Source organism: Streptomyces sp. Da 82-17 (assembly GCF_046098215.1).
Lineage (GTDB): Bacteria > Actinomycetota > Actinomycetes > Streptomycetales > Streptomycetaceae > Streptomyces.
In genome coordinates, this window is record NZ_JBJURH010000021.1 from 1 (window position 1) to 165,505 (window position 165,505).

At 72.5% G+C, this 165,505-nt stretch carries 147 protein-coding genes and 1 pseudogene; 87 read left to right on the forward strand and 61 right to left on the reverse strand.

Annotation, left to right across the window (positions count from 1 at the left end; translation table 11 throughout):
- Positions 1 to 253 precede the first annotated feature (253 nt).
- From ACIDOF_RS29005 to ACIDOF_RS29025, 5 genes are read left to right on the forward strand one after another with little or no spacing between them, the layout of a single operon-like run.
- Positions 254 to 586 carry a hypothetical protein gene (locus tag ACIDOF_RS29005; RefSeq protein ID WP_409009099.1) on the forward strand — a complete coding sequence of 111 codons (333 nt, stop codon included), beginning with the start codon at positions 254 to 256 and terminating at the stop codon, positions 584 to 586.
- Positions 586 to 1,659 (forward strand): WXG100 family type VII secretion target, encoded by a 1,074-nt coding sequence (locus tag ACIDOF_RS29010; RefSeq protein ID WP_409009100.1) that lies wholly within the window; start codon positions 586 to 588, stop codon positions 1,657 to 1,659. The genes ACIDOF_RS29005 and ACIDOF_RS29010 overlap by 1 nt, the downstream gene beginning before the upstream one ends.
- Positions 1,656 to 3,029: a hypothetical protein gene (locus ACIDOF_RS29015; RefSeq protein ID WP_409009101.1), complete on the forward strand. Its 1,374-nt coding sequence runs from the start codon at positions 1,656 to 1,658 to the stop codon at positions 3,027 to 3,029. The genes ACIDOF_RS29010 and ACIDOF_RS29015 overlap by 4 nt, the downstream gene beginning before the upstream one ends.
- Positions 3,026 to 5,014, forward strand: a complete 1,989-nt coding sequence (locus ACIDOF_RS29020) for an ATP-binding protein (RefSeq protein WP_409009102.1) — start codon at positions 3,026 to 3,028, stop codon at positions 5,012 to 5,014. Before ACIDOF_RS29015 ends, ACIDOF_RS29020 begins: the two co-directional genes overlap by 4 nt.
- 12 nt (positions 5,015 to 5,026) lie before the next feature.
- A complete protein-coding gene (locus ACIDOF_RS29025; protein WP_409009103.1) occupies positions 5,027 to 5,374 on the forward strand; it encodes an alpha/beta fold hydrolase in 348 nt (115 codons plus the stop codon).
- An 18-nt stretch (positions 5,375 to 5,392) separates the two neighbouring features.
- Here ACIDOF_RS29025 and ACIDOF_RS29030 read toward each other — a convergent pair whose 3' ends face one another.
- Complete coding sequence (locus ACIDOF_RS29030) at positions 5,393 to 5,893, reverse strand: DUF6653 family protein (RefSeq protein ID WP_409009104.1); 501 nt, start codon at positions 5,891 to 5,893, stop codon at positions 5,393 to 5,395.
- A 134-nt stretch (positions 5,894 to 6,027) separates the two neighbouring features.
- On the opposite strand from ACIDOF_RS29030, the gene ACIDOF_RS29035 reads away from it, so the two are divergent.
- The 3 genes from ACIDOF_RS29035 (at position 6,028) to ACIDOF_RS29045 (ending at position 8,999) form a co-directional block, all read left to right on the forward strand.
- On the forward strand, positions 6,028 to 6,540 hold the full coding sequence (locus ACIDOF_RS29035; protein ID WP_409009105.1) for a GbsR/MarR family transcriptional regulator: 513 nt from the start codon (positions 6,028 to 6,030) through the stop codon (positions 6,538 to 6,540).
- Positions 6,541 to 6,964: 424 nt separating this feature from the next.
- Positions 6,965 to 7,345 carry an ion channel gene (locus ACIDOF_RS29040; protein ID WP_409009106.1) on the forward strand — a complete coding sequence of 127 codons (381 nt, stop codon included), beginning with the start codon at positions 6,965 to 6,967 and terminating at the stop codon, positions 7,343 to 7,345.
- 205 nt (positions 7,346 to 7,550) lie between these two features.
- Entirely contained in the window at positions 7,551 to 8,999 is a 1,449-nt protein-coding gene (locus ACIDOF_RS29045) for an alanine/glycine:cation symporter family protein (RefSeq protein ID WP_409009107.1), read from the forward strand.
- A 168-nt stretch (positions 9,000 to 9,167) separates the two neighbouring features.
- Here the strand turns inward: ACIDOF_RS29045 and ACIDOF_RS29050 are convergent, their stop codons facing one another.
- Positions 9,168 to 9,488, reverse strand: coding sequence for a DUF427 domain-containing protein (locus tag ACIDOF_RS29050; RefSeq protein WP_409009108.1), 321 nt, complete (start codon positions 9,486 to 9,488; stop codon positions 9,168 to 9,170).
- Between the two features lie 26 nt (positions 9,489 to 9,514).
- On the reverse strand, positions 9,515 to 9,895 hold the full coding sequence (locus ACIDOF_RS29055) for a DsbA family protein (RefSeq protein WP_409009109.1): 381 nt from the start codon (positions 9,893 to 9,895) through the stop codon (positions 9,515 to 9,517).
- 175 nt (positions 9,896 to 10,070) lie between these two features.
- On the opposite strand from ACIDOF_RS29055, the gene ACIDOF_RS29060 reads away from it, so the two are divergent.
- Together ACIDOF_RS29060 and ACIDOF_RS29065 are read left to right on the forward strand one after the other, a co-directional pair.
- On the forward strand, positions 10,071 to 10,490 hold the full coding sequence (locus ACIDOF_RS29060) for a MerR family transcriptional regulator (protein WP_409009110.1): 420 nt from the start codon (positions 10,071 to 10,073) through the stop codon (positions 10,488 to 10,490).
- Between the two features lie 36 nt (positions 10,491 to 10,526).
- Positions 10,527 to 11,768 carry an MFS transporter gene (locus tag ACIDOF_RS29065; protein WP_409009111.1) on the forward strand — a complete coding sequence of 414 codons (1,242 nt, stop codon included), beginning with the start codon at positions 10,527 to 10,529 and terminating at the stop codon, positions 11,766 to 11,768.
- Between the two features lie 94 nt (positions 11,769 to 11,862).
- Here ACIDOF_RS29065 and ACIDOF_RS29070 read toward each other — a convergent pair whose 3' ends face one another.
- Positions 11,863 to 12,747 carry an alpha/beta fold hydrolase gene (locus ACIDOF_RS29070; protein ID WP_409009112.1) on the reverse strand — a complete coding sequence of 295 codons (885 nt, stop codon included), beginning with the start codon at positions 12,745 to 12,747 and terminating at the stop codon, positions 11,863 to 11,865.
- Positions 12,748 to 12,766: 19 nt separating this feature from the next.
- Here ACIDOF_RS29070 and ACIDOF_RS29075 point away from each other — a divergent pair, with 19 nt between their 5' ends.
- Positions 12,767 to 13,720 (forward strand): GlxA family transcriptional regulator, encoded by a 954-nt coding sequence (locus ACIDOF_RS29075; RefSeq protein ID WP_409009113.1) that lies wholly within the window; start codon positions 12,767 to 12,769, stop codon positions 13,718 to 13,720.
- Positions 13,721 to 13,897: 177 nt separating this feature from the next.
- Here ACIDOF_RS29075 and ACIDOF_RS29080 read toward each other — a convergent pair whose 3' ends face one another.
- Complete coding sequence (locus ACIDOF_RS29080; RefSeq protein WP_409009114.1) at positions 13,898 to 14,176, reverse strand: hypothetical protein; 279 nt, start codon at positions 14,174 to 14,176, stop codon at positions 13,898 to 13,900.
- A gap of 880 nt (positions 14,177 to 15,056) precedes the next feature.
- Between ACIDOF_RS29080 and ACIDOF_RS29085 the strand changes: the two genes are divergently transcribed.
- From ACIDOF_RS29085 to ACIDOF_RS29095, 3 genes are all read left to right on the forward strand, one after another.
- A complete protein-coding gene (locus ACIDOF_RS29085; RefSeq protein ID WP_409009115.1) occupies positions 15,057 to 16,337 on the forward strand; it encodes an alpha/beta fold hydrolase in 1,281 nt (426 codons plus the stop codon).
- Positions 16,338 to 16,435: 98 nt separating this feature from the next.
- Complete coding sequence (locus ACIDOF_RS29090; RefSeq protein ID WP_409009239.1) at positions 16,436 to 17,077, forward strand: MBL fold metallo-hydrolase; 642 nt, start codon at positions 16,436 to 16,438, stop codon at positions 17,075 to 17,077.
- A gap of 95 nt (positions 17,078 to 17,172) precedes the next feature.
- Positions 17,173 to 17,952, forward strand: a complete 780-nt coding sequence (locus ACIDOF_RS29095) for an exodeoxyribonuclease III (protein WP_409009116.1) — start codon at positions 17,173 to 17,175, stop codon at positions 17,950 to 17,952.
- A gap of 94 nt (positions 17,953 to 18,046) precedes the next feature.
- Here ACIDOF_RS29095 and ACIDOF_RS29100 read toward each other — a convergent pair whose 3' ends face one another.
- Both ACIDOF_RS29100 and ACIDOF_RS29105 read right to left on the reverse strand, forming a co-directional pair.
- Positions 18,047 to 19,816: an SGNH/GDSL hydrolase family protein gene (locus ACIDOF_RS29100; RefSeq protein WP_409009117.1), complete on the reverse strand. Its 1,770-nt coding sequence runs from the start codon at positions 19,814 to 19,816 to the stop codon at positions 18,047 to 18,049.
- A gap of 174 nt (positions 19,817 to 19,990) precedes the next feature.
- Entirely contained in the window at positions 19,991 to 20,170 is a 180-nt protein-coding gene (locus tag ACIDOF_RS29105; protein ID WP_409009118.1) for a hypothetical protein, read from the reverse strand.
- Positions 20,171 to 20,386: 216 nt separating this feature from the next.
- On the opposite strand from ACIDOF_RS29105, the gene ACIDOF_RS29110 reads away from it, so the two are divergent.
- The 5 genes from ACIDOF_RS29110 (at position 20,387) to ACIDOF_RS29130 (ending at position 24,205) form a co-directional block, all read left to right on the forward strand.
- Positions 20,387 to 20,827: a DUF6278 family protein gene (locus tag ACIDOF_RS29110; RefSeq protein ID WP_409009119.1), complete on the forward strand. Its 441-nt coding sequence runs from the start codon at positions 20,387 to 20,389 to the stop codon at positions 20,825 to 20,827.
- A gap of 136 nt (positions 20,828 to 20,963) precedes the next feature.
- Positions 20,964 to 21,707 (forward strand): amino acid ABC transporter ATP-binding protein, encoded by a 744-nt coding sequence (locus ACIDOF_RS29115; protein ID WP_409009120.1) that lies wholly within the window; start codon positions 20,964 to 20,966, stop codon positions 21,705 to 21,707.
- A gap of 42 nt (positions 21,708 to 21,749) precedes the next feature.
- Positions 21,750 to 22,682 (forward strand): glutamate ABC transporter substrate-binding protein, encoded by a 933-nt coding sequence (locus tag ACIDOF_RS29120; protein WP_409009240.1) that lies wholly within the window; start codon positions 21,750 to 21,752, stop codon positions 22,680 to 22,682.
- Between the two features lie 9 nt (positions 22,683 to 22,691).
- Positions 22,692 to 23,336, forward strand: a complete 645-nt coding sequence (locus tag ACIDOF_RS29125; protein ID WP_409009121.1) for an amino acid ABC transporter permease — start codon at positions 22,692 to 22,694, stop codon at positions 23,334 to 23,336.
- Complete coding sequence (locus ACIDOF_RS29130) at positions 23,333 to 24,205, forward strand: amino acid ABC transporter permease (RefSeq protein ID WP_409009122.1); 873 nt, start codon at positions 23,333 to 23,335, stop codon at positions 24,203 to 24,205. The genes ACIDOF_RS29125 and ACIDOF_RS29130 overlap by 4 nt, the downstream gene beginning before the upstream one ends.
- 35 nt (positions 24,206 to 24,240) lie before the next feature.
- On the opposite strand, the gene ACIDOF_RS29135 is transcribed toward ACIDOF_RS29130, so the two are convergent.
- Complete coding sequence (locus ACIDOF_RS29135; RefSeq protein WP_409009241.1) at positions 24,241 to 25,800, reverse strand: CocE/NonD family hydrolase; 1,560 nt, start codon at positions 25,798 to 25,800, stop codon at positions 24,241 to 24,243.
- Between the two features lie 183 nt (positions 25,801 to 25,983).
- Positions 25,984 to 27,177, reverse strand: a complete 1,194-nt coding sequence (locus ACIDOF_RS29140; RefSeq protein ID WP_409009123.1) for an Ig-like domain-containing protein — start codon at positions 27,175 to 27,177, stop codon at positions 25,984 to 25,986.
- A gap of 339 nt (positions 27,178 to 27,516) precedes the next feature.
- Here ACIDOF_RS29140 and ACIDOF_RS29145 point away from each other — a divergent pair, with 339 nt between their 5' ends.
- Both ACIDOF_RS29145 and ACIDOF_RS29150 read left to right on the forward strand, forming a co-directional pair.
- The gene (locus ACIDOF_RS29145; protein WP_409009124.1) at positions 27,517 to 28,290 is read left to right on the forward strand and encodes an alpha/beta fold hydrolase; all 774 of its coding nucleotides are present in this window, start codon (positions 27,517 to 27,519) and stop codon (positions 28,288 to 28,290) included.
- Positions 28,287 to 29,546 carry a cytochrome P450 gene (locus ACIDOF_RS29150; RefSeq protein WP_409009125.1) on the forward strand — a complete coding sequence of 420 codons (1,260 nt, stop codon included), beginning with the start codon at positions 28,287 to 28,289 and terminating at the stop codon, positions 29,544 to 29,546. The genes ACIDOF_RS29145 and ACIDOF_RS29150 overlap by 4 nt, the downstream gene beginning before the upstream one ends.
- Before the next feature lie 110 nt (positions 29,547 to 29,656).
- Here ACIDOF_RS29150 and ACIDOF_RS29155 read toward each other — a convergent pair whose 3' ends face one another.
- Entirely contained in the window at positions 29,657 to 29,866 is a 210-nt protein-coding gene (locus ACIDOF_RS29155; protein WP_409009126.1) for a hypothetical protein, read from the reverse strand.
- Between the two features lie 273 nt (positions 29,867 to 30,139).
- Positions 30,140 to 30,895, reverse strand: a complete 756-nt coding sequence (locus tag ACIDOF_RS29160) for a hypothetical protein (RefSeq protein WP_409009127.1) — start codon at positions 30,893 to 30,895, stop codon at positions 30,140 to 30,142.
- Positions 30,896 to 30,998: 103 nt separating this feature from the next.
- Here ACIDOF_RS29160 and ggt point away from each other — a divergent pair, with 103 nt between their 5' ends.
- Together ggt and ACIDOF_RS29170 are read left to right on the forward strand one after the other, a co-directional pair.
- Positions 30,999 to 32,831, forward strand: a complete 1,833-nt coding sequence (gene ggt / locus ACIDOF_RS29165; protein WP_409009128.1) for a gamma-glutamyltransferase — start codon at positions 30,999 to 31,001, stop codon at positions 32,829 to 32,831.
- A 38-nt stretch (positions 32,832 to 32,869) separates the two neighbouring features.
- Positions 32,870 to 33,547: a glycoside hydrolase family 75 protein gene (locus ACIDOF_RS29170; protein WP_409009129.1), complete on the forward strand. Its 678-nt coding sequence runs from the start codon at positions 32,870 to 32,872 to the stop codon at positions 33,545 to 33,547.
- 57 nt (positions 33,548 to 33,604) lie between these two features.
- Here the strand turns inward: ACIDOF_RS29170 and map are convergent, their stop codons facing one another.
- A complete protein-coding gene (gene map / locus ACIDOF_RS29175; RefSeq protein WP_409009130.1) occupies positions 33,605 to 34,372 on the reverse strand; it encodes a type I methionyl aminopeptidase in 768 nt (255 codons plus the stop codon).
- A 63-nt stretch (positions 34,373 to 34,435) separates the two neighbouring features.
- Here map and ACIDOF_RS29180 point away from each other — a divergent pair, with 63 nt between their 5' ends.
- The 8 genes from ACIDOF_RS29180 to cycA all read left to right on the forward strand — a co-directional run bounded on the left by ACIDOF_RS29180 (position 34,436) and on the right by cycA (position 43,046).
- Positions 34,436 to 34,687 carry a helix-turn-helix domain-containing protein gene (locus tag ACIDOF_RS29180; RefSeq protein ID WP_409009131.1) on the forward strand — a complete coding sequence of 84 codons (252 nt, stop codon included), beginning with the start codon at positions 34,436 to 34,438 and terminating at the stop codon, positions 34,685 to 34,687.
- A 93-nt stretch (positions 34,688 to 34,780) separates the two neighbouring features.
- Positions 34,781 to 36,043, forward strand: coding sequence for an alginate lyase family protein (locus ACIDOF_RS29185; RefSeq protein WP_409009132.1), 1,263 nt, complete (start codon positions 34,781 to 34,783; stop codon positions 36,041 to 36,043).
- A 118-nt stretch (positions 36,044 to 36,161) separates the two neighbouring features.
- Complete coding sequence (locus ACIDOF_RS29190; RefSeq protein WP_409009133.1) at positions 36,162 to 36,560, forward strand: PPOX class F420-dependent oxidoreductase; 399 nt, start codon at positions 36,162 to 36,164, stop codon at positions 36,558 to 36,560.
- Between the two features lie 197 nt (positions 36,561 to 36,757).
- The gene (locus ACIDOF_RS29195) at positions 36,758 to 37,600 is read left to right on the forward strand and encodes a nitrilase-related carbon-nitrogen hydrolase (RefSeq protein ID WP_409009134.1); all 843 of its coding nucleotides are present in this window, start codon (positions 36,758 to 36,760) and stop codon (positions 37,598 to 37,600) included.
- A complete protein-coding gene (locus ACIDOF_RS29200) occupies positions 37,597 to 38,904 on the forward strand; it encodes an aspartate aminotransferase family protein (protein WP_409009135.1) in 1,308 nt (435 codons plus the stop codon). The genes ACIDOF_RS29195 and ACIDOF_RS29200 overlap by 4 nt, the downstream gene beginning before the upstream one ends.
- A gap of 16 nt (positions 38,905 to 38,920) precedes the next feature.
- The gene (hydA, locus tag ACIDOF_RS29205) at positions 38,921 to 40,327 is read left to right on the forward strand and encodes a dihydropyrimidinase (protein ID WP_409009136.1); all 1,407 of its coding nucleotides are present in this window, start codon (positions 38,921 to 38,923) and stop codon (positions 40,325 to 40,327) included.
- A 12-nt stretch (positions 40,328 to 40,339) separates the two neighbouring features.
- Positions 40,340 to 41,359, forward strand: a complete 1,020-nt coding sequence (locus ACIDOF_RS29210; protein ID WP_409009137.1) for a TIGR03842 family LLM class F420-dependent oxidoreductase — start codon at positions 40,340 to 40,342, stop codon at positions 41,357 to 41,359.
- 181 nt (positions 41,360 to 41,540) lie between these two features.
- Positions 41,541 to 43,046, forward strand: coding sequence for a D-serine/D-alanine/glycine transporter (gene cycA, locus ACIDOF_RS29215; protein ID WP_409009138.1), 1,506 nt, complete (start codon positions 41,541 to 41,543; stop codon positions 43,044 to 43,046).
- Here cycA and ACIDOF_RS29220 read toward each other — a convergent pair.
- The 5 genes from ACIDOF_RS29220 to ACIDOF_RS29240 form a co-directional block, all read right to left on the reverse strand.
- Entirely contained in the window at positions 43,036 to 44,568 is a 1,533-nt protein-coding gene (locus ACIDOF_RS29220) for an NCS1 family nucleobase:cation symporter-1 (protein ID WP_409009139.1), read from the reverse strand. The genes cycA and ACIDOF_RS29220 overlap by 11 nt on opposite strands.
- A 207-nt stretch (positions 44,569 to 44,775) precedes the next feature.
- A complete protein-coding gene (locus tag ACIDOF_RS29225; RefSeq protein WP_409009140.1) occupies positions 44,776 to 45,402 on the reverse strand; it encodes a hypothetical protein in 627 nt (208 codons plus the stop codon).
- 553 nt (positions 45,403 to 45,955) lie between these two features.
- Positions 45,956 to 47,011 carry a biotin/lipoate A/B protein ligase family protein gene (locus ACIDOF_RS29230; protein WP_409009141.1) on the reverse strand — a complete coding sequence of 352 codons (1,056 nt, stop codon included), beginning with the start codon at positions 47,009 to 47,011 and terminating at the stop codon, positions 45,956 to 45,958.
- Between the two features lie 119 nt (positions 47,012 to 47,130).
- Entirely contained in the window at positions 47,131 to 48,288 is a 1,158-nt protein-coding gene (locus ACIDOF_RS29235) for a TIGR02569 family protein (RefSeq protein WP_409009142.1), read from the reverse strand.
- A gap of 66 nt (positions 48,289 to 48,354) precedes the next feature.
- Positions 48,355 to 49,596: a S8 family peptidase gene (locus ACIDOF_RS29240; protein WP_409009143.1), complete on the reverse strand. Its 1,242-nt coding sequence runs from the start codon at positions 49,594 to 49,596 to the stop codon at positions 48,355 to 48,357.
- 151 nt (positions 49,597 to 49,747) lie between these two features.
- Between ACIDOF_RS29240 and ACIDOF_RS29245 the strand changes: the two genes are divergently transcribed.
- The 3 genes from ACIDOF_RS29245 (at position 49,748) to ACIDOF_RS29255 (ending at position 52,709) form a co-directional block, all read left to right on the forward strand.
- Positions 49,748 to 49,945: a hypothetical protein gene (locus ACIDOF_RS29245; protein ID WP_409009144.1), complete on the forward strand. Its 198-nt coding sequence runs from the start codon at positions 49,748 to 49,750 to the stop codon at positions 49,943 to 49,945.
- 11 nt (positions 49,946 to 49,956) lie between these two features.
- Positions 49,957 to 51,759 carry a gamma-glutamyltransferase family protein gene (locus ACIDOF_RS29250; RefSeq protein ID WP_409009145.1) on the forward strand — a complete coding sequence of 601 codons (1,803 nt, stop codon included), beginning with the start codon at positions 49,957 to 49,959 and terminating at the stop codon, positions 51,757 to 51,759.
- Between the two features lie 107 nt (positions 51,760 to 51,866).
- Complete coding sequence (locus ACIDOF_RS29255) at positions 51,867 to 52,709, forward strand: inositol monophosphatase family protein (RefSeq protein ID WP_409009146.1); 843 nt, start codon at positions 51,867 to 51,869, stop codon at positions 52,707 to 52,709.
- 147 nt (positions 52,710 to 52,856) lie between these two features.
- Here the strand turns inward: ACIDOF_RS29255 and ACIDOF_RS29260 are convergent, their stop codons facing one another.
- On the reverse strand, positions 52,857 to 53,426 hold the full coding sequence (locus ACIDOF_RS29260) for a hypothetical protein (RefSeq protein WP_409009147.1): 570 nt from the start codon (positions 53,424 to 53,426) through the stop codon (positions 52,857 to 52,859).
- A gap of 132 nt (positions 53,427 to 53,558) precedes the next feature.
- On the opposite strand from ACIDOF_RS29260, the gene ACIDOF_RS29265 reads away from it, so the two are divergent.
- Together ACIDOF_RS29265 and ACIDOF_RS29270 are read left to right on the forward strand one after the other, a co-directional pair.
- Positions 53,559 to 54,980, forward strand: coding sequence for a phytoene desaturase family protein (locus ACIDOF_RS29265; RefSeq protein WP_409009148.1), 1,422 nt, complete (start codon positions 53,559 to 53,561; stop codon positions 54,978 to 54,980).
- A 454-nt stretch (positions 54,981 to 55,434) separates the two neighbouring features.
- Positions 55,435 to 55,947, forward strand: coding sequence for an O-acetyl-ADP-ribose deacetylase (locus tag ACIDOF_RS29270; RefSeq protein WP_409009149.1), 513 nt, complete (start codon positions 55,435 to 55,437; stop codon positions 55,945 to 55,947).
- 34 nt (positions 55,948 to 55,981) lie between these two features.
- Here ACIDOF_RS29270 and ACIDOF_RS29275 read toward each other — a convergent pair whose 3' ends face one another.
- Positions 55,982 to 56,656: a helix-turn-helix domain-containing protein gene (locus ACIDOF_RS29275; protein WP_409009150.1), complete on the reverse strand. Its 675-nt coding sequence runs from the start codon at positions 56,654 to 56,656 to the stop codon at positions 55,982 to 55,984.
- Positions 56,657 to 56,969: 313 nt separating this feature from the next.
- Here ACIDOF_RS29275 and ACIDOF_RS29280 point away from each other — a divergent pair, with 313 nt between their 5' ends.
- The 4 genes from ACIDOF_RS29280 (at position 56,970) to ACIDOF_RS29295 (ending at position 61,270) form a co-directional block, all read left to right on the forward strand.
- Complete coding sequence (locus ACIDOF_RS29280) at positions 56,970 to 58,409, forward strand: NCS2 family permease (RefSeq protein WP_409009151.1); 1,440 nt, start codon at positions 56,970 to 56,972, stop codon at positions 58,407 to 58,409.
- A gap of 98 nt (positions 58,410 to 58,507) precedes the next feature.
- Complete coding sequence (locus tag ACIDOF_RS29285) at positions 58,508 to 59,986, forward strand: AlkA N-terminal domain-containing protein (protein ID WP_409009152.1); 1,479 nt, start codon at positions 58,508 to 58,510, stop codon at positions 59,984 to 59,986.
- Positions 59,987 to 59,999: 13 nt separating this feature from the next.
- Positions 60,000 to 60,518: a methylated-DNA--[protein]-cysteine S-methyltransferase gene (locus tag ACIDOF_RS29290; RefSeq protein ID WP_409009153.1), complete on the forward strand. Its 519-nt coding sequence runs from the start codon at positions 60,000 to 60,002 to the stop codon at positions 60,516 to 60,518.
- Positions 60,519 to 60,571: 53 nt separating this feature from the next.
- Positions 60,572 to 61,270, forward strand: a complete 699-nt coding sequence (locus ACIDOF_RS29295; RefSeq protein ID WP_409009154.1) for a hypothetical protein — start codon at positions 60,572 to 60,574, stop codon at positions 61,268 to 61,270.
- Here the strand turns inward: ACIDOF_RS29295 and ACIDOF_RS29300 are convergent.
- Genes ACIDOF_RS29300 through ACIDOF_RS29310 form a run of 3 tightly spaced genes read right to left on the reverse strand, consistent with a single transcriptional unit; the run spans position 61,267 to position 63,715 of the window.
- Positions 61,267 to 62,004, reverse strand: a complete 738-nt coding sequence (locus ACIDOF_RS29300) for a Sir2 family NAD-dependent protein deacetylase (protein ID WP_409009155.1) — start codon at positions 62,002 to 62,004, stop codon at positions 61,267 to 61,269. The genes ACIDOF_RS29295 and ACIDOF_RS29300 overlap by 4 nt on opposite strands.
- 42 nt (positions 62,005 to 62,046) lie before the next feature.
- A complete protein-coding gene (locus tag ACIDOF_RS29305; RefSeq protein ID WP_409009156.1) occupies positions 62,047 to 62,535 on the reverse strand; it encodes an NUDIX domain-containing protein in 489 nt (162 codons plus the stop codon).
- A gap of 10 nt (positions 62,536 to 62,545) precedes the next feature.
- Complete coding sequence (locus ACIDOF_RS29310; protein WP_409009157.1) at positions 62,546 to 63,715, reverse strand: ADP-ribosylglycohydrolase family protein; 1,170 nt, start codon at positions 63,713 to 63,715, stop codon at positions 62,546 to 62,548.
- Positions 63,716 to 63,853: 138 nt separating this feature from the next.
- Between ACIDOF_RS29310 and ACIDOF_RS29315 the strand changes: the two genes are divergently transcribed.
- The gene (locus tag ACIDOF_RS29315) at positions 63,854 to 64,066 is read left to right on the forward strand and encodes a hypothetical protein (RefSeq protein WP_409009158.1); all 213 of its coding nucleotides are present in this window, start codon (positions 63,854 to 63,856) and stop codon (positions 64,064 to 64,066) included.
- A 21-nt stretch (positions 64,067 to 64,087) separates the two neighbouring features.
- On the opposite strand, the gene ACIDOF_RS29320 is transcribed toward ACIDOF_RS29315, so the two are convergent.
- From ACIDOF_RS29320 to ACIDOF_RS29335, 4 genes and pseudogenes are all read right to left on the reverse strand, one after another.
- Positions 64,088 to 64,732, reverse strand: coding sequence for a hypothetical protein (locus ACIDOF_RS29320; protein WP_409009159.1), 645 nt, complete (start codon positions 64,730 to 64,732; stop codon positions 64,088 to 64,090).
- Between the two features lie 85 nt (positions 64,733 to 64,817).
- Positions 64,818 to 65,536: pseudogene (locus ACIDOF_RS29325) on the reverse strand (rod shape-determining protein).
- A gap of 104 nt (positions 65,537 to 65,640) precedes the next feature.
- On the reverse strand, positions 65,641 to 66,048 hold the full coding sequence (locus ACIDOF_RS29330) for a TraR/DksA family transcriptional regulator (protein WP_409009160.1): 408 nt from the start codon (positions 66,046 to 66,048) through the stop codon (positions 65,641 to 65,643).
- Positions 66,049 to 66,109: 61 nt separating this feature from the next.
- Positions 66,110 to 66,409, reverse strand: a complete 300-nt coding sequence (locus ACIDOF_RS29335; RefSeq protein WP_409009161.1) for a TraR/DksA family transcriptional regulator — start codon at positions 66,407 to 66,409, stop codon at positions 66,110 to 66,112.
- 344 nt (positions 66,410 to 66,753) lie between these two features.
- Here ACIDOF_RS29335 and ACIDOF_RS29340 point away from each other — a divergent pair, with 344 nt between their 5' ends.
- From ACIDOF_RS29340 to ACIDOF_RS29350, 3 genes are all read left to right on the forward strand, one after another.
- Complete coding sequence (locus ACIDOF_RS29340) at positions 66,754 to 67,839, forward strand: HAMP domain-containing sensor histidine kinase (RefSeq protein ID WP_409009162.1); 1,086 nt, start codon at positions 66,754 to 66,756, stop codon at positions 67,837 to 67,839.
- Positions 67,836 to 68,531 (forward strand): response regulator, encoded by a 696-nt coding sequence (locus ACIDOF_RS29345; protein WP_409009163.1) that lies wholly within the window; start codon positions 67,836 to 67,838, stop codon positions 68,529 to 68,531. The genes ACIDOF_RS29340 and ACIDOF_RS29345 overlap by 4 nt, the downstream gene beginning before the upstream one ends.
- Positions 68,532 to 68,730: 199 nt before the next feature.
- On the forward strand, positions 68,731 to 69,909 hold the full coding sequence (locus ACIDOF_RS29350; protein WP_409009164.1) for a glycerate kinase: 1,179 nt from the start codon (positions 68,731 to 68,733) through the stop codon (positions 69,907 to 69,909).
- Between the two features lie 215 nt (positions 69,910 to 70,124).
- On the opposite strand, the gene pssA is transcribed toward ACIDOF_RS29350, so the two are convergent.
- The 9 genes from pssA to ACIDOF_RS29395 form a co-directional block, all read right to left on the reverse strand.
- Positions 70,125 to 70,907 (reverse strand): CDP-diacylglycerol--serine O-phosphatidyltransferase, encoded by a 783-nt coding sequence (gene pssA, locus ACIDOF_RS29355; RefSeq protein WP_409009242.1) that lies wholly within the window; start codon positions 70,905 to 70,907, stop codon positions 70,125 to 70,127.
- Between the two features lie 58 nt (positions 70,908 to 70,965).
- Positions 70,966 to 71,622 carry a phosphatidylserine decarboxylase gene (locus tag ACIDOF_RS29360; protein WP_409009165.1) on the reverse strand — a complete coding sequence of 219 codons (657 nt, stop codon included), beginning with the start codon at positions 71,620 to 71,622 and terminating at the stop codon, positions 70,966 to 70,968.
- Positions 71,623 to 71,793: 171 nt separating this feature from the next.
- Positions 71,794 to 72,999 (reverse strand): acyl-CoA dehydrogenase family protein, encoded by a 1,206-nt coding sequence (locus ACIDOF_RS29365; protein WP_409009166.1) that lies wholly within the window; start codon positions 72,997 to 72,999, stop codon positions 71,794 to 71,796.
- Positions 73,000 to 73,002: 3 nt separating this feature from the next.
- Positions 73,003 to 73,515, reverse strand: a complete 513-nt coding sequence (locus tag ACIDOF_RS29370) for a MaoC family dehydratase (RefSeq protein ID WP_409009167.1) — start codon at positions 73,513 to 73,515, stop codon at positions 73,003 to 73,005.
- 5 nt (positions 73,516 to 73,520) lie between these two features.
- On the reverse strand, positions 73,521 to 74,486 hold the full coding sequence (locus tag ACIDOF_RS29375) for an HpcH/HpaI aldolase/citrate lyase family protein (RefSeq protein WP_409009168.1): 966 nt from the start codon (positions 74,484 to 74,486) through the stop codon (positions 73,521 to 73,523).
- Positions 74,483 to 76,531 carry a protein meaA gene (locus ACIDOF_RS29380; RefSeq protein WP_409009169.1) on the reverse strand — a complete coding sequence of 683 codons (2,049 nt, stop codon included), beginning with the start codon at positions 76,529 to 76,531 and terminating at the stop codon, positions 74,483 to 74,485. The genes ACIDOF_RS29375 and ACIDOF_RS29380 overlap by 4 nt, the downstream gene beginning before the upstream one ends.
- A 22-nt stretch (positions 76,532 to 76,553) precedes the next feature.
- Positions 76,554 to 77,891, reverse strand: a complete 1,338-nt coding sequence (gene ccrA, locus ACIDOF_RS29385) for a crotonyl-CoA carboxylase/reductase (RefSeq protein ID WP_409009170.1) — start codon at positions 77,889 to 77,891, stop codon at positions 76,554 to 76,556.
- A gap of 442 nt (positions 77,892 to 78,333) precedes the next feature.
- Positions 78,334 to 79,170: a TetR family transcriptional regulator gene (locus ACIDOF_RS29390; RefSeq protein ID WP_409009171.1), complete on the reverse strand. Its 837-nt coding sequence runs from the start codon at positions 79,168 to 79,170 to the stop codon at positions 78,334 to 78,336.
- 73 nt (positions 79,171 to 79,243) lie between these two features.
- A complete protein-coding gene (locus tag ACIDOF_RS29395; protein ID WP_409009172.1) occupies positions 79,244 to 81,028 on the reverse strand; it encodes a 3-hydroxyacyl-CoA dehydrogenase family protein in 1,785 nt (594 codons plus the stop codon).
- Between the two features lie 396 nt (positions 81,029 to 81,424).
- Between ACIDOF_RS29395 and ACIDOF_RS29400 the strand changes: the two genes are divergently transcribed.
- Positions 81,425 to 82,018 carry an adenylosuccinate lyase gene (locus ACIDOF_RS29400; RefSeq protein WP_409009173.1) on the forward strand — a complete coding sequence of 198 codons (594 nt, stop codon included), beginning with the start codon at positions 81,425 to 81,427 and terminating at the stop codon, positions 82,016 to 82,018.
- A 94-nt stretch (positions 82,019 to 82,112) separates the two neighbouring features.
- On the opposite strand, the gene ACIDOF_RS29405 is transcribed toward ACIDOF_RS29400, so the two are convergent.
- The 3 genes from ACIDOF_RS29405 to ACIDOF_RS29415 all read right to left on the reverse strand — a co-directional run bounded on the left by ACIDOF_RS29405 (position 82,113) and on the right by ACIDOF_RS29415 (position 85,455).
- Positions 82,113 to 82,634, reverse strand: coding sequence for a GNAT family N-acetyltransferase (locus tag ACIDOF_RS29405; RefSeq protein WP_409009174.1), 522 nt, complete (start codon positions 82,632 to 82,634; stop codon positions 82,113 to 82,115).
- A gap of 22 nt (positions 82,635 to 82,656) precedes the next feature.
- Positions 82,657 to 84,264 carry an alpha/beta hydrolase gene (locus tag ACIDOF_RS29410; protein ID WP_409009175.1) on the reverse strand — a complete coding sequence of 536 codons (1,608 nt, stop codon included), beginning with the start codon at positions 84,262 to 84,264 and terminating at the stop codon, positions 82,657 to 82,659.
- A 162-nt stretch (positions 84,265 to 84,426) separates the two neighbouring features.
- Positions 84,427 to 85,455, reverse strand: coding sequence for an Rv2578c family radical SAM protein (locus ACIDOF_RS29415; protein ID WP_409009176.1), 1,029 nt, complete (start codon positions 85,453 to 85,455; stop codon positions 84,427 to 84,429).
- Between the two features lie 153 nt (positions 85,456 to 85,608).
- On the opposite strand from ACIDOF_RS29415, the gene ACIDOF_RS29420 reads away from it, so the two are divergent.
- The 12 genes from ACIDOF_RS29420 (at position 85,609) to ACIDOF_RS29475 (ending at position 103,273) form a co-directional block, all read left to right on the forward strand.
- Positions 85,609 to 86,208 carry a TetR/AcrR family transcriptional regulator gene (locus ACIDOF_RS29420; protein WP_409009177.1) on the forward strand — a complete coding sequence of 200 codons (600 nt, stop codon included), beginning with the start codon at positions 85,609 to 85,611 and terminating at the stop codon, positions 86,206 to 86,208.
- On the forward strand, positions 86,205 to 87,422 hold the full coding sequence (locus tag ACIDOF_RS29425) for a GDSL-type esterase/lipase family protein (RefSeq protein ID WP_409009178.1): 1,218 nt from the start codon (positions 86,205 to 86,207) through the stop codon (positions 87,420 to 87,422). Before ACIDOF_RS29420 ends, ACIDOF_RS29425 begins: the two co-directional genes overlap by 4 nt.
- Before the next feature lie 37 nt (positions 87,423 to 87,459).
- Entirely contained in the window at positions 87,460 to 88,281 is an 822-nt protein-coding gene (locus tag ACIDOF_RS29430; RefSeq protein ID WP_409009179.1) for an alpha/beta fold hydrolase, read from the forward strand.
- 156 nt (positions 88,282 to 88,437) lie between these two features.
- The gene (locus tag ACIDOF_RS29435) at positions 88,438 to 88,881 is read left to right on the forward strand and encodes an SRPBCC family protein (RefSeq protein WP_409009180.1); all 444 of its coding nucleotides are present in this window, start codon (positions 88,438 to 88,440) and stop codon (positions 88,879 to 88,881) included.
- A gap of 395 nt (positions 88,882 to 89,276) precedes the next feature.
- Complete coding sequence (locus tag ACIDOF_RS29440; RefSeq protein WP_409009181.1) at positions 89,277 to 91,709, forward strand: MFS transporter; 2,433 nt, start codon at positions 89,277 to 89,279, stop codon at positions 91,707 to 91,709.
- A 189-nt stretch (positions 91,710 to 91,898) separates the two neighbouring features.
- Positions 91,899 to 94,349 carry a SpoIIE family protein phosphatase gene (locus tag ACIDOF_RS29445; RefSeq protein ID WP_409009182.1) on the forward strand — a complete coding sequence of 817 codons (2,451 nt, stop codon included), beginning with the start codon at positions 91,899 to 91,901 and terminating at the stop codon, positions 94,347 to 94,349.
- A gap of 231 nt (positions 94,350 to 94,580) precedes the next feature.
- Positions 94,581 to 95,315, forward strand: a complete 735-nt coding sequence (locus ACIDOF_RS29450; RefSeq protein WP_409009183.1) for a class I SAM-dependent methyltransferase — start codon at positions 94,581 to 94,583, stop codon at positions 95,313 to 95,315.
- A gap of 114 nt (positions 95,316 to 95,429) precedes the next feature.
- Positions 95,430 to 95,948, forward strand: a complete 519-nt coding sequence (locus ACIDOF_RS29455) for a hypothetical protein (protein WP_409009243.1) — start codon at positions 95,430 to 95,432, stop codon at positions 95,946 to 95,948.
- Positions 95,918 to 97,345: a hypothetical protein gene (locus ACIDOF_RS29460; RefSeq protein ID WP_409009184.1), complete on the forward strand. Its 1,428-nt coding sequence runs from the start codon at positions 95,918 to 95,920 to the stop codon at positions 97,343 to 97,345. The genes ACIDOF_RS29455 and ACIDOF_RS29460 overlap by 31 nt, the downstream gene beginning before the upstream one ends.
- 416 nt (positions 97,346 to 97,761) lie before the next feature.
- The gene (locus tag ACIDOF_RS29465) at positions 97,762 to 99,216 is read left to right on the forward strand and encodes a VWA domain-containing protein (RefSeq protein ID WP_409009244.1); all 1,455 of its coding nucleotides are present in this window, start codon (positions 97,762 to 97,764) and stop codon (positions 99,214 to 99,216) included.
- 65 nt (positions 99,217 to 99,281) lie between these two features.
- Positions 99,282 to 100,406, forward strand: a complete 1,125-nt coding sequence (locus ACIDOF_RS29470) for an ATP-binding protein (protein ID WP_409009185.1) — start codon at positions 99,282 to 99,284, stop codon at positions 100,404 to 100,406.
- Entirely contained in the window at positions 100,403 to 103,273 is a 2,871-nt protein-coding gene (locus ACIDOF_RS29475; protein WP_409009186.1) for a hypothetical protein, read from the forward strand. Before ACIDOF_RS29470 ends, ACIDOF_RS29475 begins: the two co-directional genes overlap by 4 nt.
- A gap of 136 nt (positions 103,274 to 103,409) precedes the next feature.
- On the opposite strand, the gene ACIDOF_RS29480 is transcribed toward ACIDOF_RS29475, so the two are convergent.
- Positions 103,410 to 104,465, reverse strand: a complete 1,056-nt coding sequence (locus tag ACIDOF_RS29480) for a cation diffusion facilitator family transporter (protein ID WP_409009187.1) — start codon at positions 104,463 to 104,465, stop codon at positions 103,410 to 103,412.
- 149 nt (positions 104,466 to 104,614) lie between these two features.
- Between ACIDOF_RS29480 and ACIDOF_RS29485 the strand changes: the two genes are divergently transcribed.
- Complete coding sequence (locus tag ACIDOF_RS29485) at positions 104,615 to 105,550, forward strand: LysR family transcriptional regulator (RefSeq protein WP_409009188.1); 936 nt, start codon at positions 104,615 to 104,617, stop codon at positions 105,548 to 105,550.
- Between the two features lie 263 nt (positions 105,551 to 105,813).
- Here ACIDOF_RS29485 and fdhD read toward each other — a convergent pair whose 3' ends face one another.
- Positions 105,814 to 106,638: a formate dehydrogenase accessory sulfurtransferase FdhD gene (fdhD, locus tag ACIDOF_RS29490; protein ID WP_409009189.1), complete on the reverse strand. Its 825-nt coding sequence runs from the start codon at positions 106,636 to 106,638 to the stop codon at positions 105,814 to 105,816.
- Complete coding sequence (locus tag ACIDOF_RS29495) at positions 106,638 to 108,959, reverse strand: FdhF/YdeP family oxidoreductase (protein ID WP_409009190.1); 2,322 nt, start codon at positions 108,957 to 108,959, stop codon at positions 106,638 to 106,640. Before ACIDOF_RS29495 ends, fdhD begins: the two co-directional genes overlap by 1 nt.
- Positions 108,960 to 109,223: 264 nt before the next feature.
- On the opposite strand from ACIDOF_RS29495, the gene ACIDOF_RS29500 reads away from it, so the two are divergent.
- The 10 genes from ACIDOF_RS29500 (at position 109,224) to ACIDOF_RS29545 (ending at position 121,503) form a co-directional block, all read left to right on the forward strand.
- Positions 109,224 to 110,066, forward strand: coding sequence for a M55 family metallopeptidase (locus ACIDOF_RS29500; RefSeq protein WP_409009191.1), 843 nt, complete (start codon positions 109,224 to 109,226; stop codon positions 110,064 to 110,066).
- Positions 110,059 to 111,396: a M20/M25/M40 family metallo-hydrolase gene (locus ACIDOF_RS29505; RefSeq protein ID WP_409009192.1), complete on the forward strand. Its 1,338-nt coding sequence runs from the start codon at positions 110,059 to 110,061 to the stop codon at positions 111,394 to 111,396. The genes ACIDOF_RS29500 and ACIDOF_RS29505 overlap by 8 nt, the downstream gene beginning before the upstream one ends.
- 149 nt (positions 111,397 to 111,545) lie before the next feature.
- Positions 111,546 to 113,549: a prolyl oligopeptidase family serine peptidase gene (locus tag ACIDOF_RS29510; protein WP_409009193.1), complete on the forward strand. Its 2,004-nt coding sequence runs from the start codon at positions 111,546 to 111,548 to the stop codon at positions 113,547 to 113,549.
- On the forward strand, positions 113,546 to 114,499 hold the full coding sequence (locus ACIDOF_RS29515) for an LD-carboxypeptidase (protein WP_409009194.1): 954 nt from the start codon (positions 113,546 to 113,548) through the stop codon (positions 114,497 to 114,499). Before ACIDOF_RS29510 ends, ACIDOF_RS29515 begins: the two co-directional genes overlap by 4 nt.
- A 127-nt stretch (positions 114,500 to 114,626) precedes the next feature.
- On the forward strand, positions 114,627 to 116,429 hold the full coding sequence (locus ACIDOF_RS29520; protein WP_409009195.1) for a CocE/NonD family hydrolase: 1,803 nt from the start codon (positions 114,627 to 114,629) through the stop codon (positions 116,427 to 116,429).
- Between the two features lie 105 nt (positions 116,430 to 116,534).
- Positions 116,535 to 116,792 (forward strand): DUF1049 domain-containing protein, encoded by a 258-nt coding sequence (locus ACIDOF_RS29525; RefSeq protein WP_409009196.1) that lies wholly within the window; start codon positions 116,535 to 116,537, stop codon positions 116,790 to 116,792.
- A gap of 45 nt (positions 116,793 to 116,837) precedes the next feature.
- Entirely contained in the window at positions 116,838 to 117,395 is a 558-nt protein-coding gene (locus ACIDOF_RS29530; protein ID WP_409009197.1) for a GNAT family N-acetyltransferase, read from the forward strand.
- A 68-nt stretch (positions 117,396 to 117,463) separates the two neighbouring features.
- Positions 117,464 to 118,504, forward strand: coding sequence for a tetratricopeptide repeat protein (locus ACIDOF_RS29535; protein WP_409009198.1), 1,041 nt, complete (start codon positions 117,464 to 117,466; stop codon positions 118,502 to 118,504).
- A 106-nt stretch (positions 118,505 to 118,610) separates the two neighbouring features.
- Entirely contained in the window at positions 118,611 to 119,504 is an 894-nt protein-coding gene (locus ACIDOF_RS29540) for an arginase family protein (protein ID WP_409009199.1), read from the forward strand.
- Positions 119,505 to 119,559: 55 nt separating this feature from the next.
- Positions 119,560 to 121,503: a DUF5107 domain-containing protein gene (locus tag ACIDOF_RS29545; protein WP_409009200.1), complete on the forward strand. Its 1,944-nt coding sequence runs from the start codon at positions 119,560 to 119,562 to the stop codon at positions 121,501 to 121,503.
- Positions 121,504 to 121,842: 339 nt separating this feature from the next.
- Here ACIDOF_RS29545 and ACIDOF_RS29550 read toward each other — a convergent pair whose 3' ends face one another.
- A complete protein-coding gene (locus ACIDOF_RS29550) occupies positions 121,843 to 123,738 on the reverse strand; it encodes a transketolase (RefSeq protein ID WP_409009201.1) in 1,896 nt (631 codons plus the stop codon).
- A gap of 7 nt (positions 123,739 to 123,745) precedes the next feature.
- A complete protein-coding gene (locus ACIDOF_RS29555; protein WP_409009202.1) occupies positions 123,746 to 125,146 on the reverse strand; it encodes an NAD(P)/FAD-dependent oxidoreductase in 1,401 nt (466 codons plus the stop codon).
- Positions 125,147 to 125,353: 207 nt separating this feature from the next.
- Between ACIDOF_RS29555 and ACIDOF_RS29560 the strand changes: the two genes are divergently transcribed.
- Positions 125,354 to 125,707 (forward strand): VOC family protein, encoded by a 354-nt coding sequence (locus tag ACIDOF_RS29560; protein ID WP_409009203.1) that lies wholly within the window; start codon positions 125,354 to 125,356, stop codon positions 125,705 to 125,707.
- A gap of 170 nt (positions 125,708 to 125,877) precedes the next feature.
- Here ACIDOF_RS29560 and mdlC read toward each other — a convergent pair whose 3' ends face one another.
- From mdlC to ACIDOF_RS29580, 4 genes are all read right to left on the reverse strand, one after another.
- Positions 125,878 to 127,482, reverse strand: coding sequence for a benzoylformate decarboxylase (gene mdlC, locus ACIDOF_RS29565; protein WP_409009204.1), 1,605 nt, complete (start codon positions 127,480 to 127,482; stop codon positions 125,878 to 125,880).
- A 48-nt stretch (positions 127,483 to 127,530) separates the two neighbouring features.
- Entirely contained in the window at positions 127,531 to 128,310 is a 780-nt protein-coding gene (locus tag ACIDOF_RS29570) for an ABC transporter permease (protein WP_409009205.1), read from the reverse strand.
- Positions 128,311 to 128,326: 16 nt separating this feature from the next.
- A complete protein-coding gene (locus tag ACIDOF_RS29575; RefSeq protein WP_409009206.1) occupies positions 128,327 to 129,277 on the reverse strand; it encodes an ABC transporter substrate-binding protein in 951 nt (316 codons plus the stop codon).
- Between the two features lie 125 nt (positions 129,278 to 129,402).
- Entirely contained in the window at positions 129,403 to 130,212 is an 810-nt protein-coding gene (locus ACIDOF_RS29580; protein WP_409009207.1) for a class I SAM-dependent methyltransferase, read from the reverse strand.
- A gap of 178 nt (positions 130,213 to 130,390) precedes the next feature.
- On the opposite strand from ACIDOF_RS29580, the gene ACIDOF_RS29585 reads away from it, so the two are divergent.
- Complete coding sequence (locus ACIDOF_RS29585; protein WP_409009208.1) at positions 130,391 to 132,010, forward strand: ABC-F family ATP-binding cassette domain-containing protein; 1,620 nt, start codon at positions 130,391 to 130,393, stop codon at positions 132,008 to 132,010.
- A 136-nt stretch (positions 132,011 to 132,146) separates the two neighbouring features.
- On the opposite strand, the gene ACIDOF_RS29590 is transcribed toward ACIDOF_RS29585, so the two are convergent.
- Both ACIDOF_RS29590 and ACIDOF_RS29595 read right to left on the reverse strand, forming a co-directional pair.
- Positions 132,147 to 133,700 (reverse strand): PTS ascorbate transporter subunit IIC, encoded by a 1,554-nt coding sequence (locus ACIDOF_RS29590; RefSeq protein ID WP_409009209.1) that lies wholly within the window; start codon positions 133,698 to 133,700, stop codon positions 132,147 to 132,149.
- A gap of 3 nt (positions 133,701 to 133,703) precedes the next feature.
- Positions 133,704 to 134,516: a PTS sugar transporter subunit IIA gene (locus ACIDOF_RS29595; RefSeq protein ID WP_409009210.1), complete on the reverse strand. Its 813-nt coding sequence runs from the start codon at positions 134,514 to 134,516 to the stop codon at positions 133,704 to 133,706.
- Positions 134,517 to 134,680: 164 nt separating this feature from the next.
- Between ACIDOF_RS29595 and ACIDOF_RS29600 the strand changes: the two genes are divergently transcribed.
- Together ACIDOF_RS29600 and ACIDOF_RS29605 are read left to right on the forward strand one after the other, a co-directional pair.
- A complete protein-coding gene (locus tag ACIDOF_RS29600) occupies positions 134,681 to 134,905 on the forward strand; it encodes a DUF6158 family protein (RefSeq protein ID WP_409009211.1) in 225 nt (74 codons plus the stop codon).
- A 6-nt stretch (positions 134,906 to 134,911) separates the two neighbouring features.
- Positions 134,912 to 135,487, forward strand: a complete 576-nt coding sequence (locus tag ACIDOF_RS29605) for a TIGR03086 family metal-binding protein (protein WP_409009212.1) — start codon at positions 134,912 to 134,914, stop codon at positions 135,485 to 135,487.
- 220 nt (positions 135,488 to 135,707) lie between these two features.
- Here the strand turns inward: ACIDOF_RS29605 and ACIDOF_RS29610 are convergent, their stop codons facing one another.
- Positions 135,708 to 136,523 (reverse strand): MerR family transcriptional regulator, encoded by an 816-nt coding sequence (locus ACIDOF_RS29610; RefSeq protein WP_409009213.1) that lies wholly within the window; start codon positions 136,521 to 136,523, stop codon positions 135,708 to 135,710.
- A complete protein-coding gene (locus ACIDOF_RS29615) occupies positions 136,516 to 137,055 on the reverse strand; it encodes a VOC family protein (protein WP_409009214.1) in 540 nt (179 codons plus the stop codon). The genes ACIDOF_RS29610 and ACIDOF_RS29615 overlap by 8 nt, the downstream gene beginning before the upstream one ends.
- Positions 137,056 to 137,310: 255 nt before the next feature.
- Here ACIDOF_RS29615 and ACIDOF_RS29620 point away from each other — a divergent pair, with 255 nt between their 5' ends.
- From ACIDOF_RS29620 to ACIDOF_RS29635, 4 genes are all read left to right on the forward strand, one after another.
- Positions 137,311 to 138,174 carry an RNA polymerase sigma factor SigF gene (locus ACIDOF_RS29620; RefSeq protein WP_409009215.1) on the forward strand — a complete coding sequence of 288 codons (864 nt, stop codon included), beginning with the start codon at positions 137,311 to 137,313 and terminating at the stop codon, positions 138,172 to 138,174.
- A gap of 990 nt (positions 138,175 to 139,164) precedes the next feature.
- On the forward strand, positions 139,165 to 140,412 hold the full coding sequence (locus ACIDOF_RS29625; protein WP_409009216.1) for an aminotransferase class I/II-fold pyridoxal phosphate-dependent enzyme: 1,248 nt from the start codon (positions 139,165 to 139,167) through the stop codon (positions 140,410 to 140,412).
- Complete coding sequence (locus ACIDOF_RS29630) at positions 140,409 to 141,644, forward strand: MBL fold metallo-hydrolase (protein WP_409009217.1); 1,236 nt, start codon at positions 140,409 to 140,411, stop codon at positions 141,642 to 141,644. Before ACIDOF_RS29625 ends, ACIDOF_RS29630 begins: the two co-directional genes overlap by 4 nt.
- Before the next feature lie 80 nt (positions 141,645 to 141,724).
- Positions 141,725 to 142,393, forward strand: coding sequence for a hypothetical protein (locus ACIDOF_RS29635; protein ID WP_409009218.1), 669 nt, complete (start codon positions 141,725 to 141,727; stop codon positions 142,391 to 142,393).
- Between the two features lie 32 nt (positions 142,394 to 142,425).
- Here ACIDOF_RS29635 and ACIDOF_RS29640 read toward each other — a convergent pair whose 3' ends face one another.
- Together ACIDOF_RS29640 and ACIDOF_RS29645 are read right to left on the reverse strand one after the other, a co-directional pair.
- Positions 142,426 to 143,082 carry a DedA family protein gene (locus tag ACIDOF_RS29640; RefSeq protein WP_409009219.1) on the reverse strand — a complete coding sequence of 219 codons (657 nt, stop codon included), beginning with the start codon at positions 143,080 to 143,082 and terminating at the stop codon, positions 142,426 to 142,428.
- Positions 143,079 to 143,852 (reverse strand): MBL fold metallo-hydrolase, encoded by a 774-nt coding sequence (locus ACIDOF_RS29645; protein WP_409009220.1) that lies wholly within the window; start codon positions 143,850 to 143,852, stop codon positions 143,079 to 143,081. The genes ACIDOF_RS29640 and ACIDOF_RS29645 overlap by 4 nt, the downstream gene beginning before the upstream one ends.
- Positions 143,853 to 144,009: 157 nt before the next feature.
- Here ACIDOF_RS29645 and ACIDOF_RS29650 point away from each other — a divergent pair, with 157 nt between their 5' ends.
- The 5 genes from ACIDOF_RS29650 to ACIDOF_RS29670 all read left to right on the forward strand — a co-directional run bounded on the left by ACIDOF_RS29650 (position 144,010) and on the right by ACIDOF_RS29670 (position 149,627).
- Positions 144,010 to 144,414 (forward strand): hypothetical protein, encoded by a 405-nt coding sequence (locus ACIDOF_RS29650; RefSeq protein ID WP_409009221.1) that lies wholly within the window; start codon positions 144,010 to 144,012, stop codon positions 144,412 to 144,414.
- Between the two features lie 389 nt (positions 144,415 to 144,803).
- Positions 144,804 to 147,008 carry a phage holin family protein gene (locus tag ACIDOF_RS29655; RefSeq protein ID WP_409009222.1) on the forward strand — a complete coding sequence of 735 codons (2,205 nt, stop codon included), beginning with the start codon at positions 144,804 to 144,806 and terminating at the stop codon, positions 147,006 to 147,008.
- A gap of 86 nt (positions 147,009 to 147,094) precedes the next feature.
- Positions 147,095 to 148,540: an amino acid permease gene (locus ACIDOF_RS29660; protein ID WP_409009223.1), complete on the forward strand. Its 1,446-nt coding sequence runs from the start codon at positions 147,095 to 147,097 to the stop codon at positions 148,538 to 148,540.
- A gap of 88 nt (positions 148,541 to 148,628) precedes the next feature.
- Positions 148,629 to 148,940, forward strand: coding sequence for a hypothetical protein (locus ACIDOF_RS29665; RefSeq protein WP_409009224.1), 312 nt, complete (start codon positions 148,629 to 148,631; stop codon positions 148,938 to 148,940).
- 144 nt (positions 148,941 to 149,084) lie between these two features.
- Positions 149,085 to 149,627 carry an FABP family protein gene (locus ACIDOF_RS29670; RefSeq protein ID WP_409009225.1) on the forward strand — a complete coding sequence of 181 codons (543 nt, stop codon included), beginning with the start codon at positions 149,085 to 149,087 and terminating at the stop codon, positions 149,625 to 149,627.
- On the opposite strand, the gene ACIDOF_RS29675 is transcribed toward ACIDOF_RS29670, so the two are convergent.
- Entirely contained in the window at positions 149,554 to 150,279 is a 726-nt protein-coding gene (locus ACIDOF_RS29675) for an isochorismatase family cysteine hydrolase (protein ID WP_409009226.1), read from the reverse strand. The two genes, ACIDOF_RS29670 and ACIDOF_RS29675, sit on opposite strands and share 74 nt — an antisense overlap.
- Before the next feature lie 73 nt (positions 150,280 to 150,352).
- On the opposite strand from ACIDOF_RS29675, the gene ACIDOF_RS29680 reads away from it, so the two are divergent.
- From ACIDOF_RS29680 to dnaK, 3 genes are all read left to right on the forward strand, one after another.
- Positions 150,353 to 150,913, forward strand: coding sequence for a PadR family transcriptional regulator (locus tag ACIDOF_RS29680; RefSeq protein ID WP_409009227.1), 561 nt, complete (start codon positions 150,353 to 150,355; stop codon positions 150,911 to 150,913).
- A gap of 79 nt (positions 150,914 to 150,992) precedes the next feature.
- Positions 150,993 to 151,421: an OsmC family protein gene (locus tag ACIDOF_RS29685; protein WP_409009228.1), complete on the forward strand. Its 429-nt coding sequence runs from the start codon at positions 150,993 to 150,995 to the stop codon at positions 151,419 to 151,421.
- 192 nt (positions 151,422 to 151,613) lie between these two features.
- Positions 151,614 to 153,446 (forward strand): molecular chaperone DnaK, encoded by a 1,833-nt coding sequence (dnaK, locus tag ACIDOF_RS29690; RefSeq protein ID WP_409009229.1) that lies wholly within the window; start codon positions 151,614 to 151,616, stop codon positions 153,444 to 153,446.
- A gap of 247 nt (positions 153,447 to 153,693) precedes the next feature.
- On the opposite strand, the gene narI is transcribed toward dnaK, so the two are convergent.
- The 4 genes from narI to ACIDOF_RS29710 are packed head-to-tail and all read right to left on the reverse strand — an operon-like array spanning position 153,694 to position 160,296.
- A complete protein-coding gene (gene narI, locus ACIDOF_RS29695; protein ID WP_409009230.1) occupies positions 153,694 to 154,419 on the reverse strand; it encodes a respiratory nitrate reductase subunit gamma in 726 nt (241 codons plus the stop codon).
- Positions 154,416 to 155,003 carry a nitrate reductase molybdenum cofactor assembly chaperone gene (narJ, locus tag ACIDOF_RS29700; protein WP_409009231.1) on the reverse strand — a complete coding sequence of 196 codons (588 nt, stop codon included), beginning with the start codon at positions 155,001 to 155,003 and terminating at the stop codon, positions 154,416 to 154,418. Before narJ ends, narI begins: the two co-directional genes overlap by 4 nt.
- A complete protein-coding gene (narH, locus tag ACIDOF_RS29705; protein ID WP_409009232.1) occupies positions 155,000 to 156,616 on the reverse strand; it encodes a nitrate reductase subunit beta in 1,617 nt (538 codons plus the stop codon). Before narH ends, narJ begins: the two co-directional genes overlap by 4 nt.
- Positions 156,617 to 156,618: 2 nt before the next feature.
- On the reverse strand, positions 156,619 to 160,296 hold the full coding sequence (locus tag ACIDOF_RS29710) for a nitrate reductase subunit alpha (protein WP_409009233.1): 3,678 nt from the start codon (positions 160,294 to 160,296) through the stop codon (positions 156,619 to 156,621).
- A 369-nt stretch (positions 160,297 to 160,665) separates the two neighbouring features.
- Between ACIDOF_RS29710 and ACIDOF_RS29715 the strand changes: the two genes are divergently transcribed.
- Positions 160,666 to 160,989 carry a hypothetical protein gene (locus tag ACIDOF_RS29715; RefSeq protein ID WP_409009234.1) on the forward strand — a complete coding sequence of 108 codons (324 nt, stop codon included), beginning with the start codon at positions 160,666 to 160,668 and terminating at the stop codon, positions 160,987 to 160,989.
- On the opposite strand, the gene ACIDOF_RS29720 is transcribed toward ACIDOF_RS29715, so the two are convergent.
- Entirely contained in the window at positions 160,979 to 161,800 is an 822-nt protein-coding gene (locus ACIDOF_RS29720) for a helix-turn-helix domain-containing protein (RefSeq protein WP_409009235.1), read from the reverse strand. The two genes, ACIDOF_RS29715 and ACIDOF_RS29720, sit on opposite strands and share 11 nt — an antisense overlap.
- Before the next feature lie 123 nt (positions 161,801 to 161,923).
- Between ACIDOF_RS29720 and ACIDOF_RS29725 the strand changes: the two genes are divergently transcribed.
- Entirely contained in the window at positions 161,924 to 162,232 is a 309-nt protein-coding gene (locus ACIDOF_RS29725) for a 4a-hydroxytetrahydrobiopterin dehydratase (RefSeq protein WP_409009236.1), read from the forward strand.
- A 14-nt stretch (positions 162,233 to 162,246) separates the two neighbouring features.
- Here the strand turns inward: ACIDOF_RS29725 and ACIDOF_RS29730 are convergent, their stop codons facing one another.
- Positions 162,247 to 163,392, reverse strand: a complete 1,146-nt coding sequence (locus ACIDOF_RS29730) for an RNA polymerase sigma factor (protein WP_409009245.1) — start codon at positions 163,390 to 163,392, stop codon at positions 162,247 to 162,249.
- Positions 163,393 to 163,430: 38 nt separating this feature from the next.
- Complete coding sequence (locus tag ACIDOF_RS29735) at positions 163,431 to 163,838, reverse strand: YciI family protein (protein ID WP_409009237.1); 408 nt, start codon at positions 163,836 to 163,838, stop codon at positions 163,431 to 163,433.
- A 376-nt stretch (positions 163,839 to 164,214) separates the two neighbouring features.
- Here ACIDOF_RS29735 and ACIDOF_RS29740 point away from each other — a divergent pair, with 376 nt between their 5' ends.
- Entirely contained in the window at positions 164,215 to 165,060 is an 846-nt protein-coding gene (locus ACIDOF_RS29740) for a class I SAM-dependent methyltransferase (protein ID WP_409009238.1), read from the forward strand.
- Positions 165,061 to 165,505 lie beyond the last annotated feature (445 nt).

The window sequence follows — 165,505 nt, forward strand, 5'->3', positions numbered from 1 at the left end:
GGCGCACTTTACACGTCCCATACGCGGCAATGACAGGTCGTTGACGGGCAGCCGGCACCCCGCAGTGTTTGCCGGAACCCGGCAGAGGGGAGCGCCGGCGGCCTTCGTGGCAGGTTGTCGGAGGCTCCTTGGTGGCTGTGACTGCCCGGTGTTCAGGTGGTGACTTGTGCAGCCTAGGGTGGCTGCCCGTATTCGACCGGGCCCGAATCGGGCTGGTCGACACGTGTCAGCTCGCAGAGAGGGGTAGCAGTACATGGCTGATGACTCGCCGTACTACGCAGATGGTGCCGGGCGGAATCTGGCCAAGAAGTTCGAGATGCAGGCGTACGATCTGCGCGCTTTCCTCAAGGAGTTCGAGAGCAAGACCGGTGAAGAAGCCATCACCGACGGTTTCGGCATGCTGACCGAGTCCGAGGAAACCAACGCCGCCTATATCGGATATTCCGAGGGTGCCGTGGACGCGATCAAGTTCATCCACGAATACTTGGATCAGATCGCCGATTCACTGCGGAAAGTCAACGAGAATACCGAGGTGAACGACGAGGCCACGGCTGTTCTCTTCGGCAAGGCCGACGGAGGCAACTGATGGCCGGCGACGAGTCGGCGGCCGAGGAACTCGTCGAGCTCGGCATCGAGTTGGTCAACCCCGGCGGTCGTCCCGACGTACTGCGCGATGCGGCCAAGGCATGGCGGAAGCTGAAGAAGGATCTCGACGGTGAGGAGAGCATCCTCACCGCCCTCGAGAGGGACATCAACGACACCGTCGGGCACACCTGGCGGGGCCCTGCGGCCGAGGCGTTCAAGAAGCACTTTCACGATTTCAAGGTCGCGGTGGAGAACTCCGTCGAGGAGTTCGACGAGGTCGCCAGCGGGCTCGACGAGGCCGCCGACGCGATCGAGCAGTGCAACGACGAAATTCACCAGATCTATCTGGAGATCGGCGTCACGGCTGCCGTCGGTGTCGCAACGTCCTTCTTCTCCTTCGGCCTCACCGGGGCGGCCGCTGCCGCGAACATCACCCGGCTCGCAGCACAGGCGGTCCGCATCGCCGGGCGGCTCGGGACGCTGCTGCAGCGGATCGCTGCGATCTTCCGCAGGCTGTCGAGTCTCAACAAGGTCCAGAAGGCACTCAAGGGCCTCAAGGGCATCAAGGACTTCGCCAAGAGCAGCAAGCACCTGACGAACTTCGGCGTGAACGCCGTGGCCAATACCGCTGGAAATGTCGTGACGACCGCCGTGGCGAACGGCGGGAAGATGTCCGGCGAGGACTTCGCGAATGCCGCCTGGCAGGGAGTCGCTGCTTCCGCTTTCGGCACGGGCATCGGCATGAAGGCGGGCAGCATGGTTCAGCGACCTGCGCTGAGCGCCATCACCGAAGGAGTCACAGGCAACGTCGTGGGCGGTGTGGGCGTCGACGGAATTCGCCAATTCGCCCTCGGAGAAGATCTCTCGGTGAAGGACTACGCCTACGACGCCCTCGGTAACGCCATCGGAGGTGTGGCCGGAGGCGGCATGGTGCACGGCGCCAACCACCTTGCCGGGCCACGTCCGAGCGGTAATCCGCATGTGGCGGTCGAAGGCATCCTCGGCGGTGCCGCCCTGAGTACCGGCGGTGTGACCAAAGACAAAGTCAGGGCCTTGGAGGAAGATTTCGGATGAGATCCGGCTCGCGCGCTGTCGCGGCGTGGCTGACCCTCGCAGGTATCGGATTCGCGGCCGCGTTCGCCTTCCTGTCACAGCACTATGCGGCCCCGACGCCCCGATGGGACCTCATCGGGTGCTTCGCGGTCGCGGCGCTCGGCATCGTCGGCTGCCTCGCGACGGTACGCAGGCGGACCTTCGACGAATTCGGCGGAACGGGCCCGCGGCCCTGGTGGCCCGACCTTCGCGCCCTGTGGAAGGGAATCTTCCCGCTGGCCTGGTTCATGATCCTGGTCTATTTCGTGGGCGCTCTGATCCACGTCTCACCCGCCGCCGAGCGCATGGTCGAGGCAGGGCATGTCATCGAACAGGTCCGGGTCGACGAGGTTATCTCCACGGAACGCAAGGGGCGTGACCGCGGTTCGCGCCATTTCCGCCTCGACGTGCGCGCCTCGATCCCTTATGCCGACGGGAACACGTCGAAGGTCGCGGAATTCGACTCCCGGCAGCCCGTGAAGCCGGGCGACAAGGTCTGGGCCCTCTATGCCCCCGCGGCACCGGAGCTGGGCGTCTTCCTCGAAGAGGACCGCGCGGAGCTGGAGGAGAAGACCGGGGGGCCCGAGTCGGGCATGTCCTCTCTCGTCCTCGTACTCCTTTTCGTCCTGCTCCTCGCGGCACTCCTGTACACGTCTCCCGGATTGCCCAGGGCTTTCAGGAAGGCTCTTCGCGACGGGCGGGTCAGACGATTGCCGGTGCGGGTCGCCGCCGGCACAGTCACGCTGGCCGAGAGTCCCTCGGCGAAGGACTACAACAAGACGGGCCCCAACGACCAGCCCGAACTGAAGCCCGCTCCATGCCTCTTGCTGGCGGGCGCCACGGGTGCAGACGGTGAGCGCTTCGAGGCCGTGGTCGATCGAGGCATCGATCCGGCCGCCGCCGCCCGGGCCCTGCAGGACCGGCAGACCCGTCTCCCGGCGGCGCTCTACTGGATCGCGTCCGGCGACGGCGCCGGCGCGGGTGTGCTGGCCTCGGGAGACCACTACCTGAGATGTCGGCGAGTTACCGCTGACAACAGGGAGGTCGGCCCTCGGGCCGGTGAGCCGACCACCGCTGTTTCCGAGGGCGAGGGGCGCCGAAAGCCGCGCGAGATCCGCCGATACCCGGAGTGGAGCGCCGAACAGCACACCAGCGGCTTCGGCTGGCTGCTCTTCACCCTGGTGCTGATGGGCGTCATGGCTCTGGGTATTGGAACGATCGCGACCCTGGTCCTGGCCGTTCTCGCCTTCCTGTCGCTGCTCTTCGCCTGTTACGGGGCGTCAGCGGAACGCGGCGAGGCACTGGAGCAACTGTTGCCGGATTCCCTGAAAGAGAAACCCGAACCACAATGACCGAGCCGCAGCCGCAGACCCCCGCGAAGAACAGCTACACACCCCACCCCTATGTCGCAGGCCGCGACGCCGTCCTGCGCCTTCTGGCCGACTGGCGGGCAGAACGCTCCGGGATCCCGAGAACCGTCGCCCTCACCGGCACACCCGGAGCGGGGCGCACCCGCCTGGTGACCGGGTTCATCATGCTGTGCGACGACGAGTTCCGGCAGCGCCTCCCGCTGACCGACATGGACCCGGCCATCATCCCGCCGGACCTGCCCACTGCTCCACTGGTGCCCCGCCCGGGCCGGCTCACGGTCGAGGACTTCCCAGGGGCCCTCGCCCACCACCTCGGCCTCGCGACCCCGCCGGAAGGCCCCGCGCGCATGAGGGAACTCGGCGCCGGCCTGGCGGCCCTGAGCGAACCGGTGACGATCGTGGTGCCGGACATCGACCACGCGGACCGGCGCGCCGCCGACGGCTCGGCCCGCCTCGTGCGGGATGTACTGAGGCCGCTCGCCGCCACCGACAACGTACGGCTCCTGCTCGATCTGCCCCGGGAGCTGGTCGGCGAGCTGACGCGCGACCTGCCCGCCGACGACATTTTGGTCATCGATGTGGACGACCCGCAGTGGTGGAACGCGGACGGCCTGGCCGGGCAGGTGGAGACCGCACTCGATCCCCAACTCGGCGCGCCAGAGCTGCCGTTCACCACCGATCCCGCGGAACGCACCGCTCTCGCCGCCGCGATCACCCGCCGAGCGGGCAACAACGTCCTCGTGATGGACCTGGTCGTACGCGGCCTCTTCGCCGCCCCTGACGACTTCGCCTGTGCCACGCCCGACGACGAACAGCGGCTGCCCGTAACCGTCGGTGCAGCCCTGATGTGGCACGCCGAGCGGACCGGCACCACCCCGGAGACGCTCCACACTGCGCTGGCGCCCCTTGCTCTCACCGCCGCCGACAGTCTGCCCGAGTCGATGTGGCGACGCCTCGTCGACGCCGTGAACGACACAGGTACCGACCCAGCGGCGCTGCTCGGCACCAGCGCCCTGGAGCCGTTCGTGTCCCGTGAGGAACCGCGCGGCGCGGAGGCCCGCCTGAAGCTGGTGCACCCGGTTCTCGGCACGGAAGTGCTCTCGGTCCTGAAGAACGTCCCCGATCAACAGTCCCGTATCGCTGTGTCCCTGCTGCAGACGGTGCCGGAACAGGACTGGGCCAGGGCCGACTCCTACGTGAAGGACCATATCGCCGAGCACACTCTGCAGGCCGGCCTCCTTCCCCGACTCCTCACCGACCCGGGCCTGTTCGTCCACGCCGACCCGGTGCGTCTGCTCGCGGCGGTGTCCGCAGTGCCGGTGGAATCCCTCGGAGCGCCCGCGCACACGTACCTGCGCACGGCACCGCTGTTCATCCGCACCGGGGCACATCCTCCGCAGCGGGCGGCTCTGTTGGAGACCGCGTTCCTGCAGGACGGCCTGGACGAATTCGCCGAAGCGATTCGGCGCCTGCCCGTCGACCTGCCCTGGCAGACCCTGTGGACACTGCCGGTTCCCGGTGTCCGGGGAATCTCCTCCGGAACCCTGCTCCCGCCCGAGAACGCGGACGAATCCGGCCCCGTACAGCTCGCCAAGGCAGCCGCGGTCCTCGTCGTACCGGCAACCACCCCCGGCGCGCTCCCACTCCAGGAAGGCAGCGAGGCGGGCCTGCTGGTCCGCGACCTCAACCGCCCGGTCCCGCTCGACACGACGGACCTGACCGCGAACTCAGACCGCCTCGGGCTCACGGCCGAGGACGTACGCAGAGCTGCGCCACTGGCCTTCGACGTAGGCCCGCATGCGGTGCAGGTCTGGGACCGCAAGGACGACCGCGAGCTGACGACCTTCCACTCGGCCGAACCGATCGTCGACGCGGACATCTCCCCGGACGACGTCCTCCTGGTGGCCACGGAGAGCTGCGCAACGGCGCTGCGCGTCCGCCGTGCCCTGAGCTCGATCCTCACCTAGGCAGGACTGGAGATGAAGCCCCCAAAGGCCGGCTACGAAGCGCTGCACCAGGTTGCGGAAACGTACTTCACGGGCCGACAGCAAGTCACGGTCGACCTGCTCACCGTGCCCCTCGACCGGGTGCAACTCGCCCGTCGCTACGGTGCGCCCCTCGGCAGAGCCGCGACCGTCGACGCCGCGCAGAAGCCTTGCCGTTGTGTGTGGGGGGATCGCGACATCTTGCTGCCGCCGCGCGCCCTGGCTCCGGCCATCCGTTCGGCCCTCGGCGTCGAACTCCAGGTGATGTCCGACGCCGGCCACCTCGAGGTCGAGGAACAGCCCCAGTACCTGGCCGGGTTGGTGGATGCCGTGCACCCGTGACCAAGGGAGAAGCATTCCTCAGGCTGCGGCGCCGCGGGGCCGGCTGCCGTCTGTCTGCTCTCCGACGTACTGGAAGAGCAGTCCGTACCGGTCGATCCGCCACAGTTGGGCGAGCACGACGAGGGCGGTGCCCACGGTGAGCGGCCAGATGTCGAGGGCGGTCAGGCCCCAGGCGATCAACGCGAAGCCGAACAGGCCAGCTGCGATGAGGCAGTTGAGGATCGTCCTGTGCTCGGCGGGGACCTTCCCCTCGACGTGGAGCTGCTCGCCGTAGATGCCTCGCGCGGCCCAGCTCGTAGGGCCGACGGGGCCGAAGAGCCGCACGTTGAGCCAGAGCCAGGCGACGACGGCGGCGACGCCGGCCAGGCACCACCAGCCGAGCCACTGTCGGCTCCACACCGCGAGCTCGAAGGCCGGGATCGCGGCGAAACGGGTCCAGACGCTCCAGGGGTTGGCGTGCCGCCTCCAGGACTCGTCGGACATCCCGTGCAGGTCGGCTGCTGCCTTGATGCGGGTCATGGACATCTCCTCCTCGGGAGCAGGGCGCACTGCGGCCACGCCGGCCGATCGCGCCCAGGACTCCTCCACCGTACAGAAGTTTCAGAGATCTGTGAACACTCTGAATGATGTGGAGAGTTCGCTAGGATGGCGGCATGGGTGACTGCATGGGTGACGACGACAAGCGGCTGCGGGAGGCGGCGGAGAAGCTGGCGCTGATCCTCGCGCAGGGCGGTATGCAGAAGACCACGGCGCGGGTGATGACCTGCCTGCTGTTCAGTAGGCAGGAGACGATGACTGCCGCAGACCTGTGCGCGGTGCTGCAGATCAGCTCCGGAGCGGTGTCCGGCGCGGTGAAGCAGCTCGCGCCCAGCGGCCTCCTCGAACGCGTCCCCGCACCCGGCAGTCGCAGGGACCACTACCGCTTCCCGGACGGTGCCTGGGCCACCCTCATGTCCCAGCAGAACCAACTCCTCGCCACCATGGGGGAGGTCGCCGACCAGGGCCTCGCGGCGGCAGGGGACCCGTCCACCCCGGCGGCCCGACGGCTGACCGAGATGCGGGACTTCTACACGTTCATGCTTCGCGAACTGCCCCCGCTGATCGACCGATGGCGTACGGAGTTCACCGCGAAGCAGTCCGAGCAGGAGGCGCGGGAGGCTGGGTGAGCCAGTAAGCGCAGGTGTCCGACTCTCCGGCGTCGGAAGCGTCGCTGAGCGCACCAGTGCCGTAGGCAGTGGCGGTCGCTGCCGCCCTGGGGGGGGGGAATTCAAGGGCCTGGAACGCGAAGCCGGAAGAAGGCCGGGAAATGAACGGGCTGGAGTACGGCGAGGGCCGCTCCAACGTCACGGCCCAGAAAGCGCGAGTGCCAGTCGTCGGGGCCCGGCGGGTGGCGCCGTATGACGGCCATCGTGCTGAGATCGGCGGCCCCGCCGGGGAGGGTGCGTCCCGGACCGGGAAGGGTGCGGGGATGACGTGGCTTTCGACGACTGCGGGGTTCGCCCTCGTCCTGCTCATCCTGCGGGACGTGTTCCACACGCTCTGGCACCCCACCCGGCACGGCGGGCTCAGCAGGCTGGTGATGATGAGCCTGTGGCGGTTGTCCTCCCGCTCCGGCATCCGGCGCAGGCCCGCCGGGTGGGGCCGCTGGGCATGGTCACGGTGGTGGCGCTGTGGGCGCTGACCGTCGCGGTGGGCTGGGCGCTCGTGTACTGGCCGCACATGCCGCAGCGGTTCTCGTACGCGGCTGGCCTCGAACCGACCGAGCACGCGAGCCCGGTGGACGCGCTGTACGTCTCGCTGGTCACGCTCGGCCTGGGCGACATCGCGCCCGCCGCCGGGTGGCTGCGCGTCCTCGCGCCCATGGAGGCGCTGGTGGGCTTCGTCCTGCTGTCGGCGACCGTGGCCTGGGTGCTGGGCATCTACCCGGCGCTGGCCCGCCGCCGGGATGGCGCGAACCACCGTGTCCCGTAGCCATGGCCCGGTCCAGCAGCTGATGTGAGACAGGACACTTACGGGAACCGTATGCAGGCGCAGGTGCCCCGGCCTACAGTCCTGGCGTTTGCGGAGTTTTTACCTCCGCGCCGTTCGGCCCGGGCGTCCGCTCCGTGCACCACCTGTACGCGCATGCAGAGACAGGGCCGATTCCCCGACTCACGAGGAACCGGGAAGCACTCGCATGAGCACGTTGGAAACCTGGGTCGTCGAACTCAACGACGTCTTCTGGACGTACCTGCTGATTCCGCTCGTCGCCGTCGCCGGCGTCTGGTTCACACTGCGCTCCAAGGGCGTGCAGATCCGCCTCATCCCGGAGATGTTCCGGGTCTTCAAGGACAAGCCGCAGTCCGGTGTCAGCCCCTTCGGTGCCTTCACCATCTCCGCCGCCGCCCGGATCGGCACCGGCAACATCGCCGGCGTCGCCACCGCCATCACCATGGGCGGGCCCGGCGCCGTCTTCTGGATGTGGATGATGGCCCTGGTCGGCGGCGCCTCGGCGTTCGTCGAGTCGGTTCTGGCCCAGCTGTACAAGGTGCCCGACACCGAGCCCGGCACCTACCGCGGCGGCCCTGCCTACTACATGCAGAAGGCCCTCGGCATGCGCTGGCTGGGCGTGGTCTTCGCCGTTCTGATCACGCTGACGTTCGGGTTCGTGCTGACCGCGGTGCAGTCCAACACCATCACGGTGGCGACGAAGGGCTCCTTCGGCACGGACGCCTCCTGGTTCAACCCTCTGCTCGGCGTCGTGCTCGCCGTGCTGCTCGCGCTCGCCGTGTTCTTCGGCGTGAAGCGCCTGACGGCCGTCACCAAGGTCCTCATCCCGGTGATGGCCGGGCTCTACCTCCTGGTCGGCCTGGTCATCGTGCTCCTCAACCTCGGCAACGTGCCGGGCATGCTCGCCGACATCATCGGCGGCGCCTTCGGCTTCCGCGAGGTCGCGGGCGGCGCCGTGGGCACGGCGATCCTGCAGGGCGTGCGGCGCGGCATGTTCTCCAACGAGGCCGGCATGGGCTCCGCCCCGAACGCCGCCGCTGCCGCGGAGACCACCCACCCCGTCAAGCAGGGCCTGGTCCAGACCCTCGGCGTCTACTTCGACACCCTGGTCATCTGCACCATGACCGCCTTCGTGATCCTCTCCGCCAACCCGACCCTCGGCGAGCGCGGCGGCGCGGACGTCACCCAGTCCGCGTTCACCGGCGCGCTGGGCTCCTGGGCAGGCCACCTGCTGACCCTCGTGGTCTTCATGGTCGCCTTCAGCTCCATGATCGGTAACTACTACTACGGCGAGTCCAACATCCAGTTCATCACCCGCAGCAAGGGCGTGATGAGCTCGTACCGCGTGGTCGTCGTCGCCTGCGCCGTCCTCGGCGCCATCGGCTCGGTCCCGCTGGTCTGGAGCCTCGCGGACGTCACCATGGGTGCGATGGTCCTGGTCAACCTGATCGCGATCATCCCGCTCGGCGCGGTCGCCTTCCGCCTCCTCGACGACTACATGGCCCAGCGCCGCCAGGGCCTCGACCCGGTCTTCCGCAAGGACCAGGTGCCGGGCCTGCGCGGCGAGGTGGACTGCTGGGGCGCGGCCGACGAGGACGACCCGTCGAAGGAGCGGGCGCAGGTCGGCACACGCTGACCCGGACACGTTCCCGCGAGACCACAGCACGTGCCATCGAAGGGCGGCATCCCGACAAGGGGTGCCGCCCTTCGGCAAGCAGCCGGAAGCCCAGGTGCACGCCAGGACACGCGGCCCCGGCGCACCACCGGCCCCCGGCCCACGGCCCGCCCCGTACGCGAGTGGGGCTCACTGTTTCCCCTCGGGGTCGGCGGGGTCCGCGGGGCGGTTCTCGACCAGGACACCGTTCCCGAAGGCGACGTGATTCTTGATCCTGCGGGCCAGCGGGCTCGGGTGCGGGTAGTACCAGGCGGCGTTCTTATTGGTCTGCCCGCCTGCGGTCACGGTGTAGTAGCGGGCCAGCCCCTTCCAGAAGCACAGCGACCTGGCCCGGCTCTCGGTGAAGTGCTCACGGTGCAGCGACTCGGGTGGGAAGTAGTGGTTCCCCTCCACCACCACGGTCTTCTCGGCCGCCGCGAGCACGGTGTCGTTCCACACGGCGCGCATCATGACCGGCCACCTCCCACGCGAATCCACTAGCCCATACGACGACGCCAGAGCGCCGACGAACGATCTGACGGTGAGCGCGCTTGCACTCCGCCGCCCGAACCGGCCGCAGCCCTCAGAGCCTCCCGCAGACGCCCCGTGTCGGGAACCCCTGCCAGGCCGTCGGCGGTGCGGTACATCCGGCAGGCCAGTGACGCCGGAACTCCCGGCTCGGCGAACGGGTCGCGTCCGTTGATCAGGAACGTCGGGGAGCCGGTGAAACCGGACCGCTCGGCCTCCGCCAGGTCGCCGACGACCCGCGTGTGGAAGCCGGTTGCGGCCAGGCCGACGGCCTCCAGCGCCGCCCGCAGGCGCTCCTCGGCCGGCCGCTGGTGAGGGCAGTCCGGTACGACCAGGATCTCAATCTCCATGTCTCCAGGATCGCGCGCTTCGGCACCGGATGGCCTGCCCGGAAGACGGACTTGACCGGACGACGACGTCCTCTCTCCGCGGCCGGCGGCCGGGAGTGGGCGCCTGGCCGGGCATGTACGGGCCCGCCGCCCCGTTGTCCGTACGTATCCGCGCGACGTGAGAGGACGAGAGGCCGTGCAGATCGGGGAACTGGCGCAGCGCACCGGGGCGAGTCGGCGCTCGATTCGCTACTACGAGCAGCAGGGGCTGCTGGAGGCGCACCGTGCAGGCAACGGTTGGCGGGTGTACGAGGCGTCGGCGGTGCACCGGGTGCTGAATGTGCGGGAGTTGATCGGGGCGGGGCTGACGGTCGACGACATCCGTCAGGTGACGCCGTGCCTGGACATGAAGACCGAGGAGTTCCTGGCCTGCCAGGACGGCTCGGACGAGATCCTTGCGACGTACGAGGGGAGGCTTGCGGCCGTGGAGGCCAAGGCGGCCGAACTGGCCAGGTACCGGGCGGAGTTGGTCGAGCGGATCGCCACCCTCCGGGCCGGCCGCCCCGAGGAGCCGCTGGGTGATGTGTTGCGGGCCGAGGCGGCCACGTCGGCTTGAAGGTGACACCGGTGTCAGTGCTTAGCGTGCCGAGCCATGCGTACCGACACAGGCAGCAGCAGTGCTGCCACAGACAAGAAGTCCGGCCTGCCCGGCTGGGTGTTCGTGCTGTTCCTCGCTCTGCTGGCGACGGCCACGGACGAGTTCATCATCGCGGGAGTGCTCCCGGCGGTCGCCGCAGACCTCCAGGTGAGCGTGGCCGCGGCCGGCCAATTGGTGAGCGTGTTCGCCGTGGTGTACGCGATCGGGGCGCCGACCCTCGCGGTGGTCTGCGAACGGTGGCCGAGGCGGGCGGTGATGAGCGGCGCGCTCGCCGTGTTCGTCGCAGCCAACGTGGCCGCCGCGCTGGCGCCCGGCTACTGGTGGCTGATGGCGGCACGGGTCGCGGCGGCCCTGGGAGCCGCGGTCGTCGCCTCCGCGGCCTTCGCCACCGCTGCGGCGGGCGCCCCGGCCGGTGAACAGGGCCGGTACTTGGGCGTGGTGACCGCCGGGATGACGGCCGCGCTGTTCACCGCCGTGCCGCTCGGCTCCTGGCTGGCCGGCGCGCTGGGCTGGCGGGCCGGCTTCTGGCTGATCGCCGCCGTGGGGGCGGTGGCGATCGCCGGGCTGCGGGCCACCGCCCCCGCGGTGCCGGGAGGCGAGCCCGCCCCTCTGCGTGAACGGCTCGCGCCCTTGCGGAACGTGGCCGTGCTCCGGCTGATCGCCGTGACGTTCCTCGCGGCGAGCGGCGGGTTGATGTTCTACACCTACCTCGGCGCGTACACCGCACACCTCGCCTCCGGCTCGTACGGGCTCCTGTCGTTCCTGCTGCTCCTCGTCGGCCTCGCCGGACTGGCGGGTGCGCTGCTCGCCGGCCGGGTCACCGACAGGTGGGGTCCGCGCAGGAGCCTGCGGCTGGTGATCGGCGGGCATGCGGTGGCGCTGCTGCTCGCCGCGGTGTTGATCTACGCGCAGCTGGAGAGCGCGGTGGTGCTGTCGCTCGTCGTCGGCTGCTGGGCCCTGTTCGCCTGGGGCCTAACCCCGCCCGTACAGGGCAGCATCCTCGCCGCGGCCGAGGCGCCGGGCGCGTCCGCGGCGGACGGCGGCCCCTCCCTCGGCATGACCGCGCTCGCCCTGAACATCTCCGGCCTCTACCTCGGCACCGGCGTCGCGGCGGCGCTCGGCGGCACCGTGATCAGCGCGCTCGGCGTCCCGTACGTACCGGTGGCAGCCGCCGTCCTCATAGGCCTCTCCTTCACACTGACCCCGGGCGGACCGTCACGGCGGAACCTTCGCTGAGAACGCTCGAAGTCCGCTGCGAGCAGCACCACCGCACAGTCCACGGTGGCAAGGCCCACCGGTATGCGCATGACGCGCGACGCCGGCGTGCCCCTCAGGCGCGTGCCGCGGTGAAGAACTCGGAGAGTACGCGGGCGATCAGAGCGGGTTCGTTCTCCGTGGGGATGTGATCCGCGTCCGGGATGCGGACGAGTGTGGTGCAGGGAATCTCCGAGGCGAACCGCTGGGCGTACTCGACCCTTTCGTGGAGGTCGTCTTCGCCCCAGACCAGCAGCTTGGGCGCGGTGGAACGCTGCAGCGCGGGAACGAGGTCGAGGGTGTAGCGGTTGTCGGCCGCACTGGCCAGGGCCGTCCAGGAACGGCGGACGCGTTCATCCGTCCACGGATCCACGTAGTCCGCGATCAGCGCCTCGGTGGCGGCGCCGGACAGCACCCTCGTGACGGCCTGGCGGCGGTTGGCGAGCACGTCCTCGGTGGCACCCGGTTCCTGGAACCGGGCCACGTGGGGCGCGGGCCAGGAGTCGTAGAGGACCGAGTTGACCAAGGCCAGCCGGGACACCTCCAACTTCCTGTGGGCGAGCAGATGTTGGGCGATGGCGCCGCCGATGTCATGGGCCCCCAGGGCGATCGGCCCGGTCAGTTTCAGAGCTGATGCGAAGCGTGTCACCCAGTCCGCAAGGGCGGGGACCGTGGCGGTTTGCGGGGTGAGTTCGCCGCCCGAGCGCCCCAGTCCGGGAAGGTCGACAGCGATGGGCCGCAGCCCCGCGTCGGCGAGCAGGTCGAGGACAGGCAGCCAGACCCGGCTCCAGTACGTTCCGTGCAGCAGCAATACGGGTGGACCGTCCTGATCCACGGTCAGGTAGCTGGCCGATTCGCCGTCGACCTCGACTGCGGTCCTCAGTACGTTCATTCCGGCGGTTTCACTCATAGGACCACTGTCACCCGCCGCAACCTTCGAACCGAGAGTCTGCAAAGACATCCATGGGTATATTCCTGCCATGGACCTCCATCGGGTGGTGGCCCTGCTCACCCCGCCGCAGTCGCCTTTCGAACTCGCCTGTGCCAGCGAGGTGTTCGGCACCGTCCCGCAGGACGAGCAGGCCCGCTACAGCTTCCAGGTCTGCGCGGAGCACCCCGGCCCCCTGCAGACCACCGCCGGCTACGCGATGCTCGTCGACGCCGGGATCGAGGCCCTACAGGAAGCGGACACCGTGGTCGTCCCCGCCCGTCAGCCGCCCGACGCGCCGGTCCCGTCGCGCGTCACCGATGCGCTGCGTGCTGCTCACCGGCGTGGAACGCGGATCGTCGCCATCTGCACGGGCGCCTTCGTCCTTGCGCAGGCCGGACTGCTCGACGGCCGCCGGGCCACCACCCACTGGCGCCGCGCCGCCCAACTCGCCGCTGCCTTCCCCGAGGTGACGGTGGATGAGGACGTGCTGTACGTGGATCACGGCGACGTGGCGACCAGTGCCGGAACCGGCGCCGGTATCGACCTGTGCCTGCATCTCGTACGCTCCGACCACGGCGCGGCGTACGCCGCCCAGATCGCCCGGTACATGGTGCTGCCGCCACACCGCGAGGGAAGTCAACTCCAGTACGCCGCACAGCCCGCACCGGCCAAGGCGGACGAATCCCTGGCACCGCTCCTGGAGTGGGCCGCCTCCCGCCTCGACGCCCGGCTGACCCTCGACGAGCTCGCCGAACGAGCCGGGCTGTCCAGCCGCACCCTCGCCCGACGGTTCACCGAACAGCTCGGCACCAGCCCAGGCCAGTGGCTGCTCCGCCAACGCCTCGACGCCGCACGGGCGCTGCTGGAGCAGACCGACCTGCCGGTCGAAGCCATCGCCGGCCGCGTCGGACTCATCTCGGCAGTCAACCTGCGCCGCCGCTTCCGCGCACACCTCGGCACAACCCCCGGCGCCTACCGGCGGACCTTCGGCGACCCCCGGTAAGCCGGACGCGCACGTCGTGCAAGTCGGCAACGCGCTGCAAGCCGGCACGTCGACCAACACGGTGTACGTGGCGAAGGCGGGCTGCGGGCCCCGCTGCGAGGGCGGAGGCGGCCTCGTGCGCCTCGGTGTTCTTGCCGTACCGGGTGGCGGGGGCCCTGTGTTCGTTCGTCGGCGGTGTCAGCGGGCGTCGGCGGGCGGGTCCTCGCCATTCGACGGTCCGGTCCGGTCGGCGCTCTTCGACACGGACCGCGCGATCTCGAAGGTGAGGGCCGCCACGAGGGCATAGGCGAGGGACGCGCCCCAGGCGCTCATCGTGCTGTCCGAGTCCTTGGTGGGGAACCAGAACTCGGCCGTCGGGCCGTCGGCGACGAACGTCACGAGGGCCGCGACGGCGAGCCCCGAGAACCCGAGCGCGGGAATGCTGCAGACCAGCATCAATTTCCATCGTCGCTTCACGACACCTCCCGTAGGTAGGGCCGTATGGTACGGCCGGGGACGGGTCGGCCGAGGAGTCGGGGGCGTGGAGGCAGGCCGTGGGCGGGGTGAGTCCGCAGGCGTCGAGGCAGAACGGCCGCAGGTCGTCCTCGAAGTCGACGTGGAGTCACGCGCAGCCCCCTCGCGGGCCGCCGGGCGGCCTCGGTGACGAGAGCGGCGCCGACGCCGGAGCGGGCCTGCCAGAAGCACGCTAGATGCATCCAACTCCGACGGGGGTCTCCCGTCGCGGTCACGCAAGGGATGTCACTGGCCCCCTCCTTCCTCGAACCGGCGGGTCAACGTGACATCGTGCTTCACGGTTCGACGCGCCCTGAACGTGACGCCGCACGTTGCGTTCGATTGCGATCGGATGCGGGCTGTTGTGTGAGGGGATTGGCCGTGTTCTGAGGGACTGTGCGGAATTGAGTGGACGGGCGGGAGGATGGGTGTGTGCTGTCCCGGGCCCGGGGTCCGACTCATGACAGAACTGGCAGGAAGTGTCTGAGTGTCACTTTGTCGACTGCCGGCCGGGGACGGTGCGTTGTCGGCGCCGGGTCGGCGGGGCGTGTCCCGAGGGTCCCCCCGTGGCGCCATCCCCAAGCCCGCCGGCAATTCCGTTGCCCAGCCGCGACGACGGCCGACAGGCCGATGTCATGCTGCCCTGCGGCGACTTGCCCGTGCCCGCCGGATGGTCTCCTCGCCCCGACTACTATGGGCGCCGGATCAAGGGGGACAAGGCCCGGCGTGAAAGCGCCCGTTGCATGAAAAATGGGGCGGCCCGCAACGTCTTCCACCTGGTCGGACAGCTACAGCAAGGACCCCGGGCATAGGGGCGGTCGTGACAGATGAGAGGGTCGGGCGGGTGAGTGAGACACCGAAGAACAGCCTGCAGTACCGCTTTGACGGGCCAGAAGACGCCCCAGTCCTGGTCCTGGGTCCCTCACTGGGCACCACATGGCACATGTGGGACCGGCAAGTCCCCGAGCTGGCGAAGACCTGGCGCGTGTTCCGCTTCGACCTCCCGGGGCACGGCGGTGCGCCCGCCCACGCGGCCGACAGCGTCAGCGGGCTCGGCGACCGGGTGCTTGCCACCCTCGACGAGCTCGGAGTGCAGCGCTTCGGTTACGCGGGCTGCGCCCTCGGTGGTGCCATCGGCGCCGACCTCGCGCTGCGCCACCCGCAGCGGGTCGCCTCGCTCGCGCTGATCGCCGCCTCGCCCCGCTTCGGCACCGCCGACGAGTTCCGGCAGCGCGGCGTGATAGTGCGGACGAACGGCCTCGACCCGGTCGCCCGTACCTCCCCGGAGCGGTGGTTCACGCCCGGCTTCGCCGCGAACCAGCCGGCGATCACCGACTGGGCCGTGCAGATGGTCCGCACCACCGACCCCGGCTGCTACATCGCGGCCTGCGAAGCGCTCGCCGCCTTCGACATCCGCGCCGAGCTCGGCCGCATCGGCGTGCCCACGCTCGTCCTCGTCGGCTCCGAGGACCAGGTCACCGGCCCCGCCGAGGCCCGCACGCTGGTCGCCGGCATACCGGACGCCCGGCTCGCCGTCGTGCCCGGCGCCTCGCACCTGGCCCCCGTCGAGCAGCCCGCCGCGGTCACCGACCTGCTCGTACGCCACTTCTCCACGGCCTGGACCGAGCAGCACTCGGCGATCTCCGCCACCCCGCCCAAGCCGGTCCTCGCCCCGCCGATGCCGACCTCGCCCGTCGCCGAGATCGCGCCCGCCGAGGTGGACGAGACGGCTCCGGCCGGCCGCCCCGACCCGTACGACAGCGGGCTCAAGGTGCGGCGCGAGGTGCTCGGGGACGCGCACGTCGACGGCGCGCTCGCCGCGGCCGACGAGTTCTCCGGCGACTTCCAGGACCTGCTCACCCGGTACGTCTGGGGCGAGGTCTGGGCGCGGCCCGGGCTCGACCGGCGGATGCGCAGCTGCGTCACGCTCACCGCGATGATCGCCGGCGGCCACCGGGAGGAGCTGGTCTTCCATGTCCGGGCGGCGCTGCGGAACGGCCTCACGCCCAGCGAGATCAAGGAGATCTTCCTGCAGGCGGCCGTGTACTGCGGAGTGCCCGCGGTGAACACCGCGTTCCGGGTGGCGCAGGCCGTCATCCGCGAGGAGACCACGCCGGAGGACTGACCGGCCGCCCCGGCCGCACAGGGGATGGCGGCCGGTGCACTGCTCCCGCCGGGCTGAAACCACACAGCCTGCGGGAGCAGGATGGTGCCATGGCACACATGAAGCTCACGAAGAAGTCGCACGCCTGCGTCCGCCTGGAGAAGGACGGCCGGACCCTCGTCCTCGACCCGGGCGCCTTCAGCGAAGAGGACGCCGCGCTCGGCGCCGACGCGATCCTCGTCACCCACGAGCACCCGGACCACTTCCACGAAGGGCATCTGCGGGCCGCCCTCGACGCCGACCCCGCCGCCGAGATCTGGACGCTGCGCGCCGTCGCCGAGAAGATCGCGGCCGCCTTCCCGGGGCGCGTCCACACGGTCGGCCACGGCGACACCTTCTCGGCCGCCGGCTTCGACGTGCAGGTGCACGGCGAGCTGCACGCGGTGATCCACCCGGACCTGCCGCGGATCACCAACGTCGGCTTCCTCGTCGACCCCGGCAGCACCGCCGTCTTCCACCCCGGCGACGCCCTGACCGTGCCCGAGCAGCAGGTCGACACCCTGCTCCTGCCGGTGATGGCGCCGTGGTCCAAGGTGTCCGAGGTCATCGAGTACGTCCGTGAGGTCCGGCCGCGGCGGGCCGTCGACATCCACGACGCCCTCCTGACCGACCTGGCCCGGCCCATCTACGACACCCACATCGGGAACCTCGGCGGCGCCGAGCACACCCGCTTCGCCTCCGGCGACGGCACCGAGCTCTGAGCCGGGCCCGGGTCCCGGGCCCGGAAGCCGGAGCCCGGGGCCCTGATCCCGGAGCCCCGAGCCCGTTGTCGTACCCGCCCGGTAGGTTGTGAGACATGCGCATCGCGACTTGGAACGTCAACTCGATCACCGCCCGCCTGCCCCGCCTCCTGGCCTGGCTGGAGAACAGCGGCACGGACGTGCTGTGCATCCAGGAGACCAAGTGCGCCGCCGAGCAGTTCCCCGCCGACGAGCTGCGCGAGCTGGGCTACGAATCGGCGGTCAACGCCACCGGCAGATGGAACGGCGTGGCCGTGGTCTCCCGCGTCGGCCTGGAGGACGTGGTCAAGGGCCTGCCCGGCGACCCCGGGTACGAGGGGGTGGAGGAGCCCCGCGCCCTCTCCGCGACCTGCGACGGCGTCCGCGTCTGGTCGGTGTACGTGCCGAACGGCCGCGAGCCCGACCACGCCCACTATGCGTACAAGCTGAAGTGGTTCGAGGCCCTGAAGGCCGCCGTCGCCGGGGACGCCGCGGGCTCCCGCCCGTTCGCGGTGATGGGGGACTACAACGTGGCGCCCACCGACGACGACGTCTGGGACATCAGCCTCTTCGAGGGCGCCACGCACGTCACGCCCGCCGAGCGCGCCGCCCTGGCCGCCCTCCGCGAGGCCGGCCTGAACGACGTGGTGCCGCGCCCCCTGAAGTACGACGTCCCGTTCACGTACTGGGACTACCGCCAGCTCGGCTTCCCGAAGAACCGCGGCATGCGCATCGACCTCGTGTACGGCAACGCCCCGTTCGCGAAGGCCGTCAAGGACGCGTACGTGGACCGCGAGGAGCGCAAGGGCAAGGGCGCCTCGGACCACGCGCCGGTCGTGGTGGACCTGGACGTGTAGCGGGCCGGGGGACGGCCGCGGGGCCGGGCGGGACCGAGCGGTCCCGCCCGGCCCCGCGGTGTCCGGGGCGCTCCCCGCGCCCGGCGGAACTGCCTCAGCCCGCGAGCTTCTTGAGGTCGATCGAGTCCGCGATCGCGGTGAGCCCCGCGTCGCCCGGGTGCAGATGGTCGCCGCTGTCGTACGCGGGCAGCATCCGGGACGGTCGGTCCGGGTCGCGCAGCACGGCGTCGAAGTCGAGGACCGCGTCGTACGTGCCGCTGGTGCGGATCCAGGTGTTGACGGCGACGCGCTGGGCGTCGACGCCCGGGGCCGAGCAGAGCGACTCGCCCTCGCACGGCGCGATCGTCGCGGCGACCACGCGCAGCCCGCGGGCCCGGGCGCGCTCGGCGATCTCCTCCAGGCCCGCGATGACATCACCCGCGCTCGCGCCCCAGCGGACGTCGTTGACGCCCTCGAAGACGACCATCGTGCGGGCCGAGGTCTGCGCGAGGACGTCCCGGTCCAGGCGGTGGAGGGCGCTGACGCCGCCGGTGTCGGTGGAGATCCCGTCGCCCGGGTACCGGTCGCTGACCACCCGGTTCGCCGAGATCCCGTGGTTGATCACGCCGTAGTGCGGGACGTCGTCCTGGTCGAGGATCCGGCGGGCGAGCACGTTGGGCCAGCGCAGATTGGCGTCCTGGGTGGACTTCACGCCGTCGGTGATGGAGTCGCCGAGCATCACGACGGAGCCGGGCCCGCCGCCGACGTCGACGCCGGTGAGGAACGGCCAGGTGGAGATCGTGGAGGTGTACGCGCCGGGCGCGCTGTCGCCGCTGTGGTCGCCGGCGGTGCTCAGGTACGAGCGCTGGATGGCCTGGCTGTGCACGGGCGCCGCGGAGACGGTGCCGGGCAGATGGAAGCTCACCAGAAGGTTGCTGTCGGCGGGCACGTCGAAGTCGACCGGGTCGCTGAACGCCTGGGCCCCGGCGGGAATTTCGGTGCCGGACGAGCCGCGGAACGTCAGCGGCACCGGCTTCTCCCGCGGCTCGGCCCCGGACCGCTGCACGGCGACGGTGGCGCCGCCGATGCGTACCGGCGTGCGCGCGAACGTGTTGTCGAGCCGGATGCGGACCCGCGGGCCGCCCACGGAGGAGTGCACGACGAGGCGGAGCGTGCGGTCGACCCAGGGGCCGACGGCGGTGTAGCCCGCGGTCGACGCCGACCAGGTGCCGGACCAGCCGGTCGTCGCGGGCCGTACGGACAGGGCGAAGACGTGCAGGTCGGGGCCGGGGTCCCGGGGGAGGCGCACCTCGGCGACCTCGCGGCCGCGGTCGAGGGGGACGGTCACCACGTACAGGCGGGCGGTCTCGGTGCGTTGGCCCTGCGGGGAGTTGACGTGCGGGAGGGCCACGGACTTGGTGGCGAGGGGGCCGGAGCGCCAGTCGGGCGCGGTGAGGCGGTACTCGGCTCTCGAGCCGTCGCGGTAGCGGACGGTGCCGGTGCCGCTCGCGTCGCCGCCGGTGCCGGCGACCAGGAAGGCGAGGGCGTCGCCGCGTCCGCTGACGGCGATGGACTGGCCGTCCGCGCGGACGTTGTCGGGTTGGCCGGGCTGGGTGCGGGGCAGTTGCAGGCGGGCCGAGTCGACGCCGACGCTGCGGCCCGGCGTCCAGCCGGCGGCGTTCAGGTCCTGGGCGGAGAGGGAGGCTCCGGAGCCGTCGAAGTCCGCCGCTGCGGGCCGGTCGTCACTGCTGACCGCCCGGTTGTCGAAGAGCCGCTCCAGGGGGAGCGGCTTCTGTCTTGGCTCGGCCGCCGTGGCGTCGGCGACTGGCGCGACTCCGGCAAGGAGTCCGAGTACCACGGTCGTTCCCCAGAATCGTCGACGCACGGGCTGTCTCCTCCTCCTCACCTGCGGGGTGAGGGACTTGTGACGACAGATGCGCCATGAAGCTAAGGAGAGGGGCAAGACCCGTCAATGACCGGCGTCTGAACTCGCCCTGAATTCAAGGGAGATGACTCGGACCGCGTAAACCTCGCGGCTGTGCGGGCGGGGCGGCCCGGCTCAGGCGGCCTCCACCACCTCGTCCCGCACGGCCGTCGCCCAGAGGGTGACCAGGCGGGCGTACTCCCCGCGTTGCTCGTCGGAGAGCTTGCCGTCGGCGCGGCTCCACAGCTCGCGTATCTGCGCGTTGATCTCCGCGGCGGAGGGAGTCGTTCCCTGGCGCTCGTCAGTGAGGGACATGGAGTGAAGCCTAGGGGCACGGTCTGACAATCCGCTACCGCCCGGTCACGGAAGGCTCGCTTCCGCGCAGGTGCCGGAGTGACGTATCGGCCCACAATGGGAGGAAGGAGCTGTCGTGTCGAGGTTCGGGGCCGCGCCTGGAAGGTGATCTAGTGCAACTACGACAAAGTGACAGCCATTTTGGGCGAAGTGGGCCGAATCGGCGGAGCGTGGATCATGAAGGTGCCTTTCCTGGACAAGTGGCTCGGACGGCGGGCCGAGGAGCCGGGAGCCGGCCTCGCGGCGGCGTTCGCCGAGAACCCGGACGGCGTGGCCGAGTTGCTCTCGGAGTGCGAACTACTGCGCTCGCAGGCAGGCAGTGCGGGACTCGAACTGGACGACAGCGTCGCCTCGTTGGAGGCCCTCGACCAGCTGACGCCGCACTGGCGCGACGACCCGGAGCTCCTTCCGTGGCTCGGCAACGACGCGGGCCTGTACCTCGGGACCGTGCTGGTGCGCACCGTTCCCGGCGCCGTGTGGCATGTGTGGCCCGGCGGGCACCCGGTCGTCCGGCTGGCCTCCGGCCGGGAGATCCATGTCGTCGAGGCCGGTCTCGACTGGGCCGTGAGCGGAGCGCCCGAGCTCTCCCAGGTGTACGCGGAGGCGGCCGAGGCCTGAAATGCCTCGCCTCCCCAACCCCCAGCAGCGCAAATACGGTTAATGCCCGCTAGGTGCGTGTCGCCTGTTAAGTACCGTATTGCTACGGATAGTTTGCGCGGACTGTCATACAGCGAAGAGTGAGTAGGGCTGGGGAATGGCCGTCGATCCGTTGATCGAACTGCGGGACGTCAACAAGTACTACGGGGAGTTGCATGTCCTGCAGGACATCAATCTCACCGTCGGGCGCGGGGAGGTGGTGGTGGTCATCGGCCCGTCCGGATCGGGGAAGTCGACCCTGTGCCGGACGATCAACCGGCTGGAGACCATCCAGTCCGGACGCATCACCCTGGACGGCAGGGAACTGCCCGCCGAGGGCAAGGAGCTCGCGAAGCTCCGCGCCGAAGTCGGCATGGTGTTCCAGTCGTTCAACCTCTTCGCGCACAAGACGGTCCGCCAGAACGTTTCTCTCGCCCAGATCAAGGTGCGCGGCCGCAAGAAGGACGAGGCCGACCGGCGCTCCGGCGAACTCCTGGAGCGGGTCGGCCTCGCCGCGCACGCCGAGAAGTTCCCGGCGCAGCTCTCCGGCGGTCAGCAGCAGCGCGTGGCCATCGCCCGCGCCCTCGCGATGGACCCGAAGGTGATGCTCTTCGACGAGCCGACCTCGGCGCTCGACCCGGAGATGATCAACGAAGTCCTGGAAGTCATGCAGCAGTTGGCGCGCGACGGCATGACGATGGTGGTCGTCACACACGAGATGGGCTTCGCCCGCTCCGCCGCCAACCGCGTGGTGTTCATGGCCGACGGCAGGATCGTCGAGGACCGCACCCCCGAGGAGTTCTTCACGGACCCGGAGAGCGCGCGGGCCAAGGACTTCCTCTCCAAGATCCTCAAGCACTGACGGGGAAGCGCACCGATGACACCCAGCACACGCAGCACACGCATGCCCGAAGGCAGGCGGGCAGGGCTCGGCAGGATCGCCAAGGCCCTCGCCGGGCTCGCGCTCACCGCGCTCGCCGCCACCGCCTGCGGCAAGGACGGCAGCCCGCCCGTGAAGGGCCCGAGCGCCGAGGACCTGCCCACGTACGAGATCGCGCGGGGCTTCGAGCTGCCGGACTCGGCGACCTGGAAGAAGGCGCAGCGGCGCGGGCGGCTCGTGGTCGGCGCCAAGGAGGACCAGCCCTACCTCGGCGAGAAGGACCCGGCGAGCGGCGTCTACTCGGGCTTCGACATCGAGATCGCCAAGATGATCTCGGCCTCGCTCGGCTTCGACCCGAAGACGATCCAGTTCAGGACGATCGCCTCCGCCAACCGCGAGACCGCCCTGCAGAACGGCCAGATCGACTACTACGTCGGCACCTACACCATCAACGACAACCGCAAGAAACTCGTCGGCTTCGGCGGCCCCTACTACATGGCCGGCCAGAGCCTCCTGGTGCGCAAGGACGACGACGAGATCAAGGGCCCGCAGGACCTGGCCGGCAAGAAGGTCTGCTCGGCGGCCGGCTCCACCCCGTACCAGCGGATCGAGGCGGACTACCCGAAGGCCGACCTCGTCGCGTACGACACGTACTCGATCTGCGTCGACAACCTGCTGACGTACCAGGTCGACGCGGTCACCACCGACGACGCGATCCTGCAGGGGTACGCCGCCAAGGTGCCCGAGGAGATGAAGCTGGTCGGCAAGCCCTTCTCCGAGGAGCCGTACGGGATCGGGGTGCCCAGGAGCGACAACGCGCTGCGGTTCGCCATCGACGACGCGCTCGCGCGGCACGAGAAGAACGGCGACTGGAAGAAGGCCTACGACGCGACGCTCGGCCTGTCCGGCGTCCCGGCGCCGAAGCCGCCCGCCATCGACCGCTATCCGGCGAGCTGAGGGGCCGTCATGAACGTACTGACCGACAACTTCTCCACCTACGGCAAAGGGTTCCTCGGCACCGTCGAACTCACCGTCTACGCCTCACTGCTGGCGCTCGTCCTCGGCTTCCTGATGGCCTCGTTCCGGGTGGCGCCGGTGGCGTCGTTCCGGCTGTTCGGCACCGTGTGGGTGACCGTGCTGCGCAACACCCCGCTGACGCTGCTGTTCTTCGCGGTGCTGCTCGGCCTGCCGCGGTTCGGACTCGTCCTCCCCTTCAAGGTGTTCGCGATCCTCGCCCTCGGCTGCTACACCTCCGCGTTCATCTGCGAGGCGCTGCGCTCCGGCATCAACACCGTGCCGAAGGGGCAGGGCGAGGCCGCGCGCAGCCTCGGGATGAGCTTCGGGCAGACGCTCGGCAACGTCGTCCTGCCGCAGGCCTTCCGCTCGGTGATCCCGCCGGTCGGCTCCAACCTGATCGCGCTCGCCAAGAACTCGGCGATCGCCGGGGCGTTCAGCGTCACCGAGCTCCTCGGCACGTACAAGACCCTCAACGAGCTGGGCTACAGCATCATCTGGACGTTCGTCTGGATCGCGCTCGGCTACCTGATCATCACCCTCACCATCAGTGCCCTCTTCAACCTGATGGAGAAGCGCTGGGGAGTCGCCCGATGACCGCGACCACGCACGAAGAGTCCACCGCCCTCTACGACATCCCGGGACCGGCCGCCCGCAAGCGGCACTTCGCGTACGGCGTGGTCTCGGTGGTCCTGATCCTGGGGCTCGCGGCCTGGATCCTGTATCTGCTCTTCGACACCGGGCAGTTCACCGCGACCAAGTGGACTCCCTTCCAGTACAAGGGAATTCAGGAACTCCTGCTCACCGGGCTCGGCAACACCCTGAAGGCGTTCGCGATGGCCGCCGTCCTTTCGCTGGTGCTCGGCACGGTGCTCGCGGTGGGGCGGCTCTCGGACCACAAGCCGGTGCGCTGGCTGGCCACGCTGATCGTCGAGTTCTTCCGCGCGATGCCGGTCCTCGTGATGATCTTCTTCATCTTCGTGGCCCTGCGCGTCCATCCGCTGCCGGCGCTCGTCGCCGGACTCACGCTCTACAACGGCTCGGTGCTCGCCGAGGTGTTCCGCTCCGGCATCAACGCGGTCGAACGCGGCCAGCGGGAGGCCGCGTTCGCGCTCGGCATGCGCAAGACGCAGGTGATGACGCATGTGCTCGTGCCGCAGGCGGTACGGGCCATGTTGCCCGCCATCATCAGCCAGTTGGTGGTCGCTCTGAAGGACACTTCGCTCGGTTATCTGATCACTTATGAGGAGTTCCTGCACGCTGGGAAACTGATCGCGTCGAATCTCGACTACGATTTGCCGTTCATCCCCGTGGTGCTGGTGATCTCACCGATCTACATCGGGATGTGCATGCTTCTGTCGTGGTTCGCCACGTGGGTGTCCAAGCGGCAGAGGCGCAGTCCCAAGACGGAGGCCGTGGACGTCGCCCCGGCCGAACCAGGGACGCTGCTGCCCGGTACGCAGTAGCCAAGGGCCAGGCCCGAACCGGCAGCAGCCGGAGATCACTGCTCGCGCAGCGGGACCGACACATGACTGGGGTCGGCCGCGGGGGAGGAGAAGGTCAGCTGCGCGCCGGTCGGGTTGTGCTCGATGTAGAGCGGGTCGACCGTGTCGACCACCACGGCGAGGCGATGCCCGGCCGGTACGTCGTAGGCGGTGGAGAACAGCTCCAGGTCCACGGGGAACGGCCGGCCGGGCTGCTTGCCGTGGAAGGTGTACGGCGCGTGACTGACCAGCTTGCCGAGGCCGAGCGGCCCCACGTCGTAGAGGTACGCGACGAGGGTGCCGCTCGACTCGTTGCTCGCGACCGTGGTGTGCACCTTGGCGGTGCCGCGCACCTGCTGCGCGCTCGCGTACCGCTCCGACTGCCAGACGGCCGCACGGGAGCGCGGCAGCAGCGGGATCGACGCCGTCGGCGGGACCTTCGCGAACTGGTCGAGGAGCCCGGTCAGCATGACGACGCCGCCGTTGGCGCCCGAGTCGGCGTTCGCGCGCACCGTGCGCGTGCCGTCGAGCGCGATCCGGGTGCTCTTCGCGCCGACCGACTTCCAGTCAGGATAGCCCTCGTAGCCGCCCGTCGTACGGGACTTGAGCTGGACCGGGAGTTCCTGGTCGATGCCGTTGCGCTCGCCCTTGAGGTGGCGGTCGAACCAGCGCTCGGCGTTGCTCCACACGTCGTTGGGCAGCCCGAGCAGGCCCGTCGCCTCGGCCGTCGCGTGGTCGCCGGGGCGGAACTCCAGGCGCTTGGGGCCGGTGAGCCGCTCGTAGAAGTCGGCGTACTGGTTGGGCGGGAAGATGGAGTCGCCCCAGGCGTTGCCGAGCATGACGGCGGTGTCGTTCCGGTTGATCGCGTCGACGTACGTCGCGGGGGAGCGCTTCTTGCCCCACGCGATCATCTCGTCCTCCTGGTCCAGGTTGGAGGCGAGGAAGTCCTTGAGGGTCTGCTGGAGTTCGGCGCTCGGGCGGCCGGTGAGCATGCCCGCGCCGCCGAGCAGTCCGGCGGCCTGGAGGTGCTGGGTGCGGCCGGAGTAGATCGAGTCGATCAGGTCGGCCCAGCCGCTGAGCGCCGCGACCGCCTTGACGCGCGGGTCGTGGGCGGCGGCGAGGAGGCTGATGCCCGCGCCGTAGGAGACGCCGGCCATGCCGACACGGTCCGGGTCGGCCGGGGTGTGGGCGAGGGTCCAGTCGACCACCTTGCGGGCGTCGGCGACGTCCTCGGGCCCGGCCGTCTCGATCTCGCCGCCGGACTGCCAGAAGCCGCGCGAGTTGTAACCGACCACGACGTACCCGGAGTCGGCGAGCTTCCTGGCCTGCGCGACGTACTCGATCTGCGGCATGCCCCAGCTGGTCGGCAGCACGATCGCGGGGTAGCGGACGCCGGGCTCGGCGTCGGACGGCGTGAAGACGTTGGCCTTCAGGACCGTGCCGCCGTCACCCTCGATGTCGACGAAGCGCGGGCCGTCGGCGGCGGTGGCCGCGGCGGGCGCCGCGTGGGCGGCGGGAGCGAGGCCGAAGGCGGCTCCCGCGACGAAGGCGGCGGTGCCTGCGGCGGCGCCGAGCAGGGCCTTGCGGCGCGGTCGTCCAGCGGATGCCACAGGTGCCTCAGGTGCCACGGGTCACTCCTCACGGTCCGGTGCGAAAGTGACCCGACGGTAACCTCGGGCGTTTACCCGAGGTAACCCGTCGGTAAGTTACGCGCGCGTAACGATTGTTGGGCGGTTGCCGGTCTGCTCGGCAGGCCGCCCCTAGTCGTTCAGCGCGCTCTTCGCCTGCCAGTCGGACCAGCTGAGGTTCCAGAGGCCGTAGCCGTTGCCCACGTCGGCGTCGCCCTTGTGGCCGGAGCCCTTCGTGACGAACGGGTCGCCGACCTGCGCCGCCTCGTACAGCCAGCCCGCGTCGCCGTCGCTCATGCCGACGCAGCCCGAACTGTGGTTGGTGTTGCCGAAGTACGCGGCGTTCCACGGGGCGGCGTGGGCGTACATCCCGGACCAGGTGAGCCGCATCGAGTGGTCGACCATCTTGTCGTAGGCGTCGCCGAGGCCGACCGTCTCCGAGTTCATCCGGATCGTGCCCTCCTTCGACATCAGGACGTTCACGCCGCCCCAGGACGCCTTGTCGCCGCCGGGTGTGCCGGCCGACATCGGGACGCGCCGGACCGCGCTGCCGTCCCGCAGCAGCGTCAACTGCTTGCTGTCCAGGTCGACTTCGACCTTCTGGTCCCGGCCGACGGTGAACGACGTGGCGTAGTCGCGCACGAACCAGCCGCCGCCGTCGCCGGAGTCCACGCCGTTCAGGTCGGCGTCCAGCGTCACCTTCGTGCCGGGCTTCCAGAACTCCTTGGGGCGCCAGTCGACGCGGTCCTTGCCGGAGTAGTCGGTGATCCAGCCCCAGGAGCCCTCAGTCGAGTCGGAGGTGGTGACCTTGAGGTGCCGCTCCACGGCCTTCTTGTTCTTCACCGGGTTGTCGAACACGATCGACAGCGGGTGAGCCACGCCGACGGTGGTCCCCTTGCCCGGGGCGAGCGTCAGCTTGTTCACCCGGCCGGCCGCCTCGGTGGTGAACGTGTGCGTCGCGCTGCGGCCGCGGTCGTCCTCCGCCTTCACCTCGTACGTCGTGCCCGGTGCGGCCACGCGGTCCGAGGTCCAGCGGCGGCCGTCCTTCGCGACCCGGCCGGAGAGCTCGCCGCCCTCGCGGTCCCGGACGGTCACCTCCGCGAGCCGCCCTTCGGGCACGGTCACCTCGACCCGCTCGCCGGCCTTCGCCTGCTTCCCGCGCAGGTTGACGGAGACCCGGGCGTCCTTCCCGGCGGCCGGGTCCGTCGACCCGCTCGCGGAGCCGCAGCCGGTCACCGCGAGCGCGAGCGCCGCGACGCCTGCGGCGAGGGCGGTACGGCGGGGGCGCGGGGTGTGACGTATCCGGCTCGGGCGTGTACGGCTCAACGGGGTCCTCCAGTGGTCTCGCGGTTCACGGGGGAGGAGGGAGCGGCGGGCGCCGAGGTTGCCGCGGGCGGGCGGAAAAATCGCCGGAAACGGTGTGAGATGGATTGCACCGGGCAAGCAGGTGCGAGGCCCTCGACGGTTCCGGGGAGTGACGGGGGCGCAGGGCGGGCGCAGTCCCGGCCCGGCGTGCCGCGCGCGTGCCCACCTTGCGCCCTTGCCGAGGGCGGGAGTTGGGGCCACCTTGGAGCCGCACGCCCGCACGCCCGCACGCCCGCACGCCCGCACGCCGCCCCATGTACCTGCGCGTACCTGCACGTACCCCCTGTGAACGGAGTCGCCGTGTCCGTCGTCCCGCTGCCCCACACCCTGCTCGGCTCAGGACCGCACAAGGTCTTCGCCGTGCACGGCTGGTTCGCCGACCGCGACGCCTACGCGGCCGTCCGCGCCGACCTCGACCTGGAGTCCTTCACGTACGCCCTCGTGGACCTGCGCGGATACGGGGAGGCGCGCGGGGAGGCCGGGGCGTACACCACGGCGGAGGGCGCCGCCGACGTGCTGGCGCTCGCCGACCGGCTCGGCTGGGACCGGTTCTCGCTGGTCGGGCACTCGATGGGCGGGGCGGTCGCGCAGCGCGTCGTGGCGGCCGCGCCCGAGCGGGTGCGGCGGCTCGTCGGCGTCTCGCCCGTGCCGGCCTCGGGGGTGCCGCTGCCGCCCGAGCAGTGGGAGCTGTTCGCGTCCGCCGCCGAGCTCGCCGACAGCCGCCGCGCCATCCTCGACTTCACCACCGGCGGCAGCCGGCCCGCCGCCTGGCTCGACCGCATGGTGCGCCGCTCCTTCGACCGCAGTGACCCCAAGGCGTTCCGCGCCTGGCTCGACTCGTGGGCGCGCGACGACTTCCACACCGAGGTCGACGGCAGCACCGTGCCGGCCCTCGCCGTCGTCGGCGCGCTCGACCCGGCGCTCGGGGCCGAGCTGATGCGGCAGACCTGGGCGCGCTCGTTCGTCCGCGCCGAGGTCGTCGAGCTCGCCTCCGCCGGGCACTACGCGATGGACGAGACGCCGCTCCAACTCGTCCGCGTCGTCGAGGACTTCCTGCGCGCGGAGCAGCTGTGACGGCGGCGGCGGGACGCGTACCGGACGTCTTCGACCCGCGGCTGCTGCGCGACGGCATCCCGCACGAGGCGTACCGGGAGCTGCGCGACCATCACCCGGTGGCCTGGCAGGAGGAGTACGAGGTCCTGGGCTGGCCCGCCGGGCCGGGGTTCTGGGCGGTGTCGCGGCACGCCGACGTCGTCCGCGTCCTCAAGGACCACGGCACGTTCTCCTCGTACCTCGGCGCCACCCAGATCCGCGACCCGGACCCGGACGACCTGCCGTTCATCCGCCGCATGATGCTCAACCAGGACCCGCCGCACCACGTCCGGCTCCGGCGGCTCGTCAGCCGGGCGTTCACCCGCGGCCGGATCGACCGGTTCGAGCAGCGGGTACGCGAGCGGGCCCACCAACTCTGCGTTGCCGCCCGGGAGTTCGGCAACGAGGCCGACCTCGTCGCGACCGTCACCGACGACTACGCGCTGCTCAACCTCGCCGACCTGCTCGGCGTGCCGCGCGGCGACCGGGGCCTGCTCCTGGAGTGGACCGAGCGGGTCATCGGCTACCAGGACCCGGACGAGGCGGGCGCGGTGGTGCGCGGCGCGGACGGCAAGCCCGTCAACCCGCGCTCGCCCGCGATGCTGCGGGAGATGTTCGACTACGCGCAGCGGCTCGCCGCGTACAAGCGACGGCACCCCAGCGACGACGTGATGACCGCGCTCGCGCACGCCACGGACGGCGAAGTGCGGCTCAGCGAGGCCGAGTTGGAGATGTTCTTCTTCCTGCTCGTGGTCGCCGGCAACGACACGGTGCGCAGCGCCGCCCCCGGAGGGCTGCTCGCGCTCGCCGAACACCCCGAGGAACAGGCGCGGTTGCGGGACGGGAAGATTCAACTCGGCTCTGCCGTCGAGGAGTTGCTGCGCCACCATCCGCCGGTGCTGACGTTCCGCCGTACCGCCGTACGGGACACGGAGATCGCCGGGCGGCAGGTCCTGGCGGGCGACAAGGTGGTCGTCCTGCACGCCTCCGCCAACCACGACGAGCGGGTGTTCCCCGACCCGCACCGCCTCGACCTCGGCCGGACCCCCAACCCGCACGTGTCCTTCGGGGAGGGGCCGCACGTCTGCCTCGGCGCGCACTTCGCGCGGCTCCAACTCGGCGTGCTGTACGAGGAGTTGCTGCGGGAGTTCCCGGTGCTCGAACCGGCGGGGCGGCCGCGGCGGCTGGTGTCCAACTTCATCAACGGCATCAAGGAACTGCCGCTGCGGATCGCCTGAGCCCGTAGCCCCGGAGCAGCGGAAGCCCCCTCGGCCGGGGGGTGGCCGAGGGGGCGGATGCCGCGCGACGGCTCAGCCGCCGCGGACGATCAGCGCGCGCTGACGGGGGATCAGAACGCGTTGATGCGGAGGCTCGCCGTGCCGGACTGGAGGTTGGCGGCACCCTCGGCGAACACGCCGTGGCCGAGCAGCTCGGCGCCACCGGCGCCGTGCAGGCCCTGGGGGCTGCCGTGCAGCTGCAGGCCGGCGGAGCCGCCCGCCACGCCGTCCAGGGCGTCGTCGGCGATCTCGCGGGTCTCGATCGGGGCGTTGTAGCTCATGAGGAGGCTTCCTTCGTTGGCGAACTGTGCACGGGCCGGCCGGACCTGGCTTGGTGAGCCGGCTCACTTGTGGCTGCGTCGCCGGAGCGCTGAGTGTCACACCTGGTCAGAGCGGGTGTGAGCGGCCGTGGCAAGTGCTCCGATATGGGCGGAACGCGGTGGCGGAAAGAGCGCCAACTGTCCGTGGGAACACGGGGATGTGAGGCCAAGTCAGGACAATTTCGGGCGGCTGGAGCGCGGCCGGGGAGCTGGTCTCTCGCCGCTGCTGTGCGGTCAGTCCTTCGGTGCCCGGTGCGAGGTGCGGACGACCGGCGCCGGGGACTGCGCGGCGCGCGTCACGTCGGCGACGAGCTCGATCACGTCCGGCCCGTACGCCTGGGAGTTGACCACCTTCAGGAGCAGCACGAAGGAGTTCGCGCCGTGCTTGCGGGCGAGGCGGGCGTGGTTGCGGGCGAGATAGCGGGTGGCGGCCTGATGCGTGACGGGACGCTGCCCGCAGAAGAGGAACACGGGCCGTGCCTCCTGCCCCTGCCCCGCGGTGAGCCGGGCGAGGACCACGTACTCCGCGCGCCCCGGCTCCATCCGGTACCGCTCGCTGCCTATCTGGAACGCGCCCCGGTCCGGGCCGGGCTCGGGGTCGGCGTTGACCCGCACGCCGGGGAGCAGCGAGTGCAGATGCGCGGCCATGCGGCGGTTGGACGCCGGGCCGCCCAGGCAGAACTCGGTGCGCTCGCCGAAGCCCTGCTGGGCGAAGTCGTGCGGGATGACCTGGGCGTGCGCCCCGCACTCCTTCACGATCGCGGAGAGTTCGAGGAGGGAGAACATGTCGGTGCGGGACACGGTGAGCTCGGGTCCTGCCGTGTCGCGGTTCACGACAAGGAGCGTCTCCGCGTTGGCGGGCAGTCCGAAGAAGGCCTGCTTGCGCCGGAGCCCCCGCTTCCAGAGGTACGTACGGGCGAACCAGCCGAGGGTCGCGACGGCCCCCGCGGCGAGCACGCCCAGGACGACGTTCACAAGGTCTTCACTCATGGGCGGGCACTCTAGCTTCCTCGCGCACCGGTGTTCGAGGGGGTCCTGACGTGTCCGCGCCGTGAAGTTACGCTGCGCAGACAGCCGTTGACCGGAGGTACGGATGCGTCGTCCAGTTGCGCGGAACCTGTCGCTTCTCGCCGTTTCGGGCGCCTTGGTGGCGGTCGGCGCGGCGGCGCCCCCTTCCTCCGCGTCCGGAGCGCACACGGCGTCCGGCTCCGCGTCCGCCGCGCCCGCCCCGGCGAAGTCGCCGGTCGCGGTCGGGTACGGCGGCGCCGTGTCGAGCGTCGACCCGGACGCGTCGGCGGCGGGCATCGAGGTGCTGCGCAGGGGCGGCAACGCGGTCGACGCGGCCGTCGCCACCGCCGCCGCCCTCGGCGTCACCGAGCCGTACTCGGCGGGCATCGGCGGGGGCGGCTACTTCGTGCACTACGACGCGAAGACCCGCAAGGTGCAGACGATCGACGGCCGCGAGACCGCGCCGGGCAGCGCGGACAGCGGGCTCTTCCTGGAGGACGGCAAGCCCCTGCCGTTCGACGCCGCCGTGACCAGCGGCCTCAGCGTCGGCACCCCCGGAACGCCCGCCACCTGGGACGCTGCCCTCGACGCCTGGGGCAGCCGCTCCCTCGGCGAACTGCTGCGCCCGGCACAGGAGTTGGCGGCCAAGGGCTTCGTGGTCGACGAGACGTTCCGCGCGCAGACCGCCGCCAACCAGGAGCGCTTCGCCGACTTCCCCGCCTCCGCCGAGCTGTTCCTGCCCGGCGGCGAGCTTCCCGTGGTCGGCTCGGTCTTCAAGAACCCCGATCTGGCCCGTACGTACGCCGAGTTGGCCCGCAAGGGCAGCCGCGCGATGTACCGCGGCCCGCTCGCCGACGAGGTCGTACGGACCGTCAACCGGCCGCCCGTCGACCCGGACTCGGGGCGCACCGCCCGGCCCGGCGACCTCACGGCGGAGGACCTCGCCGGGTACGCGGTGAAGCGGCAGGCGCCGAGCCGGTCCGCGTACCGGGGGCTCGACCTCTACTCGATGGCCCCGTCGTCGTCCGGCGGCACGACCGTCGGCGAGGCGCTGAACATCCTGGAGGGCACGGACCTCGCGCGGGCCTCACAGGAGAAGTACCTGCACCGGTACATCGAGGCCAGCCGGATCGCGTTCGCCGACCGCGGCCGCTGGGTCGGCGACCCGGCCTTCGAGGACGTACCGACGAAGGAGCTGCTCAGCCAGGAGTTCGCGGACGCGCGGGCCTGCCTGATCCGCGACGACAAGGCGCTGACCAGCCCGCTCGCCCCCGGCGACCCGCGCGACCCGCAGCCCTGCAGCACCGGCGGCGAGGCGGCCCCGACCACGTACGAGGGCGAGAACACCACGCATCTGACGGCCTCCGACAAGTGGGGCAACGTCGTCGCGTACACCCTGACCATCGAGTCGACCGGCGGCAGCGGCATCACCGTGCCGGGGCGCGGCTTCCTGCTCAACAACGAGCTGACGGACTTCTCCTTCGCCCCGGCCAACCCCGACGTGCACGACCCGAACCTGCCGGGTCCGGGCAAGCGGCCGCGCTCCTCGATGTCGCCGACGATCGTCCTGAAGGACGGCCGCCCGGTGCTCGCGCTCGGCTCGCCCGGCGGCTCGACCATCATCACCACCGTGCTGCAGACCGTCACCGGAGTGGTCGACCGGGGCCTGCCGCTCGTCGACGCGATCGCCGCACCCCGCGCCAGCCAGCGCAACACGGCCGCCACGGATCTCGAACCCGGGCTGTACGACAGCGAGTTGAGGCAGCGTCTGGAGGCGCTCGGGCACGTCTTCAAGAAGAACCCGGAGATCGGCGCGGCCACCGGAGTGCAGCGACTGCCCGACGGACGCTGGCTCGCGGCGGCGGAAAAGGTGCGAAGGGGCGGGGGCTCGGCGATGGTGGTGCACCCGAGCTCATGATCGATCTCTAGGGGTCTCCCTTGCGTGCGCTGAACTCCGTGCTGCATCCCGCTCTGGTCCCGGCCGTCCTCGCGCCCGTCCTCCTCGCCACCCTGGCCGCACCGCCCGCGCGGGCCGGGGACGACAGGGGTGGGGGAGAGGCGACGGCGGCCGCGCTCCTCGCGAAGGTGACCGACTGCGAGCAGATCTCGAAGGGCAAGTTCCGCGCGGACGACGGGAAACCCGCGGACATTCCGGTGTGCGGCGGCAAGGGGATCGTGCACTGGAAGGCCGACCTGGACATCGACTGCGACGGCCGCCCCAGCCGCGCCTGCAACGAGCGGACGGACCCCTACTTCCAGCCCCAGACCGCCTTCCAGGACTCCCGCGGCCGGCACCTCGACTCGGCGGAACTGCCGTACGTCGTGGTGCCGGGCGCGAGCGAGCTGTGGAACCACCGGGACGACAAGGTGTGGGGCGGCGGGCTCGCCGCGGTCATCCACCGCGGCAAGGTGCAGTACGCGGTCGTGGGCGACACCGGTCCGACGGACCTCATCGGCGAGGCCTCCCACGCCACGGCCCGCGCCCTCGGCATCGACCCGCATCCGGTGCGGGGCGGTGCGGCGAAGGACGTCACGTACATCTTCTTCAAGGGCTCGGAGGTCACGCCGATCGAGAGCCGGGAGGAGGCGGAGCGGATGGGGGCGGAGCTGAGCCGGGGGTTGCTGGGCGGCTGAGCTCTTCCCCTGTCTCCGGGCCGGCCCCGTGGCGGGGCCCGGGTCGACGGCGCTCGGTCACAGTGCGGTCAGGATCCTCGGGCCCGCGTCCGTGATCGCCACCGTGTGCTCCGCGTGGGCGGCCCTGCTGCCGTCGCAGGTGCGGAGCGTCCAGCCGTCGCGGTCCGCGTAGTAGTCGTCCCGGCCGCCGGCCGTCAGCATCGGCTCGATCGCCAGGACCATGCCGTGCCGCAGCCGCATGCCGCGCCCGGGGCGGCCCTCGTTCGGCACGCCCGGGTCCTCGTGCATCTCGCGGCCGATGCCGTGGCCGCCGAAGCCGTCCGGCACCCCGTACCCCGCCGAGCGGCAGACCGTGCCGATCGCGTGCGCGATGTCCCCGATGCGGTTGCCGACGACGGCCGCCGCGATGCCCGCGTCGAGCGCCGCGAACGCGGTCGCCACGAGCCGGGTGTCGGCGGGCCGCGCCCGGCCCACGACGAAGCTGATCGCCGAGTCGCCGACCCAGCCGCTGAGCCGCGCGCCGAAGTCCGCGGAGACGAGGTCGCCGTCGCGCAGCCGGTACCCGTCCGGGATGCCGTGCACGATCGCGTCGTTCACCGACACGCACAGCACGCCCGGGAAGGGTGTGGGCGCGAAGCTCGGCCGGTACCCGAGGAACGGGGAGTCCGCGCCCGCCTCCTTCAGGACGCCGCGCGCCACCTCGTCCAGGTCGACCAGCCGGACGCCGACCTCCGCCGCGTCCCGCACGGCCGCCAGCGCCCGGGCCACGACTCGGCCCGCTTCCCGCATCGCGTCCAGGGACGCGTCTGTCTTGATCTCCACCATGCCAATTACTATACCGGTATAACAATGCCGGTATAAAAATCGGGGTCGCGCTAGACTGGCCGCATGGTGCGCACCCCCCTCACCCCCGAAGAGCGTGAACGCGGCGAGCGGCTCGGCCAGTTGCTCCGCGAGGCCCGCGGCGAGCGGAGCATGGTCGAGGTCGCCGCGAGCGCCGGGCTCTCCGCCGAGACGCTGCGGAAGATCGAGACGGGCCGCGCGCCCACCCCCGCCTTCTTCACGGTCGCCGCCCTCGCCGGCGCCCTCGGCCTGTCCCTCGACGAGGTCCTCGCCCGCTGCGCGCCGCTGCCCGCCTGAGGCCGCCGGGCACTTCCGGGCGGCGGAGGTCCCGCCCGCGCCGTCGGAGCAACACACCGCGCGGGGTGCGGGGCGCCGATGCACGCTGCTCGTATGGCCACCCGACCGACCCGACCCGTCCGCCCCGCGCGCCGCGCACGCCACCGTGCACGCCTCGTACGCCGTGGACTCACCGCCTGCGTCGCCGCCCTGGCCGCGGCCCTCACCGCCGTACCGCACGCGGGAGCCTCCGTGCCGTACGGCGACGCCGCCGAGCCCGACCGTCCCCGCGCCTTCGCCCACCCCGGCGTGCTGCTCGACCGCGCCCAGCTCGACGCGCTGCGCAGCCACGTCCGCTCCGGCAAGGAACCGTGGGCCTCGGCCTACCGCGCGATGAACGCCAGCCGGTACGCGCAGCCCGACTACCGCCCGCGTCCCGTCGCCGTCGTCGCCTGCAAGCCGTACCAGAACCCGCCGGCCTGCACCGCCGAGCGGGAGGACGCCGTCGCCGCGTACACGCAGGCACTGCTCTGGTCGGCGACTGGGAAGCGGGCGCACGCCGAGAAGGCCGTGCAGATCATGGACGCCTGGTCGCGGGTGCTGCGCGACCACACCGAGGGCAACGCCGGACTGCAGGCCGCCTGGGCCGGGTCGACCTGGGCGCGGGCCGCCGAGATCGTGCGGCACACGTACGACGGGTGGCCGAAGGAGCGGGTGGCGCGCTTCTCCGGCATGCTGCGCCACGCCTACCTGGGCGAGTTCGACGCCAAGGTCGCCGACTACAACGGCAACTGGGACCTCACCATGACCGACGCGGCCCTCGCCGTCGGGGTGTTCCTCGACGACCGCGAGGTGTTCGACCGGGCCCTCGCGCGGTTCCGGGCCCGCGTCCCCGCGTACTTCTACCTCCGCTCCGACGGGCCGCTGCCGGTCGCGCCGCCCGGCGGCAGCGCGGACACACCGGAGAAGATCCGGGCGTACTGGTTCGGGCAGCGGCACTTCGTCGACGGGCTCGGGCAGGAGTCCTGCCGCAACTTCGAGCACGTCGGGTACGCGCTCGCCGCCACCGCCCACACCGCCGAGACCGCGCACCACCAAGGGGTGGACCTGTACGGGGAGGTGCGGGAACGGCTGCGGGCGGCGGTCGAGTTGCACGCGGAGTACCAGTTGGGTGGGGCGGTGCCGTCGTGGTTGTGCGGGGGCAAGCCGGAGCTGACGCTCGGGCCTGATCTCGAGGTGACCCTCAACCACCTCAAGAACCGGCTGGGGGTTCCCGTTCCGTACACGGAGCGTCTGGCGGAGCGGACTCGGCCGGCCGGCACGGACGATCTGTTCGTGGCCTGGGAGACCCTGACCCACGCGGACAGCCCGGGCTGAATTTCCCCGCCCCGCCCCTTCCCCCGAAAGCTGCTGCGCTGTCGTTCGTCTGCGGCTCTCGTCGTGGCTGGTCGCGCAGTTCCCCGCGCCCTTCCGGGGCGAGGCATAGGCTCGGAGTATGGCCCCCAACGACGCCGAACACCTCGGCAGCGCCCGCTACATCAGCCTCACCACCTACCGCCGCAACGGCGTCGGCGTCGCGACCCCCGTGTGGGTCGTGCGGGACGGGCGCGAGCTGTGGGTGTGGACGCGGAGCGACTCCTGGAAGGTGAAGCGGCTGCGCCGGGACAAGTCCGTGCGCGTCTCGGCCTGCGACGTGCGCGGCCGAATCCCCGAGGGCGCCCCCGCCGTCGACGGCACCGCACGCTTCCTCGACGCCGACGAGATGCCCCGGCTGCGCAAGCACCTCGCCCGCAAGTACGGCCTGCAGTACTGGATCGTGGACCTGCCCGCCACCCTCGTACGCCTCGGCAAGCGGCCGCACACCGGGATCGCCGTGACCCTGCACAGCGGCTGAATTCGATCACTTCACGCCACTTCACAGCGCTTCACCGCACTTCACCCGCACGAGTGCCGAAATCCGATCGACTCCGCCGGTTCACGACGATGGTCTTGCCCCGGGCTGTGACGCGGCTTACGTTCATCTCTCCACGGCCCGGATCTACGGGCGTAGAGGCTCGTTGAGTTGTCGGCGTCGCGTCGAAGGAGCAGCTCATGGTGAACGTCGTACGCGCGGCCCTGGTCCAGGCGACCTGGACAGGGGACACCGAATCCATGATCGCCAAACACGAGGAGCACGCCCGGGAGGCCGCCCGCCAGGGGGCGAAGGTCATCGGGTTCCAGGAGGTCTTCAACGCCCCCTACTTCTGCCAGGTCCAGGAGCCCGAGCACTACCGCTGGGCCGAACCCGTGCCGGACGGGCCGACCGTCCGCCGGATGCAGGAACTGGCCCGCGAGACCGGAATGGTGATCGTGGTCCCGGTCTTCGAGGTCGAGCAGTCCGGCTTCTACTTCAACACCGCGGCCGTGATCGACGCCGACGGCAGCTACCTCGGCAAGTACCGCAAGCACCACATCCCGCAGGTCAAGGGCTTCTGGGAGAAGTACTACTTCAAACCCGGCAACCTCGGCTGGCCGGTCTTCGACACCGCCGTCGGCAAGGTCGGCGTGTACATCTGCTACGACCGGCACTTCCCCGAGGGCTGGCGCCAACTCGGCCTGAACGGCGCCCAGTTGGTCTACAACCCGTCGGCCACCTCGCGCGGCCTCTCCGCGTACCTGTGGCAGCTGGAGCAGCCCGCGGCCGCCGTCGCCAACGAGTACTTCGTCGCCGCGATCAACCGCGTCGGCCAGGAGGAGTACGGCGACAACGACTTCTACGGCACCAGCTACTTCGTCGACCCGCGCGGCCAGTTCGTCGGCGAGACCGCGAGCGACAAGGGCGAGGAACTCGTCGTACGCGACCTGGACTTCGACCTCATCGACGAGGTCCGCACCCAGTGGGCGTTCTACCGCGACCGCAGGCCCGACGCGTACGAGGGGCTGGTGCAGCCGTGACCGACCTGCACCGGCGGCACCGGGCCGTCATGCCCGAGTGGCTCGCGCTCTACTACCGCGAGCCGCTCGAACTCACCCACGGCGAGGGCCGGTACGTGTGGGACGCCGAGGGCCGCAGGTACCTCGACTTCTTCGGCGGCATCCTCACCACGATGACCGCGCACGCCCTGCCCGAGGTCACCAAGGCCGTCAGCGACCAGGCCGCCCGGATCATCCACTCCTCGACGCTCTACCTCGACCGCCCGATGGTCGAACTCGCCGAGCGCATCGCCCACTTGTCCGGCATCCCCGACGCCCGCGTCTTCTTCACCACCTCCGGCACCGAGGCCAACGACGCGGCCCTGCTGCTCGCCACCACGTACAACCGCTCCAACCAGATCCTGGCGATGCGCAACAGCTACCACGGCCGCTCCTTCTCGGCCGTGTCCATCACCGGCAACCGCTCCTGGTCGCCCACCAGCCTCTCGCCGCTGCAGACCCTGTACGTGCACGGCGGCGTCCGCAGCCGCGGCTCGTACGCCCACCTGACCGACGCCGAGTTCACCGCCGCCTGCGTCGCCGACCTGGAGGACATGCTCGGGCAGAGCCGCGGCGCCGCCGCCCTGATCGCCGAACCCATCCAGGGCGTCGGCGGCTTCACCTCCCCGCCCGACGGGCTGTACGCCGCGTTCCGCGAAGTCCTGCGACGCCACGGCATCCTGTGGATCTCCGACGAGGTGCAGACCGGCTGGGGCCGCACCGGCGAGCACTTCTGGGGCTGGCAGGCGCACGGCCAGAACGGGCCGCCCGACCTGCTCACCTTCGCCAAGGGCATCGGCAACGGCATGTCCATCGGCGGCGTCGTCGCCCGCGCCGAGGTCATGAACTGCCTCGACGCCAACTCCATCTCCACCTTCGGCGGCTCCCCGGTCACCATGGCCGCGGGCCTCGCCAACCTCTCGTACCTGTTGGAGCACGACCTGCAGGGCAACGCGCGCCGCGTCGGCGGCATGCTCCTGGAGCGGCTGCGGGCCATCGGCGCGGGCGTCGAGGCCGTACGCGAAGTGCGCGGGCGCGGCCTGATGATCGGCGTCGAACTGGCCAGGCCCGGCACCGACGAGGCCGACCCGGACGCCGCGACCGCCGTCCTGGAGGCCGCCCGCGAAGGCGGACTCCTCATCGGCAAGGGCGGCGGCCACGACACCAGCGTGCTGCGGATCGCCCCGCCGCTGTCGCTCACCGTCGCCGAGGCCGAGGAAGGCGCAGCCGTACTCGAACACGCCCTGCGCGCCCTGTGGTCGAGCGCCACCACCTCCCGTCCGTGACCCGTGAGGGGAAGCCATGAGCACCCGCACCCTGATCCGCGGCGGACTCGTCGTCACCGCCGCGGACGAGACCCACGCCGACGTCCTGATCGAGGACGGCCGGATCGCCGCCCTCGCCGCCCACGGCAGCGACCAGGCGAACTCCTGGACCGCCGACCGCGTCATCGACGCCACCGACAAGTACGTCATCCCGGGCGGCGTCGACGCCCACACGCACATGGAGCTGCCGTTCGGCGGCACCTTCGCCTCCGACACCTTCGAGACCGGCACCCGCGCCGCCGCCTGGGGCGGCACCACCACCATCGTCGACTTCGCCGTGCAGAGCCGCGGCCGCTCCCTGCGCGAGGGCCTGGACGCCTGGTACGCGAAGGCCGACGGCAAGTGCGCGATCGACTACGCGTTCCACATGATCCTCTCCGACGTCAACGACGGAACGCTCAAGGAGATGGACCGGCTCGTCGAGGAGGGCATCACCAGCTTCAAGCTGTTCATGGCCTACCCCGGCGTCTTCTACAGCGACGACGGCCAGATCCTGCGCGCCATGCAGCGCTCCGCCGGCAACGGCGGGCTGATCATGATGCACGCGGAGAACGGCATCGCCATCGACGTCCTCGTCGAACAGGCCCTGCAGCGCGGCGAGACCGACCCCCGCTTCCACGGCGAGGTCCGCAAGGTCCTCCTCGAAGCCGAGGCCACCCACCGCGCCATCCAGCTCGCCCGCGTCGCCGGCGCCCCGCTGTACGTCGTGCACGTCTCCGCCGAAGAGGCCGTCGCCGAACTGGCCGCCGCCCGCGACAAGGGCCTCCCGGTCTTCGGCGAGACCTGCCCGCAGTACCTGTTCCTGTCCACCGACAACCTCGCCGAGCCGGACTTCGAGGGCGCCAAGTACGTCTGCTCCACCCCGCTGCGCCCGCGCGAGCACCAGGCGGCCCTGTGGCGCGGGCTGCGCACCGACGACCTGCAGGTGGTGTCCACGGACCACTGCCCGTTCTGCTTCGCCGGGCAGAAGGAGCTGGGCCGCGGCGACTTCTCCAAGATCCCCAACGGCCTGCCCGGCGTGGAGAACCGCATGGACCTCCTCCACCAGGCCGTCGTCGACGGGCACATCTCCCGCCGCCGCTGGATCGACATCGCCTGCGCGGCCCCGGCCCGGATGTTCGGCCTGTACGGCAAGAAGGGCACCCTCGCGCCCGGCGCCGACGCGGACGTCGTCGTCTACGACCCGCACGCCGAACAGATCCTGTCCGCCGAGACGCACCACATGAACGTCGACTACTCCGCGTACGAGGGCAAGCGGATCCGCGGCCGGGTCGAGACGGTGCTCTCGCGCGGCGAAGTGGTCGTCGACGACCGCGAGTTCACCGGCCGCGCGGGCCACGGCACGTACACGCCGCGCGGCACCTGCCAGTATCTGAACGACTAGGAGGCCCAGCGCATGGACTTCGGACTCGTCCTGCAGACCGATCCGCCCGCGGCGCAGGTCATCAGCCTGATGAAGCGCGCCGAGCGCAACGGTTTCCGCTACGGCTGGACGTTCGACTCCGCCGTCCTCTGGCAGGAGCCCTTCGTCATCCACAGCCAGATCCTCGCCAACACCCGGCGCCTGACCGTCGGCACGATGGTCACCAACCCCGGCACCCGGACCTGGGAGGTGACCGCGTCCACCTTCGCCACGCTCAACGACATGTTCGGCAACCGCACGGTGTGCGGCATCGGGCGCGGCGACAGCGCCATGCGGGTCGCCGGCCGGCCGCCCAACACCCTGGCCCGGCTCAGCGCCGCGATGAAGGTGATCCGCGCGCTCGCCTCGGGACAGGAGGCGGACCTCGGCGGCACCACGGTCCGCTTCCCCTGGGTCGGGCAGGACGCGCGGCTCCCCGTCTGGATGGCCGCGTACGGGCCGAAGGCGCTGAAGATGGCAGGCGAGGAGGCCGACGGGTTCATCCTGCAGCTGGCCGACCCGTATCTGACCCGCACGATGGTGCAGGCCGTGCGGGACGCGGCCGCCGCGGCCGGGCGGGACCCGGACGAGCTGAGCATCTGCGTCGCGGCGCCGGCCTACCTCACCGAGGACGACTCGGCGGACGCCCTCGCGCACGCCCGCGAGCAGTGCCGCTGGTTCGGCGGCATGGTCGGCAACCACGTGGCGGACCTGGTCGCCAAGTACGGGGCGCACTCCGACCTCGTCCCGGAGGCCCTCACCGACTACATCAAGGCCCGCGAGGGGTACGACTACTCGCACCACGGCCGGGCCGACAACCCCGACACCGCGTTCGTGCCCGACGACATCGTGGACCGCTTCTGCGTCATCGGGACGGCCGAGCAACACATCGCCAGAATGCGGGAGTTGCAGGACATCGGCGTCGACCAGTTCGCCCTCTACGCCATGCACGACGCGCGCGAACGGGTCGTCGACGGGTACGGCACCTCGGTCATTCCGGCGCTGCGCGGCTGATGCGCGACTGATGCACGACTGATGCGCGGCTGACGGGCTGCTCGCGCGCGGCCGGTACGTGCCCAATACACCCTTGATTTGTCGAGCGGCGTCGGCCTAGCCTCCGGCAGGCCAGACTCCCCTGGAAACGAGTGTGTAATGGTGCGTGCCCGCACGCGCGCGAGATCAGTGAGGTTCGTCCATGCACGACAGCAGTGACCCCGGTTCGACCGCCACGGCGGTGACCGGGGGCGGTGGTTCCGGCACGTCGAACGGCCGCACGTCGAACGGCCCGGCCGCGACCGGCGAAGGGCCGCAGCTCTCCCGCCAGTTGTCCAACCGGCACATCCAGCTCATCGCGATCGGCGGTGCGATCGGAACCGGCCTGTTCATGGGCTCCGGCAAGACGATCTCCCTCGCCGGCCCCTCGGTGATCTTCGTCTACATGATCATCGGCGCGATGCTGTTCTTCGTCATGCGCGCCATGGGCGAACTCCTCCTGTCCGACCTGCGCTACAAGTCCTTCGCCGACTTCGCGTCCGATCTGCTGGGCCCGTGCGCGGGCTTCTTCACCGGCTGGACGTACTGGTTCTGCTGGATCGTCACCGGCATCGCCGACGTCGTGGCCATCTCCGGGTACGTCGCGTACTGGTGGGACGGGGCGCCGCTGTGGATTCCCGCGCTCGCCGCGGTCGTGGTGCTCATCGGGCTCAACCTGCCGACGGTGAAGGCCTTCGGTGAGACCGAGTTCTGGTTCGCGCTCATCAAGATCGTCGCGATCGTCGCGCTGATCGTCGTCGGCCTCGTCATGGTCCTCAAGGGCTTCGAGTCGACCAGCGGCGCCACCGCGAGCTTCGCCAACCTGTGGAACGACGGCGGCTTCTTCCCGACCGGCCCGATGGGCTTCGTGGCCGGCTTCCAGATCGCCACGTTCGCGTTCGTCGGCATCGAGCTCGTCGGCACCACCGCCGCCGAGACCAAGGACCCGGAGAAGAACCTCCCCAAGGCCATCAACTCGATCCCCGTGCGCGTGATGCTGTTCTACGTCGTCGCGCTCGTCGTGATCATCTCGGTCACGCCCTGGCGGCAGATCAGCGCCGAGAAGAGCCCGTTCGTCGTGATGTTCACGCTCGCCGGGCTCGCCGTCGCCGCCTCGGTGATCAACTTCGTGGTGCTCACCTCGGCCACCTCGTCCGCCAACTCCGGCATCTACTCCACCTCCCGGATGGTGTACGGCCTGGCCCACGAGGGCGACGCCCCGGCCTCCTTCGGCAGGCTCAGCTCCCGCCGGGTGCCGGTCAACGCACTGCTGCTCTCCGGGGTGTTCCTGCTCGGGGGCGTCGTCATGGTGGCCATCGGCGGCTCGATCATCGAGGCGTTCACGCTGGTCACGACGATCTCGTCGGTGTGCTTCATGTTCATCTGGACGATGATCCTGATCAGCTACATCGTCTACCGCAAGCGCCGCCCGCAGCTGCACGAGGCGTCGACGTTCAAGATGCCCGGCGGCGTCTTCATGTGCTACGTCGTGTTCGCCTTCTTCGCCTTCCTGATCTGGGCGTTCACCCAGAAGTCGGACACCCTGCAGGCGCTTCTCGTCACCCCGGTCTGGTTCCTGGTCCTCGCTGTCGCGTGGCTGGCGATGGGCCGCAGCCGGGCCCGCCGCGCCGAGGCGGAGGGCACGGCGGACGCCGAGGTCACCTCGTAGCGGACGGCCTGCGGCTGGTGGCGGCGTACAGCACGAGCGCCGTCACCAGCCCCACCGCCCAGCCGTAGTCGGCGAGCGGGCGCAGCGCCGGGATCAGCCCGTCCGCGGGGAAGGGGCCCTTGCCGGGCGCCGAGTGCGAGCCGCCCACGGCGAGCAGCCCGCCGACGCCGAAGGCGAGCAGTGCCCGCCAGTTCCAGCCGCCGGTGTACCAGTACGGGCCGTTCCGGTCGTAGAGCCCGGCCAGGTCGAGGGCGGTGCGGCGGACGATCCAGTAGTCGGCGATCATCACCCCGGCCACGGTGCCGAGCAGACCGCCGACCACGCCGAGCCAGGTGAAGATGTACAGCTCGGGCGTCTCGGTCAGCTTCCACGGCATCACCAGGACCCCGACGACGCCCGTGATCACCGCCCCCGTACGGAAGTTGATCACCTTCGGCAGCAGATTCGCCAGGTCGTACGCGGGCGACACCACGTTGGCCGCGATGTTCACCGAGACCGTCGCGATCAGGACCGTCACCAGGGCGAAGAGCAGCCCGAAGATGTTGTCGGTCTTCGCCGCGAGCTGGACGGGATCCCAGAGCGGCACCCCGTACACCGCCTGCGAGCCGGACGTGACGAGGACGGAGAGCAGGGCGAAGGCCGTCATCGTCGTGGGCAGGCCGAGCGACTGGCCCCACACCTGCGCCCGCTGGCCCTTGCCGAAGCGGGTGAAGTCCGGGATGTTCAGGGACAGCGTCGACCAGAAGCCGATCATCCCCATCAGGGCCGGGAAGAACACCGCCCAGAAGTCCGCGCCCCAGCCCAGCTTCGACGGCTGGTCGAGGAGCGGTCCGAAGCCGCCGGCCTTCGACGTGATCCACACGAGCAGCACCACGGCACCGACGAGGACGAACGGCGCCGCCCAGTTCTCGAACCGGCGCAGGGTCTCCATCCCCCGGTAGATGATGGCCAGTTCGAGCGCCCAGAAGATCACGAAGCAGAGCCACAGGGTCCACGGGTGGCCGCCGATCTCCGCGGCCGTCGTCCAGCCGCCGAACACCTTGCCCAGGAGCAGGAAGATGCCCTGCCCGCCGATCCACGTCTGGATGCCGAACCAGCAGCAGGCCACGGCGGCGCGGAGCAGCGCGGGCAGATTGGCGCCGCGCAGCCCGAACGAGGCGCGTACGACGACGGGGAACGGGATCCCGTACTTGGGCCCGGCGTGCCCGGTGAGCAGCATCGGGAGCAGCACGATCACATTGGCGAGGGCGATGACGAGGACCGCCTGCTTCCAGTCCATGCCGAGCGCGACGAGGCCGGAGGCGAGGGTCCACGACGGGATGTTGTGGGCCATGCCGATCCACAGCGCCGTGTAGTTGTAGACACCCCAGGTGCGGCGCCGCATCGGCACCGGCAGCAGGTCGCCGTTGGCGAACCGCGGGTCGTCCGGGACCACCCCGTCGGCGAGCGCCACCCGCCCGTCGGGGTACGTGAGTTGGGTGCCCGGCGCCGCGTCCGCCGGGGGAGGAACCGTCGAAGCCATCGTGCCCTCGCTCTGCAGAGTCCGTCGGGGGATGAGCGGGCGAAGCGGGTGCCGTCGGTGCGGGTGCCGTCCGTGCGGGTGCCTTCGGTGCGGGATGGGGGAGGACTCTACCGATGCCGGGCGGTTTGCGGGAGTGGTGCGGCGCGATGCGGGGCGTCGGCCGGCGTCGGCTGGCGTCGGCGTGCGGGGCGTCTGCGTGCGGTGTCGTCAGCGGAGCGCTTCGAGCGCCGCCTTGCCGGCCCGTACGGCGCCGTCCTTCATGGTCGCCGGGCCGGGCGCGGACTGGGACTCGAAGTCGCTGCCGTTGTACGTCACGGTCACGAGCATGTTCCGGGAGCGGACGTACAGTTTCGCGCTGCGGGTCTTCTGGCCGTCCTTCTCGGTCAACTCGACGACCACGGCGGCCTGTTCGCCCAGACCGTCGACGGTCCTGGCCGCGTCCCCGGCGCGGGACGCGAACGCCTGGCGGGCCGTGGCCGCCGAGTCCCGCAGGTCGTAGCCGACGTCCAGCCAGCGGTAGTCGTACCCGTCGAGCGCGCTCCACGAGCAGGTGCGGCGGCGCTCCGGGTCGGTCAGGCGCAGCTCCTTGCCGCCCCGGTCGGCCTCGGGCACGAGGTCCTCGACCGTGCCGGACGGCACGGCGTCACAGGGCGCGGGCGGCTTCTCGTACGTCTCCTCCGCCGCCGCGCTCTCCGCGGCCTTCGGCTCGGCGGCCGCGGGCGCGGCCCGGTCCTCACCCGGCGCGTACGGCCCCGAGGTCCAGGCCCACCCGGTCACGGCCAGGGCGGCGACGGGCAGCACCCGCACGGCGAGCAGCAGCGACAGGGAACGCACGGTCGGTCCTCCTCGGCCGGAGCCGTAATCGCGGGACATGGGAGGTGGAGGCACGAGAGTGTCACACGCGACGCGGTACGGCATAGGGGAGCCGGGAGGGAACCTTCGGGGCGGAGACGGTCGGGCGAGGCACGCGTGCCTACCTGTCCGAGCGCTCACGGCGGCCTGGGGCTTGCGGAGCCGGAGGCGCGAGGCTTGCCCGCACGGCCCGGCTTGTGGAGTTCCCAGGGCCCCCGGAAGCTTCGGTCCGGTGCCCGGTGCCCGGTGCCCGGGCTGTGGGTTGCGGGCCCGGCGCTGAGTTCGGTCCGCTCGAACCGGGGTCTGTGCTGCCCGGCCGGCCCCACGGTCGGGCCGTGGGCCACGTCCGCGAGTCCGGCGCCCGCGGCAGCCGCCGCGGAACCGGTGTCCGCGGAACCCGCCCCACGGAACCCGCCTACGGTCCGGTGCCTGCGGTCTCCGTACGCCCGGCCCCGGGACCACGACTCCCGGACCTGCGGCCCCCGTTGCCCTCCGGTTCCCGCACCCTCCCCGCCCCAACGAACCCGGCCCCGCCCTAAGGAACCCGGCCCGTCCACTCCGGGGTGGAGAACTTTGTGCGGGCCAGGTGGTGGGCCGTGGACAGTTCGTCTTCCGTCACCTGGCCCGCAGTGAGGCCGTGGCGGACGCGGAACGAGTCGATCATCCGCTCGATGACGGTCTCGCGCGGCAGGCCGGTCTGCCGGCGCAGCGGGTCGACCCGCTTCTTCGCGCTCGTCGTGCCCTTGTCGGACAGCTTCTCGCGGCCGATCCGCAGCACGTCGACCATCTTCTCGGCGTCGATGTCGTACGCCATCGTCACGTGGTGCAGGACCGCGCCGTCCCCGCCGGTCATCCGCTTCTGGGCGGCGCCCGCGATCTTCCCGGCGTCCGTGGCGATGTCGTTCAGCGGCTGGTACCAGGCCTTGATGCCCATGTCGCCGAGCGCGCCGAGCACCCAGTCGTCGAGGTACGCGTAGCTGTCCGCGAAGGACAGGCCCTGCACGAGCGCGGCCGGCACGGACAGCGAGTACGTGATGGTGTTGCCCGGCTCGCAGAACATCGCGCCGCCGCCGCTGATCCGCCGCACGACCTCGATGCCGTGCTCGCGGGCGGCGTCCGCGTCGACCTCGTTGCGCAGCGACTGGAAGCTGCCGATCACCACCGCGGGCGCGGCCCACTCCCAGACCCGCAGCGTCGGCGGCCGCAGCCCGGCGGCGACCTCGGCGGTGATCACCTCGTCGAGCGCCATGTGCAGGGCGGGCGACTGCGGGCCCTCGTGGATCAACTGCCAGTCGTAGTCCGTCCAGTCGGTGGCGTGCGCGAGGGCCCGGCGCACCGCGACGCCGACGCCCTCCGCCGTCAGCCCGTACATCACCGTGCCCTCCGGCAGGGCGGCCTCGATACGGGCGGCGAGGCCCGCCGCGTCCGTGTCCGACGGGGCGCCCTCCAGAGAGGTGCCGAGCGCCAGGAAGGCGTCGTCGGGTTCCAGGAAGAAGTCACCGGCGACCCGCACGTGCCGCAGCACGCCGTCCTCCACTTCGAGGTCCACGACGACCAGCTTGCCGCCCGGGATCTTGTACTCACCGTGCACTGCGCCATCCTCCAGCCGCCTTGGCGTACGCCGCACCTATGTCACACCTGGGGTGAACGGGTGCAAATCGTACTCCTCGTGGGCGGTGGCGGGCCGGGCCCGGGGTGGGCCCGGGCCGTTCAGGACGGGGAGGAGTCGGTCGAGGCGTCCGTCGGCGCGCCCGGCGAGGCGTCCGTCGACGGGTCGGCCTCGGGCCGGGGCTCGGGGAGTTGCTCGGGGAGCGGGTCGGTCACGTCGAGCATCTCCTGCTGCGGCGCACTGCGCGTGGGCGTCGGCGGGGGAGCGGGCGCGGGCGTCGGCTCCGGTGCGCGGACGGCGCGGAGCGTCGGCGAAGGCTCCGCTCGGCGCTCCGCGGTCTGCTCCGTCCAGCGGCCGTCGAGGACGAGGTCGACCACCGGGCGGTACGCCGACTCGAGGTCGCGGTCCAGGCGCTCGTGCGTGGCGATGCGGAACAGCAGGGCGCGGACGAGGAGTTGGCGCCAGTGCGGCACGTGCTCCCAGCGGTCGAGCACGCCCGGCTCGGCGTCGTGGTGGCAGAGCGCGTCGACGACGGCCACGGCCGAGGCCCAGCCCGGCGGGCGCCAGTACGCGGGCCAGTCGATGATCGCGGGCGGCAGCCCCTCCGCGTCGGCGAACAGGACGTTGCCGAGCAGGTCGCCGTGGACCACCTGCGAGGCGTCCTCCGGCAGCGGCGTACGGGCGGCGAGCAGCGGGGCCACCAGGTCGAACTCCCGGGCCGGAACGCCCTCTTCGGCCGCCACCGCTTCGGCGGAGCCGGCCGCGTACCCCCAGGAGAAGCGGTCGGCGCGCGACCACGGGTCGTCCCGCTCGTCGAGGAAGGCGGGGCGGGGCAGTTCGGCGAGCGCCGCGTGGAAGGCGCGGCCCGCGCGTACGACGTCGTCCACGCGCCGCTCGTCGGGGGTGCCGGGGACCAGGCGCCAGGCCTCCCAGCCGCCCGCCGTCCAGGTGCCGTCCATCGAGCGCACCGGCGGCGCCACCCGGAACTCGTCCGACGGGGCAAGGGCGTTGAGGGTGTTGGCCCGCCATGCCGTCTCGGTGCGCAGGCCGGTCCGCTTCAGGACGATGCCGTCCGCGCACCAGGTTCCGCCCTGACCGCCCGGCAGCGGGCGGGCCGGGCCCTCGGCGCCGAACGCGGCGAGCACGGGCAGACCGGGCGGCTCCTGCCGGGGCAGGGTCGAGACCGGACTGACGTTATCGGCGGAATTGGGGTTGTTTGGTCGGATCGCGAACATGGCGCGGAGCGTAGCCGCGATCATGGCCCCTCGCTCCTCGTTTCGCCTCGGCGTGGCGTCGAGGCGAAACGAGGCCGGGGGCGGGTGCGGTCAGAAGAGCGAGTGGAGAAGTTTGTTCGGGGAGCCCGTGCCCGCCCGTTGGACGACACCGCTGGTCGCGTTGGCGGTCACCGCGCTGCTCACCTGCGCCGGGCTCGCGGCCGGGTGCGCGGCGAGGTAGAGGGCCGCGACGCCCGCCGTGTGCGGGCTGGCCATGGACGTGCCGCTGATGGTGTCGGTCGCCGAGTCGCCGCTGCTCCAGGCCGACGTGACGTCCACGCCGGGCGCGAACAGGTCCACGCAGGAGCCGTAGTTGGACCAGGACGCCTTGGTGTCGGTCCGGTCGGTGGCGCCCACCGTGAGCGCCGCGGGCACCCGCGCGGGCGAGGAGCCGCAGGCGTTCTCGGGCAGCCCGATGATGTTGCCGTTGCCCGCGGCGACCGCGTACGAGACACCCGAGTCGATCGAGCGCTGCACGGCAGCGTCGAGGCTGGTGCTCGCGCCGCCGCCGAGGCTCATGTTGGCCACCGCCGGCTTGACCGCGTTGGCCGTCACCCAGTCCACGCCCGCGATGACGCCCGAAGTGGTCCCCGAGCCCAGGCAGTTGAGCACCCGCACGCCGACGACGGAGGCGGACTTGGCCACGCCGTACGTCGAGCCCGCGGCCGTGCCGGCGACATGGGTGCCGTGGCCGTGGCAGTCGTTGCCGTTCTGCCCGTCGCCCACGGTGTCGGTGCCGACCTTCGCCCGCCCGCCGAACTCGCTGTGGCTGACGCGGACTCCGGTGTCGATGACGTACACGTGCACGTTCGAGGCCGTCGTGGTGTACGTGTACGTGCCGTTCAGCGGCAGGTTCCGCTGGTCGATCCGGTCCAGGCCCCAGGTGGCGCCGTTCTGGGTGGCGTTCTTCCGCTTGGCGCCCCGCGGTTCGGGGGCGAGGCGCACCTCGGCGTCCTGCTCGACGTACGCGACCCGCGGATCGGCGGCGAGCCGCAGCGCCTCGGCCTTGCCCATCTTCACGGAGAAGCCGCGCACCGCGTTCCGGTACACCTGGCCGAGGGCGCCGTCGTAGCGCTCGGCGAGGTCCTGCGCGGCGGCGCCGACCGCGGACTTCGGGGTGTCGTCGAGTACGACGATCCAGCTGCCGGAGACGGCCGTCGCGGCCGGGGCGAGCCGCAGGTCGGGGGCGGCGCCCGAGCGGTCCGCGCTCTGCGCGGGGGCGGCCGCGAGCAGTCCGGCGGCGAGGGCGGTGACGGGTATGAGCGCGCGAAGTCTTCGCGTGGGGGATCTCATGACGGTGAACCAGACCCTTTCGTTGGCAGGCCGTCCACGGAGAGCGCGGGGGCGCCACCGATGCTGCGGCGCCGCCAACTCCCCGACCGGGCCCTGACGTTGACGAAAGCGCGGGAAGCGGAATCCCTCCCACCGGCGCACTGTCCCACCGGTGATCAGGGGCGACAAGAGTCTTGACCGGACACCGTCAAATCTGTGCGAGTGCTGCACAACTCGGCGGAACGGCAAGCAGGACGGCAAGCAGGACGGCAAGCGGTACGGCAAGCAGGACGGCAAGCAGGACGGCAAGGGGCTGCGGGCCGGCGCCGTCACGGTGATCGATAACCTGCCCGGATCGCCCGGACCGTGAGGAGAGGCCGCATGTTCACCACCCGCCCCACCCTGCAGGGCACCTTCGGCATGGTGTCGTCCACGCACTGGCTCGCCTCGCAGAGCGCCATGGCCGTACTGGAGGACGGCGGCAACGCCTACGACGCGGCGGTGGCCGCCGGGTTCGTGCTGCACATAGTTGAGCCGCACCTCAACGGGCCCGCCGGAGAAGTGCCGATCATCCTCGCCCCGGCGGGCGGCGAGGTGCGCGTGCTCTGCGGCCAGGGCCCCGCCCCGGCCGGGGCGAGCGTGGACCACTACCGCTCGCTCGGCCTCGAACTCGTCCCCGGCACCGGCCCGTTGGCCGCCGCCGTGCCCGGCGCGTTCGACGCCTGGATGCTGCTCCTGCGCGACCACGGCACCAAGACGCTGCCCGAGGTCCTGCGGTACGCGATCGGGTACGCCGAGGACGGACACGCGCCCGTCGAACGGGTCGGCGCCACCGTGGAGACCGTGCGCGCCCTCTTCCAGAGCGAACCCGAGTGGGCCTCGTCGGCCGAGGTGTACCTGCCCGACGGCCGCTCCCCGCGCCCCGGCGAGCTCTTCCGCAACCCCGCGCTCGCCGCGACCTGGCGCCGCCTCCTCGCCGAGTCCGCGCACGCCGACCGCGAGACCGAGATCGAGAACGCCCGCGAGATCTGGCGCGGCGGCTTCATCGCCGAGGCCCTCCTGCGCCAGTCCGCCCGCCCCACCCTCGACACCAGCGGCCACCGCCACACCGGCACCCTCACCGCCGCCGACCTCGCCGCGTACCGCGCGACGTACGAGACCCCGGCCACGTACGACTGGAACGGCTGGACCCTGTGCAAGGCGGGCGGCTGGAGCCAGGGGCCCGCCTTCCTGCAGCAGCTCGCCCTGCTCCCCGCCGACCCGGACGAGCTGCCCGAACCCGGCACCGCCGCGTACGTCCACCGGCTCGTCGAGGGCTGCAAGCTGGCGATGGCGGACCGTGAGGCCTGGTACGGGGACGCCGACGAGGTGCCGCTCGACACGCTGCTGTCCGCCGCGTACAACGCCGAGCGGCGCGCGCTCATCGGCGACCGGGCCTCCCTCGAACTGCGGCCCGGCAGCCCCGACGGCCGCCCGCCGCGCCTCGCCGCCGCCGCGAAGACCGTGCTCGACGGGGAGTACGCGATGGGCACCCCCGTCGCGGGCGCGGGCGAGCCGACCGTCGCCCGGGACGGCGGCACCCGCGGGGACACCTGCCACCTCGACGTCGTGGACCGCTGGGGCAACATGGTCGCGGCGACGCCCAGCGGCGGCTGGCTGCAGTCCAACCCGGTCGTGCCCGAACTCGGCTTCCCGCTCGGCACCCGGCTGCAGATGGCCTGGCTGGAGCCCGGCCTCCCCAACTCCCTGACGCCCGGCCGCCGTCCGCGCACCACCCTCACCCCGTCCCTCGCCCTGCGCGACGGCGAACCCGTCCTCGCCTTCGGCACGCCCGGCGGCGACCAGCAGGACCAGTGGCAGCTGCACTTCTTCCTCGCGGTCGCGCTGCGCGAGAGGGTGCGCGGCGGGCTCGACCTGCAGGGCGCGATCGACGCCCCGAACTGGCACACCGAGGCCTTCCCCGGCTCGTTCTTCCCGCGCGGCATGCGGCCCGGCAGCCTGACCGTCGAGTCCCGGCTCGGGCCCGACGTCATCGCCGGGCTGCGGGAGCGCGGCCACGACGTCACCGTGGGCGAGCCCTGGTCGGAGGGCCGCCTCTGCGCGGTCGCCCGCGACCCCCGCACGGGCGTCCTCTCGGCGGCCGCCAACCCGCGCGGAATGCAGGGGTACGCGGTCGGGCGGTGACCGCGCGTGACATCGGGCCGCCGCGGCAACGGCGAGTTCACCTCAGGTCCAGGTGCGGGCCACTGCTCGGGTAGGGGTTGTCAGTGTCGCGTGGTCTGATGGGACACATGACCGAAGACCTCGAAGGCTTTCTCGACTCCTCCCTCACCGACGTCGAGGAGGCCGTCCGCAAGGCCGCCGCAGCAGAGGTGATGCCCCGCTTCCGCCAGCTCGCCGACCACGAGATCGTCGAGAAGAACGGCCCGCACGACCTGGTGACCGTCGCCGACCGCCGAGCCGAGGAGCACCTCACGGCGTCCCTGACGGCCCTGCTGCCCGGCTCCGTGGTCGTCGGCGAGGAGGGCGTGCACGCCGACCCGGCGAAGCTGGACGCGCTGCACGGCGACGCCCCGGTGTGGATCGTCGACCCGGTCGACGGCACCCGCCAGTTCGTCCACGGCGACCCCGGGTTCTGCACGCTCGTCGCGCTCGCCCGGCGCGGCCGCGTCCTCGCCTCGTGGACGTACGCGCCCGCGCTCGACGAGCTGGCCGTCGCCGTCCGCGGCCGCGGCGCACGCGTCGGCGACCGGGAGCTGCGGCCGGGCGCCCCCGCCGCGGACCGCGTCCTGGAAATAGCCACGTCCCACCCGGACTTCACGACGGACGAGCAGAAGCGCGCCCTCCTCGGCCTCGCCGTGGACGGCGTGCACCCGAGGCCCTGCGGCTCGGCGGGCCTCGAATACCTGGCGATAGCCAAGGGCGAGGTGGACGCGGTCGCCTTCTCCTGGGAGAACGCCTGGGACCACGCGGCCGGACTGCTCCTCGTGGAGGAGGCGGGCGGCGCGCACCGCACGATCGCCGGCGAGCCCTTCCGTATCGAGGGCGGCAACGCCCTGCCGTTCACGGCGGCGCGGGACACGGCCACGGTCGAGCGGGTGCTCGGGCTGCTGCGGGCGGGGGCCGAGGGCTGAGCAGGCATTGGGCCGGGGGCTCACGTCTGCCCGTGGTCGGCGTCGGCCGGTCGGCTGCCCCTCGGTCGGCGTCGGCCGGTCGGTGGCTCGCGGTGCAGACGGTCCGCGTCCGTCTGCGTCTGCGTCTGCGCCCGCGTCCGCGGCGGCTCAGCTCACCGGCTTCAGCCTGACCTGCGGCCGACTCCGGCTCTCCGCCTCGCAGTTGAGCCGGACCTGCAGCACTTCGTACGTGCCCGCCGTGCCCACGGCCGGCCACGGCTCCGGCTCACGAGGCAGATGCACCATGTCGACGAACCCGGGCACGGGCAGGCCGAGGTCGACGAACAGCCCGGTGAGGTACGCGCCCCACGGGATCACGCTCACCGTGCCGGGCAGCCGCAGGCCGACCGGCAGCGGGCCGGTGGTGACCTGCGTGAAGTGCCGGTCCCTGCGGGCCAGTTGCCAGGCCCGCTCGAAGTCGGCGGCGGTGACGGGGGCGCCGGCGGGCGCGACGGGCTCCTCCGGCAGGCCGTACGTCGCCTCGTACAACTCGACGCAGTAAGCGCCGAACTCGGCGCGCAGCCAGGCGAGTTCGGAGCGGTCGGCGGCGCGGACGGCCTCCGGCGCCGGGCCGTCGTGCCCGAACGACGCGTGCCGCAGGAGCGTTCCCGAGGCGTCGTACTCGTACCAGTGGCGGACGCCCGTGGCCGGGTCCAGGTGGTGGGTGTGATGCGGCATCCGGCGAAGGCTACCCGCGGGGGCGTCGTCGGCGCCCCGGCATATCCTGGGCAGCACCGGCCACACTGGTTCCCGGAGTCGACCAGCCGGGGGACCAGCCGTCCGGCCACCGGCTGACAAAGGAGTCCGAAGGTGCCGTCGATGCTCGATGCCGTCGTCGTGGGAGCGGGGCCCAACGGCCTGACCGCCGCCGTCGAGCTGGCCCGGCGCGGCTTCTCGGTGGCCGTGTTCGAGGCCGAGTCGGCGATCGGCGGCGGCGCCCGCACCGAAGAACTCACCCTGCCCGGCTTCCGGCACGACCCGTGCTCCGCCGTGCACCCCCTCGGCATCGGCTCACCCGCCTTCTCCCGCCTGCCCCTCGCGCAGTTCGGCCTGGAGTGGCTGCAGCCGCCGCTGCCGATGGCCCACCCGTTCCCCGACGGCACGGCCGCCGTCCTGTCCCGCTCCGTCGCCGAGACGGCCCTGTCGTTCGGCCCGCGCGACGCGGGGGCGTACCGCCGGCTCATCGCCCCCTTCATCGGCAAATGGGACACGCTCGTACGGGACTTCATGTCGCTGCCGTCCACCGCGCTGCCCCGCGACCCCGTCACCCTCGCCCGCTTCGGCCTCGCCGGACTCCAGCCGTCGACCTGGCTGATGGCGCAGCGGTTCCGGGACGAGCGGGCCAAGGCCCTGTTCGCCGGGCTCGTCGCGCACGTCATCGCCCCGCTCGGCGGGCCCGCCACGTCCGCCGTCGGCCTGGTCTTCGCGCTCGCCGCCCACGAACGCGGCTGGCCCGTGGCGAAGGGCGGCTCGCAGGCCGTCTCCGACGCGCTCGCCGGGTACCTCCGCCACCTGGGCGGCGCGGTGCACACGGACTTCGAGGTCAAACGCCTCGACGACCTGCCGCCCGCCCGTGCGTACGTCTTCGACACCGCGCCCACCGCCCTCGCCCGCATCGCGGGCCTGGGCCGCGCGTACGACGGGTATCGGTACGGGGCGAGCGCGTTCAAGATCGACTACGCCCTGGACGGGCCGGTGCCCTGGACCGCCGAGGAGGCGCGGCGCGCGGGCACCGTGCAGGTCGGAGCCAGCAAGGACGAGATCGGCACGGCGCTCGACGAAGCGTCCCGGCAACGCCGCGCCCCAAAACGGCCGTTCCTCATCACCGCGCAGCCCAGCCTCGTCGACCCGAGCCGCGCACCCGAGGGCAAACACGCGTTCTGGGCGTACGGGCACGTGCCGAACGGCTGGGAGGGGGACCTCACGGACGCGGTCGAGCGGCAGTTGGAACGGTTCGCGCCCGGGTTCCGCGACCGGGTCCTCGCGCGGGCCACGGCAGGGCCGCCGCAGCTTGCGGCGCGCAACGCGAACTATGTCGGCGGGGACATCGCCTGCGGCGCGGCTTCCGGGCTTCAGCTGCTGCTGCGGCCGAAGCTGTCGCTCTTTCCGTACGCCACGCCGCATCCGGCGGTCTTCCTGTGCTCGTCCGCTACGCCGCCGGGGCCGGGGGTGCATGGGATGTCGGGGCACAATGCGGCTCGGGCGGTCTGGCGGCACCTGCGGTCCAAGTAAGAGGGCCGGCCCCCTTCCCTCCCCCGGTTACTTGTCTCGCCCTTCGGGCTCGATCTTTTCCCCTCCCCGCCCCTTCCCGAAAGCCTCCGGCGGTGATCTTTCGGCTGCCCCGCCGTCGTGGCCGCTCGCGCAGTTCCCCGCGCCCCTGAAGGGGCGCACCAGCACCCGACAGCCCACAGCGCGGCGGGGGAGCCGTGCCCCGACAGGGGCGCGGGGAACTGCGCGAGGTACCAGGATGGCGCGGCAGCCGGGTGGCGGCCGGAGGGGGCAGGGCGTGCCCCGTGAGGGGCGCGGGGAACTGCGCGAGCGGCCATCGCGGCGCCGCGGACGAACGACGGCCGGGATGGAGCCCGTCCGGCGATTGAGGACGAGTGCGGAGCGCGAGGGAGCCCTCCGGCGATTGAGGAGCGGGGGACCGGGGGCGGAGCCCCCTGGGGGTGCGGAGAATGGGGGGATGGAGACTCTGCTCACGCTCGTCCGAGGCGACATCACCCAGCAGACCGTCGACGCCGTCGTCAACGCCGCCAACTCCTCCCTGCTCGGCGGCGGAGGCGTGGACGGGGCGATTCATCGGCGCGGCGGGCCGGAGATCCTCGACGCGTGCCGGGCGCTGCGGGCCTCGCACTACGGCAAGGGCCTGCCGACCGGGCAGGCCGTGGCCACCACCGCCGGACGGCTCGACGCGCGCTGGGTGATCCACACCGTCGGCCCCCGCTGGTCCGCCGAGACCGACCGTTCCGACCTGCTCGCCTCCTGCTACCGCGAGTCGTTGCGCGTCGCCGACGAGTTGGGGGCCCGTACCGTCGCGTTCCCCGCCGTGTCCGCCGGCATCTACGGCTGGCCGATCGACGACGCGGCCCGGATCGCGGTCGGAACCGTACGGGAGACCGAGACCGCCGTCGAGGAGGTCCGGTTCGTGCTGTTCGACGACACCGCGTACGAGGCGTTCGCCGCGCAGCTCCGCTGAGTAGGGCCAGGGAGCGGATCACGGAGGGCCGTCCTCAGGCGCCCAGCCGCTCCCAGAAATGGTCGACGATGTTCTCGACGTAGCTCTGGCCCGCCTCGCCCGCCGCCGTGTTCGCGCTCGCGCGCATCAGCGTCGCGGCCATCAGGGTCTGGTACTCGTCGTGCATGGCGCGCAGCGGTTCCTTCAAGTCCCGCTTGTCCATGGAGAGCAGCTTCGCGATCTCCTTGAAGTGCGCCTGCCAGCGCGTCGACACCGCCTCCGTGAGCAGCCGCGCCAGCTCGCCCTCCCGGCCCGTGACGGCGACCAGGTCGCGCGGCTCCAGGCCGAGGATGTCGCCGAGGCGCGCGGACTGCCCGGTGTCGCCGCGCCAGACGCCGCTCGCCTCCATCTGCTGGTAGGCCTCGCGGGACATCCCGGTGGCGTCGGCGACGTCGTCTGCGGCGATCCCGCGGGCCAGCCGGTGCTCGTGCAGGGTCCGCGGGCGGTCCATCAGCTCGCTCGGCGCGCACCACAACGCACCGGCGAGCGCGTTGAGTTCATGCGCCGTCGGAGCGGCGACGCCCCGTTCCCACGCGGTGATGTGGTCAGGGGTGATGTGGGTCATGCCGTACGAAGCGCTCATGCCGTACGCGACGTGTCCGGGGGCCATCCCGAGTTTCTCGCGCAGGGTCCGGGCGGCACGCGCGTTGAAGGGGATCGGTGGATGCACGGACAGAGAGTAGGCACTCACGGACGGCGACCGCAGATGAGGTGTCACGTGCGTCCGGATTTGGTGGAGTAGATCCACAGGGATTTTGTAGGAAAGAACATAGTGATCACGAGTTGGGCGGTCTCCGCAATCCCTCCTTAACTCCGGGGATTTCCCCGCGCAATTGAGAACTGCGTCACCCCGCGTATGATCCAGGGCCGAGGTGCCGCATGTGCGTTCGTACTACGGCCGGACATGCGCCGGTCGTGGCACCCCACAAGCACCGAATTCCCCCCGAATCCCCTCACATGTGCAGGGCCAGGAGACAGCAGTCATGCAGACCAGTACGGGGCCGGCAGCGCCGCCCGCCAGATCCGGTGGTCCTCTCGACCGGTTCTTCCAGATAAGCGAGCGCGGCTCGACGTACGCCCGGGAGATACGCGGCGGTGTCGCCACGTTCTTCACGATGGCCTACATCCTGGTCCTCAACCCGATCATCCTCGGCAGCGCCAAGGACAAGTTCGGCGACCAGCTCGACCCGGCCCAACTCGCCACCGCCACCACGCTGGTGGCCGCGATGATGACGATCATCATGGGCGTCGGCGGCAACCTGCCGCTCGCCCTCGCCGCCGGTCTCGGCCTCAACGCGGTCGTCGCCTTCCAGATCGCCCCGCTGATGAGCTGGGACGACGCGATGGGCCTCGTGGTCCTCGAAGGTGTGCTGATCTGCGTCCTGGTGATGACCGGTCTGCGGCAGGCCGTCATGCACGCCATCCCGCAGGCCCTCAAGCAGGCCATCAGCGTCGGCATCGGCCTGTTCATCGCGTTCATCGGCTTCGTCGACGCCGGTTTCGTCACCCGCGTCCCGGACGCCGCCAACAGCACCGTCCCCGTCCAGCTCGGCTCCGGCACCCTCGTCGGCTGGCCGATGCTGGTGTTCTGCCTCGGCGTGCTCCTGACCGTCGTGCTGCTCGCCCGCAAGGTCACCGGCGCGATCCTCATCAGCATCGCCGTGATGACGGTCCTCTCGGTCGTCATCAACGCCGTCGCGGACGTGAAGAGCTGGGGCCTCATCTCCCCGTCGCTGCCCGGCAACCCGGTCGCCGCACCGGACTTCGGGCTGCTCGGCGAGTTCGACGTCATCGGCGCCTTCGGCCAGGTCAGCGTCCTCACCGTGATCCTGCTGATCTTCACGCTGATCCTGTCCGACTTCTTCGACACGATGGGCACGATCGTCGGCGTCACCGCCGAGGCCGGTCTCCTCGACGAGCGCGGCCAGGTGCCCGAGCTCGGCCGTGTCCTGCTGATCGACGGCGCCGCCGCCGTCGCCGGTGGCGCCGCCTCCGCCTCGTCCGCGACGACGTACGTCGAGTCCGCCGCGGGCGTCGGCGAAGGCGCCCGCACCGGCTTCGCCAGCGTCGTCACCGGCGGCCTGTTCGCCGCCGCGCTGTTCCTCACCCCGGTCCTGACGATCGTGCCGCTGCAGGCCGCGTCCCCGGCCCTGGTCGCCGTCGGCTTCCTGATGATGACCCAGGTCAAGCACATCGACTGGGAGAAGTACGAGCTCGCCATCCCGGCGTTCCTCACCATCGCCGTGATGCCGATGACGTACTCCATCACCAACGGCATCGGCGCCGGCTTCGTCGCCTACGTCGTCATCAAGGCCTGCCTCGGCAAGGCCCGCGAGGTGCACTGGCTGCTGTGGGGCACCGCCGCCCTGTTCACCGTCTACTTCGCGATCGACCCGCTGGAGCAGCTGCTCGGCCTGAAGTAACCGCACAGTCGTCATGGAGGCCGTCGGGGCCCTGGCAGTCCGAGGTTGATGTCGGATTCTCGCCAGCCCCGGCGGCCTCGCTCGGTGAAGCTGTACGCATGCACACCGACACCGAGAGCTGTGTACGGGCGGTCCGGGCGAAGGACGCCCGCTTCGACGGAGTGTTCTTCACGGCCGTCCTGACGACCGGGATCTACTGCCGCCCGAGCTGCCCCGTCGTACCCCCCAAGCCGCGGAACATGCGGTTCTACCCGAGCGCGGCCGCCTGCCAGCAGGCCGGGTTCCGGGCCTGCAAGCGATGCCGGCCCGACACCACGCCCGGCTCCCCGCAGTGGAACCACCGCGCCGACCTGGTCGCCCGCGCGATGCGGCTCGTCGCCGACGGCGTCGTCGACCGCGAGGGCGTCACCGGCCTCGCCGCCCGCCTCGGCTACAGCACCCGGCAGGTCGAACGGCAACTGCAGGCCGAGCTCGGCGCGGGCCCGCTCGCCCTGGCCCGCGCGCAGCGCGCCCAGACCGCCCGCATCCTGATCGAGACCACCGAACTCCCCATGGCGGACATCGCGTTCGCCGCCGGTTTCGCCTCGATCCGCACCTTCAACGACACGGTCCGCGAGGTGTACGCCCTCGCCCCCGGCGAACTCCGCACCCGCGCCGCACGCGCCGCCGGCCGTACGGAACCCGGCACCCCCGGAGTCCTCTCGCTGCGCCTGCCGTTCCGCGCCCCGCTCAACCCCGACAACCTCTTCGGCCACCTCGCCGCGACCGCCGTACCCGGCGTGGAGGAGTGGCGGGACGGCGCGTACCGCCGCACGCTGCGCCTGCCGCACGGCCCCGGCGTCGTCGCCCTCACTCCCGGGCCCGAGCACATCGGCTGCCGGCTGAGCCTCAGCGACCAGCGCGACCTCACCGTGGCCATCAGCCGCTGCCGCCGCCTGCTCGACCTGGACGCCGACCCGGTCGCCGTCGACGAGCAGCTGCGCACCGACGAACTCCTCGCCCCGCTGGTCGACAAGGCCCCCGGCCGCCGCGTCCCGCGCACCGTCGACGAGCCGGAGTTCGCGGTACGCGCGGTGCTCGGCCAGCAGGTGTCCACGGCCGCCGCCCGCACCCACGCGGCCCGCCTCGTCCTGGCCCACGGCGAGCCGGTCGACGACCCCGAGGGCGGCCTCACCCACCTCTTCCCGTCGCCCGAGGCGCTCGCCGCCCTCGACCCCGAGACCCTCGCCCTGCCCCGCAGCCGCCGCACCACCCTCACCCGTCTGGTACGCGAACTCGCCGACGGAACCCTCAAGTTGGGCGTCGACAGCGACTGGGACGCGGCCCGCGCCCGGCTCGCCGAACTGCCGGGCTTCGGCCCGTGGACGGTCGAGGTCATCGCGATGCGCGCGCTCGGCGACCCGGACGCGTTCCTCCCCACCGACCTCGGCATCCGCCGCGCCGCACAGGGCCTGGGCCTCCCGCACACCCCCGCAGCGTTCACGGCCCGCGCCGCCGCCTGGCGCCCGTGGCGGGCCTACGCGGTCCAGTACCTGTGGGCGACGGACGACCACCCGATCAACTCCCTTCCCGCATAAGGAGGTTGCCGCGATGACGGCCACAACTACCGTACGTACGCACACGGTTGTCGACAGCCCGTACGGCCCGCTCACCCTCGTCGCCACCGACGGCGCGCTGTCCGGGCTCTACATGACGGACCAGCGCCACCGCCCGCCCGAGGAGAACTTCGGCGCCCGCGTCGCACCCGACGAGGACCCCTTCGCCGAAGCGGCCCGCCAGCTCGGGGAGTACTTCGCGGGCGAGCGTCACACCTTCGACCTGCCGCTCAGCCTCCAGGGCACGCCCTTCCAACGCGAGGTCTGGGCGGGCCTGTTGGCCATCCCGTACGGCGAGACCCGCACGTACGGCGAGCTGGCCGCCGAGCTCGGCCGCCCGCAGGCCTCCCGCGCGGTGGGCCTCGCCAACGGCAAGAACCCCGTCGGCATCGTCGTCCCCTGCCACCGCGTGGTCGGAGCGAACGGCAGCCTCACGGGGTACGGCGGCGGCCTCGACCGCAAGCGGAGGCTGCTCGATCTGGAGCGGGGCGGGGTGGCGGGGGCGCTGTTCTGAGCGCGGGGTAGGGTCCGGCCCGAGAGTCCCAACTGAGCGTGGAAGAGCAGGCGATGACGACGACGGTGTGGCTGCGGGAGCCGGCCGCGAAGAACGAAAAGGCCGGACCCTACGACCAGCGGGACGGAGGCGTGCGCCGCCGGATCCACATCGCCGCCGCCGGCACGGAGGCCCGCGCCCAGTCCGAGCCGTACGCCTTCCCGGAACGGACGCTGCCGCCCGGCGGGGTCGAGCAGTACCGTGCCGCTCGCGCCGAGGGCACGCGGTCGTTCACCCTGTGGGCCGACCGGTACCGACAACAGGCCCTCGCCCACGTGGTCACCAAGTCGGCCTCCAAGGGCGGGACTTCGACGTACGAGATCCTCGGCGCGGCGGGCGAGCCGCTGGCGGTCGTCATGCGCGAGAAGGCCTTCGACAACGGGACCAGGACCCGCTGGACCGTGCAGCAGACGGGCGGGCCGGCCGTCGTCGGACACAAGGGACAGGTCTTCGGGTGGGTCGTGTGGTGGCTCATCCTGCCGCTGCAGGTCCTGATCGCCGTGGGCGGGCTCCTCGGCGGCGGCGGTCCCGGCGCGCAGATGCCGTACCGCACGAAGTGGGACCTGGACGGGCAGACCGTCCTCGACTGGAACGGCGGCCACCTGCACGTCAAGGCCGACTGGTGGGACCCGCGCGTCACCGCCGCACTCGTCGCCCTGCTGAAGAGCCACGACGGGGCACTCGGCGACTCCTGGGACGACAAGAAGGACTAGCCGGCCGTCCCGGAGACCCCCGCCAACAAGCCCGGCAACGCCGTCCCGATCGGCTCGCGGACGACCTCCGCCGCCAGCTCGTCGTACGGCGTCGCCTCCGCGTTGACGATGACGAGTCGCGCCCCGTGCTCCACGGCCAGCCCCACCAGGGACGCCGCCGGCTGCACCTGCAGGCTCGTGCCGACCGCGAAGAACAGGTCGCACCCCTTCGCGACGGCCATCGCGGCGCCGAGCACCTCCGGGTCCAGACGCTCGCCGAACATCACCGTCGCCGACTTCAGGATGCCGCCGCACACCAGGCAAGCGGGATCCGCCTCACCGGCCTCGACCCGCGCGAGCGCGTCCGCCATCGACGACCGCACCCCGCACGCCACGCACACCACCGACCGTGCGCTGCCGTGCAGTTCGAGCACCTTGCGCTCGGGCAGACCGGCCCGCTGGTGCAGCCCGTCCACGTTCTGCGTGATCACCCGCACCGGCACCCCCGACCGTTCGAGCTCGGTGATCGCGAGGTGCGCGGCGTTCGGCTCGGCCTGCAGGGTGCGGTTCGCGCGCCGCATCTGCCAGGACCGCCGGCGGATCTCCGGATCGGAGACGTACGACTCGTACTCGACGAGCTTCTGCGCCTCCGGGTCGCGGCGCCAGAGCCCCTGCGGGCCGCGATAGTCCGGAATTCCGGAGTCGGTGGAGATCCCGGCCCCGCTCAACACGGCGACAAGCGGCTTGCTGCTCATGCGCCGAGCGTACGCAGCGACCCCCGCGCGCCGCGAGCGGATTCACGCCGCGGGCAGCCCCTCCACCAGCTCCGCCGGCCCCGTCCCGGACGCGAGCGCGGCCAGCGCGGCCCGTACGCGGAGGACCAGCCACGGCGGCCCGTACGCGTCCAGGTCCGCGGGCGCGACCAGACGCCAGGAGTCCAGCTCCTCCTCCTGCAGCACCAGCGCGTCCAGCTGCGCGCCGGACAGGACGCCGCCGTCGTACAGGTACGAGGCGATCGGCGGGCGGCCCGGGCCCGGGACCCAGTCGATCGCGAGGAGGGCGCCCGGCACGATGTCGAGCCCGATCTCCTCGACCGTCTCGCGGCGGGCCGCCTCCCGCGGGGTCTCGCCGTCGTCCGACTCGATCGTGCCGCCGGGCAGCGCCCAGCCCTCCCGGTAGTTGGGCTCCAGGAGCAGCACCCGGCCCTCGTCGTCGCGGAACAGGACGGCGGCGCCGGCGAGGATCTTCGGCAGCCCGGCGATGTACGTGGCGAAATCGGCAGTCACACCGCCGAGCCTAACCGCCGTCCGGCTCGTCCTGCTCCCGGTCCGCCGCCCGCGCCAACTGCACTGTCTCCGCGGCAAGTTCGCTGATCCGCGCGCCGTCCCGGCCGAACACGGCGCTGCGCACCCGGTCCCCGAGCGGCGCCGTCCACTGCGGCGGCAGCGCGCCCGCCCCGCACCGCACGCCCGCGACCGCGCCCGCCGTGGCGCCGTTGGAGTCCGTGTCGAGCCCGCCGCGCACGGTCAGCGCGATGGTCCGGCTGAAGTCCCCGTCCCCGTACAGGAGTCCGGCCGCGATCACCGCCGCGTTCGGGATCGTGTGGATCCAGCCGAACCGCGCCGTGTCCTGCCCGACCGCGTCGAGCGTCCCCGACCAGTCCAGGCCCGCCGTGTGCAGCGACAGCACCTGCCGCACCGTGCGCGCGAGCCGGCTGCTCGCCGGGATCACACCCTGCGCCGCCTCCAGGGCCGCCCGCGGATCGCGCGCCGTGAACGCGGCCGCCACGAGCGCCGCCGCCCACATCGCCCCGTACACCCCGTTCCCGGTGTGCGAGAGCACCGCGTCCTTGCGGGCCAGCGCGGCCGCCCGGCGCGGCTGCCCGGGGCTGGTCAGGCCGAAGATGTCGGCGCGGATCAGCGCCCCGATCCACTCCTGGTAGGGGTTGTCGCGGGTCGCGGTCAGCGGCGGCCGCAGCCCGTCCGCGAGATTCCGGTACGCGACCCGCTCCGCGGTGAACGTCTGCAGATACGGCAGCCGCAGCAGCCACAGCTCGCCGACCTGCTCGGTCGTGAAGCCGAAGCCGTGCGCGGTGAGCAGGTCGAGGCCGAGGATCGTGTAGTCCACGTCGTCGTCCCGGCAGCTGCCGTCGATCCGGCCGCGCACGCAGGAGCGCCACTCGGGCCGCAGATCGGCCTCGTCGGCGGGGTCGGCCGGCTCGGGCAGATAGTCGGTGAGCGGCAGGGCGCCGGCCCGCCGCAGATAGCGGTCGATGCGCTGCCGCGTCCAGATCTCGCCCTGCTCGACCGGCTTGCCGAGCATGTTGCCCGCGATCCGGCCGAGCCAGCCGCCGTGGATCCGGTCGGCGAGCGCGGCGTCCGTGAGGACTGCCGGACCCGCGGGACCTGTCGGAGGGGTGCCGAGGCCTGTCGGGCGCGTCGATGGGATGCCGGCTCCTTGGGTCATGCGTCCGGTCTACCGAAATTCCGGTCCGCCCGCCCGGTCAACGCGGCCGTGCCGACGCGGACCGTGAGAGGTTCTGGAGGCCGTCGACCGGTTCTGCCCCCTTCGATCCCGCCCGACCCCGCGATCCCGGAGTGCCAGATGAAGCGTCGTACGACCCTCTTCGCCGCCGCCGTCCTCGGAGCCTGCTCCCTCACGGCGCACGCCCAAGCCGCCGACGAGGGAGCCGCGCTCGTCCGCGTCGGCGACATCGACCTCCTCGAGGACGTCTACGAGCACGTCAGCATCCCCGACGGCCCGGGCAGCCGCACGGTCCACCAGATGTACGACTCCAGCGCGGCAGCCGCCGACTGAGACGCCACAACCGGACGGATTTCAGGGGGAGTTGGTCCAGCGGGCGGCCGTCCTCGCCCAGGCCGCTTCCCAGGCGGCGAGGTTGCGGCGCTGCACCAGGCGGTGGGTCACGCCGTAGACGAGGCCGCCGGTGAGGTGCACGGCCAGCACCGCGATCACGGCGCACCCCTTGCTGCGGTTGGCGATCTCGGCGGCGGTCGGCGGCGGGTCCGCGAGCGTGCCGTCGGCGGCCGCCCAGACCTGGACCCTGCTGCCCGTCGACAGGTGCGGCAGGACGTCGGCCTGCGCGGTGCGGACCCGGCCGTGCGGGTCGGTGAAGCGGACCTCGACCGGGTAGCGGGCCTCGTCGGCCTCGGCGGAACCCGGCTCGGGGTGGCCGGGGGAGTCGTGCAGGAGGACGGCCGTCGTCTCGTGCCCGGTGGCGGCCTGCTCGTGTGCGACGCGGGTGTAGTGGCGGCGGGCGAGGTCCGCGGACAGGACCGCCGCGGCGGGGGCGGCGACCGCGACGGCGAGCAGCACGGCCAGGCCGACCCAGGCCCGCAGCACGTCGCTGCGCCGCCGCAGCGGATTGCGGCGCAGCGCCCACAACAGCCGCACCCGCGCCCGGCGTTGAGACGGAGGCCCCTGCTCCGGCGGAGGCTGCGCGAACGGGATGCCTCGGGCCATGGGAGTCCTCCTTGGGTCGGGATGCTCCCGCGCGCGTGCCCTCGTACGAAGGCGGCGTGCGGGGCCGGGGGCGTACGAGGTGGGGCTAGCCGAGGTGGCCGGTCGCGGGGGGCGTGCGGCGGCCGTGGGTGGCCTGCAGGAGTGCGGCGGCGCCGCGGACGGCGGCGGTGTGCGGGGTCGGCACCCGGCGCAGCGGGGCGTCGAGGCGCCCGGCGAGCGCGTCCGTGACCTCGGGACGCAGGAGTCCGCCGCCCGCCACGAGGGGACCGCGGCGCAGGGCGCGTGCGGTGAGGCCGGTGCGGTCCTGGCGCAGCATCGCCGCCACCATGTCCGCGACGGCCTCGCCGATCCGCGCGGGGGAGGAGGAGTCGAGGTCGACGGTGCCCAGGGCGGTGCGGCGCGCGTCGACCCCGCCGGTGTCGGCGAGCAGCACGACCTCGGTCAGATGCGCCCCGACGTCCAGGACGAGCGCCGGCCGGGTCAGGTCGGCGCCCGCCGCGAGGGCGACGGCCCGCGCGGCGGGCACGGTGAGCACCCGGTACGGCCGCAGCACGTGCACGGCCGCGCGGGCGGCGCTGCGGTAGGCCGGCCCGTCAAGGACGGGGGTCGTGACGACGACCAGCGGCCGGGCGAACCGGGGCAGCCGGTCGGCGATCAGACGCTGCAGCATCCGCGCGCACCCGGCGGTGTCGATGATGGTGCCGCGCTGGATCGGGTACAGGGTGTCGCTCCCGAAGGCCATCGTGGGCACGTCGAGCAGCAGCCCCGTCCGGCCACCCAGACGCGCGTACGCGCGCTGCCCATGTCCAGCGCGATCCCGCACCGGCGCAGCCCCAGCGGCCAGGGCGACTGCGGGCGCCGGGCCGGGGCGGGACGCGGGCGGTGCCCGGCGGAAGCGGCCGCCGCCGTCACGGCAGTGCCTCCAGGCCACGGTCTCCGACCGGCTCGCCCACCGAGGCCCGCCCGCCGTGCCCGAGCTGCTGGCACGGCCCGCAGTACCGGGCCTGCGGCACGACCAGCAGGCGTTGCCGCGCGATCGGTCGGCGGCACAGCGGGCAACTGCCGTACTCGCCCGCGTACATCCGCGTCAGAGCGGCCTCGACGTCGGCGAGGACCATGCGGGCGCAGGCAGCGAGCCGGACGTCGGCCTCGGCCTGGGCGGCTGCCCGGCCGCGGGACGGGGCGCAGTCGGCGGTGAGCTGCCGCAGCTGTCGCTGCCGGAACCGGCGCTGCTCGTCGAGGTTGCGGCGCAGCGCGACGAGGTCCGCCGCCGAGAGGTGTGACGGCTGGTCGGTGATGGTCTGGTGGGTCACCACTGCCCCTTCGGGCCGAGCGATGGGTGGGGATGGGGGGACGGGGGACGGGGGATGGCGGCGGTCAGCCGGCGGCGCGGCCCTGGCAGGCGACGCAGTAGGGCGTGTACGGCAGGATCTCCAGGCGCTCCGCCGGCACGGCCTTGCCGCAGCCGAGACAGGTGCCGTACGTGCCGTTCTCGACGCGGGCGAAGGCGCCGTCGATCTCCTTCAACACGCCCTCGATGGCGCTCCGTTGAGTGGCCGCCGGCTGGTCGTCCGCGCTCTGCCCGGACTCGACGAGGGCCTGCAACTGCGTCAACCGGCTGTTCCGGGCGTGCTCCAGGCGCTGCCGCACATCGGTGCGGGAGACATCGACAGACACGACGACTCGCTTTCTGCGGTGGGTCACCGACCCACGGGGAGGAAGAGCGGATGCGGGGCACGGCCGCGGGCTCGTCACGGGAGACACGCGCCCTCGGCCGTGCCCCCACCCTGATCGACTTCCGCGGGAAACCCCATCGGTCACGGACCCCATTTCCGACGGGTCGCACAGTGCACACCGCCGACGCGTGGGCAGGGCGACGGTACGGAAATGGGGCCTGGCACCCATCGACACGGCCCGGGCACGGTGGGCAGGCTGGCCGCACCAAGTGCGGCAGCTCGTCTGGGACTCGTGACGCCCGACCGTTCGAGGCAAGCCGTTTCTCAGAAGGAGGCGGGACGCCGGTGTCCCTGTTCTGGCGGATCTTCGCCCTCAACGCCGTCGTCCTCGGCGCCGCGACGGCCCTGCTGCTGTGGGCGCCCGTGACCGTCTCGGTGCCGGTGCTGCTGACCGAGGCCGTCATCCTCGTCGGCGGCCTCGGCGTGATGCTGGTCGCCAACGCCGCCCTGCTCCGCTGGGGCCTCGCCCCGCTGGACCGCCTGACCCGGCTCATGGCCACCGTCGACCTGCTGCGGCCCGGACAGCGGCTGCCCGACGAGAGCCGCGGCGAGGTCGCCGAGGTGATCCGCACCTTCAACGCCATGCTGGAGCGGCTCGAACAGGAACGGGCCGCCAGCAGCGGCCGCGCCCTGCTCGCCCAGGAGGCCGAACGCCGCCGTATCGCCCAGGAGTTGCACGACGAGGTGGGGCAGACCATGACCGCGATCCTCCTCGGCCTCAAGCGCACCGCCGACGACGCGCCGGGGCCGCTGCGCGACGATCTGCAGGAGATCCAGGAGATCACCCGGGAGAGCCTGGACGAGGTACGGCGGCTGGTACGCAGGCTCCGCCCGGGCGTCCTCGACGACCTGGGCCTGGTCAGCGCGCTCACCTCGCTCACCGAGGACTTCGCGGTGCACGCCGGGCTGACCGTCACCCGCCGCTTCGACGCCGACCTGCCCACCCTGGAGCCGGGCGCCGAACTCGTCCTCTACCGCGTCGCCCAGGAGTCGCTGACCAACGCCGCCCGCCACGCGGACGCCGCCCGCGTCACCGTCACCCTGCGCCGCACCGCCACCGGCGTGGACCTCGCGGTCGCCGACGACGGCTGCGGCGTCAAGGCCCCGCGCGAGGGCGCCGGCATCCTCGGCATGCGCGAGCGCGCCCTGCTCATCGGGGCCGCCCTGGACATCACGTCGGCGCCCGGCGCCGGAACCCGCGTCGAACTCCGCGTACCGCTCCCGGACAGAAAGCCCCTCCAGAGCGACAACCTGCTCCCCGGCGAGAAGCCTCTCCCGGGCGCGGAGCCGCTCCTCGACGCGAAGCCGCTCCCGAGCGAGAAGCCGCTCCCCGGCTCGAACCCGCTCCCCGGAAAGCAGGTCTCCACATGACCGCCCCCGCCTCTGCCGCTGCCCCGGGCGCCGCCCCCGCCCCAGCCCCCGTCCGGGTCCTGCTGGCCGACGACCACGCCCTCGTGCGGCGCGGGGTGCGGCTCATCCTCGACCGGGAGCCGGACCTCGACGTGGTCGCCGAGGCGGGCGACGGGGCGGAGGCGATCGAGCAGGCGCGCGGCCAGGACATCGACCTGGCAGTCCTCGACATCGCCATGCCCCGGATGACGGGCCTGCAGGCCGCCCGTGAACTCGCCGGGCTCAAGCCGGGCCTGCGCATCCTGATCCTGACGATGCACGACAACGAGCAGTACTTCTTCCAGGCCCTGAAGGCCGGGGCCAGCGGGTACGTCCTGAAGTCCGTCGCCGACCGCGACCTCGTCGAGGCCTGCCGCGCCGCCATGCGCGACGAGCCGTTCCTCTACCCGGGCGCGGTCACCGCCCTGATCCGGAACTACCTGGACCTGGCCCGGCACAGCGAGGGGACCGCCGACGAGATCCTCACCCCGCGCGAGGAGGAGGTCCTCAAGCTGGTGGCCGAGGGACACTCCTCCCAGCAGATCGCCGACCTGCTGTTCATCAGCATCAAGACCGTCCAGCGCCACCGCGCCAACCTGCTGCACAAACTGGGCCTGCGGGACCGCCTGGAACTCACGCGGTACGCGATCCGCGTAGGCCTGATCGAACCCTGACCCGCGCCCCGGGCCCCGCACTGATCGATCAAATCCCGCCGAGCCCGCCCGCAGATATACGGACATGACTGCCCATGTCCACCCGCCGGACCGTCTCGGCGTACGGGCGGCCATGGGCAGGGAGCCCCACCTGGGGATAGGGTCTCAGCGGCGCGACTGCCTTGACGCGAGCAAGGCCCGGAAAGCAAGGGGATCCAAGGTGGCGGACGCTGCAGTGACGGCGGAGACGGAACGCGCGCAGGCGCGACGCGTGCTGATTGCCGCGGACAAGTTCAAGGGCTCGCTGACGGCCGTGCAGGTCGCCCAGCGGGTGACGGCCGGGCTGCGCCGGGTCGACCCCGAGGCGCAGGTCGAGTCCCTGCCGGTCGCCGACGGCGGCGACGGCACGGTCGCGGCGGCCGTCGCGGGCGGCTTCGAGCGCCGCGAGCTCACGGTCACGGGCCCGCTCGGCACGGAGGTCACGGCGGCGTACGCGCTGCGCGGCGACACCGCCGTCGTCGAGATGGCCGAGGCCTCCGGTCTCCAGCTGCTCCCCGAGGGCGTCTTCGCCCCGCTCACCGCCACCACGTACGGCTCCGGCGAGCTGCTGCGCGCAGCGCTCGACGCCGGGGCCCGCACGATCGTGTTCGGCGTCGGCGGCAGTGCGACCACGGACGGCGGCGCGGGCATGCTGGCCGCGCTCGGCGCGACGTTCCTCGACGCGGACGGCGAGCCCGTCGGCCCCGGCGGCGGCCCGCTGCGCGACCTGGCCTCGGCCGACCTCTCCGGCCTCGACCCGCGCTTCGCCGACGTCGACCTGATCCTCGCCAGCGACGTCGACAACCCGCTGACGGGCCCGAAGGGCGCCCCGGCGGTGTACGGGCCGCAGAAGGGCGCGACGCCGCAGGACGTCGCCACCCTGGACGCGGCCCTCGCGCACTTCGCCCTGGTCCTGGAGAAGGCCGTCGGCCCGAAGGCGGCGGAGCACGCGAAGGCGCCGGGCGCGGGTGCGGCGGGCGGTATCGGGTACGGGGCGCTCGTCGGGCTCGGCGCGCGGTTCCGGGCCGGGATCGACGTGATGCTGGACGTCCTCGGCTTCGGCCCGGCCCTTGAGCGGGCCGACCTCGTCATCACGGGCGAGGGCTCGCTCGACGAGCAGACCCTGCACGGCAAGGCCCCGGCGGGCGTCGCGGCGGCGGCGCGGGCGGCGGGCGTGCCGGTCGTGGCGGTCTGCGGCCGCCTCAAGCTCTCCGAGGAGGCGCTTGCGGGGGCGGGGATCTCGAAGGCGTACCCGCTGAGCCTGGTCGAGTCGGACGTCGCCCGGTGCATGGCCGAGGCGGGCCCGATCCTGGAGCAGGTGGGCGAGCTGATCGGCCAGGAGCAGCTCGTCGCGGGCTGAGGTTTCCGCGGCGTCCGTCGTTCGTCTGCCGCGCCGTCGTGGCTGGTCGCGCAGTTCCCCGCGCCCCTGAAGGGGCCCGATTCAGCCCCTCCGGCGTTTGAGGAGCGGGGTCTGGGGCGGAGCCCCAGTTCGGGAAGGGGCGGGGAGGGGAAAAAGCAGAAGGGGCCGGAACCCACACGGGTTCCGGCCCCTTCACGTGCCGCGGAGGCGAAAGGCTACGGCAGCTGTGCCGCCCGGGCCTCGCGCCGGTTGTCGCGGAAGTTGTTCACCCGCCGAGCCGTCGCGAACAGCGGAATCACCGCGCCGAGCACCAGCTGCAGCGCACACCCCGTCTGCAGCAGCAGCTGACCGCCGGGGGCGTCGAACGCCCAGGCCGCGAGCAGCCCCATGCTCAGCACGATCCACGACAGCATCGCCACGGCGAGCCGCCCGCGCGGCTTCGGGTACTCGACCCGCGAGACCATCAGCCACGCCGTCCCGATGATCGCGAGGAGCGTCGCCACGAACGGCAGCTCCAGGAGCACGATCGACACGACCGTCAGCGCACCGAACGGCGAGGGCATGCCCTGGAAGGTGCCGTCCTTCACGGTGACGCACGAGAAGCGGGCAAGCCGCAGCACCACCGCCAACAGCACCACGATCGCGCCCACCGCCGCGACCCGCTGGTGCGCGTCGTCGGCGACCATGCCGTAGACGAGCACGAAGTACGCCGGCGCCAGGCCGAAGCTGATCAGGTCCGAGAGGTTGTCCAGCTCCGCGCCCATCGGCGACGAGCGCAGCTTGCGGGCGACGAGGCCGTCGAACAGGTCGAAGACCGCGGCGCACAGCATCAGGATCACGGCCGTCGCCGCACTGTGACGGGCCATGCCCGACTCGTCACTGCCGGTGAGGTGCGGGATCAGGATGCCGGTGGTGGTGAAGTACACCGCCATGAAGCCGCAGGTGGCGTTCCCGAGGGTGAGGGTGTCCGCTATCGAGAGCCGCAGTGAGAGCGGCATCTCTTCCTCGGAGTCGTCCTCGTCGGCCTCGGGAACCCACCCGGCCTGTGTCTCTGGATCAATCACGGTCAATGCGAGTCACCCCAGCCACGGTCTTCTGACCGACCTCGACAGCCACGTCGACGCCCTCCGGGAGGTAGATGTCGACGCGCGAGCCGAAGCGGATCAGGCCGATCCGCTCGCCCTGCTCCACCTTCGTGCCCTGCGGGATGTAGGGCACGATGCGCCGGGCCACGGCGCCGGCGATCTGCACCATCTCGATGTCGCCGAGCTCGGTGTCGAAGTGCCAGACAACGCGCTCGTTGTTCTCGCTCTCCTTGTTGAACGCCGGGACGAACCCGCCGGGGATGTGCTCCACGGACGTCACCGTGCCCGCGAGGGGCGCGCGGTTGACGTGGACGTTCAGCGGGCTCATGAAGATCGCGACGCGGGTGCGTCCGTCCTTCCACGGCATGATGCTCTGCACCACACCGTCGGCCGGGGAGATGACCCGGCCCTGGGCGATCTCACGCTCGGGGTCGCGGAAGAACCACAGCATGCCCGCCGCGAGCGCGGTGGCGGGTACGGCGACGGCCTTGGCGGCGCCGGAGCGTCGCGCACGGGCCAGGCTGAGTGCCGCGGTGGCGACGGTCGGCAGGAGCCACGGCGATGCTCCGCGAGCAAGGCGACCGCCGAGGAGGCCGTCGCGTGGTGCAGAGGTTTGGCTGTGGGGCATGGATGACCTTCGTAGCGGATGATGCCGCGCAAGTGACGGGGGACGGCGGCTTTTCCGGGGATGCTATCGGTTGCGAGCCGCAACTGGGCAAGCCAGGAAGCCGAGTCGGCCGCCGAAGAGTGTTGACGGGGTGTGATCTTCCTCCCGAAGAAAACACCCCGAAAAGGACAATCAGCCCTGGAATCGATACTCTTCGAGCAGTCGACGACCAATGATCATTTTCTGGATCTCGGCGGTACCTTCGCCGATCAGCAGCATCGGGGCCTCCCGGTAGAGACGCTCGATCTCGTACTCCTTCGAGAAGCCATATCCGCCATGGATACGGAACGCGTCCTCCACGACTTCTTTGCAGTATTCGGAGGCGAGGTACTTCGCCATCCCTGCCTCGAGGTCGTTTCGCTCCCCGGAGTCCTTTTTGCGTGCTGCGTTCACCATCATCGCATGCGCCGCCTCGACCTTGGTCGCCATCTCGGCCAGCTTGAACTGAATCGCCTGGTGCTGGGCGATCGGCTTGCCGAAAGTGTGACGTTGTTGGGCGTATGAGACACCCAACTCAAATGCACGCTGAGCGACTCCGCAGCCACGGGCAGCGACATTCACGCGGCCGACCTCGACGCCGTCCATCATTTGGTAAAACCCTCGGCCGGTGGTCCCACCGAGCACGCGATTGGCCGGAACTCGCAGGTCCTGCATGACCAGTTCGGTGGTGTCCACCCCCTTGTATCCCATTTTGTCGATCTTGCCGGGAATGGTGAGTCCGGGACGGACCTCGCCGAAGCCGGGCTCCTTCTCGACGAGGAAGGTCGTCATCGACTTGTGCGGGGCCGTGCCCTCGGGGTGGCCTTCGTCACTTCGGCAGAGAACGGCCACGAGCGTCGACGAACCACCGTTCGTCAGCCACATCTTCTGACCGTTCAGGACGTACTCGTCGCCGTCCTTCACGCCCTTCGACGTGATCGCCGACACGTCCGAGCCGAGACCCGGCTCCGACATCGAGAACGCGCCCCGCACCTCGCCGGCCGCCATCCGCGGCAGGAACGTGTCCTTCTGCTCCTGCGTGCCGTGCTGCTTGAGCATGTACGCCACGATGAAGTGGGTGTTGATGATCCCGGACACGGACATCCAGCCGCGCGCGATCTCCTCCACGCACAGCGCGTACGTGAGCAACGACTCGCCCAGACCGCCGTACTCCTCGGGGATCATCAGGCCGAAGAGGCCCAACTCCTTGAGGCCGTCCACGATCTGCTGCGGGTACTCGTCCCGGTGCTCCAGCTCCGTCGCGACCGGAATGATCTCCTTGTCGACGAAGTCCCGGACGGTGGACAGGATCTCCTGCTGAACGTCCGTGAGACCTGCGGTCTGTGCGAGTCGGCTCATCGCTTACTTCTCCTGGGTCTTCAGCTCGGGGCGGCCGGGCTGCTCGCCGCCGCGCTCCTTGATGTACGTCTCGGTCGGGACCATGACCTTGCGGCGGAAGACGCAGACCAGGGTGCCGTCCTGCTTGTAGCCCTTGGTCTCGACGTACACGATGCCGCGGTCGCTCTTCGACCTCGACGGGGTCTTGTCGAGGACCGTCGTCTCGCCGTAGATGGTGTCGCCGTGGAAGGTCGGCGCCACGTGCTTGAGCGACTCGATCTCCAGGTTGGCGATGGCCTTGCCGGAGACGTCCGGGACGGACATGCCGAGGAGCAGCGAGTAGATGTAGTTCCCGACGACGACGTTCTTGCCGAAGTCGGTCGTCTGCTCCGCGTAGTTCACGTCCATGTGGAGCGGGTGGTGGTTCATGGTGAGGAGGCAGAAGAGGTGGTCGTCGTACTCGGTGACCGTCTTCCCGGGCCAGTGCTTGTAGACCGCCCCGACCTCGAACTCCTCGTAGGTGCGTCCGAACTGCATGCTGCTCAGGCCTCCGGGGCTTCGAACTTGGACGTACGGGTCATGCCGGCGGCCCGGCCCTTGCCGGAGATGACCAGGGCCATCTTGCGGCTGGCCTCGTCGATCATCTCGTCGCCGAGCATCGCGGAGCCCTTCTTGCCGCCCGCCTCGGACGTGTAGTAGTCGTACGCGTCGAGGATCAACTCGGCGTGGTCGTAGTCCTCCTGGGACGGCGAGAAGATCTCGTTGGACGCCTCGACCTGGCCGGGGTGCAGCACCCACTTGCCGTCGAAGCCGAGCGCGGCGGCGCGGCCGGCGACCTCGCGGTAGCCCTCGACGTTGCGGATCTGCAGGTAGGGGCCGTCGATCGCCTGGAGGTTGTTGGCGCGGGCGGCCATCAGGATCTTCATCAGGATGTAGTGGTACGCGTCCGCCGGGTAGCCGGGCGGCTGCTCGCCCACGACCAGGGACTTCATGTTGATGGACGCCATGAAGTCGGCCGGGCCGAAGATGATCGTCTCGGTGCGCGGGGAGGCCTGCGCGATCTCGTTGACGTTGTTCAGGCCCTGGGCGTTCTCGATCTGCGCCTCGATGCCGATCTTGCCGACCTCGAAGCCCATGGTCTTCTCGATCTGCGTGAGCAGCAGGTCGAGCGCGACGATCTGCTGGGCGTCCTGCACCTTCGGCAGCATGATGCAGTCGAGGTTCTGGCCCGCGCCCTCGACGACGGTGACGACGTCGCGGTAAGTCCACTCCGTGGTCCAGTCGTTGACGCGCACGACCCGCGTCTTGCCCGTCCAGTCGCCCTCGTTGAGGAACTTGACGATGGTGTGCCGGGCCTCCGGCTTGGCCAGCGGGGCGCAGGCGTCCTCGAGGTCGAGGAAGACCTGGTCGGCCGGCAGGCCCTGGGCCTTCTCCAGGAAGCGGGGGTTCGAGCCGGGCACGGCCAGACACGAACGGCGCGGGCGAAGGCGGTTCACAGGCTGGGTCATGCGGGGACCTCCAGAGGGTCGAGCTGGTTCGCTTGCCGGATCTCGTCGACGATACGGCCGATGATCTCCGTGATGCCGAAGTCCTTGGGGGTGAAGACGGCGGCCACTCCCGCCCGCTTCAGGTCCTCGGCGTCGGCGTTGGGGATGATGCCTCCGACGATCACGGGGATGTCGGTGGCGCCCGCCTCGCGCAGCCGGTCGAGCACGTCCGGCACCAGCTCGGCGTGCGACCCGGACAGGATCGACAGGCCGACGCAGTGCACGTCCTCGGCGAGCGCGGCGGACACGATCTGCTCCGGGGTGAGCCGGATGCCCTGGTAGACCACCTCGAACCCGGCGTCGCGGGCCCGCACGGCGATCTGCTCGGCGCCGTTGGAGTGCCCGTCCAGGCCCGGCTTGCCGACCAACAGGCGGAGCTTGCCGCCGAGTTCGTCCCCGGTGCGCCGGACCTTCTCGCGGACCAGGGCGAGTTCGGAGCCCTCCTCGGCGGCCACCGCGACCGGCGCCGACGAGACGCCGGTGGGCGCCCGGAACTCGCCGAACACCTCACGCAGCGCCCCGGCCCACTCGCCGGTCGTGACCCCGGCGCGGGCGCACTCCAGGGTGGCCTCCATCAGGTTCTCCGTACCGGCCGCGGCCTCCTTCAGGCGGTCGAGCGCCTGCTGGGTGGTGGGCCAGTGGAACGGGTCGCCCATGCCCTGGCGGTCGGTCGACTCCTGACGCGTGGTGCGCCACTCACCGATCGCCCGGACCACCTTCGCCTCCACCGCGTGGTCCACCGTCATGATCGCGGTGTCCAGGTCGGCGGTGAGCGGGTTCGGCTCGGTCGACTCGTAGCAGTTGACGCCGACGATCTTGTCCTCGCCGGCCTCGATCCGCGCCCGCCGCTCGGCGTGCGAGGAGACCAGCTGCGACTTGAGGTAGCCGGACTCGACGGCGGCCATCGCGCCGCCCATCTCCTGGATCCGGTCGATCTCGGCGAGCGAGTCGGCGACCAGCTCGTCGACCTTCTTCTCGACGACGTGCGAGCCCGCGAAGATGTCCTCGTACTCGAGCAGGTCGGACTCGTGCGCCAGGACCTGCTGGATACGCAGCGACCACTGCTGGTCCCAGGGCCGCGGCAGGCCCAACGCCTCGTTCCAGGCGGGGAGTTGGACGGCGCGGGCGCGGGCGTCCTTGGAGAGCGTGACGGCCAGCATCTCCAGGACGATGCGCTGGACGTTGTTCTCCGGCTGGGCCTCGGTCAGGCCGAGGGAGTTGACCTGCACGCCGTACCGGAAGCGGCGCTGCTTCGCGTTCTCGATGCCGTATCGCTCGCGCGTGATCTGGTCCCAGATCCGCCCGAACGCCCGCATCTTGCACATCTCCTCGATGAAGCGGACGCCCGCGTTCACAAAGAAGGAGATGCGGGCCACGACGTCCCCGAACTTCTCCTCGGGGACCTGCCCGGAGTCGCGTACGGCATCGAGAACCGCGATGGCGGTGGACATCGCGTACGCGATCTCCTGGACCGGTGTGGCCCCCGCCTCCTGGAGGTGGTAGCTGCAGATGTTGATCGGGTTCCACTTGGGGATGTGGGACACCGTGTAGGCGATCATGTCGGTCGTCAGCCGCAGGGAGGGCCCGGGCGGGAAGACGTGCGTCCCGCGCGAGAGGTACTCCTTGACGATGTCGTTCTGCGTCGTGCCCTGGAGCGTCGCGATGTCCGCGCCCTGCTCCTCCGCGACGACCTGGTAGAGCGCCAGAAGCCACATGGCGGTGGCGTTGATGGTCATCGAGGTGTTCATCTGCTCCAGGGGGATGTCCTGGAACAGGCGTCGCATGTCACCGAGGTGGGAGACCGGCACGCCGACCCGGCCGACCTCGCCGCGGGCGAGGACGTGGTCCGGGTCGTAGCCCGTCTGGGTCGGCAGGTCGAAGGCGACCGACAGACCCGTCTGGCCCTTGGCGAGGTTGCGCCGGTACAGCTCGTTGGACGCCTCAGCCGTGGAGTGACCGGCGTAGGTCCGCATGAGCCACGGCCGGTCCTTCTGACGCTCAGTCATCTGCTGCTTCTCCTAGGGGAGTTCAGACGTTGCGGAAGCGGTTGATGGCGTCGATGTGCTGGGCGCGCTTCTCGTGGTCGCGCACGCCCAGGCCCTCCTCGGGGGCGAGCGCGAGGACGCCGACCTTGCCCTGGTGGAGGTTGCGGTGCACGTCGTACGCGGCCTGGCCGGTGTCCTCCAGCTTGTACGTCTTCGACAGCGTGGGGTGGATCTTGCCCTTGGCGATCAGGCGGTTGGCCTCCCACGCCTCGCGGTAGTTGGCGAAGTGCGAGCCGATGATGCGCTTCAGGGACATCCACAGGTAGCGGTTGTCGTACTCGTGCATGTAGCCCGAGGTCGAGGCGCAGGTGGTGATCGTGCCGCCCTTGCGGGTCACGTAGACGGAGGCGCCGAAGGTCTCGCGGCCGGGGTGCTCGAAGACGATGTCGATGTCCTCGCCGCCGGTGAACTCGCGGATGCGCTTGCCGAAGCGCTTCCACTCCTTCGGGTCCTGGGTCCGCTCGTCCTTCCAGAACTTGTAGCCCTCGGCGTTGCGGTCGATGATCGCCTCGGCGCCCATCGCCCGGCAGATGTCGGCCTTCTGCGGCGAGGAGACGACACAGATCGGGTTGGCGCCGCCGGCGAGCGCGAACTGCGTGGCGTAACTGCCGAGTCCGCCGCTCGCGCCCCAGATCAGGACGTTGTCGCCCTGCTTCATGCCGGCGCCGTTGCGGGAGACCAGCTGGCGGTAGGCGGTGGAGTTGACCAGACCGGGGGCGGCGGCCTCCTCCCAGCTGAGGTGGTCCGGCTTCGGCATCAGCTGGTTGGACTTGACCAGGGCGATCTCGGCGAGGCCGCCGAAGTTGGTCTCGAAGCCCCAGATCCGCTGCTCCGGGTCGAGCATCGTGTCGTTGTGGCCGTCGGACGACTCCAGCTCGACGGAGAGGCAGTGCGCGACGACCTCGTCACCGGGGTTCCAGGCGTTCACGCCGGGGCCGGTGCGCAGGACGACGCCCGCGAGGTCGGAGCCGATGATGTGGTACGGCAGGTCGTGGCGCTTGGTGAGCTCGCTGAGCTTGCCGTACCGCTCCAGGAAGGCGAAGGTCGACAGCGGCTCGAAGATCGAGGTCCAGACCGAGTTGTAGTTCACGGAGCTGGCCATCACGGCGACCAGGGCCTCGCCCGGGCCGAGTTCGGGCACGGGGACGTCGTCGAGGTGGAGCGACTTGCGCGGGTCCTTGTCGCGGCTGTCGAGCCCGGCGAACATCTCCTGCTCGTCCTTGTGGACGGTGATCGCGCGGTACGAGTCGGGCAGCGGCAGGTTGGCGAAGTCGGCGGACGTGGCGGTCTGCGACTGGATCGCGTCCAGGATTTCCTTCACGGGGGTTCCTCCGGCGAAAAGCATGTACGGGAACGCTTTTGAGGGGACGTCGGGGCGGTGAAGCGGTGCTGAGAGTGGTGCCGTCGGTTCGGCGGAGGTGTGGTGCTCGGCGAGCGCCTGGTGGGCGCGGGAGGTGCCTGTGACGCAGGCGTCCGGGCGGGCGCGAAGCCCCGTGCGGGGCTTGCTGGGACAGCCGGCGTACGGAGGATCTCTGCACGCCGGCCGCCCGGACTGAGATCAACGTATGACACGCGGTGCCAGTGCACAAGGCACTCGGTGCCAACAATTTTTCACACTTGTCAGCGGGCCGCTTCATTTGAGCGATGATCGATCATTGCAGGTCAGAGGGGGTGTGAACCGCGGCACACGACGAAGGCGCCGGGCGAACTGATCGATCAGTTCGCCCGGCGCCTTCGCGTCGCGGTGTTCGTGAGGTGTGCGGTCAGCGGTCCCGCAGCGCCGTCTCGATGGTGCGCATGACCTCGTCGAGCGGAGCGTCCGTACGGGCCACGGTGACCAGGACCTCGCCGTGCGCGGAGGCGGTCGCCGCAGGGGCCGGAAGAGCGGTGCTCTCCCGGCCCGCGCCTATGCCGGAGCCGAAGGTCTTGCGCACGATCGCGAACGCGTGGTCCAACTGGGCCTCCACGTCGCCCTGCCCGCCGGCCCGCAGCCAGCGCCGCAGCACATGGTTGTGGGCGGTCACCACGGCCGAGGCCGCGACCTCGGCGAGCAACGGGTCGTCGTTGCCGTCGTGGTGCGCGTGCTCGTCGAAGTGGCCGAGCAGATAGCGGGTGAACAGCCGCTCGTACCGCGCGACCGAGGCGATCTCGCGCTCACGCAGCGTCGGCACCTCACGCGTCAGGCGGTACCGCTCCACCGAGACCGTCGGCGCCGCCGCGTACATCTTCATGACTTCCTTGATACCGCGGCACACCGTGTCCAGCGGGTGCTCGTGCGCCGGGGCGGCGTTGAGGACCGCCTCCGCGCGGATCAGGGTGTCGTCGTGGTCCGGGAAGATCGCCTCTTCCTTGGAGCGGAAGTGGCGGAAGAAGGTGCGGCGGGCGACTCCGGCGGTGGCCGCGATCTCGTCGACCGTGGTCGCCTCGTACCCCTTCGTCGCGAACAGTTGCATCGCCGCGGCCGCCAGCTCCCGGCGCATTTTCAGCCGCTGAGCCGCGGCACGGGAACCCGCGGGTGTCGCGGGGGTCTCCGGAGCGTCGGCGGAGGCGGGCGTACGGGGGGACTTGGCGGCCTTGGACATGGACCGAACGTACTGCATGTCCCCAGCCTGCCGCGCCTCCGGGAGCGGGCCACCCGGCGTACCGAGCAGCCCGCCCCAGTCGGCGTGGGTCTCAGCGCCTGGCATATTCGCGGAAGCCGCGGCCCGTCTTGCGGCCGAGGCACCCCGCGGCGACCAGGTGCTCGAGCAGCGGCGCCGGGGCCAGGCCCGGGTCGCGGAACTCGCGGTGCAGCACCTTCTCGATGGCGAGCGACACATCCAGGCCGACGACGTCCAGGAGCTCGAACGGCCCCATCGGGTAGCCGCCGCCCAGGCGCATCGCGGTGTCGATGTCGTCCAGGGACGCGTAGTGCTCCTGGACCATCTTGATCGCGTTGTTCAGGTACGGGAACAGCAGCGCGTTCACGATGAAGCCCGCCCGGTCCCCGCAGTCCACCGGGTGCTTGCGGATCTTCGCCGTGACCTCGCGGACCGTGGCGTGCACGTCGTCGGCGGTCAGGACCGTGCGGACCACCTCGACCAGCTTCATCGCCGGGGCCGGGTTGAAGAAGTGCATGCCGATCACGTCCTGCGGGCGCGAGGTCGCGCGGGCGCAGGCCACCACGGGCAGCGAGGACGTCGTCGTCGCCAGGACCGCGCCCGGCTTGCACACCTTGTCCAGGGTCTGGAACAGCTGCTGCTTGACCTCCAGGTCCTCCGCGACCGCCTCCACCGCCAGGTCGACCTCGGCGAACGCGTCGAGCGACCCCGCCGGGGTGATCAGCGCGAGCGTCGCGTCGGCCTGCTCCTGCGCCATCCGGCCCTTGGTGACGGAACGCGAAAGCGACTTGCCGATACGGGACTTGGCGGCGTCGGCCTTCTCCTGGCTGCGCGCCGCGAGCACCACCTCGTACCCGGCCTTCGCGAACACCTCGGCGATGCCGGACGCCATCGTGCCCGAGCCGGCCACGCCCACCGAGCGCACCTCGCGGCCCTGCGCGCCGTCCGCCGCGGCGGCCGGGGTGAGCGCGTCCGGCACGACCTCGGCGCTGCCTGCTTCCGCGTACGTGTAGAAGCCGCGGCCCGCCTTGCGGCCGGTCAGGCCCGCCTCGCTGAGCTGCTTCAGGATCGGCGCGGGGGCGTGCAGCCGGTCCCGGGAGTCGGCGTACATCGCGTCCAGGACGGTGCGGGCCGTGTCGATGCCGATCAGGTCGAGCAGCGCGAGCGGGCCCATCGGAAGGCCGCAGCCCAGCTTCATCGCCGCGTCGATGTCCTCACGCGAGGCGTACCGGGCCTCGTACATCGCGGCCGCCTGGTTCAGGTAGCCGAACAGCAGCCCGTCCGCGACGAAACCGGGGCGGTCGCCGACCGAGACCGGCTCCTTGCCGAGGTCCACCGCCAGCGCCGTGACCGCCTCGACGGCCTGCGGCGCGGTCAGCACCGACGAGACCACCTCGACCAGCTTCATCGCCGGCGCCGGGTTGAAGAAGTGCAGGCCGATCACGCGCTCCGGCTTCGCCGAGTCGGCGGCGAGACGGGTCACGGACAGCGCGTTGGTGCCGGTCGCGAGGATCGCGTCGGGCCGGACGATCGCGTCGAGCTCGCGGAAGACCTGGCTCTTGATCTCGTACGACTCCGGCACCACCTCGATGACCAGGTCGGCCTCGGCGGCGGCCTGCAGGTCGGTGAAGGTGCGGAAGCGGGAGAGCGCGCCCTGCCGCTCCTGCTCGGTGAGGCGCTCGCGGGCGACGGCACGGGCGGTCGAGGCTTCGAGGGCGCCGACGGCCTGCGCGGCGGCCACCTCGCTGATGTCGATGCCGATGACCTCGCGGCCGGCCCGGGCAAGGACCTCGGCGATCCCGGTGCCCATGGTGCCGAGGCCGACGACGGCGACGGTGTGCAGAGGGGTACGGTCCATCGCGGACTCCAGAGGGTGAGAGTGACGACTGAGAGGGCGCACGTCCGCGCGGGCCCCGCCGGGAGAGGGAGCGGCGAAAGGGCGAACTGCGTCGCGGCGTGCGGGAGTTGGTGTCGTGGTCCGGGCCGCCGCACGGGAGGCGGCGGATCCGGTGAGGTGAAGCTGAGGTGAAGCGACGGGCCCTGTCCCTGGGCCGCGCCGTACTCGTGCTGTACCGAGCCGAACCGACTTGTCCTCGGCGGCTGCGTCACCAGGCCGCCGAGAGATGCGGGCTGTGACCCGCTCTTATGAGCTTAACCAGCGGGTAACGAGCGCGCCAGTCCTGGAGCCGTGTGACCTGGATCGCCCCCGGACGCCCTCTCCTGGCGAAGCCCGACGATCGCTACGCTGAGCTGCATGGACGACGAGTTGCGAGCGCTCACGGAACGTTTACGGAAAGAGGCCGCGCAGGGACCGGACTCGTCGGGGTCCGCGCGCTTCGAGCGGCTGCGGACGACGAGCGACCTCGACGAGCTGGCGGAGGTGCTCACCGCGCCCGGACAGCCGTTGTGGGCACGGGAGTTGGCCGCGTTCCGGCTCGGCTGCGCGGGAGAGCGGCGGGCCTTCGAGTCGCTCGTACTGCTGCTCAACCACCGCGACCCGGAGCGCTGCGCGAGTGCCGCGCAGGCGTTGGCCCGGCTCGGCGACCCGCGTACGGCCCGGGCGGCGGCCGCGCTCGCCACGAACGAACTCCGCGTCGCGTACGCGCTTCATCCGGTGCGGCTGCTGACCGTGCTGCGCGCACCCGAGTCGGCGCCGGCGCTCATCACGGCCCTGAAGCGCCGGCTCTCCTCCCCGCACGATCCGTACTGGCGGATCGCGCTCGCCTGCGTCGAGGGGTTGGGGGCGCTCGCCGACAAGCGGGCGGTGCCCGTTCTGGATGCGGCGCGCACCCATCCCCGGCTCGCGGCGGCTGCGGTTGCGGCGTTGGCGCGGATGGGGGAGGGGTAGTTCTTCTCCCCTGCCCGCCCCTTCCCGAAAGGCTGCGCCGCCAGTGGTTCGGCTGTCCCGCTGTCGTGGCTGGTCGCGCAGTTCCCCGCGCCCCTCACGGGGCGCGCGTGTAGCGCACCTCCGGTACCTGCACCCCCTGGATCTCGAACATCTCCTCCGCGCCGTCCGGCTCGAAGCCCGCGTGGGCGTAGAAGCGGCGGGCGCGGGCGTTGTCGCGGAGGACCCACAGGCGGACGTGGGGCGTCGTGCAGCGGGCCAGGACCTCGGTCATCAGGGCGCGGCCCGCTCCCGTGCCGAGGTGGGCGGGGTGGACGTACAGCGCGTACAACTCCGTGTCCGTGGGCGGGAGATCGCTGTCGCGGTACGGGCCGAAGCTCGCCCAGCCCACCACCGACCCGGCGCGCTCGGCGACCAGGCCGACCACCGCCGGGTCGCCGCGCGCGTGCCGTTGGCGGCAGCGTTCCGTGTCGGCGGCGACGTCCATCGCGTCCAGGTAGGGCTGCGGGACGAGGCCCGCGTACGCGAACTGCCAGCCGCGTACGCGTATCTCGGCCACCGCGGGGCAGTCGGCGGAGGTCATCTGCCGTACGGATACGGATGCGGGTGCGTCGTCCATGGACGCACCCTAGGGCCCGGTGTCAGCGGTGGCGGCCGATCAGGCCGTGCAGGGCGAGGCCCTTGCGGTTGTCCGACGTGCGCTTCGCGTTCGGCTTCGCCTTCGCCGGCTTCGGGTCGGGCAGTGCGTCGCAGGTCGCGTCGGCGGCGGTGTGGCCGCGGCCGCGCGGGACCTTCCCGGTGGCGAGGTAGTCCGCCAAGTGCCGGTCCAGGCAGGCGTTTCCGCTGAGCGTGACACCGTGGTTGCCGCCGCCCACCTCCACGACGAGGCTCGACCGGCGCAGCTTGCGGTGCAGTGTGACGGCGCCTTCGTACGGCGTCGCCGCGTCGTCGGTGGCCTGGAAGAGGAGGACCGGCGGGAGGTCGCGGTTCGTGACGTCCGGCGGGGTGAGGGGCGCGGTGGGCCAGAACGCGCACGGGGCGTTGTACCAGGCGTTGCTCCAGGTCATGAAGGGCGCCTTCGCGTGCGACCGCCAGTTGTCGGTGCGCCACGCGTTCCAGCTGCGCGGCCACGGCGCGTCCCGGCACTCCACCGCCGCGTACACCGCGTACCCGTTGTCGCCCGCCGCGTCCACGGCGCCGAGGTTCTTGTACGCGGCGACCAGCGGCGTGGTCTTCCGGTCGTTCACGTACGCCGCGAACGCCTCGGCGAGTTTCGGCCAGTAGCCGTTGAAGTAGCCGCCGGGGATGAAGGTGTCCTCCAGCTCGGCCGCGCCGACCCTGCCGCCCGCGGGCCGGTCGGCGAGCGCCGCCCGCATCGCGTACCACTTGCCCTCGACCACGGCCGGGTCGGCGCCGAGACCGTATGTCTCGTCGTGCCGGGCGACCCAGGCGGCGAAGGCCTTGTGGCGGTCGTCGAAGGCGAGGTTCTGGTCGAGGTTGTCGCGGTACCAGACGCCGGTCGGGTCGACCACCGAGTCCAGGACGGCCCGGCGGACCCGCTTCGGGTGCAACTTGGCGTAGACGGCGCCGAGATGGGTGCCGTACGAGTAGCCGAAGTAGTTGATGCGGTCGGCGCCGAGTGCCTTGCGGATGAGGTCCATGTCGCGGGCGGCGCTCACCGTGTCGAGGTGCTTGAGGAGCGGCCCGTACTTCTTGTCGCAGGCGCGGGCGAAGGCGCGGACGCGCTCCAGGTTGGCCTGCTCGACGCCCTTGCCGATGGGCACGGTGTCCGGGCGGACCGGGTCGAAGTGGCCGGGGCGGCAGTCGACGGCGGGCCGGGACGCGCCGACGCCGCGCGGGTCGAAGCCGATCACGTCGTACTGCGCGGCCACCTTGCGCGGCAGTGCGCCCGCGACGAACCCGGCGAGGCCGCGGCCGCTGCCGCCGGGGCCGCCCGGGTTGACGAGGAGCGGGCCCTGGTGGCGGGCGCGGTCGGTGCCGGGGACGCGGGACAGGGCGAGCGTGATCTTCCGGGCGTCGGGGCGCCGGTGGTCGAGCGGGACGCGCAGGGATGCGCACTGCAGGGTCGGGTACTTCTTCGTGGCGCAGTCCCTCCACGTGAGGGAGGGGTGGGCCGCGGGGGCGGTCGCCCCGCGGGCTGCGGGGGTGCCCGCGGCGGACGGTTGCGCCGAGAGCAGTCCGGCGGCTGCGGCGAGCGCGCCGAGCAGCGCGACGGCACGAGTTCTCATCTGGTCTCCCGAGGCGGAGTCGGGGCTGTGCGTGCCACAGCCCGCTGCCGCATGCTCTCGGAAATACCGTCAGAAAGCGTGCTTTGTCAGGGATGTTGACCCGAAGGGGCTCTCGTGGCCCCCGGGTGTTCTGTGGTGAGCCCGGCGTTCCCGTGGTGCGCCTCAGAGGAGCGTGAGCTGGGTGCCCTCCTCCCGGCGGCTCTCCTCGGGGGCGGGCGTCCGGGCGGGCGTGATCCGTCGTGTCGCGGCCGAGGAGCGGGGGCCGATGCCGTACTCCTGCGCCAGCTCGTGCACGTACCGGGTGATGCGCCGTTGGTACCACTTCGGCGCGTAGGCCCCGTCCGCGTACAGCCGTTCGTAGCGGCGTACGAGATGGGGGTGGTGCTCGGCGAGCCAGGTCATGAACCACTCGCGGGCGCCGGGGCGCAGGTGGAGCACCAGCGGGGTGACGGAGGTGGCGCCGGAGGCGGCGATCGCCCGGACGGTGGCGCGGAGTTGGTCGGGGGAGTCGCCGAGGAACGGGATCACCGGGGCCATCAGGACGCCGCAGCCGATGCCGTGCTCGGTGAGCGTGCGGACCACGTCGAGGCGGCGCTCGGGGGCGGGGGTGCCGGGCTCGACCGTGCGCCACAGCTCCCGGTCCGTGAAGCCGACGGAGACCGAGATGCCGACCTCGGTGACTTCGGCGGCCTGCACGAGGAGGTCGAGGTCGCGCAGGATCAGCGTGCCCTTCGTGAGGATCGAGAAGGGGTTCGCGTGGTCGCGCAGGGCCGCGATGATGCCGGGCATCAGCCGGTACTTGCCCTCGGCCCGCTGGTAGCAGTCGACGTTGGTGCCCATCGCGATGTGCTCGCCGTGCCAGCGCGGCGAGGCGAGCTGCCGGCTGAGCAGCTCGGGGGCGTTGACCTTCACCACGATCTGCGAGTCGAAGCCGAGCCCGGTGTCGAGGTCCAGATAGCTGTGCGTCTTGCGGGCGAAGCAGTAGACGCAGGCGTGGGTGCAGCCGCGGTACGGGTTCACCGTCCACTCGAACGGCATGCGGGAGGCGCCGGGCACCCGGTTCACGATCGACTTCGCCCGGATCTCGTGGAACGTGATGCCCCGGAACTCGGGCTGGTCGTATGTGCGGGTGGTCACGGCGTCCGCGCCGAACAGCGCGGCGTCGTCGGCGGTCAGGTTGTCCCAGCGCATGGGCGCCTCCTCGGTAGCACTGAGCACAGAATAGAACAAGCGTTCCCATGATCGTGCGAGGCGGCAGGAGCTAGGCTGGTTCGGCGTTTGCCTAAAGGTCTTAGGGAGATGCACTATGGGCTTAGCAAATGGCTGGATTCACCTGGAGGAACCGTGGTCGTCCGCCCCGGTCTGAGCGCCGAACGCCTGGTCCGCGCCGGAGCCGAACTCGCCGACGAGGTCGGCTTCGAGCACGTCACCGTCTCCGAGCTGGCCCGGCGCTTCGACGTGAAGGTCGCGAGCCTCTACTCGCACGTCCGCAACTCCCACGACCTCAAGACCCGGATCGCCCTGCTCGCCCTCGACGAACTCGCCGACCGCGCCGCCGACGCCGTCGCCGGACGCGCCGGCCGGGACGCCCTGACCGCCTTCGCCGCGGCCTACCGCGCCTACGCCGTCGAGCACCCCGGCCGGTACACCGCCGCCCGCTTCCCGCTCGACCCCGAGACCGCCGCCGCGAGCGCCGGACCCCGCAACGCCCGCCTCACCCGCGCCGTCCTGCGCGGCTACGGCCTGACCGAACCCGCCGAGACCCACGCCGTACGACTGCTCGGCAGCGTCTTCCACGGATTCGTGAGCCTGGAGACGGCAGGCGGATTCAGCCACAGCGCGCCACCCGCCGAGGAGACCTGGACCTGGATCCTCGACTCCCTCGACGCACTCCTGCGCGCCGACACCACCCCCCAGCGAACGATCGAGGCAGACCCCTCATGAGCACCGCCCGCCCCTTGACCGCCACGCCCATCTCCGCCGAACTCGTCTGCGGCGCACTGGAGTTGGAGCCCACCGCGCACGGACTCCTGCCGCACCGGCTGCCCGCCCGCGCCCGGCGGCAGATCTCCGACGGCCAGACCGCCATGGCCGAGGCCCAGCCCTCCGGCGTACGCCTCGCCTTCCGCACCGCCGCCACCGCGATCGAACTGGACACGCTGCCCACCAAGCGCGCCTACCGCGGCGTGCCCGGCCCGGCCCCGGCCGACGGCGTGTACGACCTGGTCGTCGACGGCCGCCTCGCCGCGCAGGCCACCGTGACCGGCGGCAACCTCCTCACCGTCGACATGGCCGCCCAGACCTTCGAGCTCACCGAGGGCGCACCCGGCACCGCCCGCTTCACCGGACTCCCCGCGCGCGAGAAGGACGTCGAGATCTGGCTGCCGCACACCGAGCGCACCGAACTCGTCGCCCTCCGCGCCGACGCACCCCTCGCGCCGCTGCCCGACCGCGGCCGCAAGGTGTGGCTGCACCACGGCAGCTCCATCAGCCACGGCTCCAACGCCACGCACCCGACCGGGACCTGGCCCGCCCTCGCCGCCGCGCACGCCGGCGTCGACCTGATCAACCTCGGCCTCGGCGGCTCGGCCCTGCTCGACCCGTACACCGCACGCGCGCTGCGGGACACCCCCGCCGACCTGATCAGCCTCAAGCTCGGCATCAACGTCGTCAACGCCGACCTGATGCGGCTGCGCGCCTTCGCCCCGGCCGTGCACGGCTTCCTCGACACCATCCGCGAAGGGCACCCGACGACCCCGCTGCTCGTCGTCTCCGCCGTGCTCTGCCCCGTGCACGAGGACACCCCCGGCCCCCTCGCCCCCGACTTCGCCGACGGCACCGTGCGGTTCAAGGCCACCGGCGACCCCGCCGAGACCGCCGCCGGCCGCCTCACCCTGAACGTCGTACGCGCCGAGCTCGCCCGCATCGTCGCCGAGCGCGCCGCCGACGACCCGCACCTCGCCTACCTCGACGGCCGCGAACTGTACGGCGAGGCCGACCACGCCGAACTGCCGCTGCCGGACGCCGTCCACCCGAGCGGCGAGGCGCACCGCCGGATCGCCGAGCGGTTCACGGAGCTGGCCTTCGGGGCGGAGCACTCCTTCGGCCGCGCCGCGCGGGGTGTCGATTCCGCGGAGGCCCGTTCGACGCAAGGGTGAGAGCGGGAAAGGCCCGCACGGACCACAGGAGCACGCCATGCCCTCCGCCCCCACCGCCCGGACCCTCGACGTGCCCGGCGCGCACCTCCACCACGAGGTGCGCGGCACCGGCCCCCTCGTCGTGCTCGTCGGCGCCCCCATGGACGCCGAAGCCTTCGCGCCGCTCGCCGACCTGCTCGCCGTCGACCACACCGTCCTCACCACCGACCCGAGGGGCATCCGCCGCTCCACCCTCGACGACCCCGACCAGGACTCCACCCCGCAACTGCGCGCCGACGACCTCGCCCGCCTGATCGCGTACGCCGACGCCGGGCCCGCCGTCGTCTTCGGGTCCAGCGGCGGCGCCGTCACCGCCCTCGCGCACGCGCAGGCGCACCCCGAGCACGTCCGCGTCGTGATCGCGCACGAGCCGCCGCTCGACGAGCTGCTCGACGAACGGGCCGAACTCCGCGCCCGCACCGAGGAGATGATCTCCACGTACCTCGCCGGGGACGTGCTCGGCGCCTGGCGTGCCTTCTTCGCCACGGCCGGATTCGAGCTGCCGGACGCCGTCCTGCACGAGATGTTCGGCGGCGAGCGCGCACCGCAGCAGGTCGCGGACGAGCGGCGCTGGTTCGCCCACGAACTCCGGCACACCGTCGCCTGGCTGCCCGACGTCGAGGCGCTGCGGGCCCTCGGCCCCCGCCTGGTCGTGGCGATCGGCGAGGAATCGGCGGGCCGGCTCTGCGACCGCACGTCCCGCGCCCTCGCCGCGGCCCTCGGCAGCGAGCCGGTCCTGTTCCCCGGCGGCCACACGGGGTTCGCGGAGGACCCGGAGGCCTTCGAACCGCGGCTCCGGAAGCTCCTCTCCCCGCTGTGAGGCCACCGCCCGCCTCCGGCGTGCAGGCCGCGGGCGCGCGACCCCTCGTACGCCGGGTCGCGCCCCCGGCCCCCGTCCGGGCGGGCCGGGACGACGCGTCACAATGGGTACGCAGCACCCCGGAATCCCCCGACAGCAAGCAGTGGAGGAAGTGCCATGGCACAGGTCGAAGCCGTGACCGAGCGGATCATCGCGGCGGACCCGGACGATGTCTTCGACGCGCTCGCCGACTACAAGGACGTGCGCCCGAAGGTGCTGCCCGAGCACTTCAGCGAGTACGAGGTCCGCGAGGGCGGCGACGGCGAGGGCTCCCTCGTCCACTGGAAGCTCCAGGCCACCAGCAAGCGCGTCCGCGACTGCCTCCTCGAGGTGAGCGAGCCGACCGACGGGCAGCTCGTCGAGAAGGACCGCAACTCCTCGATGGTCACCACGTGGACCGTCACCCCCGCGGGTGAGGGCCGCGCCAAGGTCGTCGTATCGACCGTGTGGAACGGCGCGGGCGGCATCGGCGGCTTCTTCGAGAAGACCTTCGCCCCCAAGGGCCTCGCCCGGATCTACGACGCGCTCCTCGGCAAGCTCGCCGCCGAGGTCGAGAAGTAGGACCCGCGCCGACCGCCGCGGCCGGCCGGACGTGACCGTTCCGGCCGGCCCGCCGCGGCACCCCCTTCCGGCCCGCCGCGTGGCCCCTTCCCGTGCCGCCGCGACACCCTTCCCTGGCGCGCGCACCCCCGCGCATCCCTCGCACCCCTCAACTCCCGCCCCCGCCCTGTCACTTGTTCGGGTGGTTTCCCGTGCGCCCCGGGCGCGCTCCCCGCGCGCGTCCCGTATCCGTGCCGCGCCTCAAACCCCGAGGTCCGCCGGGTGCGGCCACCGCTCAACTCCGGTACGGGAAGCGGTCGTAGGCCCTCTTTGAAGCGATCAGTTCAGTTGCCCGAAGTTGTCGCGTAATGCGAGAAATGGGCGGCGCGACCGGGCGCTGATGAGGGGAGCGGTACGTGCGTGGGACGACGCTGGTGCAGGGCGAGCAGGCCCCCGAGGCCGCACCCGGAGCGGAACAGGCCCCACCGCCCCCGCCCGCCGACCCCGGAACCGCGCCCCACGCCGCGCCCGAGCTGAGCCCCCGCCGGGTCCGCCTCGTCTTCGCCGGGCTCATGCTCGCCCTGCTGCTCGCCGCCCTGGAGCAGATGATCGTCGCCACCGCGCTGCCGAAGATCGTCGGCGAGCTGCACGGCCTCGACAAGATGTCCTGGGCGATCACCGCGTACCTCCTGACCGCCACCATCGGACTGCCGATCTACGGCAAGCTCGGCGACCTGCTCGGCCGCAAGAGCGTCTTCCAGTTCTCGATCGTGGTCTTCATCATCGGCTCCGCGCTCGCCGGCTGGTCGCGGACCATGGACGAGCTCATCGCCTTCCGCGCCGTCCAGGGCATCGGCGCGGGCGGCCTCATGATCGGCGTGCAGGCGATCATCGCCGACATCGTCCCGCCCCGCGAACGCGGCCGCTACATGGGCGTGATCGGCGCCGCCTACGGCCTCGCCTCCGTCGCCGGGCCCCTGCTCGGCGGCTTCTTCACGGACCACGCGAGCTGGCGCTGGTGCTTCTACATCAACGTGCCCTTCGGCCTCCTCACCCTCGCCGTCATCGCCGTCGTGCTGAAGCTGCCCAAGCCCGCCGTCAAGCCCCGCTTCGACGTCCTCGGCGCGCTGTTGCTCGCCGCGGCCTCAACCTGCCTGGTGCTGCTGACCAGTTGGGGCGGCACCGAGTACGAGTGGGGCGACCGGGTCATCGTCGGGCTCGGGGTCGGGGCCGTGCTGTCGACCGTGCTGTTCCTCGTCGTCGAGCGCTTCGCCGCCGAACCCCTCATCCCGCTGCGGCTGTTCCGCGACCGCACGTTCAACATCACCGGGCTCGTCGGGGCCATCGTCGGCGTCGGCATGTTCGGCGCGGCCAGCTATCTGCCGACCTTCCTGCAGATGGTCGACGGCGCCACCGCCACCGAGTCCGGACTCCTGATGCTGCCGATGATGTTCGGCATCGTCGCCGCCTCCATCGTCTCCGGCCAACTCATCAGCCACACCGGCCACTACCGCCTCTACCCGATCGTCGGCGGCGCCGCGTCGGCCGTCGGCATGTGGCTGCTCTCCCGCCTGGAGGCCGACACCCCACGCCTGGACTACAGCATCTGGATGGGCGTGCTCGGCATCGGCATCGGCCTGATCATGCCGGTCCTCATCCTCGCCGTGCAGAACGCCGTGCCGCCCGCCGACCTCGGCACCGCCACCAGCGCCAACAACTACTTCCGGCAGATCGGCGGCAGCGTCGGCGCCGCCGTCTTCGGCACCCTCTTCGCCGACCGCCTCGCCGACGCCCTCACCGGCCGACTCCCCGCCGGCGCCGACCTCCCCGACCCCGAGTCGATCACGCCCCAACTCGTCCACCAACTCCCCGAGCAGCTGCGCGAGGGCTACATCCAGGCGTACGCGGACGCCATGCCGCGGATCTTCCTGTACCTCGTGCCGGTCCTCGTACTCGGCCTGCTCATCGCCCTGTTCCTCAAGGAGACACCTCTGTTGTCCGCCAACCCGGCCGGCGCCGACCTCCAGAACGGCGCCGCGCCCGCAGAACCCACCGTCGCCGTGCCCGCCGCCCGCTCCGCCGGGCACACCGCGGGCGTGCCCGTCTGCGGCAGCGTCCAGCACTCCGACGGGACCAGCGTGCCGCGCGCCGCGCTCACCCTCATCGACGTCGCCGGACAGCAGATCGGCCGCGGCGCGAGCGGCGACGACGGGCGGTACGCGCTCGCCACCCCCGGCGCCGGCAGTTACGTCCTGATCGCCGCCGCGGGCGGGCACCAGCCGCAGGCCGTGTCCGTCACCGTCGGCGAGCGGCCCGTCGAGCTCGACGTCGTCCTCGGCGGCGCCGGACGCCTCGCCGGGACCGTCAGCACCGCCGACGGCAGCCCCGTACGGGACGCCGCCGTGACCCTCACCGACGTGCGCGGCGAGGTCGTCGCGAGCGCCCGCAGCGGACGCGAAGGGGGCTATGTCATCAGCGAGTTGGTGGCCGGCGAGTACACCCTCGCCGCCAGCGCGCCCGCCTTCCGCCCGGCCGCCGTCCCGGTCAGCGTGCAGGCCGCGCGCGAGACCCGGCAGGACATCGAACTCGCGGGCGGCGCCGTCCTGCGCGGCACCGTGCGGGCCACCGGCGGACGGGCCGTCGAGGACGCCCGCGTCACGCTGCTCGACGCCGCCGGGAACGTCGTCGACACCCTCACCACCGGACCGGACGGCACATTCCGCTTCGTCGACCTGTCCTCCGGCGAGTACACCGTGATCGCCGCGGGCTACCCGCCGGTCGCCACCGTGCTGCAGGTCGCCGGCGGCGGACGCACCGAACGCGACCTCCAACTCGGCCACGAGGACTGACGATCCGGACCCTCCCGCCGCACGTCACGGCAGGTGAGCCCGGCCGCCCGGACGGCGCCGGGCACAGGGGGCGCCGCCCGCGCAACCGTTCCGGCGCAAATTCCGGAGTTGCCGCACACCGGGGGCGCACCAGCCGTACCGTGGTGGTGGCGCAGATCTTCATGGGCGCCACGGGAAGGAGCCCAGACCATGGAGCGTGGCACTCCGGATGGGCCGGCGACGCAGTCAGCCGTCGCCGGCCGTATTCCGCTGGCCGTGGTCGTCGTGGACGGAGCGGGTCTCGTCTCGCACTGGAGCAGCGGCGCCCGCCGCCTGTTCGGGTACGCCAAGGACGAGGCGGTGGGTCGTCGCGCCGTCGACCTGCTGCCCGTGTCCGGCGCCCTGCCGGACGACTCCACGCCTTCGGGCGGCTCAGCGGACCCGGGTGAACTTCCGGGCGGTTACGACGAGTTGGGCCCCGACCTGGAAGCGTCCCTCGGCGGGCGCACCTCCTACCCGACCGCCGGCCGCGCCCGCCTCAGCGAACCCGGCCAGAGCCGGATCGACGTCCTGTGGTGGGCCTACCCGCTGGTGGGTCCCGGTCCCGAGCGGCTGCTCGTGCTCGCCGCCGACGCGGACAGCCTGTCCCCGGAGGCGCCCGAGGACGACGGCGCCGAACGCATCGCGCCCGGCTTCGCCCTGCACACCGAGTTCGCCGGGGCCGACGAGCTGGCCCGGCGGCTGCCCGAGATCCTGCCCAGCATGAGCGTCGGAGAGAGCGGCCGCATCGTCTCGCAGGTGCTCGAACTCGGCTACCCGGTCCTGGAGTTCAGCCAGCACGACCGGGTCCCCGTCACCCCTGACTGGGGCGTGCCCCGGCGCGCCGAGCGCAAGGCCCGGCGGCTGCGCGCCCAACAGGCCCTCGCCCAGGGCCGGCCCGTCGAACCCGAGGTGCAGGAGGACGCCGAGGACCTGGAGTACGCGGCGGTCCGCGAGCGCCTGGAATTCCTCAACGAGGTCAGCGGAGCCATTGGTTCCTCGCTCGACCTGTCGCAGACCATCCTCGAGGTCAGCCGCGCCGTCGTCCCCCGCTTCACCGACGTCGCGGGCACGTATCTGCGCGAACAGGTCGTGGCCGGCGAAGGCTTCCCCGAGGGGCCGCCGGACGAGACCACGCTGTGGCACCGCGTCGCCGTCGAGCACACCGACGAGCCCGGCCGGTGGGACGACGTCGTGCCCGTCGGCGAGTCCATGCCCTTCCCCGCGCACACCCCGTTCTTCCAGTGCATGACCTCCGGCCAGCCGGTGCTCGTGCCGCGCATCAGCGAGGAGATGGGCACCCGGATCGCGGCGCAGTTCGAGAAGCGCGACATCCGGCCACTGATCAACAACCGGTCGATGCTCGTCGTACCGCTGAAGGCGCGGAACGTCGTCCTCGGCTTCATGATCCTGCTGCGCCACCCCGAGCGCGTCGAGTTCAACGACATGGACCGCGTCACCGGCGCCGAACTCGCGGCGCGCGCCGGGCTCGTGCTCGACAACGCCCGCATGTACACGTACCAGGAGAACGTCGCCGAGACGCTCCAGGACAGCATGCTGCCGCACATCGCGCCGCGCATGTCAGGCTGCGACATCGCCACCCGCTACCTGCCGGGCACCCTCCTCGGCCGGGTCGGCGGCGACTGGTTCGACTCCGTGAAACTCCCCGGATCGCGCACCGCCCTCGTCGTCGGCGACGTGATGGGCCACGGCCTCAACTCGGCCGCGATGATGGGCCAGTTGCGCACGGCCGTGCAGACCATGGCCGCCCTCGACCTGCCGCCCGCCCAGCTCCTGCGCAACCTCGACGACCTGGCCCAACGCCTCGGCGAGCAGTACCTGGCCACCTGCCTGTACGCGGTCTACGACCCGATCGCCGGCGAGCTGCAGATCTCCAACGCCGGGCACATCCCGCCCGTCGTGGTCCGCGCCGAGGACGGCCGCAGCGAACTCCTCGAACTGCCCACCGGCGCCCCCATAGGCGTCGGCGGAGTCCCCTTCGAGACGGTCCGCGTGCCCGTCGCACCCGGCGACCGCCTCGTGATGTGCACCGACGGCCTGGTCGAGGTGCGCGGCGAGGACATCGGCGTCGGCCTCGCCACGCTCTGCGAATCGGCCGCCCACCCGGCCGCGTCCATGGACCAGGCCTGCGACACCATCATCCGTGCCCTGAACACTCGCGGCGGCCGCAAGGACGACGTCGCGCTCCTCATGGCCCGGCTCAACGGCATCGCCGCCGAGGACGTCGCCGACTGGCAGCTGAGCGTCGACCCCGCCGAGGCCGGCCGCGCCCGCCGCCTGGTCCGCGCCCAACTGCGCCGCTGGGGCCTCGAACCACTCGTGGAGACCGCCGAGTTGCTGGTCAGCGAAGTCGTCACCAACGCCGTACGGCACGCCCACGGCGAGCGGCTCGCGCTCCGCCTGGTACGCAGCGACGTCCTCCAGTGCGAAGTCGTGGACGACGAACACACCCTGCCCACACTGCGCAGCGCCGGACCACAGGACGAGTCCGGGCGCGGCCTCGCCGTGGTGAACGCCCTCGCCCGCGAGTGGGGAACGGCGCGCACCGGCGAGGGGAAGTCGGTGTGGTTCGAGCTGAGCTTGCCGCGCAGGCGTCGGTGAGGGTGCTTTCTCGTCGTACGTGAACGGGTGGGCGTGTACGTGAACCGACCGGCTTTCTCGTACGTGAACCCCTGGGCGTGCGTTCATGAACCGAGGGGCGCGCGTGCGCGTGCGCGGGTCGGACGATCGGTGAAGGAACGCGCCGGTGTCTTGTCGACGCCCCGGCTCCCGAGGTAGACCGAATTCCTACTGGACCACGGGCGTGGTCCCGCGGCACCTGGGGAGCGGATCATGAGCGTGACGAACACCTACAAGGCGGCCTGGGAAGGCTTCTGGAGCGAGGCCCCGCAGGAACAGGGCTCGGTGTTCTGGGACGCCGAACCCGCCGTCACCGCCGAACTCCATCTCGCCTCCTTCGAACCGCACTTGACCGCCGCCCACCTGCCGCTCGTCGACCTCGGCTGCGGCAACGGCACCCAGACCCGGTACTTCGCCGGACGGTTCGGCACAGTCGTCGGCACCGACCTGTCCGACGCCGCCGTCGAACACGCCCGCACCTCCGACCCCGAGGGCCTCGCCGACTACCGGCAGCTGGACGCCGCCGACCGGGACGGCGTGGCAGGGCTGCACGCCGAACTCGGCGACGCCAACGTCTACATGCGCGGCGTCCTGCACCAGTGCGGGCCCGCCGACCAGCAGCCCCTCGTCGACAACATCGCCACCCTCCTCGGCGAACGCGGCCGGGCTGTCGTGGTGGAACCCGCCGAGGCCGCGGGCGCGGCACTGCGGGCCCTCGCCCAAGGGCCCTCCGGCCCGCCGCCGAAGCTCGCGCCGGTCCTGCGGCACGGCATCGCGCCCGGCACCGTGCCCGACAGCGCCGTCCCCGAACTCTTCGCCGCGGCAGGCCTCGTGGTGCTCGCCGAAGGCCGACTCCCGCTCACCACCACCGACTTCGGGCCCGACGGCCGGCGCATCGAGCTGCCGTCCAACTGGTGGGTGGTGGGCGCGGGTTCCGTGCCCGCGTAACCCCCTGACCTGCCCTTTCCGGCATCGCGCAGGCTCGTGCGACCGCGTTGTCAGTGGTCGCAAGTATGTTCCTCGGTGTCCCCGCCGCTCTGGCTCGGGACAGTCCCTTGGTGCATTGGAGATGGTGCGTTGTCAGGGTGGGAGAGGTCGAGCACGGCACGGGTCATTGCGCCCGCACGGCCGCGGAAGCTCGCCAAGGTTCCGTTCGTCGAACTCGCCGACGGACGCTTGCAGGGGGTGGTCTCCAGCGGCTCCGACATCGGCCGCGTCTACGTCTCGTCGGTCACCGCGAGCGCCTTCGCGTACGCGTGCAGCACGAACAACAACCGGACGTGCGGGGGCGCCCGGGGCTCGTACTGCAACCACATCAGGGCGCTGATCAACGAAGCGGTGCTCCAGTACGGCGCCGAGCGCGTCGCCCGCTATCTGAAGTGCGACCTCGGGGACGCCGAGCCCGGCGCGGCGAGCCTCGTCGACGCCATGGTCGCCACCCGCCCCTCGCCGGGCGACAGCCGCGCCGCGGCGACGGTCTTCAGCCGCTTCCTGCGCCACCTCGCCTACCTGGAGCTCGCCCCGACCACGGCGCCTCTCCCGGAGATGCAGTGGTTCCCGCCGACAAGGGCGGTGGCCTGATGCGTACGGACCTGCTGACCGAGCCGATCGACGGACTCGACGAGGCCCTCGCGGCCGTGGACGCCTTCGACAGCGCCCTCGCCGCGGGCCTCCTGCGCCCCCAACCGGCCGGAGCCGCAAGCCTGTCGGAGCTCGCCGACGCCGTCGCGGGCACACCGCTCGGCGCGAAGACCGCCGAAGCCGCCGACAAGGCCGCCGCCGGCGCCGCGAGCGAGGACCACCTCGTCGCGCTCGCCGCCGCCCGCACCGCCCTCCTCGGCTCCGTCCACGACGCGCTGCACGCCCGGGCCGACGAAGCCACGGGCCGCCCGCGCGCCGAACAGAGCCCGCAGGACGACGGCACGCGCCCGGCCGCGCCCCAAGCCAACGTGCTGCTCGCCGCCCGCTCCTGGCTGGCCGACCTGGCCCGCTGCGGCTGGCAGGGCATGGACCACGACGTGGTCGCGGGCGCCGCCCCGGTCCTCACGGCACTCCTGCCCGAGCCCGGACTGCGCCGCCTCGCCGTCCTCCTCGACGGCTTCGCCGCCGAGCTCGCCGCGTCCTGCCCCGGCGCGTCCCTGCAGCGCATCCCGGAGCGCCGCTGGGCCGACCTGTGGGCGCGCGCCCTGCTCCTCACGGTGCCCGGCGCGGCCGACGCCCCCGAGGCCCGTCCGGTCAGCGGTCGGCTGCTGCCCCTCGGCGCGGACGTCCAGGAGCACCCCACCGCCGTACAGGCCCAGATCCACGCCGTGCTGGAGCCCGAGGACGGCTCCGGTGCGCGGCTCGTGCGGGCCAGTGTGTCCGTGCCGAAGCCGGACACGGTCGTCGGGGCGGGCCTCTGGCAGCTGCTCCGGCCGCACATGTCGCTGCTTGCCGCGCTCGGCGAGGGCCGCTCGATGGACCTCACCGACATGCCGGTCACCGCCGACGGCGACCTGCTGTGGGACGACGCGCAGGCCAGGCCGGGCGAGCCCGCCGACCCGTTCGCCACCGCCCGCGTCGCCCTGCCCACGGCCACCGACGCCCCCACGGCACCCCTCGACCGCCACCCGGCCCGCCTCGCCGTCCCGGTGTTCCTGGAGGGATACGCGGCCCGACCGGACGACGACGGGACGACGTTCGACCTGGCCGGTCAGCCGCTGTACGTGGACGGCGACCGGATTCCGACGGCCTCGCCGCTCACCCCGGAGGCCGTCGCCAAGTCCGGCGCGTGCATCGGCCTGCTCCGCTGGAACGCGGGCCGGTTCGAACTGCAGCCGCTGGCCGTGGAGTCGACGGTGCGGAAGAAGACGGTCGCGCTGCACGCCGGAGCCTGGGCGGGCGGCACGACGGACAAGACCGGCGCGAAGGGCGAGAAGGCGGCGACGGACGCGGTGAAGGTGCTGCGCGAGCGCGCGGGAAGGCTGCTGCGGAAATGAGCGTACGTAAGACGGGGGACGGGGCCGGGGTCGGGCGTTCCGGCGCAAGCGCCGGAGCGGGTGCCAATGCCGGGACCGGTGCCGGGGTGGGTCCCGCGGCCGGGGCCGAGGGCACGCTCCATGCGTCGGGCCAAGGGGTGCCCGCGTCCGAGACGGCCGTCGACCCGGGGGCGCCTGTGCCCGGGGAGAGCATCGGTCAGGGGGCTTCCGTGCCCGAGGGGGCCGTCGACAAGGAGGTGTCCGTGCCCGAGGGGGCCGTCGGCCAGGGGGTGTTCGTGTCCGACGAGGCCGTCGGGCAGGAGACGGCATCCGCGCCCTCGGGGGCCGTCGGCCGGGGTGCTGCCGTGCCCGCAGGGGCCGTCGGCCAGGGAGCATCTGTGCCCGCGTCCGCGGAGGCCGTCGGTCAACGGGTGCCCGTGCCCCAGGGAGCCGTCGGTCAGGGGAAGGCAGTGCCCGTGGTCGACTCGCAGGACAGTCGGCGGCAGGTGCTGTACTGGCGGCTGCTCGCGCGGCTCTTCGACTCGGAGGAGCAGGCCGCGCTGGAGTCGGCGAGCCTCGCCGTCGTGGAGGACATCGGACTGCCCGCCGCCCTGCTCGACCCGCAGGCCTCGGTCGACTCGATCGTGCAGCGCCACCCGGACCTGGCCGCCGAGTTCGACGGACTCATGGCACCCCAGGAGGGGGAGGAGGCGGACGGCGAGCGGGACCGGGCCGCCGAGGTGCGGCGCGCCGCCCTCGTCTCGAAGGTGCTGCTGAACACCTTCGCCACCGGCCAAGGCACCGTCACCGCCGGGCAGTTGGCGCGCTGGCAGTCCGACGCCGGCTGGCTGGAGCGCGCCCTCGGCTGCAAGCCCGGCGAGCTGCGCGGCGGCCGTCCGGGCGGTGGCGCCGGGGCGGGCGCCGGGGGAGCGGGCGCGGGCGGCGGCGTCAGCCCGACCGGCACCGGCGGCGGAGCCACCCCCGACCTGAGTCGGCTCATCCCCGCGATCGGGCCCGAACTCGGTTCGATCGAGGCCGAGTTGGTGAAGCGGATGCGGCTGCGCGAGGTCCTCGCCGACCCGCAGCTGGCCGCGCAGCTCACCCCCAGCATGTCGCTGATCGAGCAGCTCCTCCGGGACAAGGACAACCTGTCCGGAGTGGCCCTCGCCAACGCGAAGGCGCTCATCCGGCGCTTCGTCGACGAGGTCGCGGAGGTGCTGCGTACTCAGGTCGAGAAGTCCACGGTCGGCGCCCTGGATCGCTCCGTCCCGCCCAAGAGGGTGTTCCGGAACCTCGACCTCGACCGCACGATCTGGAAGAACCTCACCAACTGGAGCCCGGAGGAGGAGCGGCTCTACGTCGACCGCCTCTACTACCGGCACACCGCCCGCAAGACGACCCCGCAGCGCCTGATCGTCGTCGTCGACCAGTCCGGGTCGATGGTCGACTCCATGGTCAACTGCACGATCCTGGCGTCGATCTTCGCGGGACTCCCCAAGGTGGACGTCCACCTGATCGCGTACGACACGCAGGCGCTGGACCTGACGCCGTGGGTGTCCGACCCGTTCGAGACGCTGCTGCGCACCAAGCTCGGCGGCGGCACCGACGGCACCGTCGCGATGGCCCTCGCCCAGCCGAAGATCGCCGAGCCGCGCAACACCGTGGTCGTGTGGATCTCCGACTTCTACGAGTGGCGCGGCGAGGAACTCTTCGAGTCCATGGCCGCCGTGCACCGCTCGGGGGCGAAGTTCATCCCCGTCGGCTCGGTGACCAGCTCCGGGCGGGGCAGCGTCAACCCCTGGTTCCGGGAGCGGTTCAAGGACCTGGGCGCGCCGGTGCTGTCCGGGCACATAAAGAAGCTCGTCCACGAGCTGAAGACGTTCCTCGCCTGAGCCGCGCGCCGACGCCTCGTATCCAACTCCCTTACTTTTCCTGACCTGTTGAGAAAGGCCTTGCCATGTCCGACCTGCTGCGCGCCCCCGCCGAGATCAAGTACGCCGAGGAGCTCGACTGGCTGGAGTCGATCGACGACAACCCGAAGCCGTTCTCGTGGCGGCTCTCGCCGAAGATGGTGCGCCTGTTCATCGTGGGCTCCGAGCGGGCCGACGGCCTGGACCGCGAGATCGCCCCGAAGTGGTTCGGCGACCGCAGCTTCGTGGAGCGCTCCATCGTCACCCTCGCCTCGGACCGCGGCCTGCTCCTCATCGGTGACCCGGGCACCGGCAAGAGCTGGCTGGCCGAGCTGCTGTCCGCCGCGATCTCCCGCAACTCCACCCAGGTGGTGCAGGGCACGGCGGGCACGACCGAGGACCACATCAAGTACTCCTGGAACGTGTCGATGGTCATCGCGAAGGGCCAGTCGCGGGAGTCGATGATCCCCTCGCCGATCATGACGGCGATGGAGACCGGCACGATCGGCCGCTTCGAGGAGCTGACCCGCTCGACCAGCGACGTGCAGGACGCGCTGATCTCGATCCTCTCCGAGAAGTACATCTCCGTACCGGAGTTGGGCAGCGACCAGGACAGCGACAACATCGTCTTCGCCAAGCCCGGCTTCTCGATCATCGCCACGGCCAACAGCCGCGACCGCGGCGTCAACGACCTGTCCTCGGCCCTGAAGCGCCGTTTCAACTTCGTCCGCATCCCGGTCGTGACGAACAAGAAGAGCGAGGCGGAGATCGTCCGCTTCCGCACCGAGGAACTGCTGCGCCGCCACCAGATCGAGTTGGACGTTCCGCCCACGCTGCTCGACGTCCTGCTGCAGAGCTTCGCCGACCTGCGGGCCTCCGCCGCCGCGGCCGGCAGCGACGACGAGAAGCTGGAGTCGGCGCTGTCCACGGCCGAGCAGATCGGCGTCCTGGAGGACGCCATCCTGCACAGCAACTTCTTCGGCGCCCGCGCCCTCACCGCCCGTACGCTCGCGTCCTCGCTGGTCGGGTCGCTCGCCCGGCGCGAGCCCGAGGATCTGGCCATCCTCAACAAGTACCTGCACGGGGTGGTCGAGCCGCGCAGCACCGAAGAGGGCGGCTCCTGGCCGGAGTTCCTCGAGGGCGGCCGCGACGCGATCGCGACCCTGTCATGAGCGGCCTCCGGACGACGGCCCCCGAGCAGCCGTTCACCGCACTGCGGAGCCAACTCCAGGAAGCCGCCGCCCAGTTCGCGGGCGGGCCCGACGCCCTGGAGGGCATCCTGCTCGGCCTCGTCGACGACGTGGACCGGGCGCTCCGCGAACCCCTGGAGATCTTCCCCGTCTGCCACCACTCGCCGGCGTCCGCGCTCGCGATGGCCCGCAGGCTCCGCGAGAAGCAGCCGAAGGTGGTGTACCTGGAGCTGTGCGAGGACATGGCGCCGCTCCTCACCGAACTGCGCAACTGCAAGCTGCCGGTGGCCGTGCAGTCCTTCGCGACCGAGGTCGACGGCTTCCCCGCCGAATGGTCGCCGCTGTCGGTGGTCGCCCCCATCACGGAGGCCTCCGCCGAATACCAGGCGATCGCGTACGCCCTGGACACCCCGGGCGTCGAGCTGGTCCTCGTCGACCGCTCCTCGGACCACGTCTTCCAGTGGGACGCGCGCGGCGAGAAGTCCGGGCAGCCGGCCGACCCGGACACGCCCGCCGAGGAGGAGGCGGCGCTGCACGGGGACGCGGTCGGCGTCGAGATCGGCGACCTGCGCCCGCGCTTCGCAGAGCTGGAGGAGCATCTGCTGCGGCACGGCAAGGTGCGGCACTGGTCGGAGTGGTGGCACCAGTACGTGGAGCTGCCCCTCGGCGACAGCGACCACGACACGTACCGGCAGGTCATGTTCCTCATCGGCAGCCTCTTCCGGCGCCTCGCCCCGGGCGACGAGCACCGGGTGCGCGTCGACGAGGACCGCGAGCGGTACATGTGGACGCGGATGCGCGAACACCGCGCGGCGACCGGCGTCGACCCCGCCGACTGCCTGTACGTGTGCGGCGCGTTCCACGCGGCCAGCCGCGTCGAGGAGTTCGGGATCGACGGCGCCGACACCTTCGAGATCAGCCCGCGCAGCGCCACCAAGTGGCAGCACGGACTGATCCCGTCCAGCCACGCGGCGATCGAGGCCCAGTTCGGGCTGGCCGCGGGCTCGGTGTCGATCGCCGCGACGGTGTGGGCGAAGAACGTCAAGCGCACCCGAGTGCAGCCGTACCGCCTGGAGGGGCAGGCGGGCGCGAAGAAGCCGAAGGCGAAGAAGCCGAAGACCGTCGCCGCGGCGCCGCCCGCCGCCCCGCCGCCCGCCGCGGCGACCGAGGCCGAGACGGTGGCCGCGGACCGGCTGACCGGATTCCTGCAGCAGCCGCCCGTCCTGGACCGGCTCGACGAGGCCGAACTCCTCGGCTGGTCCGTCGACATCGTGCGTGCGGCCCGGCGCAACGGCTATCTGTCGTCCACCGCCGACGCCATCGCCGTGTTCGAGACGTCGATCCTGCTCGCCGGGATGCGCGACCGGGCCAGGCCCACGCCGTACGACTTCCAGGACGCGGCCGTCACCTGCATCGAGAAGGACGCGGTGCCGGGCAGGCGGGACGTGCGGCGGCTGGTCGAGATCATGATGGGCGGCGACCGCATCGGCCAGGTCGGGTACGAGTCGCTGCCGCCGCTCGCCCGCGACGTCCACGACCGCCTCGAACCGCTCCAACTCCCGCTGCAGAAAAGGGGAGTTCAGCGGGCGCTCCTCGACATCGCGGGCCGGCCCGAGCTGCAGGCCTGCTCCGACGTGCTGTGGATGCTGCGCCGCCTGCTCCCGCACGGCGCGGCCCGCCCGATCATGGGCGAGCGCAAGCTCGGCGAGCGGTCCATCCAGGAGTCCTGGGACCTCGCGCTCGGCACCCACCAGCGCGCACTGATCGAGCTGGGGTACGAGGGCGTCAGCATCGAGCAGGTCCTGGAGCAGCGGCTGCGCCGCACCGCGTACGCGCCGACGGCCACGGCGGCGACGGTCCTCGCCGCCGTCGAGGACGCCACGCTCTACCTGGGCAGCCGCCGCCTCGCCGACGAGCTGGGCGCGCACGCGCTGACGGTCCTCTCGGCGGAACGCAGCGTCGACGGGGCGCCGGAGGTACTGCGCCGGGTGCGGCGGCTGCTCGCGTACTACCGGACGAGCGAGCCGGTCCTTCCGCCGTGGATCGAGTCGTTCGTCAAGGCGGGGTACGCGCACTACTGCACGCTGCTGCCGGTGGCGTTCACCGACGAGGACGCGACGGTGCGGCAGGTCGCGGCGATGCTGGGCTTCCTGTTCAGCATGGAGAGCCTCGCGCTCTCCCTCGGCTGCGACCGTACCCAACTGGAGCTGGCCGTCGGGCAGTCGCACCCGGAGGACCCGTCGAAGACGGCGCTGCTGTGGGCGGCGCAGACGCACCTGGGCACGCTGCCGCGCGCCGAACTGCGCGCCCGCTGCGATGCGTTGCTCGGCAACCCGCTGGTGGTGCCGTCGTATCCGCGCTACCTCAGCGGGTTCGTGCACGCCCTGGAGCCCGTGCCGGGGCTCACGGACTTCGTGGTGGAGGCGGTGTCGAACGCCTTCGGGCGGCTGCCCGACCCGGTGCTGCTCCCGTGGCTGCCGACGCTGATCACGACGCTCCGCAAGGACGGCGCGGACCTGGCCCCGCTGCTGATACGCGAGGCGGGCCGGATCTTCCCGGGCCGTCTGGCCGCGCTGGACGAGTGGGTTCCGCCGTGGCTGGCCGAGCCGGCCCCGGACGCGTCCCGCAGATCCCGGCGCGCGGGCGGCGACGGTGGCGGCGGGGCGCACGCCAAGCGCAGCGCCCTGCTCGTCGCCCACCCGGCGACGTGCGACGCGGTGGCGGGACTGCTCGGCTGCGAGGGCGGGTGGGAGCCGGCGGACGCCGACGCCCACGGCCCGGTGGGCGCGGCTCTCCTCGGCCGGCACCCGGAGACGGCGGTCGCCCTCGGGGCGCTGCTCGGAGCGTGAGGGCGGGGGCGCGCGGGCGGGTGCCGCAGTCGCGGCTGCTCAGGCAGCTCGCAGCGGCGACTGCGGGCTCGTCCCGTCCCGTCCGGGGGCGCCCGCGCCCTGCGGCGGAGTCGCAGGTGTCACAGCCCCGCGCCGCTCACCCGGCGCGGGGCGTCGGGTCCAGGTAGACGCGGCGGATCGACGGGAGCAGGGCGCGGAGCCGGGACTCGGCCTCCTCGCAGGCCGCCTCGACCTCGGCGGCCGTGGCCTCGTCCCGGAAGTCGATCTTCGCGGCGATCAGCACCTCGGTCGGGCCCTGCACCAGGGTCGTGAGTTCCAGTACGTCCTCGACGGGGCCCACGGCGAGCAGTTCGCGGCGTACGGCCTCGCGCTTCGCCCGGGGGAGGGCGCGGCCGATCAGGAACTCGGAGTTGGAGCGTCCCAGCACCCATGCCACATACACGAGGAGCAGGCCGATGAGGCAGGAGGCGATGCCGTCCCAGACGCCGGAGCCGGTGAGCTGGCCGCCGAGGAGACCGAGCGCGGCGAGCACCAGACCGGTGAGGGCCGCCGAGTCCTCCATCACGACGGCCTTGACGGCGGTGTCGGGCGTGAGCCGGAGGTAGCGGCGGACCGGGATGCGGCGGTCCTTCGCCTCGCCGGCGGCCTGCTTGAGCCCGGTGCGCAGCGAGTACGCCTCGAGGAGGAAGGCGACGGCGAGGACGAGGTACGAGACGAGCGGGTCGCCGGGTTCCTTGCCGTGGGTGAGGGCGTGGACGCCGTCGTACAGGGCGAAGACGCCGCCGCCGACGAACGTGGCGACCGAGGCGAGCAGCGCCCAGATGTAGCGGGCCGGGCCGTAGCCGAGCGGATGGTCCTCGTCGGCGGGCTTCTCGCTGCGCCGCAGCGCGGTGAGGAGGAGCAGTTCGGTGACCGTGTCGGCGACCGAGTGGCCCGCCTCGGACAGCATGGCGCTGGAGCCGCTGATCACCCCGGCGACCGCCTTGGCGAGGGCGATGCCGAAGTTCGCGACGGCGGCCACGACGACGGTGAACGCGGACTCGCCGCCGCCGGGCCGCCCGCCGCCGGGCCGCCCGTCGTCGGCCCCGGACTCGGCCCCGGACCCGCCCCGGGCCTCGGCTCCGGCCCCGCCCGCTGAGGCCGGTGCGTCCGCTGCGGGCTCGCGGTTCTGCTGCTCGTCCTGTGGGTGCATGCGCGGCAGTATGCCCGTTTCGTACGGAATGTTCGTACGGGGGGCGGGTGGAGGTGGGCGGTCCGCGGCCCGTGCCGGTCGCGGGGTGCCGGGTACCTGCTCCGACCTGCGGCTTTACCTGCCGCCCTGTTTCGCGTATCCATAGCTGCATGCTGTTGCGCCAGTTGGAGTACCTGACCGCCCTGTCGCGAGAAGGGCATTTCGGGCGCGCGGCGGAGGTCTGCCACGTCTCGCAGCCCGCCCTCTCCGCGGGCATCCGCAAGCTCGAGGCCGAGCTCGGCGTGCAGATCGTCCAGCGCGGCCAGCGCTTCGAGGGCTTCACACCCGAGGGCAGGCAGGTGCTGCAGTGGGCCCACCGCATGCTCGCCGAACAGGGCGCGCTGCGGGACGCGCTCGCCAGCATGCGCGGCGGGCTCGCCGGGGTGCTGCGCATCGGCGCGGTCCCCACCGCGCTCACCGTGGCGTCGCTGCTCACGGCGCCGTTGCGGGAGAAACACGAGCGGGTGCGGTACTCGCTGGAGTCGATGTCCTCACGGGAGATCGTCAGCCGCCTCAACGACTTTGAGATCGACGCGGGCATGACGTACGTCGACGGGGAGCCGCTCGGGAAGGTCCGGGTCGTGCCGCTCTACCGGGAGCGGTACGTGTTCCTCACGCCGTGCGACGGGGAGTTCGGCGGGCGGGACACCGTGCGCTGGGACGAGGCCGCGGTCGCGCCGCTGTGCCTGCTCACGCCCGTGATGCAGAACCGCCGCATCCTCGACGCCTGCTTCGCCGAGGCCGGGGCGGTCGCCGTGCCCGTCGTCGAGACCGACACCGTCTCGGCGATCTACGCCCACGTCACGTCCATGGGGCTGTCCAGCGTCATCCCGCACGCCTGGCTGCACACGTACGGCGTGCCGGACGGCACCCGGGTCCTGCCGTTGCCGCGGCCCGGCCGGTCCCTGCACGTCGGGCTCGTGCTGGCCGATCGGGGGCCGGAGTCGATGCTGGCTCGGGCCCTGGTGGAGACGGCGCGGGCGGTTGATCTGCACGGGGCGTTGGACGAGACGTTGCGGCGGCATCTGGATGTCGGGGCGGTTTGAGCTCGGTCGACTCGGGCGCCCCCTGGGGGCTCCGCCCCCGGACCCCCTCCCCCAAGCTCTCGGCTTCGCTCGAGCAGGGGGGACCCCCATCTCAAGCGCCGGAGGGGCTTCCTCGTCGCGCTCCGCGCTCGTCCTCGATCGCCGGACGGGCTCCGTCTTCGTCCCCTCCCCGCCCTTTCCCGATAGCCTGCGGCGCTGTTCGTTCGTCTGCCGCGCCGTCGTGGCTGAGCGCGCAGTTCCCCGCGCCCCTGACGGCGCCCGTATCAGACCACCACCCGTTCCGCTCCCGCGTACACGTTCATCGACGTCCCCCGGAGGAAGCCCACCAGGGTCAGGCCCGCGTCCTGGGCCAGGTCCACGGCCAGGGACGACGGGGCGGAGACCGCCGCGAGTATCGGGACGCCGGCCGTGACCGCCTTCTGGACCAGCTCGAAGGAGGCGCGCCCGCTGACCATCAGGACGGTGTCCCGCAGCGGAAGCCTCCCCTCGCGGAGTGCGTGTCCGACGACCTTGTCGACCGCGTTGTGCCGCCCCACGTCCTCGCGCAGGCAGATCAGCTCGCCGTCGGACGTGAACAGCGCGGCCGCGTGCAGCCCGCCCGTGCTGTCGAACACCCGCTGGGCGGCGCGGAGTTGCTCCGGGAGGGTGCTGAGCGTCGACGCGGAGATCCGCAGCGGGTCGTCCGCGACCGGCCACGTCGTCTGCGTGCGCACCGCGTCGAGGCTGGCCTTGCCGCACAGGCCGCAGGACGACGTGGTGTAGAAGTTCCGCTCCAGGGACGCGTCCGGCGCGGCCACACCGGGGGCGAGGGCGACGTCCACGATGTTGTACGTGTTGCCGCTGTCGGTCGTGGCGCCCGCGCAGTACCGGATGCCCGCGACGTCCTCGGCGCGCCGGACCACGCCCTCGCCCACGAGGAAGCCTGCCGCGAGGTCGAAGTCGTGCCCGGGGGTGCGCATGGTGATCGTCAACGGCCGCCCGGCGACGCGGAGTTCCATCGGCTCCTCGACCGTCAGCGTGTCCGGGCGCGTCGACCGCTGCCCGTCCCGGATGCGCAGGACGGGCTTGCGCGCGGTCACACGTCCCATCAGGCCTCCTCGCCGTCCGGGGCGGGGGCGGACTCGGGCGTACGCGAAGGCTCCAGGCGTACGAGCACCCCCTTGGACGTCGGGCAGTTGCTGACGTCGGCGACGCTGTCGAGGGGCACCAGGACGTTGGTCTCCGGGTAGTAGGCCGCCGCCGAGCCCTTGCTGCTCGGGTACGAGACGATCCGGAAGCCCTCCGCGCGCCGCTCGCGGCCGTCGTGCCAGACGCTGACGAGGTCCACCAACTGCCGGTCGGCAAGGCCCAGTTCGTTCAGGTCGTCGGGGTTGACGAGGACGACGCGGCGGGCGTTGTGGATGCCGCGGTAGCGGTCGTTGGGCGCGTACCAGACGGTGTTCCACTGGTCGTGGGAGCGCAGCGTCTGCAGCAGCAGATGGCCCGCGGGGATCTCCGGCATCGTGAAGTCGTTGCAGGTGAACCGGGCCTTGCCGGTGGCGGTGCGGAAATCGTACGCGTTCACCGGGTTGGGGAGGGTGAAGCCGCCGGGTACGGAGACGCGGGCGTTGAAGTCCTCGAAGCCGGGCACGACCCGCGCGATGCGGTCCCGGATGGTGCCGTAGTCGTTCTCGAACTCCTCCCAGGGCAGGGCGGGTTCGTCGCCGAGTGTGGCGCGGGCGAGGCGGGACACGATCGCGACCTCGCTGAGCAGGTGCGGCGAGGCGGGCGGCAACTTGCCGCGGGAGGCGTGCACTTCACTCATCGAGTCCTCGACGGTGATGAACTGCTCCACCCCGTTCTGCACGTCCCGGTCGCTGCGGCCCAGTGTCGGCAGGATCAGTGCCGTGTCGCCGCACACGGTGTGCGAGCGGTTCAGTTTCGTCGACACGTGCGCGGTCAGCCGGCAGCCGCGCATCGCGGCCTCCGTCACGTCGCTGTCGGGGGTGGCGCGGACGAAGTTGCCCGCGACTCCGAGGAACACCTTGGCGCGCCCCTCGTGCATGGCGCGGATGCCGTCGACCGCGTCGAGCCCGTGGTGTGCGGGCGGGGTGAACCCGAACTCCTTCTCGAGGGCGTCCAGGAACGGCTGCGGCATGCGCTCCCACACGCCCATCGTGCGGTCGCCCTGCACGTTGCTGTGCCCGCGTACGGGGCAGACGCCCGCGCCGGGGCGGCCGATGTTGCCGCGGGCCAGGAGGAAGTTGACGATCTCCCGGATGGTGGGCACGCCGTGCTTGTGCTGGGTGACGCCCATCGCCCAACAGACAATGATCTTCCGGGCGTTGAGGACCCGGTCGAAGAGCTCGTCGAGCTGCTCGCGCGGCAGGCCGGTCGCGGCCAGGACGTCGTCCCAGGACACCTTGCGGGACTGCTCGGCGAACTCGGTGAAGCCGGACGTGTGGGCCTCGATGAACGCGTGGTCCAGGACGGTGCCGGGCGCCGCGTCGTCGGCCTCCACCAGCATCCGGTTCAGGGCCTGGAACAGGGCGAGGTCGCCGCCCGCGCGGATGTGCAGGAACTGGTCGGCTATCGCCGTGCCCCGGCCGACGACGCCGCGTGCCTTCTGCGGGTTCTTGAACCGCATCAGGCCCGCCTCGGGCAGCGTGTTCACCGCCACGACCTGGCCGCCGCTCCGCTTGGTCTCCTCCAGGGCGGACAGCATGCGCGGGTGGTTGGTGCCCGGGTTCTGGCCGACCACGAACACCAGGTCGCTCTCGTGGATGTCGTCCAGGGACACACTGCCCTTGCCGACGCCCAGGGTCTCGTTGAGAGCGGAACCACTGGACTCGTGGCACATGTTGGAGCAGTCGGGCAGGTTGTTCGTGCCGTACGCGCGGGCGAAGAGCTGGAGCAGGAAGGCTGCCTCGTTGTTGAGCCGCCCCGATACGTAGAACAGCGCCTCGTCGGGGGAGGCCAGGGCCTTCAGCTCGCGGGCGAGGATCGCGAACGCCTCGTCCCAGCCGATCGGCTCGTAGTGCGTGGCACCGGGGCGCTTGACCATGGGCTCGGTCAGGCGGCCCTGCTGGTTCAGCCAGTAGTCCGACTTGCCGTCGAGCTCGGCGATCGAGTGCTCGCGGAAGAACTCGCGGGTGACGCGGCGCGAGGTCGCCTCGTCGTTGATGTGCTTGGCGCCGTTCTCGCAGTACTCGTTCAAGTGCCGCTTGCCCGCGGGCGGTTCGGGCCAGGCACAGCCCGGGCAGTCGATGCCCTTGGCCTGGTTGATGTTGAGGAGCGTGAGCGCGGTCCTGCGCGGGGAGGTCTGCGACAGCGAATACTCCAGAGCGTGGGCCACGGCCGGAAGACCCGTCGCCCAGGACTTCGGAGGAGTGACCTTCAGGTCGTCGTCGGGATCCGCGTTGCTGCCCATGTTCCGCTCTGCCCTCTTTCCCCTGAAGCTTCCCCTGAAGCACGGCCCGGCCCCTGGTGCACGGGTCCGGCGATGTCCGGACGTCACCGCGCCTGCGAGCTTCCGCCCGCCGCGTCCGGCCTGTCAAAGAGCGGTTTTCGATGGGGCGATAGGTGTTGCTTATCGGCGTCCGGTCGGCGGCGCCCAGGCGTGCGGCACGCCCCTTACCCGGCGCGGCACGCATACGTGACAGTGTGGGCAGCACCGGGACCGACGGGAGGCCGTATGAAGATCCTCATCAGTGCCGACATGGAGGGCGCCACCGGCGTGACCTGGCCGGCCGACGTACTGCCGGGCACCCCCCAGTGGGAACGCTGCCGCGCGATGTTCACCTCCGACGTGAACGCCGCCGTGCTCGGCTTCTTCGACGGCGGCGCCGACGAGGTGCTGATCAACGAAGCCCACTGGACCATGCGCAACCTGCTCCTCGAACAGCTCGACGAGCGCGCCCAGATGCTCACCGGCCGGCACAAGGCGCTCAGCATGGTCGAGGGCGTGCAGCACGACGGCGAGCAGGCCGTCGACGGCGTCGCGTTCGTCGGCTACCACACCGGCGCCGGCGCGGACGGCGTCCTCGCGCACACCTACCTCGCCAACTCCATCACCGGCGTCTGGGTCAACGGCGTGCGCGCCAGCGAGGGGCTGCTCAACTCGCATGTCGTCGCCGAGTTCGGCGTCCCCGTCGTGCTCGTCACCGGCGACGACCTGACCTGCGAGGACGCCCTCGGCTACGCGCCGGAGGCACTGAAGGTCGCCGTCAAGGACCACGTCTCGCGGTACGCGGCGGTCTGCCGCACCCCGGCCCGTACCGCCGCCGACATCCGGGCCGCCGCCAAGGAGGCCGCAGCGCTCGCCGTGCGCCACGAGCCGGTGCACGGCGGGCCGTTCACCGTCGAGGTCGAGTTCGACGCCGCGCACCTCGCGATGGCCGCGACGGTCGTCCCGGGCGTACGGCAGCACGCCGAGCGCAAGGTGATCTACACCAGCGAGACGATGTACGAAGGCATCCGCACGTTCAAGGCCGTCACCACGATCGTCTCGGCCGCAGTGGAGGAGCAGTATGGCTGAGCAGCCCGGCACCGACGTGGACGCGCTGGCCCTCGACGAAGTCGTCCGGTTCACCAGCGAGTTGATCCGCATCGACACCACCAACCGCGGCGGCGGCGACTGCCGTGAGCGGCCCGCCGCCGAGTACGCCGCCCAGCGGCTCGCGGACGCCGGGCTCGAACCCGCGCTCCTGGAACGCACCGAGGGCCGCACCAACGTCGTCGCCAGACTCGAAGGCACCGACCCGTCCGCGGACGCGCTGCTCGTCCACGGCCACCTGGACGTCGTCCCCGCCGAGGCCGCCGACTGGCAGGTCGACCCGTTCTCCGGCGAGATCCGCGACGGCGTCGTCTGGGGCCGCGGCGCCGTCGACATGAAGAACATGGACGCGATGATCCTCGCCGTCGTACGCGCCTGGGCCCGCGCCGGCGTACGGCCGCGGCGCGACCTCGTGATCGCGTTCACCGCCGACGAGGAGGCCAGCGCCGAAGACGGCTCCGGGTTCCTCGCCGACCGGCACGCCGAGCTCTTCGAGGGCTGCACCGAAGGCATCAGCGAGTCCGGAGCGTTCACCTTCCACGCCGCGCCCGACCTGCAGCTCTACCCGATCGCGGCGGGCGAGCGCGGCACCGGCTGGCTGAAGCTGACCACCAAGGGCCGCGCCGGACACGGCTCCAAGGTCAACCGGGCCAACGCCGTGTCCCGGCTCGCCGAGGCCGTCGCCCGCATCGGCGCGTACGAATGGCCCGTGCGCCTCACGCCGACCGTGCGCGCCGCCCTCGCCGAACTCGCCCGCCTGCACGGCCTGTTCGTCGACGTGAACGCGCCGGACTTCGACGTGGATGCGCTGATCGGCAAGCTCGGGCGGGCCGCGGAACTGGTCGAGCCGACCGTGCGGGGGAGCGCCAACCCGACGATGCTGCAGGCGGGGTACAAGGTGAACGTCATCCCCGGCGAGGCCGTCGCCTACATCGACGGACGGTTCCTGCCCGGCGGGGAGGACGAGTTCCGCACCACCCTCGACCGGCTCACCGGGCCCGACGTGCGATGGGAGTTCGACCACCGCGAGGTCGCCCTGCAGGCGCCGGTCGACTCGCCGACGTACGCGCGGATGCGGGCCGCGGTCGAGGAGTTCGCGCCCGAGGGGCATGTCGTGCCGTACTGCATGTCCGGGGGGACGGACGCGAAGCAGTTCTCCCGGCTGGGGATCACGGGGTACGGGTTCTCGCCGCTGCGGCTGCCGCCCGGGTTCGACTATCAGGCGTTGTTCCACGGGGTGGACGAGCGGGTGCCGGTGGATGCGCTGCACTTCGGGGTGCGGGTGCTGGATCGGTTCCTGCGCGCGGCGTAGGCGTCTGCCGTTCTTTGTTCCCCACCCCGCCCCTTCCCGAAAGGCTGCGCCGCTGTTCGTTCGGCTGCGGCTGGGCGCAGCCCCCTGCCGACCGCAGGTCTTTCGGGAAGGGGCGGGGTGGGGGAAAATCGCTCGCGACCACGGAAGGTATGGGGGACATGATCAGCACAACGCCCCACGGGGCATGGGACTCGCCCATCGACGCCCGGCTCGCCGCCGCCCACGACGGCAGCCCCGAGTACGTCGCGTTCGTCGGCGACGAAGTCTGGTGGACCGCCCCGCGCCCCGCCGAGGCCGGCCGCCGCGCCCTGATCCGCAGGCGCCCCTCCGGCGCGGAGGAGTCCGTGCTGCCCGAGCCGTGGAACGTCCGCAGCCGCGTCGTCGAGTACGGCGGCGTGCCCTGGACCGCGACCACCGGCCCGCACGGCCCGCTGCTGGTGTTCGTGAACTTTGCCGACCAGCGCCTGTACGCGTACGAGCCCGACCGCCCCGGCGCCCCCGCACCCCGCCCCCTCACCCCGACCTCCGCGCTCGGCGGCGGGCTCCGCTGGGCCGACCCGCGGCTGCGCCCGGAGCTCGGCGAAGTCTGGTGCGTGCTGGAGGAGTTCACCGGCGAGGGCCCGAGCGATGTGCGCCGCGTCATCGCCGCCGTGCCCCTCGACGGCTCGGCCGCCGAGGACCGGAGCCGCGTACGGGAACTCACCGGCGGCGAGCACCGGTTCGTCACCGGGCCGCGCCTGACCGCCGACGGCCGCCGCATGGCCTGGCTGGCCTGGGACCACCCGCGGATGCCGTGGGACGGCACGGAACTCCGCGTCGCCGAACTCGACGCGGACGGCACACCCCGGCACGTACGGACCGTCGCGGGCGGAACCGACGAGGCGATCGCGCAGGCCGAGTGGGCCGAGGACGGCACGCTGCTGTACGCCTCGGACCGCAGCGGCTGGTGGAACCTGTACCGGACGGCCGTCCATGACTCGGGGGCGGACGAGCCCGCCCAACTCTGCCGTCGGGACGAGGAGTTCGCCGGGCCGCTGTGGAAAGTGGGCCTGCGCTGGTTCGCGCCGCTCGCGAACGGACTGATCGCCGTCGTGCACGGCAAGGGCGCCACCGCGCTCGGCATCCTCGACCCCGAGACCGGCGAGGTCGTCGACGCCGCCGGACCCTGGACCGCCTGGTCGGCGACGCTCGACGCGCACGGCACCCGCGTCGTCGGCGTCGGCGCCGGACCGCACACCGGGCACGAGGTCGTCGAACTCTGCACCGCGATCGGCCGCGCCCGCGTCATCGGCAACCGGCACACCGACCCCGTCGACCCCGCGTACTACCCCGAGCCGCAGATCCGCACCTTCGCCGGACCGGACGGCCGGGACGTGCACGCCCACGTCTACCCGCCCCGCAACCCCGGCCACCGCGCCCCCGACGGCGAACTCCCGCCCTACGTGGTGTGGGCGCACGGCGGGCCCACCGCGCACGCCCCGCTCGTACTCGACCTGGAGATCGCCTACTTCACCTCCCGCGGCATCGGCGTCGCCGAAGTCAACTACGGCGGGTCCAGCGGGTACGGCAGGGAGTACCGGAACCGGCTGCGCGAGCAGTGGGGTGTGGTGGACGTCGAGGACTGCGCGGCCGTCGCCCGCGCCCTCGCCGCCGAGGGCGCCGCCGACCCGGCCCGCCTCGCGATCCGCGGCGGCAGCGCGGGCGGCTGGACCGCGGCGGCGTCCCTCGCCACGACCGACGTCTACGCCTGCGGCACCGTCAAGTACCCGATCCTCGACCTCACCGCCTTCGCCACCGGCGAGACCCACGACTTCGAGTCCCGCTACCTGGAGTCCCTGGTCGGCCCGCTCGCCGAGGTCCCCGCCCGCTACCGCGACCGCTCCCCGGTCCGGCACGCCGACCGCGTCACCGCACCGTTCCTGCTGCTCCAGGGCCTGGACGACGTGATCTGCCCGCCCGCGCAGTGCGAGCGCTTCCTGGAGCAGATGAAGGGCCGCGGCGTGCCGCACGCGTACCTCGCCTTCCCCGGCGAGGGCCACGGCTTCCGCCGCGCCGACACGATGATCCGCGCCGTGGAGGCCGAACTCTCCCTGTACGGGCAGGTGTTCGGCTTCGCACCGGCGGGCGTCGAGGCGCTGGAACTCGGCCGGTGACCGCCGACCACGCGCGCACACCCGAGCTGACCCGGCCCCGGCGCCTCGTCCCCGGTGACCGGGTGGCCGTCGTCGCGCCCAGCGGCCCCGTCCCCGAGGAGCTGCTCGGCGCCGGGCTCGACGTGCTGCGCGGCTGGGGCCTCGACCCGGTCGTGGCGCCCCATGTCCTCGCGGGGCACAAGGAGTTGGAGTACCTCGCGGCGTCCGACCGGCAGCGCGCCGACGACCTGCAGCGGGCCTGGTGCGACCCGACCGTGGCGGGCGTGCTGTGCGCCCGCGGCGGCTACGGGGCGCAGCGCATGGTGGACCTGCTCGACTGGGACGCGCTGCGCGCCGCCGGGCCCAAGGTGTTCGTCGGGTACAGCGACATCACGTCCCTGCACGAGGCGTTCGCCGTCCGTCTCGGGCTCGCCACCCTGCACGGCCCGATGGTCGCCGTCCCCGACTTCACCGGCTCGCAACGGGCCCGCGAGCACCTCAAGGCCACCCTGTTCACCCCCGAGGCGACGCAGACGGTCACCGGGCTGCCCGGCGCCGGCCCGCTCGTGCCGGGGCGGGCGAGCGGCGTCACCTTCGGCGGCTGCCTGTGCATGCTCGCCGCCGACCTCGCCACCCCGACCGGGCGGCGCTCGGCGCGCGGCGGGCTGCTGTGCGTCGAGGACATCGGCGAGGAGCCGTACCGCCTCGACCGCATGCTCACCCAACTCCTGCGCTCCGGCCTGCTCGACGGCGTCGCGGGCGTCCTCCTCGGCTCCTGGCAGGACTGCGGCCCGTACGAGGAGGTCCGCGCCACCCTCGCCGACCTCCTCGCCCCGCTGGGCGTCCCCGTGGCGGAACACTTCGGCTTCGGCCACTGCGACGGGGCGTTGACGCTGCCGCTCGGCGTACGGGCCGAGTTGGACGCCGACGCGGGTGAACTGCGGCTGCTGCGCCCGGCGTTGACCGACTGAGGCCTTCACGGAATCTCCCCGCAAGTGCACCGTGCACGACCGTTGACCCCGTCATGACACGTGTCACAGCATGAGCGCGGCCCCGGCTTACCCGGCGGTAATCGCTCCTCGGCGTGGAGGTCGTGCGTTGTCCCGTTCCGGTTCGCGTTCCCGTAGTCCGCTGGCCCTCTCCGTCGGCGTCGCCGCGGCCGCAGTCGCCGCCGCGCTGCTGCCGGGGCCCGCCGCACACGCCGCTCCGGGCGGCGAATTCACCGTCACACCACTGAAGTTCACCGTCGACGCGGGCGGCCGCACCTGCACCGTGGACGCCGACCTCTACCGGCCCGAAGGCGTCGACGCCGGGCACACGGCACCCGCCGTGCTCACCACCAACGGCTTCGGCGGCAGCAAGGCCGACGGCTCCACCGACGCCACCGCCAAGGCCTTCGCCGAGCGCGGCTACGTGGCGCTCGCCTACTCCGGCCTCGGCTTCGGCAAGAGCGGCTGCCCCATCTCCCTCGACGCCCCCGAGCACGACGGCCGGGCCGCCTCCCACCTGGTCGACTTCCTCGCGGGCACCCGTGCCGCCGACGACGGCACGAAGGCCGACTTCGTCACCGCGGACGCGGCCGGCGACCCGCGCGTCGGCATGATCGGCGGCTCGTACGGCGGCGCCGTCCAGATGGCCACGGCCGCGCAGGACCGGCGCGTCGACGCCCTCGTCCCGCTGATCACCTGGAACGACCTCGCGTACTCCCTCGACCCGAACAACACGGCGCAGACCGACGGCGTCTCCTCCGACACCCCCGGCGCGTACAAGTACCAGTGGACCAACGGGTTCTTCCTCATCGGGGAGGCGCAGGGGCTGCTGCATCCGAGCCTCGACCCGTCGCGGCTCGGCGACTCCGGGTGCCTGCACTTCGTGGCCGGGGCCTGCGAGACGAAGCGGCTCCTCGACCAGAAGCGGTACCCGGCCGACCGCACCGCCGAGATGCTGGAGTTCGCGCGCAGCGTCTCGCCCGTCTCGTATCTGCACCGGGTGAAGGCGCCGACGCTGCTCGTGCAGGGGCAGGCGGACACCCTGTTCAACCTCAACGAGGCCACCGCCACCTACGAGACGCTGAAGAAGCAGGGCACCGAGGCCAAGATGGTGTGGCAGTCCTGGGGCCACAGCGGCGGCATGACCGACCCGGCGTCCGGCGAACTCGACCTGGGCGAGGGCAACTTGGAGACCTCGTACGTCGGCAAGCGCATCCTCGCCTGGTTCGACCGGTACCTGCGGCAGCGGCAGGACGTCGACACCGGCCCCGACTTCGCGTACTACCGCGACTGGCAGTCCGGCCCGGACGCGTACGCCACCGCCGAGTCGCTGCCCGCGCTGTCGCAGAAGCTGTACCTGTCCGGGGACGGCAAGCTCGTCGACAACCGCGCCAAGGTCGCCCGCGGCAGCCGCGAGTACCGCAACTGGCTGGTGCCGACCAGCCATTCGGAGAGCTCCCTCGCCGGGATCATCGGCCTCTCCGACCCGGCGCCGCGCGACACCAAGGGCACGTATCTCGACTGGACCAGCGAGCCGCTCGCCGAGGACACCGACGTCGTCGGCGCCCCGAAGGCGACCCTGAAGGTCGTCTCGCCGGCCGCCGAGCGGGTGCAGAACTCCGGGGACGCCGCGGACCAGCTGGTGCTCTTCGCGAAGCTGTACGACGTGGCGCCCGACGGCACCAAGACCCTCGTCCACCGCCTCGTCGCCCCCGCGCGCGTGCCCGACGTGACCCGCCCCTTCACGGTGACCCTGCCGGGCGTCGTGCACCGGTACGAGAAGGGCCACCGCCTCCGGTTCGTGATCGCCGCCAGCGACGACGCGTACTACGGCAACCGGGGCGTCAAGCCGGTGACCGTCACGCACGAGCCGGGCGACACGGGCGTGCTCCAGCTGCCCGTCGTGCGGTAGGCGCCACCCCCGCGGGCCCGTCCGTAGCCCGTACGGGCCGCTCGCCGTGCGCGGCGGTGAGCGGCCGCACACGGTGGACCCACTGCACCGACGGAAGGGTCCACCATGAGCCCCAGCGCGCACAGCGGCGGCACGAACGGCGGCGGCAAGGGCGGAGGGAAGAGGCAGGGGCTCCTCACGCCGTCGCGGGTGACGGTCGCCGTGCTCGGCGTCCTCGGCCTCGTCTTCATCTTCGAGAACACTCACCACACCAAGATCCGGCTGCTGATCCCCGAGGTGACGATGCCGCTGTGGACGGCGCTCCTCGCCACCGCGGTGATCGGCGCGCTGTGCGGGGCCTACTTCGTGCGGCGCCGCAAGTGACGGCCACATGTCACGCCCGGGCTGCCCGCCTCGTACGCTGCGGGGATGCCTGAAGACTCCCGCCCCCTCGCCCTCGGGCCGCGCGTCGCCGTCCGGCCCCTCACGTACGCCGACGGCGAGGCGTTCACCGCGTTCGCCCGGCAGAGCCGCGACCTGCACCACCCGTGGCTGGCGCCGCCGCGCACGGCCGAGGAGTTCCAGGCGTACGCGACCCGCCTGATCGAGGAGCCCGCACGCGCCGGGTTCCTCGTCTGCGAACGGGACTCCGGACGGCCGGCGGGGTTCGTCAACGTCAACAACATCGTCGGGGGCGCCTTCCAGTGCGGCGCCCTCGGCTACGGGGCCTTCGCGCACGCCGCCGGACGCGGGCTGATGACGGAGGGCCTCGGCCTGCTCGTCCGGTACGCCCTCGGGCCCGGCCTCGGACTGCACCGACTGGAGATCAACGTCCAGCCCGGCAACCACGCCTCCATCGCCCTCGCCCGCCGCACCGGCTTCCGCCTGGAGGGCTTCTCCCCGGACTTCCTGTACGTCGACGGGGCCTGGCGCGACCACGAACGGTGGGCGCTCACCCGGGAGATGCTGGACGAGACCCCCAACTGACCACCCCTCGCCGGTAGTTGACCTGCCCCCTCTGTCGTGCCGCCCACCTCCTCGCTACTGTGATCACCATGTCACCGGGGGAGATCACCGCGGCCCTGGGCGCCCTCCCGCCCCTGGAGTCCGCGGAACACCACAGCGCGGCCATGGCCGTGTGCACGTCGCTCACCGAGGCCGACCTGCGACCGCTGGAGGAGCTGGTCGGCGACGACGGCGACCGCACCCGCGCCTTCAACGCCCTCTACGTCCTGCTCGCCCGGCACCGGCGCGCCCTCGACGGGAGCCGGTTCCGGGAGACGTATCTGCGGCACTCCGGACGGTTCGCCGACGTGCCGATGCGGGCGCTCCTCGAATCGGACCTGGCCCTGCTCGACCCGATGGGGCCCGACCTGTCCGCCGCGCTGCGGCACGCGGCCGTCGCGCTCGCGGCGTACCCGGGGAACCTGGCGCTCGTCGCCCACCACGCGCGCGTGCTCGCCGAGTACGGGTGGAGCGGCGCCGAGGTCGCGGAGGCGGACCTGCGGGCTGCGCTCACCCAGGTCGAGCGGGCCACCGAGATCAGCCCCGAGCAGCCCCGGTACCGCGCGGTGCGGGCCCAACTCGCCGCGCTCGTCGGCGACTTCGACACCGCGCTCGCCTCGATCCAGCGGGCCATGGACCTGGAGGACTCGGCACGCAGCGGATACGCGGTGCGGGTCGTCGAGTACCACCGCATCCGGGCCGACATCGTGCTGCGCCGCGAGACCCAGGCGATCCGCAGCGGGCTGCGGGCCACGGCCGACCGGCTGGAGGCGGGTATGCGGACGCAGGTGGACCAGGCCATGCAGGAGGCCCGCGCGCACGAGCAGCAGGAGATCGGCCGGCTGCGCTCGGAGACCCTCGGCAGCCTCGGCCTGCTGGCCGCGGTCATCGCGTTCATCGTCACCAGCACGCAGGTCGCGCAGGACATGCCGCTGCACCAGGCGCTGCGGCTGCTCGCCGGGCTCGCCGGGATGCTCACCCTCGTCTTCACCGCGTTCGGCGCGGCCTTCGGTGTGGGCAAGCAGTCCCGGCTCGTGCTGCCCGCCCTGCTCGGCTCGGCGCTGTTCGCCCTCGCGTGGTGGCCGATGTGACGCGGGCGGCGACCCGCGCTCGTGGCGCACCCTGCCGTCGGGCGGGACGCGGGAGCCCCTCCGGCAGCGGTTGAGGGCCCGGCCGGGGGCGCACAGGATGGGGCGTATGCGACGCATCGTGGTCATCGACGCACCCTCCAACCTCGGCCTGCGCCCGCCCGCCCCCGGCGCCGTGCCCGGCTGCTACAAGCTCGCCGGGGCCCTGCGCGAGCAGCGGGTCGTCGCCCGGCTCGGCGCGTTCGAGGGCGGCGTCGTCGTACCGCCGCGCTACGACCTCGGCGACTGGCAGGAGGGCGACGGGGTGTTCAACGCCGCCGCCATCGCCGCGTACACCCCGAAGCTCGCCGACCGGATCGAGCGGCACCTCACGGCCGGGGACTTCCCGCTGGTCCTCGGCGGCGACTGCTCCATCCAGCTCGGCGCCTCCCTCGCCCTGCGCCGCCTCGGACGGTACGGGCTCGCCGCGATCGACGGCTCGGCGGACTTCCGCCACCCCGGCAACTCCGACCGGATCGGCGCGGCCGGCGGCGAGGAACTGGCCCTCGGCACCGGCCGCGGACAGCCGGACCTCAGCGACATCGAGGGCCTCGGCCCGTATCTGCGGGACGAGGACGTACGCGTCATCGGCCTCAGGGACGACGACCCCGACCGGCCCGAACTGGCCGAGCTGAAGATCCCCACCCTGAGCGTCGGCGAGCTCCGCGCCTGGGGCCCCGCCGCACTCGCCCGCGCCGTACGCCAGGGCTACGAGGAGTCCGGACTCGACGGGTACTGGGTGCACCTCGACGCGGACGTCCTCGACCCGGGCGTCATGCCCGCAGTCGACGCCCCCGACCCGGACGGCCTGCACCCCGACGAACTCGCCGCCGTACTGGGCGAGTTGCTGTCGTCCGAACGCTGCGTCGGCCTCAACGTCACCATCTACGACCCGGACCTCGACCCCGACGGCACGGCCGGGGCGCTCCTCGCCGACCTGCTCGTCGCGGCCCTCACACCCTGAACTCGTGGGCGGCGCCCCCTGGCCGCGCGACGCCCCCGGACGGTTCCATGGACGGATGACGACGATCCGACCCGGTGAACTGACCCTCCCGGGCGCGCAGGTCGGCCCGGAGAACCCGCTGCCCGCCCTGCGCCCGCCGGCCGACGCGCACACCGTCGACGACCGCACACGCGCCGGCCTGCCCCGCGACATGGCCCGCCAGATCGGGTACGAGCCGCTGCGCAGCATCCTGCCGGTGCGCCGCCTCGACGGGTACGGGCGGGACCGGACCGAGCTCACCCTCGACACCCTCGTCCTGGAGAACGACCGGCTGCGCGTCACCGTCCTGCCCGGCCTCGGCGGCCGCATCCAGTCGCTGCTGCACAAGCCGACCGGGCGTGAACTCCTGTACCGCAACCCGGTGTTCCAGCCCGCCGCGTTCGCCCTCAACGGCGCCTGGTTCTCCGGCGGCATCGAGTGGAACATCGGCGCCACCGGCCACACCACCCTGTCCTGCGCGCCCCTGCACGCCGCGCCCGTCCCCGGCCCCGACGGCACGCCGATGCTCCGCCTCTGGGAGTGGGAACGGCTGCGCGACCTGCCGTTCCAGGTCGACCTGTGGCTGCCGGACGGCTCGGACTTCCTGTACGTCGGCGTCCGCGTCCGCAACCCGCACGAGCGGCCCGCGCCCGTCTACTGGTGGTCCAACATCGCCGTGCCCGAGGAGCACCGCGTCCTCGTACCGGCCGACGAGGCCTGGCACTTCGGGTACGAGCACGCCCTGCGCCGGGTGCCCGCGCCGGTGTCCGACGGCGTCGACCGCTCGTACCCGCTGAACGGCACCTACCCGGCGGACTACTTCTACGAGCTGCCCGACGGCGAACGCCGCTGGATCGCGGCGCTCGACGCGGACGGGCACGGCCTGGTGCAGACCTCCACCGACCTGCTGCGCGGCCGCAAACTGTTCCTCTGGGGCACGGCGGCGGGCGGCCGCCGCTGGCAGGAGTGGCTGTCCGAGCCCGGCGGCGGGGGGTACGCGGAGATCCAGGCGGGCCTGGCACGCACCCAGCTCGAACACGTCAAGCTCGACGCGGAGAGCGAGTTCAGCTGGCTGGAGGCGTACGGGCCGCTCGCCGCCGACGCGGACCGCGTGCACGGCACGGACTGGGCGGCAGCCCGCACGGAGGTCTCCGCCCGGCTCGCGACCGCGCTGCCCCGCCCGGGCGTCGACGCGGCGTACGAGGCGTGGCTGACCCGCGCCGACACCCCGCCCGGCGAACGCCTCGCGACCGGCTCCGGGTGGGGCGCCCTCGAACTCCTCCGCACGGGCCTGGAGTTGCCGGGCACGCCCTTCCCCGAGTCGACACTCGGACCCGAACAGGCGCCGTGGACCGAGCTGTTGCGGGGCGGGGCGCTGCCGCCGACGACCGCGCCGGACGCGCCGCACGGGCCGACGCCGGTCGGGCGGGCCTGGCGGGACATGCTGGAGACGGCACCCGCGGACCCCGCCACCGAGTACCACCTCGGCGTCGCCCAGTGGCATGCGGGCGACCGGGCCCAGGCGGTGCGCAGCTGGGAACGCGGACTCCAACACGCGCCCCACGACTGGCAGTTGCTGCGCTGCCTCGCCGTGGCGGACGCGCAGGCGGGGCAGCGGGAACGGGCGGCGGAGCGGTACGCGGCGGCGTTCGACGGGCTGGGCGCGGAGGACTCGTCCCCCGCCGCGGTCGCCCTGGCCGGGGAGGCCCTGGAGGCGCTGCTCGACGCCGGCCGCACGCCGGCGGCCCGCACGGTCTGGGACCGCCTGCCCCCGCGGATCCGCGCCCGGGGCCGCTTCCGCTTCCTGCTGGCCCAGCTGCTCCTGGCGGAGGGCGACACGGCGGGGGCCCGGGCGGTCTACGACGAGGGCTTCGAAGTGGCGGACCTCCGGGAGGGGGCGGAGGGGGTGGGCAACCTGTGGCAACGCCTGACGGGCGAACCCCCGCCACCCCCCTACGACTTCCGCATGCGCCCCAAGTAACCCACCCCCAGGGGGCTCCGCCCCCGGCCCCCGCTCCTCAATCGCCGGAGGGGCTATCGGGTGCGTCGTCGTCTGCGGCGCCGTCGTGGTGGCCGCCGCTGTGCCCACCCGTTCCGCCCTTGCGGAACGCCTGCCCACAGCGGCGGCGGGGGGAGGGGGACGGGTGACGTGCCCCGTCAGGGGCGCGGGGAACTGCGCGAGGAACCACGGCGGCGCGGCAGCCGGGTGACGGGCCGAGGGGGCAGGGGCGTGCCCCGTCAGGGGCGCGGGGAACTGCGCGAGCAACCCAGACGGCGCGGCAGCCGAAAGACAGCCGGGGCCGGGGGGAGCCCCTGGGGGTCAGGGGGTCAGGGCCTCGCCCAGGAGCACGCGGCCCGCCGCAGCAATCGCCTCCGCATCAACCCCCGCGGAGCGCAACTGCTCGGCGGGCGTGGCCGACCCCGGCATCGTGCGGACCGCCAGGCGGATCAGCCGCGGGGGCGGGCTCCCGTCGGCGAACGCGCAGGCCACGGCGTCGCCGATGCCGCCTTCCTCCCGGTGGTCCTCGACCGTGAGCAGGCAGCCGGTCTGCTCGGCCGCTTCCCGGAGCGTGGCCCGGTCGACGGGCTTGACGGAGTAGAGGTCGACGACCCGTACGTGGATCCCGTACGCCGCCAGCGCGTCCGCCGCCGCGAGGGCTTCGTGGACGGTCGCGCCCGCGGTGACGACGGTGAGGCGGTCCTCGTCGTGGGCGCGCAGCACCTTGCTCCCGCCGATCGGGAAGCGCTCGCCCGGCGTGTAGACGACGGGGGTGTCGCCGCGGGTGGTGCGCAGGTAGCGGATGCCGGTCTGCTGGGCGAGTTCCGCGACGAGCTGGGCGGTCTGGTTGGCGTCGCACGGGTAGACGACGGTGGAGCCGTGCACCGCCCGGAACATCGCCAGGTCTTCGAGCCCCATCTGCGACGGCCCGTCCTCGCCGATGCCGACCCCGGCGTGCGAGCCGACCAGGACGAGCGAGGCCCCGCTGACGGAGGCCATGCGGACGAAGTCGTGGGCGCGGGTGAGGAACGCGGCGAAGGTGGCGGCGTACGGGAGGTACCCGCGTACGGCCATGCCGGTGGCGGTGGCGACGAGTTGCTGTTCGGCGATGTAGCACTCGAAGTACCGCTCGGGGTGTTCCTCGGCGAAGAGCTGTGTGCGGGTCGAGTCGCCGACCTCGCCGTCGAGGGCGACGACGTCCTCGCGGGCCGTGCCGAGCGCGGTGAGGGCGGCCCCGTAGGCGTCGCGGGTGGACTTGTGGGTGCCGGGGGCGTAGTGCGGGAGGTCGAGGGCGCCCCGGTGGGCGGGCCGCAACTCGCGGGGCACGCCCGGGTGTTGGACGCGGACGTGCAGGTCGCGTACGCCGCCCAGCTCCTCGACCGCGGCCTCCGGGTCGGGCAGCGGCTTGCCGTGCAGGCCCTCCCGGTCCTCGGCGGCGGCGACGCCCTTGCCCTTGAGGGTGCGGGCGAGGATCACGGTGGGCTGCCCGGCGGTGGAGCGGGCCTCGTTGAAGGCGCGGTCGAGGGCGTCGACGTCGTGCCCGTCGTCGACCTCCACGGTGTGCCAGCCGAACGCGGCGAAGCGCCGGGCGTACGCGGACAGGTCGTGGCCGTGCCGGGTGGGGCCGCGCTGGCCGAGCCGGTTGACGTCGACGAGCAGCGTCAGCCGTTCGAGGTGCTCGTACGCGGCGTGCTCGGCGGCCTCCCAGACGGAGCCTTCGGCGAGTTCGCTGTCGCCGCACAGCACCCACACCCGGTGGTCGCCCTCCTCCAGGCGGGCGGCGGCGAGCGCGAGGCCCACGCCGACGGGCAGGCCCTGGCCGAGCGAGCCGGTGGCGACCTCGACCCACGGCAGCCGCTGCGGCGTGGGGTGGCCCTCCAGGCGGCTGCCCCGGCGCCGGAACGTCATCATCTCGTCGTCGCTGATCGCGCCGGCCGCCTTGAACGCGGCGTACAGGAGGGGTGAGGCGTGCCCCTTGGACAGGACGAAGCGGTCGTTGCCGGGGTGCTCGGGCCAGCCGAAGTCGTACCGGAAGTGCCGGCCGAGCAGCACCGCGAGCAGTTCGGCGGCCGACATCGACGACGTCGGATGCCCGGACCCGGCCGCGGCGGCCATGCGCACGGAGTCGACCCTGAACTGCTGGGCCAGCTCGGCGAGTTCGGCGGAGGAGAGGGCCGGGGCGGCGGCGGGGGCGGTGGCGGGTTCCGAGGGTGCCATGGCGGGCTCAGTCCTTCCTGTCGTCCGGCTGCGGGGACGTACCGGCGGAGGTGCCCGCGGAGGTGTTCGGGGTGGTGCCCGCGGAGGAGTCGGCGGACGTGTCCGGGACCGGTACGCGGGCGAGTTCCGGGGCGTCCGTGTCGAGCGGCACCGAGGCGGCCCTGACCAGCCCCAACTGCACGGCCTGGCGCGGCAGTACGGCGTCGAGCAGCCAGTCGGCGGCGACGCGGACGCGGTTGCCGGGCAGCGCGGCGAGGTGGTAGCCGCGGGTCACGGCGGCGGCGAGCGGGCCGGCGAGGGGCACGCCCCACGGGTTGGCGGCGGCCCGCACCCCGCCCAGGTCGACGGCGAAGCCGCGGTCACGGTGCCGGTGCACGATCGGCGTGCCGACGCCGAGGGACGCCGCGACGTTCCGCCCGGCGACGGCCCCCTGCCGCCAGGCGTGCTGAGCGGTCATCGGCGCGTACGTGTCCGGCTCGTCCGGATCGGGCACGGCCGCCGCGTCACCGCACGCGAACACCTCCGGCCTGCCGGGCACGTTCAGCTGTGGGTCGACGAGCAGCCGGCCGCGCTCGACGGGCTGCCCCAGCTGGGCGACCAGCGGGTCCGGGCGCACGCCGACGCACCAGATCAGGCTGCGGCTCGGCACGAACCGCCCGTCGTCCAGGCGCACCCCCTCCGGAGTGGCCTTCTCGACGGACGTGCCCGTGCGCACCTCCACACCGCGGCGCGCCAGGACCCGGGCGGACGTACGGGAGAGCCGCGGGTCGAGCTCGGGTAGGACGCGGTCGGCGATGTCCAGGAGCAGCCAGCTCGGCTCGACGCCCGCGCGCAGCGGACGCTTCGCCGCGAGCGCGTCGGTGAAGAGCTTGCCCTGCGCGGCGACCTCGGTGCCGGTGTAGCCCGCGCCGACCACCACGAAGGTGCAGCGGGCCCGGCACTCGCCCGGGTCGTCGGCGGCGGCCGCGAGCTCCAGCTGCCGGGTGATGTGGTCGCGCAGGTAGAGCGCCTCGGGCAGGCCGCGGAAGCCGTGCGCGTTCTCCGCGACCCCCGGCACCGGCAACAGTTTGTTGACGCTGCCGACGGCCAGGACCAGCCGGTCGTACGCGAGCTGCCCGCGCCCGCCCTCCGGGTCCCGGTAGTGCACGCGCCGCCCGTCCAGGTCCACCTCGTCCGCCTCGCCGAGCACGAGCCGTACGCGGGGCAGGGTGCCGGGCAGGGAGACGGTGACCCTGCGTGGTTCCAGCACGCCGGTGGCGACCTGGGGGAGCAGGGGCAGATACAGGAAGTAGTCGGTGGGGTTGAGCAGGACGACCTCGGCCCGGTCGTGGGCCACCCTGCTGAGCGTGCGGGCGGCCCGGTAACCGGCGAAGCCGGCCCCTACGACGACGACACGGGATCGGCTCACGGAACGCCTCCGGGGGTTGCGGTCGGACCCGGCTCCGGGTGCCCCTGGGGGCAGGCGCCAAACGTGGACATACGGGATGTGGGGCGCCCTGGTCGTCGAGGGCCGGGGGAGGGCCGGGGAGGTCGAGGGAGGTTCGGGGCGGTCCCGTGCGGCCCGATCCGGTCGAAACGATCACACGTTCCGGTGGGGCCAACTACCCTGCCCCGTATGGAGATCCTGGGAACCACGCTGCGTATCTGCGTCGAGGACCTGGACGCCGCCGTCGCGTTCTACGAGCAGCTGACCGGCACCGCGGCGCAGCGGTTCGACCGCGGCGGGGTGTCCGTGGCCGCCGTCGGCTGCTTCCTCCTGATGAGCGGGCCCGCGGCCGAGCTGGACGTGTTGCGGAAGGTGACGGCGACGGTGGCTGTGCCGGATGTCGACGAGGCGCACAAGACGCTCACCGCGTCCGGGGCACAGGTCGTCGCGGGGCCTGTGGCGACGCCGGTCGGCCGCAATCTGATCGCTCTGCACCCGGACGGTTCCATCTTCGAGTACGCGGACCGCAAGCCGGTGGCCTGAGCTTTTCGGGGCTGCGCCCCGCCCCCGGTTTCTCTTCGGCTGCCGCGCCGTCGTGGTCGCTCGCGCAGTTCCCCGCGCCCCTGTCGGGGCACAGCTCACCCACGACGCACCCCGATAGCCCCTCCGGCGATTGAGGAGCCGGGGGCCGGGGCGGAGCCCCCTGGGGGACGTCAGTCGGGGTAGGCGGAACCGGTCTCGCGTCGGACTCGTACCCGTACCAACACCGGCCCCCCACCGGCAGGTTCCAGCGCCCGCAGCAACTCGGGCCGAAGCCGTTCCGGGGTCTCGATCTCCGTGGACGGGCAGCCGAAGGACGTCGCGAGGGCCGGGAAGTCGATCCCGGTGATGTCCGTGCCCGGCACGGACTCCGCCCCGAGCCGCCGCCCCAGCGCCTTGACGGCCTCGTATCCCCCGTTGTCGAGCAGCACGAACGTGACCGGAGCGCGGTGCCGTACCGCCGTCCACAGTGCCTGGACCGAGTACAGCGCCGACCCGTCGCCCACCACGCACACCACCCGCCCGTCCCCGGCGAGCGCACGGCCGACGGCCAGGGGCAGGCCCCAGCCGAGGGCGCCGCTGCCGGTGGTGAGGAACGCCCCGGCCCGCCGGACCGGCACCCGCGCGTGCAGCGCCTCCCGGTGACTGGGCGCCTCCTCCACCAACACCCGTTCCGGCGGCAGCAGTTCGGCCAGGGCGTCCAGGACGTACGCGGCGGACGGCGGGTCCGTCGGCACCGCCCGCGCGACCTGCGGGCGCGGGGGAGGCGTGGGGCGGGTCGTCGGTTTCAGCAGCGACGTGAGGCTCTCCACGCCAGCCCGCAGCGTCGTCAGGACGCTCGTGCCGACCGGCAGCCACGCCGCCTGCGCCGGGTCGCAGTCGAGGTGGAACAGCTCGCAGTCGTCGGGCAGCAGTGGCCCGTCGCCGCTGACGTGGTACGTGAACAGCGGCGCGCCGAGCGCCACCACCACGTCGTGCCCGGCGAGCCGGTCCGCCAACTGCCCGCGCACCGGCGGCAGGAAGCCCTGGAACAGCGGATGCGTCTCGGGGAAGCCGGAGCGGCCCGACATCGGGCTGATCCACACCCCGGCACGGGTCCGCTCGGCGAGCGCCACCACCGCGTCGACCGCTCCCTCGTCGTCCACGCCCGGCCCGACGACCAGCGCGGGCCGCGCGCAGTCGTCGAGGCGGGCGGCGAGCTCGGCGAGCGCGTCCGGGGCGGCCGTGAAGGCGCCGTGCACGGCACGCGGCGGCACGGGCGCGGCGGGCGCGTCCCAGTCGTCCTCCGGCACGGACAGGAACACCGGCCCGCGCGGATGCGTCATCGCCACCCGGTGCGCCTCGGCGAGCGCGGCCGGTACGTCCTCGGCCCGCGCGGTCTGGCGGCTCCACTTCACGTACGGGCGCGGGAACTCGGCGGGTTCGTCGGCGCCGAGGAACGGGTGCAGGGGCAGCAGCGAGCGGGACTGCTGCCCGGCGACGACCACCACGGGCACTCGGTCGCGGTACGCGTTGAACACCGCGCCCAGGCCGTGTCCGACCCCGCCCGCCGAGTGCAGGCTCACAAGCCCGGCGCGGCCCGTGCCGAGCGCGTGCCCGGCGGCCATCGCGACGGCCAGGGACTCCTGCAGCGCGAGCACGTATCGGAAGTCGGCGGGCCAGTCGCGGAGCATGCGCAGCTCCGTGGAGCCGGGGTTGCCGAACACCGTGGTCATGCCGGTGCGGCGGCACAGGTCGAGGACCGCTTCCCGCACGGTCGTCGTCGGTGCTGTCGTCATGGGCAACTCCTTTGCTCCGAAGGGGAGATGGTCACAGGCCGTACGGGGTCAGCCGCCCCGCGCCCCCGTGTGCCACGCGAGGGCCCGCCGCTCCACCGCGAGCAGCGCCGCGTTGCACAGGTACCCGAGGACGCCGAGGAGCACGATCACCGACCAGACGGTCAGCAGGTCGGAGCGGCTCTGCGCGTCGGTGAGCTGGAAGCCGAGCCCGTCGGCCGTGCCGGGCAGCAGCTCGGAGAAGACCATCAGGATCAGCGACAGCGACAGCGAGAGCCGCAGGCCCGCGAAGATCTTCGGCAGCGCGGCGGGGATCAGCAGCAGCCGCACCCGCTGCAGCCCGCCGAGCCCGTACACCCGGGCCGTCTCCAGCTGCACCGGGTCCACGGACCGCGCCCCCTCCGCCGTGTTGATCAGCACCGGCCACACCGCGCTGAACACGATGGACGTCACCTGCATCTGCGTACCGAACTGCAGGAACACCACGAACACCGGCACCAGCGCGGGCGGCGGCACCGCGCGGGCGAACTGCAGCACCGGGTCGAGCGCCGCGTGCGCGTACGCGGACCGTCCGACGGCCAGGCCGAGGGCCACGCCGAGCGCTGCGGCGATCAGGAACCCGGCGCCCATCCGGGCGACGCTCGGCAGGATGTTCCCGACCGCCGTGTCGGACAGGAAGGCGTGCGCGACGGGCCCGTCGAACCACATTCCGTGCATGTGCGCGGCGATCGTCGCGGGCGGCGGGAAGAACACGCTGCCGTGCGCCCCGGCCGTCAACTGCCAGGCGAGGACGGCCAGGACGAGCACGCCCCAGCGGTGCAGATGCGTCACCGGCGCCGCCCGCCCCTCAACGGCCCGTCAGCTCGGCCGGTTCGACGGGCTTCTTCAGCAGCCCGTCCCGCACCATCAGGTCGACCAGCTTCCGCAGCCGCGCCGGGTCCGTGTCGTCCGGGTAGCCGGGCAGGGTCAGGTCGCGGGCCTGCTCGGGGCTGATGCGCGCGTACCCGGGGAGGACCGCGTCGACCGCCGCGCGGTCCCGCTCGGCGAGCGCCTGCGCCTTGCGGATCGCCCGCCCGAACGCGGCGGCGGTACGCGGGTTCTGCTCGGCGAACGTGTCGGTGCTGACGTACCCGCTGATCGGCAGGCCCTCGACGGGGGACGCCCCGCCCTCGGCGACGACGCGCGCGCCGAGCTTCCTCTTCAGGTCCGACAGGAACGGCTCCGCGACATGCGCGGCGTCCACCTGCTTCTCCTCCAGGGCGACGCCCATCTGCGGGAACGGGATCTGCCGGTACTTCACCGGCCCGGCCTTCCGCTGCGCCAGCACCGCGTCGAAGGTGAGCGACTGGATGTTGTTGAGGATGTTCACCGCCACCGACTTGCCCTTGAGGTCGGCGGCGTCCTTGATCGGGGAGTCCTTCGGTACGACGACGTCCATCATCCCCGCCGAGAGCGTGGCGCCCTCGGCGAGGATCCGTGGTGCGAGCGTTCCCTTCTCGCGGGCCTGCAGGAACGTGACGTAGTTGGCGCCGGCGATGACGTCGAGCTGCCCGTTGGCGAGCGCGGGCAGGGCCTGCACGGACTGCTGCACGGGCTTGACCCGCACCGTCAGCCCCTCCTTCTCGAAGAGCTTCCGGTCGAGGGCGACATGCAGCGGCGCCACGTCCACCAGCGGCAGCGAGGCGACGGTCACCGTGCTCTTCTCCAGGCCGCCCGCCTTGCCGCCGGATCTCTCCCCGGACCCGGAGCAACCGGCGGCCGCCAGCGCGAGCCCGACGGTCGCGGCCGTCGTGGCCATCAACTTTCCCCGTGCCGAACCCAGTTGAGGCTGCATGCTCGGCGAGGCTAGTTGCTCACTGAATCAACTGCCAGGGGTGCTTTCCGGCCGCGTGTCGGTTCCTGTTCCCCAGGGCGGAGGGGTGCTCAGACCCGGCAGAGCAGCTCCCCGTGCAGCACCGCGAACCAGCCGTCCGGCGCCTCGCCCCACGTGCGCCACGCGTCCGCGATCTCCGCCAGCTGCGCCTCGTCCGCGTGCCCGCCCTCGGTGGCGCGGCGGGCGTACGCGGAGTCCGTGGTGCGCTCCGCCCACAGGCCGCTCCACCAGGCGCGCTCCTCGTCCGTGGTGTACGTCCAGGTCGAGGACGTCGCCGTGATGTCCGTGAACCCGGCCTCGAGCGCCCAGGACTTGAGCCTGCGGCCCGCGTCCGGCTCGCCGCCGTTGGCCCGGGCCACCCGCTGGTACAGCCCGTGCCAGTCGTCGAGGCCCGGCACCTGCGGGTACCAGGTCATCGCCGCGTAGTCGGAGTCCCGTACGGCGACGATGCCGCCGGGCTTCACCACGCGCCGCAGCTCGCGCAGCGCCTGCACCGGGTCGCCGACGTGCTGCAGCACCTGGTGGGCGTGGGCCACGCAGAACGTGGCGTCCGGGAAGTCGAGCGCGTGCACGTCGGCGACCGCGAACTCCACGTTGTCCAGGCCGCGTTCGGCCGCCGTGGCGCGGGCCCGGTCGAGGATGCCGGGCGCCGCGTCGACGCCGGTGACCCGGCCTTCGGGGACGAGGGCGGCCAGGTCGGCGGTGATCGTGCCGGGACCGCAGCCGACGTCCAGGACGGCCATGTGCGGCTTGAGCTCGCCGAGCAGATACGCGGCGGAGTTGGCGGCGGTCCGCCAGGTGTGCGAGCGCAGCACGGACGCGTGGTGCCCGTGGGTGTAGACGGCGGTCTCCTTCGACATGGCGCGGTCTCCTCACTCGAACGCGACGAACCCAGGGCCCGTACGGCCCGGGGGCGATGACAGCACCGTACGCGATCATGTCGAATAATGAGACCCATCGTCTTGCCATGTGGACACCATGGCTGGGTCGGGAAACGCGTTTGCCCCGCTCGCCGCCGCCCGTCGAGAATGCGGAACCATGGGTCATCTGGAAGCCGCACACCTCGAGTACCACCTCCCCGACGGGCGCACGCTGCTCGGCGACGTCTCGTTCCGGGTGGGTGAGGGCGCGGTCGTCGCGCTCGTCGGCCCGAACGGCGCGGGCAAGACGACCCTGCTGCGGCTGCTCTCCGGCGAGCTCAAGCCGCACGGCGGCTCCGTCACCGTCACCGGCGGCCTCGGCGTCATGCCGCAGTTCGTGGGCTCCGTGCGCGACGAGACGACGGTCCGCGACCTGCTCGTGTCCGTCGCCCCGCAGCGCATCCGCGAGGCCGCGCAGGCCGTCGACGCCGCCGAGCACCTGATCATGACCGTCGACGACGAGGCCGCCCAGCTCCAGTACGCGCAGGCCCTCTCCGACTGGGCCGAGGCGCAGGGGTACGAGGCGGAGACGGTCTGGGACATGTGCACCACGGCCGCCCTCGGCGTGCCCTACGACAAGGCCCAGTTCCGCGACGTGCGCACCCTCAGCGGCGGCGAGCAGAAACGCCTCGTCCTGGAGTCGCTGCTGCGCGGCCCCGACGAGGTCCTGCTGCTCGACGAGCCCGACAACTACCTGGACGTGCCGGGCAAGCGCTGGCTGGAGGAGAAGCTGCGGGAGACCCGCAAGACCGTCCTCTTCGTCTCCCACGACCGTGAACTCCTCGCCCGCGCCGCCGAGAAGATCGTCAGCGTGGAGCCGGGCCCCGCGGGCGCCGACGCGTGGGTGCACGGCGGCGGCTTCTCCACGTACCACGAGGCGCGACGCGAACGCTTCGCCCGCTTCGAGGAGTTGCGGCGCCGCTGGGACGAGAAGCACGCCCAGCTGAAGAAGCTCGTGATCAACCTCCGCCAGGCGGCCGCCGTCAGCCACGAGATGGCCTCCCGGTACGCGGCCGCGCAGACCCGGCTCCGCAAGTTCGAGGAAGCCGGACCGCCGCCCGAGCCGCCCCGCGAGCAGGACATCACGATGCGCCTGCACGGCGGCCGCACCGGCGTCCGCGCGGTCACCTGCGCCGGGCTCGAACTCACCGGCCTGATGAAACCGTTCGACCTGGAGGTGTTCTACGGCGAACGGGTCGCCGTGCTCGGCTCCAACGGCTCCGGCAAGTCGCACTTCCTGCGGCTCCTCGCCGGGGACTCCGTGGCGCACACCGGGGAGTGGAAGCTCGGGGCGCGCGTCGTCCCCGGCCACTTCGTGCAGACCCACGCGCACCCGGAGCTCTTCGGCCGTACGCTCCTCGACGTCCTGTGGCGCGAACACGCCCAGGACCGCGGGGCCGCGATGTCACGACTGCGGCGGTACGAGCTGACCGCCCAGGCCGAGCAGACCTTCGACCGGCTCTCCGGCGGCCAGCAGGCCCGCTTCCAGATCCTGCTGCTCGAACTGGCGGGCTGCACGGCCCTGTTGCTCGACGAGCCGACGGACAACCTCGACCTGGAGTCCGCGGAGGCCCTCCAGGAAGGCCTGGAGTCCTTCCAGGGCACGGTCCTCGCCGTCACCCACGACCGCTGGTTCGCCCGCGCCTTCGACCGCTACCTGGTGTTCGGCTCGGACGGCCACGTACGCGAGACCCAGGAACCGGTCTGGGACGAACGCCGCGTCCAACGCCAACGCTGAGTCTTTCCTCTCCCCGTGCCCCGAAAGGGGCGCGGGGAACTGCGCGACCAGCCACGACGGCGCCGCAGCCGAACGAGCACCGCCGGAGGCTCTCGGGAAGGGGCGGGGTGGGGAACAAAGGCGCCGCAGGCGCGTCCTACCCCGGCGGAGGCGGGGGCTTCGGGGCGCCCTCCGGTGGGGCGAGCTTCGCGTACGTACGGGGGGCCGAGGGGGCCGCCCCCTCGTCCGGCGCCCCACGCGGAACGTACGCATCCCGCCCCGCCCCCGGAACCCACCCCGCATCCACCACCCGCCGCTGCACCACGACCGCCGCCCCCAGCACCACGAGCCCGACCGCCAGCATCAGCACGACCCCGCCGACCGAACCCCCCTTCGCCGCGTTGCCGACCAGCGCGCCGAACCACCCGAAGTCCGCGTCGCCGAACGTCGTGTTCTCCTCGCCGAACGCGCCGAGCACCTTCAGCAGCAGCGCCGGCAGGAACGTGATGAGCACGCCGTTGAGGAACGCCCCGACGACCGCCCCGCGCCGCCCGCCCGTCGCGTTGCCGAACACTCCGGCCGCGCCGCCCGTGAAGAAGTGCGGTACGAGACCCGGCAGGACCAGCGCGAGACCGAACGCCGGGTTGAACACCGCGGACAGCAGCCCGAGGCTGACCAGGCCCCCGACGAAGCTGGAGACGAACCCGATGAGCACCGCGTTCTGCGCGTACGGGAAGACGATCGGCGCGTCGAGCGACGGCACCGCACCCGGCACCAGCCGCTGCGCGATGCCCTGGAACGCGGGCACCAGCTCGGCGAGGATCGTGCGGACGCCGAACAGGATGACCGCGACGGCGATGCCGAACTGCAGGCCCTGCATGACCGACTGCATCAGGTAGTTCCCGACGTCCGTCGCCGCCGTGCCCCCGTCGCTCGCGAACGCCTCGAACGCGGCCTTCTCGCCGGCCTTGAGGAGGAACACGATCGCCATGACCAGATAGATGAGCAGCATCGACAGGGCCGTCGCCACCATCGAGTCGCGCAGGAACCGCAGCCCCTCCGGCAGTTTCATGTCCTCCGTGGACCGGCTGCGCTTCCCGACCAGCTGCCCGGCCGCGCCCGCCGCGATGTACCCGGCGGTGCCGAAGTGCCCGATCGCCACGGTGTTGTTGCCGGTCACGCGTTTCGTCCACGGGTGCGCGAACGCGGGCATCGCGACCAGCATGATGCCGAGCAGCACACCGCCGACCAGCACCACGACCACCGAACCGTGCCCTGCGGACGCCAGGACCATCGTCAACAGCGTGGCCATGAACAGCATGTGATGGCCCGTCAGGAACACGTAGCGCAGCGGCGTGAACCGCGCGAGCAGCAGGCTCACCGCGAAGCCGAGGATCATCAGCCACGCCACCCGCGCCCCGTACTCGGCCTGCGCGATGCCGACGATCGCCTCGTTGGTGGGGATCACGCCGTGCGCGCCCGTGGCGCCCTGGATCATCTCGCCGAGCGGCGCGAGCGAGCTGACGACCAGGCCCGCGCCCGCCCCGATCAGCAGAAACCCCAGCGTCGCCTTGATGGCCCCGCCGACGACCTGCCCGGCCGGTTTCCGTAGCGCGATCAGCCCCGCCGCGGTGATCAGGCCGATCAGATACGCGGGAACGCTGAGGATCTCGTTGACGAGGAACTTCGCGATCGACACGAGCACGTCCACGCGTCACTCACCTCCGTCCGTGCCGGTCACGTCGTACGTGTCGCGGAGCACCCGGTCCGCCTCCTTCGCCGAGGTGAAGTCCTCGACCACCCGCACCGGCACGCCCACGTCGCCGAGCGTGCGCGCGATCTCCCGCGACGTGAGGATCGCGACGGCCTCGGACGCCTTGCCCTTGGCGGAGATGGTGTCGGTGGCCTCCACCGTCACGTACGGGGTCCAGCCCCAGCGGTCGAGCACCTGCTCCAGGGTGTTCTTCAGGAACAGGCTGGTGCCGACGCCGTTGCCGCAGACGGTGAGGATCTTGTGCATCCCGTGCCGGACGCGCACGCTCCCGGTCCCGGTCCCGGTCCCGGACCCGGTCCCGCCGGGGTTTCCGCCGAGCACCGCGTGCAGCGCCTGCGGGGTGGGCGCCTCGCGCAGGGCGGCCGCCGTCGCCGGGTCGCCGAGCAGCCGGGCCAGGGCCGCCATCGCCGCGGTGTGCTCGCTCGCGTCCCGCGCGGCGAGGCCCGCCACCAGCTCCACCGGGTCGTTCGCCTCGTGCCCGAACTCCACCGGCTCGGCCAGCCGCACCCACGCCATCCCGGTCCGCAGCACGGCGGGCGAGGGCCGCGCGTGCGCGAAGGCGAAACCGGGGGCGACCACGATGTACGGGCCGTTCGCAGCGACGTTGTCGATCATCTCCGTGGTGTACGCCTCGGTGCTCGCGCCCGTCGCCACCAGCAGGTCGCCCGCGGCACGCACCGCGTCCCGCCAGCCGGCCGCGCGGACGTCGAGCCGCACCGCCTCCACGGGAAGCAGATCACTCAGCTCAGCCATGGGACGGATCCTCGCACGGGAGAGCGAGCCGGGGACCCCGTCGTAAGGGATCTTCCGGGACCCACCGCAGCGGGTGGCCTCGCCGTGCGTGATCGGTGCGGCCCGGGTACCCGTGGAGAGTAGGCATCACGGGCACCGCGCCCGACGCCCCGAAGGAGACGGCCATGACCGGAGTGGACCCCGCACAGCTCGACGACCGGACGCTGCTGCGGGAACTGCAGACGCTGCACAACACCCGCCACGACACACTCCTGCACGCCTCCGACGAGGCTCTCACGGCCCACACCCAGCGGCAGACCGCGCTGGAGAACGAGTATCTGCGCCGCCACCCGAACCGGCCGATCGCCGCAGCCCGCACCCGCGAGGGCGCGCGGTCGAGGGGAGAATGACCCGCCATGGCACACGAGACACTGCTCGCCCGGCACTCCGAGGCGCTCGACGTGTTCACCGACCGCGTGCACCAGGTCTCCGACGACCAGTGGGGCGCCGACACCCCCTGCACCGACTGGTCCGTGCGCGATCTCGTCAACCACCTCACCGCCGAACAGCTCTGGGTGCCGCACCTCGTACGGGACGGCGCGACGATCGCGTCCGTCGGCACGGCGTACGACGGTGACGTCCTCGGCGACGACCCCGTCGCCACCTGGGACAAGGCCGCGGAGGGGGCCCGCGCGGCGTTCGCCGAACCCGGCGCGCTCGACCGCTCCGTACACCTGTCGTACGGGCCGAGCCCCGCCGGGCACTACTGCGGGCAGATGATCACCGACCTGGTCGTGCACGCCTGGGACCTGTCCCGGGCGATCGGCGCCGAGGAGCAACTGCCGCGGCCGCTGGTCGACTTCGCGGTACGGGAGGTGTCGCCGTACGCGGCGGATCTCGCCAAGAGTGGGTTGTTCGGCCCGCCGGTGGAGCCGCCTCCGGGGGCGGATGTGCAGACGAAATTGCTGTGCCTGTTGGGGCGCCGTCCCTAGCCCCGTCCCGCCACGGGGGCTCCGCCCCCGGAACCCCCGCTCCTCAAACGCCGGAGGGGCTGACTCCAGCCGCCCGTCGTTTGTCTGCGGCGTCGTCGTGGCGGGTCGCGCAGTTCCCCGCGCCCCTGCCGGGGGTCCGGGGCGGAGCCCCGGGGGCTGTCCGCAGGACTTTCGGGAAGGGGCGGGGTGGGGAAAAGAGACGCCCGGGCAAGCACGAGCCCTACTCCCACCGTGCCGTCTCCGGATCCACCCCGTGCCCCCGTGCGCTCGCGTCCACCGCTCGGCGGAACCACGTCGAGAGGCCGGGGCGGATGGCGTCGTAGTGGGCGGCGAAGCCCGGGTCGGACTCGTAGCGGCGGGCCAGGCAGACCTGCATGGCGCGGGTCAGCGGGAAGTACGAGGCGAAGAGTTCGCGGTGGCGGTCGACCAGCGCGTCCGCGTCCGGGGTGCCGGGCCGGACCCCGGCGTCCATCGCGTCCGCGAGGGCCCGCTCCAGGCCGGCCGTCGCCTCGGACAGCGCCCGCCACTCCTCCGGGTCCCGCCCCGCCGCACCCTCCGCGAACTGCCGCCACTGCAGCGTGTCCCCGTACACCTCGCGGGCCCGCGCCGGACCCTGCGGGTCCCAGTCGGCGCCGAACAGCTCGGCCTGCTGCTCGGCGGTGAGGGGGAGGCCCCGCTCGTGGGCGTCGATCATCCGGTCCAGGCCCGCGCCGAGCTCCCGCAGCCGCTCGATCCGCTCGGTGACCTGCGCCCGCTGGGCCCGCAGCGCGCCCGGCACGTCCGTCGCCGCGTCGTCGAGGACGGCGCGGATGCGGTCCAGGCCGAGGCCGAGCTCCCGGTAGACGACGATGCGGTGCAGCCGCTGCAGGTCGGCGGCCGTGTAGAGGCGGTACCCGGCGGGTGTGCGCAGCGACGGCGTCGCGAGCCCGATCTCGTCCCAGTGGTGCAGCGCCCGGACCGTCACGCCGAGGCGGCCGGAGACCTGGCCGACGGTCAGGCCCTCGGCCGCGTCGGCGTCGCGGAACACGTCAGTCATGGTCCCCATGATCGCCCGCGGTCCGGCTGCCCGGAGGGTGGATTCCCACCGCCGCCATGTTCCGTGCCTCTTCGCTCGCCGGGTCGAACTGCTTCGCCGCGGTGACGACGACCCGGGCGTTCTCCGGCGTGATCACCTCCAGGTCCCGGGTGCCCCAGGGCATGTCCCGCGGCCCGTCCACCGAGTCCGGGCGCAGCGCACGGCACGCCTCCGCCACCCCGTCCAGCTGGCTCAGCACGTACGAGAAGCTCACGCTCATCGCCGGCGCCGCGTCCGGCACCCGTTCCGCCACGACGAGCAGCACGTCCTGGAACGCCCACCGGCGCAGATGGACCAGCACCCCGGGGATCGCGAACAGCTCGACGAACCCGAGCCCGCGGGTCCAGAACTCCACCGAGCCCGCCAGGTCGGTCGTGGGCACGGTGACGAAGGATGGCATGCCGTAGATGCCGAGGTACGGCTCCGGCGGCACGGCGTCCGGGCCGGGTACGGGGACAGGGCTGATCTCGAAGGCGTCGTAGTAGTCGCTCATGCACCTCACCCTGGAGCCTCACGCGGCGTGAGGGTCAAGTCGTGGTCGTACGGCGGCGCGCGGGCGGGCCGTGCCGCCGGTGCACGTTTTGCGCGCCCGGCGTCGGGCATGCGGACGGTGTGCTTCGGACCGGAGGCACGTCCGTGGGAGCCCCAGCGCGCCCCCGGGTGTGGCCGCCCCGCGCCGGTGTGCCGGCCCCACGGTGAACGGTTGAACGGATCAAGAACCCGCACCGATCAGGGAGTTGCAGCACCTATGCGCCCCAGCACAGCGGTGAAGCAGACCCACGACCAGCACCGTCCGCACGGGAACCAGACCCACCAGCACCCGCACGACGACGCCCCCGACACCTCGGCCGACTTCCACAGGCTCAGCGAGCTCGACGCCCTGCCCGCCCCCTCCGCCCGCGACGAGGCCGAGAAGGAGCGGCTGCGCGAGGACATCGTGCACGCCTGGCTGCCCATGGCCGACCGCCTCGCAGGCCGCTTCCGCAACCGCGGCGAGTCCTACGACGACCTGCGGCAGGTCGCCGCCCTCGGCCTCGTGAAGGCCGTGGACCGCTACGACCCGGCGCACGGCTCCGCCTTCGAGAGCTACGCCGTGCCCACCGTCACCGGCGAGATCAAGCGCCACTTCCGCGACCACACCTGGACCCTGCACGTCCCGCGCCGCGTCCAGGACCTGCGCAACCGCGTACGGTTCGCCCGCCAGGAGCTGTCCCAGAGCATCGCGGGCCGCGCCCCGACCGTCGCCGAGATCGCCGAGCACGCCGGCCTCACCGAGGACGAGACCCGCACCGGCCTCGAAGCCCTGGAGAGCTACACCGCGCTGTCCCTCGACGCCGAGATGTCCGGCAGCGACGACGGATACACCCTGCGGGACGCCATCGGCTCCGACGACCCGGCGCTCGACGTCGTCGTCGACCGCGAGGCCGTCAAGCCCGAGCTGCGCCAACTGCCCGAGCGCGAGCGGGACATCCTCTACATGCGCTTCTTCGGCGACATGACGCAGAGCCGCATAGCCGAGCAGCTCGGCATCTCGCAGATGCACGTCTCCCGGCTCCTCAACCGCTGCTGCGCCCGCATCCGCGACCGCGCGGAGCGCCGGGAAGCGGCCTGAGGCACACACGAGGCGACCGGCCCGCGCCCGCCCACCCACGCGGGCACGCTCCGGTCCCCGAAGAGCGCCCGCTCGCGTGCGGCCGGGGGCGGTCGGCGCCGGTCAGGCTTCGACGACCGCACGGCGCCGGGCACACCGGCGGCCCGCCCGAGGAGCCACCCGTACGCACCTCGCGCCCAGCCCGCGCCCCGCCGCCCAGGCCCGACGCCGCACCGCACGAGCCCGCGACCGCGCGGAGCGTCGGGAAGCGGTCTGAGCGGCACACGCGGCGAACTGAGCGGCAGCCCGGGCGACTTCGCCCGTACGCGGGACCGCCCGCGCCGCGCCCGGGGCCCGACGGCCGCACCGCCCACCCGCACCCGACAACACCCGGACCTGCCAGCCCCGCTCACCCGTGCGGGCACGGGCGGGTCCCTGAAGGGCGCCCGTTCGCGCGCGGCCGGGGGCGGTCGGGGCCGGTCGGGCTTCGACGACCGCACGGCGCCGGGCGCACCGGCGGCCCACCCGAGGAGCCACCCGTACGCACCTCGCGACCAGCCCGCGCCCCACCGCTCGAGCCCGCGACCGCGCGGAGCGGCGGGAAGCGGCGTGAGGCACACGCGAGGCGACCGGCCCGCGCCCGCCCCGGCCGGTCAGGCTTCGACGGCCGCACGCCCCGGGTCCCTGCGCCCCACCGGGCGCACCGGCGGCCCGCCCGAGGAGCCACCCGTTCACACCTCGCGAGACCAGCCCGCGCCCCGCCGCCCGAGCCCGAGCCCACGCCGCGCCGTCCGGCCCGGGTGTGCGGACTGATCCCGGCCCGCCCGTATCAGCCGCCCCGTCCCGGGCATGGATACGGGCGGCGGCGCGCGTGCGCCCCGCACCCGCGCGGACGCCGTGCGCTGCGGCGGGGCGCGGACGGCGGTACGTATGGACGTACGGAATGGACGTACGGAAGCAGGCGGACGGACCGGCGGGCGCGCGGGCGCTCACGACTTCGCGGAGGCGGGCATGCGGCGGACGGACCCGGCGGGCCACGGACCCGTCCGCTACGCGCCGCCCGCGCCCGAGCCGGGACTCCCCGTGCTGCCCCGGCTCGCGGAGGTCCTGGCCGCGGCGGCCGACCGCGGGCCCGCCGAAGTGCCCGGCGGATCGATAGCGTTGCGGGAGGCGGCGAGCGGCTACTGGCGGCGCCGCGGTCTGACCGCCGACCCCGGCCACAGCGCGGCGGCGCCCGGCGCGGCCCCGCTGCTGCTCGCCGTGACCGCCGCGCTCGCCGGCGACGTGCTGCTGCCCCGGCCGTGCCCCGCCTGGTGGGCGCCCGCCGCCCGGCTCTTCGGCCGCCGCACCTACTCCGTGCCCACGCCCGCCGAGTGCGGCGGCGTCCCCGACCCGTACGCCCTGCTCGAAACCGTTCGGCGGGTGCGGGCCGAGGGCGGGCGGCCGCGGCTGCTGCTGCTCAGCGTCGCCGACGACCCGACCGCGACCGTGGCGCCGCCCGAGGTGCTGCACGAGACCGTGGAGGCCGCGCTCGGCGAGGGCCTGCACATCGTCTCCGACGAGACCTGGCGCGACACCCTGCACGACCCGCGCGACACCGTCCTCATCAGCCCCGCCGAGATGGCCCCCGCCCACGTCACCGTCCTCGCCGACCTCGCCGGCGGATTCCTGCCCGGCGACTGGCCCGCCGCGATCGCCCGTTTCCCCGACACCCCGGACGGCGCCGAGCTGCGCGCCCGCGCCCTGGACGCCCTGACCGGGCTCGGCGCGGTCGTCGCGGGCCCGGTCGCGGCCGCCGCCGCGTACGCCCTCGCGGAGCCCGACGAGGTCACCGCCCGCCGCGCCGCCGCCGTCTCCCTGCACGCGCGCGTGGCGGCCGCCGCGTACCGGCTCGTGCGGGACGCCGGGGCGTTCGCGCGTCCGCCGCAGGCCGGCCGGCACCTGTACGCGGACCTGGAGCCGCTGCGGGCCGCGCTCGCCCGGCGCGGCGTCGGCGACGCGATGGAGCTGGAGGACCACCTCACGCAGGAGCTCGGCACCCCCGTGCCCGGCGGGCACCGCTTCGGCGACGACCTGGCGGCCCTCCGCGTACGACTGCCGCTCGCCCCGCTCATCGGCGGCACCGCGCAGGAGCAGCTGGCGTCGCTCACCGCACTGGAGCCGCTCGAATTGCCGCACGTACAGGGAGCGTTGAGCATGTTCGGATCGGCCCTGGACGCGGTCCGGGACGCCGCACCACGAATGGAGCCGCCTCGATGACGCAGCAGTCCGAGTCGACGACCTCTCGTCCCGCGCAGGCCGCGCCCCCGGCCGGACCGCCCGCCGCCCACCCCGCAGCCCGACCCGTACCTCAATCCGCGCCCCAGTCCGCCGCACCGCCCGTCCTGCCGTCCGGGCCCGACCGGCTCGCCGAGCCTCGGCCGCTGGGGGAGGAGCGCCGCTGGCCCCGGTCGTTCGCGGACCGGCTGACCGCGCCGCTGCCCGGCGTGCAGGCCCTCGCCCGCTTCGCCCGCGAAGGCGCGACACGGCCCGACGCGGAGGGCCTCGCCGACATCCCGCTGCTGCCCTTCGAGCCCGGCCCCCTGCCCCGGCCCACCGCGACCGACCTGGCCGTCACCTGGGTCGGGCACGCCAGCTGGGTCGTCGGCATCGGCGGCCTGACCGTACTCACCGATCCCGTGTGGTCGCGCCGCATCCTCGGCATCCCGCCGCGCATCACCCCGGCGGGCGTGGCCTGGTCGGCGCTGCCCCGCGTGGACGCGGTCGTGATCAGCCACAACCACTACGACCACCTCGACGCCCCCACCCTGAAGCGGCTCCCGCGCGACACCCCGGTGTTCGTGCCGGCCGGGCTCGGCCGCTGGTTCCGGCGCCGCCGCTTCACCTGCGTGACCGAGCTCGACTGGTGGGAGGCGGCCCGCCTGGGAGGGGTCCGCTTCGACTTCGTGCCCGCCCACCACTGGTCCAAGCGCACCCTCACCGACACCTGCCGTTCCCTGTGGGGCGGTTGGGTCCTCACCGACCCGGCGGGCCGCAAGCTGTACTTCGCGGGCGACACCGGATACGGCCACTGGTTCGCCGAGATCGGCCGCCGCCACCCCGGCATCGACCTGGCGCTGCTGCCCATCGGCGCGTACGACCCGCGCTGGTGGCTCAGCGACGTCCACTGCGACCCGGAAGAGGCGGTCCGCGCGGTCACCGACCTCGGCGCGGCCCGCATGGCCCCGATGCACTGGGCGACGTTCCTGCTCTCCGCCGAGCCGGTCCTCGAACCGCTCCGCCGGGTCCGCCGCGCGTGGGCCCGGGCCGGCCACCGCCGCGAGGACCTGTGGGACCTGGGCGTCGGAGCGTCCCGCGTGCTGGCCCCGGACACCGGCACCGGCACCGAGACCGACACCGGCACTGAGACCAACACCGGCACCGAGACCGGCACCGGCACCGGCACCGGCACCGGCACCGAGACCGAGTCCCTGACCCCGCCCGGCCCCTGATTCCCCGTGGGCCTGCTTCTCGTACGCCCGACTACTCGTACGGGGACAAGCCCGCCGTCGTACAGGGGTACGGTCCTGTCATGTCTCCATCGACCGGCTCCGCCCAGCACCCCGTCACCGCCGACGACCTCGACCTCGCCGTGCAGTCGGCGGTCGCTGTCCTGCGCACCGCCCCCGGGGACGCCTGGCGGGGGAGGGCCGGTTCGCTGGAGTGGGACTGCTGGGAGACGGTCGAGCACCTCGCCGACGACCTGTTCGCGTACGCCGTCCAACTCGGGCCCAGGAAGCCGCCGTCGGCCGGTGAGGTGCCGTTCGTCTGGGAGAGCCGCAGGCCCGGCGGACCGGCCAACGCCGTGCACGCCGACCGCACGGCCGGGCCCGACGGGCTGCTACAGGTCCTGGAGGCGAGCGGCGCGCTGCTCGTCGCGATGGTCCGGACGACGCCGCCGGACACCCGCGCGTACCACGTCTTCGGCACCTCGGACCCCGAGGGCTTCGCCGCGATGGGCATCGTGGAGACCCTCGTCCACACCCACGACCTCGCCGAAGGCCTCGGCCTGCCCTGGGCACCGCCCGCCGACCTGTGCGCCCGCACACTCGCCCGCCTGTTCCCCGACGCGCCCGCCGACACGGCCCCGTGGCCGACGCTGCTCTGGGCCACGGGCCGTACGGAGCTGCCGGGCCACCCCCGTCGTACGAGCTGGCGCTGGGACGGGCGGCCCCGGGGCGAGCGGGGAACGCCGGCCTGAGCAGTCCCGGACCTACGCCTCTTCCGTACGTCCTACGCCTCCTCGGTGCGCGTACGCCGCATCCGCCGCCACACCGCCGGGCCCACGCTGATCAGCACCGTCAGAACGACCGCGGCCACCACGCCCTGCCACGGCTCGGGGAAGAGGGAGCCGCCGAGGATACCGATCACCTGGTACGTCGCCGCCCAGGCCAGGCAGGCCGGGGCGTTGCCGCGGACGAAGCCGCGCAGCGGCATCTTCGCGAGCAGACAGGCCAGCATCACCGGGATCCGGCCGGCGGGCACGAGCCGGGACAGGACGAGGACGGCCACGCCGTGCGCGTGCAGCTTCTCCTGCGCCTGCGTCAACCGCTCCTCGGGCGCCCGTTCGCGCAGCGCCCGCAGCCACCGCGAGCCGTTCCTCGACCGCAGGCCGCGCCGGCCCAGCCAGTACAGGCCGACGTCCCCGAGGAACGCCGCGCCCGCCGCCACCAGGAACACGAACAGCAGCGACAGCGGCGCCGAGTGATGGAACGCCACCACCGCCGCCGAACTCACCACCGCCCCCGTCGGCACGACCGGCACGAGCGCGCCGATCACCACGAGCAGGAACAACGACGGATAGCCGACCGCCTGCTGCGTCGACTCGGGCGGCACCACCGCCGTCCAGCCGGTCGCGAGCTGCTCCAACGCCCGTACGCCGAGGCTCACTTGGCGACCTCCGGGCGTACGCTCTCGCCGTGCGCGAGCCGGTGCACCGCCACCTCGGGGGCGAGCCGGGCCGCCTGGCGGGCGAACTCGTCGCCGGGCGCGTGGAATTCGTGCGGCCGGACCGCGTCCAGGCCGATCGGCCAGTACGTGCCGTAGTGCACCGGCACCGCCGCGCGCGGCCCGATCCGGGCCAGGGCCACCGCCGCCCGGCCCGCGTCCAGATGGCCGTGCCCCAGGTACGGGCCCCAGCCGCCGACCGGCAGCAGCGCCACGTCCACCTCCCCGACCTCGTCCGCGAGCGAGTCGAACAGGCCGGTGTCACCCGCGAAATACGTCCGCGCCGCGCCGGTCACGACGAAGCCGAGCGCCGGGCAGCGGTGCGGGCCGACAGGCAGCCGCCGCCCGTCGTGCAGCGCGGGCACCGCCCGTACCGTCACATCCCCGACGCGCACCTCGTCGCCCGGCGCCACCTCCGTGACGTCCAGGCCGGGCAGCCGGCGCAGCCCCGGCACCGCGGCCCGCGCGCCGAGCGGCACCAACAGGCGGGTGCCGGGGGAGAGTTGGGCGAGCGACGGCAGATGCAGATGGTCGGCGTGCAGATGGGACACCAGGGCGACGTCGGCGCTGCGGGCGCTCGGCGCGGGCGGCCGGCCGCGGCGGCGGCGCAGATGCGCGAGCCGGCGCGCGAACAGCGGGTCCGTGAGCACCCGCACGCCCGCGTCCTCGACCGTGCACGTGGCATGCCCCCACCAGGTGATCTCCACCGCCACCGACGGCCTCCCTCCACGCTCACCCGCACGGCGTCCCGTACGGCGCTCGTACGGTGCTCGTGCCTCGCTTGCACGGCGCCCGCACGGCACTGCTCCGAGCCTACGGCGAGTAGTAGGGTCGGCGGCGGAGCCGGAGGCCGGGCGGAGGAGGGGCGGCATGGGGGAGCTGAGGGTGGCGGCCATCGCCAGCCTGACCCCGCTGGAGGAGCTGGACCGGGACCCGTTCCTGGTGGACTCCCGCAGCCAGTACGCGATGTGCGCCCGCTGGGCCGCCGACCGGGGATACGTGGTGACACGCGAACTCCTCGTGCACCGGCTGCGCGCCGACCACCTCAGCCTGTGGACGGACGTGGAGGCGGGCCTCGTCGACCTGTTCGTCACGCCGAGCCGCCGCGTCCTCGAACGTGCCCTCGCCTCGGCGGACGCGTTCGTGAGCGAGTGTGCGCGGCGGGGAGTGCGGTTGGAGACGGCGGGGCTCGACGAGCCGGCGTACGACGCGGAGATGAAGGCTCAGGTGCACCGGCGGCTCTCGATGCCGACGGCGGGGTACGACGGCTGCTGACCCCAGGGGGCTCCGCCCCCGGCCCCCCCGCTCCTCAATCGCCGGAGGGGCTCCATCCGGGTCGGTTGTTCGTCTGCGGCTTTCGTCGTGGTTGCTCGCGCAGTTCCCCGCGCCCCTGACGGGGCACGCCCCTGCCCCCTCGGCCCGTCACCCGGCTCCGGCGCCGCCGTGGTTCCTCGCGCAGTTCCCCGCGCCCCTATCGGGGCATGGACACCCGCCCCGCCCCTCCCGCCCCGCCGCCGCTGTGGGCAGGCGTTCCGCAGGGCGGAACGGGTGGGCACAGCGGCCACCACGACGGCGCCGCAGACGAACGACCCCCCGGAGGGGAGGCGCAGGTCGGCGTGGGGCGTGGCACGCTGGGACCGGGGTCGTCGGCACGTGAGGTGGACGTGGGTGAGGGCAGGTGGGCGCGGGCCGGCAGGTCCGCGTGGCGCATCGGCGCCGTATGGGCGATCAGCACCGTCACGATGCTCGTCCTCGCCGGCCTCCTCCCCGACTTCCGCCTCCAGTCCGCCGCCGGCGACAGCGCCACCCGCATCGGCGTCACCGCGGCCATCGGCGCCGGCGTCTTCGGCCTGCTCACCGCTCTCGTCTGGCCGCTGATCGTCCGCGCGCTGCTGCTCGTACCGGCCCTGGTCCTCGGCCTGTTGGTGTTCTTCCTCAACGGCTCGCTGCTGCTCGTGGCGCTCAGTCTGATCCCGGACGGGCGTGGCGAGGCCGACCCGGAGACCGCCGTGGTCGTGGCGGCCGTGATGTCCGCCGTGGCGTCGGCCGCGTCCACGGCGCTCGCCGTCCGGGACGACACCGCGTACCGCCGCAGGCTCTACCGGCTCGCCGACCGGCGCCGCAGACGGGCCGTCGCGGTCGCCGGGCCGCGCACCCCCGGCACCGTGTTCCTGCAGCTCGACGGCGTCGGCCACGACGTCCTGCGGGACGCCGTCGACGAAGGGCTGATGCCGACCGTCGCGAGCTGGCTCGGCCACGGCCCCGACGGGCACGCCACCCCGCCCACCCACCGCCTCACCCCATGGCGCACCGACTGGTCCAGTCAGACCGGCGCCAGCCAGCTCGGCATCCTGCACGGCTCCAACCACGACGTCCCCGCCTTCCGCTGGTACGAGAAGGACACCGGCGAGGTCGTCGTCTGCAACCGTCCGTCCAGCGCCGCCGAACTGCAGCGCCGGGCCGTCGCCCGGGCCGGGGACGCGGGCCTGCTCACCGTCGACGGCGCCAGCCGCGGCAACCTGTTCAGCGGCGGCGCCGACCAGCTCGCCCTGGTCCTGTCCGTGTCCGCCCGCCGGGGCCGCGCCAACCGCTCCCGCGCCGGGTACTTCGCGTACTTCTCCGACCCCGCCAACGCCGTCCGCACCGCGATGTCCTTCGTCGCCGAGGTGGTCCGCGAACTCGGCCAGTCCACCCGCGCCCGGCTGCGCCGGACCCGCCCGAGGGTGGGCCGCGGCGGGCTCTACCCGTTCGTGCGGGCCTTCGCGACGGTCGTCGAGCGGGACGTCGTCGTGGCCGCGGTCATCGGCGACATGCTCGCCGGCCGCAGCGCGATCTACGCGGACCTCGTGGCGTACGACGAGGTGGCGCACCACTCCGGGCCGCGCAGCGCGGACGCCGAGCAGGTCCTCGCCCGCCTCGACCGGTCCATCGCGCTGCTCGCCAAGGTCGCCGAGCACGCGCCGCGCCCGTACCGCATCGTGCTGCTCTCCGACCACGGCCAGAGCCCGGGCGAGACGTTCCGGTCCCGGTACGGCCTGACCCTCGGCGACCTCGTGCGGGCCGGCTGCGGGCTGCCCGTGCCGCGTCGGGCCCGGCGCACCCACAGCGGCGCGGAGGCGCGGGCCGCCGTACGGGCCGCGCTGCGCCGGCCGGTCGAGGAGGGCGCCGAGGAGCGGCGGCCCGCGAAGGGCCGCGAGCCCGTCGTCCTGGCCTCCGGCAACCTCGGCCTGGTGTCCTTCCCGGACGTGCGCGGCCGGATGAGCCGGGAGCAGATCGACCGCCGCCACCCCGCCCTGCTGCCCACCCTCGCCAACCATCCGGGCATCGGATTCCTGCTCGTCCGCAGCGAGGAGCACGGCCCACTGGTGCTCGGCGCGCGCGGCGCCGAGATCCGCCTCGACGAGCTCCCCGACGACCCGGAGCCCGGTGAACTCCCCGAGCCGCTCCGGGAGTTCGGGCCGGAGGCGGTCGCGGCGGTGCGCCGCACGGACGGCTTCCCGCACGTCGCGGACATCATGGTCAACTCCTCGTACGAGCCGTACGCGGAGGGTGCGTCCGGCGACGGGGAAGTGCTCGCCTTCGAGGAGCAGATCGGCTCGCACGGCGGGCTCGGCGGCGCCCAGGGCCGGCCCTTCCTCCTGTCCCCGTACACGCTCTCCCCGCCCGCCGCCGACGGGGCGGAACCCGTCGGCGCCGAGCAGGTGCACCGGGTGCTGCGGCGCTGGCTCCGGGAGGCGGCGGACGGGCCGCAGATCCCGCTGAGCGTCGAACGGCCCCCGCACGGGGGTGCGGAGAATCCGCGCCCGGGCGAACCCGCGGAAGAACAATTTGCGGCCGACGACCGCGCCGTGGAGGACAAAACGCACTGATTTGGTGCAGCGTTCAACGTGCCTGACCATGGGCCGTCGCCCGGCGATCCCGAGCGGCCCCAGCACAACGAGAGGCGCACCACCCCATGCACGACACCGGAACCGCATCGACGCCGGCTCCGGCAGACCGAGGCGAAGCCGCGGCCATCGAGCTCCCCCAGCTACCGCTGGGAGGTGCCCCCAGCGGCGAGATCGGCAAGCACGCCCGCCGCTTCGGACTTCCCATCGCCACCTGCCTGGTCATGGGCAACATCATCGGCGGCGGAATCTTCCGCCTGCCGCACGATGTCGCCGCCTACGGCACCATCAGCCTCGTCGCCTTCGCCGTGCTCACGGTCGGCGCGATCGCCCTCGCCCTGGTCTTCGGCCGGCTCGCCCAGCGCGACCCGCGCACCGGCGGCCCGTACGTCTACGCCCGCGAGGCCTTCGGCGACTTCGCCGGGTTCCTCGCCGCCTGGTCGTACTGGATCACCTCCTGGGTCTCCAACGCCGCGCTCGCCGTCGGCGCCGTCGGCTACCTCAACCTGCTGATCGACATCGACGGCCACTGGTGGACGATGGGCCTCGCCGCGCTCGTCATCCAGTGGCTCCCCGGCCTCGCCAACCTCGCGGGCACGCGGTACGTGGGGGCGGTCCAACTCGTCGCGACCGTACTGAAGTTCGCGCCGCTGCTGCTCGTCGCCGTCGGCGGACTCTTCTTCTTCGACGCGGACAACCTCGGCCCCTTCCAGGCCGACCCGGACGCGAGCCCCGTCGGCGCGGTCTCGGCCGCCGCCGCGCTGCTGCTGTTCAGCTACCTCGGCGTGGAGTCCGCCGCCGTCAGCGCCGGCGAGGTCCGCGACCCGCGACGCAACGTCGGCCGCGCCACGATCCTCGGCGTGCTCGGCGCCGCATTCGTCTACCTGCTCGGCACGCTCGCCGTCTTCGGCACGGTCCCGCACGAGCGGCTGACGTCCAGCGAGGCGCCGTTCTCGGACGCGGTGAACGCGATGTTCGGCGGTACGTGGGGCGGCTCGCTCGTCGCCGTCGCCGCCGTGGTGTCGATCCTCGGCGCGCTCAACGGCTGGACGCTGCTCAGCGCCCAGGCGCCGTTCGCCGCGGCGAAGGACGGGCTGTTCCCGAGCGTGTTCCTGAAGAAGCAGCGCGGCGTGCCCACGACGGGTGTCGTGATCACCGTGATCCTCGCCTCGCTCCTCACCGTCTACAACTACGCCTCCGGCGGCGGCAACGGCGACGCCGAGGTGTTCACGCTCCTCGTCACGGTCACGACGTTCATGGCGACGGTCCCGTACCTCCTCGCCACCGCCGCCCAGATCTACTACCTCCTCTCCGGCCGCCGCGACCGAGTCCACCGCTCCCGCCTCGTCCGCGACGCGGTGATCTCGGCGATCGCCTGCGGCTTCTCCCTCTGGCTGGTCGGCGGCGCGGGCTACCAGGCCGTGTACCAGGGCGTGATCTTCCTGTTCCTGGGTGTGGTGGTGTACGCGGTGATGTCGGGCCGCAAGAAGGCCCGAGCACCCCAAGAGCACTGACCGCAGGGCCGATTGAGGACCTCGCACGACCGCCACCTGAGCTCGTACGGGCCCTGCCCCTGCCCCTGCACCGAACCCAGGAGCCCCCTTGCCCCGAAATCCCCGCCCACAGGCCGCCCAGCCGACCGCCCCAGGGACGCGGCAGCCGGACCTGTCCACCCAGCTGGAGGTCCTCGCCTGGGCGGTGGCCGGGGTCACGGCCTGGGTGCTCCTGTACCTCACGCTGAAGCAGGGCAGCTTCCAGTGGCTCGGCGTCCTCAACGTGCTCACCGCCTTCTTCGGCCTGTTCGCGTCCCTCAACGCCCGCCGCCTCGCCCGCCCCACCCTGGCCCACGCGGGCCGCATCGCAGGGGCGACGACCCTGGTGGCACTCGTGGCGGCACTGGCCCTCGCCGGGTAGCACGCGCCGGGTGACACTCGCCTGGGCTCACCGATCGCGGTCCCGGCCGTGGGGACCCCGGCGTCGCACGGTGCACGCCGGGTGAGGGGGCGGCTTAGGCTTCCCTCGACCGGTCATCGTCGCCCGACCCTGGAGTGCAGCCCCGTGTTCGACCCCGCCCCCGAGTACCCGTACGCCGAAAGCCTCGACGCCGAAGGGACGCCCGCGCCGCACCCTCTGCTCGCACCCGTGCTCGGGCTGCTCGGGGAGTGGCGGGGGCGCGGGGAGGGCGGGTATCCGACGCTGGACGGGGACTTCTCGTACGCGCAGGAAGTGCGGTTCAGCCACGACGGGCGGCCGTTTCTGCGGTACGAGGCGCGGGCCTGGCTGCTCGGGCCCGACGACGCCCCGCTGCGCCCGGCCGCGCGGGAGAGCGGCTGGTGGCGGCTGCAGCCCGACGGCCGGGTCGAGGCCCTGATCACGCAGCCCACCGGCATCGCCGAGATCGCCTCCGGCCACGCCTCCGACGGCACGGTCGACCTCGCGACGGACCAGGTGGCGACCACCTCCACCGCCAAGGACGTCGAGTCCACCCGCCGCCGCTACACCCTGGCCGACCCCGACACCCTCACCTTCACCCACGACCTCGCGGCGGTCGGCCAACCGCTGCAACACCACCTCTCGGCCCACCTCCACCGCCTGCCCTAGGCGCGCCGCGCAGGTCCGCCTCGATCTCCGCCGCCGTGCGGACGAGCGCGAACCCCTTGCGCAGGACGGCCAGTTCGGGCTCCTGCCTGGTCTCGTCGTCCGTGGCCGTGACATCGGAGCCGAACACCACGTGGTAGCCGCGCTCGTACGCCTGGCGGGCCGTCGTGCCGCAGCAGTAGTTGGTGAGTGTGCCCGTGACGATCACCGTGTCCCGGCCGAGGTTGCGCAGCATCGTGTCCAACGGGGTGTCGTAGAACGCGCCGTACGACGGCTTGCGGATCAGCGGCTCGTCGTCCCGCCGCCCGAGCTCGGCCCACACCTCTGCAGGTCCGGGCCGCCGCCAGTCGGAGGCGCCGTGCGGGAGGGAACGCAGCGCGCGCGGGCGGTCGAGGCCCAGGTGGGTGTCGTCGAAGACCGTCCACACGACCGGTAGCCCCAGCTCCCGGCAGGCATCCACGAGCCGTCCGAGCCGCGGCGCCATCCGGGTCGCCGCGGGCACCCAGTACGGGCTCCACCCGGGCCGTACGAACTCGTCCTGCATGTCGATCACGAGCAGCGCGGTCCGCTCCGGCCGCACGTCGAACTCCGCCCGCCCGTGCTCGTACGCGTGCCGCGCGCGGGCGAGCACCCACTCCTCGCTGTACGTGGACATGTCCCGTACCCCCTCGTCCCCGAACATGTGCCTCGAATCGAGGTACCTCGATTCGATGTGCGAGGGTAGCAGCATGCTGGAACTCGCGATCCTGGGATTCCTGGCCGAGGGGCCGCTGCACGGGTACCAACTGCGCCGCCGCATCGCCCGGTTGTCCGGCCATGCCCGCCCCGTCAGCGACGGCAGCCTCTACCCGGCGATCAACCGCCTGGTCGCCGCCGGTCTGCTCGACCGGCGCACCGAACCCGGCGCCTCCGCGGCCCGCCGGCACACGCTGAGCCTCACCGCGGCGGGCCGCGAGAAGCTGCTGCGGCGGCTGCGCGAGCCGGAGCCGCTGGACATCAGCGACGGCACCCGCTTCTTCACCGTCCTCGCCTTCCTCTCCCTGCTCCCGGACGCCGCCGAGCAGCACGCCGTGCTCCGCCGCCGCCTCGCCTTCCTCGACGAGCCGGCGAGCTTCTTCCACGACGGCGGGGACGGCGACCGGCCCCTGGCCGCCGAGGAGACGACCGACCCGTACCGCCGCGGCATGCTGCTGCTCGCGCGGGCCGCCAGCCGCACCGAGCGGGAGTGGCTGCGGGGTGTCCTCGGCGAGGGAGAGGCGGGGCACGCGGCGCGCCTTTCGGGTATGTAGTGTCCGGTCGGCTCCGGTGTGGTGCGATGGGGGAGGCGCTCTCGTAGCGCTCGTACCGTCCGCAGAGGAAGGAACCGTCGTGGCCACGATGCGCACCGCGCACACCGTCTGGGAAGGCAACCTGCTGGAGGGCTCCGGCAAGGTCGCGCTCGACTCGTCGGGGATCGGGCAGTACCCGGTGTCCTGGCCGTCCCGGGCTGAGGAGCCGAACGGAAAGACCAGCCCGGAGGAGCTGATCGCCGCCGCGCACTCCAGCTGCTTCTCCATGGCGCTCTCGCACGGCCTGAGCCAGGCCGGCACCCCGCCCACCAGGCTCGTCACGCAGGCGGAGGTCACCTTCCAGCCGGGTGAGGGCATCACCGGCATCCTGCTGATCGTCGAGGGCGAGGTGCCCGGACTCGACCAGCCCGCGTTCCTGAAGGCCGCCGAGGACGCCAAGGCGAACTGCCCGGTCAGCCAGGCGCTCAAGGGCACGGAGATCTCCCTCAGGGCGCAGCTCTCCTCCTGACCTCCCGCCCCGCACTGCCGCCGCCCCGCCCCTCCACCGGGCCGGGCCGGCGGCAGTGGTGCGTCCGGGCCGTGGGTACGCCCGTACCCGGGCGCCCGTACGTCGCCGGATCGAGGCATTGACATCCCGGTACTCAAGTTTTGTGCTGGATGTATGGAAGTGGACTGATCCGGGGCCCGGAAGGGGACTGTCATGGCACGTGCGGTCGGGATCGATCTCGGTACGACGAACAGCGTGGTCGCGGTCCTCGAAGGCGGCGAGCCCACCGTCGTCGCCAACGCCGAGGGGGCACGCACCACCCCCTCCGTCGTGGCCTTCGCGAAGAACGGCGAGGTCCTCGTCGGCGAGGTCGCCAAGCGGCAGGCCGTGACCAACGTGGAGCGCACCGCCCGCTCCATGAAGCGCCACATGGGCGACGCGGACTGGCGGTTCCCCGAGCAGGGGCAGGTCGACGGCAGCCGTTTCACCCCGCAGGAGCTGTCGGCCCGCGTCCTGCAGAAACTGAAGCGGGACGCGGAGGCGTACCTCGGGGAGAACGTCACGGACGCCGTCGTCACCGTGCCCGCCTACTTCGACGACCACCAGCGGCAGGCCACCAAGGAGGCCGGGGAGATCGCGGGCCTGAACGTCCTCAGGATCATCAACGAGCCGACCGCCGCCGCCCTCGCGTACGGGCTCGACCGGGGCGACGAGCAGACCGTCCTGGTCTTCGACCTGGGCGGCGGCACCTTCGACGTGTCGCTCCTGGAGATCGGCGACGGCGTCATCGAGGTCAAGGCCACCAACGGCGACACCCGCCTCGGCGGCGACGACTGGGACCAGCGGATCGTCGACCACCTCGTACGGCAGTTCAAGAACGCCAACGGGATCGACCTCGCCCAGGACAAGATGGCCCTGCAGCGGCTGCGGGAGGCCGCCGAGAAGGCGAAGATCGAACTGTCCGCGGCCGGTGAGACCCAGGTCAACCTGCCGTACGTGACCGCCTCCGAGGCCGGGCCGCTGCACCTGGAGGAGAAGCTGACGCGGCCTCAGTTCCAGGAGTTGACGGGGGAGTTGCTGGAGCGGTGCAAGGCGCCGTTCCACCAGGCGATCAAGGACGCGGGGATCGAGCTCGGCGACGTCGACCACGTCATCCTCGTCGGCGGCTCCACCCGCATGCCCGCCGTCACTGAACTCGTCAAGGACCTCACCGGCAAGGAGCCGCACAAGGGCGTCAACCCCGACGAGGTCGTCGCCGTGGGCGCGGCTTTGCAGGCGGGCGTCATCCGCGGCGACGTGAAGGACGTACTGCTGCTCGACGTGACGCCGCTGTCCCTCGGCATCGAGACCAAGGGCGGCATCATGACCAAGCTGATCGAGCGCAACACGACGATCCCCACGCGCCGTTCGGAGGTCTTCACGACCGCCGCCGACAACCAGCCGTCGGTCGGCATCCAGGTCTTCCAGGGCGAGCGGGAGATCGCCGCGTACAACAAGAAGCTCGGCGTGTTCGACCTGACCGGGCTGCCGCCCGCGCCGCGCGGGGTGCCGCAGATCGAGGTGACGTTCGACATCGACGCGGACGGGATCATGCACGTCTCCGCGAAGGACCTCGCCACCGGGCGCGAGCAGAAGATGACGGTCACGGGCGGGTCCGCGCTCCCGAAGGACGACATCGACCGCATGATGCGGGACGCCGAGCAGTACGCCGACGAGGACCGGCGCCGCCGGGAGGCCGCCGAGACACGCAACGAGGCGGAGCAACTCGCGTACCAGACCGAGCGGTTCCTGCGGGAGAACGGGGAGAGGGTGCCGGAGGGGACGCGCGCTGAGGTGACGGAGGCGCTCACCGAGCTGAAGTCCTGGCTCGACGCGGAGGACACGTCCCCCGACGCGCTGCGCGCCGCCGCCGACAAGCTGTCCGCCGCGGCCCAGCGGATGGGGCAGGCGATGTACGCGGCCCCGCAGGGGGAGGCGCGGGAACGGCAGACTTCGGACGAGGAGGAGGTCGTGGACGCGGAGGTGGTGGACGAGGAGAAGAAGTAATCCCCTCCCCGCCCCTTCCCGAAGTCCTCAGCGGACGGCTCCGAGGGCTGCCGCCCCCGGCCCCCGTGGTCGTTGTTCGTCTGCGGCGCAGCTCTGGCTGGTCGCGCAGTTCCCCGCGCCCCTTTCGGGGCACGTACACCAGCCCGTCCGGCGTTTGAGGACGAGCCCCTCAGCGCGATACGGGGCCCGGGGCGGAGCCCCGGAAGCCGTCCGCTGAGGAGGTCGGGAAGGGGCGGGGAGGGGGAGATCAAAGCTTGCTCTTCTCCCACCCCCGCCGCTCCGCCCGTGCCCCCAACTGCCCTTCCTCGCGGGAGCGGTACACCACGTACGGGCGGAACAGGTACTGCACCGGCGCGCTGAACATGTGGATGAGGCGGGTGAAGGGGATCAGGGCGAGCAGGAGCAGGCCGACCACCGCGTGGATCTGGTAGGTCAGCGGGACGCCGGTCATGCGGTCGATGTCCGGCTGGAGCGTGAACAGGCTGCGCACCCACGGCGCGATCGTCCGCCGGTAGTCGTAGCCCTCGCTGACCGTGGAGTTGGCGAGCTTCGCCCACATGCCGAGGACGATCGCCGCGAGCAGCACCAGGTACATCACCTTGTCGTTGGCGGTGGTCGCCCGGAACACGGGGGCGTTGGTGCGGCGCCGGTACAGCAGCAGCAGGATGCCGAGCACCGCCAGCGCCCCGGCCGCGGTGCCGCCGTACAGGGAGATCAGGTGGTACGTGTGCTCGTCGAGGCCGATGTCGTCCGTCCACCGCTCCGGCACGAACAGGCCCACGAGGTGGCCGACGAGGACGAAGAGGATGCCGTAGTGGAACACCGGCGAGGCCACGTTGAGCAGCTTCGACTCGTACACCTGCGAGGAGCGGGTGGTCCAGCCGAACTTGTCGTAGCGGAACCGCCAGACCGTCCCCGCGACGAGCAGCACGACCGCGAGGTACGGCAGCACACCCCACAGCAGCGTCTTCATCGGGGTCCTCCGGCGGGTGCGAACGGTTCCAGGCCGACCTCCTCGCGCGGCGGGCCCGAGCGGGCGAGTGCCCGTGCCTCCGCGCGGTCCTTCGGGGACGGCCCGGGCAGCGTGCCGCAGACCGCGTCGAGGACCGTCGCGTACGGGGTGCCGTGCTCGGTGAGGGCGAGGCGGAGGAGTTCGAGGCCCGCCCGGTGTTCCTGGAGGAGGACCGGGCCGGCGTGCGCGGAGAACTCCAGGACCGCGGGCAGGAAGTCCGGCAGCTCCTCACCGGTGAAGTGCAGGCCGTGCGCCCGGTACGTCTCCTTGAAGCCGACGAGCGTCATGCCGCGCCGCCGCGTGTCCCCGTCCCGCCACCAGCTCAGGTACAGGGAGTGCCGGTTCTTGAAGTCGAAGACCTGGACGTAGTGCGCGGCGAGCTCACCCTCGGGCGTGGTTTCCGCGTATGTGAGGAACGCGTCCAGGGCGGGCGGGGACGCGGCGCGCAGCAACGGCAGGCGGGCGTGGAACTCCTCGTCGGGGTAGGCGAGGCAGAGCGCGGCCGCCTGGTGGAGGACGGCGTGCTCGGTGCGGACCTGGCTCACTGCTGCTCCCGTACGTCGTCGGGCTCTTCGTCGGAGGTCTGGCGTCTGCGGGCGGCGTGGAAGTTCTCGATCGTGACGAGCGGCAGCCGCTCGTGACCCGGGCCCGAGTCCTGGCCGAAGGGCCCGTCGCCGCCCATGCCGGGCCCGTCCGCGTGATCGAGGGAGCAGGTGTCGGGCACCGCGGACTCCTCCAGGCGGCGGGCGTCGCCGACGGCCGCGGTCGGGATGACGTACCGGTCCTCGTACTTGGCGACGGCGAGCAGGCGGTACATCTCCTCGATCTCCGGCCCGTCCATGCCGACCGACTCCGCCACCGACGGGTCGGGCCGCTCGCCCAGGTTGATCGCCCGCATGTGGGCGCGCATCGCCGCCAGCTTGTTCAGGGACGAGCGGACCGGTCCCACGTCGCCCGCCGTGAAGATCTCCGCGAGGTACTCGAGGGGGATGCGCAGCGTGTCGATCGCGCCGAACAGGTTGCCCGCGTCCTCCCCGTCGTGCCCGGTCTCGGTGAGCGCGTCGACGACGGGGGAGAGCGGCGGGATGTACCAGACCATCGGCATCGTCCGGTACTCCGGATGCAGCGGAAGCGCCACCTTGTACTTGCTGATCAGCGCGTGCACGGGCGAGCGGCGCGCCGCCTCCACCCAGTCGTACGGGATGCCCGCCTCCTCGGCGGCGCGCCGCACCTCCGGGTCCTCCGGGTCGAGGAAGACGCCCAACTGGGCCTCGTACAGCGCCTGTTCGTCCTTGGTCGAGGCGGCCCGCGTGACCTGGTCGGCGTCGTACAGGATCACCCCCAGGTAGCGGAGCCGGCCCACGCAGGTCTCCGAGCAGACCGTCGGCAGGCCCACCTCGACGCGCGGATAGCAGAACGTGCACTTCTCCGCCTTGCCGGTGGCGTGGTTGAAGTACACCTTCTTGTACGGGCAGCCCGTCACGCACTTGCGCCAGCCGCGGCAGCCGTCCTGGTCGACGAGGACGATGCCGTCCTCCGCCCGCTTGTACATCGCCCCGGACGGGCACGACGAGACGCAGGACGGGTTGAGGCAGTGCTCGCAGATCCGCGGCAGGTAGAACATGAAGGTCTGCTCGAACGCGAACTTCACCTTGTCAGCGGCCTGTTGGCGGACCTTCGCGACCATCGGGTCCAGGTCGCCGTACTCGGGCGCGCCGCCCAGGTTGTCGTCCCAGTTCGACGACCACTCGACCTTCATCGGTTTGCCGTCGATCAGCGAACGCGGCTCGGCCACCGGATAGTCGTCGCCGAGCGGGGCCTCGGTGAGGTTCTTGTAGTCGTACGTCCAGGGCTCGTAGTAGTCCTTGATCTCCGGGAGCTTCGGGTTGGAGAAGATGGTCAGCAGGGACTTGACGCGGCCGCCGTTCTTCAGCTTCAGGGCGCCGCGCCGGTTGAGCTCCCAGCCGCCCTTCCACTTCTCCTGGTCCTCGTAGCGGCGCGGATAGCCCTGTCCGGGGCGGGTCTCGACGTTGTTGAACCAGACGTACTCGACGCCGTTGCGGTTGGTCCACGCCTGTTTGCAGGTGACCGAGCAGGTGTGGCAGCCGATGCACTTGTCGAGGTTCATGACCATGGCCACCTGTGCCATCACGCGCATGCCTAGTACTCCACGTCTTGCTTGCGGCGGCGGATGACCGTCACCTCGTCGCGCTGGTTGCCCGTAGGGCCCAAGTAGTTGAAGGCCCAGGAGAGTTGGGCGTACCCGCCGATCAGATGCGAGGGCTTCATCAGGACCCGGGTCAGGGAGTTGTGGATGCCGCCGCGTTTGCCGGTGGTCTCGGCGCGCGGCACATTGACGGTGCGCTCCTGGGCGTGGTGCATGTAGACGGTGCCCTCGGGCATGCGGTGCGAGACGATCGCGCGGGCCACGACCACGCCGTTGCGGTTGACCGCCTCGATCCAGTCGTTGTCCTCGACGCCGATCGCCGCCGCGTCCTGCGGCGACATCCAGATGCACTGCCCCCCGCGGGACAGCGACAGCATGAACAGGTTGTCCTGGTACTCGGAGTGGATCGACCACTTGTTGTGCGGGGTGAGATAGCGGACCGTCACCTGCTTCTGCCCGTCCGGGCCCAACTCCGGCTCCCCGAACAGGCGGTTCATGTCGAGCGGCGGCCGGTACACGGGCAGCGTCTCGCCGATCTCGTGCATCCAGTCGTGGTCCAGGAAGAAGTGCTGCCGCCCGGTCAGCGTGTGCCACGGCTTCAGATGCTCGGTGTTGAGCGTGAACGCCGTGTACCGCCGCCCGCCCGACTCGCTGCCCGACCACTCCGGCGACGTGATCACCGGTACGGGCGCGGCCTGCGTGTCCGCGTACGTGATGCGCTTGCCCTCCGCCTCCGCCGCCAGGTGGGCCATCTCCTGCCCGGTGCGCTGCTCCAGGGTGTGGAAGCCCTGTGTGGCGAGGCGGCCGTTGGTGGTGCCGGACAGGGCGAGGATCGTGTTGCAGGCCTTGACCGCGGTGTCCAGGAGCGGCCGCCCGTCCGCGGGCCCGCCGCGCACCCGCCCGTTGCGCTCCCCGAGATCCTGCACCTCCCGGTCGGGGCGGAGCGCGATGCCCTTCGCGGGCAGGCCGAGCTCCTCGGCGAGCGGGCCGAGCGCCGCGAACTTGTCGCCGACCGCCGTGTAGTCCCGCTCCACCACGGTCAGGTTCGGCATCGTCTTCCCGGGCACCGGTTCGCACTCGCCGCGCCTCCAGTCCCGTACGACACCGCCCGGCTGGGCCGTCTCGCCCGGGGTGTCGTGCTGCAGGGCCGTGGCGACCAGGTCGCGGCGCACACCGAGGTGCGGGGCAGCCAACTCGCTGAATCTGCGGGCAAGTTGGAGGAACGTGTCGAAGTCGGTGCGCGCCTGCCACGGCGGGTCGACGGCCGGGGTGAAGGAGTGCACGTACGGGTGCATGTCCGTCGACGACAGGTCGTGCTTCTCGTACCAGGTGGCCGCGGGCAGGACGACATCGCTGAGCAGTGTGGACGAGGTCTGCCGGAAGTCCAGGGAAAGCAGCAGGTCGAGCTTCCCCTCGGGGGCCTCGTCGCGCCACGTCACGTCCCGCGGCCGCTCGTCGGGGCCCGCCTCCTCGGCACGCAGCGAGGAGTGCGTGCCGAGCAGATGCTTCGTGAAGTACTCGGCGCCCTTCGCGGACGAGCCCAGGAGGTTGGCCCGCCACAGCGTCAGCACACGCGGCCAGTTCTCCGGCGCGTCCGGGTCCTCGCACGCGAACTTCAGTCTGCCGTCCCGGAGTTGGGCCACCGTCTCGGCGACACCCTGCTCGCCGAGCTCCAGGGGGTTGCGGTCGAACGTCGGGTACGACGGCATCCAGCCGAGCCGCGCCGACTGGGCCAGGCAGTCCGCGCCCGTCATGCCCGCGAACCGGCCCTCGCCGAGCGGGGATGCGAGCACGTCCGCCGCGAAGCGGTCGTAGCGCCACTGGTCGGTGTTCAGGAACCAGTACGCGGCGCCGATCATCTGCCGCGGCGGCCGCGACCAGTCGCCCGCGCCCGCGAGCGTCGCCCAGCCCGTCGCCGGACGGCACTTCTCCTGCCCCACGTAGTGCGCCCAGCCGCCGCCGTTGCGGCCCTGGCAGCCGGTGAGCGTGAGCAGCGCGAGAAAACCCCGGTAGATCGTCTCCGAGTGGAACCAGTGGTTGGTGCCCGCGCCCATCAGGATCATGCAACGCCCGCGCGACTGCTCCGCGGTCCGCGCGAACTCCCGGGCGATCCGCACCGCCTTCGCCGCCGGCACCGACGTGTGCGCCTCCTGCCAGCCCGGCGTGCCCGGCGTCGACGCGTCCTCGTACGAAGCGGGCCACTCGCCCGGAAGCCCGGCCCGCCCCACCCCGTACTGGGCGAGCAGCAGGTCGAAGACCGTCGTGACCAGCGGCCCGCCCCGGCCGCCGAGCCGCGTCGCCGGCACGCCGCGCGCGAGGACCTCGCCGCGGCCCTGCCCGTGCGCGCCGCCGTCGGTGTCGAAACGCGGAAGCAGCACCTCGACGCCCGCCGCGAACTCCTCCCCGTACAGGGACAGTTGCGGCTCGACCGACCCCAGCTGGAGATTCCACTTGCCCTTGCCGGACTCGGTCCAGCGGAAACCGAGCGAACCGTTGGGCACGGCCGGCTGCCCGGTGGCGCGGTCCAGGACGACGGTCTTCCACTCGGCGCCCTCCCCGTCGTCGCCCAGGTCGGAGGCGCGCAGGAACTTGTCCGGGACGTAGGAGCCGTTCCTTTCCTTGAGGGTCACCAGGAACGGCAGGTCGGTGAACTTCCGCACGTAGTCGTCGAAGAACTCCGTCTTCCGCTCGACGAAGAACTCCTTCAGGATCACGTGCCCCATCGCGATCGCGAGGGCGCCGTCCGTGCCCGGATGCGGGTGCAGCCACTCGTCGGCGAACTTCGCGTTGTCCGCGTAGTCCGGCGCGACCACCACGACCTTCTGGCCCCGATAGCGTGCCTCCGCCATCCAGTGCGCGTCCGGAGTCCTGGTCACCGGCACGTTGGAGCCCCACATCATCAGATACGCGGCGTCCCACCAGTCCCCGGACTCCGGCACGTCGGTCTGGTCGCCGAACACCTGCGGCGACGCCACCGGCAGATCCGCGTACCAGTCGTAGAACGACAGCATCGGCGCACCGATCAGCGAGTGGAACCGGGCGCCCGCCGCGTGCGACACCATCGACATCGCCGGGATCGGCGAGAACCCGGCGATCCGGTCCGGCCCGTGCCGCGCGATCGTGTGCACATGCGCCGCCGCGACGACCTCCAGCGCCTCGTCCCACGTCGCCCGCACCAACCCGCCCTTGCCGCGCGCCACTTGGTACGTCCTGCGCCGCTCCGGGTCGTCCTGGATCGCCGCCCACGCCAGCACCGGGTCCTTGTGCTCCCGCTTCGCCTCCCGGTACAGGTCCAGCAGCACACCCCGCACGTACGGGTAGCGCACCCGGGTCGGCGAGTACGTGTACCAGGAGAACGCCGCCCCGCGCGGACAGCCCCGCGGCTCGTACTCGGGGCGGTCGGGGCCGACGCTCGGATAGTCCGTCTGCTGCGTCTCCCACGTGATGATGCCGTCCTTGACGTACACCTTCCAACGGCAGGAACCCGTGCAGTTCACCCCGTGCGTCGAGTTCACGACCTTGTCGTGGCTCCACCGGTCCCGGTAGAACGCGTCGGCCTGCCGCCCGCCGACCTTCTCGATGCTGTGCAGATCGGCCGCGGCCTCGCCCCGCCGGAAGAACCTCCCGGCACGCAACAACGCGGCCCCCGGTTCCGTCACATGCTCGGTCACCGTCGAGCTCCCTCGTCGCGTGCGGTCGTCTCGCCTTCGGCGAACGTAAGCGGGACGGAGGCAGGTGACATCTCTGCGGGGGCCGTCTGTGTCTTCCCCACCCCGCCCCTTCCCGAAAGCCTCCGGCGGTCCGTCCTTCGTCTGCGGCTTTCGTCGTGGCCGATCGCGCAGTTCCCCGCGCCCCTGCCGGGGCGCTTACCTCACACGTAATCGACCTCCCCACCCCCCTCCCGGCAGGGTGTTCGTGCAGGCAGTCGTCGGTGTGATCGGGAGAGGGTGGTGGAGATGTCGACTTATCTGCTCAGTGGGGTTGCTCGGACTGCGGAGGCGCGGGTGGGGCTGCGGCGGTTTCTCGGGGCCGATGCCGTCGTGACCGGGGTCAACGGGCTGGTGTACGCGGTCGCTTCCGGGCCCGTCGGGCGGCTGCTCGGGGTGGAATCCGGGCTGCTGTGGGGGCTCGGCGTGGGGCTCGTCGTGTTCGCTGTCGGGGTCGGGGCGCTCGCCGCGCGGGCCGAGCCGCCGCGGTTCGGGGTGCAGCTCGTGGTCGAGGTGAACGCGGCCTGGGCGGTGCTCAGCGTGCTCGGCCTCGTCCTGTGGTTCGCGCCGACCGGGGTCGGGGCCGTGTGGATCGCGCTGCAGGCGGCCGTCGTCGGGGCGTTCGCGGGGGCGCAGTACCTGTCGCTCAGGGCATGAGCTCACGCAGGTGCTTGACCGTCGCCGGGTCGGCCGGGAGCAGCGTCTCCACGGCCAGCTCGGCGACGGTCACGTCCATCGGGGTGTTGAACGTCGCGATGGACGACACGAACGACAGCAGCCGGCCCCGGTGTTCGAGCCGCAGCGGCAGCGCGAAGTACGGCAGCGGCGGCTCGTCCGGGTCCGGCCGCTCGCCCGGGTCGGCCACCGGGTACGCGGCGACCTCGTCGTACAGCTCGCGGAGCGCGGGGGAGCGGTGCAGGGCGATCTGGCGTTGCATCTGGTGCAGCAGATGGCCGCGCCACTCGCCGAGGTTGCGGATCTTCCGGGCCAGGCCGTCCGGGTGCAGGGTCAGGCGCATCGCGTTGAGCGGCGGCGCGAGCAGATGTTCCGGCACGTCCTCGATGAGCAGCGCGACGCCCCGGTTGGCGGCCACCACCCGGTACGTGGCGTCGACGACGAGGGCCGGGTACGGCTCGTACCCCTGGAGCAGCTGGTCGAGGCCGGCGCGCAGCGCGTCCAGGGACGGGTCGTCGAGCGGGGTCTCCGGGAAGCGCGGCGCGTACCCGGCGGCCAGGAGCAGTGCGTTCCGTTCGCGTACGGGGACGTCCAGGTGCTCGGCGAGGCGGAGCAGGAACTCCTCGCTGGGCCGGGACCGGCCGGTCTCCACGAAGCTGATGTGCCGGGCGGAGGATTCCGCGCGCAGCGCGAGGTCCAGTTGGCTGATGCGGCGCTGCTCCCGCCAGCCGCGCAGGAGCGGCCCGACTCCCTTGCCCGGTACGGCAGTTGGCGTGCGCCGGTCGCTGGTCATGACAGGACGGTATCCGATGACGGGCCGGTGACCGATCCGGTCCGGGCGGGCTGTGGCAGGCTGGCGGCGGGAGCCCCTCCCGCCTCTGTACGTCATACGCAGACCCTCGTGAGGAGCACGGTCATGGCGCTGGCACCGCTGTCGCAGCAGGAGATCGACGACCGGCTCGCGGAACTGCCCGGCTGGGCGGTACGCGAGGACAAGCTGACCCGCTCGTACCGGCTGGGCTCGCACTTCGCGGCCGCCGCGCTCGTCGTGCACATCGCGCAGGTGCAGGACGAGCTCGACCACCACTCGGACCTGACCCTCGGCTACAACTCCGTCGACCTGTCCGTGAACACGCACAGCGTCGGCGGCGCCGTCACCGAGAAGGACTTCGGCCTCGCGAGCCGCGTCGAGCAGCTGGCCAAGACGCACGGCGTGAGGGACTAGGGCGCACCGGCGAGTCAGCCCTTCTCGGCCGAGTTGAGGCGGGCCGCCTGCCGGGTCAGGTGGTCGCGCTCGGCCAGGTTGTCGGCCTTGCGGGCGGCCTCCGCGTACAGCCGTGCCGCCGTCGTCCGGTCGCCGTCCCGCTCGTGCAGGTAGGCCGCGGCGGCCGTGTGCCGGGGCAGCGAGGCGTCGAGCCGCGCGAGTGCCGCGAGGCCGGCGCGCGGACCGTCGGCCTCGCCCACGGCGACGGCGCGGCCCAGGCGGGCCACGGGGCTGTCGGTGAGGCGGACCAGCTCGTCGTACCACTCCACGATCTGCACCCAGTCCGTCTCGTCGGCCTTCGGGGCGTCGGCGTGCAGCGCGGCGATCGCGGCCTGCGCCTGGAACTCGCCGAGCCGGTCCCGGGCGAGCGCCGCCTGCAGGATGCCGACGCCCTCCGCGATCAGACCGGTGTCCCAGCGGGAGCGGTCCTGCTCGGCGAGCGGCACGAGGCTCCCGTCGGCGGCGGTACGGGCGGGACGGCGGGCGTGGTGAAGCAGCATCAGGGCGAGCAGGCCCGAGACCTCGGGGTGGTCGACGGCGGCCGCGAGCCGCCGGGTGAGGCGGATGGCCTCGGCGGCCAGGTCGACGTCCCCGGAGTAGCCCTCGTTGAAGACCAGGTACAGGACCCGCAGCACGGTCGCGACATCGCCGGGCCGGTCCAGTCGGGCCGTGGACACCGTGCGCTTGGCGCGGCTGATGCGCTGCGCCATCGTCGCCTCGGGCACGAGGTACGCCCGGGCGATCTGCCGGGTGGTGAGCCCGCCGACGGCGCGCAGCGTGAGCGCGACCGCCGACGACGGGGTGAGCGACGGGTGCGCGCACAGGAAGTACAGCTGCAGCGTGTCGTCCCGCGACGGGGCCGGGCCGGGCGGCGGCTCCGCGTCGACGCGGTCCTCGCGCCGGCGGCGGGCCGAGTCCGCGCGGGCCGCGTCGAGGAACTTCCGCCAGGCCACCGTGACCAGCCAGCCCTTCGGGTCCCGCGGCGGCTCGCCCGGCCACACCCGGACCGCTTCGACGAGCGCGTCCTGCACGGCGTCCTCGGCCGCCGCGAAGTCGGCTCCGCGGCGGACGAGGACCGTGAGGACGGTCGGCGTGAGGCTCCGCAGCAGGGCCTCGTCCATCCCCTTCGCCGGCTCCGGCTCTCCGTTCACGGGGCCCGTCACTCCGTGGTCGTGGGCGACTCGTTGAGGAACGGGCGCAGCTCCAGCCACTCGTGGATCGGCCTGCCGCCCGCGCCGGGCGCCGCCGACAGCTCCGCGGCGAGTTCGAGGGCCCGCTCGTAGGTGTCGACGTCGATCACCATCCAGCCGGCGATGACGTCCTTGGTCTCGGCGAACGGCCCGTCGGTGACGGGCGGGCGGCCCTCCCCGTCGGACCGGACGAAGGTGCCCTCCGGGGAGAGCGCCTGGCTGTCGACGTACTCGCCGCTCTTCTCCAGGCGGGCCGCGAAGTCGTTCATGTACTGCACGTGGGCCGAGATCTCCTCGGGCGTCCACCGGTCCATCGGCACGTCGTTCACGGCCGCCGGGGCGCCGCGGTAGTGCTTGAGGAGCAGGTACTTCGCCATGGTGTTTCCTCCTCGCTGGTGCGACCCATTGTGGTCGCGTTCACCCCGGGGACGGAGCCGGTCACGGGTTCTCGACATCGCCGCCGGAAATTTTCTCCACGAGTTTTTTCCACGGTCGGGCCGGTGCCGCTGCCTTGCCGGAAGCGCAACGCCCTTGCTGGAACGGCAACAGCCTTGCCGGAACCGCAACAGGATTCGCCTCCGCCGCCCGGCGGGCGCACGCTGTCCCGGACATCGAGCGGAGAGGACGTAAGAGATGAGCGGTCACGGGCACGGACAGGGACACGGGCACGGACAGGGACACGGGCACGGACAGGGACACGGACACGGACGGGGACAGGGGCACGGACAGGGACAGGGACACGGGCACGGGCACGTGCACACCGACGTGGACTGGGAGGAGGTGAGCGGCCCCCTGGAGCGGCGGGCGGAGGCGTACGCGCCGCTGACCGAGCGGATCATCGAGCAGGTGCGGGCCGTGCAGCCCGAGCCGCGCCGGATCGTCGACGCGGGCAGCGGCCCCGGCGTGATCGCCTGCGCGCTCGCCGAGGCCTTCCCGAAGGCCGAGGTCGTCGCCGTGGACGGCACGCAGGCCCTGCTCGACCTGACCGCGCGGCGGGCCGGGCACGCCGGGGTCGGCGACCGGGTCCGCACGCACCGCGCCGAGCTGCCGGGCGGCCTGGCGGAGGTCGGCGAGGCGGACGTGATCTGGCTCGGCCTGGCCCTGCACCACCTCGGGGACCAGGGCGCCGCGCTCGCCGAGTTCGCCCGGCGGCTCGCGCCCGGCGGGGTCCTCGTGCTCCTGGAGGGCGGGCTTCCGGCGCGGTACCTGCCGCGCGACATCGGCATCGGCAGGCCCGGACTGCAGGCCCGCATCGACGCCGCCGACGCGGCCCGGTTCGACGCCATGCGCACCTCGCTGCCCGGCGCGAAGGCCGAGGTGGAGGACTGGGGCGCGCTGCTGACCGCCGCCGGGCTCACCCACGTCGAGACGCGCACGCATCTGCTCGACCTGCCCGCGCCCGTGTCCGACACGGTCCGCGCCCACGTCGCCGACGTCTTCGGACGGCAGGGCGGCGGCCCACGCGAGGACCTCGACCCGGACGACACGGCGACCGTCGCGCGACTCCTCGACCCGGACGACGCAGCGGGCATCGACCAGCGGCCCGACGTGTTCCTCCTCGCCACGCAGACCGTGCACGTGGGCCGAAGGGACACCTGACCGGAGGGGCATCAGGGGCCCGTACGGGGAAAGCCCGCCTGCCCGGAGCGCCCGGCGCGCGGCAGATCGCCTGCCTGGAGTTGCCGGGTGCGCGGCAGGCTGGCTGCCTGGGGTCGCCGGGTGCGGGGCAGCCGCCTGGTGGGGACGCCCGGTGCGCGGCAGGCTGGCTGCCTGGAGTCGCTCGGTGTGCGGCAGGCTGGCTGCCCGGAGTCGCTCGGCGTGCGGCAGACCGCCCGCCGGGAGTCGCCGGGTGCGGGGCAGCCGCCCGGTGGGAAGTCCGGTGCATGGCAGGCCGCCTGCCCGGAGTCGCTCGGTGTGCGGCAAGCCGCCCGCCAGAAGTTGCCGGGTACGGGAAAGCCGCCTGGTGCGGGAGTCCGGTGCGCGGCAGATCGCCTGCCTGGAGTCGCCCGGTGCGCGGCAGGCTGGCTGCCCGGGGTCGCCGGGT

What these genes read in the sequence shown, in the direction of transcription:
- ACIDOF_RS29525 (WP_409009196.1), top strand. Translation starts at nt 116,535, where the DNA reads ATGAGCCCCAGCGCGCACAGCGGCGGCACGAACGGCGGCGGCAAGGGC.
- ACIDOF_RS29620 (WP_409009215.1), top strand. Translation starts at nt 137,311, where the DNA reads ATGCGCCCCAGCACAGCGGTGAAGCAGACCCACGACCAGCACCGTCCG.
- ACIDOF_RS29065 (WP_409009111.1), top strand. Translation starts at nt 10,527, where the DNA reads ATGCGTACCGACACAGGCAGCAGCAGTGCTGCCACAGACAAGAAGTCC.
- ACIDOF_RS29485 (WP_409009188.1), top strand. Translation starts at nt 104,615, where the DNA reads ATGCTGTTGCGCCAGTTGGAGTACCTGACCGCCCTGTCGCGAGAAGGG.
- ACIDOF_RS29320 (WP_409009159.1), bottom strand. Translation starts at nt 64,732, where the DNA reads ATGGCCCGAGGCATCCCGTTCGCGCAGCCTCCGCCGGAGCAGGGGCCT.
- ACIDOF_RS29500 (WP_409009191.1), top strand. Translation starts at nt 109,224, where the DNA reads ATGAAGATCCTCATCAGTGCCGACATGGAGGGCGCCACCGGCGTGACC.
- ACIDOF_RS29725 (WP_409009236.1), top strand. Translation starts at nt 161,924, where the DNA reads ATGGCGCTGGCACCGCTGTCGCAGCAGGAGATCGACGACCGGCTCGCG.
- ACIDOF_RS29580 (WP_409009207.1), bottom strand. Translation starts at nt 130,212, where the DNA reads ATGTCGAAGGAGACCGCCGTCTACACCCACGGGCACCACGCGTCCGTG.
- ACIDOF_RS29480 (WP_409009187.1), bottom strand. Translation starts at nt 104,465, where the DNA reads ATGCACCCACAGGACGAGCAGCAGAACCGCGAGCCCGCAGCGGACGCA.
- ACIDOF_RS29435 (WP_409009180.1), top strand. Translation starts at nt 88,438, where the DNA reads ATGGCACAGGTCGAAGCCGTGACCGAGCGGATCATCGCGGCGGACCCG.
- ACIDOF_RS29015 (WP_409009101.1), top strand. Translation starts at nt 1,656, where the DNA reads ATGAGATCCGGCTCGCGCGCTGTCGCGGCGTGGCTGACCCTCGCAGGT.
- mdlC (WP_409009204.1), bottom strand. Translation starts at nt 127,482, where the DNA reads ATGACGACAGCACCGACGACGACCGTGCGGGAAGCGGTCCTCGACCTG.
- ACIDOF_RS29055 (WP_409009109.1), bottom strand. Translation starts at nt 9,895, where the DNA reads ATGGAGATTGAGATCCTGGTCGTACCGGACTGCCCTCACCAGCGGCCG.
- ACIDOF_RS29400 (WP_409009173.1), top strand. Translation starts at nt 81,425, where the DNA reads ATGGACGACGAGTTGCGAGCGCTCACGGAACGTTTACGGAAAGAGGCC.
- ACIDOF_RS29365 (WP_409009166.1), bottom strand. Translation starts at nt 72,999, where the DNA reads ATGAGCCGACTCGCACAGACCGCAGGTCTCACGGACGTTCAGCAGGAG.
- ACIDOF_RS29680 (WP_409009227.1), top strand. Translation starts at nt 150,353, where the DNA reads ATGCTGGAACTCGCGATCCTGGGATTCCTGGCCGAGGGGCCGCTGCAC.
- ACIDOF_RS29650 (WP_409009221.1), top strand. Translation starts at nt 144,010, where the DNA reads ATGGGGGAGCTGAGGGTGGCGGCCATCGCCAGCCTGACCCCGCTGGAG.
- map (WP_409009130.1), bottom strand. Translation starts at nt 34,372, where the DNA reads ATGGTGGAGATCAAGACAGACGCGTCCCTGGACGCGATGCGGGAAGCG.
- ACIDOF_RS29540 (WP_409009199.1), top strand. Translation starts at nt 118,611, where the DNA reads ATGCGACGCATCGTGGTCATCGACGCACCCTCCAACCTCGGCCTGCGC.
- ACIDOF_RS29070 (WP_409009112.1), bottom strand. Translation starts at nt 12,747, where the DNA reads ATGTCTTTGCAGACTCTCGGTTCGAAGGTTGCGGCGGGTGACAGTGGT.
- ACIDOF_RS29180 (WP_409009131.1), top strand. Translation starts at nt 34,436, where the DNA reads ATGGTGCGCACCCCCCTCACCCCCGAAGAGCGTGAACGCGGCGAGCGG.
- ACIDOF_RS29005 (WP_409009099.1), top strand. Translation starts at nt 254, where the DNA reads ATGGCTGATGACTCGCCGTACTACGCAGATGGTGCCGGGCGGAATCTG.
- ACIDOF_RS29270 (WP_409009149.1), top strand. Translation starts at nt 55,435, where the DNA reads ATGGAGACTCTGCTCACGCTCGTCCGAGGCGACATCACCCAGCAGACC.
- ACIDOF_RS29075 (WP_409009113.1), top strand. Translation starts at nt 12,767, where the DNA reads ATGGACCTCCATCGGGTGGTGGCCCTGCTCACCCCGCCGCAGTCGCCT.
- ACIDOF_RS29090 (WP_409009239.1), top strand. Translation starts at nt 16,436, where the DNA reads ATGAAGCTCACGAAGAAGTCGCACGCCTGCGTCCGCCTGGAGAAGGAC.
- ACIDOF_RS29120 (WP_409009240.1), top strand. Translation starts at nt 21,750, where the DNA reads ATGCCCGAAGGCAGGCGGGCAGGGCTCGGCAGGATCGCCAAGGCCCTC.
- ACIDOF_RS29545 (WP_409009200.1), top strand. Translation starts at nt 119,560, where the DNA reads ATGACGACGATCCGACCCGGTGAACTGACCCTCCCGGGCGCGCAGGTC.
- ACIDOF_RS29195 (WP_409009134.1), top strand. Translation starts at nt 36,758, where the DNA reads ATGGTGAACGTCGTACGCGCGGCCCTGGTCCAGGCGACCTGGACAGGG.
- ACIDOF_RS29295 (WP_409009154.1), top strand. Translation starts at nt 60,572, where the DNA reads ATGACGACGACGGTGTGGCTGCGGGAGCCGGCCGCGAAGAACGAAAAG.
- ACIDOF_RS29190 (WP_409009133.1), top strand. Translation starts at nt 36,162, where the DNA reads ATGGCCCCCAACGACGCCGAACACCTCGGCAGCGCCCGCTACATCAGC.
- pssA (WP_409009242.1), bottom strand. Translation starts at nt 70,907, where the DNA reads ATGCCGCTCTCACTGCGGCTCTCGATAGCGGACACCCTCACCCTCGGG.
- ACIDOF_RS29310 (WP_409009157.1), bottom strand. Translation starts at nt 63,715, where the DNA reads ATGACCCAAGGAGCCGGCATCCCATCGACGCGCCCGACAGGCCTCGGC.
- ACIDOF_RS29635 (WP_409009218.1), top strand. Translation starts at nt 141,725, where the DNA reads ATGTCTCCATCGACCGGCTCCGCCCAGCACCCCGTCACCGCCGACGAC.
- ACIDOF_RS29280 (WP_409009151.1), top strand. Translation starts at nt 56,970, where the DNA reads ATGCAGACCAGTACGGGGCCGGCAGCGCCGCCCGCCAGATCCGGTGGT.
- ACIDOF_RS29360 (WP_409009165.1), bottom strand. Translation starts at nt 71,622, where the DNA reads ATGCCCCACAGCCAAACCTCTGCACCACGCGACGGCCTCCTCGGCGGT.
- ACIDOF_RS29240 (WP_409009143.1), bottom strand. Translation starts at nt 49,596, where the DNA reads ATGAGATCCCCCACGCGAAGACTTCGCGCGCTCATACCCGTCACCGCC.
- ACIDOF_RS29470 (WP_409009185.1), top strand. Translation starts at nt 99,282, where the DNA reads ATGTCCGACCTGCTGCGCGCCCCCGCCGAGATCAAGTACGCCGAGGAG.
- ACIDOF_RS29315 (WP_409009158.1), top strand. Translation starts at nt 63,854, where the DNA reads ATGAAGCGTCGTACGACCCTCTTCGCCGCCGCCGTCCTCGGAGCCTGC.
- ACIDOF_RS29285 (WP_409009152.1), top strand. Translation starts at nt 58,508, where the DNA reads ATGCACACCGACACCGAGAGCTGTGTACGGGCGGTCCGGGCGAAGGAC.
- ACIDOF_RS29595 (WP_409009210.1), bottom strand. Translation starts at nt 134,516, where the DNA reads ATGGCTGAGCTGAGTGATCTGCTTCCCGTGGAGGCGGTGCGGCTCGAC.
- narH (WP_409009232.1), bottom strand. Translation starts at nt 156,616, where the DNA reads ATGCGCGTGATGGCACAGGTGGCCATGGTCATGAACCTCGACAAGTGC.
- ACIDOF_RS29045 (WP_409009107.1), top strand. Translation starts at nt 7,551, where the DNA reads ATGAGCACGTTGGAAACCTGGGTCGTCGAACTCAACGACGTCTTCTGG.
- ACIDOF_RS29050 (WP_409009108.1), bottom strand. Translation starts at nt 9,488, where the DNA reads ATGATGCGCGCCGTGTGGAACGACACCGTGCTCGCGGCGGCCGAGAAG.
- ACIDOF_RS29235 (WP_409009142.1), bottom strand. Translation starts at nt 48,288, where the DNA reads ATGATCGCGGCTACGCTCCGCGCCATGTTCGCGATCCGACCAAACAAC.
- ACIDOF_RS29630 (WP_409009217.1), top strand. Translation starts at nt 140,409, where the DNA reads ATGACGCAGCAGTCCGAGTCGACGACCTCTCGTCCCGCGCAGGCCGCG.
- ACIDOF_RS29550 (WP_409009201.1), bottom strand. Translation starts at nt 123,738, where the DNA reads ATGGCACCCTCGGAACCCGCCACCGCCCCCGCCGCCGCCCCGGCCCTC.
- ACIDOF_RS29425 (WP_409009178.1), top strand. Translation starts at nt 86,205, where the DNA reads ATGAGCACCGCCCGCCCCTTGACCGCCACGCCCATCTCCGCCGAACTC.
- ACIDOF_RS29415 (WP_409009176.1), bottom strand. Translation starts at nt 85,455, where the DNA reads ATGCGCTGGGACAACCTGACCGCCGACGACGCCGCGCTGTTCGGCGCG.
- ACIDOF_RS29300 (WP_409009155.1), bottom strand. Translation starts at nt 62,004, where the DNA reads ATGAGCAGCAAGCCGCTTGTCGCCGTGTTGAGCGGGGCCGGGATCTCC.
- ACIDOF_RS29535 (WP_409009198.1), top strand. Translation starts at nt 117,464, where the DNA reads ATGTCACCGGGGGAGATCACCGCGGCCCTGGGCGCCCTCCCGCCCCTG.
- ACIDOF_RS29510 (WP_409009193.1), top strand. Translation starts at nt 111,546, where the DNA reads ATGGGGGACATGATCAGCACAACGCCCCACGGGGCATGGGACTCGCCC.
- ACIDOF_RS29675 (WP_409009226.1), bottom strand. Translation starts at nt 150,279, where the DNA reads ATGTCCACGTACAGCGAGGAGTGGGTGCTCGCCCGCGCGCGGCACGCG.
- ACIDOF_RS29370 (WP_409009167.1), bottom strand. Translation starts at nt 73,515, where the DNA reads ATGCAGTTCGGACGCACCTACGAGGAGTTCGAGGTCGGGGCGGTCTAC.
- narI (WP_409009230.1), bottom strand. Translation starts at nt 154,419, where the DNA reads ATGAAGACGCTGCTGTGGGGTGTGCTGCCGTACCTCGCGGTCGTGCTG.
- ACIDOF_RS29115 (WP_409009120.1), top strand. Translation starts at nt 20,964, where the DNA reads ATGGCCGTCGATCCGTTGATCGAACTGCGGGACGTCAACAAGTACTAC.
- ACIDOF_RS29475 (WP_409009186.1), top strand. Translation starts at nt 100,403, where the DNA reads ATGAGCGGCCTCCGGACGACGGCCCCCGAGCAGCCGTTCACCGCACTG.
- ACIDOF_RS29105 (WP_409009118.1), bottom strand. Translation starts at nt 20,170, where the DNA reads ATGTCCCTCACTGACGAGCGCCAGGGAACGACTCCCTCCGCCGCGGAG.
- ACIDOF_RS29345 (WP_409009163.1), top strand. Translation starts at nt 67,836, where the DNA reads ATGACCGCCCCCGCCTCTGCCGCTGCCCCGGGCGCCGCCCCCGCCCCA.
- cycA (WP_409009138.1), top strand. Translation starts at nt 41,541, where the DNA reads ATGCACGACAGCAGTGACCCCGGTTCGACCGCCACGGCGGTGACCGGG.
- ACIDOF_RS29260 (WP_409009147.1), bottom strand. Translation starts at nt 53,426, where the DNA reads ATGCCGCATCACACCCACCACCTGGACCCGGCCACGGGCGTCCGCCAC.
- ACIDOF_RS29575 (WP_409009206.1), bottom strand. Translation starts at nt 129,277, where the DNA reads ATGGCCACGACGGCCGCGACCGTCGGGCTCGCGCTGGCGGCCGCCGGT.
- ACIDOF_RS29110 (WP_409009119.1), top strand. Translation starts at nt 20,387, where the DNA reads ATGAAGGTGCCTTTCCTGGACAAGTGGCTCGGACGGCGGGCCGAGGAG.
- dnaK (WP_409009229.1), top strand. Translation starts at nt 151,614, where the DNA reads ATGGCACGTGCGGTCGGGATCGATCTCGGTACGACGAACAGCGTGGTC.
- ACIDOF_RS29735 (WP_409009237.1), bottom strand. Translation starts at nt 163,838, where the DNA reads ATGGCGAAGTACCTGCTCCTCAAGCACTACCGCGGCGCCCCGGCGGCC.
- ACIDOF_RS29380 (WP_409009169.1), bottom strand. Translation starts at nt 76,531, where the DNA reads ATGACTGAGCGTCAGAAGGACCGGCCGTGGCTCATGCGGACCTACGCC.
- ACIDOF_RS29220 (WP_409009139.1), bottom strand. Translation starts at nt 44,568, where the DNA reads ATGGCTTCGACGGTTCCTCCCCCGGCGGACGCGGCGCCGGGCACCCAA.
- ACIDOF_RS29720 (WP_409009235.1), bottom strand. Translation starts at nt 161,800, where the DNA reads ATGACCAGCGACCGGCGCACGCCAACTGCCGTACCGGGCAAGGGAGTC.
- hydA (WP_409009136.1), top strand. Translation starts at nt 38,921, where the DNA reads ATGAGCACCCGCACCCTGATCCGCGGCGGACTCGTCGTCACCGCCGCG.
- ACIDOF_RS29030 (WP_409009104.1), bottom strand. Translation starts at nt 5,893, where the DNA reads ATGACCCGCATCAAGGCAGCAGCCGACCTGCACGGGATGTCCGACGAG.
- ACIDOF_RS29585 (WP_409009208.1), top strand. Translation starts at nt 130,391, where the DNA reads ATGGGTCATCTGGAAGCCGCACACCTCGAGTACCACCTCCCCGACGGG.
- ACIDOF_RS29605 (WP_409009212.1), top strand. Translation starts at nt 134,912, where the DNA reads ATGGCACACGAGACACTGCTCGCCCGGCACTCCGAGGCGCTCGACGTG.
- ACIDOF_RS29025 (WP_409009103.1), top strand. Translation starts at nt 5,027, where the DNA reads ATGAAGCCCCCAAAGGCCGGCTACGAAGCGCTGCACCAGGTTGCGGAA.
- ACIDOF_RS29505 (WP_409009192.1), top strand. Translation starts at nt 110,059, where the DNA reads ATGGCTGAGCAGCCCGGCACCGACGTGGACGCGCTGGCCCTCGACGAA.
- fdhD (WP_409009189.1), bottom strand. Translation starts at nt 106,638, where the DNA reads ATGGGACGTGTGACCGCGCGCAAGCCCGTCCTGCGCATCCGGGACGGG.
- ACIDOF_RS29430 (WP_409009179.1), top strand. Translation starts at nt 87,460, where the DNA reads ATGCCCTCCGCCCCCACCGCCCGGACCCTCGACGTGCCCGGCGCGCAC.
- ACIDOF_RS29600 (WP_409009211.1), top strand. Translation starts at nt 134,681, where the DNA reads ATGACCGGAGTGGACCCCGCACAGCTCGACGACCGGACGCTGCTGCGG.
- ACIDOF_RS29010 (WP_409009100.1), top strand. Translation starts at nt 586, where the DNA reads ATGGCCGGCGACGAGTCGGCGGCCGAGGAACTCGTCGAGCTCGGCATC.
- ACIDOF_RS29290 (WP_409009153.1), top strand. Translation starts at nt 60,000, where the DNA reads ATGACGGCCACAACTACCGTACGTACGCACACGGTTGTCGACAGCCCG.
- ACIDOF_RS29395 (WP_409009172.1), bottom strand. Translation starts at nt 81,028, where the DNA reads ATGGACCGTACCCCTCTGCACACCGTCGCCGTCGTCGGCCTCGGCACC.
- ACIDOF_RS29155 (WP_409009126.1), bottom strand. Translation starts at nt 29,866, where the DNA reads ATGAGCTACAACGCCCCGATCGAGACCCGCGAGATCGCCGACGACGCC.
- ACIDOF_RS29530 (WP_409009197.1), top strand. Translation starts at nt 116,838, where the DNA reads ATGCCTGAAGACTCCCGCCCCCTCGCCCTCGGGCCGCGCGTCGCCGTC.
- ACIDOF_RS29445 (WP_409009182.1), top strand. Translation starts at nt 91,899, where the DNA reads ATGGAGCGTGGCACTCCGGATGGGCCGGCGACGCAGTCAGCCGTCGCC.
- ACIDOF_RS29660 (WP_409009223.1), top strand. Translation starts at nt 147,095, where the DNA reads ATGCACGACACCGGAACCGCATCGACGCCGGCTCCGGCAGACCGAGGC.
- ACIDOF_RS29095 (WP_409009116.1), top strand. Translation starts at nt 17,173, where the DNA reads ATGCGCATCGCGACTTGGAACGTCAACTCGATCACCGCCCGCCTGCCC.
- ACIDOF_RS29410 (WP_409009175.1), bottom strand. Translation starts at nt 84,264, where the DNA reads ATGAGAACTCGTGCCGTCGCGCTGCTCGGCGCGCTCGCCGCAGCCGCC.
- ACIDOF_RS29125 (WP_409009121.1), top strand. Translation starts at nt 22,692, where the DNA reads ATGAACGTACTGACCGACAACTTCTCCACCTACGGCAAAGGGTTCCTC.
- ACIDOF_RS29390 (WP_409009171.1), bottom strand. Translation starts at nt 79,170, where the DNA reads ATGCAGTACGTTCGGTCCATGTCCAAGGCCGCCAAGTCCCCCCGTACG.
- ACIDOF_RS29495 (WP_409009190.1), bottom strand. Translation starts at nt 108,959, where the DNA reads ATGGGCAGCAACGCGGATCCCGACGACGACCTGAAGGTCACTCCTCCG.
- ACIDOF_RS29250 (WP_409009145.1), top strand. Translation starts at nt 49,957, where the DNA reads ATGTTCACCACCCGCCCCACCCTGCAGGGCACCTTCGGCATGGTGTCG.
- ACIDOF_RS29130 (WP_409009122.1), top strand. Translation starts at nt 23,333, where the DNA reads ATGACCGCGACCACGCACGAAGAGTCCACCGCCCTCTACGACATCCCG.
- ACIDOF_RS29610 (WP_409009213.1), bottom strand. Translation starts at nt 136,523, where the DNA reads ATGACTGACGTGTTCCGCGACGCCGACGCGGCCGAGGGCCTGACCGTC.
- ACIDOF_RS29375 (WP_409009168.1), bottom strand. Translation starts at nt 74,486, where the DNA reads ATGACCCAGCCTGTGAACCGCCTTCGCCCGCGCCGTTCGTGTCTGGCC.
- ACIDOF_RS29035 (WP_409009105.1), top strand. Translation starts at nt 6,028, where the DNA reads ATGGGTGACTGCATGGGTGACGACGACAAGCGGCTGCGGGAGGCGGCG.
- ACIDOF_RS29160 (WP_409009127.1), bottom strand. Translation starts at nt 30,895, where the DNA reads ATGAGTGAAGACCTTGTGAACGTCGTCCTGGGCGTGCTCGCCGCGGGG.
- ACIDOF_RS29450 (WP_409009183.1), top strand. Translation starts at nt 94,581, where the DNA reads ATGAGCGTGACGAACACCTACAAGGCGGCCTGGGAAGGCTTCTGGAGC.
- ACIDOF_RS29185 (WP_409009132.1), top strand. Translation starts at nt 34,781, where the DNA reads ATGGCCACCCGACCGACCCGACCCGTCCGCCCCGCGCGCCGCGCACGC.
- ACIDOF_RS29405 (WP_409009174.1), bottom strand. Translation starts at nt 82,634, where the DNA reads ATGGACGACGCACCCGCATCCGTATCCGTACGGCAGATGACCTCCGCC.
- ACIDOF_RS29255 (WP_409009146.1), top strand. Translation starts at nt 51,867, where the DNA reads ATGACCGAAGACCTCGAAGGCTTTCTCGACTCCTCCCTCACCGACGTC.
- ACIDOF_RS29615 (WP_409009214.1), bottom strand. Translation starts at nt 137,055, where the DNA reads ATGAGCGACTACTACGACGCCTTCGAGATCAGCCCTGTCCCCGTACCC.
- ACIDOF_RS29625 (WP_409009216.1), top strand. Translation starts at nt 139,165, where the DNA reads ATGCGGCGGACGGACCCGGCGGGCCACGGACCCGTCCGCTACGCGCCG.
- ACIDOF_RS29730 (WP_409009245.1), bottom strand. Translation starts at nt 163,392, where the DNA reads ATGGACGAGGCCCTGCTGCGGAGCCTCACGCCGACCGTCCTCACGGTC.
- ACIDOF_RS29020 (WP_409009102.1), top strand. Translation starts at nt 3,026, where the DNA reads ATGACCGAGCCGCAGCCGCAGACCCCCGCGAAGAACAGCTACACACCC.
- ACIDOF_RS29210 (WP_409009137.1), top strand. Translation starts at nt 40,340, where the DNA reads ATGGACTTCGGACTCGTCCTGCAGACCGATCCGCCCGCGGCGCAGGTC.
- ggt (WP_409009128.1), top strand. Translation starts at nt 30,999, where the DNA reads ATGCGTCGTCCAGTTGCGCGGAACCTGTCGCTTCTCGCCGTTTCGGGC.
- ACIDOF_RS29560 (WP_409009203.1), top strand. Translation starts at nt 125,354, where the DNA reads ATGGAGATCCTGGGAACCACGCTGCGTATCTGCGTCGAGGACCTGGAC.